Source organism: Variovorax cryoconiti, assembly GCF_051216395.1.
In the GTDB taxonomy this organism is placed as follows: Bacteria; Pseudomonadota; Gammaproteobacteria; order Burkholderiales; family Burkholderiaceae_C; genus Variovorax.
The window spans coordinates 779,165-969,763 of sequence record NZ_JBPJZI010000001.1 but is presented as its reverse complement, the minus strand read 5'-3'; the positions used below and the strand labels follow the sequence as shown (position 1 = coordinate 969,763).

At 66.7% G+C, this 190,599-nt stretch carries 175 protein-coding genes, 4 tRNA genes and 1 pseudogene (1 of these 180 running past the window's edge); 97 read left to right on the top strand and 83 right to left on the bottom strand.

All coding sequences use genetic code 11. From position 1 onward, the window contains the following. Nucleotides 1-416 precede the first annotated feature (416 nt). The 4 genes from ACSFA2_RS04800 to ACSFA2_RS04785 form a co-directional block, all read right to left on the bottom strand. Nucleotides 417-1,415 (bottom strand): dienelactone hydrolase family protein, encoded by a 999-nt coding sequence (locus tag ACSFA2_RS04800; protein WP_435454148.1) that lies wholly within the window; start codon nucleotides 1,413-1,415, stop codon nucleotides 417-419. Between the two features lie 218 nt (nucleotides 1,416-1,633). After that, nucleotides 1,634-1,828, bottom strand: a complete 195-nt coding sequence (locus ACSFA2_RS04795) for a GNAT family N-acetyltransferase (protein ID WP_435454147.1) — start codon at nucleotides 1,826-1,828, stop codon at nucleotides 1,634-1,636. 578 nt (nucleotides 1,829-2,406) lie between these two features. Then, on the bottom strand, nucleotides 2,407-4,467 hold the full coding sequence (gene fusA / locus ACSFA2_RS04790) for an elongation factor G (protein WP_435454146.1): 2,061 nt from the start codon (nucleotides 4,465-4,467) through the stop codon (nucleotides 2,407-2,409). A 188-nt stretch (nucleotides 4,468-4,655) separates the two neighbouring features. Continuing rightward, entirely contained in the window at nucleotides 4,656-7,058 is a 2,403-nt protein-coding gene (locus tag ACSFA2_RS04785) for a YgiQ family radical SAM protein (RefSeq protein WP_435454145.1), read from the bottom strand. 183 nt (nucleotides 7,059-7,241) lie between these two features. On the opposite strand from ACSFA2_RS04785, the gene ACSFA2_RS04780 reads away from it, so the two are divergent. Next, nucleotides 7,242-8,183 (top strand): bifunctional helix-turn-helix transcriptional regulator/GNAT family N-acetyltransferase, encoded by a 942-nt coding sequence (locus ACSFA2_RS04780; RefSeq protein WP_435454144.1) that lies wholly within the window; start codon nucleotides 7,242-7,244, stop codon nucleotides 8,181-8,183. 7 nt (nucleotides 8,184-8,190) lie between these two features. Here ACSFA2_RS04780 and ACSFA2_RS04775 read toward each other — a convergent pair whose 3' ends face one another. Both ACSFA2_RS04775 and ACSFA2_RS04770 read right to left on the bottom strand, forming a co-directional pair. Next, a complete protein-coding gene (locus ACSFA2_RS04775) occupies nucleotides 8,191-8,973 on the bottom strand; it encodes a 3-hydroxybutyrate dehydrogenase (RefSeq protein WP_435454143.1) in 783 nt (260 codons plus the stop codon). A gap of 69 nt (nucleotides 8,974-9,042) precedes the next feature. Then, the gene (locus ACSFA2_RS04770; RefSeq protein WP_435454142.1) at nucleotides 9,043-10,242 is read right to left on the bottom strand and encodes a DUF3734 domain-containing protein; all 1,200 of its coding nucleotides are present in this window, start codon (nucleotides 10,240-10,242) and stop codon (nucleotides 9,043-9,045) included. 48 nt (nucleotides 10,243-10,290) lie between these two features. On the opposite strand from ACSFA2_RS04770, the gene ACSFA2_RS04765 reads away from it, so the two are divergent. Continuing rightward, the gene (locus ACSFA2_RS04765) at nucleotides 10,291-10,833 is read left to right on the top strand and encodes a DUF924 family protein (RefSeq protein WP_435454141.1); all 543 of its coding nucleotides are present in this window, start codon (nucleotides 10,291-10,293) and stop codon (nucleotides 10,831-10,833) included. A gap of 14 nt (nucleotides 10,834-10,847) precedes the next feature. On the opposite strand, the gene ACSFA2_RS04760 is transcribed toward ACSFA2_RS04765, so the two are convergent. Then, nucleotides 10,848-11,747 (bottom strand): YihY/virulence factor BrkB family protein, encoded by a 900-nt coding sequence (locus tag ACSFA2_RS04760; protein WP_435454140.1) that lies wholly within the window; start codon nucleotides 11,745-11,747, stop codon nucleotides 10,848-10,850. A 101-nt stretch (nucleotides 11,748-11,848) separates the two neighbouring features. Here ACSFA2_RS04760 and ACSFA2_RS04755 point away from each other — a divergent pair, with 101 nt between their 5' ends. The 4 genes from ACSFA2_RS04755 to ACSFA2_RS04740 all read left to right on the top strand — a co-directional run bounded on the left by ACSFA2_RS04755 (nucleotide 11,849) and on the right by ACSFA2_RS04740 (nucleotide 14,306). Further along, entirely contained in the window at nucleotides 11,849-12,463 is a 615-nt protein-coding gene (locus ACSFA2_RS04755) for a chromate transporter (RefSeq protein WP_435454139.1), read from the top strand. After that, the gene (locus ACSFA2_RS04750; RefSeq protein ID WP_435454138.1) at nucleotides 12,460-13,059 is read left to right on the top strand and encodes a chromate transporter; all 600 of its coding nucleotides are present in this window, start codon (nucleotides 12,460-12,462) and stop codon (nucleotides 13,057-13,059) included. Before ACSFA2_RS04755 ends, ACSFA2_RS04750 begins: the two co-directional genes overlap by 4 nt. A gap of 19 nt (nucleotides 13,060-13,078) precedes the next feature. After that, nucleotides 13,079-14,035, top strand: a complete 957-nt coding sequence (locus ACSFA2_RS04745) for an aldo/keto reductase (RefSeq protein WP_435454137.1) — start codon at nucleotides 13,079-13,081, stop codon at nucleotides 14,033-14,035. A 100-nt stretch (nucleotides 14,036-14,135) separates the two neighbouring features. After that, nucleotides 14,136-14,306 carry a hypothetical protein gene (locus ACSFA2_RS04740; protein WP_435454136.1) on the top strand — a complete coding sequence of 57 codons (171 nt, stop codon included), beginning with the start codon at nucleotides 14,136-14,138 and terminating at the stop codon, nucleotides 14,304-14,306. Nucleotides 14,307-14,392: 86 nt separating this feature from the next. Here ACSFA2_RS04740 and ACSFA2_RS04735 read toward each other — a convergent pair whose 3' ends face one another. From ACSFA2_RS04735 to ACSFA2_RS04725, 3 genes are all read right to left on the bottom strand, one after another. Next, the gene (locus ACSFA2_RS04735; protein WP_435454135.1) at nucleotides 14,393-14,632 is read right to left on the bottom strand and encodes a hypothetical protein; all 240 of its coding nucleotides are present in this window, start codon (nucleotides 14,630-14,632) and stop codon (nucleotides 14,393-14,395) included. 77 nt (nucleotides 14,633-14,709) lie between these two features. Next, nucleotides 14,710-15,222: a hypothetical protein gene (locus ACSFA2_RS04730; RefSeq protein ID WP_435454134.1), complete on the bottom strand. Its 513-nt coding sequence runs from the start codon at nucleotides 15,220-15,222 to the stop codon at nucleotides 14,710-14,712. Then, on the bottom strand, nucleotides 15,212-16,351 hold the full coding sequence (locus ACSFA2_RS04725; protein ID WP_435454133.1) for a JmjC domain-containing protein: 1,140 nt from the start codon (nucleotides 16,349-16,351) through the stop codon (nucleotides 15,212-15,214). The genes ACSFA2_RS04730 and ACSFA2_RS04725 overlap by 11 nt, the downstream gene beginning before the upstream one ends. Before the next feature lie 14 nt (nucleotides 16,352-16,365). Here ACSFA2_RS04725 and ACSFA2_RS04720 point away from each other — a divergent pair, with 14 nt between their 5' ends. Continuing rightward, nucleotides 16,366-16,890 carry an FKBP-type peptidyl-prolyl cis-trans isomerase gene (locus tag ACSFA2_RS04720; protein ID WP_435454132.1) on the top strand — a complete coding sequence of 175 codons (525 nt, stop codon included), beginning with the start codon at nucleotides 16,366-16,368 and terminating at the stop codon, nucleotides 16,888-16,890. A 145-nt stretch (nucleotides 16,891-17,035) separates the two neighbouring features. On the opposite strand, the gene ACSFA2_RS04715 is transcribed toward ACSFA2_RS04720, so the two are convergent. The 4 genes from ACSFA2_RS04715 to coaBC form a co-directional block, all read right to left on the bottom strand. Further along, nucleotides 17,036-17,539, bottom strand: a complete 504-nt coding sequence (locus ACSFA2_RS04715; protein ID WP_286644981.1) for a glycine zipper 2TM domain-containing protein — start codon at nucleotides 17,537-17,539, stop codon at nucleotides 17,036-17,038. Nucleotides 17,540-17,712: 173 nt separating this feature from the next. Further along, the gene (dut, locus tag ACSFA2_RS04710) at nucleotides 17,713-18,159 is read right to left on the bottom strand and encodes a dUTP diphosphatase (RefSeq protein WP_435454131.1); all 447 of its coding nucleotides are present in this window, start codon (nucleotides 18,157-18,159) and stop codon (nucleotides 17,713-17,715) included. A 4-nt stretch (nucleotides 18,160-18,163) separates the two neighbouring features. Then, complete coding sequence (locus ACSFA2_RS04705) at nucleotides 18,164-18,652, bottom strand: pterin-binding domain-containing protein (RefSeq protein ID WP_435454130.1); 489 nt, start codon at nucleotides 18,650-18,652, stop codon at nucleotides 18,164-18,166. A gap of 13 nt (nucleotides 18,653-18,665) precedes the next feature. Continuing rightward, on the bottom strand, nucleotides 18,666-19,892 hold the full coding sequence (gene coaBC / locus ACSFA2_RS04700) for a bifunctional phosphopantothenoylcysteine decarboxylase/phosphopantothenate--cysteine ligase CoaBC (RefSeq protein ID WP_435454129.1): 1,227 nt from the start codon (nucleotides 19,890-19,892) through the stop codon (nucleotides 18,666-18,668). A gap of 70 nt (nucleotides 19,893-19,962) precedes the next feature. Between coaBC and ACSFA2_RS04695 the strand changes: the two genes are divergently transcribed. Genes ACSFA2_RS04695 through ACSFA2_RS04660 form a run of 8 tightly spaced genes read left to right on the top strand, consistent with a single transcriptional unit; the run spans nucleotide 19,963 to nucleotide 26,648 of the window. Next, nucleotides 19,963-21,633 (top strand): CTP synthase, encoded by a 1,671-nt coding sequence (locus ACSFA2_RS04695; protein WP_435454128.1) that lies wholly within the window; start codon nucleotides 19,963-19,965, stop codon nucleotides 21,631-21,633. After that, nucleotides 21,630-22,487, top strand: a complete 858-nt coding sequence (gene kdsA, locus ACSFA2_RS04690) for a 3-deoxy-8-phosphooctulonate synthase (RefSeq protein WP_435454127.1) — start codon at nucleotides 21,630-21,632, stop codon at nucleotides 22,485-22,487. Before ACSFA2_RS04695 ends, kdsA begins: the two co-directional genes overlap by 4 nt. Next, entirely contained in the window at nucleotides 22,484-22,774 is a 291-nt protein-coding gene (locus ACSFA2_RS04685) for a DUF1330 domain-containing protein (protein ID WP_435454126.1), read from the top strand. The genes kdsA and ACSFA2_RS04685 overlap by 4 nt, the downstream gene beginning before the upstream one ends. A 27-nt stretch (nucleotides 22,775-22,801) precedes the next feature. Continuing rightward, complete coding sequence (eno, locus tag ACSFA2_RS04680) at nucleotides 22,802-24,085, top strand: phosphopyruvate hydratase (RefSeq protein WP_435454125.1); 1,284 nt, start codon at nucleotides 22,802-22,804, stop codon at nucleotides 24,083-24,085. 30 nt (nucleotides 24,086-24,115) lie between these two features. Further along, entirely contained in the window at nucleotides 24,116-24,391 is a 276-nt protein-coding gene (gene ftsB / locus ACSFA2_RS04675) for a cell division protein FtsB (protein WP_435454124.1), read from the top strand. Between the two features lie 10 nt (nucleotides 24,392-24,401). Further along, nucleotides 24,402-25,016 carry a nicotinamide riboside transporter PnuC gene (gene pnuC / locus ACSFA2_RS04670; protein ID WP_435454123.1) on the top strand — a complete coding sequence of 205 codons (615 nt, stop codon included), beginning with the start codon at nucleotides 24,402-24,404 and terminating at the stop codon, nucleotides 25,014-25,016. After that, nucleotides 25,013-25,675 (top strand): AAA family ATPase, encoded by a 663-nt coding sequence (locus tag ACSFA2_RS04665; RefSeq protein ID WP_435454122.1) that lies wholly within the window; start codon nucleotides 25,013-25,015, stop codon nucleotides 25,673-25,675. The genes pnuC and ACSFA2_RS04665 overlap by 4 nt, the downstream gene beginning before the upstream one ends. Nucleotides 25,676-25,688: 13 nt before the next feature. Then, nucleotides 25,689-26,648 carry a hypothetical protein gene (locus tag ACSFA2_RS04660; protein ID WP_435454121.1) on the top strand — a complete coding sequence of 320 codons (960 nt, stop codon included), beginning with the start codon at nucleotides 25,689-25,691 and terminating at the stop codon, nucleotides 26,646-26,648. Between the two features lie 10 nt (nucleotides 26,649-26,658). Here the strand turns inward: ACSFA2_RS04660 and hslO are convergent, their stop codons facing one another. Together hslO and ACSFA2_RS04650 are read right to left on the bottom strand one after the other, a co-directional pair. Then, nucleotides 26,659-27,657, bottom strand: a complete 999-nt coding sequence (gene hslO / locus ACSFA2_RS04655) for an Hsp33 family molecular chaperone HslO (protein WP_435454120.1) — start codon at nucleotides 27,655-27,657, stop codon at nucleotides 26,659-26,661. Between the two features lie 17 nt (nucleotides 27,658-27,674). Further along, complete coding sequence (locus ACSFA2_RS04650; protein ID WP_435454119.1) at nucleotides 27,675-28,199, bottom strand: gamma carbonic anhydrase family protein; 525 nt, start codon at nucleotides 28,197-28,199, stop codon at nucleotides 27,675-27,677. A gap of 37 nt (nucleotides 28,200-28,236) precedes the next feature. Here ACSFA2_RS04650 and ACSFA2_RS04645 point away from each other — a divergent pair, with 37 nt between their 5' ends. Beyond that, complete coding sequence (locus ACSFA2_RS04645) at nucleotides 28,237-29,040, top strand: ferritin-like domain-containing protein (protein WP_435454118.1); 804 nt, start codon at nucleotides 28,237-28,239, stop codon at nucleotides 29,038-29,040. A 64-nt stretch (nucleotides 29,041-29,104) separates the two neighbouring features. On the opposite strand, the gene ACSFA2_RS04640 is transcribed toward ACSFA2_RS04645, so the two are convergent. The 9 genes from ACSFA2_RS04640 to ACSFA2_RS04600 all read right to left on the bottom strand — a co-directional run bounded on the left by ACSFA2_RS04640 (nucleotide 29,105) and on the right by ACSFA2_RS04600 (nucleotide 38,147). Beyond that, entirely contained in the window at nucleotides 29,105-30,823 is a 1,719-nt protein-coding gene (locus ACSFA2_RS04640) for a methyl-accepting chemotaxis protein (protein ID WP_435454117.1), read from the bottom strand. A gap of 187 nt (nucleotides 30,824-31,010) precedes the next feature. Further along, nucleotides 31,011-31,487: a MaoC family dehydratase gene (locus ACSFA2_RS04635; protein ID WP_435454116.1), complete on the bottom strand. Its 477-nt coding sequence runs from the start codon at nucleotides 31,485-31,487 to the stop codon at nucleotides 31,011-31,013. 41 nt (nucleotides 31,488-31,528) lie between these two features. After that, nucleotides 31,529-32,662, bottom strand: a complete 1,134-nt coding sequence (locus tag ACSFA2_RS04630) for a thiolase family protein (protein ID WP_435454115.1) — start codon at nucleotides 32,660-32,662, stop codon at nucleotides 31,529-31,531. Nucleotides 32,663-32,750: 88 nt separating this feature from the next. Continuing rightward, complete coding sequence (locus ACSFA2_RS04625) at nucleotides 32,751-33,326, bottom strand: TetR/AcrR family transcriptional regulator (protein WP_435454114.1); 576 nt, start codon at nucleotides 33,324-33,326, stop codon at nucleotides 32,751-32,753. A gap of 62 nt (nucleotides 33,327-33,388) precedes the next feature. After that, nucleotides 33,389-34,378: a Bug family tripartite tricarboxylate transporter substrate binding protein gene (locus ACSFA2_RS04620; RefSeq protein WP_435454113.1), complete on the bottom strand. Its 990-nt coding sequence runs from the start codon at nucleotides 34,376-34,378 to the stop codon at nucleotides 33,389-33,391. A 38-nt stretch (nucleotides 34,379-34,416) separates the two neighbouring features. Then, the gene (locus ACSFA2_RS04615) at nucleotides 34,417-35,391 is read right to left on the bottom strand and encodes a Bug family tripartite tricarboxylate transporter substrate binding protein (protein ID WP_435454112.1); all 975 of its coding nucleotides are present in this window, start codon (nucleotides 35,389-35,391) and stop codon (nucleotides 34,417-34,419) included. Beyond that, nucleotides 35,388-36,173, bottom strand: coding sequence for a DUF72 domain-containing protein (locus tag ACSFA2_RS04610; protein WP_435454111.1), 786 nt, complete (start codon nucleotides 36,171-36,173; stop codon nucleotides 35,388-35,390). The genes ACSFA2_RS04615 and ACSFA2_RS04610 overlap by 4 nt, the downstream gene beginning before the upstream one ends. Then, nucleotides 36,170-37,105: a site-specific tyrosine recombinase XerD gene (gene xerD / locus ACSFA2_RS04605; protein ID WP_435454110.1), complete on the bottom strand. Its 936-nt coding sequence runs from the start codon at nucleotides 37,103-37,105 to the stop codon at nucleotides 36,170-36,172. The genes ACSFA2_RS04610 and xerD overlap by 4 nt, the downstream gene beginning before the upstream one ends. A 67-nt stretch (nucleotides 37,106-37,172) precedes the next feature. Continuing rightward, nucleotides 37,173-38,147, bottom strand: coding sequence for a tripartite tricarboxylate transporter substrate binding protein BugE (locus ACSFA2_RS04600; RefSeq protein WP_435454109.1), 975 nt, complete (start codon nucleotides 38,145-38,147; stop codon nucleotides 37,173-37,175). 96 nt (nucleotides 38,148-38,243) lie between these two features. On the opposite strand from ACSFA2_RS04600, the gene ACSFA2_RS04595 reads away from it, so the two are divergent. The 5 genes from ACSFA2_RS04595 to ACSFA2_RS04575 all read left to right on the top strand — a co-directional run bounded on the left by ACSFA2_RS04595 (nucleotide 38,244) and on the right by ACSFA2_RS04575 (nucleotide 44,275). Continuing rightward, nucleotides 38,244-39,161, top strand: a complete 918-nt coding sequence (locus ACSFA2_RS04595; protein WP_435454176.1) for an AEC family transporter — start codon at nucleotides 38,244-38,246, stop codon at nucleotides 39,159-39,161. Between the two features lie 125 nt (nucleotides 39,162-39,286). Next, a complete protein-coding gene (locus ACSFA2_RS04590) occupies nucleotides 39,287-39,808 on the top strand; it encodes a hypothetical protein (protein WP_435454108.1) in 522 nt (173 codons plus the stop codon). 111 nt (nucleotides 39,809-39,919) lie between these two features. Next, nucleotides 39,920-42,586 carry a DNA mismatch repair protein MutS gene (gene mutS / locus ACSFA2_RS04585; RefSeq protein ID WP_435454107.1) on the top strand — a complete coding sequence of 889 codons (2,667 nt, stop codon included), beginning with the start codon at nucleotides 39,920-39,922 and terminating at the stop codon, nucleotides 42,584-42,586. Between the two features lie 28 nt (nucleotides 42,587-42,614). Beyond that, nucleotides 42,615-43,454, top strand: a complete 840-nt coding sequence (locus ACSFA2_RS04580) for a proteasome-type protease (protein ID WP_435454106.1) — start codon at nucleotides 42,615-42,617, stop codon at nucleotides 43,452-43,454. 14 nt (nucleotides 43,455-43,468) lie between these two features. After that, nucleotides 43,469-44,275, top strand: coding sequence for an alpha/beta hydrolase (locus ACSFA2_RS04575; RefSeq protein WP_435454105.1), 807 nt, complete (start codon nucleotides 43,469-43,471; stop codon nucleotides 44,273-44,275). Nucleotides 44,276-44,298: 23 nt separating this feature from the next. On the opposite strand, the gene ACSFA2_RS04570 is transcribed toward ACSFA2_RS04575, so the two are convergent. From ACSFA2_RS04570 to ACSFA2_RS04545, 6 genes are all read right to left on the bottom strand, one after another. Next, nucleotides 44,299-45,123, bottom strand: a complete 825-nt coding sequence (locus tag ACSFA2_RS04570; RefSeq protein WP_435454104.1) for an undecaprenyl-diphosphate phosphatase — start codon at nucleotides 45,121-45,123, stop codon at nucleotides 44,299-44,301. An 88-nt stretch (nucleotides 45,124-45,211) separates the two neighbouring features. Then, nucleotides 45,212-45,853 carry an aspartate/glutamate racemase family protein gene (locus ACSFA2_RS04565; protein WP_435454103.1) on the bottom strand — a complete coding sequence of 214 codons (642 nt, stop codon included), beginning with the start codon at nucleotides 45,851-45,853 and terminating at the stop codon, nucleotides 45,212-45,214. Between the two features lie 51 nt (nucleotides 45,854-45,904). Continuing rightward, nucleotides 45,905-47,317 carry an efflux transporter outer membrane subunit gene (locus ACSFA2_RS04560; protein ID WP_435454102.1) on the bottom strand — a complete coding sequence of 471 codons (1,413 nt, stop codon included), beginning with the start codon at nucleotides 47,315-47,317 and terminating at the stop codon, nucleotides 45,905-45,907. A gap of 23 nt (nucleotides 47,318-47,340) precedes the next feature. Further along, entirely contained in the window at nucleotides 47,341-50,610 is a 3,270-nt protein-coding gene (locus tag ACSFA2_RS04555; protein ID WP_435454101.1) for an efflux RND transporter permease subunit, read from the bottom strand. Then, entirely contained in the window at nucleotides 50,607-53,744 is a 3,138-nt protein-coding gene (locus tag ACSFA2_RS04550) for an efflux RND transporter permease subunit (protein WP_435454100.1), read from the bottom strand. Before ACSFA2_RS04550 ends, ACSFA2_RS04555 begins: the two co-directional genes overlap by 4 nt. 15 nt (nucleotides 53,745-53,759) lie before the next feature. Next, complete coding sequence (locus ACSFA2_RS04545) at nucleotides 53,760-55,082, bottom strand: efflux RND transporter periplasmic adaptor subunit (RefSeq protein ID WP_435454099.1); 1,323 nt, start codon at nucleotides 55,080-55,082, stop codon at nucleotides 53,760-53,762. A gap of 349 nt (nucleotides 55,083-55,431) precedes the next feature. On the opposite strand from ACSFA2_RS04545, the gene ACSFA2_RS04540 reads away from it, so the two are divergent. Further along, entirely contained in the window at nucleotides 55,432-56,820 is a 1,389-nt protein-coding gene (locus tag ACSFA2_RS04540; RefSeq protein ID WP_435454098.1) for a tyrosine-type recombinase/integrase, read from the top strand. Between the two features lie 155 nt (nucleotides 56,821-56,975). Next, nucleotides 56,976-58,109: an ImmA/IrrE family metallo-endopeptidase gene (locus tag ACSFA2_RS04535; RefSeq protein ID WP_435454097.1), complete on the top strand. Its 1,134-nt coding sequence runs from the start codon at nucleotides 56,976-56,978 to the stop codon at nucleotides 58,107-58,109. Between the two features lie 15 nt (nucleotides 58,110-58,124). Here ACSFA2_RS04535 and ACSFA2_RS04530 read toward each other — a convergent pair whose 3' ends face one another. From ACSFA2_RS04530 to ACSFA2_RS04520, 3 genes are all read right to left on the bottom strand, one after another. Further along, complete coding sequence (locus ACSFA2_RS04530; RefSeq protein WP_435454096.1) at nucleotides 58,125-59,258, bottom strand: hypothetical protein; 1,134 nt, start codon at nucleotides 59,256-59,258, stop codon at nucleotides 58,125-58,127. Nucleotides 59,259-59,263: 5 nt separating this feature from the next. Then, the gene (locus ACSFA2_RS04525) at nucleotides 59,264-59,635 is read right to left on the bottom strand and encodes a hypothetical protein (RefSeq protein ID WP_435454095.1); all 372 of its coding nucleotides are present in this window, start codon (nucleotides 59,633-59,635) and stop codon (nucleotides 59,264-59,266) included. A 183-nt stretch (nucleotides 59,636-59,818) separates the two neighbouring features. Continuing rightward, entirely contained in the window at nucleotides 59,819-62,740 is a 2,922-nt protein-coding gene (locus ACSFA2_RS04520; RefSeq protein WP_435454094.1) for a phospholipase D-like domain-containing protein, read from the bottom strand. A 339-nt stretch (nucleotides 62,741-63,079) separates the two neighbouring features. On the opposite strand from ACSFA2_RS04520, the gene ACSFA2_RS04515 reads away from it, so the two are divergent. The 5 genes from ACSFA2_RS04515 to ACSFA2_RS04495 all read left to right on the top strand — a co-directional run bounded on the left by ACSFA2_RS04515 (nucleotide 63,080) and on the right by ACSFA2_RS04495 (nucleotide 67,812). Next, a complete protein-coding gene (locus ACSFA2_RS04515; protein WP_435454093.1) occupies nucleotides 63,080-63,283 on the top strand; it encodes a hypothetical protein in 204 nt (67 codons plus the stop codon). 7 nt (nucleotides 63,284-63,290) lie between these two features. Continuing rightward, nucleotides 63,291-64,787: a radical SAM protein gene (locus ACSFA2_RS04510; RefSeq protein ID WP_435454092.1), complete on the top strand. Its 1,497-nt coding sequence runs from the start codon at nucleotides 63,291-63,293 to the stop codon at nucleotides 64,785-64,787. Nucleotides 64,788-64,789: 2 nt separating this feature from the next. Next, nucleotides 64,790-65,218: a hypothetical protein gene (locus tag ACSFA2_RS04505; RefSeq protein ID WP_435454091.1), complete on the top strand. Its 429-nt coding sequence runs from the start codon at nucleotides 64,790-64,792 to the stop codon at nucleotides 65,216-65,218. Next, complete coding sequence (locus ACSFA2_RS04500) at nucleotides 65,215-66,909, top strand: hypothetical protein (RefSeq protein WP_435454090.1); 1,695 nt, start codon at nucleotides 65,215-65,217, stop codon at nucleotides 66,907-66,909. Before ACSFA2_RS04505 ends, ACSFA2_RS04500 begins: the two co-directional genes overlap by 4 nt. A gap of 87 nt (nucleotides 66,910-66,996) precedes the next feature. Next, nucleotides 66,997-67,812 (top strand): TatD family hydrolase, encoded by an 816-nt coding sequence (locus tag ACSFA2_RS04495; protein WP_435454089.1) that lies wholly within the window; start codon nucleotides 66,997-66,999, stop codon nucleotides 67,810-67,812. Nucleotides 67,813-67,940: 128 nt separating this feature from the next. Here ACSFA2_RS04495 and ACSFA2_RS04490 read toward each other — a convergent pair whose 3' ends face one another. The 8 genes from ACSFA2_RS04490 to ACSFA2_RS04455 form a co-directional block, all read right to left on the bottom strand. Beyond that, on the bottom strand, nucleotides 67,941-68,279 hold the full coding sequence (locus ACSFA2_RS04490; RefSeq protein ID WP_435454088.1) for a ubiquitination-like system serine protease family protein: 339 nt from the start codon (nucleotides 68,277-68,279) through the stop codon (nucleotides 67,941-67,943). Nucleotides 68,280-68,283: 4 nt separating this feature from the next. Then, entirely contained in the window at nucleotides 68,284-69,690 is a 1,407-nt protein-coding gene (locus tag ACSFA2_RS04485; RefSeq protein WP_435454087.1) for a ThiF family adenylyltransferase, read from the bottom strand. Then, entirely contained in the window at nucleotides 69,690-70,619 is a 930-nt protein-coding gene (locus tag ACSFA2_RS04480) for a multiubiquitin domain-containing protein (protein ID WP_435454086.1), read from the bottom strand. Before ACSFA2_RS04480 ends, ACSFA2_RS04485 begins: the two co-directional genes overlap by 1 nt. Nucleotides 70,620-70,711: 92 nt before the next feature. After that, nucleotides 70,712-74,137, bottom strand: a complete 3,426-nt coding sequence (locus ACSFA2_RS04475) for an ATP-dependent helicase (RefSeq protein ID WP_435454085.1) — start codon at nucleotides 74,135-74,137, stop codon at nucleotides 70,712-70,714. Between the two features lie 2 nt (nucleotides 74,138-74,139). Further along, nucleotides 74,140-74,736: a hypothetical protein gene (locus ACSFA2_RS04470; RefSeq protein WP_435454084.1), complete on the bottom strand. Its 597-nt coding sequence runs from the start codon at nucleotides 74,734-74,736 to the stop codon at nucleotides 74,140-74,142. Beyond that, the gene (locus ACSFA2_RS04465; RefSeq protein WP_435454083.1) at nucleotides 74,733-75,524 is read right to left on the bottom strand and encodes an RNA polymerase sigma factor; all 792 of its coding nucleotides are present in this window, start codon (nucleotides 75,522-75,524) and stop codon (nucleotides 74,733-74,735) included. Before ACSFA2_RS04465 ends, ACSFA2_RS04470 begins: the two co-directional genes overlap by 4 nt. Before the next feature lie 51 nt (nucleotides 75,525-75,575). Beyond that, nucleotides 75,576-77,795, bottom strand: a complete 2,220-nt coding sequence (locus ACSFA2_RS04460; protein WP_435454082.1) for a S8 family peptidase — start codon at nucleotides 77,793-77,795, stop codon at nucleotides 75,576-75,578. Further along, nucleotides 77,792-78,958 (bottom strand): AAA family ATPase, encoded by a 1,167-nt coding sequence (locus ACSFA2_RS04455; protein WP_435454081.1) that lies wholly within the window; start codon nucleotides 78,956-78,958, stop codon nucleotides 77,792-77,794. The genes ACSFA2_RS04460 and ACSFA2_RS04455 overlap by 4 nt, the downstream gene beginning before the upstream one ends. Nucleotides 78,959-79,430: 472 nt before the next feature. Here ACSFA2_RS04455 and radC point away from each other — a divergent pair, with 472 nt between their 5' ends. The 4 genes from radC to ACSFA2_RS04435 all read left to right on the top strand — a co-directional run bounded on the left by radC (nucleotide 79,431) and on the right by ACSFA2_RS04435 (nucleotide 84,117). Next, nucleotides 79,431-79,937, top strand: coding sequence for a RadC family protein (gene radC, locus ACSFA2_RS04450; RefSeq protein ID WP_435454080.1), 507 nt, complete (start codon nucleotides 79,431-79,433; stop codon nucleotides 79,935-79,937). A 659-nt stretch (nucleotides 79,938-80,596) separates the two neighbouring features. Then, the gene (locus ACSFA2_RS04445) at nucleotides 80,597-82,663 is read left to right on the top strand and encodes a ParB/RepB/Spo0J family partition protein (RefSeq protein ID WP_435454079.1); all 2,067 of its coding nucleotides are present in this window, start codon (nucleotides 80,597-80,599) and stop codon (nucleotides 82,661-82,663) included. Between the two features lie 290 nt (nucleotides 82,664-82,953). Then, complete coding sequence (locus tag ACSFA2_RS04440) at nucleotides 82,954-83,409, top strand: thioesterase family protein (RefSeq protein WP_435454078.1); 456 nt, start codon at nucleotides 82,954-82,956, stop codon at nucleotides 83,407-83,409. Nucleotides 83,410-83,811: 402 nt separating this feature from the next. After that, nucleotides 83,812-84,117 (top strand): DUF736 domain-containing protein, encoded by a 306-nt coding sequence (locus ACSFA2_RS04435; protein WP_435454077.1) that lies wholly within the window; start codon nucleotides 83,812-83,814, stop codon nucleotides 84,115-84,117. A gap of 50 nt (nucleotides 84,118-84,167) precedes the next feature. Here the strand turns inward: ACSFA2_RS04435 and ACSFA2_RS04430 are convergent, their stop codons facing one another. Then, nucleotides 84,168-84,836: a DUF6988 family protein gene (locus ACSFA2_RS04430; RefSeq protein ID WP_435454076.1), complete on the bottom strand. Its 669-nt coding sequence runs from the start codon at nucleotides 84,834-84,836 to the stop codon at nucleotides 84,168-84,170. Between the two features lie 600 nt (nucleotides 84,837-85,436). Here ACSFA2_RS04430 and ACSFA2_RS04425 point away from each other — a divergent pair. Next, nucleotides 85,437-85,784: a DUF2958 domain-containing protein gene (locus tag ACSFA2_RS04425; RefSeq protein WP_435454075.1), complete on the top strand. Its 348-nt coding sequence runs from the start codon at nucleotides 85,437-85,439 to the stop codon at nucleotides 85,782-85,784. Nucleotides 85,785-85,808: 24 nt separating this feature from the next. On the opposite strand, the gene ACSFA2_RS04420 is transcribed toward ACSFA2_RS04425, so the two are convergent. Beyond that, nucleotides 85,809-86,114: a helix-turn-helix domain-containing protein gene (locus tag ACSFA2_RS04420; protein ID WP_435454074.1), complete on the bottom strand. Its 306-nt coding sequence runs from the start codon at nucleotides 86,112-86,114 to the stop codon at nucleotides 85,809-85,811. A gap of 261 nt (nucleotides 86,115-86,375) precedes the next feature. Here ACSFA2_RS04420 and ACSFA2_RS04415 point away from each other — a divergent pair, with 261 nt between their 5' ends. The 10 genes and pseudogenes from ACSFA2_RS04415 (at nucleotide 86,376) to ACSFA2_RS04370 (ending at nucleotide 93,402) form a co-directional block, all read left to right on the top strand. Beyond that, complete coding sequence (locus ACSFA2_RS04415) at nucleotides 86,376-86,684, top strand: DUF2958 domain-containing protein (RefSeq protein ID WP_435454175.1); 309 nt, start codon at nucleotides 86,376-86,378, stop codon at nucleotides 86,682-86,684. 109 nt (nucleotides 86,685-86,793) lie between these two features. Further along, the gene (locus tag ACSFA2_RS04410) at nucleotides 86,794-87,045 is read left to right on the top strand and encodes a transcriptional regulator domain-containing protein (protein WP_435454073.1); all 252 of its coding nucleotides are present in this window, start codon (nucleotides 86,794-86,796) and stop codon (nucleotides 87,043-87,045) included. Beyond that, entirely contained in the window at nucleotides 86,930-87,595 is a 666-nt protein-coding gene (locus tag ACSFA2_RS04405; RefSeq protein WP_435454072.1) for a DUF2285 domain-containing protein, read from the top strand. Before ACSFA2_RS04410 ends, ACSFA2_RS04405 begins: the two co-directional genes overlap by 116 nt. A gap of 92 nt (nucleotides 87,596-87,687) precedes the next feature. Then, a complete protein-coding gene (locus tag ACSFA2_RS04400) occupies nucleotides 87,688-87,984 on the top strand; it encodes a helix-turn-helix transcriptional regulator (protein ID WP_435454071.1) in 297 nt (98 codons plus the stop codon). 28 nt (nucleotides 87,985-88,012) lie between these two features. Beyond that, a pseudogene (locus tag ACSFA2_RS04395) lies at nucleotides 88,013-88,849 on the top strand (replication initiator protein A); the annotation flags it as partial. A 188-nt stretch (nucleotides 88,850-89,037) separates the two neighbouring features. Then, complete coding sequence (gene parA / locus ACSFA2_RS04390) at nucleotides 89,038-89,796, top strand: ParA family partition ATPase (protein ID WP_435454070.1); 759 nt, start codon at nucleotides 89,038-89,040, stop codon at nucleotides 89,794-89,796. After that, a complete protein-coding gene (locus tag ACSFA2_RS04385; RefSeq protein WP_435454069.1) occupies nucleotides 89,793-90,056 on the top strand; it encodes a chromosome partitioning protein ParB in 264 nt (87 codons plus the stop codon). Before parA ends, ACSFA2_RS04385 begins: the two co-directional genes overlap by 4 nt. After that, nucleotides 90,053-90,571, top strand: coding sequence for a DUF2840 domain-containing protein (locus ACSFA2_RS04380; protein ID WP_435454068.1), 519 nt, complete (start codon nucleotides 90,053-90,055; stop codon nucleotides 90,569-90,571). The genes ACSFA2_RS04385 and ACSFA2_RS04380 overlap by 4 nt, the downstream gene beginning before the upstream one ends. Before the next feature lie 8 nt (nucleotides 90,572-90,579). Beyond that, on the top strand, nucleotides 90,580-91,101 hold the full coding sequence (locus ACSFA2_RS04375) for a S26 family signal peptidase (RefSeq protein WP_435454067.1): 522 nt from the start codon (nucleotides 90,580-90,582) through the stop codon (nucleotides 91,099-91,101). Between the two features lie 363 nt (nucleotides 91,102-91,464). Continuing rightward, the gene (locus ACSFA2_RS04370) at nucleotides 91,465-93,402 is read left to right on the top strand and encodes a DUF3363 domain-containing protein (protein WP_435454066.1); all 1,938 of its coding nucleotides are present in this window, start codon (nucleotides 91,465-91,467) and stop codon (nucleotides 93,400-93,402) included. A 131-nt stretch (nucleotides 93,403-93,533) separates the two neighbouring features. Here ACSFA2_RS04370 and ACSFA2_RS04365 read toward each other — a convergent pair whose 3' ends face one another. Continuing rightward, nucleotides 93,534-94,418 carry a LysR family transcriptional regulator gene (locus tag ACSFA2_RS04365; protein ID WP_435454065.1) on the bottom strand — a complete coding sequence of 295 codons (885 nt, stop codon included), beginning with the start codon at nucleotides 94,416-94,418 and terminating at the stop codon, nucleotides 93,534-93,536. A gap of 133 nt (nucleotides 94,419-94,551) precedes the next feature. On the opposite strand from ACSFA2_RS04365, the gene ACSFA2_RS04360 reads away from it, so the two are divergent. From ACSFA2_RS04360 to ACSFA2_RS04350, 3 genes are all read left to right on the top strand, one after another. Beyond that, nucleotides 94,552-94,986, top strand: coding sequence for a (R)-mandelonitrile lyase (locus ACSFA2_RS04360; protein ID WP_435454064.1), 435 nt, complete (start codon nucleotides 94,552-94,554; stop codon nucleotides 94,984-94,986). Then, nucleotides 94,983-95,480 (top strand): (R)-mandelonitrile lyase, encoded by a 498-nt coding sequence (locus ACSFA2_RS04355; protein WP_435454063.1) that lies wholly within the window; start codon nucleotides 94,983-94,985, stop codon nucleotides 95,478-95,480. The genes ACSFA2_RS04360 and ACSFA2_RS04355 overlap by 4 nt, the downstream gene beginning before the upstream one ends. 91 nt (nucleotides 95,481-95,571) lie before the next feature. Next, nucleotides 95,572-96,228, top strand: coding sequence for a carboxymuconolactone decarboxylase family protein (locus ACSFA2_RS04350; RefSeq protein ID WP_435454062.1), 657 nt, complete (start codon nucleotides 95,572-95,574; stop codon nucleotides 96,226-96,228). A gap of 19 nt (nucleotides 96,229-96,247) precedes the next feature. Here the strand turns inward: ACSFA2_RS04350 and ACSFA2_RS04345 are convergent, their stop codons facing one another. Next, nucleotides 96,248-97,444 carry an AraC family transcriptional regulator gene (locus ACSFA2_RS04345; protein ID WP_435454061.1) on the bottom strand — a complete coding sequence of 399 codons (1,197 nt, stop codon included), beginning with the start codon at nucleotides 97,442-97,444 and terminating at the stop codon, nucleotides 96,248-96,250. Between the two features lie 176 nt (nucleotides 97,445-97,620). Between ACSFA2_RS04345 and ACSFA2_RS04340 the strand changes: the two genes are divergently transcribed. Then, complete coding sequence (locus tag ACSFA2_RS04340; protein WP_435454060.1) at nucleotides 97,621-98,754, top strand: alpha/beta hydrolase; 1,134 nt, start codon at nucleotides 97,621-97,623, stop codon at nucleotides 98,752-98,754. Nucleotides 98,755-98,784: 30 nt separating this feature from the next. Next, complete coding sequence (locus ACSFA2_RS04335) at nucleotides 98,785-99,549, top strand: SDR family oxidoreductase (protein WP_435454059.1); 765 nt, start codon at nucleotides 98,785-98,787, stop codon at nucleotides 99,547-99,549. A 217-nt stretch (nucleotides 99,550-99,766) separates the two neighbouring features. Here ACSFA2_RS04335 and ACSFA2_RS04330 read toward each other — a convergent pair whose 3' ends face one another. Next, nucleotides 99,767-99,922, bottom strand: a complete 156-nt coding sequence (locus tag ACSFA2_RS04330; RefSeq protein ID WP_435454058.1) for a winged helix-turn-helix transcriptional regulator — start codon at nucleotides 99,920-99,922, stop codon at nucleotides 99,767-99,769. Between the two features lie 309 nt (nucleotides 99,923-100,231). Between ACSFA2_RS04330 and ACSFA2_RS04325 the strand changes: the two genes are divergently transcribed. The 6 genes from ACSFA2_RS04325 to ACSFA2_RS04300 all read left to right on the top strand — a co-directional run bounded on the left by ACSFA2_RS04325 (nucleotide 100,232) and on the right by ACSFA2_RS04300 (nucleotide 105,579). Continuing rightward, nucleotides 100,232-100,480: a ferredoxin gene (locus ACSFA2_RS04325; RefSeq protein ID WP_435454057.1), complete on the top strand. Its 249-nt coding sequence runs from the start codon at nucleotides 100,232-100,234 to the stop codon at nucleotides 100,478-100,480. Beyond that, nucleotides 100,477-101,775, top strand: a complete 1,299-nt coding sequence (locus ACSFA2_RS04320; protein ID WP_435454056.1) for an NAD(P)/FAD-dependent oxidoreductase — start codon at nucleotides 100,477-100,479, stop codon at nucleotides 101,773-101,775. Before ACSFA2_RS04325 ends, ACSFA2_RS04320 begins: the two co-directional genes overlap by 4 nt. Then, nucleotides 101,772-102,989 carry a cytochrome P450 gene (locus ACSFA2_RS04315; RefSeq protein ID WP_435454055.1) on the top strand — a complete coding sequence of 406 codons (1,218 nt, stop codon included), beginning with the start codon at nucleotides 101,772-101,774 and terminating at the stop codon, nucleotides 102,987-102,989. Before ACSFA2_RS04320 ends, ACSFA2_RS04315 begins: the two co-directional genes overlap by 4 nt. Nucleotides 102,990-103,480: 491 nt before the next feature. Beyond that, the gene (locus ACSFA2_RS04310) at nucleotides 103,481-103,924 is read left to right on the top strand and encodes a nuclear transport factor 2 family protein (RefSeq protein ID WP_435454054.1); all 444 of its coding nucleotides are present in this window, start codon (nucleotides 103,481-103,483) and stop codon (nucleotides 103,922-103,924) included. A gap of 372 nt (nucleotides 103,925-104,296) precedes the next feature. Then, the gene (locus ACSFA2_RS04305; protein ID WP_435454053.1) at nucleotides 104,297-104,941 is read left to right on the top strand and encodes a DsbA family oxidoreductase; all 645 of its coding nucleotides are present in this window, start codon (nucleotides 104,297-104,299) and stop codon (nucleotides 104,939-104,941) included. Next, nucleotides 104,938-105,579, top strand: coding sequence for an NAD(P)H-binding protein (locus tag ACSFA2_RS04300; RefSeq protein ID WP_435454052.1), 642 nt, complete (start codon nucleotides 104,938-104,940; stop codon nucleotides 105,577-105,579). Before ACSFA2_RS04305 ends, ACSFA2_RS04300 begins: the two co-directional genes overlap by 4 nt. A gap of 37 nt (nucleotides 105,580-105,616) precedes the next feature. Here the strand turns inward: ACSFA2_RS04300 and ACSFA2_RS04295 are convergent, their stop codons facing one another. Continuing rightward, nucleotides 105,617-106,009, bottom strand: coding sequence for a winged helix-turn-helix transcriptional regulator (locus ACSFA2_RS04295; RefSeq protein ID WP_435454174.1), 393 nt, complete (start codon nucleotides 106,007-106,009; stop codon nucleotides 105,617-105,619). Between the two features lie 110 nt (nucleotides 106,010-106,119). Between ACSFA2_RS04295 and ACSFA2_RS04290 the strand changes: the two genes are divergently transcribed. The 16 genes from ACSFA2_RS04290 to ACSFA2_RS04215 all read left to right on the top strand — a co-directional run bounded on the left by ACSFA2_RS04290 (nucleotide 106,120) and on the right by ACSFA2_RS04215 (nucleotide 120,826). Next, a complete protein-coding gene (locus tag ACSFA2_RS04290; RefSeq protein WP_435454051.1) occupies nucleotides 106,120-106,737 on the top strand; it encodes an FMN-dependent NADH-azoreductase in 618 nt (205 codons plus the stop codon). A 172-nt stretch (nucleotides 106,738-106,909) separates the two neighbouring features. After that, nucleotides 106,910-107,794, top strand: a complete 885-nt coding sequence (locus tag ACSFA2_RS04285; protein ID WP_435454050.1) for a LysR family transcriptional regulator — start codon at nucleotides 106,910-106,912, stop codon at nucleotides 107,792-107,794. 277 nt (nucleotides 107,795-108,071) lie between these two features. Next, nucleotides 108,072-110,084 (top strand): conjugal transfer protein TraG, encoded by a 2,013-nt coding sequence (locus ACSFA2_RS04280; RefSeq protein ID WP_435454049.1) that lies wholly within the window; start codon nucleotides 108,072-108,074, stop codon nucleotides 110,082-110,084. Then, a complete protein-coding gene (locus ACSFA2_RS04275) occupies nucleotides 110,081-110,563 on the top strand; it encodes a CopG family transcriptional regulator (RefSeq protein WP_435454048.1) in 483 nt (160 codons plus the stop codon). The genes ACSFA2_RS04280 and ACSFA2_RS04275 overlap by 4 nt, the downstream gene beginning before the upstream one ends. Before the next feature lie 10 nt (nucleotides 110,564-110,573). Further along, entirely contained in the window at nucleotides 110,574-111,569 is a 996-nt protein-coding gene (trbB, locus tag ACSFA2_RS04270) for a P-type conjugative transfer ATPase TrbB (RefSeq protein ID WP_435454047.1), read from the top strand. Continuing rightward, nucleotides 111,566-111,898: a TrbC/VirB2 family type IV secretion system protein gene (locus tag ACSFA2_RS04265; RefSeq protein WP_435454046.1), complete on the top strand. Its 333-nt coding sequence runs from the start codon at nucleotides 111,566-111,568 to the stop codon at nucleotides 111,896-111,898. Before trbB ends, ACSFA2_RS04265 begins: the two co-directional genes overlap by 4 nt. Continuing rightward, nucleotides 111,895-112,161 carry a VirB3 family type IV secretion system protein gene (locus ACSFA2_RS04260; protein ID WP_435454045.1) on the top strand — a complete coding sequence of 89 codons (267 nt, stop codon included), beginning with the start codon at nucleotides 111,895-111,897 and terminating at the stop codon, nucleotides 112,159-112,161. Before ACSFA2_RS04265 ends, ACSFA2_RS04260 begins: the two co-directional genes overlap by 4 nt. Before the next feature lie 21 nt (nucleotides 112,162-112,182). After that, on the top strand, nucleotides 112,183-114,630 hold the full coding sequence (gene trbE / locus ACSFA2_RS04255; protein ID WP_435454044.1) for a conjugal transfer protein TrbE: 2,448 nt from the start codon (nucleotides 112,183-112,185) through the stop codon (nucleotides 114,628-114,630). Then, nucleotides 114,627-115,355 (top strand): P-type conjugative transfer protein TrbJ, encoded by a 729-nt coding sequence (gene trbJ / locus ACSFA2_RS04250; protein ID WP_435454043.1) that lies wholly within the window; start codon nucleotides 114,627-114,629, stop codon nucleotides 115,353-115,355. The genes trbE and trbJ overlap by 4 nt, the downstream gene beginning before the upstream one ends. An 11-nt stretch (nucleotides 115,356-115,366) precedes the next feature. Further along, nucleotides 115,367-115,693, top strand: coding sequence for an EexN family lipoprotein (locus ACSFA2_RS04245; RefSeq protein WP_435454042.1), 327 nt, complete (start codon nucleotides 115,367-115,369; stop codon nucleotides 115,691-115,693). A gap of 3 nt (nucleotides 115,694-115,696) precedes the next feature. Further along, complete coding sequence (trbL, locus tag ACSFA2_RS04240; RefSeq protein ID WP_435454041.1) at nucleotides 115,697-117,067, top strand: P-type conjugative transfer protein TrbL; 1,371 nt, start codon at nucleotides 115,697-115,699, stop codon at nucleotides 117,065-117,067. A gap of 22 nt (nucleotides 117,068-117,089) precedes the next feature. Continuing rightward, a complete protein-coding gene (gene trbF, locus ACSFA2_RS04235; protein ID WP_435454040.1) occupies nucleotides 117,090-117,803 on the top strand; it encodes a conjugal transfer protein TrbF in 714 nt (237 codons plus the stop codon). Then, nucleotides 117,800-118,828 carry a P-type conjugative transfer protein TrbG gene (gene trbG, locus ACSFA2_RS04230; protein WP_435454039.1) on the top strand — a complete coding sequence of 343 codons (1,029 nt, stop codon included), beginning with the start codon at nucleotides 117,800-117,802 and terminating at the stop codon, nucleotides 118,826-118,828. The genes trbF and trbG overlap by 4 nt, the downstream gene beginning before the upstream one ends. Nucleotides 118,829-118,830: 2 nt before the next feature. Continuing rightward, on the top strand, nucleotides 118,831-120,117 hold the full coding sequence (locus ACSFA2_RS04225) for a TraB/TrbI/VirB10 family type IV secretion system protein (protein ID WP_435454038.1): 1,287 nt from the start codon (nucleotides 118,831-118,833) through the stop codon (nucleotides 120,115-120,117). Continuing rightward, nucleotides 120,114-120,359: a DUF2274 domain-containing protein gene (locus ACSFA2_RS04220; RefSeq protein ID WP_435454037.1), complete on the top strand. Its 246-nt coding sequence runs from the start codon at nucleotides 120,114-120,116 to the stop codon at nucleotides 120,357-120,359. Before ACSFA2_RS04225 ends, ACSFA2_RS04220 begins: the two co-directional genes overlap by 4 nt. 92 nt (nucleotides 120,360-120,451) lie before the next feature. Further along, nucleotides 120,452-120,826, top strand: a complete 375-nt coding sequence (locus ACSFA2_RS04215; protein WP_435454036.1) for a helix-turn-helix transcriptional regulator — start codon at nucleotides 120,452-120,454, stop codon at nucleotides 120,824-120,826. Nucleotides 120,827-120,970: 144 nt separating this feature from the next. Here the strand turns inward: ACSFA2_RS04215 and ACSFA2_RS04210 are convergent. The 9 genes from ACSFA2_RS04210 to folC form a co-directional block, all read right to left on the bottom strand. After that, nucleotides 120,971-121,047 (bottom strand) — tRNA-Asp (locus ACSFA2_RS04210). A 69-nt stretch (nucleotides 121,048-121,116) separates the two neighbouring features. Then, nucleotides 121,117-121,192: transfer RNA gene (locus tag ACSFA2_RS04205), tRNA-Glu, on the bottom strand. Nucleotides 121,193-121,247: 55 nt separating this feature from the next. Beyond that, nucleotides 121,248-121,323, bottom strand: a tRNA-Ala gene (locus tag ACSFA2_RS04200). A gap of 34 nt (nucleotides 121,324-121,357) precedes the next feature. Further along, the gene (gltX, locus tag ACSFA2_RS04195) at nucleotides 121,358-122,743 is read right to left on the bottom strand and encodes a glutamate--tRNA ligase (RefSeq protein WP_435454035.1); all 1,386 of its coding nucleotides are present in this window, start codon (nucleotides 122,741-122,743) and stop codon (nucleotides 121,358-121,360) included. After that, nucleotides 122,740-123,957 carry an O-succinylhomoserine sulfhydrylase gene (locus ACSFA2_RS04190; RefSeq protein WP_435454034.1) on the bottom strand — a complete coding sequence of 406 codons (1,218 nt, stop codon included), beginning with the start codon at nucleotides 123,955-123,957 and terminating at the stop codon, nucleotides 122,740-122,742. Before ACSFA2_RS04190 ends, gltX begins: the two co-directional genes overlap by 4 nt. A gap of 13 nt (nucleotides 123,958-123,970) precedes the next feature. Next, the gene (purF, locus tag ACSFA2_RS04185; protein WP_435454033.1) at nucleotides 123,971-125,491 is read right to left on the bottom strand and encodes an amidophosphoribosyltransferase; all 1,521 of its coding nucleotides are present in this window, start codon (nucleotides 125,489-125,491) and stop codon (nucleotides 123,971-123,973) included. A gap of 13 nt (nucleotides 125,492-125,504) precedes the next feature. After that, nucleotides 125,505-125,993: a CvpA family protein gene (locus ACSFA2_RS04180; protein ID WP_286644923.1), complete on the bottom strand. Its 489-nt coding sequence runs from the start codon at nucleotides 125,991-125,993 to the stop codon at nucleotides 125,505-125,507. A 15-nt stretch (nucleotides 125,994-126,008) separates the two neighbouring features. Next, a complete protein-coding gene (locus ACSFA2_RS04175) occupies nucleotides 126,009-126,863 on the bottom strand; it encodes an SPOR domain-containing protein (protein WP_435454032.1) in 855 nt (284 codons plus the stop codon). A gap of 63 nt (nucleotides 126,864-126,926) precedes the next feature. Then, nucleotides 126,927-128,234, bottom strand: coding sequence for a bifunctional tetrahydrofolate synthase/dihydrofolate synthase (gene folC / locus ACSFA2_RS04170; RefSeq protein ID WP_435454031.1), 1,308 nt, complete (start codon nucleotides 128,232-128,234; stop codon nucleotides 126,927-126,929). Between folC and ACSFA2_RS04165 the strand changes: the two genes are divergently transcribed. The 4 genes from ACSFA2_RS04165 (at nucleotide 128,221) to argG (ending at nucleotide 131,063) form a co-directional block, all read left to right on the top strand. Next, nucleotides 128,221-128,622, top strand: coding sequence for an ArsC family reductase (locus ACSFA2_RS04165; RefSeq protein WP_435454030.1), 402 nt, complete (start codon nucleotides 128,221-128,223; stop codon nucleotides 128,620-128,622). The genes folC and ACSFA2_RS04165 overlap by 14 nt on opposite strands. Before the next feature lie 82 nt (nucleotides 128,623-128,704). After that, entirely contained in the window at nucleotides 128,705-129,256 is a 552-nt protein-coding gene (locus ACSFA2_RS04160; RefSeq protein ID WP_435454029.1) for a hypothetical protein, read from the top strand. A gap of 129 nt (nucleotides 129,257-129,385) precedes the next feature. Further along, the gene (gene ppnP, locus ACSFA2_RS04155) at nucleotides 129,386-129,709 is read left to right on the top strand and encodes a pyrimidine/purine nucleoside phosphorylase (RefSeq protein ID WP_435454028.1); all 324 of its coding nucleotides are present in this window, start codon (nucleotides 129,386-129,388) and stop codon (nucleotides 129,707-129,709) included. 16 nt (nucleotides 129,710-129,725) lie between these two features. Then, complete coding sequence (argG, locus tag ACSFA2_RS04150) at nucleotides 129,726-131,063, top strand: argininosuccinate synthase (protein WP_435454027.1); 1,338 nt, start codon at nucleotides 129,726-129,728, stop codon at nucleotides 131,061-131,063. A 67-nt stretch (nucleotides 131,064-131,130) separates the two neighbouring features. On the opposite strand, the gene ACSFA2_RS04145 is transcribed toward argG, so the two are convergent. The 4 genes from ACSFA2_RS04145 to murB are packed head-to-tail and all read right to left on the bottom strand — an operon-like array spanning nucleotide 131,131 to nucleotide 133,938. After that, complete coding sequence (locus ACSFA2_RS04145; protein WP_435454026.1) at nucleotides 131,131-131,520, bottom strand: thiol-disulfide oxidoreductase DCC family protein; 390 nt, start codon at nucleotides 131,518-131,520, stop codon at nucleotides 131,131-131,133. After that, nucleotides 131,517-132,062: a DUF4166 domain-containing protein gene (locus ACSFA2_RS04140; protein ID WP_435454025.1), complete on the bottom strand. Its 546-nt coding sequence runs from the start codon at nucleotides 132,060-132,062 to the stop codon at nucleotides 131,517-131,519. Before ACSFA2_RS04140 ends, ACSFA2_RS04145 begins: the two co-directional genes overlap by 4 nt. Continuing rightward, the gene (locus tag ACSFA2_RS04135) at nucleotides 132,059-132,889 is read right to left on the bottom strand and encodes a glycine-rich domain-containing protein (protein ID WP_435454024.1); all 831 of its coding nucleotides are present in this window, start codon (nucleotides 132,887-132,889) and stop codon (nucleotides 132,059-132,061) included. Before ACSFA2_RS04135 ends, ACSFA2_RS04140 begins: the two co-directional genes overlap by 4 nt. After that, nucleotides 132,886-133,938 carry a UDP-N-acetylmuramate dehydrogenase gene (gene murB, locus ACSFA2_RS04130; RefSeq protein WP_435454023.1) on the bottom strand — a complete coding sequence of 351 codons (1,053 nt, stop codon included), beginning with the start codon at nucleotides 133,936-133,938 and terminating at the stop codon, nucleotides 132,886-132,888. Before murB ends, ACSFA2_RS04135 begins: the two co-directional genes overlap by 4 nt. A 42-nt stretch (nucleotides 133,939-133,980) precedes the next feature. Here murB and ACSFA2_RS04125 point away from each other — a divergent pair, with 42 nt between their 5' ends. Both ACSFA2_RS04125 and ACSFA2_RS04120 read left to right on the top strand, forming a co-directional pair. After that, nucleotides 133,981-134,466 (top strand): YajQ family cyclic di-GMP-binding protein, encoded by a 486-nt coding sequence (locus ACSFA2_RS04125; protein WP_435454022.1) that lies wholly within the window; start codon nucleotides 133,981-133,983, stop codon nucleotides 134,464-134,466. Nucleotides 134,467-134,473: 7 nt separating this feature from the next. Then, a complete protein-coding gene (locus ACSFA2_RS04120; RefSeq protein ID WP_435454021.1) occupies nucleotides 134,474-135,118 on the top strand; it encodes a retropepsin-like aspartic protease family protein in 645 nt (214 codons plus the stop codon). A 16-nt stretch (nucleotides 135,119-135,134) separates the two neighbouring features. On the opposite strand, the gene ACSFA2_RS04115 is transcribed toward ACSFA2_RS04120, so the two are convergent. From ACSFA2_RS04115 to ACSFA2_RS04100, 4 genes are read right to left on the bottom strand one after another with little or no spacing between them, the layout of a single operon-like run. Further along, nucleotides 135,135-135,488 carry a RidA family protein gene (locus ACSFA2_RS04115; protein ID WP_435454020.1) on the bottom strand — a complete coding sequence of 118 codons (354 nt, stop codon included), beginning with the start codon at nucleotides 135,486-135,488 and terminating at the stop codon, nucleotides 135,135-135,137. 2 nt (nucleotides 135,489-135,490) lie between these two features. Beyond that, a complete protein-coding gene (gene plsY / locus ACSFA2_RS04110; protein WP_435454019.1) occupies nucleotides 135,491-136,129 on the bottom strand; it encodes a glycerol-3-phosphate 1-O-acyltransferase PlsY in 639 nt (212 codons plus the stop codon). Nucleotides 136,130-136,184: 55 nt separating this feature from the next. Continuing rightward, complete coding sequence (locus tag ACSFA2_RS04105; RefSeq protein WP_435454018.1) at nucleotides 136,185-136,676, bottom strand: aminoacyl-tRNA deacylase; 492 nt, start codon at nucleotides 136,674-136,676, stop codon at nucleotides 136,185-136,187. Between the two features lie 12 nt (nucleotides 136,677-136,688). After that, the gene (locus tag ACSFA2_RS04100; protein ID WP_435454017.1) at nucleotides 136,689-137,750 is read right to left on the bottom strand and encodes an aldo/keto reductase; all 1,062 of its coding nucleotides are present in this window, start codon (nucleotides 137,748-137,750) and stop codon (nucleotides 136,689-136,691) included. Nucleotides 137,751-137,891: 141 nt separating this feature from the next. On the opposite strand from ACSFA2_RS04100, the gene ACSFA2_RS04095 reads away from it, so the two are divergent. The 10 genes from ACSFA2_RS04095 to ACSFA2_RS04050 all read left to right on the top strand — a co-directional run bounded on the left by ACSFA2_RS04095 (nucleotide 137,892) and on the right by ACSFA2_RS04050 (nucleotide 150,714). After that, nucleotides 137,892-138,803, top strand: a complete 912-nt coding sequence (locus ACSFA2_RS04095; protein ID WP_435454016.1) for an alpha/beta fold hydrolase — start codon at nucleotides 137,892-137,894, stop codon at nucleotides 138,801-138,803. Between the two features lie 90 nt (nucleotides 138,804-138,893). Beyond that, on the top strand, nucleotides 138,894-142,376 hold the full coding sequence (locus tag ACSFA2_RS04090; RefSeq protein WP_435454015.1) for a response regulator: 3,483 nt from the start codon (nucleotides 138,894-138,896) through the stop codon (nucleotides 142,374-142,376). Between the two features lie 71 nt (nucleotides 142,377-142,447). After that, nucleotides 142,448-143,230, top strand: a complete 783-nt coding sequence (locus ACSFA2_RS04085; protein WP_435454173.1) for a CheR family methyltransferase — start codon at nucleotides 142,448-142,450, stop codon at nucleotides 143,228-143,230. Further along, entirely contained in the window at nucleotides 143,227-143,844 is a 618-nt protein-coding gene (locus ACSFA2_RS04080) for a chemotaxis protein CheB (protein ID WP_435454014.1), read from the top strand. Before ACSFA2_RS04085 ends, ACSFA2_RS04080 begins: the two co-directional genes overlap by 4 nt. Further along, nucleotides 143,834-145,039, top strand: a complete 1,206-nt coding sequence (locus ACSFA2_RS04075; protein ID WP_435454013.1) for a hybrid sensor histidine kinase/response regulator — start codon at nucleotides 143,834-143,836, stop codon at nucleotides 145,037-145,039. Before ACSFA2_RS04080 ends, ACSFA2_RS04075 begins: the two co-directional genes overlap by 11 nt. A 103-nt stretch (nucleotides 145,040-145,142) precedes the next feature. Beyond that, nucleotides 145,143-146,247, top strand: a protein-coding gene (gene prfB, locus ACSFA2_RS04070) for a peptide chain release factor 2 (protein WP_435454012.1) whose coding sequence is annotated in 2 segments (ribosomal slippage) — nucleotides 145,143-145,223 and nucleotides 145,225-146,247 — 1,104 coding nt in all. Because the reading frame shifts where the segments join, the coding sequence is not laid out codon by codon here. After that, the gene (locus ACSFA2_RS04065; RefSeq protein ID WP_435454011.1) at nucleotides 146,247-146,924 is read left to right on the top strand and encodes an HAD family hydrolase; all 678 of its coding nucleotides are present in this window, start codon (nucleotides 146,247-146,249) and stop codon (nucleotides 146,922-146,924) included. The genes prfB and ACSFA2_RS04065 overlap by 1 nt, the downstream gene beginning before the upstream one ends. Then, the gene (gene pepN, locus ACSFA2_RS04060) at nucleotides 146,908-149,601 is read left to right on the top strand and encodes an aminopeptidase N (protein WP_435454010.1); all 2,694 of its coding nucleotides are present in this window, start codon (nucleotides 146,908-146,910) and stop codon (nucleotides 149,599-149,601) included. Before ACSFA2_RS04065 ends, pepN begins: the two co-directional genes overlap by 17 nt. Before the next feature lie 15 nt (nucleotides 149,602-149,616). Then, complete coding sequence (locus ACSFA2_RS04055; protein WP_435454009.1) at nucleotides 149,617-150,627, top strand: class 1 fructose-bisphosphatase; 1,011 nt, start codon at nucleotides 149,617-149,619, stop codon at nucleotides 150,625-150,627. Nucleotides 150,628-150,638: 11 nt separating this feature from the next. Continuing rightward, nucleotides 150,639-150,714: transfer RNA gene (locus ACSFA2_RS04050), tRNA-Thr, on the top strand. Nucleotides 150,715-150,792: 78 nt separating this feature from the next. On the opposite strand, the gene ACSFA2_RS04045 is transcribed toward ACSFA2_RS04050, so the two are convergent. The 3 genes from ACSFA2_RS04045 to ACSFA2_RS04035 form a co-directional block, all read right to left on the bottom strand. Beyond that, a complete protein-coding gene (locus ACSFA2_RS04045; protein ID WP_435454008.1) occupies nucleotides 150,793-150,975 on the bottom strand; it encodes a hypothetical protein in 183 nt (60 codons plus the stop codon). 113 nt (nucleotides 150,976-151,088) lie between these two features. Further along, nucleotides 151,089-151,271 carry a hypothetical protein gene (locus tag ACSFA2_RS04040; RefSeq protein WP_435454007.1) on the bottom strand — a complete coding sequence of 61 codons (183 nt, stop codon included), beginning with the start codon at nucleotides 151,269-151,271 and terminating at the stop codon, nucleotides 151,089-151,091. 81 nt (nucleotides 151,272-151,352) lie between these two features. Next, nucleotides 151,353-151,820: a winged helix-turn-helix transcriptional regulator gene (locus ACSFA2_RS04035; RefSeq protein WP_435454006.1), complete on the bottom strand. Its 468-nt coding sequence runs from the start codon at nucleotides 151,818-151,820 to the stop codon at nucleotides 151,353-151,355. A gap of 127 nt (nucleotides 151,821-151,947) precedes the next feature. Between ACSFA2_RS04035 and ACSFA2_RS04030 the strand changes: the two genes are divergently transcribed. Both ACSFA2_RS04030 and ACSFA2_RS04025 read left to right on the top strand, forming a co-directional pair. After that, nucleotides 151,948-153,267, top strand: a complete 1,320-nt coding sequence (locus tag ACSFA2_RS04030; RefSeq protein ID WP_435454005.1) for a D-amino acid dehydrogenase — start codon at nucleotides 151,948-151,950, stop codon at nucleotides 153,265-153,267. An 83-nt stretch (nucleotides 153,268-153,350) separates the two neighbouring features. After that, entirely contained in the window at nucleotides 153,351-156,491 is a 3,141-nt protein-coding gene (locus tag ACSFA2_RS04025; RefSeq protein WP_435454004.1) for a bifunctional diguanylate cyclase/phosphodiesterase, read from the top strand. A gap of 10 nt (nucleotides 156,492-156,501) precedes the next feature. Here the strand turns inward: ACSFA2_RS04025 and ACSFA2_RS04020 are convergent, their stop codons facing one another. The 4 genes from ACSFA2_RS04020 to msrA all read right to left on the bottom strand — a co-directional run bounded on the left by ACSFA2_RS04020 (nucleotide 156,502) and on the right by msrA (nucleotide 160,617). Beyond that, nucleotides 156,502-157,449, bottom strand: a complete 948-nt coding sequence (locus ACSFA2_RS04020; protein ID WP_435454003.1) for an AEC family transporter — start codon at nucleotides 157,447-157,449, stop codon at nucleotides 156,502-156,504. A gap of 45 nt (nucleotides 157,450-157,494) precedes the next feature. Then, nucleotides 157,495-159,579: a TonB-dependent receptor gene (locus ACSFA2_RS04015; protein ID WP_435454002.1), complete on the bottom strand. Its 2,085-nt coding sequence runs from the start codon at nucleotides 159,577-159,579 to the stop codon at nucleotides 157,495-157,497. Nucleotides 159,580-159,657: 78 nt separating this feature from the next. Next, complete coding sequence (locus ACSFA2_RS04010) at nucleotides 159,658-160,047, bottom strand: hypothetical protein (protein ID WP_435454001.1); 390 nt, start codon at nucleotides 160,045-160,047, stop codon at nucleotides 159,658-159,660. A gap of 9 nt (nucleotides 160,048-160,056) precedes the next feature. After that, a complete protein-coding gene (gene msrA, locus ACSFA2_RS04005) occupies nucleotides 160,057-160,617 on the bottom strand; it encodes a peptide-methionine (S)-S-oxide reductase MsrA (RefSeq protein ID WP_435454000.1) in 561 nt (186 codons plus the stop codon). Between the two features lie 92 nt (nucleotides 160,618-160,709). On the opposite strand from msrA, the gene ACSFA2_RS04000 reads away from it, so the two are divergent. The 4 genes from ACSFA2_RS04000 (at nucleotide 160,710) to ACSFA2_RS03985 (ending at nucleotide 163,833) form a co-directional block, all read left to right on the top strand. Further along, nucleotides 160,710-161,387, top strand: coding sequence for a TetR/AcrR family transcriptional regulator (locus ACSFA2_RS04000; RefSeq protein ID WP_435453999.1), 678 nt, complete (start codon nucleotides 160,710-160,712; stop codon nucleotides 161,385-161,387). Nucleotides 161,388-161,429: 42 nt separating this feature from the next. Then, on the top strand, nucleotides 161,430-162,107 hold the full coding sequence (locus ACSFA2_RS03995; protein WP_435453998.1) for a protein-L-isoaspartate O-methyltransferase family protein: 678 nt from the start codon (nucleotides 161,430-161,432) through the stop codon (nucleotides 162,105-162,107). Beyond that, a complete protein-coding gene (locus ACSFA2_RS03990; RefSeq protein ID WP_435453997.1) occupies nucleotides 162,107-162,445 on the top strand; it encodes a rhodanese-like domain-containing protein in 339 nt (112 codons plus the stop codon). Before ACSFA2_RS03995 ends, ACSFA2_RS03990 begins: the two co-directional genes overlap by 1 nt. Before the next feature lie 65 nt (nucleotides 162,446-162,510). Then, nucleotides 162,511-163,833, top strand: a complete 1,323-nt coding sequence (locus tag ACSFA2_RS03985; RefSeq protein WP_435453996.1) for a TolC family outer membrane protein — start codon at nucleotides 162,511-162,513, stop codon at nucleotides 163,831-163,833. Nucleotides 163,834-163,843: 10 nt separating this feature from the next. Here the strand turns inward: ACSFA2_RS03985 and ACSFA2_RS03980 are convergent, their stop codons facing one another. Then, nucleotides 163,844-165,232 (bottom strand): 3-deoxy-D-manno-octulosonic acid transferase, encoded by a 1,389-nt coding sequence (locus tag ACSFA2_RS03980; protein ID WP_435453995.1) that lies wholly within the window; start codon nucleotides 165,230-165,232, stop codon nucleotides 163,844-163,846. An 11-nt stretch (nucleotides 165,233-165,243) separates the two neighbouring features. After that, the gene (locus tag ACSFA2_RS03975; RefSeq protein WP_435453994.1) at nucleotides 165,244-166,626 is read right to left on the bottom strand and encodes a phosphomannomutase/phosphoglucomutase; all 1,383 of its coding nucleotides are present in this window, start codon (nucleotides 166,624-166,626) and stop codon (nucleotides 165,244-165,246) included. A 112-nt stretch (nucleotides 166,627-166,738) separates the two neighbouring features. Between ACSFA2_RS03975 and ACSFA2_RS03970 the strand changes: the two genes are divergently transcribed. The 3 genes from ACSFA2_RS03970 to ACSFA2_RS03960 are packed head-to-tail and all read left to right on the top strand — an operon-like array spanning nucleotide 166,739 to nucleotide 169,745. Further along, nucleotides 166,739-168,304, top strand: coding sequence for an AlkA N-terminal domain-containing protein (locus tag ACSFA2_RS03970; protein ID WP_435453993.1), 1,566 nt, complete (start codon nucleotides 166,739-166,741; stop codon nucleotides 168,302-168,304). After that, nucleotides 168,301-168,798: a methylated-DNA--[protein]-cysteine S-methyltransferase gene (locus tag ACSFA2_RS03965; protein ID WP_435453992.1), complete on the top strand. Its 498-nt coding sequence runs from the start codon at nucleotides 168,301-168,303 to the stop codon at nucleotides 168,796-168,798. Before ACSFA2_RS03970 ends, ACSFA2_RS03965 begins: the two co-directional genes overlap by 4 nt. A gap of 5 nt (nucleotides 168,799-168,803) precedes the next feature. Then, complete coding sequence (locus tag ACSFA2_RS03960) at nucleotides 168,804-169,745, top strand: DMT family transporter (protein ID WP_435454172.1); 942 nt, start codon at nucleotides 168,804-168,806, stop codon at nucleotides 169,743-169,745. Between the two features lie 4 nt (nucleotides 169,746-169,749). Here the strand turns inward: ACSFA2_RS03960 and ACSFA2_RS03955 are convergent, their stop codons facing one another. Both ACSFA2_RS03955 and ACSFA2_RS03950 read right to left on the bottom strand, forming a co-directional pair. Next, nucleotides 169,750-170,406 (bottom strand): DUF1345 domain-containing protein, encoded by a 657-nt coding sequence (locus ACSFA2_RS03955; protein WP_435453991.1) that lies wholly within the window; start codon nucleotides 170,404-170,406, stop codon nucleotides 169,750-169,752. Further along, nucleotides 170,391-171,854 (bottom strand): aminotransferase-like domain-containing protein, encoded by a 1,464-nt coding sequence (locus tag ACSFA2_RS03950; RefSeq protein WP_435453990.1) that lies wholly within the window; start codon nucleotides 171,852-171,854, stop codon nucleotides 170,391-170,393. The genes ACSFA2_RS03955 and ACSFA2_RS03950 overlap by 16 nt, the downstream gene beginning before the upstream one ends. 247 nt (nucleotides 171,855-172,101) lie before the next feature. On the opposite strand from ACSFA2_RS03950, the gene ACSFA2_RS03945 reads away from it, so the two are divergent. Both ACSFA2_RS03945 and ACSFA2_RS03940 read left to right on the top strand, forming a co-directional pair. Then, nucleotides 172,102-172,800 carry a c-type cytochrome gene (locus ACSFA2_RS03945; protein WP_435454171.1) on the top strand — a complete coding sequence of 233 codons (699 nt, stop codon included), beginning with the start codon at nucleotides 172,102-172,104 and terminating at the stop codon, nucleotides 172,798-172,800. 8 nt (nucleotides 172,801-172,808) lie between these two features. Then, nucleotides 172,809-174,083, top strand: coding sequence for a c-type cytochrome (locus ACSFA2_RS03940; RefSeq protein ID WP_435454170.1), 1,275 nt, complete (start codon nucleotides 172,809-172,811; stop codon nucleotides 174,081-174,083). Nucleotides 174,084-174,099: 16 nt separating this feature from the next. On the opposite strand, the gene ACSFA2_RS03935 is transcribed toward ACSFA2_RS03940, so the two are convergent. The 7 genes from ACSFA2_RS03935 to ACSFA2_RS03905 all read right to left on the bottom strand — a co-directional run. Continuing rightward, complete coding sequence (locus ACSFA2_RS03935) at nucleotides 174,100-174,873, bottom strand: filamentous haemagglutinin family protein (RefSeq protein ID WP_435453989.1); 774 nt, start codon at nucleotides 174,871-174,873, stop codon at nucleotides 174,100-174,102. A gap of 128 nt (nucleotides 174,874-175,001) precedes the next feature. Next, complete coding sequence (locus tag ACSFA2_RS03930) at nucleotides 175,002-175,226, bottom strand: hypothetical protein (protein ID WP_435453988.1); 225 nt, start codon at nucleotides 175,224-175,226, stop codon at nucleotides 175,002-175,004. Between the two features lie 171 nt (nucleotides 175,227-175,397). Beyond that, complete coding sequence (locus ACSFA2_RS03925) at nucleotides 175,398-176,810, bottom strand: trypsin-like peptidase domain-containing protein (protein WP_435453987.1); 1,413 nt, start codon at nucleotides 176,808-176,810, stop codon at nucleotides 175,398-175,400. 5 nt (nucleotides 176,811-176,815) lie between these two features. After that, the gene (locus ACSFA2_RS03920) at nucleotides 176,816-177,301 is read right to left on the bottom strand and encodes a YbaB/EbfC family DNA-binding protein (protein WP_435453986.1); all 486 of its coding nucleotides are present in this window, start codon (nucleotides 177,299-177,301) and stop codon (nucleotides 176,816-176,818) included. A 30-nt stretch (nucleotides 177,302-177,331) separates the two neighbouring features. Beyond that, nucleotides 177,332-178,075 carry a S1 family peptidase gene (locus tag ACSFA2_RS03915; RefSeq protein WP_435453985.1) on the bottom strand — a complete coding sequence of 248 codons (744 nt, stop codon included), beginning with the start codon at nucleotides 178,073-178,075 and terminating at the stop codon, nucleotides 177,332-177,334. 290 nt (nucleotides 178,076-178,365) lie between these two features. After that, on the bottom strand, nucleotides 178,366-189,546 hold the full coding sequence (locus tag ACSFA2_RS03910; protein WP_435453984.1) for a filamentous haemagglutinin family protein: 11,181 nt from the start codon (nucleotides 189,544-189,546) through the stop codon (nucleotides 178,366-178,368). A gap of 273 nt (nucleotides 189,547-189,819) precedes the next feature. Continuing rightward, nucleotides 189,820-190,599, bottom strand: partial view of a FecR family protein gene (locus ACSFA2_RS03905; RefSeq protein ID WP_435453983.1) — the 3' portion only. The gene runs 228 nt beyond the window's last position; only the last 780 of its 1,008 coding nucleotides appear in the window; its start codon lies beyond the right edge, outside the window; it ends in the stop codon at nucleotides 189,820-189,822.

The window sequence follows — 190,599 nt, the reverse complement described above, 5'->3', positions numbered from 1 at the left end:
GAGATGTTCTACAACCCAAAGCGGCGCCACGGCACTGCCGGAGATACTTCGCCGGTAGAGTTCGAACGACGCCATTCCCAACGGCTCAACAGTGTCTAGGGAATCCGGGGCGATTCAACACTCCTTCTGCTCATGCAGTTTTTAGTGTGTTGCATCGACCGGTTGAATCCGCTGCCCTGAGCGGCTATTCGTCCTTTTTGAAAGCAGCCGTTCACGCGCTAAGACGGAAGAGGAGAAACAGGCTCCGGCCTCAGCCTCAGCCCCGTCGGCAAGAACTGCATCAACAGTCCGTCTGTCGCCAACCAGAGTCGCCGCTGCGTAAGTGTTAGACGGCGACGCCGGACGTTTCCTGAAGCGGGCTGACATTCCGACTGCGCCTTGGGCTCATCGCGCGACGAATGACCGGCGGCTGTTCGCTAAAGGGAACGCTTGAAGAAGCCGATCCAGTGGTCCACCGCCACGAAGCGGTCTCGCCAGTAGCCCGTGTGGAAGATTTTGCTGACGCACTTTGCCATCAGTGGATTGATGCTCTGGCCGGCGATCTTCTCGCCGCTGTTCAGCTCGGTCACACCAGTCTCGTCGACGTACATGTCGCACTTGGCGTAATGCGGGCCGAACAAGTTTCGATTTCGCTTGTACGGGGCATCGAAGCTGTGGCCCTCGCCAGGCAGGATGATGATCTGTGCATTGCCACCTCGTTCGTTCATCCAGGGCACCAGCTGCTCGCAGTACCTACTGGGCGTCTCATCGTCGACCTCGCCAGTGATGAAGAGGAAAGGCGTGCTGGCAAACGCATCCCTCACCGCGTTGCGATAGCCGCAGTAGCCGTAGAGGCTCACCAGCGCGTCGAGCGGCCGGACCTGGAAACCCTTCTGGTAAAGCCGGCGCACATTCCGCTGCACCATCTCATGCATCCACTTCTGCTGGTACATGATTTCCGCGGCGCCGCCCTGGGACTCTCCCATGCTACCGACCTTCTCGAAGCCTCGCTGGCTGCGCAGCCAGTCGGATGCCGTGAGAACGTCAAAGGTCATGTTGAACTCGTTGGCGCCCTTGAGCCCCGCCGCCTGATAGTCGTTGTATGAGACGTCGACGCCACGCGGCCGCCAGTGGTCGATCACAAGGGCCGCGAAGCCATTTTTCTGGAGGCTGTCGACGTAGTCGAAGAGCCGGCTGTCGAGGCCCTGGCTGCCATGCGAAATCAGGACAATCGTCTTCTGATCCGGCTTGGCGAATAGGTAGCCTTGGCCATCCATCCGTGTGCATACCGCCGGTGAACCGACGCAAACGACGCTCGGCCAAGACACCTTTTCTGCCAACTCCGGCTTCGCCGTCTGTGCAGCGGCGCCATTTGCAATCACGCTTCCGACCAGGAAGGTCGCAGTGGAGATGAGGCCGAGTATTCTTGTTTTCATTGTGGTGTTGTAGGCCGGAGGGGTTGCAAGCGGCCCTGCGATGCTAGCCGGAATACCGTTGCTACCCTCTCATTCGTGCGCACTCCCCATCCCCGAAGCGCGCCTGATTCGGTGACGCGTCGGGTGGCGCCTCCATGGCATTGAAGTCGGCTGGTACCACTGGAACGATGTCGAAGCTGAGCGCCAGCGGCGTGACGACCCATCCGGCGTAAAGACCCTCAGCGCCGCGGCCATCGCCGCGAGCGCTCCATGGCAGTCGACGAGGCGCTGAAGCCCAGCTTTGCGAAGAATTCTGCAGCCCCCGTTCTGCCGGCCCGGAGCACCCAAGTGATTTCCGGTTCAGACCCAATAAGTCCCTCGACAAGTGCCTGTCCGATGCCCTGTCGCCGATGCTGCTGGGCGACGATGACCATCGACACGTACCCGTTGAAATTCCGTCGGTTATCGCCCGCGCGAAGCCAACGATTTCGTAGTCTTCCAACGCAACCACCGCACGCCGCGACGCCGAAATCAGTCGGCTGAGGTCATCTATATCACCGACCCGATGGGCCCACCCGCTCGTCGCTAGCAGGTGATGGACAGCATCGAAATCGTTAGTGGAAATGCTGCGAACCTGCATGCCCGCTCCTCCCGAAATTTATGCGTTTGCGCCGGTGATGGGAAGGTCGGTTCTGGCCGGATGCAGAAGTCTACGGTGGGAGCTTCAGTGTCTGCTACCGCTGCATACCGGACACGAGCCACAAAAATTAGAGTGATCTCAATAGCACGAGTGAGGAAGCATTTGACCTCACGGTACGCCCTGGTCGATTGCTCGGCGGCGCGCGTGCAAGAAGAGCGACAGGGCTGCCTGGCCAGCCAGTTCAGCAAAATCGCGTCTGCGTCATCTGCGGGTCGTAGCGAGAGGCACAGTGCAAAGAACAGTTGCGTTCGCTCGGCAACAAGGTGCTGTGGGGCGCACAGGGCATCGCGCTCGAATTGCTCTGAGCTTCTCCTAGTCCTCTTCGCGCACCCGATACTCTCCCATCAGCGTCTGCTGGACGGCCGGTGGCACGGCTTCGTAGTGTGACAACGCGATGGTGTAGCGGCCCTGGCCGCTGGTCATCGCGTTGAGCCGCGACTGGTAGTTGGCCAGCTCGGCCATGGGCACCTGCCCGCCGACGGTCACGGTGCCGCCCCCGAGGGCCGACGTGCCGGTGACCAGGCCGCGCCGCGACGACAGGTCGCTCGTGACATCGCCGACGGAATACTCCGGCACGTCCATCTCAATCTGGACGATCGGCTCGAGCACGACCGGCCGGGCCTCGCGGATCGCGGCCATGAAGGCCTTGCGGCCGGCGGTCGCGAAGGCGATGTCCTTGCTGTCGACGCTGTGGTGCTTGCCGTCGTGCACCACGACGCGCACGTCGACCACGGGGTAGCCGGCGATTGCGCCGCACATCAGCACCTCGCGCACGCCCTTCTCGACCGCGGGGATGAACTGGCCCGGGATCGCGCCGCCTCTGACCTCGTCGGCAAACTCGAAGCCCGCGCCGCGCGCCAGCGGCTCGATGCGCAGGAAGACCTCGCCGAACTGGCCGGCGCCGCCGGTCTGTTTCTTGTGCCGGTGGTGGCCTTCGGCCGGCACGGTCACGCTCTCGCGGTAGGCAATGCGCGGCGGCCGCGTCTGGACCTCGAAGCGGTACACCTCGCGCAGGCGGTCGAGCACGATGCGCAGGTGAAGCTCGCCCAGCCCGTAGAGGACCGTTTCGTTGGTCGCGGCCACGTGCTCGATGCGCAGGCACGGATCCTCGGCGGTGAGCTTGCCGAGGATCTCCCAGGCGCGCTGCTCGTCGCCATGGCGCTTGGGCTCCACGGCCAGGCCATACACCGGCACCGGGAACGCCAGCGGCGCTAGATGGACATGGCTGTCTTCCGCCGCGTCGTGCAGCACGGCGTCGAAATGGATCTCCTCCACCTTGGCCACCGCCACGATGTCGCCGGGTACCGCGTGCGACACCTCCACATGGTCCTTGCCCTGGAGCATGAACAGGTGCCCCACCTTGAAGGGCTTGCGGCCGTCGCCGATGTAGAGCTGGCTGTCGCGCGTGAGCGTGCCCTGGTGCACGCGGAAGATGCCCATCTTGCCGACATAGGGGTCGATCGTGACCTTGAACACGTGCGCCAGCACGTGCAGCGCCGGGTCGGGCGAGGCCTGCATGGGCTTGGCCTCCGCGCCCTCGCCGACGATGAAGTCCGGCGGGTTGGCCTCGGTCGGGTCGGGCAGGAGCTTGACGATCACGTCCAGCAACTCGGCCACGCCGGCACCGCTGCGCGACGAGACGAAGCACACGGGGATCAGGTGGCCTTCGCGCAGCACCTGCTCGAGCGGCGCGTGCAGCTCGGCCGGATCCACGTCGCCCTCCTCGAGGTAACGGTCGACGAAGGCCGCGTCGACCTCCACCACCTGCTCCACCAGCGCGCGGTGCGCCGCTTCGACGGGGCCGAAGTCGGACTGCCCGAAGCGGTTGAAGAAGCAGTCCACCACCTGCCTGCCGACCCCGTCGGGCAGGTTCAGCGGCAGGCATTCGCGGCCGAAGGTGGCCTGGATGTCGGCCAGCAGACCGGGCAGCGAGACGCCTTGCGAGTCGATCTTGTTGACGATGATCATGCGGACAAGGCGGCGCGAGGCCGCGTACGCCATCATGCGCACCGTCATCGGCTCGATGCCGGTGGCGGCATTGATGACCACCGCCGCCGTCTCGACTGCCTCCAGCGCCGGCAGGCTCTGGCCGAGGAAGTCGGCGCCGCCGGGCGTGTCGATGAAGTGGATGCGCGTGCCGGCATGCGTGAGGTGCATCACCGATGCGTTGAGCGAGTGCTGCATGCGGCGCTCGAGCGGGTCGTGGTCGCTGACGGTGCTGCCGCGCTCGATGCTGCCGCAGGCCCCGATGGCGCCCGCCTTGTACAGCAAGGCCTCGGCGAGGGAGCTCTTGCCGGCCGCCGCGGCGCCGACGAGCGCCAGCGTTCGCACTGCTTCCATTTCGGCCGTGAGGCCGTTCGATCGGCTTGGCATGGCGGGGCTCCTTGGCGTCCGCAAGTCCGGCCCGGCGGCCCGCAAGGGCTCGGGTGCTGCGCGTGGACGTCGGGCCAGCGTACGGGATTGACCTCGCCGATGCAAGTCATCGCAGTGACCGCGCAAGCTTTCGACAGCCCTCACAAAGGTCGCGCGCCGCAGTGGCGCCCTCGCAAACCGCCCCGCGCTCAACGCGCCTTGCGAAAGCCCTTGCCGGGCACGCCGGCCGGACCACGGGCGGTGCCGTTGTCGCGCGGCGGCAGGCCGGTGTGCTGCGTGAGGATGCGCCCCTTCGACGGCTTCACCGGCGTGAGCTTGACGGGCGCAGCCTGGGCCGCAGGCGGCACCGCGGTCGAGTTCTTGCGGCGCGCGCTGGTGTAGCCGCCGTCGGTGAGCGGCTGCCAGGTCGGGATGAGGTGGTGCTTGCCGTTGCCGATCAGGTCGGCACGGCCCATGCTCTTCAAGGCCTCGCGCAGCAGCGGCCAATTGTTGGCGTCGTGGTAGCGCAGGAAGGCCTTGTGCAGGCGGCGGCGCTTGTCGCCGCGCACGATGTCCACCGTTTCGCTCTCGCGCGTGATCTTGCGCAGCGGGTTCTTGTTGGTGTGGTACATCGTCGTCGCCGTGGCCATGGGCGACGGGTAGAAGGTCTGCACCTGGTCGGCGCGGAAGCCGTTCTTCTTCAGCCAGATGGCGAGGTTCATCATGTCCTCGTCGCTGGTGCCCGGGTGCGCCGCGATGAAGTACGGGATGAGGTACTGCTTCTTGCCCGCCTCGGCCGAGAACTTCTCGAACATCTGCTTGAACTTGTCGTAGCTGCCGATGCCGGGCTTCATCATCTTCGTGAGCGGGCCCTGCTCGGTGTGCTCGGGCGCGATCTTGAGGTAGCCGCCGACGTGGTGCTGCACCAGTTCCTTGACGTACTCGGGGCTCTGCACGGCCAGGTCGTAGCGCAGGCCGGAGCCGATCAGGATCTTCTTGATGCCGCGCAGCGCACGCGCGCGGCGGTAGATCTTGATGAGCGGATCGTGGTTGGTGCCCAGGTTCGAGCAGATGCCCGGGTACACGCAACTGGGCTTGCGGCAGGCAGCCTCGATCTCGGGGCTCTTGCAGCCGAGCCGGTACATGTTGGCCGTCGGGCCGCCCAGGTCGGAGATGGTGCCGGTGAAGCCGCTCACGCTGTCGCGGATGGCCTCGACCTCCTTGATGATCGACTCTTCGGAGCGGCTCTGGATGATGCGGCCCTCGTGCTCGGTGATCGAGCAGAAGGTGCAGCCGCCGAAGCAGCCGCGCATGATGTTCACGGAAAAGCGGATCATCTCCCAGGCCGGGATCTTGGTGGCGCCGTCGTGGCTGCCGTTCTCGTCCGCATAGCGCGGATGCGGGCTGCGCGCGTACGGCAGGTCGAACACGTGGTCCATCTCGGCCGTGGTCAGCGGGATGGGCGGCGGGTTGATCCACACGTCGCGTGCGGTGTGGCCTTCGCCATGCGCCTGCACGAGCGCGCGGGCGTTGCCGGGGTTGGTCTCGAGGTGCAGCACGCGGTTGGCATGCGCGTAGAGCACCGGGTCGGCGCGCACCTGCTCGTACGAGGGCAGGCGGATCACCGAGCGGTCGCGCGGCGGGACCTTCAGCTTGACCGACGGGTTGGCGACGAAAGTGATGGGCTTGATCGCCGGGTTCACGTCGGCCGAGCGCGCACGCACCGCGGCCAGGGCCTGAGCGCCGGCCGCTTCGGCGGTGGCGGCCACGACCTGGGCCTCGTCTTCCTTGGCGCAGGTGGCGCCGTTGGCCTTGGCCTGGTCCGACACCATGAGGTAGGGGTTCACGTGCGCCTCGACGCGGCCGGGCTCGTCGACGCTGGTCGAGTTGATCTCGAACCAGGCTTCTGGCGTCTCGCGCCGCACGAAGGCGGTGCCGCGCACATCGGTGATCTGCTGCACCGGCTCCTTGGCGGCCAGGCGGTGCGCGATCTCGACGATGGCGCGTTCGGCGTTGCCGTAGAGCAGCAGGTCGCACTTGGCGTCGACCACGATCGAGCGGCGCACCTTGTCCGACCAGTAGTCGTAGTGGGCAATGCGGCGCAGGCTGCCTTCGATGCCACCCAGGATGATCGGCACGTCGCTCCAGGCTTCCTTGCAGCGCTGCGAGTAGACGATGGCCGCGCGGTCGGGCCGCGCGCCGCCGACGTCGCCGGGCGTGTAGGCGTCGTCGCTGCGGATCTTGCGGTCCGCCGTGTAGCGGTTGATCATCGAATCCATGTTGCCGGCGGTCACGCCGAAGAACAGGTTCGGCTTGCCCAGCACCTTGAAGGGATCGGCGCTCTGCCAGTCGGGCTGCGCGATGATGCCCACACGGAAGCCCTGCCCTTCGAGCATGCGTCCGATGACCGACATGCCGAAACTGGGGTGGTCGACGTAGGCGTCGCCGGTGACCACGATCACGTCGCAGCTGTCCCAGCCGAGGGCGTCCATTTCCTGGCGCGAGGTCGGCAGGAATTTCGCCGTGCCGAACCGCGCCGCCCAGTACTTGCGGTAGCTGGTCAGCGGCTTGGCGGCGCGCGCGAAAAAGGAGACGTCGACGGGGGCGTTCATCGGGGGACTATCGGGGGTCAGTGTGTCAGGCCTGGAAGGCGGCCTGGGCCTTCGGGCCTGCGGAGGGCAACCCGCGATTGTAGGCGGACGGGTCGTTTTTGTCGCCTCTGCCGAGAGTGCCCTGCCCCCCAACAGGTCTTGTTTTGATTGACCAAGTCAACTTGTTGACGCCAAAATCCGCCGATGCCCGCCACAGCCCACCCCGAGCCCGTTGCATCCGAAGCCGTCAAGGCGGTGCGCCGCTTCAACCGCTTCTTCACCCGCCGCATCGGCGTGCTCGAGCCGTACCTGGGCAGCGCGCTGTCGCTGACCGATGTCCGCGTGTTGTACGAACTGGCCCATCGGCCGGGCGTCGTGGCGCGCGACCTGATGCACGACCTGGGGCTCGACGCCGGTTACCTCAGCCGCATCCTCAAGCGCTTCGAGGCCGCGGCCTGGCTGACGCGCAACCCCAGCCCCGAGGATGGGCGACAAAGCCTGCTGACGCTGACCGAGGCCGGTCACGCCGCCTTCGCCCCGCTGCAGCAGCGGTCCCGCGACGATGCGGCCGCCCTGCTCCGGCCCCTGCCGCCCGGCCCACGGCAGCAACTGGTCGACGCCATGGCGCGGGTCGAAGCGTTGCTCGCCGACGCGCCGACGGCTTCGCGCCAGGTCGTGTTGCGCGATCCCCGGCCGGGCGACATCGGCTGGGTCGTGCAGCAGCACGGCGCGCTCTACGCCCGCGACTACGGATGGGACATGCGCTTCGAGGCACTGGTCGCCGGCATCGCGGCCGACTTCGTGCGCAGGTTCCAGCCCGACTGGGAGAAGTGCTGGATCGCCGAGCTCGACGGCGAGCGGGTCGGCGCGATCTTTGTGGTGCGCAAGTCGGCCACCACGGCGCAGCTGCGGATGCTCATCCTCACGCCCCAGGCGCGCGGCCTGGGCCTGGGGGCGCGGCTCACCGACGAATGCATCGCCTTCGCGCGCGCCAAGGGCTACCGGAAGATGGTGCTGTGGACCAACAGCTGCCTCACGGCGGCGCGTGGCATTTATGCCAAGCGCGGCTTCCGGCTCGTCAAGTCCGAGCCCTACGAGGGCTTCGGCCAGCAGCTCGTCGGCGAGACCTGGGAACTGAGGCTGTAGCGCGACCTTATTCCATGCTCCAGCCGTGGCTGACGATGAGCGACTGGCCGGTCAGCGCATTGGTCGGGAAAGCGGCAAACAGCAGGGCCACGCGCGCCACGTCGTCGGTCGTGGTGAATTCGCCATCGACCGTGTCCTTGAGCATCACGTTCTTGACGACCTGTTCCTCGGTGATGCCGAGCGTCTTGGCCTGCTCGGGGATCTGCTTCTCGACCAGCGGCGTGCGCACGAAACCCGGGCAGATGACGTTGGAGCGAACGCCGTACTTGGCGCCTTCCTTGGCCACGGTCTTGGACAGGCCGATGAGGCCGTGCTTGGCCGTCACGTAAGGCGCCTTCAGCACCGAGGCTTCCTTGGAATGCACCGAGCCCATGTAGATCACGCTGCCGCCGCGGCCCTGTGCGTACATGTGCTTGAGGCAGGCCTTGGTCGTGAGGAAGGCGCCGTCGAGGTGGATGGCCAGCATCTTCTTCCAGTCGGCGAAAGTGAATTCCTCCACCGGGTGCACGATCTGGATGCCGGCGTTGCTGACCAGAATATCGATGCCGCCGAAGGCCTTGGCCGCCTCTTCGACGGCCGCGTCGACCTGCTCTTCGCTGGTCACGTCGACCGCCACGCCGATGGCCTGCGCGCCCTTGGCCTGAAGCTCGGCGGCTGTGGCATCCGCCGCGGCCTTGTTGAGGTCGGCGATGACGATCTTCGCGCCTTCCTGCGCGAACAGGAGCGCGATTTCCTTGCCGATGCCGCTGGCCGAGCCGGTGATGAAGGCGACCTTGTCCTTGAGTTGCATGGGATGTCCTTGTGGAGGTGAAAAGATAGACACAGACTACGTTGAAAGCCTTTGACGAAGCTGACCGGCTCAGCGCCCCTGGCGCACGGCCGGCAATTGCAAGGGGCGGCGAACGCGGTGCGCGTTCGGTTCGGTCAGGTCGAAGGTGGTGACGCCGTTGACCTGCGAGGCCTCCTGCAGCAACTCCGGATGGTCCAGCGTGTTGCGGATGTCGCGCAGGCCGGCCTCCCAATGGTCTTCGACCGACGCGCGCGAGAACTCGTAGTCCTTCGATTCCAGCTCGTGGTGCTTGTCGCGGTAGATCAGGTGGACGATCTCGATCGGCTGGTGCGTCAGCTCGGCGCAGATGGCGGCCACCGCCGGGTCCTTGCGCAGGCGCTCCGGCATCTTGGCCATCAGGTCGGCGATGGCCTGCTGCAGGTTCATGTTGGCGGCCATCGCATCGGTGTTCATGCGGGTGCGGCTCGAATAGGTGATGTCCTTCTGCCGCTCCATCGCCTCGGCCAGCGTGCGCGGCATGTCGCCGTGCGCACTGAACAGGTCGACCTGCAGCACCATCAGCGGCTCGGTGCGCGGATGGGTGTCGAGCACGTACTGCAACGGCGTGTTCGACACGATGCCCCCGTCCCAGTAGTCCTCGCCGTCGATGTGCACCGGCGCGAAGCCTGGCGGCAGCGCACCGCTGGCCAGGATGTGCTCGGGCCCGATGCGCTGCACGGTGTTGTCGAAGTACACCGAGTTGCCGCTGCGCACGTTGACCGCGCCCACGCTGAAGCGGATGCCGCCGTCGTTGATGCGGTCGAAGTCGACCAGCCGCTCGAGCGTCGCCTGCAGCGGCGCCGTGTCGTAGTAGCTGAGCACCGGCGCTGCGCCGCCCAGCAGCAGCGCGGGGTTGCGTCGCGGCTCGAAGAAGCCGGGAATGCCGAACAGCGTGGCCGCACTGGCACTCCACTGGTTGCGCCAGACGCGCTGGCCGGCCCAGCTCGGCAGGCGCTGCGCCGGGCCGGAAGACACCAGGTGCCAGAACTCCTTCAGGCGCTCGACGCGCTTCTCCGGCGGGTTGCCGGCGATGAGCGCGGCATTGACCGCGCCGATCGACACGCCGGCCACCCAATCGAGCTGCTTGTGCTTCTCGGTGACGCCGGCATAGACGCCGGCCTGGTAGGCACCGAGTGCGCCGCCACCTTGCAGCACCAGGGCGCGGCGCGCCTTCGTGATGTCCAGGCGCGAGGCCGATCGGCGGGTCTTGGGGCGGGGGGTGGAGGTCATGCCTGACATTGGACACCAAGCCCGCCTGCCGATGGCATCATCCCGCGCATGAACCCACAGCCTTCTCCTGACGATGTCACGCGCTTCTGGAGCGACGCCGGTCCCCAGCGGTGGTTCAAGAAAGACGCCGCCTTCGACGCGGATTTCAAGGCGCGTTTCGAGTTGGCGCACCACGCGGCCGCGACCGGTGCGCTCGACGGCTGGGCGTCGGCGCCCGACGGGGCTCTCGCGCTTCTGATCCTGCTCGACCAGTTGCCGCGCAACGCCTGGCGCAACAGCGGCCACATGTTCGCGACCGACGGCAAGGCGCTGGCCCTGGCCCGTGCCGCCATCGACGCCGGCTTCGACCGCCAGGTCGACGATGCGCTGCGGGCCTTCTTCTACATGCCCTTCATGCATGCCGAGTCGCTCGCCGACCAGGAACGCTGCGTCGAGCTCTGCGCCGACCTGGCCGACAACCTGCGCTTCGCGATCCTGCACCGCGACATCATCCAGCGCTTCGGCCGCTTTCCGCACCGCAACGCCGCGCTCGGACGCACCACGACCCCAGAGGAACAGCGCTTTCTCGACGAGGGCGGCTTTGCCGGCTGACGGCCTTCAACCGTTCATCGCAACGGCGCGGGCTGCTGCGGCACGTGCTCCTGAGGCTGCGGCTTGCCGCGCAGCGAGCCGTATTGGTGGGCGTAGACCCAGGTGAACTCGGCCCCCAGCAGGAAGATCTGCGCCGAGTAATAGACCCACACCAGCACCACGACCAGCGAGCCCGCCGCGCCATAGCCCGAGGCCACGCTGCTCTTGCCGATGTACAGGCCGATCAGGTGCTTGCCGACGGTGAAGAGCAGCGCCGTGACGCCCGCCCCCACCCACACGTCGCGCCATTCCACCCGCACCCGCGGCATGAGCTTGTAGATCATCGCGAAGATGACGGTGACCATGCCGAAGCTGACGACGAAGTTGACGCCCTGTGCCAGCACCTCCCAGCCGCCGAAGACCGGCGCCCACCACTTGCCCAGCGCCGCGATGGCCGCGCTCGCGACCAGCGACACGATCAACAGAAAGCCGATGCCCATGATCATGCTGAAGGACAGCAGGCGCACGCGCAGCAGGCCGAAGACGCCGCCGCCGGTATTGCGCGCCGGTGCCCGCCAGATGCGGTCCATCGCGTCCTGCAGTTCGCCGAAGACGGTGGTGGCGCCGACCACCAGCAGCGCCAGGCCGATCACGGTGGCGATGATGCCCTCGCGTGGCTTGTTGACGGCCTCGAGCATGCCCTGCACCGCCAGCGCGCCCTGGGCGCCCATCAGGCCCGAGAGCTGCGCGAAGATCTCGCCGCGCGCTGCTTCCTGGCCGAACACCAGGCCGGCTACCGAGATCACGATCAGCAGCAGCGGGGCCACCGAGAAGACCGTGTAGTAGGCCAGCGCGGCCCCCATGCTGGGCGCGTAGTCGTTCTTCCAGGAGAGGAAGGCCTGCCGGGAGAGATCGACGAGTGCACGCAATTGCATGGTCGGCAGTGTGGCAGCAAGCCAGGCGTGGGCCTGTCGGCGCAGCGCCCGTGCCGCCGACGGCAGCACGACCACCCCGGCCCGCCCATAATCGATCGCTTATGCAGCCGATCGCCCCGGACGCCGCCGCCCCCACGGCCACCGACCGCCCCCGCCCCCAGTCGCCACGCGATCTCTTCGTCTCCTTCACCTGGCTGGCCCTGCAGGGCTTCGGCGGCGTGCTGGCCATCGTGCAGCGCGAGGTCGTCGAGAAGAAGAAGTGGCTCACGCCCGAGGAATTCCTGGAGGACTGGGCCGTCGCCCAGGTGCTGCCGGGGCCCAACGTGATCAACCTGTCGGTGATGATCGGCGACCGCTATTTCGGCCTGCGCGGCGCCGCGGCGGCGCTGGCCGGCATGCTCACGGTGCCGCTGGTCGTGATCCTCGCGCTGGCGGTGCTGTACGCGCACTACGCCGGCAATCCGCAGGTGGCGGGCGCGCTGCGCGGCATGGGCGCCGTGGCCGCGGGGCTGATCGCCGCCACCGGCATCAAGCTGCTCCCGGCGCTGCGCCGGCTGCCGCTCGGCTTCGGGCTGTCGCTGGCGATTGTCGCGGTCGTCCTCGCCGCCATCGCCTGGCTGCGCATTCCGCTGGGCTGGGTGCTGATCGTGGTGGGTGGCGCGGCCTGCGGCGAAACCTGGCGGCGCCTGCGTCCGGTGGAAGGGCCCGCGCCATGACCATCACGATGCACTGGCACGACTGGCTGGCGCTGCTCGCGCAGTACCTGATGCTGTCGCTGCTCTCGGTCAGCGGCGCGATCACCACCGTGCCCGACATGCACCGCTACCTGGTCGACCAGCACGGCTGGCTGACCGAGGCGCAGTTCACCTCGTCGGTCGCCATCGCGCAGGCGGCGCCCGGCCCCAACGTGCTGTTCGTCGGCCTGATGGGCTGGAACGTCGGGCTGAACGCGGGCGGCGGCATCGGCGCCGGCCCGCGCGCCTGGCTGCTGGGCCTGTTCGGCCTGGCCGTGACCATGGTCGGCATCATGGTGCCGAGCACCACCCTCACCTACTTCGCCACCCGCTGGGGCCACCGCAACCGCGAGCGGCGCGAGGTGCGCGCCTTCAAGCAGGGCATGGCGCCGGTGGTGGTCGGCCTCTTGATCGCCACCGGCTGGGTGCTGGCGGCCGGCAACGTCGCCGCCGACGTGCCGGCCTGGCGCCTGTGGCTGCTGACGGCCATCACCGCCCTCATCGTCTGGCGCACCCGCGTGCACCTGCTCTGGCTGCTCGGCGCCGGGGCACTGCTCGGCGCCTTCGGACTTGTCTGACCTTTTCCAGGAGAAACCCATGCAACTTCGCGAACTCGGCCGCTCCGGCCTCCAGGTGTCCCCGCTGGCTTTCGGTGGCAACGTCTTCGGGTGGACCGTCGACGAGGCCCAGTCCTTCCGCCTGCTCGACGCCTGGCTCGATGCGGGCTTCAACTTCGTCGACACGGCCGACGTCTATTCCAGCTGGGTGCCGGGCCACGTGGGGGGCGAGTCGGAAACGATCATCGGCAAGTGGCTGCGCCAGAGCGGCAAGCGCAACCGCATCGTGCTCGCGACCAAGGTCGGCAAGCCGATGGGCGAGGGCAAGGTGGGCCTGTCGGCGGCGTACGTCCGCGAGGCGGTCGATGCGTCGTTGATGCGGCTCAAGACCGACCACATCGACCTCTACCAGTCGCACGACGACGATGCGGGCACGCCGCTCGAAGAGACGATGGAAGCCTTCGCCGGCCTCATCAAGGCGGGCAAGGTGCGCGCGATCGGCGCGTCGAACTACAGCGCGCCGCGCCTGGCCGAAGCGCTGGACGTGTCCGAACGCCTCGGCTTGCCGCGCTACGAAAGCCTGCAGCCGCTCTACAACCTGTACGACCGCGCGGTGTTCGAAGACGCCTTGGCGCCGCTGTGCCGGGAGCGCGGCGTGGGCGTGATCAATTTCTATGCGCTGGCGGCGGGCTTCCTGACAGGCAAGTACCGCAGCGAGGCCGACGCGGGCAAGAGCGCACGCGGCGCCAACACCACCAAGAAATACCTGAACGCGCGAGGCCTCCGCATCCTCTCCGCACTCGATGCAGTGGCGGCCGCGCACGGCGCGACACCCGCGCAAGTGGCCATCGCCTGGCAGATCGCGCAGCCGGCGGTGACGGCACCGATCGCCAGTGCCACCTCGACCGCGCAGCTGGACGAGTTGACGAAAGCCGCTACGCTGAAACTCGACGATGCATCCATCGCGGCCCTGGACGCCGCCAGTCGCGAAGGCTGATCAGTAGGCTCGCTCCGACACGGTTTGGCGCTTCCGGCGCCTGCCGGAATCAGGTGCGAAGGCCCAGAGTCCGTTCATCCAAAAAATCGGAGAGAGAACCATGTCCTTCGCGCTTTACATGATCGGTTTCGTGATCTTCCTGGGCGGCCTCGCCTGGGGCGCCTCGGTCGCCGGGGTGCCGACCCTGTACATCGGCATCGGCGCCCTCGTCCTGTTGGGCATCGGCATCTTCAGCGGTGTGGGGCGTACGCGCGGCAAGGATCCGTCTTGATCCTCTGCGTGCAACCCTGACGTCCCAAGAAAAAGCCCGCCCGGGTCGACCCGGGCGGGCTTTTTCTTGGGCGCCGGAACGTCGACTTACTTGGGTGCGGAGGCGGCGTTGCGGGCAGCCTCGGTGGCGGCATTGGCCGCGTCGAGGGCCGACGAGGCCGACGACGACGGCGCAGTCGCCGGCTCGGACGACGCCGGTGCTGCGGGTGCCGGCGAAACCGAGGCCGGCGGGGGCGTCACCACCGCGGGGGCCGACTCCTCCTTCTTGCCGCAGGCGGCCAGGGCGGCCGCGGCGATGACGGCGGCGATCAGCACGGATTTGTTCATGGCGTCTCCTTGAATGAATGCATGAACAAAAATTCTAGGACCGCATTCCTGCATCAAAACGTGAGCGCGGCCTCGGCTTACAGGCCCAGCGTCGTGGCCGCAAAGGCAGGCCGCGCATGGCGCAGGCATTCATCGATCCGCTCGCGCAAGGCGCGTCGGTTGTCGGCCTGATGGCTGCACACGCCACGGCTGCGCTCGGCGTCGATGCGGTGCAACGACCAGGTCGACGTGAGGATCAGGCTCGGCACCGACGGCGCGCCCGTGCCGCTGCAGGCGCGTGCATCGACCACGTGGCTCCACAGCCGGCGCCACTCGACGAAGCGCGCGTGCGAGCGATCAAAGACCTTGAAGTCCTCGGCCAGCAGCAGGAGGCTGCGGCCGCTCGCCGCCCAGGCCTGCAGAGCGGCAATGCTGCGGCGCTCGCCCAGCGGCCAGTCGGCGAAGCCGGGGTCGCTGAAGATGATTTCGCGCCAGCCCTGCTGCGCCGCCGCGTCGAAGGCGCTGCGCAGAAGCGCATCGAAGGCCACGCGGCCATCGAACGGACCGTCGGGCAATGCGGGCCCATCGACGGGCGGCGTGTCAGTCGGCATGGGCCCACCCGGCCTCGCACCAGTCGCTCAGGAGGGCTCGCGCGTCGTCGCTGGCACGCGCCAGGTCTCGCGTATCGAGGGCGCGCTGGTCGGCCAGGCGGCGCATCAGGGTCGCGTCGCGGCCGCCGGCACGGAAGCTCTCGCCGTTGATGTAGAGGTGGCGCGCGTCGTAGAGCATGCGGGTGCGGCGGTCGAGCCGCACGCCCTGCAGCGTGTCGGGCGCCTCGCGCGCATCGAACCACACGTTGGACTTGGGCTCGGTCATCGATTCGCCCAGCGCGCGGTCGATCGCGTCGGGGTCGCGCAGCGCCGCCTCCACGGCCTGCCGCGCGAAGGCCTGCAAGGCGCCCGGCATGGCGGCGGGGTGCTCGACCGCCACCTGACCGGGGTCGCGGTAGTACACCGACGGACGATCCGGAGCGTCCTGCAGCCCATCGGCCTGCGCCTCGGCCATGCGCGACAGCAGGTCGGCGCCCAGCGGCGCAGCGGCCGGGGTGCGCAGGCCAATGGAATAGGTCATGCAGTCGCCTCCGACCGCCACGCCGTCGTGCGCATAGCGCGGCGGCAGGTACAGCATGTCGCCGGCCTCGAGCACGAAGCTCTCTTCCGGCTCGAAATGTTCGAGGATCTTGAGCGGCACGTCGGGCTGCAGCCGCAGGTCGCGCTGCCGGCCGATCGACCAGCGCCGGCGCCCGCTCGCCTGTAGCAGGAACACGTCGTAGCTGTCAAAGTGCGGGCCGACGCCGCCGGTGTCGCTGGCGTAGCTGATCATCAGGTCGTCCAGCCGTGCATCGGGCAGGAAGCGGAACTCGCGCATCAGCGCATGGGCGCCCGCGTGGTGCAGGTCGACACCCTGCACCAGCAGCGTCCAGCCCGGCTGCTGCAACGACGGCACGGCGCGCCGCGCGAAAGGGCCGTGCTTGAGCGACCAGCCCTTCGGGCCCTGCCGGATCAGGCGCGACTCGACGTCTTCCTGCGCCGCGAGGTCGAACAGCGCGCTGCGCGGCACCGGCGGCACCATCTGGGGCACGGCCTGGCGCACCAGCAGCGGCTTCTTCTGCCAATGGCGGCGCATGAACTGCGCCGCCGTGAGTCCGCCCAGGAGCGTGAGAGGGGAATGAATGTCCATGGGAGAATTCTGCAATGGAAATTTCTGAACAATGCGTGGTCGGCCTGACCTGGACGCTCAAAGACACCCTCGGCGACGTGCTCGACGTGCTGGATGAACCGGTCGAGTTTCTCGTCGGCGGCGACGATCTTTTCGATGCGATCGAAGCCGTGCTGCAGGGCCACGAACCGGGCGCGCGGGTGCAGGTGCAACTCGAGCCCGAGCAGGCCTTCGGCGACTTCAACGACCAGTTGCTCTTTCTCGAGCCGCGCACGCTCTTCCCCGAAGGCACCGAGGAAGGCATGACCTTCGACGGCGCCGCCCTGCCCGACGGCGTGAACCCCGACATGCCCAAGGACGTGATCTACACCGTCGCCGAAATCTACCCCGACCATCTCGTGCTCGACGGCAACCACCCGCTCGCCGGCATCGCGCTGCGCCTGGACATGACCGTGCGTTCCGTGCGCGAAGCGACCGAGGAAGAAATCGGCCGCGGCTCCGCGGGGACCGGCTTCTTCAAGCTGGCCTCGGCCACGCCCGGCAGCGACACCCTGCACTGAACCGACAAGAAACGCCCCAATAGAAAGCCCCGCGATGCGGGGCTTTCTTGTTCCAGGGATACCGCGGATCTGGCTCCGCCAGTCCGCCGGTATCGCCCCCTTGAGGGGGAGGCGGCGACACGCAGTGCGCCGCTTCGGGGGTGGGTTAATACCTCGAAATCTGCCCGCCGTTGATCACCACCCGATCGCCGATCCGCAGATCGCCCGGCGTCGGCACGTCGAAGGCCCGGTAGCCGCCGCGATCGATCTGCACGGAGATGCGATAGCTCTCATAGGCACGCGGCGCATTGTTGTTGGCCTCGATGTTGTTGCCCAGCAGCGCGCCGCCGACGATGCCCAGGGCCGTGGCCGCCGCCCGACCGCCGCCGTGGCCGATCTGGTTGCCGAGCACACCGCCAATCACGCCGCCCGCGACCGCACCGCCGCCGCCGGGCGCCGCGCCGCGTGTTTCGCTGCGAACCACCTCGATGTTGGCGATCTGGCCGTACTCCGCATAAGGGCCCTGCGGCGCCGCGTACGCCGGCTGGGCATGCGGATGGTAGGGATAGCGGGCGGTCTCGTAGACCGGTTGCGGTGCCACACAGGCGGTCAGCGTGGCGAGTGCCACCACGGCTGCTGTGAGCGAAAGGATGCGAAGTTGTTTCTTCATGTGTGTTACTCCACGAAACCTGTTGAATGGGAAGCGCTGGCCTCTCTTAACGCGCCGACCTGCGGTCCGATGACCGCTCATTCTGCTGGCGGATCATGGAGAGTTCGAGGAGACCGCCTTGTAGGGAGTTCCCGACTTTGCACCAGGGACACATTCGCAGAGTGCGGTGCGAATCAGCTTCGCCCGGTGGAGCCGTAGCCGCCCTCGCCGCGCTCGCTCGGCGGGAATTCGGCCACCACGTTGAACCGCGCCTGCACCACCGGAACGATCACCAACTGGGCCAGCCGCTCCATGGGCTGCAACACGAAGGCGGTGTCGCTGCGGTTCCAGGCGCTGACCTTCAATTCGCCCTGGTAATCGCTGTCGATCAGCCCGACCAGGTTGCCCAGCACGATGCCGTGCTTGTGGCCCAGGCCCGAGCGCGGAAGGATCAAGGCCGCGTAGCCGGGGTCGGCCAAATGGATGGCGATGCCGGTGCCGACCAGTTGCCACGCATTGGGCTCGAGGGTGATCGGCGCGTCGAGGCAGGCGCGCAGGTCGAGGCCGGCGCTGCCGGGCGTGGCATAGGCGGGGAGTTGGTCCGCCATGCGCGGATCGAGGATGCGGACGTCGACGTTCACGGGTTCACTTGCCTTTTTGTCGTTGCTGTTGCTGTTTCTCGGCGGCCTGGCGCGCCATGTCTTCCAGCCAGGTACGCCATGTGGTGATGCCGGGCGGCAGGAGGCGCCGGCGGAACCGGTGGGCCAGCCAGAGGCCGCTACCGAGGACGAGCACCACCAGGCCAAGGGGCAGGTCGGCCACGATCATCGCGACCAGCAGGCCGACCCACACCAGGACCGCACCGCGGATCAGGTCCACCGACGCCGGGCGAGCGACACCGGGCGTCGCATCAGCTGCCGTCTGGGTCACGACCGGTCGCGCTCGTGCCACGCCCCGCTGCGGCGACATGCCATCGGAAGGCTGGTCCGTCGGCGCCATGCCGACGTCGAGCGCATGGTCACCATCGGCCTCGGAGGCACGACGGGCGATGGCTGAACGGGCGGAGAGTTGCTCCACGAGACGCGCGAAATCGCCGTCGGGCGGGGTGTTCCACTGCGCGTTGTGCTGGTTCATGTCGGTCTCCTGGTCATGGCTGGCGCACGGCCGACAGTCGCGCGGCGATTTCTGCGACCAGCTCCCGTGCGAGCTGCAGCTTGGGCGCGCGCGGAAGTTCTCGCACGCCGTCGGCGTCGACCAGCAGCAGGCTGTTGTCGTCCTGCCCGAAGGTCAGCGGACCGATGTTCCCCACCAGCAGCGGGATGCCCTTGCGCGCGCGCTTGGCCTTGGCGTGTTCGGCGAGGTTCTCGCTCTCGGCCGCGAAGCCGACGCAGAAGAGTTCGCCGCTGCGCCCGCGCGCGCTCTGCGCGAGCGTCGCCAGGATGTCCGGGTTCTCGACGAAATGCAGCACTGGCGGCTGGCCGCTGCCGTCCTTCTTGATCTTCTGCTCGCTGTGCGAGGCCGGTCGCCAGTCGGCCACCGCCGCCGTGGCGACGAAGATCGAGGCGCTGCGGGCCTCGCGCTCGGCCGCGTCGCGCATCTCCAGCGCGGACATCACGTCGATGCGCCGCACGCCGCGCGGGGTGGCCTGGTGCACCGGGCCGGCGATCAGCGTGACTTCGGCGCCGGCTTCGCGCGCGGCGCGGGCGATGGAGAAACCCATCTTCCCGGACGAATGGTTGGTGATGCCGCGGATCGGGTCCAAGGCCTCGAAGGTCGGGCCAGCCGTGACCAGCACCCGCTGGCCCACCAGCAGCTTGGGCTGGAAGAAGGCCGTGATGTCCTCGAGCAATTGGGCTGGCTCGAGCATGCGACCGTCGCCGGTCTCGCCGCAGGCCTGCCAGCCACTGCCCACGCCCAGCATCGTGGCGCCGTCGGCGGCCACCTGCTGCAGGTTGCGCTGGGTCGCGGGGTGGGCCCACATCTCGCGGTTCATGGCGGGGGCGATCAGCAGCGGCACGCGGTCCATCGGCCGGGCCAGGCATAGCAGGCTCAGCAGCTCGTCGCTGCGCCCCTCGGCCAGCCGCGCAACGAAGTCGGCGCTGCACGGCGCCAGCACGATCGCATCGGCCTCGCGGCTCAGGTTGATGTGCGGCATGTTGTTGTCCTCGCGCGGATCCCACTGCGAGCTGTAGACGCGGCGGCCGGACAGCGCCTGCATGGTGACCGGCGTCATGAACTGCGTCGCCGCCTCGGTCATCACCACCTGCACCGTCGCGCCGGCCTTGACGAAGAGCCGGCAGAGCTCGGCCGACTTGTAGCAGGCGACGCCGCCCGTGAGTCCGAGAACGATGTGTTTGCCGGAGAGGTCTTGCATGGGGCAAGTTTAAGTGGGCCGCCTATAATCCTCATTTCCCACTGACCGGACTTCAAAGTCTGGAAATGGCATGACCAAATTCGTCTTCGTCACCGGCGGTGTGGTGTCTTCCCTGGGCAAGGGAATCGCCTCCGCCTCGCTCGCCGCCATCCTCGAATCGCGCGGCCTCAAAGTCACCCTCATCAAGCTGGATCCGTACATCAACGTCGATCCCGGCACGATGTCACCGTTCCAGCACGGTGAGGTGTTCGTCACCGACGACGGCGCCGAGACCGACCTCGACCTCGGCCATTACGAGCGCTTCATCAACACGCGGATGCGCAAGGCCAACAACTTCACGACCGGCCAGATCTACAAGTCGGTCCTCGAGAAGGAACGCCGCGGCGACTACCTCGGCAAGACGGTGCAGGTGATCCCGCACATCACCAACGAGATCCAGGAATACATCAAGCGCGGCGCCGGCATCGGCACGGCGCACGAGGTCGACGTGGCCATCGTCGAAATCGGCGGCACGGTCGGTGACATCGAGTCGCTGCCCTTCCTCGAAGCGGTGCGCCAGATGAGCCTGCGCAACGGCCCCAACAACTCGGCCTTCGTGCACCTGTCGTACGTGCCGTGGATCGCCGCGGCCGGCGAACTCAAGACCAAGCCGACCCAGCACACCGCCAAGGAACTGCGCGCCATCGGCATCCAGGCCGACGTGCTGCTCTGCCGCGCCGACCGGCCGATCCCGGACGACGAACGCGCCAAGATCTCGCTGTTCTCGAACGTGCCCGAATGGGGCGTGATCTCGATGTGGGACGTGGACACCATCTACAAGGTGCCGCGCATGCTGCACGAGCAGGGCCTGGACGGCCTGATCTGCGACAAGCTGCGCATCAACACGCCGCCGGCCAAGCTGCAACGCTGGGACGATCTGGTGTACGAGGTCGAGCACCCGCAGCGCGAAGTGAGCATCGCCATGGTCGGCAAGTACGTCGACCTGTCGGACAGCTACAAGTCGCTCAACGAGGCGCTGCGCCATGCCGGCATGAAGAACCATGCCCGTGTGAAGATCGACTACATCGACTCGGAAACCATCACGCCGCAGGACGTGTCGCGCCTGTCGAAGTACGACGGCGTGCTGGTGCCCGGCGGCTTCGGCCAGCGCGGTGTCGAAGGCAAGATCTCCGCCGCCAAGTTCGCCCGCGAAACGCTGGTGCCCTACCTGGGCATCTGCCTGGGCATGCAGGTCGCGACCATCGAGTACGCCCGCAACGTGGCGGGCCTGAAGAACGCCAACAGCACCGAGTTCGACCCGGCGACGCCGACCCCCGTGATCGCCTTGATCACCGAGTGGAAGGACGCCGACGGCAGCATCAAGACGCGCGACGAGAAGTCCGACCTGGGCGGCACCATGCGCCTGGGCGCGCAAAGCTCCGACGTGACACCCGGCACGCTGGCGCACAGCATCTACGGCGACGTGGTGACCGAGCGCCACCGCCACCGCTACGAAGCCAACGTCAACTACCTCGACGAGCTGCGCCGCGCCGGCCTGGTGATCTCGGCGCTGACGCAGCGCGAGCACCTCACGGAGATCGTGGAGCTGCCGCACGACGTGCACCCGTGGTTCATGGGCGTGCAGTTCCACCCCGAGTTCAAGTCCACGCCCTGGAGCGGTCATCCGTTGTTCAACGCATTCATCAAGGCGGCACTGGACCACCAGGGCGCCGACAAGAAAGCACTGAAGGTCGTTGCATGAAACTCTGCGGATTCGACATCGGCCTCGACCAGCCCTTCTTTTTGATCGCCGGCCCCTGCGTGATCGAGTCGGAGCAGCTGCAGATGGACACGGCTGGCACGCTCAAGGACATCACCTCGGCGCTGGGCATCCCGTTCATCTTCAAGAGCAGCTTCGACAAGGCCAACCGCTCGTCGGGTACCACCTTCCGCGGCCCCGGCCGTGAGAAGGGCCTGGAGATCCTGGCGAAGGTCCGGCGCGAACTGGGCGTGCCGGTGCTGACCGACGTCCACACGAACGAGGACATCACCGAGGCCGCCAAGGTGGTCGACGTGCTGCAGACGCCCGCCTTCCTGTGCCGCCAGACCGACTTCATCCGCGCCGTGGCGCAGTCGGGCAAGCCGGTGAACATCAAGAAGGGCCAGTTCCTCGCGCCGCACGACATGAAGAACGTGATCGACAAGGCGCGCGCGGCGGCCAAGGAAGTCGGCCTCGACGAAGACAGCTTCATGGCCTGCGAGCGCGGTGCGAGCTTCGGCTACAACAACCTCGTCTCCGACATGCGCTCACTGGCGATCATGCGCGAGACGAAAGCGCCGGTGGTGTTCGACGCCACGCACTCGGTGCAGCTCCCGGGCGGCCAGGGCACGACGTCCGGCGGCCAGCGCGAGATGGTGCCGGTGCTGTCGCGTGCGGCGGTGGCGGTCGGCGTGGCGGGGCTCTTCATGGAGACCCACCCCGATCCGTCGAAGGCGATGAGCGACGGCCCCAACGCCGTGCCGCTCAAGCACATGAAGGCGCTGCTCGAGACGCTCGTCGCGCTCGACCGCGTCACCAAGAAGAACGCTTTCCTCGAGGACATCTTCCAGTCATGACCAGTGCCTACATCATCGCCAACGTCGAAGTCACGAACCCGACGCAGTACGAGGAATACAAGAAGTGGTCGACCGCGGCCATGCAGGCGCATGGCGCCGAAGTTTGCGTGCGCGGCGGCAAGGTCGAGGTGCTGGAAGGCGACTGGGCGCCGCAGCGCCTGGTGATCCTCAAGTTCCCCTCCGTCGACGCCGCCAAGGCCTTCGACAGCTCCCCCGAATACGGCAAGGCCCGCGCAGCGCGCCAGGGCGCCGCGATCATGCGCATGATCGTGGTCGAAGGCGTTTAAGTTTTTTTGTTTTAAGAAAGAGACGCAATGAGTGCAATCGTTGACATCGTCGGGCGCGAAATCCTCGACAGCCGCGGCAACCCCACCGTCGAATGCGACGTGCTGCTGGAGAGCGGCACCATGGGCCGTGCCGCCGTGCCCTCGGGCGCGTCGACCGGCTCGCGCGAAGCCATCGAGCTGCGCGACGGCGACAAGGGCCGCTACCTCGGCAAGGGCGTGCTGAAGGCCGTCGAGAACATCAACACCGAGATCTCCGAATCGGTGCTGGGCCTCGACGCCAGCGAACAGGCCTTCCTGGACCGCACGCTGAACGACCTGGACGGCACCGACAACAAGGCGCGCCTGGGCGCCAACGCCACGCTGGCCGTGTCGATGGCCGTGGCGCGTGCGGCGGCCGAAGAATCGGGCCTGCCGCTGTACCGCTACTTCGGTGGCATGGGCGGCATGCAGTTGCCGGTGCCGATGATGAACGTCATCAACGGCGGCGCGCACGCCAACAACAGCCTGGACCTGCAGGAATTCATGATCATCCCCGTGGGCGCCAAGAGCTTCCGCGAGTCGGTGCGTTACGGCGCCGAGGTGTTCCATGCGCTCAAGAAGATCCTGAGCGACCGCGGCATCAGCACGGCGGTCGGCGACGAAGGCGGCTTCGCCCCCAGCGTCGAGAGCCATGAAGCGGCCATCCAGCTGATCCTCGAAGCGATCGACAAGGCCGGCTATGTGGCGGGCGAACAGATCGCCCTGGGCCTGGACTGCGCGGCCAGCGAGTTCTACAAGGACGGCAAGTACGTGCTGGCCGGCGAAAACCTGTCGCTGTCGGCCGAGAGCTGGACCGACATGCTGGCGACCTGGGTCGACAAGTACCCGATCATCAGCATCGAAGACGGCATGCACGAAGGCGACTGGGACGGCTGGAAGCACCTGACCGAGCGCCTGGGCAAGCGGGTGCAGCTGGTGGGCGACGACCTGTTCGTCACCAACACCAAGATCCTGCAAGAGGGCATCGACAAGGGCATCGCCAACTCGATCCTGATCAAGATCAACCAGATCGGCACGTTGACCGAAACCTTCGCTGCCATCGAGATGGCCAAGCGCGCCGGCTACACGGCCGTGATCTCGCACCGCTCGGGCGAGACCGAAGACTCGACCATCGCCGACATCGCCGTGGGCACCAACGCCGGCCAGATCAAGACCGGCTCGCTGTCGCGCTCGGACCGCATCGCCAAGTACAACCAGCTGCTGCGCATCGAGGAAGACCTCGGCGACATCGCCAGCTACCCCGGTCGCGGCGCGTTCTACAACCTGCGCTGATCCCTTCGCTGACCCCACGTCCTTCGAGACATGCGCTCGCGCGTCGTCCCCATCGTCCTGGCCCTGCTGCTGCTGATCCTTCAGTGGCAGCTGTGGACGGGGCGCGGGAGCGTGCCCGAGGTGTCCAGCCTCGAAGACAAGCTGAGCGCGCAGAAGGAATCGAACGCGCGCGCGGCTGTCGCCAACGACCGGCTGGCCTCCGAGGTCAACGACCTCAAGGAAGGCCTGGAGATGGTCGAAGAACGTGCCCGACAGGAACTGGGCATGGTCAAGCCGGACGAGGTCTTCGTCCAGATCACCCGCTGACCGGGCCGTCATGCCCGAATTCTTCTCGGCGCCGGCCTTCGTGCTGTGGGGCGCCCCGACCAGCTGGTCTGAAGTGATCGCCGCGTTGCTGGCCCTGGCCATGGTCGGCTGCAACATGCGCGAGATTCACTGGGGCTGGCCGCTGGCCATCGTCAGCTCGCTGCTCTACTGCTTCGTGTTCTTCGAGGCGCGCATCTATGGCGACGCCTCGCTGCAGATCTTCTTCGCCATCGTCGCCTTGTGGGGCTGGTTCCAATGGCTGCGCGGGCACCGCGGTGACGGCGGCCCCTTGCGCGTCGCACGGCTTTCCCCGCGCGGCCTCGCCCTGACGCTGCTGGCCTGCGCCATCGCCTGGCCGGCGGTCGCCCTCTTCCTTCGCCGCTTCACCGACACCGATGTGCCGTGGTGGGACGGTTTCGCCACCGGCCTCAGCCTCGTCGGCCAATTCCTCCTGGGACGCAAGTTCATCGAGAACTGGGGGGTGTGGCTCGCCGTGAACGGGGTGAGCATCGGCCTCTTCATCCACAAGGGCCTGTGGCTCACGGTCGGGCTCTACGCGGTGTTCGCCGTGTTGAGCGTGGCCGGCTACCTCGCCTGGCGCCACCGGCTGGCGCCTTCGGCATGACGCCGTTGCTTACCCGCGCAAGCGTGATCGCCGTGGTCGGTGCCGAAAGCACCGGCAAGACGGAGCTGGCGCGCGTGCTGGCCGAGCGGCTGACGCAGCGCGGTATCGCGACCACGCTGGTGCCCGAGGTGCTGCGCGACTGGTGCGTGCGCGAGGGCCGCACGCCACGCCCCGACGAACAGGCGGCCATCGCCGACGAGCAGACCCGCCGCATCGCCGAGGCCGCGCGCCATGGCGTGGTGGTGGCCGACACAACGGCGCTGATGACCGCCGTCTACAGCGACCTGCTGTTCGATGATCCGGCCCTCTACCCCGACGCGCTCGCCGCGCAGGCCCGCTACACGATGACGCTGCTGACCGCGCTCGACCTGCCCTGGGTGGCAGACGGCCTGCAGCGCGACGGGCCGCATGTGCGCGAGCCGGTCGACGCGCTGGTGCGTGCCGCACTGGCGCGAGCAGGCATCTCGTATGCCGTGGTGCATGGCCGCGGCCCCGAGCGCCTCGCCAGCGCCTGGACCGCGCTGAACCTGGCCAGCGATGCCGAGCCGGCGGTGTCGACCGGAACGGCCGGCGAGGCCTGGCGTTGGTCCTGCGAGAAATGCTCCGACCCGGTGTGCGAGCACCGGCTGTTCACCGATCTCTTGTCGCGGCGCCCCTGAGGCGGCCACCGCCATGGTCTGCGGTCACGCCCTCTTCCTGCTGACCCTGGCCGTCGCCCTGTCCGATGGCATCGCAGCGCCGGCATCGGTCACCGTCAGCAACCACAGCCGCCCCACCGCCTGCGCCGAGGAAGACAACGTCTCGCTCCACCTGCAGGCGCCGGGCATCACACGCTTGCGCGTCGAAGCGCTGCCGCCGCCCTACCTCGACCGGGTCGAACGCGACGCCACCGCGCCCGACTTCTCGGGTTGCCGTTTCAACGGCGGCGCGCATCCGACCGACCCGGCCTACCGCTTTCGCGAGCGCCGGGTCGTTCTGCACGACGGCCCGCAATGGCGCATCGTCGGGCTCACGCTGCCGTCGTTTTGGCGACCGCAGCGGGTGCCGCTGCGCATCGGCCAGCGCACGGTGCGCGGCATCCATCTGCTGCAGGTGTTCGCGAAGACCGGCGACGCATCGCAGCCGCGCGAGGTGCTGGTGCTCTACCCGGCCGATGGCTACTGGCGCATCAAGCCGGTGCCCGCGCCGCGCTTCGGCGACGGGGTCTACGGCTCGTCGTTCCTGCTCGGGCCGGTGGTGGACGACGGCCGGCCGGTGGTGAACATCGCGTCGATCCGCATCGAGACGCGGCCGCTGGTTCTGCATCTGCGCTTCGCCGATGGCGGACAGGCGCGCGTCGCGGTGGCGGAAGCCAGCCAGGCACGCACCGCGCTGGATGTGTCGTTCTCGCCCGCCACGAATGACGCTGTGCCCTTCGCAACCTTGCGTTCGATGCACGTCACCCCCGACAACGCCGACGTGAGCGAGATCACCTGGCGGCAGGAGTCGGACGCAGCGCTGCACACGCAGCCGCTCGACGCGGTGCGCCGCATCGACGCGACCGACGTCCGCTTCGGCCGCAGCATCCCGTCGCGCCACAACACCAGCGCACCCGACATTCGCTTTCACGACTTCGAAGCGCCCGGACGCTGAGCGCCAAAAGCTATTGGACGGTCGGCGTCCCTGGCAGCTGGTCGCCCGGCGGACGGAAGATCTGCGCCGCATCGACCGCATCGAAGCGGTACTGCTTGCCGCAGAAGTCGCAGCCGACTTCGATGTCGCCGCGCTCCGCGAGGATGCTCTCGGCCTCGTCCACGCCCAGGCCGCGGATCATCTGCGCCACGCGCTCGCGCCCGCAGGTGCAGGCGAAATGCGGGCCCAGCATGCCCTTCTGCGGCTCGAAGCGCAGCAGCTTCTCTTCCCAGAACAGGCGGCGCAGGATGGTCTCGACGTCGAGCGTCAGCAGCTCGTCGCGCGTGAGCGTCGAGGCCAGGATCGAGATGCGGTTGTAGTCCTCGTTGAGGCCGATCTCGTCTTCGTTGGCCGGGTTGCGGTCGCCATCCGCCGTGCCTTCGAGGTTGCCTTCGCCCTTGACCGGCAGCCGCTGGATCAGGAGGCCCGCCGCGACCTTGTCGTCGGCCGCCAGCACCAGCGTGGTGTCGAGCTGTTCGCTCTGCAGCATGTAGTGCTGCAACACGTCGCTGAGCTTGCCGAGCTTCTCGCCCTCGTCGCCGAACAGCGGCACCACGCCCTGGTACGGCTGCTGGCCGGGCACGCGGCCCTTGGGCTCGAGCGTGATCGCGCAGCGGCCCTTGTTGTTGACGTTGACCATGTCGGGCAGGCGTGCATCGGCGGGCAGGTCGCCCACCACGGTGGCCGTGGCGCGCAGGCTCAGGTCGGGCTTGACCTCGGCCACCACCACCTTGACCGGGCCGTCGCCGAAAATCTGCAGGATGAGCGAGCCGTTGAACTTGATGTTCGACTGCATCAGCGCGGCAGCAGCCGTCATCTCGCCCAGCAGCTCGGCCACCGGCGGCGGGTAGGCGCCGGTCGTGGTATTCGCCGCACGCCGCGCCAGGATTTCCTGCCAGGCATCGGTCAGGCGCACGAGCATGCCGCGCACCGGCATGCCGTCGAACAGGAATTTGTGCAGCTCGCTCAAAACAGTCCTTCGCTCCCTCAGGAGATTTTCTTCAGGCCCTTCGCGAAGCGACGGCCGTTGTCCACATAGTGTTCTGCGCTGGCGCGCAGCTTGGCGGCGGCGGCATCGTCCAGCGTGCGCACCACCTTGGCCGGCGCACCGATGATGAGGGAATTGTCCGGAAACTCCTTGCCCTCGGTCACCACGCTGCCGGCGCCAACGATCGAGTTGCGGCCGATCTTCGCGTTATTCAAGACCACCGCCTGGATGCCGATCAGCGAGTTATCGCCGATGGTGCAGCCGTGCAGCATGACCTGGTGGCCGATCGTCACGTTCTCGCCGATGGTGAGCGGGCAGCCCACGTCGGCATGCAGCACCGACAGGTCCTGCACATTGCTGTTGCGGCCGATGGTGAGCGGCTCGGTGTCGCCGCGCAGCACGGCGCCGAACCAGATGCTGACGTTCTCGCCGAGCACGACCGAGCCCATCACCTGCGCGCTGTCGGCCACCCAGGTGCCGTCTGCCAGTTGCGGCGCCACGCCGTCGAGTTCGTACAAGGCCATCGTGTGTCTCCGTGGGTCGAAAACTAGAATTGTAGGGATGCACCCCCGCCTCGGCGCCCTTGCTGCGCTTCGCCTCACCGACCCCGATGCCAAGGTGGCCGCGACGCGCGCGCTCGCCGCGGCCAGCCTCGCCGCGCCGATGCCTGAAATTGCGGTGCGACAACCCGGCGACGACGATGGCGTGCCGGGCCGGCCCGAACGGCCGCTGACGGTGTCGGCCATGGCTGTCGGCAAGCGCTCGCCCTTCACGCCCGACGGGCGGGCGGCGCTGGTCCATTCCATCTGCCACATCGAGTTCAACGCCATCAACCTGGCGCTCGACGCGATGTGGCGCTTCGACGGCATGCCCGAGGCTTACTACCGCGACTGGCTGCAGGTGGCCGACGAGGAGGCGCAGCACTTCACGCTGCTGCATGCGCACCTGCAGACGATGGGCTTTCGCTACGGCGACTTCACCGGCCATGATGGCCTGTGGTCGATGTGCGAGAAGACACAGCACGACGTGCTGGCCCGCATGGCGCTGGTGCCGCGCACGCTGGAAGCACGCGGGCTCGACGCCACGCCGCTGATCCAGGCCAAGCTGCGGCGCGTGAACACGCCGGACGCCCATGCGGCCATCGCCATCCTCGACATCATCCTGCGCGACGAAGTCGGCCACGTGGCCATCGGCAACCGCTGGTACCGCTGGCTGTGCGCGCGCGACGGCGTCGACCCGATCACGCACTACCGCGTGCTGTACCGCCGGCACGAGGCGCCACGGCTGAAGGCGCCCTTCAACCTCGAGGCGCGCGCCCGCGCCGGATTCACCGAACAAGAACTGGCCGACCTCGCCGCCGGCTGACGCGCAGCGACGACACGGTCCACGGTCAGCGGCGCCTTGGCCCGCCCCCCGGGGCCGTCGTCTCTCAGAAGCTTTCCCAGTCGTCGCTGCCCGCCGTCGCCAACGCGCGTCCAGGAGCGGCCTTGGCTTTGACGGGCGTGCGCACCACACCCGAGGCCGGGCGCGCGGTGCGTGGCGCCGCCGCGACGGCCCGCGCGCGAACCGGGATGGCCGGGACGGCCGCGATGGCTGGAACGTCGAGGCGGTCCTGCTGGCCGACGCCCTTGAAGATGCTGACAACCTCGACCAGCGTGGCCGCCTGCCGCTTGAGGCTTTCGGCGGCAGCGGCACTCTCCTCGACCAGCGCCGCGTTCTGCTGCGTGACCTGGTCCAGTTGGTTCACCGCGTCGCCGATCTGGCTGATGCCGGTGGACTGCTCGGCGCTGGCGGTGGAGATGTCGCCGATGAGGTCGCTCACGCGTTGAACCTGCGAGACGATCTCACTCATCGACATGCCGGCCGCATCGACCTGTCGCGAGCCGGTCTCGACCTTCTCGACACTGGCACCGATCAGTTGCTTGATTTCCTTGGCCGCATCGGCCGAGCGGCTGGCCAGACTGCGCACCTCGCTGGCTACCACCGCGAAACCGCGACCCTGCTCGCCCGCACGCGCGGCCTCCACCGCTGCGTTCAAGGCCAGGATGTTGGTCTGAAACGCGATGCTGTCGATCACACCGATGATGTCGGCGATCTTTTTCGACGAGGCCGCGATCTCCTGCATCGTGCTCACCACCGATCCCACGACCTCGCCGCCGCTCACCGCCGCTGCCGATGCATGGGCGGCCAGTTGCTTGGCTTGTGCTGCGGTTTCCGTGCTGTTCTTGACGGTGCTGGCCAGCTCTTCCATCGAGGCGGCTGTCTGCTCGAGGTTGCTGGCCTGCTCTTCCGTGCGCTGGCTCAGGTCCTGGTTGCCGCTGGCGATCTGCGCTGAGCCGGTGGCGATGTTGTCGCTGCTGGCGCGAACCTGCCCGACGATGCGGGCCAGGCTGGTTTGCATCTCGCCCAGGGACAGCAGGACACTGCCCTCACGTGCACGGTCGGCCCCCAGGACCGGGCTCAGGTCACCGCTCGCCACGCGCTGTGCCGCCGTGCCCAGTTCTCCAGGTTCTGCGCCGAGCGCGCGCGACAGGCTGCGCACCAGCAGCCAGGTGACGACAAGGCCGACGCCAGCCAGGGCCACCGCCAAGGCGATCATCATCAGCATGGCTCGCTTTGCGTCGCTCCTGGCGTCCGCAGCCCCCGCGCTCGCGATCTGCTGCTGAATTTCGGTCGAATCGTCGACGGCTTGGAAGATCGTGTCCTGCAGCGCGCGCGTCTCGTTGAGCAGTTTCGCGGCGCCCTCGCGATCCCCCTTGGCGTCAAGCGCCGCAATCTCGCTCATCTGCGCGTTGTAGCGGGGACGGTTGTCCTGGATGATCTTGAGAAGCTCGCGCGGTTTCGGCGCGGCCATCGTCTTGTCGAGAGACACCAGCATCTCGGTGGTCTGGGCCGCGAGCGCATCGATCTTCTTTTTCTCCGCCGCTTCGAAGACCGGGTCGTCCGACAGGAGCATGTTTCGAATAGCGAGCGCGATGCCATTGAGGTTGTCCCTGACCGCGGTGAACTTCTGGACCTTGACCATCCGGTCGTTGGCGATCTTCTCGATTTGGCTGTTCAGACTGCTCATCTGGACGGCTGCGATGACCGCGATGCAGACCCCCAGTGCCACTGCCGCACCAAATCCCAGCGTGAGCCGGGTCGCCACTTTCAGATTCTTGAAAATTCGTTTCCTTTGAGGGTTTGCGCGCTGCCGTGACGGCGATGGGCCCGGCATGCACGCAGATCCACTGCGCCCGGGGCCCATATGGCTATCGGCACCGCCTCAAGGAAACTGAAGGCACGTGGCGCTTCTGCGCTCACGCACCGTGCGAAATTCTCGTTCCAGGAAACCGCTAGACGGACTGCCCGACCACCACCAGCTTGGGCGTGAAGCGCTGCAGCACCTCACCGCGCTGGTTCTTCGTCTCGCAGCGCGCCTGCACCATGGCGCGCCCCGGCTTGGAACGCGACGGCACGATCTCCAGGATCTCGGCTTCGACGTGCAGCACGTCGTCCGGTCGCGTCGGCTGCGGCCATTGCAACTCGCCGCCAGAACCGATCACACCGTCGGCCAGCGGCAGGCCGCTCTCGACCAGCAGCTTCATCGTGAGCGCCGCCGTGTGCCAGCCGCTCGCGGCCAGGCCGCGGAAGAAGGTGGCTTCGGCGGCATCCGGGTCGGTGTGGAAGGGCTGCGGATCGAACTGCGCCGCGAAGGCGACGATCTGCGCCGCATCGAGCGGGTGCTCGCCACTGATGAAGCGGTCGCCGACCGACAGGTCGTCGAGGTAGAGGCTGCGGCGGGGCGCTGCGGGCGAATGCGTCTCGGCCATGGAGGTCTCCTTTTCGTTTGGAAGTTGCGCCTATCTTGGCATCAGACGCGCTCGAGCACCGTCGCAATGCCCTGCCCGCCGCCGATGCACTGGGTCGACAGGGCATAGCGCCCGTTCTCGCGCACCAGCAGCGACGCCGCCTTGCCCGTGATGCGCGCGCCGGTCGCGCCCAGCGGGTGGCCGATGGCGAGGCCGCCGCCGTCGAGGTTGACGGTGGCCGGGTCCAGCCCGAGGTCACGGATGCAGGCGAGCGCCTGCGACGAGAAGGCCTCGTTGATCTCCACGACGTCGAGGTCGGCGACCGTGAGCCCGGCACGCGCCAGCGCTTTGCGCGTCGCCGGAATCGGGCCGATGCCCATGATGGCGGGGTCGACGCCGACCGACGCGAAGGACCGGACGCGCGCCATCGGCGCGAGCCCATGCTTCTCGGCGAAGGCGTCGCTGGTGACCAGCACCACGGCCGCGCCGTCGGTCAGCGGCGACGACGTGCCGGCCGTCACCGAGCCGTCGGGCCGGAAGGCCGGCTTCAGGCCCGCCAGCGCTTCCAGCGAGGTCGCCGGCCGGATGCAGCCGTCGGCATCGATCATGTCGCCGTTGGCCAGCCGCACCGGAATGATCTCGTCGGCCAGCCGGCCTTCGGTGCGCGCCGCGGTCGCCTTGCGGTGCGACTCGACGGCCAGCGCCTCCTGGTCGGCACGGCTCACGTGCCAGCGCGCGGCCACGTTCTCAGCGGTCTCGCCCATCGACAGGTAGGCCTGCGTGTTCGCCAGCAACTCGGGGTTGGGCGAGAAGTTGAAACCGCCCTGCGGCACCATCGTCATGGACTCCACGCCCACGCACAAGAAGGCCTCGCCCATGCCCGCCTCGATCTGCGCGGCGGCGATGTGCACCGCCTGCATCGACGAGCCGCAGAAGCGGTTGACCGTCATGCCGCCGACCTCCTGCGGCAGGCCGGCGAGCAGCCCGACGATGCGCGCCAGGTTGTTGCCCTGCGAGGCTTCGGGGTAGGCGCAGCCGAGGATCACGTCCTCGATCAGCGCCGGGTCGAGGTCGGTGCGCTTGAGCAGGCCACTCACCGCCTGCGCGGCGAGCGTGTCGGGCCGCACCTCGGCGAGCGCGCCCTTGCGGGCAAAGTGAAAGGGCGTGCGCGCGTAGGCGGCGATGACGGCTTTCATGAAGGATCTCCTCGGATGAAACTACCGACTCATCGGTAGGTTGAGTGGAAAAAGAAAAGCACGCCGAAGCGTGCAGGGGATGACGAGATCACCGTGGGATCGATTGCTTGAGTTGCGCGATGGCCTCGTCGAAATCCTCGACGCGCCCGGTCATCCGCGCCGACAACAGCGCGCCCTGGCAGGCCGCGAACACATACGCGGCCAGCGCACCGGCCGACACCGGCGGCTTCGCGCCGTGCACCAGCGCACCGAGCACGCCGGTGAGCCACATCACCTGCGTGCTGCGCAGTTCGCGCACGGTCTGGCGCAGCTCTTCGTTGATGCAGTCCCATCCCGGCGCCAAGGCGCCCGCGGGGCAGACGGCCGCACCGGCGTTCATCGCCTGGCGATACATGCGGAAGTAGGCCTCGAGCGCGGCATCGGCGGCACGCGGTTTGGCGGCCCAGTCGCGAAAGCCCTGGCCCGCCTCGCGCAGCACCTCGACGCCGAGCGCTTCCTTGGTCGGAAAGTGGTGGTACAGGCTCGCCTTGCGGATGCCGACCTGGTCGGCCAGGTCCTGAAAGCTGAAGCCCAGGTACGAGCGCGTCTGGATCAGCTGACGCGCGACGCGCAGGATCTGCGCGCGGGTGGATTCGGCCGGAACGGTCAGGGAAGCGCTGGACATCAGCCTACTATAAGGTAGGCTGAAGGCGTTTGCCACTGGTCGCCGGCCGATGCCCCTGCGCCTCAGTCGGCCTTGATGCCCGCCGCCTTGATGACGCGGCCATCCGCCTCGTACTCGGCGGCGATCGCCTTGGCGAAATCCGCCGCGGCGCCGCCGGTCGGCACGTTGTCGGTGGCGGTCAGCTTGGCGCGCAGGTCGGGCGTGGTCAGCGCCTTGTTGATCTCGGCGTTGTAGCGCGCGGCCAGCGGCTGTGGCAGGCCGGCCGGCGCGAACACGCCGAACAGCGACGACAGGTTCGCGGCCGGGTAGCCCAGCTCGGCCAGCGTCGGCACGTTCGGCAGGCTCTCGAGCCGCGCGGGTGCACCGACGGCCAGCGGCCGCAGCTTGCCGGCCTGGATGTGCTGCGACAGCGTGGCGCCCGCATTGGTCGACAGCACCTCGAACTGCCCGCCCAGCGCGTCGTTCATCTGCTGGCCGCCGCCCTTGTACGGCACGTGCGTCACCTCGATGCGGGCAGCGGCATGCAGCTGCTCCAGCATGATGTGGCCGAGCGAGGCCTGCCCCGAGGTCGCCCAGCGGACCGCGCCGGGCTTGGCCTTGGCGTCGGCCAACAAGCCGGCGAAGTCCTTGCTCGTGCTGGCCGAGGTCGCCATCAGCAGCACCGGCGAATACATGACGCTGGCGATCGGCTGGATGTCCTTGAGCGGGTCGAAGGGCGAGCGCCCCAGGTGCGGGTTCAGCACCAGCGGGCTGATCGCCGAGAAGCCCAGCGTGGCGCCGTCGGGCGCGGCCTTGGCGACCGCGTCCATGCCGATGCTGCCGCTCGCACCGGCCTTGTTCTCGATCACGACCGCGATGTTCATCTGGGCCGCCAGCTTGTCGGCCAGGGCACGCGCCACCGCGTCGCTCACGCCGCCGGCGGGGTAGGCCACGATGATGCGCAGGGTCTTGGGCAGGGCCTGCGCCGATGCGGTGGCGCTGCACAGCGTGCCGGCGGCGAGCGCCAGGGCGGAAAAAGCCAGCGCGCCGCGCCGCGAAATTCGGGAGTCCATTCGATCTTTCTCAGTCAGGGTGGGGGGGTCGTGTGCGGTCAATCCAGCTGAAGCTTGCGTTCCCGGATCAGCTTCGCCCACTTCTCGTTGTCCGCCTTCACGAAAGCGGAGAAGGCCGTCGGCCCGAGCGAATGCACCTCGGCGCCGGCACCGGCGAACTTGGCCTGGATGTCGGGTTGTGCCAGCACCTTGGCCAGCTCTGCGGACAGCCGGTCGACCACGTCCTTCGGCATGCCGGCCGGGCCGACCAGGCCCTGGAAGCCGACCGATTCCATGCCGCCCAGGCCCAGTTCCTTCACGGTGGGCACGTCCGGCAGCTGCGGGTCGCGCTTCGGGCCGGTAACGGCCAGCGCCTTCAGCTTGCCACCCTTGACCTGCGGCAGCAGCACGCTGCCCGCGTCGATGAGGATCTGCGTCTGCCCGCCGATGAGGTCCTGCACCGCCGGCGCGCTGCCCTTGTAGGGCACATGCGTCATGTCGAGGCCCGTCACCTGGTTCATCAATTCGCCGTTGAGGTGGGTCGAGGTGCCCGCCCCGCCCGAGGCGAAATTCACCTGGCCCGGCTGGCCCTTGGCCCAGGCGACGAAGGCCTTCAGGTCCTTGGCCGGATGGTCGGGCCGCGTCACCGCGATGTAGCTGCCCTGGCTGATCTGCCCGATGTACGTGAACTGCTTGACCGGGTCGTAGGGCGGCTTCGACTGCAGGTACGGCGCGATGGCGAAGGGGCCGGTGTTGGCCAGCAGCAGCGTGTAGCCGTCGGGCGCCTGCCGGACGAGTTCGGTGGCGGCGATCATGCCGCTGGCCCCGGGCTTGTAGTCGACCACCATCTGCTGCTTGAGCGCCTCCTGCAGCGGTACCTGCACGGTGCGCGCCGCGAAGTCGATGCCGCCGCCGGGCGGGTAGCCGACGATCAGGCGGATGGGCTTGATCGAGGGGTAGCCCTGTGCCGAGACGAGGCCGGCGGCGGCCAGTCCGACGAGGGCCACGGCGGCCCCGATGTGCTTGAGGGTCATGGTGATTCGGTCTCCGATGTGTTCTTGTGTGGCGACGATTCTGCCGCCATCCGCCGCAGCGTGAGCGCGTTCCCCACCGCCGCGCCGCTTGCCGTGTTGTCGAGCACGCACCAGCATTCGGCGCCGTCAGCCCTCGCTTGCAACAAACGTTGCGCCACGCGTGCGAGCAAGGCGTCGTCGTAGGCCGACCAGTAGACGCGCGGCGTGCCGTGCATCCGCAGGTAGACGAGGCCAGGCCAGCCACCGGGCGCCGCGGCCTCTTCGTACAGCACGGGGTCGGCGAGCACGCGACCGACCTGGTACGCGGCCAGCAGCGCATCGGCTTCGGGCGTGAACCAGCTGGCATGGCGCGGCTCCAGCACCACGCGGCCGGCATGGCGCTGGCGCAAGCCCTCGAAAAAGCGCCGGGCGACGACCGCATCGAAGGCCAGGCGGGGCGCGAGCTGGACCAGCAGGCAGCCCAGCTTGTCGCCAAGCCCTGCGACCTGCGCGAGGAACTCGTCGAACGGCGGCATGGCGTCGACCAGCTGACGCTCGTGCGTGATGGTCTTGGGCAGCTTGAGCGCGAAGCGGAAATCCGCCGGCGTGCTGGCGGCCCAGCGTGCGTAGGTCTCGAGCCGGTGGGGCCGATAGAAGGACGTGTCGATCTCCACCGCATGGAAACGCGCCGCATAGCGCTCGAGGTGCGAGCCCTCGGCCGGGAAGTTCGGCCACTGGTCGCGCGGCAGGCTCCAGCCCGCGCAGCCGATGCGCAACGAGGGCGGGCTGTGGTGCGGCGTCATCCGCGCGGGTGGTGCTGCGCGTGCAGCTGCTTGAGCCGCTCGCGTGCCACGTGGGTGTAGATCGTCGTGGTCGAAATGTCGGCGTGGCCCAGCAGCAGCTGCACCGCGCGGAGGTCGGCACCGTGGTTGAGCAGATGGGTCGCGAAGGCATGGCGCAGCGTGTGCGGCGACAGCGGCACGCGGATGCCCGCAGCCTCGGCCTGCTTCTTCACGATGATCCAGAACATCACGCGCGTCATGCCCGCGCCGCGCGCGGTCACGAACAGGTCGGGCGTCTGCTGGCCGCCAAGGATCTCGGGGCGCGATTCGTCCATGTAGCGCTCGATCCAGCGGCGCGCCTCGCCACCGAAGGGCACCAGCCGCTCCTTGCTGCCCTTGCCCATCACGCGCAGCACGCCGTCGTTCAGGCTCAGCTCGAAGACCTTGAGCGTCACCAGCTCGCTCACGCGCAGGCCGCTCGCGTACATCAGCTCGAGCATGGCGCGGTCGCGCAGGCCGAGCGGCGTGTTGACGTCTGGCGCGTTCAGCAGGTCGTCGACCTGTTGTTCCGACAGCAGCTTGATGGCCCGCGGCGCCTGCCGCGCGGGGGCGAGTCGCAATGTCGGGTCGGCCGTGATGCGGTTCTCGCGCAGCGCCCAGCGGTAGTAGCGCTTGAAGACGGTGAGCCGCCGGTTGGCGGACGTGGCCTTGCCGGTCTTGCCTTCGCGCCCGCCTTTTTCGAGGCGGGTGGCCATGTAAGCCAGCATGTCGTGCTCGGCGGCGCGGTCGAGACCGGTATGGCGCTCTGCCTGCAGCCATTGCGCGAACAGCGCCAGGTCGCGTCGGTAGGCGGCCAGCGTGTTCTTCGAGAGTCCGTCCTCCAGCCACAGCGCGTCGACGAAATCGTCGATCTCGGGGGTGGCGGGCGCGGCGGTTGAAACAGGCTCGGACATCGTTCACAAGATAACAAAACGAGAAAGCCGCCCGAAGGCGGCTTCCTGCGCGATGCGGCAGCGCCGCTTATTCGAGCGTGAGCTTCTGCTTGGCCACGACCTGCTTGTAGATCTCGTACTCGGCCTTGATCTGCGCGGCGAACTGCTCGGGCGTGTTGGCCACGATGATCGAGTCCGTGTCCTCGATGCGCTTCTTCACGGCCGGGTCAGCCAGCGCCTTCTTCACACCTTCGTTGACCTTGTCGACGACGTCCTTGGGCAAGCCCTTGGGGCCCAGGATGCCGTAGTAGGCCATGCGGTTCACCGGCTCCAGGCCGACTTCCTTGAAGGTCGGCACGTTCGGCAACGCAGCCACGCGGTTGGGCGCGCTCACCACGATCGGGATCAGCTTGCCGGCCTTGATGAAGGGCAACGCCGACGGCAGGTTGTCGAAGATGATCGGCACCTGGCCGGCCACCGTGTCGTTGAGCGCCGGGCCGGCGCCGCGGTACGGGATGTGCGTGACGAAGGTATTCGTCAGGCTCTTGTACAGCTCCATCAGCAGGTGGCCGATGCCGCCGGTGCCCGACGACGAGTATGAGTACTTGCCGGGGTTCTTCTTGAGTTCGGCCACAAACTCGGCGTAGTTCTTGGCCGGGAAGCTCGGGTTGACCGCGATGATGTTCGGCGTCGCGGCGATGTTGATGATCGGCGTGAAGTCGTTGATCGGGTCGTACGGCGTCTTGGGGTTGATGGCCGGGTTGGCCGCCGTGCTCGACACGGTGGCAATGCCCAGCTTGTAGCCGTCGGCCGGCGCGCGCGCGGTTTCGGCCGCACCCACGATGCCGCCGCCACCGGCGCGGTTCACCACGACCACGGGCTGGCCCAGCACCTTGCCCAGCGGGTCGGCCACGACGCGCGCCACGATGTCGGTGGTGCCGCCGGGTGCGAAAGGCACGCTCAGCTCGATCGGCTTGTTCGGATAGCCCTGGGCCAGCGCCGGGCCGGCGACCGCGACCAGCGCAGCGGCACCCGCGAGGGCATTCCATTGACGACGTTGCATCTGCAAACTCCTGGTAAGTCGAAAAAGACGAAACCCTGATGCTAGCGGGTCCATCCCACCGGCCGTTCCCAGGATTACCCACGGAACGCCCGGTTTATCCTCGACGCGGTGAACTACGCGCAACTCCTCTTCCCCGACTTTTCCCTCATCGCCTGCGGCTGGCTGCTCTGCCGTTACACCGCCCTGGACCGCCGCGTGTGGGATCAGGTCGAGTCGCTGGTCTACTACTTTCTCTTTCCGGTGCTGCTCTTCCATTCGATCGTGCGCAGCCCGATCGACTTCGGCGCCACGTCGAACCTGCTGGCGGCGGGCCTGGGCGTGAGCGTGATCGGCGTCGTGCTGTCGTACGCCCTGCCCCACCTGCCGTGGCTCGGCCGGCACATCGACCGGCGCGAGCACGCGGGCGGCGCGCAGATCGCCTTCCGCTTCAACTCCTTCATCTGCCTGGCCATGGCCGACCGGCTGGCCGGGGTGCAGGGCTTGCTGCTGATCGCGGTGCTCATCGGGGTCTGCGTGCCGCTGATGAACGTCGCCGCCGTGTGGCCCATGGCGCGGCATGCGCAGACCGGCTTCGTGCGGCAGCTGCTGCGTAACCCGCTGATCATCGCCACCGGCTCGGGCCTGGTGGTCAACCTGCTCGGCATCACGGTGCCGGGCTGGATGGAGCCCTCCCTCACCCGCATCGGCGCCGCGTCGCTGGCACTGGGCCTGATGGCCGCAGGCGCGGGCATGCAGTTTGCGACCCTGGCGCAGAGCAAGGTGCTGGCGGTGTCGCTGCTGTCCATCCGACACCTGATCCTGCCGCTGGTCGGCTGGGGCCTGGCGCGCGCGCTGCGCCTCGACCCGGCGCAGTCGGCCGTGCTGATGGCCTTCGCGGCGGTGCCCACCGCGTCGAGCGCCTACGTGCTGGCGGCACGCATGGGCTACAACGGCCCGTACGTGGCGGGGCTGGTCACGCTCTCGACCATCCTGGGCGTGCTCAGCCTGCCGTTCGCGCTGTCGCTGCCGCGCTGAGCCGGCGCGCCCTCGACGTCATGGCATACGCCGTTCTGGTAATGGCTCGCCGAGTACCAAAGGCCTAGCATCGACGGGCGGCATCGAGCGGCGCCGGTCGGCGTCCATGCGCACCAGGAGATGGCATGGGTTTCAGTCTCGACGAATTCCAGGGGATGGCGGCGGCGTGGACCGTGGGTCTGCTGCTGCTGATCGCCGTCTGCTGGATGGCATGGCACCGCATTGCGGCCTGGCGCGAAGCCCGTCGGCGCATCGAAGCCGCGCGCGTGCGCTCCGGCCATGTCCCGCTCGAGATTCCAACCGTGCGCGGCGGCCTGGGAACGATCGGCGACGACGGCGAGCCCGACACGCTGCCCGGGTGGTTCATTCAGGGCAAAGGCGAGCACGCGGTGGTCGACGAGCACCCGCGCATCCACCTGCGCTACCGCGACCCGAAAGGCCGCAAGGCCGAATGCACGATGAAGGTCGAGAAAATCGACTTGCGCAAGCGTTACGTCGCCGGCTACGGCGACCTGCCCGGCGAGCAGCACGTCGTGCCGTTCCATGCCATCAAGGCCGCGCGCATCGCCGACACCGGCCAGCGCTTCAACATCGACTTCTGGGTCGACGCGGTGAAGGTGGCGCGCCGGCGGCGCGGCGAAATCTAGCCAGCGCCCCCACGCTCTCCCTCTCGGTTGCAGCCCGGATAATCGCTCCGGATGCCGGCCTGCGACGCAGCCCGTCCACAGCGCCGCGGACCGATGGAGAAACGAGAAAAGATGTTGACCGACAAGGGAAAGCCCGAAATCCCCGAGAAGAGTGCCGAGGACTTCGCGGGCCACACGCCCATGATGGCGCAGTATTTCCGCCTCAAGGCGGACCACCCGGACACGCTGCTGTTCTACCGGATGGGCGACTTCTACGAGCTGTTCTACGGCGACGCCGAAAAGGCCGCGCGGCTGCTCGACATCACCCTGACGCAACGCGGCCAGTCGGGCGGGCAGCCGGTGGTGATGGCGGGCGTGCCCTTTCATGCGGTCGATGCCTACCTGGGCCGGCTCATCAAGCTGGGCGAATCGGTGGCGATCTGCGAACAGGTCGGCGAGGTCGGCGCCGGCAAGGGGCCGGTCGAGCGCAAGGTGATGCGGGTGGTCACGCCCGGCACGCTGACCGACGCGGAACTGCTCAACGACAAGAGCGAATCGCTGCTGCTCGCGGTGCAGGCCAGCGGCCGCAACGCGATCGGCCTGGCCTGGCTGAGCGTGACCGGCGCCGAGTTGCGGCTGGCCGAATGCCCGGGCGACACGCTGGAAGCCTGGATCGCCCGCATCGCGCCGAGCGAACTGCTCTACAGCGCCGAGGTGACGCCGGCCTTCGAGAACCGGCTGAAGGCGGCGCGCGCGGCGCAGCCCTTCACGCTGTCGGTGCGGCCGGCCTGGCAGTTCGACGGCGCGCTGGGCGAGCGCAAGCTGTGCGAGCAGCTGGGCAGCGCCAGCCTCGCCGCCTGGAATGCCGAAGGCCTGCCCAACGCGCACGCCGCCGCCTCGGCCCTGCTGGGCTACGCCGAGCACACGCAAGGGCGCGCGCTGTCGCACGTGCAGCGGCTCACGGTCGAGCGCGACGGCGACCTGATCGAACTGCCGCCCGCCACGCGGCGCAACCTGGAACTGGTGCAGACGCTGCGCGGCGAGGATTCGCCCACCCTCTTCTCGCTGCTCGACACCTGCATGACCGGCATGGGCAGCCGCCTGCTCAAGCGCTGGCTGCTGTCGCCCCGGCGTGAGCGCAGCGAGGCGCAGGCCCGGCTCGACGCCATCGGCACGTTGCAGTCGCACGCGGCCGGCGCGGCGGTGGCGCCGTGGCGCGCCCTGCGCGACGCATTGAAGAACACCAGTGACGTCGAGCGCATCGCTGCGCGCATCGCGTTGCGCCAGGTGCGCCCGCGCGAACTGGTCGCGCTGCGCCTGGCACTGGCCAAGGCGGAGCAACTCGCCCCCCTGCTGCCCGGCGGCGCCTCGCTGCTCCAGCAGATTTCGCAGACGCTCGCACCACCGGCCGGCTGCGTCGAGCTGCTGGTGAGCGCGATGAAGCCGGACCCGGCCGCGCTGGTGCGCGACGGCGGCGTGATCGCCACCGGGCACGACGCCGAGCTCGACGAGCTGCGGGCCATCAGCGACAACTGCGACGATTTCCTGCTCCAGCTCGAGGTGCAGGAACGCGAGCGCACCGGCATCAGCAACCTGCGCGTGCAGTTCAACCGCGTGCACGGCTTCTACATCGAGGTGACGCAGAGCGCGCTCGCCAAGGTGCCCGACAACTACCGCCGCCGCCAGACGCTGAAGAACGCCGAGCGCTTCGTCACGCCCGAGCTCAAGGCCTTCGAGGACAAGGCGCTGAGCGCGCAGGACCGCGCATTGGCGCGCGAGAAGTGGCTGTACGAACAGCTGCTCGATGCGCTGCAGCCGCATGTCAACGCGCTCACGCGCCTGGCCGCAGGCATCGCGACGCTCGACGCGCTGTGCGCACTGGCCGAGCGCTCGCACACGCTGCACTGGAAGGCGGCCGCCTTCGTGGCGCACCCCTGCATCGAGATCGTGCAGGGCCGCCATCCGGTGGTGGAGGCGCGGCTGGCCGAGAAGTCGTCGGGCGGCTTCATCGCCAACGACACGCAGCTCGGGCCGCAGCAACGCATGCAGGTCATCACCGGGCCGAACATGGGCGGCAAGTCGACCTACATGCGGCAGATCGCGATCATCGTGCTGCTGGCCTCCATCGGCTCGCACGTGCCGGCCACGGCCTGCCGGCTCGGGCCGATCGACGCGATCCACACGCGCATCGGCGCCGCCGACGACCTGGCCAATGCGCAGTCGACCTTCATGCTGGAGATGACCGAGGCCGCGCAGATCCTGCACAGCGCCTCGGCGCAGTCGCTGGTGCTGATGGACGAGATCGGCCGCGGCACCAGCACCTTCGACGGGCTGGCGCTGGCCGCCGGCATCGCGGCGCAGCTGCACGACCGCACCAAGGCCTTCACGCTGTTCGCGACGCACTACTTCGAGCTGACCGAGTTCCCCGCCACGCACCATGGCGCGGTGAACATGCACGTGAGCGCGACGGAGTCAGGTCGCGACATCGTCTTCCTGCACGAGATGCAGCCCGGCCCCGCCAGCAAGAGCTACGGCATCCAGGTGGCGCGGCTGGCCGGCATGCCGGCGGCGGTGGTCAACCACGCACGCCAGGCGCTCGACGCGCTGGAAGCGCAGCAGACCCAGACGCGTGCGCAGGTCGACCTGTTCGCACCGCCGCCCGCCGCACAGGCCCCGACAGTGAGCGCCGTAGAATCCGCCCTGGCCACGCTGGACCTCGACGCGATGAGCCCCCGGGAGGCGCTGGAAGCGCTGTACACACTTCAAAAACTCAACCAGCGCGAAGGCGGTCGAGGCTGAACCGGCCCGATTCGTGCGAGACCACCCCATGACTTACTGCGTAGGCATCAAACTCAACGCTGGCCTGGTGTTCCTGTCGGACTCGCGCACGAACGCGGGCGTCGACCACATCAGCACCTTCCGCAAGATGATCGTCTATGAGCAGCCGGGCGATCGCGTCATGGTGCTGCTGTCGGCCGGCAACCTGAGCATCTCGCAGTCGGTGCGCGAGATCCTCCAGATCGAGGAGCTGCGCGAGACGCTGGAAAACGGCGAGCCCGGGCCGCCCATCACCATCTGGAACGCCAAGAGCATGTTCGACGCAGCCCGCGTGCTCGGCGCGGCCGTGCGGCATGTGTACGACCGCGACGCCGAAGCGCTCAAGCACGCCGGCCTGGATTTCAACGTGTCCTTCGTCTTCGGCGGCCAGGTCAAGGGCGAGGGCATGCGGCTGTTCCTGGTCTACTCGGCGGGCAACTTCATCGAGGCCACCAACGAGACGCCCTACTTCCAGATCGGCGAATCGAAGTACGGCAAGCCGGTGCTCGACCGCGTGCTCACGCCCGACACGCCGCTCGACGAGGCCGCCAAATGTGCGCTGGTGTCGATGGATTCCACGATGAAGTCGAACCTCTCTGTGGGCCTGCCGCTCGACCTGGTGGTGTACGAGGCGAACCGTCTGGAGACCGACAAGATCGTCTGCCTGGACGCCAACAACCCCTACTACCAGATGATGCACAACAGCTGGGGTCAGAAGCTGCGCGAGGTGTTCGACAGCATCGAGGACCCGGTCTGGGACGGCAGCGAAAGCGCCCACCCGCTCATGATGCCGGCCGCGCGGCACAGCCCGCTGCGCAAGATCTCGACGCCGGACGAGAAGCTGATCTAGGGCCTGTGACCGGGGTGACGCTGCCGCCTGTCGTCTTCTCGCACGGAAACAGCTTTCCGGCGAGCACCTACCGCGTCATGCTCGACAGCCTGCGCAACCGCGGGCTCGACGTGCATGCCATCGAGAAGTTCGGGCACGACCCGAAGTACCCCGTCACCAACAACTGGCCGCACCTGGTCGAGCAACTCGCCGATTTCACGCGCGGCCTGGTGAAACAGGCCGGTCAGCCGGCCTTCCTGGTGGGCCATTCGCTCGGCGGCTTTCTCAGCCTGATGTGCGCCGCACGCCATCCGATGCTCGCGCGCGGCGTCGTGATGATCGACTCGCCGCTGGTCGGCGGCTGGCGCGCCAACACACTGGGCCTGGTCAAGCGCACGCCGCTCCTGAAGTCCGTGTCGCCCGGCGCCGTGAGCCGCAAGCGGCGCACCGTCTGGGACGACCGCGAGGCGGCCTTCGAGCATTTCCGCGCCAAGCGCGCCTTCGCGCGCTGGGACGAGCGGGTGCTGCGCGACTACGTGGACCACGGCATGCGCGCATCGCCGGGCGCCCTGACGCTCAGCTTCGACCGCGACGTGGAGACCGCCATCTACGACACGCTGCCGCACAATCTCGCTCCGCTGCTGCGCGCCAACCCCCTGCACTGCCGCGTCGCCTTCATCGGCGGCCGTCAGTCCGTCGAGATGCGCCGCGTCGGCCTTGCGATGACCGAGCGCGTCACGCGCGGGCGCATGTCGATGCTCGACGGGACGCACCTGTTCCCGATGGAGAAGCCGATCGCGACGGCGGCGGCGGTGGAGGCGGCGCTGCGGAATCTGCTGTGATGCAACGGGCCGACGCAATGCCGTCACTCCGCCCAGACCACCATCCCGGTCCACGCCGTCGCCAGCACCACGATGCCGAACACGATGCGGTAGTAGGCGAAGGGCACGAAGGTGTGCGTGCTGATGTATTTCAGCAGCCAGCGCACGCAGAGCCAGGCGCTCAGGAACGAGAACAGCAGGCCGACCGCGAAGAGCGGGATGTCGGCCACCGACAGCAGCGCACGCTCCTTGTAGAGGCTGTACGCGCCCGCGCCGATCAGCGTCGGGATGGCGAGGAAGAAGGAAAAATCCGTGGCCGCCTGGCGGCTCAGGCCCAGGAGCATGCCGCCGATGATGGTCGATCCGCTGCGGCTGGTGCCGGGGATCATCGCGAAGCACTGCACCAGGCCAACCTTGAGCGCGTCCCATGGCGTCATGTCGTCGACGTTCTCGATGCGCACCGAACCCGGCGGCCGCTTTTCGGCCCACAGGATGATGAAGCCGCCGATGATGAAGGTGGTGGCGACCACGACCGGCGTGAACAGGTGTTCCTTGATCACCTTGCCGAACAACAGCCCCAGCACCACGGCGGGCAGGAAGCCGATCAGCACGTTGAGCGCCAACCGGCGGGCCTTGGGCTGGCGCGGCAGCGCGACCACGGTCGACTGGATCTTCTGCCAATACACGAGGATGACCGCGAAGATCGCGCCGGTCTGGATCGCGATGTCGAACACCTTGGCCTTCGCGTCGTCGAAGCCCAGCAGCGATCCGGCGAGGATGAGGTGGCCCGTCGACGAGATCGGCAGGAACTCGGTCAGTCCCTCGACGATGCCCATGACCGCGGCCTTGGCCAGCAAAACGATATCCACGCGTGCTCCTTTGAAAGAGCCTGGATTATCGCGAGGGCACGAGTCAGGTGACGATCAGGCGGCGTTCAGCCTGTGCGCTGCGTCCGGTCTAGGCCAGCCGCAGGCGCAATGCGCGCACGGCGCTGTCGACCGTGGTGAGCACCGGCAGGCCGGTCGCTGCTTCGCAGGCCGCCCGTGCGCGCGCCATGCTGAACTGGGCCAGCGCGATGCGCTGGCAGCCGCGCGCCTTCAAGGCCACGGCCTGCGCGGCGATCAGCGCATCGTGCGTCGCGCCATCGCCGCGGTTGAGCGCGTCGAGTGCGCCTTCGGCCAGCGCGGTCTCGAGCACGATGCCCGCCGGGAATTCGGGCGGCATCGACGCCAGCGTCGGCGCGAAGGTGGAGATCAGCCCCAGCGTGCCAAAGCCCGTGGCGGCCTCGGCGATCATGGCCTCGTTGGGCTTGAGCACCGGCATCGCCGCATGGCGCCGCGCCACCGCCTCGATGCACGGCCCGAAGGCCGAGCAGGTGAAGAGGATGCCTTGCGCGCCGGTGTCGACCGCGTACTGCGCCAGCCGCTGGAAGCGCTCGTGCATCGCCGCATCCAGCCCCTGCCCGCTGCGGGCCAGGTCGACCGACAGGCTGTCGTCCAGCAAATTCATGCGCACGGCTTCGGGCCAGTCGCGCGCGAAGGCGGTGTTGATCGGTTCGACGGAATGCGCGAGGGCGTGGATCAGGGCGATGCGGGTCATGCGGCGTTCACGGAAGCGGCGGGGGAAACGAATGATCGTCTGCGTGCATCTTCAACCCGGCACCTGCCAGCCGCCACCCAGGCCCTGGATCAACCCCACCGCCGCGATCTGCCGGTTGACCTGCAGCTGCAGCACCGTGCGCCGGGCGCTGAGCGCCGAGGCCTGCGCGGTGACCACCTCGGTGTAGCTCACCTGGCCCGCGCGGTAGCGGTTGAGGATCTGCTGCTCGGTGCGGTCCGCGGCGGCCGAGGCCTCGCGGCGCAGCGCCTCCTGCGCGGCCAGGCTGGCGGTGGCGGTGAGCTGGTCTTCGACGCCCTGGAAGGCGGTCAGCACGGTCTGCCGGTAGCTGGCCACCCGGGCGTCGTACGAGGCCTTGGCCGCATCGACCTGCGCGCCGATGGCGCCCGCGTCGAACAGAACCTGCGCCGCCGAGAGGCCGATCGACCACAGCGTGTTCGAGGCGCTGAACAGGTCGGACACGCGGCTGGACGATCGCCCGAGCGAGGCACTCAGGCTGAAGCTGGGGTAGTAGGCCGAGCGCGCGATGCCGATCTGCGCATTGGCCACGGCCACCGCGCGCTCGGCCGATGCGATGTCGGGCCGGCGCTGCAGCAGCGTCGACGGCACGCCCAGCGGCACCGCGGGCACCACGGGCGTCCAGGCCGCCTCGGCCGGCAGCTGGAAGTCAGCCGGTGCGGTGCCGACCAGCACCGCGATGGCGTGCTCGTAGGTGTCCCGCGTGCGTTGCAGCGCGACGCGGTCGGCGCGCGTGTTGACCAGCTGCGTCTGCGCCTGCAGCACATCGCTCTGGGCGGCGATGCCGGCTTCGTAGCGATTGCGCGTGATGGCGTAGGCGCGCTCGTAGCCTTCGAGCGTCTCGGCCAGCAGCGCGAGTTCGGCATCGGCCTCGCGCAGCGAGAAGTAGTTGGACGCGAGCTCGCCCTGCGCCGACAGGCGCGCCGCGGCCAGGTCGGCCTCGCTCGCCTGCGCCTGCGCCTGCGCGCTGCCGACGTTCTCGCGCAGCTTTCCCCACAGGTCGGGCGCCCAGTCGGCACCCAGCGTCGCGCTGGCACTGCCGCGCGCATCGCCGGCACCCCGCGTGCCGCTGCGCCCGGCGCTGCCAGACAGCGACACCGTGGGAAACAGCGACGCACGCGCCTCACGCACCAGCGCCTGGGCCTGGGCGTAGTTCGCGACGGCGATCGCGATGTTCTGGTTGGACACCTGCACGCGCTCGGCCAGCCCATTCAGGCCTGCATCGCCGAACAGCTGCCACCACGGACCGCGCTCGAACGCATCCGCCGGCGCGGCCGGAAGCCAGCCCTCGGCGGCGGGCGCCTCCTTCCAGGCGCCGGGCGACACCATCGCCGGGCGCTCGTACGCCGGCCCGACTGCGCAGGCGGTGAGCGAGGCGGCGGCCGCCAGCGCCATCAAGGTGGGCAGGAAGGACGATCGGGAACGCATGGCTTGTCTTCTTCTCGTGGGGTTCAGGCCGCCGTGGCGCCGCCTTCGGCGTCGCCACGGGCCAGGTGTTGTTCGTTCGGCGCGCGGCGGCGCAGCTTGTCCATCAGCACGTAGACCACCGGCGTCGTCAGCAGGGTGAGCAGCTGGCTCGCGATCAGCCCGCCGACGATGGCCACGCCCAGCGGCTGGCGCAACTCGGCGCCTTGCCCGAAGCCGATGGCCAGCGGCAACGCGCCGAGGATCGCGGCCAGCGTGGTCATCAAAATCGGGCGGAAGCGCAGCATGCAGGCTTCGCGCACCGCCTCGGTGGCCGAGAGCCCGCGCGAGCGCTCGGCCTCCAGCGCGAAGTCGATGATCATGATGGCGTTCTTCTTCACGATGCCGATCAGGAGGAAGAGCCCGATCAACGCGATGATCGACAGCTCCATGCGGAACAGCAGCAGCGCCAGCACCGCGCCCACGCCGGCCGAAGGCAGCGTGGTCAGCACCGTGATCGGGTGGATCAGGCTTTCGTACAGGATGCCCAGCACGATGTAGATCACGACGATGGCCGCGATGATCAGCAGCATCTGCTGCGCGTTGGACTGCTCCGCCGCACGCGCCGTGCCCGAGAAGCTGCCGCGCACGTTGACCGGCATGGCGATGTCGTTCTCGGCCTGCTTCACCAGCCGCTGGCCTTCGGCCAGGGTCACGCCGTCGGCCAGGCTGAACGACACCGTGCTCGCGAGCTCGGTGTCTTCGTGGCTGATGGAGCTGGGCACCGCGCGTTCGCTCAGCTTGGCGAAGGCCGCGAGCGGCACCATGTTGGTGGTGGTCGACGCCAGGGCCTGGCCGGCCGACGAATTGCGCGCACCTGGGTTGGCCGAGGTGGTGGTCGAGGTGCCGGTGGCCGCGTCGGTGGTGTTCTGCACCGAGCTCACCGTGGTGGCGCCGCTCGCGGTCGTCGCGGTGTTGAGCGTCGAGGGCACGTACAGGTCCTTCAGCACGATCGGCGCGGGCTGGAAGCGCGGCGCCCATTCCATGATCACCGAGTACTGGTTCAGGTCGTTGTAGATGGTCGCCACCGAGCGCTGGCCGTAGGCGTTGTAGAGCGCGTTGTCGACCGCGCTCGAGGTCACGCCCAGCCGCGTCGCCGCGTCGCGGTCGACCTCGACGAAGGTCTCGACGCCGTTGTCCGACGATTCGCCGTCGACGTCGGTGAGCTGCGGCAGCTCCTTGAGCCGCTCGGCCAGCTTGTTCGACCAGCTGCGCAGGTCGGAAAGGCTGTCGCTCTTGAGCGTGTACTGGTAGGTCGAGTTGCTCTGCCGACCGCCCATGCGCAGGTCCTGCACCGGGCCGAGGAACACGCGCAGGCCGGTCAGCTGGTTGAGCTTGGGGCGCAGGCGATCGATCACCACCTGGGTCTTGACCTTGCGCTCGGCCAACGGCTTGAGGTTGACGAACATGAAACCGCCACCCGCGCGCGAGCCGCCCGCGAAGCCCACCACCGTGTCGACCGCCGGGTCGGCATGGATGATGTCGACTGCCTCCTTCAGCTTGGCGGTGAGCGCGACCGACGAGATGCTCTGGTCGGCGCGCAGGCCGGCGTTGAGCTGCCCGTTGTCCTGCTGTGGAAAGTAGCCCTTGGGCACCGCGATGAAGAGGTACACGTTGAGCGCGATCACGGCCAGCAGCACCGCCATCACCACGAGCTTGGCCGACAGCGCCCAGTCGAGGCTGTGGCCGTATACGCGCAGGCTCCACTGCCACAGCCGTTCGGTCCAGCGCATGAAGGGCCCGCTGATGCGGCCCGGCCGCTTGCCGTCGTAGTAACTCTCGGCGCGCAGCAGCATGGCGCACATCATCGGCGTGGTGGTGAGCGAGATCACCAGCGAGATCAGGACCGATGCCGACAGCGTAACCGCGAACTCGCGGAACAGCCGCCCCACCTGCCCGCCCATGAACAGCAGCGGAATGAACACCGCCACCAGCGACAGGCTGATCGACAGCACGGTGAAGCCCACCTCGCGCGCACCGCGCAGCGCGGCCGACACACGGTCCATGCCGTTCTCGATGTGGCGCTGCGTGTTCTCGAGCACCACGATCGCATCGTCGACCACGAAGCCGGTGGCGACGGTCAGCGCCATCAGGCTCAGGTTGTTGAGCGAGAAGCCCAGCAGATGCATCACGCCGAAGGTGCCGAGCAGCGACACCACGGTCGCCACCGCCGGAATGATGGTGGCGCGCGCGCGGCGCAGGAAGACGCCGACCACCAGCACCACCAGCACCACCGAGATCACCAGCGTCAGCTCGACCTCGTGCAGCGACGAGCGGATGGAGTTGGTGCGGTCCGAGGCAACCTGCACCTCGATGTCGGCCGGCAGCTGCGCGCGCAGTTCGGGAATGAGCTTGCGCACCCCGTCGACCGTCTCGATGATGTTCGCGCCGGGCTGCTGCGTGACCAGCACGATCACCGCCGGCTGGCCGTTGAACAGGCCCACCGTGCGCGTGTTCTCCACGCTGTCGATCACCTCGGCCACGTCGCGCAGGCGCACCGCGGCGTTGTTGCGCCACGCGATCACCAGGTCGCGGTAGTCGGCCGCGCGCAGGCCCGGCGCCGGCGTGTAGACCTGCAATCGACGGTCGCCGCTTTCGACCGCGCCTTTCGGACGGTTGGCGTTGTTGGCCTGGATCGCAGCGCGCACGTCTTCCGTGCTGATGCCCAGGCGGTTGAGCGAGTACGGCTCCAGCTCGATGCGCACCGCCGGCAGCGAGCCGCCGCCGATCTCCACGTCGCCCACGCCCTCGACCTGCGACAGGCGCTGGCTCACGATGTTCGACACCGCGTCGTAGATCTGCCCCGGTGTGCGCGTCTTCGAGGTGAGCGTCAGGATGATGATCGGCGCGGCCGTCGGGTTGGCCTTGCGGTAGGTCGGGTTGCTGCGCAGCGTCGATGGCAGGTCGGCACGTGCCGCGTTGATGGCGGCCTGCACCTCGCGGGCGGCCGAGTCGATGTTGCGGCTCAGGTCGAACTGGAGCGTGACCCGGGCCGAGCCGTTGGAGCTGCTGGACGTGAGTTCGTTGACACCCGGTATCACGCCCAGCCGCCGCTCCAGCGGCGTCGCCACGCTCGACGCCATCGTGCTCGGGCTGGCGCCCGGCAGGCTGGCCGACACCGAGATGGTGGGGAAGTCGACCTGCGGCAGCGGTGACACCGGCAGCACGAAGAAGGCCATGATGCCGGCCAGCGCGATGCCGATCGTCAACAACACGGTCGCGATCGGACGCTCGACGAAAACCTTCGACAGGTTCATGGCACGGAGGTCGCGGCTTCGGGGTCATCCCCTTCGCGACGGCGCGAGAAGCGGCGCCCCACACGGTCGAAGGCCAGGTAGATCACCGGCGTGGTGAAGAGCGTGAGCATCTGGCTCAACACCAGCCCGCCGAAGATCGCCAGGCCCAGCGGCCGCCGCAGCTCGGCGCCCTCGCCCCAGCCCAGCATCAGCGGCACGGCGGCGAAGAGCGCGGCCAGCGTGGTCATCAGGATCGGGCGGAAGCGCAGCAGCGCGGCTTGGTGGATCGCCTCCTGCGGCGACTTGCCCTGGCGCCGCTCGGCATCGATCGCGAAGTCGATCATCATGATCGCGTTCTTCTTGACGATGCCGATCAGCAGAATGATGCCGATGATGCCGATCACGCCCAGGTCGTTGCCGGTCACCATCAGCGCCAGCAGCGCGCCGACACCGGCGGAGGGCAGCGTCGACAGGATCGTGAGCGGGTGCACATAGCTTTCGTACAGCACGCCGAGCACGATGTACACGCAGATCACCGCCGCCAGGATGAGCCAGAGCTGGTTGGACAGCGATTTCTCATAGGCGCCCGCGGCGCCGAGGAAGTTCATCGTGATGCTCGACGGCAGGCCGATGTCCAGCGCCGCCGCGCGGATGGCCGACACCGATTTGCCGAGCGCCACGCCGGGCGCGGTGTCGAAGCCGACGGTGGCGGCCGGGTACTGCGCCACGCGCGTGACCTGCAGCGGCGCGAGCTGCTCGCGCACCGTCGCAAAGGACGACAGCGGCGTGGCCGTGCCGGCACCCGTGCGCATCTGCAGCGTGCCCAGGCCCTGGATCGACGAGAGCCCTTCGCGCTGCGCTTCGAGGATCACGCGGTACTGGTTCGTCTCGGTGAAGATGGTCGAGACGATGCGCTGGCCGAAGGCGCTGTAGAGCGCATCGTCGACCGAGCTGGCCGTGACCGACAGGCGCGAGGCCGTGTTGCGGTCGATGTCGACATACGCCGCCAGCCCCTGCGCGCCGGCATCGGTGGTCGCGTTGCGCACCAGCGGCTCCTTCGCGAGGCGATCGACCAGCTTCTTCGCCCAGCCGTTGACCGCCGCGGTGTCGACGCCTTCGAGCGACACGCGGAACTCGGTGGGGCCGGTCTCGGCGTCGATGGTCAGGTCCTGCGTGGGCTGCAGGTAGAGCTGGGCACCGGCCACGTCGTGGCGAACGCGGTCGCGCAGTCGCGTCATGATGGTCTGCTGGTCGCCGCGGCCTTCGCGCAGGTTGACCAGCACGCTGCCGGTGTTGAGCGTGGTGTTGTTCGCCGCATCGACGCCCACCACCGAACTCACGCTGCGCACGTCGGGGTCGCGCAGGATGGCGTTGGCCGCCGCCTGCTGGATCTCGGCCATGCGCAGGTACGATACGTCCTGCGACGCCTCGATGCGGCCCTTGAGCTGGCCGGTGTCCTGCGTCGGAAACAGGCCCTTGGGGATGGCGACGTAGAGGAGCACCGTGAGCGCCATCGTGGCCACGGCGACGATCAGCGTGAGCGGCTGGTGGCGCAGCACCCATTGCAGCCAGATGTCGTAGCGCGCGATGACGCGGTCGAAGAAGCGCTGCACGGCGTGGCCGAAGCGACCGCCCTGCTCCGCCTCGGGCTTGAGCCAGCGCGCCGACATCATCGGCACCAGCGTGAGCGAAACCACCGCCGAGATCAGGATGGTGATCGCCAGCGTGACCGCGAACTCGCGGAACAGCCGGCCCACCACGTCGCTCATGAAGAGCAGCGGGATCAGCACCGCGATGAGCGAGACGGTCAGCGAGATGATGGTGAAGCCGATCTGCGTCGCACCCTTGACTGCGGCGGCGAACGGCTTCTCGCCCTCTTCCAGGTAGCGGGCGATGTTCTCGATCATCACGATCGCGTCGTCGACCACGAAGCCGGTCGCGATGGTCAGCGCCATCAGGCTCAGGTTGTTGAGCGAATAGCCCAGCAGGTACATCAGCCCGCAGCTGCCGATGAGCGAGATCGGCACGGCGATGCTGGCGATGATGGTGGCGCGGACGTTGTGCAGGAAGAAGAAGATCACCAGCACGACCAGCACCACGGCCAGGATGAGTTCGAGCTGCACGTGGTGCACCGACGCACGGATGCCGGTGGTGCGGTCCGACAGGATCTCCACCCGCACGGCGCCGGGCAGCGAGGCCTGCAGGTCGGGCAGTTGTTTGCGGATGGCGTCGACCGTGGCGATCACGTTGGCGCCGGGCTGGCGCTGCACGTTGAGGATGACCGCCGGGCGCAGGGTTCCCTCCGCATTCGCCTCGTCGCCCTTCAACGCCGCCCACGCGCCGAGCTGCGTGTTCTCGGCGCCGTCGACCACGCGCGCCACGTCGGTCATGCGCACCGGCGCGCCGTTCTTCCACGCGACGATCAGGTTCTTGTAGTCGGCCGCGGTGACCAGCTGGTCGTTCGCGTTGATGGTGTAGGAGCGCTTCGGACCGTCGAAGCTGCCTTTGGCGCTGTTGGCGTTGGCCGCGGTGATCGCGCTGCGCAGCGTGTCCAGACCGATGCCGACGGCGGCGAGCGCATTGGTGTCGGCCTGGATGCGCACCGCCGGCCGCTGCCCGCCCGAGAGCGTGACCAGGCCGACGCCGGTGACCTGGCTCATCTTCTGGGCGATGCGCGTGTTCACCAGGTTCTGCACCTCGGTGAGCGGCATCGTCTCGGAACTGATCGCCAGCGTGAGGATGGGCGAATCGGCCGGGTTGACCTTGGCGTACACCGGCGGCGCCGGCAGGTCGGCCGGCAGGAAGGAGCCGCCCGCGTTGATGGCGGCCTGCACCTGCTGCTCGGCCACGTCGAGCGTCTCGGTCAGGTCGAACTGCAGCGTGACGATCGACACGCCGGACGCACTGGTCGAGCTCATGCGGTTGAGCCCGGCCATCTGGCCGAACTGGCGCTCCAGCGGCGCAGTGACGGTGCGGCTCATCACCTCTGGGCTGCCGCCCGGATAGAGCGTCTGCACCTGGATGGTCGGGTAGTCGACCTGCGGCAGCGCGGCCAGCGGAAGGAAGCGCAGGCCGACCAGGCCGGCCAACACGATGGCGAGCATCAGCAGCCCGGTGGCGACCGGGCGCTCGATGAAGGGACGGGAGGGGCTCACGCGTCGCGCCTCCGGTCAGGGGGGCGGCCCGCCGCCTTCGCGGCGGCGGCGCTCCCCGCGCGGGCCCGACGCGCCGGCCCGCGGCCCCGAGGCGCCCTGCCGCGGACCGGCCGCCGGACGCTCGCCCTGCAACTGCACGCGCGAGCCCTCGCTCAGGCGATCGCCGCCCTCGGTCACGACCAGTTCGCCGGCCTTCAGCCCGTCGGTGATGGCGATGACGTCGACCGTCGACTCGCCGCGCTTCACGGTGCGCATCTGCACCGTGCGGTCCTCACCGATCACGTAGACATACGGCCCCTTCGGACCAGTGCGCACCGCCGTCACCGGCACCACGATCGAATTGAGGGTGCGCAGCGTGAGGCGCACATTGACGAACTGGTTGGGGAAGAGCGTTGCAGCGACGTTCTCGAAGCGCGCCTTGGCCTTGACCGTGCCTGTCGTCGTGTCGACCACGTTGTCCAGTGTGGAGAAGGTGCCCAGGTCGAGCGTGGTGCTGCGCGTGCGGTCGAAGGCCGCGACCGCCAACGGCTTGCCCTGGGCGAGCTGCTGCTGGATCTCCGGCACGCGGTCCTGCGGCACCGAGAACTGCACGTCGATGGGGTTCATCTGCGTGATGACGGCGATGCCGGTCGTCGAATTGGCCGTCACCGTGTTGCCCTGGTCGACCGCCCGCAGGCCGATGCGGCCGGTGATGGGCGCCGTGATGCGGGTGAACTCGACGTTCACGCGCGCGGCGGCTTCCGACGCCTTGTCGGTGATGACGGTGCCCTCGAGCTGCTTGACGAGTGCGGCCTGCGTGTCGACGTCCTGGCGGGCGATCGAATCCTGACCGAGCAGCGTGCGGTAGCGCGACAGCGTGACGCGCGCTGCCTCGAGCTGCGCCTCGTCGCGAACCCGCGTGCCTTGCGCCTGCATCAACGCCTGTTCATACGGGCGCGCATCGATGCGTGCGAGCAGTTGCCCCTTCTTCACCGTCTGTCCTTCGGTGAAGAGCACGTCGGTCAGCACACCGCCGACCTGCGCCTTGAGCGTGATGGTCGCCAGCGGCGTCACGGTGCCCAGTGCATCGAGGGTGATCGGCAGATCGGCCTGGCGTGCGGCCGCGTGGCCCACCGTGACCATGCCGGCACCGAAGGCACCGGGACCGCCCGGGCCGCCGAAGCCACCGGCGCCTTCGGCCGGTGGACGCTTGATCAGGTACCAACTGCCTCCCGCCAGGCCAGCGACAACGAGCAGTGCAATCAGGATGCCGATCCAGCGACGCCGACGCGCGGGCGGCGGCTCTGGTGGGGGGAAGGATTCGGCGGGCGTCGTGGCGGGAGTCGTGGGGTGGTCCATGGGATCGTGGGGCGGCACAGGTCTGGTGCGAGTAGAGCCCGGCATCGTAGCTGGCAACCCTCTCGCACCGTAAACGCGGCGTAAAGGCAGCGCCGGCCCACAAAACGAAAAGCCCCTGTCGCAGAAACTGCGACAGGGGCTTGCCTATCTCTCAACAAAACTGGCGGAGCGGACGGGACTCGAACCCGCGACCCCCGGCGTGACAGGTGAGTAATTGCGGATTTTCCCGGACGTCCACGGATTGAAAATACCCATACAAAACAATATCTTATCTCGTTTTCTTGTCCGCGATCGTTCGGCTGGATACACTGAAATCCACCGATTTTTAGGACACGGCTAGGACACGGAAATGGCGAAGCTGACTGTACGCGGCATTGAAGCGCTCAAGCCCAAGGACGCCGGCTACAAGGTCACGGCCGACCGCGGCCTCTACCTGCGCGTGGCGCCGGACGGCACCAAGACATGGCTCGTGCGCTATGTCGTGGCTGGCAAGCAGATCCAAGCGCGCTTGCCGCGCCCGTACGGCAGCAGCGGCACCGACGGCCACATGTCCCTCGCCCAGGCGGTGACTGAGAACGCCCGCATTCAGTCGCTCGCACGAGACGGCATCGACTTTCAGGTGCAGCGCGCCGAAGCCGATCGTGCGGCCGCAGAAGCAAAGGCTGCAGCGTTGGCTGCCAATGCTCCTTTCCGCACGTTGTTCGAGACCTGGCTGGCCGACGGCGTGAGCCGCAAGGACGCCAACGCCGAACTTCGCCGGACTTTCGAGAAGGACGTGCTGCCCAGCATCGGAGGCACGCCGGTGCGCGAACTCGGCGACGCGCAACTACTCAACCTCCTTCGTAACGTCGGGCGCAAACGCGGACGAGCCCGAACTGCGGAGCGCATGCTGACCGAGATGCGCCAGATGTTCCGCTGGGCCATCAAGCGCCAGCCCTGGCGCTCGCTGCTGGTCCATGGCAACCCGGCCGAGTTGGTCGAACTGAAGCAAGTCGTACCGCAAGGCTACGAGCCGGGCATCCGTGAACGCACCCTTTCTGCCAATGAGATCAGGGAGCTTCGCGACATCTTCGCCAGCATGGCGGCCACATACGAGGCTGCGAAGGACAAGCGGGTCGCAAACAGGCCGGTACAGCGGGAAACGCAGCTCGCTTTGTGGGTCTGCCTCGGGACCGGATGCCGCATTGGCGAGCTGCTTCAGGCCCGGTGGGAGCACATCGACCTAGAGAAGGCGACTTGGTTCGTTCCTCGCGAGAACACCAAGACGCACGTTGACTGGCAGGTCTATCTCTCCGAGTTCGCACTGCGGCAGTTCAAGGCGCTGCATGAACTGACCGGCAAAACCGATTGGTGCTTTCCTGCCAGCCAGCAGGAAGGTCACGTCTTCGTCAAGAGCGTCAGCAAGCAGGTTGGCGATCGCCAGGCGCAGTTCAAGAACCGCAAACCACTCGCGCATCGGAGGAACGACGACTCGCTGGTGCTGGCTGATGGCAAGAACGGCGAATGGACGCCGCATGATCTGCGCCGAACCGCCTCCACCATGATGCAGGCGCTGCGCGTCAGCCCAGACGTGATTGATCGATGCCAGAACCACGTGTTGCCAGGCAGCAAAGTGCGCAGGCACTATTTGCACCATGACTACGCCGAAGAAAAGCATGAGGCATGGCGGCTACTCGGTCAGCGCATTGACGCGATCTTGACGGCCAACAACGTATTGCCGCTGCAGCGGGCGGCTTAGCCGCGAGCTGCGGCAATCGAGCCGCGGCGACGCCCCCGGCCCGTGCTTACAACGCAACCACACAATGGTTTCCGAGGGCTGGAAACCTGCATGAATGCTCGCTGGCCGTTCGCCATCAGTTCGCGGTGTCGGATCAGGCCGTAGCATGCGACACCATGGATCCGCACGATCTAGAGCTGCAGCTCTCCTCGGAGAATCTGACCTCCGCTGAAAGAGACTTCCTCGAGTACGTGCGCGCCCACACCAGCGAGCTTGATGCGTCCTTCCGAAAGATCGAACGCGGAGACGTCCCCGTCGAAGCCACTCTGCGACCGTTGCTGGATCGCCTTGCCGTCGAATCGGACCAAGCCAACGCCTTGATCTCGGGCTACTCGTCCGGCTTTGTGAACTACCTACGCAGCCAAAACGGTCACCTACACGACAGGCTGGCGGGGCTTGCCCAAGCAGCGACGCGCGCTGGTCATGTGCTTCCCGGCCCCCTGTATGCCGGCGAACTACCGACGCACTCGTTCAACGCGCAAGCCGCTTCGCACGGCGCCACGACCCTGCTGCTGATCCACAGCGGCCTGGAAAATATGCTCGTGGCCGCCTCTCGGCTGCTGTTCGCGCTGCGGGGAAAGCTGGTGCACAAGGACATCCAGTGGCCCGGTCCGGCCTGGCATGCATCGACCAGTGTCGACGACCTCGTCCGAGCACTGGGAAACCTGCTTGCGGCATTCGTCCGCGGCGACGAGGAGGCCGCGGTCTACCTGAACGAAGAAGCGTTCCCCTTCGAGCCCGAGCGCGAACTGCCTGCGTTCGCAGCAGCCATGGCAGCGCAGGACTTTGCGCTGGCGCATGAACTCGGCCATTTCGTCCTCCTGCACCTCCGAGGCCGCCAGGCGTTGGCTCGGATCAGACGCTCTGTGCTGCCCGTCATCTCGAAGGAATGGCGGCAGGAGCACGAGGCAGATCTGTTCGCAGCGCAACTCCTCCTTTGCGACATCGGGCAGACTGCTGAGCAGTCGGTGCTCGATCTCATCTACGGCAAGTATGTTGGCATCGGTCTCTTCTTCGAACTCGATGATCTCGTCGTGGAGATCGAGCGACTTGAGCTTGGCCTTCCGCACATCGAGACGGAGCACGAGACCCATCCTCCCGCCCGCATCCGCGAGGCGACCCTGCTGCAGCAGATTCGCCGCACCAATACCAATCGCTATCTGTTTGCGGACCGTAGAGCGTTCGGACGGCTGCTGCGGGACCTGCGACCGGAACTTATCGCTTCGGCCCTGCGCGCCCTCCGAAACTAGCATCCCTCGGGTGTCTCAGGTGACGGCGCGTGGCTGCGCGGCATACCGGTACGGCGCAAGGTCCGGCTCGATCGCTCTGTATGAATCGGCCAGCATGGTCTTGAGGTCTCTCGCAAAGCCCAAGGCGCTTTCTGAGAAGGCGTTCGCGGGCGCCAGGATCGAGAACCAATCCTTCGCGTGTGCCAGGTTCTCCAGTTGCGACATGGCCTCAAACACCGTCGCGCTGATCATCGGCGCGGGCCACCCCAGCTTCGCGAGCATCTCGCGTCCGGCGTCGAACGCCAGATGCAAGCGTGCCAACGGTGGCGGGTGCGAGCCGCCGTCGTATGGGTCGATGCCGTCGAAGGTCCGGTCGATCCGCTGCTGGAATGCCCAAAACCAGGTCAAGACGGCGGCAACGACCAGGGCCGCCTGAACGCGCAGCGTCGCAGGCAGATTACGCAGCGCGGCCGGCACGTAAGGCGTGGAAATCATTCCGGCGTGAACGATGGTGATCGTTCCGAAGCGATCGGCTTCGGTTTCGAGCGGCATCGTTCGCAAGTCCGACGCCTCGGCCGGGACCTCATGAAGCGTGCGAATGCCCAAATGCCGATCCGCAAAGTCCACGTGCCCTAGGAACACGTGGGCCAACTCGTGCGACCAGATGGCATCGAGGGCCAGCCCAGTGAAGTACAAAGCGCCCTGTCTGCGAATGGGACACCGGGGGTAGGACAGTTCGCCTTCGACGTCGAGCGACTCCGACGCATCCCTCTTGAACAAGCCGTAGCCTGCAGGCTTGGTTCGAGCCTTGGCGCGCGAAGCGTCCTCCAGCGATACATTGCCCACGCCTTCGAAGAACGATGGCACGGAGAAAGTCAGCGAGAAGATGTCCAGCAACTGATGCGGCAGCGCGTCGTTGACGGCCAGGCAGAACGTGTCCGCTTCCCTCGCGGCGTGGGCATCGGCCGATGCACTATCCAGGTAGTGGCACTCGCAATGGCGGAGTTCCTCGCCGCGCGAGCTGCGCCATCCAACGAAGCTTGCAGCTCGACCGCGTGCCGTGACCAGGTTCGGCTGCATCAGCAGCCCCGAAAACGAATCGAAGTCCGTGAAGACACCGCCCCGCGACCTCGCGAAAGCCTGGAAGTCGGCCGACGCGGTACGGGCCACCGGATCTAGGCTCCGCTCGACCAAGCCACCGTGCAGAAGTCCTTGATACCGTCACGCACCAGAATCTCTGCGATCGTGACGCAAGGAAATCCAACGTAGGCCGCGGCGATCGTGTCGACCACGACCAGCACGATCTTGCCTTTCGCATTCGGCTCAGCCTGGACGACCTGCCGCACCTTGTCGCTTCCGCACACCAGGGCCTGCAAGCTCTTGTGTTCCGCCTTGAGCCACTCCCGTGCTAGCTTGATCAGTTGCTTCAACCCGGGGGGACGAGCCTGCAGCCCTCCCCGTTGTTTGAGCACTGCACGCCCAAACTCGCCCAGCAACAAGTCGTCGGAGAGCCCGTCCAAGCGAGCAATTTCGGTATCCGTGGTCATAGCCTCTTTCTCGTCCTGAAGGTCTTCGGGAACCGGTGCCGGGCTGGCAGCTCGGACACGGCCCCTCTCGGGCGCGCGCGAGGGTCACCGCCATCTCCCTGTTTTTCCGCGTGGCATTCATCATAGGGGCCACGAGCCTCTGCGAATGCAGGGGCGCAAAAGGCACGCCGGGTTGCGGCAAGGCTACGCGCCCTCAAGCCATGCCTTCCACTCGAAGGGCCTGAACCCTTCGTCAGGCGTCACGTCCTCTGCGACCCGCAGCTCGGCGTTGCGCCAGTGGCGACTGGTAAGCGGCCCGGCGATGTTCTGCCAGTCATGCTCGAACAGCGTGGTGAAGTACGCGGCGAGCGGCTCGTCGTCGAACAGCAGACTGGCGTCGCGATTGGTGGTTGCGCCCATGTTAGTCAGGTTGTGGCTGCCGAGCATGACGCGTTCCCCATCAATGATCATGCCCTTCGTGTGGCAGCCCTTCTGGACCTTTATCCGCTTCGGATCGAAACCGTAGTCCTTGAGCGCCTCGAACATTTCGCGTCCACCAGAGGGATCTCGGTCCTGAACACGGAAGATCAGTCGCACATCTAAACCACGTCTCTGCTTGCTCAGAAGCGTCTTCCAGAACTCCAGATAGCGTGCGTCCGCCCGCTGGGGTGGAACGGAGAGGCTTTGGTTCTGGACCCACACCGACCGGCGCGCCTTCTTGATCGCCGGGATCACGATGTCGAGGTAGTTGTCCGGCGTCAGGATGGGCTGGACGGTGAATTTCCGGGTCTCGTCAAATGGCGCGAAGTACGTCACCGCTCCCAGCACCTCCTCGACGAGCGGCGTCGTGCCGCCGACGAACCACAGCTCCGGCAGCCCTGCCAACTCTTCCGGTCGCGTGTCCAGGTTCGCATCGAAGTCCCCGAGCACGGCCGTTTGATAGGTCTGAGCCAGACCTCGGTGCTCAATGACGGCATGCCACTCGCGGTTGCCCTCGTCGATGAGACTGCGCAGCGCTGCATCATCGCCACTGGGATCCGCGTCGGGCTGGCTGGAGCCCTTCCAGTTGCCGCTCGAAAGCCACAGGGCCTCGTCGTCGCGGATCAGTACCTTGATGTGGTAATCGTGGTTGACCCAGCCCCGGACCGATCCCAGCTTGACCCAAGCCACACGAAGCTTGTCGCCGAGGGTCTCTCGCATATCGCGAACCATCGCATCGGAATCGCGGACGGTTGGTGCATTCTTGATGCTTCCACGCGTCGAATCGAGCACCAAGGTCAGTTCCTTGAAGCGCGGGGCCTGAGCCGTCTCGGTCAGCGCGGTGCGGATGTGTTCTGCAGTGAACTCGTACATCGCCCCCACAAGCCGCTTCTTGGCGGAGCGGATGAACGCCTGCAGAACCGGCCAGCCGGCGTCGGGGCTCACGTGGGCGACAACGCGCATATTGTCGGTCACCGGCTGCAGGTCGAGGTCTGCGGGCGGGACGTAGGTGATCTCTTCGGGCGTGATGCGCGTCGCGAGCAGCGCTTCGGTGCGGGCCGGCCCGACGCTCATGCGCAGGAAATCCTCGACGCTCGGTCCCATGACTTCGACCGGGTAGCCCTCGAATGATCTGGGCAGTTCCGTGACACCGGCAGCCGCCAACTCTGCCGTGGTGCGCTTGCGGCGCACGGTCACCACCAGGGCACGTTGATCGGTGATGCCGTTATCGTCGAACACCCAGCCAGCGCGCACCCCGATCACATCGGTGCGACCAAGCATGACGGCTTCCTTGGCACGAGCCAGAACCGATGCCAGGTCGGTCACGGGAGCGGCGGCAACCGGCGCAGGGTTCGGGTTCGGTGTCACTGGCAGCGGGACCGGAGCGCCTCCGACCGGTTGAACACCCACGAGCCCGCCAAGCGCGACGGAGACGCGCAGCGGAATGGTCCACGTCGCCGTCCCGTCCGGCGAGACGTCGATAGCGTTGCTCGATTGATTGACGTCCCGAACGTTCGCGGCGGCCGGGGCGGTAGCCGAGGCCGCTGGCAAAGACACCGCGCTGGACGGCACAGTCAGAGCCTCCCGCCCATCCAGCACCGATGGGGCGCTTGGTGCCATCAGTTCATCGAGGTAGTCACCTCGGCCCAAGCCAGGCCCCGGGTTGCGCCAGCGTGCGAGCAGCCTCGGAACCCGCGCGCCCTCGTTCGCCAGCCACCGGATGCGATCCTCGGGCATGCCGTTCTGCCAGACCGAACCGTCCACGGCGAGGATTTGGCCTGCGTCATTGGTCGCCCATACGCCCGCGCGATGTAGTGCCACGACCTGCCACTGGTCATTGAAGACCGGTGCGCCCGATGAGCCCGGCGCCGTGTCCGTGCGGTAGTGCAGAAAATCGCCGGGCTTTTCGATCACTTCGTTCTGCCGGAAGGCGATCTGTTTGGGCTGGCCGGACGGGTGCTGGATGATGTTGGAAAACTGTCCCTTAGCAATCAACGTCTCGTCGTCATCGACCAATCGGTTGAATTCGATCGATGCCAGCGAATAGCCGTCCTGGGCCGCCGATGACACGCCTACCAGCGCGAAGTCCAGCGTGGGATCCGAGAGGTAAAAGCGCTCCGGCTCCAATCGAAAAACGTGGCCGGCGCGGGGCGCGCCATCGCCGAGATGCGTTTCGTAGCCGAACTCCGCAATCGAGACACGAGCGACCTCGCTCGTCTTGAGCACATGCCAGTTCGTCAGCAGCAAGCGCGGGGAGACCAGAAAGCCAGTCCCATAGCCGACCAGCATTCCACCGGGGCCATTGACTCGCACCCGCGCGACAGTCCCGGCCACGCGCAGCGCGGCCTCGAGAAACACAATCTCCATCAGGTCGCTCGACCCGAGGATGCGCTCGGCCCGCGTCTCGGGCGGCAACGACAGGCCGTCTCCGACGGGCGCCGCCGCGGCAGTCGTTGCCCGGAAGGCTTTGCCGTCTGCGCTGGGCTGCAGTCCGCGGGAGGCCCAGAACGGCGCTGACCCTTCGGCACCGGCGGGTGCGCGAGCAGCGTCCGCCTTTGCGCTGTAGTCGCGCGCAGGAATCTTGTCGCCGCCGTAAGCTTTCCAACGCCGCTCGATGTCGGCAACGATGTCGCGATTGATGAGCATGCGCCCTCCTGTCCTTCGTTCCTTCCGGGTCACGCCGACCCGATGGCAGCATGCCCACCGGTGCGTGACAAGGTCATGACGTGAATCGCCCCTGCGCCTGCGGCAGAACAAATCGACAAGGCCGGGACGCCCTCCTTGAACCGTGACGTTCCGCAGCCGCGCCGGCATCCTCAATGTTGGGGATGTTCCGCGATCGGCCGGGCTCCGAGCATGCGCGTCTAGCGTTGGACGTATTGACCCTCGCAAGAGTTCGTGGCACCTTATCCGCAGCGCGGCAATTCGCCGCCGCACACGAGGAGGATCGCGATGGCAACCAAAAGATCGCAGGCTGCTGGGGCGATGCGGCTCATCGTCAGCGACGAGAAAAAGCCCGCCGTTCAGTTGAAGAGCGGCATGCGGCTCGAGGTCCGCGAGGTCGTCTTCAACACGCCCGAGCTGAAAAAGATTGCGCAAGCTGCGCGGCTATGCGGCATGGGTGGCGCATGCCTCGCCGTCATCGACATCGGCTCGGACGCCGTCAATCCGGCGGCCAAGTCCAAGTAGGCGCGACGTGGGCGTGCCGCTGCCGGCGCCAGCCCTGCTGGCATCGCGCTACAACTTTTCGTTCGCTCACGGGGAGCGCGTCGTCCTGTTCAACGGACGTACAGGCGCGTCGTGGGTGTTGGAAGGCGAAGCCGCAGCAACGCTGGGCGCAGAGTTGAGCTCGGCGGTGCAGGCGTGGTCGAGCGAGGGCTGGCAAACGGACGTGCTCAATCGCCTGATCGAAGGCGGCTTTCTCATCGATCCGAACTTCGATGAAGTCGCCGAGGTGCGCCGCCGATTCTGGGATGCCCGGCGAGAAGCCCCGATGGTGGTGACGATCACCACTACGCTGGATTGCAACCTCGCGTGCTACTACTGCTACGAGGAACGCAGCGAACAGCGGCTCGAGGCCATGGATGCTGCCACCATCACGCGATGGGTGACCGACCGCCTCGACGCGTCGGGCAAGCGCTCGCTGCATGTCGATTGGTACGGGGGCGAACCACTGCTCAACCCCGACCTGATCGAAGTCCTGTCGCGGTCGCTGCAAGCCCTGTGTCGCGAACGCGGTGTCGCCTATGCAGCCTCCATCGTCTCGAACGGCACGCTGTGGCCGGACGATGTGGCTGCCTTCGTGTCGCGCCACGCGATTCGTGAAGCCCAGATTTCCCTCGACGGTCTGGAGTCCGAGCACAACCGGCGCCGCCGCTACCGCCGCCAGTACCGTCCCGACGACGGCACCTCGTCCTTCGCGAAAGCGGTCGCACTGATCGACGCGCTGCTGGATCACGTCCGGGTCGATCTGCGCGTCAACATCGACCCCGGCAACGTCGGCGATGCCATCCCGCTCATGAAGATGGCGCGGCAGCGCGGGTGGTTCGGGCGGCGATTTCCGCTCGTTGTCGCCCCCGCCCGCCTGGCGCAGTATTCTGAGCGCTCGAAGTTCATGCTGGATCATGGCCTGGACTCGCGGTCATTCGATGCCCTGTCGTCGCAGATGCGCAGCGAGGGCGGGGACTCGGTTCGGTTCGAGGACCCCTATGTCTCCAACGGGCAGCTCCAGCCGAGGATGAGTGTGTGCGCCGCATTGGCCGAGGACTCGGTCGTATTCGGCGCGGACAAGGCACTCTATCGATGTGGGCTTCAGGTTTCGGAGCCCGCTCGCGCCGTCGGCAGGTTGCATTCCACGAGAGGGCGCGTCATTCCCATACGCCCGCTAGGCGCAACGGCCGCGGCCACGGATACCGGGTGGTGGACGGCCTACGATCCTACTGAGGAGTCGCGCTGCGGCAGCTGCTCGTTCCTGCCGCTGTGCTGGGGCGGATGTCCCAAGCACCATCTCGAGCGCGACGCCCAGGCGCTGCAGGAGCAATGCGGATATTGGCGCCGCAACCTGGCGCGGTACGTTCTGTCGCCATGGGTCGATATTGGCACGCTGACAGATGAGACTCTGGTCGAGCTTGACGACGTCGCCCAGTTTCGCCATGGCACGTCGGCCACGCACGAGACATGCACCGGAGGTTGAACATGCCCAGCGAACAAGAATCGTTGAAGAGGCTCTCCACCGACATCGTCACGCTCGTTGAGCCCGACGACGTTTTCGTGGTCGAGGACAACTTCGACGCCATGATCACCGATTGGCACCGCGCCGTTTCTCAGGACGAGGGACGGTTCATCGGTGGCGCCGAGATCGCCACCTTCGCCGCAGCCGTCGTGCCGTTTCTTCTCACCTTTCTCGGCGATGTCGCGAAGGACGTTATCAAGGACCAGGCGAAAAAGGCGGCCGGCACGCTCCTGGACAAGCTGCTTAAGCGACAGGCCAGTGCCGACGAGGCGACCCACCTTAGGACGGAGATCGAGGTCGCGATCGCCAAGAGCAAGGTCGCGCGCGAGCAGAAGGACGTACTGAACGCCGGGTTCGATGTCTTGTTCAGCAAGCTGAAACCCACCGAGTGATCACCTGGCCCGCGAACACCCACCCTGGTCGATTGACTACGCGCCTGGGTGTCTCCGATATCCCGGCGGCCATCGCAGTAACGATTCTCGCGACGCTGCAGTACGTCTTTCTCGCCCAGCTGTGGCGAGGCTTCCCTTTGAAGGCGGTCGGCGACGTCATCCACATCAATGTGGTTGTGGCCGGCGTCGTGCTCTCGTTGGTCGGTGCGGCAGCAATCGCCACCGTATCGGTCCTGCGCTGGCGCCGCGGTACAGCAGCGGCCCGGCGCCTGGAAGTCGCAGCGTCATCGCCGACGTTCGAGGGCATCCGCAGCGCACTGGCAAAGGTGTCGAGTCGGTCGACAATGGGTGAATCACCGCATCTCCGCTACACGCCCAAGAACGCCTCCGCCCTCGAAGTCCGAGAAGGCGACGTCGACGGCACGTCAGCCGTGGTCGTCGGGCTGGGCCAGCGCAAGCGCCAGTCGGAGGACCCCGAGTCATTCGCAGCACAACTGGGGCACGAGGTGTCCCATCTTGAACTGCGAGGGACGGCGATGGAGATCGGCGCGCGGCGCGCCGTCATCGTCCATTTTCGGGTGCTCGGTTGGCTACTGGTGGTCTTCCTGCTTGTGCTTGGGTTCATTGATCGGCGCGGTCTTGACAGCACACCCCGGGCTTGGGGCTTCGAGCCGGTTTGGGATGCCTCCCTGTACCGCAGCATGTCCTACCACCTCGTGCTCCTCGCACTGTCTTCGCTCGTCGTGCTGGTGTACTCGTACTACTTCGCCGTACGCCGCGAGCACCTCCACGACCTCCGTGGATCGCAGCTGTGCGGCAGCGGCGTCCTAGCCGATCGGGTCTTCTCGAAAGCCGCGTCGCCGCCTATGCGCTTTAAAGCGCTGCTGGATTTCGTTCAACTGCACCCCACGGCTTCGGCTCGCCGCCGCGTCCTTCAACAGCACGACTTCGTGCTGCTTTCCGTCGTGCTGTACCCGTTCATCGTCGCTGGAGCACAACCACTTTCGCTGCTATTGATGACAGGCTGGCAGGAAGTGTTTGGCATGGAACGCCACTGGTGGAACCTGACCATTACGGTGGCGACCGGCATCATTCTTTACTTGGTCCTGTGTGCCGACATCGTGCGCCTCGGCGTGGACACATTGCTGCACAGAACCTTCCTGCTGAAGATCGTGATCTATGCGGCACTGGCGGGCGCCGCCACGCAGGTTCCTCGGTTCGTTCTCGAGCTCGTGTTCGGGCTGCGCAAGGGCTTTCCGCTCGACGTCATTGCCGATCGCATTTGGCACGGATTTACGGGCGGCGGAGGCAAGATCGGTGCGATGGTGGCGCTCATCTTGCTGGCCCTCTCCTACCTCGCCGCGATTCGCGTTGCGGCAACCGGGGAGGCGCGTGCCGGTCGACACGTCGCCCTGTTCCACGCGGTGGGCATCGTTGCAACGGTCGGCGCTTTCAGCGCAGCCAGCTTGACATCCGGCGGTTTCATCGTCGACGTGATCGTCCTGGCTGCTCTCGTTGTCATGCTTGGCATGGTGTTCCTGACGGTTCGGAACCGCTGTGCCGCGTGCGGACGGCGGCGCACAGGCGCACTGCTGCTGAGAACCGCCTGCCCCTGCGGTTATGAGCATCTTCCAATGCTGCGAAGGTGGTCCTCCAGTCCATACGCTGAGCACTTTTCGACCGCGTGCTAGGCCAGCCCGGACTGCCTCTCCCGGCGCCCGCTGGGTCAAAAGTCGGACCGTACATGGACCGTCTGCATCACCCCGTACCATCGGCGCATGAGCAAGGGATCACAATTCGAAAGAGCGCAACTGGTCGACATCGGCGTCAATTTCCACTCGGCGCAGTTGACGTCGCTGACTGCGCAATTGTTGGTACGTGCACGGGCGGCAAACGTGACCCAGATACTCGCCACAGGCACATCAACGGCATCCAGTCGTCTGGCCCTTGAGCTTGCAAGAGCCAATCCGGGCACCGTCTTCGCGACCGCGGGGGTACACCCCCATGACGCAAAGTCGTACGACCGAAGCACCTTCCGCGAGCTGACCGAACTCTGGAAATGCCCGGAAGTCGTGGCTGTCGGAGAGTGCGGCCTTGACTACAATCGCAACTTTTCGCCTCCCCAGGCACAGCGCATAGCCTTCGAGCAGCAGCTGTCAATGGCTGTAGAGACGCGCAAGCCGCTTTTCCTTCACTGCCGCGACGCCTTCATCGACTTCCACGACATGCTGACCCCTGTGGTGGCTGACGGGGCGCGCGGCGTCGTGCACTGTTTCACAGGCAACCGCACGGAAGCGGAGGCCTTTCTCGCGATGGGGCTCGACATTGGCATCACGGGCTGGGTCACAGACCTCCAACGCGGCCAAGCACTTCGCGAAGCCTTGCCAGTCATTCCGATGGATCGACTGCACCTTGAAACGGATGCTCCCTATCTGTTCCCCAAGAACGCCGCAATGCGCCGTGGGCACAACGAGCCGGCGAATCTTCCCTGGGTCGCGGCAAGCGTGGCAGAGCTCTTGGGCCGCGACATCGACGAGATCATTCAAGCCTGCAGTTCCAATAGCCGACGGATGTTCGGCCTTCCAGGCAATTGACGGGGCTTCGGCCCCTCTGGTCGGTGCGCATTACATGCTCGGCGCGTCGCCGTCAGGAACATGATCAGCTCGCTCGCTATCAGATGTGTTCGATAGCCTGATTCAGGCGAACGTACATCGGCCTGCGCTCAAGGCTTGCACCACTCGATCAGCCCTTTTCGAATCCAAAAATGACATCTGCACATCTTTTGCTGATGGATCGAAGGTGCAACCGTTGGACGCCTCCAGAAATCATGCTCGACCTCCCAACGTGGACGACGCTCAGGATTCAGCGACAGCGATATCTGCACACCGCACCCGCCTGGGCAACTCAAGCATGCCCATTTCTTGACGCCACCATCCACCACTAACCACAGTTCACCCACCGGAATCTCGGTCTTGCCCGGATGTTGATCAACTCGTTTCACGAGGAAGTTGAAATCCAGAAACCCTAGGCGGCGCAGCATGAATGCAAATATGCGTTTCATGCCGTCACCCGATCACGCCAAGAAAGGGGTCCACGTCGCCACGGCCCCAGATGGCCTGAGTTCCACAAACAGGGCATGTCGGAACCGGTCGACACGTCATCGAGCGATCCTCAACACGGTCGAATCGGCGAATGCGGTTATGCACCATGCCGCCTTGGCCGCGAAACCCTGTCAAACCCTGGATCAGTTCATCCACTGCAGCGCAAGCAATGCTGGTGGTGAACGTGACCACTGCGGGGGCTGGGTCGCCGCCGCCCTCCACATACGCCTCAGCCTTGCGGCGTTCAAACTCCGCGGGATCATTGCGCTGCAGACCTTCGGCTGCAGCACGCTGGGCGTTGACGACGCCAAGACACATCAGGCAAGGGTTGCCTGGTCTGATCGTCGTGACGCGGCCCGTCATGTCGTAGTCCACCCCGCTTTTGGCCGATCGCATGCGCAATCCCACGTCGATCACGGGAATTCCGTAGTAGTGGGCAAGCCGGTTCAAGGTCAGACGGCCCTGGTTGTCATCGGTACAGCCGAAAATCACGTCGCAAGACCGTAGAACGTCACGCAGCGATGGATCGCCCACCCACGCCCGCCGAGTGACGACGTGGTTGCCCAAGCCGCACGCCTCGACTTCGCGTGCGAGGATGTCCACTTTGGCCAGCTTGGCAGGCACGTCCGTGGCGCGTGAACCGTGGACACGATTGAGGTTGGTCGTGTCGATCGTGTCGTTGTCCATCAACGCCAGGTGGCCGACACCCAGCCGGGTCAGCAGGGAAACCACTGCACTGCCCGTACCACCGCAACCGATCACTCCGACGCGCAGTGCCCTCACGATGGGGTTGAATCCTTTGCCGAACAGCGCTGCCTGCCGGGCCAGAAACTCTGTGTCTTCGCGCTCAGCATCCGCGCGCCAGATCTTGATCTGGCTTCCGACAATGGAGATAGACGACGCTTGCGTGGATGCCTTGGCCGATGTCCACAGGCGCCCCGCGATGGCATCGTGCTGACCGAAGACCATGCTGGCGAGTCCAAGTGCGCCCTTGTTGAAGGTGGTACGCGCCAGCTCAGCTTCGTTGCGATCGTCCTGGTCGGAGAAGAACGCGTTCGCGCCAGGATGTGTGTGAACCAACCCAGGAACGAGGTTGCGGTGCTGGGCCAGGCCCAGCAGCCGCATGAATCCCTGCGTCGACCACGTCACATGCGTCGACGAGGACGAAACCATTTCGTCTGACGTGATTGGCACCACCTCGTGCGAGATCAGGCGGATGCGTGGCTGGTTGGACCACGGGTCCGCCGCGATCTCGGCCTTGCCGAACAGCACATAGGCGGCTGCCTCCGAGCCGTTTTCCCGGTGAAGCAGCGCGCGCAGCGCCGCTTCATGGGATTCCAGCAAGATGATGTCCATCGCTGCGGCCGACATCACTTGGCCTCCGCTAGTGCGTGCTCGATGCGCTTGATCATCGTGTGCAAGCCATCAACACCCGGCCGCCAGTTGGTGTTGTGGCGAGACCAGCGTTGCCAGTTGCGGCCCATGAAGGCGTGCGGCTGATCCGCACATGTCGGGTAGCGACCGGCGGACGCCAGCGTCAACCAGGGGTCGCAGAAGAACATGTCCGGCGCCACGTCGGGATAGCCGGGCGGCAGGATCACCAACACGTCGGCAGCCGGGTGGTTGAATTTGCCTTGCGGCAGTTGCATCTGCTTCAGCACAACGCCCGTGTGCGTGCCGTCACCGACCACTTCCACAGCGAAGCCGTGGCTGTCCAGATAGCGCTGATCGGCCTCCGGCAGCGCCGCCAGTCCTTCCGTCGTGTCGCGGATCAGCGTGATGAAGCGCTCGATGCCCGGCTTGCTGAGGTCGATCAAGTCGGCGTCACGGATGAGAACGTCCTGGCCGCCACCACGCACTTCGAGGTAGACGTCATAGGTGTCAGTCGGAACGCCAGCCAACGCCTTCAAGATCTTGCCGCTGATCGAGGGCTTGCCCCATTCCATTTGGCGATCGTCGATCGTGAACTTGAATGCGCGGTCCGTCTGGAAGATGACGAAACGTTCTGCGCAGCGTTCACGCAGGTCGTACGTCTCGTCGAGACGCAGATCTTCGAAATCGCCCGATGGCAGGATCGCGTAGATGCTGTAGTCCGCCACCGGGCGAACTCCGGCAGCCTGCAGGATCTGGCGGCCGGTGGGGACCGGATCGCTCAGATCCAGGTTGCGCTCGTTGAGCTGTTCATCGGCCACCACGATGCGATAGAGGTGTGCCAGGCGAAGACCACGGCCTTCGCGGATGGCGGCGCCTACGTCTTCGAGCGGGATACGGCTGTCATCGCCAGGATTTTGCGTTTGCATTTGATTGACTTTCTGTCGGCCATCTGCAGGATTGCAGTTTTCTTGGCCTCCACTAAGTCAATCGCGGCCGATTTCCGGACCGGAAAGCTGGATCAAACTTTTTTTATAGTGATCGCGCCAACCGGGAGGTCGCCGCAGATGAAAAAGCTAGGGCACCTCGGGCAAGTGCGCGCTTCTTCCTTGACAGGGAAGTCGCCAGCGCGGACACGCCTGACGAAATCCTGAACCTTCTCGCTGCGCGTCTTGAGCTTCCGCGGTGTGATCTGCATCGGCTGCGTTGTCTCGCTGGTCAAGTAGGTCACCTCGACCTGGGCCGATCCACCGTAAGCCTGGGCGGTCGCGAGGTGGAGCAAGGTGTACTCGATGTCATCGAAGTCATTCGATCGCGGTTTCCCGGTCTTGACGCGCCGAACGACGATTTGCCCCTTGTCGCCCCGCGCGACGCTGTCCGGTTGGACAAGAATTTCGCCTTCCGCCCACCCGAGCGAGATTGGAGTCGCGGGAGCCGGTACGCCGCGGCTGCGGGTCTCGATGACAACGTCCACCAACCGCCGAGCGATGCGGCGGTAGTCTTCTGCATAGCCATGATCGACGGATCCCTTGGCTTGCCATGCTTCGTCAAAGCGCGCGCCGAGTTCGGTTTCGGTCGGCGCCGTCACTGCATGCTCGGTCTTGAGCCAATCGAATACGTCCCCGACCACGTTGTGCATCTTCATGAAGGCCGTCTCGGTGCGGCGGCCTCCAAGCTTCATGACATAGGTGTAGAGAAACCGGCGTGGGCATCGTTCGAAGAGGTTGACCTGACTGTCGGTCCAGACCGGTTTTTGCTCCCAAACAATCTGCAGGGCTGACGTTGTTCGCAATCCTGCAGGTCGCTGCGCCGGAGCCGGCGGTTGGACCAGGTGCTGCAGGATGGAAGGCATGAACTTGGAAGGATTGCGCGTTCTGCCATCCGACTGAACTGACGACGCGTAGAGAAACAAGCGATCGCGCGCGCGGGACAAGGCCACGAAGAACAGACATTCTTCTTCCTCGTCGTGCCCGGCCTTCACGGCTTCCAATCCGGTCATTCCATCGGAGCTGTGAATGAGCCCGTCGGGCGGCACGCAGCGCGGTGCCATGTTGTTTCTTGGTAAGCCCGAGGTCACCATGCCAGGAATATGCACGGTGTGGAACTCAAGCCCCTTGCTGGCATGGATCGTCATCAGGCGAACGGCATCAATGCCGTCGGCAACACCTGGCAAATGGCGCAGTCCGCGATCTTCCGAAAGCAGGACGAGTCGGCGAATACGATCAAGGAGTCGCACGCAAGGTGCACCGGCTCCGGTGGGTTGTTGGCGGCAGAAGTTGAGGAACTGCCACAGCGCCAAGCCTTTCATCCTGCTTCGCGCATCGCCTGCCAGATACAGCGACTTGGCGAGGCCGAGACGATCTATCACCCAAGTAGACAAGATGCTCCAAGGATTGCCCGCCGGGCTCACCCCGTCGAAAAGCATGGCCGCACGGGTCAGTGCCGTTTTGCTCGCTTCCGCGAGTTCCGGCGGCCAGTTTTTAACAAGGCGCCACTCGAGAGCGGCAACTTTGCTTTCGCGCAGCCCTTCGATGATCTGCACTACATCTTGTAGCGGTAGTTCGTACGTCGATATCGTGGACACGCGCACAAGTCCAACGGCATAGGGGTCGCTCAACATCGAGAGCATGGCGAGGAGATCCTTGATCTCCGGTCGCTCGAACAGGCTCCCAAGGTGAAGCACCGGAATACCTCTGGCTTCGAGGCCCTCGGCAATTTCGCTCAGGCGGGCGTTGGATGCGCAGAGAAGCGCCTGTTGACGGAATTCAGTGCCGGCTTCCTGCAGATGCTTGATCGTGGCAGCCACCGCCGAAATCTCGTCATCTGTTGACCGCACAACTTTGAACTCCGGCTTGACACCCGAAGCTCCACGGCTTGCATTCAGGTGCAATGGCACGGAGCCGGTCGATGCCTTCATCGTGCCGGAGAAGGCCGTGAAAACATCGACGACCTCTTGTCGCGAACGATAGTTGACGCCCAATTGGGCGATTCTGGCTCCGGGAAAATCCAAAGTGAACTGGGCCATGTTGGTGGCGGATGCGCCGCGAAAGCGGTAGATGGATTGCCGCGCATCGCCAACGACCCACAGGTCTCGCCCGTTACCCACAATGGCTTTGAGAAGGCGTACAGACGAGCGGTTGACGTCCTGATATTCGTCCACAAGTACATGTTGGTGCCGCACGCGCAACGCATCTCTCACTTCGGGATCGGCCTCGACCAAACGCACTGGTTTAGCCACCAGATCGCCGAAATCGATCAGTTGCCTCGCCGTCATCAGGCGTTCGTAAGTCTCGTAGACCAAGGCAACTTCCATGCACTTCTCGGCGCTCTTCATCGCCTCGGCATCAGTGCCGCCACGCTGTGTCATGGACTGTGCCAGCACCCGATAAGCGGCGGCATCGACCACTTCGTCCTTGGCGCGTGAAATCGCACTGAGCATGTCACTGAGATCGAGCGCCGGATCCCACAAGTTCCGGTAGTGGCGTAGCGATAGCCGGGGCAGCTCGTCTTCCAGCAGTTCGATGCCTTCGGATCGATCAATGAGACGCGGGTTGGCGGGAAGTCCGAGCTTGTCGTGAAAACGGCGCGCGATATCCAGGCCGAATGCGTGAAACGTACCGATCCACATCGCGGCGGCAGCTTGCGGATTCCGGGCGGCGAGCCGCTCGCACAACTCGTTCGCCGCCTTGTTGGAGAACGTGAGGACAAGAATGGACATTGGGTCCGTGCCCTCGGCCAGAAGACTCTCGATGCGCCGCACCAGCGTGCGGGTCTTACCAGTGCCGGGGCCTGCCTGCAACTGAAATGCCGTATTGCGATGGTTGGCTGCCGCAGTCTGGGTAGGGTCGGGGGTGGGTACTGGACCTGCTGCTGTAGGCTCCACGACGGCGGGTGGCTCGCTGGGCAAGAGCAGCGCATCCAGCAGTTGCTGCTGGACCACTTGCAAGGGTGCTCCAAGGCGTGTGGCGATGCCTGCGGAAGAGCAGCCGCCATCGATGTGGTGGTGCCGCACCACTGAACGCGGCAGCAGGAGTTCGCGTGCGAACAGATCCATCCGGACCTCTCGGCGTTCCCTGGCGCCGTAGTCGAGCACGCGTTCTACGCCGACCGGCGCATCTTCGGCCGAACGGTCGGGTTCGACCTCCTCCGTCACCACGTTCTGAGCATCCCCTTCCAACACGAAATGTCCAAGTTCGTGCGCTATCAAGAAGGCGCGGTCGAACGCCGAACCGATGTCTTCGTACAGGATGCACTCTGCTTGCCGGTCGAGCACTGCCCGCCCGCCTTTCAGTGCTGAGTCACCCTTTGACAACGCATACACATCGAGATCTCGCCGAGCCGCTTCGCGGCTGACGAACTCGAACAGATTCCATGGATCATCACCGTTCGCGACCGCCGCTTGGTGGATGCGTTCCGCCTCGCGCCGTGCAGCCTCGGTCGCATCCATGGTCAGTCTCGCAATGCCTGCAAAGCTTCCTTCTGGGCGGGTGTTAACTGGGACGTCTCGACCGCCTGTTGGAACGGTATCTGGGCGGCCACTTCGGGCTTCGCGTTTGATCGGAAACTCAGACTGGAAGCCATGGTGGGCGGACTACGCAGATAGGCTGAAACAGCATCAGCGGTCGCACCAAGTTCAGCAGCGAGTTGCTGAACGAAGCGTCGGGGAAAGGTGGCGGCATCGATCGCCCGTTCACGCACGCGAATCAAGAACAAATTGCTGACGTCCAACCTCTTGGCCATTGACTTGAACGCTGTGGGTTGCAACCGCGCAAAAGGGTTGGCGATAGCAGCAGTGCTCTGTGCCGACCCCATTGCTGCCTGAAACTGCCGCCAAGCCTGATCGACGACCTGATCAGACGAAACCTGCACATCCTCGCCGGAGTTGGAAGCATCCATCATCAGTTCAATCGAGCAGTCCACGAGGGCCAGCGCATGTTCCGGGTACCGGTCCAGGTAACGCTCCAACGTGACGTGGTCATGCTGGAGCTCAACGGAAAATGCAAGGAGAACCTCTTCTTCGTCGAGTCTGGAATTTTCGGTGTTCATAGTTCGGCTTCCTTTTCAAGGATGGCCTTGAGCGCTTTGCAGGCGCGAGTCTTCCTGTTGCGAACCGTCCGTTCGTCGCATTTCAGCATGCGTGCAATTGTCATGACATCTGGATCCTTGGCGTCGATTGGAATTCCCTGCAGATAGAGGCCGATGACCTGCTTCTGATCCTGGGGTAGATGGTCAATCGCAGCGAAAAGCACCAACCGGAAAGCAGGATCGTCAATTTTTTGCGGATCACCACTCAGAAACTCTTCCAGTGCCGCTTCGACTTCGGCGGAAATCTCGGGACCCTCACCATCTGGACTACCCAGCGGAATCGTCTTGATCTTGCGAGTAGCAGGCCCGATCCTGCGCAGTACAGAAGTTCGAAGTGCAACCATCGCCTTGTCAAAACGGATCTCGTAGAAGTCCAGCAGACCGGGGTGTGTGTTGCAGTCCCTGGTGAGCAGGACAACGAAACGGCTGCGGATCTCATCGCGAATTTCTGCTGCACCCTCCATGCGTGTGTCCGGAATCGCTGAGTGCAGGGATTGGTCAACCCGCTTCAAGAGGATGCGAAAGGTCTTCTCGAACTGGTGCTGATCGCCATCGACCCAGGCCCGCCGCAGAAAGTGAAGAACGGCCTCTGTCGGCACATACTGCGGATGCTTTCTTGACGCGCCGTCGAATCGCGCAAGCCGAGGCGCTGCGTCGAGCGCATCAAGCTTCTCGATGCAAGCCTCGATCTCAGGTGACCGCTCGTAGGGCTTGCCGTCCTTGTCCTTGCGTTTGAGTGCTGCCGGCATTCGTTGACTCCAGTATTCTTGTTTGATGGATCAGCGGTGACTTTGGTCGTTTCACCGAATGCGGATCGGCAGCGACACCTGCGGCTGGATCGGTACCAGCGTCTTTGCGTAGGCGCGTAGGATCTCGTTGTAGAGATCAGCATGCTTGGGGGCTTCGACGGTGATGATCAGCGCGTAGCGGATCTTCTCGGCGCCGTTCGCCTTATGGCCGGCTTCGCGGGCGTTGTAGTGGATGTCGAAGACCGGGTTCTTGAGGGTGCTTCCGCGCATGTTCTTCGCGCTGTGCAACACCGTTTCCCACTTACCCATGTCAGATCGCCGTTCTTCCTCGGTGGCGTATTTCTTCATGTCGAAGAAGCTCTTGGTGTCGGCGTTGGCCTTGCCGTCCTTGATTTTCTCGTCGCTGGGGCGGAAAACGACTTCCAGGCCGGCGCGGGTGTACGCGGCGGCGTCCTGCGGATCGGTCGGCGAGGCATAGCAGAAGGTCGCCTTGAGGCGGATGCTGCCCTTCAGGCCGCCGACGGGCAGTGGCAGCGAGGCGCGCAGGTATTTTCCCGGCTTCAGCTCGCCTTGATAGACAACACGCGCCACACCTTCGGGGCAGGTGATGATGCTCATCAGGTCTTCGGGCACCTTGCCCCAGCCAACCTCGAGCTTGTCGTGCGTCGCCGCGTCTGCGGCATGAACCAGCAGCGCCTTGATTGCCAGCGGCGACAACTCCGCTCCGAGGATGGCGCGAATGCCGACCGCGCTGCGCAACAGATATGGAGAAGCGAAGCTGGTGCCCAGCTGCGGCGAGAGCGCCACTTTCTTTCCGGGTGAAAGCACATGGAAATAGTTGCTGGCATCGCCGCCGAACGCCATCAGGTCCGGCTTGATGACGCCCGGGCTGCGGCCTGGGCCGACTGCGCTGTATGGCGCGCGTGCCCAATTCGCTTCGGTGTCGTTGGCGGCGCCGACGGCCAACGCATTGACGCAATCCGAAGGCACCTGCACGCGGGCGTTGCCGGAGGCGCGGTCCATCTGCCCGTTGTTACCGATGGCCACCGTCATCAAGGTGTCGCCGTCGCTCAGCAGGTCGTCGATGACCGACGTCCAGGCGTGTACGTCGGTGTCTTCGATTGGCAGGTCAGGACCGAGGCTGAGGTTGATGAACTGGTACTGCCGTGAGAGCAGGACCTGTTCGACGAAGCCCAAGGTCCGGTACAGCTCCAGCGGGTCTTCCGTATCGGCGTCCTTGTCGAGCACGCGCAGGTGATCGACATAGGCGAAAGGACGGGCGGCGGCGCCGTTCGGCTGGATGGGACCGAACAGGAAGGCGGAGCTGACGGCCAGGCCGTGCTCCAGACCCGCCGGATCGTCCTGGGCGTCTTCGTCAAGGACGCGGTAAGAGCGAAGCCACGGGCCGATGGCGTGTTGTTTGGGCAGGCCGCCGTCGAGGATGGCGACCTTCGGCTCTGAAGACAGCGGCTGCTCGGTCGGCAGGCTGCAGCCTACCGTTACCTCGCCCGTGCGGTGCACGGGCCGCATACCGCGCAGCTTGGGCACCGGACGGATGACGCGCACGAAGACGAATTCGGCAAGCCGTTCGATGTGGTCGTGCTTGCCTTCTACGGGTACGAACCACAGGTTGCCCGCCGTGAAGCCAAGGTCGCTGTGAACCTTGACGCTCACCTCCTTGGCGTACTTCACGAAGGCCTGCTGGACGAACAGACGGCTTTCATCGGGCAGCAGGTGAATGCCGACCTCAAAGAAGCGATCCTTGGCGCTGCCGTAGTCGGCGATGCGCTCGCGAGGCGTGAATGCAGAAAACTGCTCGATGTGTGCCAAGTCCAGCGCTTCATCGGACTCGAGTTCGATCTGCCGGGTCCATTCATTGAGATGGCGAAACGCCTGGCGCTTGCCCGCGACGAACAGTTCTGTCGTCGTGCATTCCTGGGGCTCGCCCTTCTTGGTCCAGCCGCCGGGTGTCACCTTCACGGTTCGGCTACCGACCGACTCCAGGCCGACGGTGCGAAGCATCGCCGTTGGGAAGAACGACCGGGCGATGTAGCTGGGGTTCATCGTCAGGCGGGCCACCCCGAAATCGCCAGGACAAGCGTGCGGAGGCAAGGCGTCGAGGGTCGTTGCGGTCGCTGAGAACTGTGGCGTCAGTCGCTGTGCGGCCTGCGCGAAAGAGTAAACCTCCGCTTTGCCCGGCATGCGCTTCGGCCCCTTGATGTCATGCGTCAACAGTTCGCCGCGCCCGATCAAAAAATTGGTTTGGCTCATGCGTCAGACTTTCCTTTTGAGGCTTTCTTGGCTGCGACCGGTTGCTCGCTGGTGTACTTGCGGATGGTGTCGCGGCTCACGCCCGTGATGTCGGAGATCGTGTGCTGCGACAGGCGGGTCTGCTTGGCCAGCAGGACTGCCAGGTCAATGCGGCCCTGGCGTTCCAGGACGAGTGCGCGCGATTTGACGAACTCCTCGATCAGGTCGGCGTCCGAGGCCGTGCCCAATGCAACGGCGCGCCGGAAACGCTGGAGATCCCGCTCGATGTCGCTGAACGACTCGCCATTGAAGGCGAACGTCAGGATGTCGATCCAGCGGCCGAACAGGGCGTAGTCCGGCCCGAGAAAACGCTTGATGGCCTGTTTGACGGCGGACATTTCCGGCGCCTTGAAGTTGATCACCAGGTCGAAGCGTCGCCACAGCGCCGGGTCGATCAGTTCCGCGTGATTGGTGGCCGCCAGCAACAAGCCAGTGGCAGGCCATTCATCGACCTCCTGGAGGATGACCGTGACCAGGCGCTTCAGTTCGCCAATGTCGGTATCGTCGCTGCGGCGTTTGGCGATGGCGTCGATCTCATCGAGCAGCAGCACACAGGGGCTGCGCTTGGCGAAATCCAGCGCGGCGCGGAGGTTACTGCCGCTGCGACCAAGCAGGCTGCTCATGACGGCGGTCAGGTCGAGCACGTACAGCGGCACACCCAGTTGAGACGCCAGCCAGCGCGCCGTCAGCGTCTTGCCGACGCCGGGAGGGCCAACAAAGATGGCCGAACGCGTGGGATTCAGACCCATCGATGCCAAGCGCTTGGTCTGGCGGCGTTCCTGGATCAACTGGCTCAAGGTTTCTTCGAGGTCGAGCGACAGCAGCGGTTGCTCCCGATCGGGATCGTCCTTGAAGACCTTCAGCAGCGACAACCTCGATTCGTCATCGACCGGCAGGGGTTGCACCGGGGAGACGGGCGGCGCGACCTTGCGCATAGGAGCGCTCGCGCGGGGTGCCTTCGCACGCAGGTACAAGTCCATCTGTTCGGCCAGCTCCGGATCGGTGTTGCGGTACTTGCGCACGAGCCTGGCCACGAACAGCCGCACGTCCTCCGTCTGCTCTGCGAGTGCGAGCCTGATCAACTGGGCTAAATCTGATTGAACTTCTTTCATCTCGTCCAACATTTGTGTAACTCATTGATATTAAAGATATTTTTTCTTTTCGTAAACGGAATAGGTATATTTTCTCACGTTTTCTTGGCAAGGAGAGAGCGACAGGCAGAAGGAGTGAAATCTGTTCGAATGTGGCTACTGAGGGCGCATAGACGAACGGGCGTCCCGGCGTGCCCCCGTCAGGCTCTGCGGGCTGCGCCCCGAGCCGGCATTCGCCGTCTCGGCCATGCGGCTTTGATCCTTCACGCCTCCGGCCGTCTCTGCGCTCCCGGCCTGCGCGCTGCGCTTGCGTTAGGGAAGTAGCGTGAGGCGGTGGGGTGGACTTGCTGTTCCCTTCAACGTACCACGCTGTTCTCGGAGTCAAGGTCTTCGCGCATTGCATGCGCTTGCGTCCTGGCGGCCGTCTGTCGAACCCTGACACCTGCGCTGCAGCGTGTTGGGGCCGGTCTCGGGCAATTCCGCCCGCTACAGACCGGAGCAGACCATGTCGCAGCCTTCTCTTTCCATCGAATCTTCACTTCTCGTTCGCGATGTCGCGGGTGAATACCGTCCGGCGAACGCCGACGAGGTGCTGCAGGCCGCGCAGCGGCTGCTGGGTGCACAGCTGCGCGGGCGTGAGGCGCTGACCTCGCCGCAGGTGGTGCGCGACTTCCTGCGGGTGAAGCTCGGATCGCTGGAGCACGAGGTGTTTGCGGTGCTGATGCTCGATGCACAACACCGGTTGATCGAGTACGTCGAGCTGTTCCGCGGCACGGTGAGCCAAACCTCGGTCTATCCGCGCGAGGTGGTCAAGGAGTCGCTGTCGCGGAATGCGGCGGCGCTGGTCCTGGTGCACAACCATCCGTCGGGCGTGGCGGAGCCGTCGCGGGCCGATGAGCATCTGACGCAGACGCTAAAGACGGCCCTGTCGCTGGTGGACGTGAGGGTGCTGGATCACCTGATCGTGGCGGGCAGTGACGTGTTGTCGTTCGCGGAGCGCGGTCTGCTGTGAACGAGGGGGCACAGCCCCCTTTTTGCTTCGCCGTTTGCTTGGCTGCGCGCTGCGCTTGCCTCCAGGGGTCGGCCTGCGGCCCACCCCGCCGCACAGGCTTGGCGCCCCGGGATACCGCCGAACAGCCTGCGCCTGATCGGCCTGGGTTCGGGGCCTGTTCGCGCTTCGCGCTTGTTCACCTCCAGCCAGGCTTGCCTGCGGCACGCAGGGGCGCTCGCCGCGCGGCAGTGGGTTCGTCGCTCCACTGGGCGCCGTGCCGGTGACATCGGCGTTCCGTATTCCCTTCCTTCATCGCTGATCCCGCGACCGTAGCCGGCGCTGCCGAGCCGTCAAGGCGCGCAGGGCCGTGTCCTCGCCTGCGGCTGCGGGCCGCACCCACCCTGCGCTTCTCTCCTTGACGGCCCGGCCCCGCCGTCCCGGTTCTTCGCGGGCGATGAACTCAGGAAAGACGGCGATTCACGGCAGCCACGGCGACCGGCCCAGGTCACCGCGCCGAACCCTCCGAAGCCAACACCGGGCTCCGAATCTTGGAATCCGGTCGGCCTTCAAACCCACAAGGAGCGTGCCTATGCAGACATCGAAGCCATGAATCGACGAAGAGTTTTTGTTTCCTCACCTTGTTCTCTGTTCAACGTCCCGATGGGACAGGAGTTTTCAACATGAACACCGCTACCCTTCAAGAAACCCAGGCCCTTCACGCTGTCGCTGCGGCGGCTGCGATCACCACCGCTGCCGGAGCCGAAGAAACAGGCACGATCGCCGCCGTTGTCGTGCCCTATGAACTGCTGCTGATCCCTCTGTCGAAGCTGCGGCCATCGAGCCGCAACGTGCGCAAGAGCGGCGACACGTCGATTCCCGAACTGGCGGCGAGCATCGCCCGCGTCGGGCTGCTGCAGAACCTCACCGTGATCGCATCCGCCGATGGTGAGCACTTCGAGGTGGTCGCCGGCAAGCGGCGGCTGGCGGCGTTGAAACTGCTGGCGAAGCGTCACAAGCTCGACAAGCACCATCCGGTTCCCTGCCTGCAGGTGCCGGATGCGTCGGCCCGCACGGTGAGCCTGACCGAAAACGTGCAGCGCGAGGCCATGCACCCGGCCGACCAGTTCGAAGCCTTCGCCTCGCTGGTGGCCGAGGGTCGGCCGGTCGAGGACATCGCGGCCGACTTCGGCGTCACGCCGCTGGTGGTGCAGCGCCGCTTGAAGCTCGCCAACGTTTCGCCGCGCCTGCTGGCGGACTACCGGGCCGATGGCGTGACGCTCGATCAGCTGATGGCGCTTGCCATCACCGATGACCACGCGGCGCAGGAGGCCGCGTTCTACGAATCTCCGCACTGGCAGCGCAGCCCGCAGGCGCTGCGCGATCACCTGACGCATGAAGAGATCGACGCGAGCCGGGATGCGCTGGCGCGGTTCGTCGGTGCAGAAGCGTATGCGTCGGCAGGCGGCGGCGTGCGGCGCGATCTTTTCTCGGATGAACAGCAAGGGGTCTATCTGACCGATGCGGGCTTGCTGGACATGCTGGCACGCGCCAAGCTGGCCGCTGTCGCTGACGCGGCGCAGGCCGAGGGCTGGGGCTGGGTGGAGGTGGTGCCGCGCGCCACGGCTTCGGAACTGCACGCCTTCCAGCGGGCACGTCGCACGCGGCGCGATCCAAACAAGGCCGAGGGCAAGCGCATCGCCAAGCTGGAAGCCCAACAGGCCGAACTGCAAGACCAGCTCGACGACGCGGACGCCGACCTGTCGGACGAGGAAGTGCAGGCACGCCATGAAGCACTCGACCGGCTGGGCAACGAGCTGGAAGCGATCGAGCAGACCCTGATGGTCTATGCGCCTGGCGTGGTGCCGGTCGCCGGTGCAGTGGTGTCGGTCAATCATTTGGGCGGTGTCGTAGTTCATCGCGGCTTGCTGCGCGAGGAACAGGCCAAGGCGCTGCGGGCGCAGGAACGGCAAGAGGCCGGCGCGGTGGTCGGTGGCTCGGGGTCGGCCGACGCCGCACCGGCCAAGGCCGGCATCTCGGAGAAGCTGGCGAAGCGGCTGAGCGCGCAACGCACCGCCGCGCTGCAAGCCGAGGTCGCGCGGCATCCGCAGGTGGCGCTGGTGGCGGTGGTCCACCGCCTGGCGCTTCGCGTCATCCTGGATGCCTACGGCTCGGCGGATTCATCGATCAACATCAGCGCTTCGCCGCAGGATGGGCTGGCGATGCACGCGCCGGACATCACGGAGGCGCCGGCAACGGTTGGCATGCGCGAGGTGCGGGAGGCATGGGCAGCACGTCTGCCGGGAGAGCCGGATGCGCTGTTCGCCGAGTTGCTGACCCTGCCACAGCAGGAACTACTGTCGCTGCTGGCCGTGTGCGTGGCTTCGACGGTCGATGCGGTGGTGTCCCGCGAGGATGAAGTGCCTGCCGCTGTGCTCGCACAAGCGGTCAGCCTGGACATGCATGACTGGTGGACGCCGACCGCTGCGAGCTACTTCGGGCATGTCTCAAAAGCGAAGACGCTGGAAGCGGTGCAGGTGTTCGCACCCGATCAGGTCGCGCGGTTGGCGAAGCTCAAGAAGGCAGAGATTGCCAGTGAGGCCGAGCGGCTGGCTGGGGGCTCGGGATGGTTGCCGCTGATGTTCTCCACGCCGGCAGATGCCGCGACCGAGGTGCAGGCCGTGCCGATGCCAGCGGCCAGCGGCAGTGCCGAAGTCGAAGAGGTCGAGGACGCACACGCCGAGGCGTGATGTGGAGCCCCGGCCTTCGGGTCGGGGCTTGGAGTTCTCGCGCAACGCGCGCGGCAAGTGTGCCGCGCGCGCTTTCAATCCAACGACCGAGTCAGCGCTCCGGCTTTGGGGCCGGAGCGGATCGTAGAGCCATTCTCCAGTGGTGCGGACGCGCTTCTACGCTGCGATTCGCCTGGCTGGGTTGGACGGGCGGGAGCATCGACCGAGCATCGAAATGGCTCCGGCGCTGCCGCCCTCATGGGCGGCGGTCGGACGTCAATGCGTCCGATCCACTCCGAACCTCGATGCCCATGAACCAGCAAGCCGTCAGCGAAATCTTCTTTGAAGAAGCCTACTGTGTCCCGGCTGAACAGACGGCGCGGTCGCTGTTCGCGCGGCTGCCACACGGCATCGCGTACGCGCAGACGCTCGTCGAGTGCCTGGCAACGGGCTACCTCATTGCGGTGGTCGAGTCGATCTGCATCCGCGAGATGCAGCAGCACGTCGATCCGCTGACGGAGGTGGTGGTCGGCTGCAGCATGCGGATCGACCATCTCGCGCCGATCCCGCCGGCGACGTGCTTGCGCGTGCGTGGCTGGGTCGAGCGCCTCGGCGAACGCAGTGCGACTTTCTGCGTTCAAGCGCACGACGCCCACGAGGCGGTCTTCGACGGCACCATCACGCTGGTGGCGGCGCAACGCAAGGTCATCGAGCCACGCATTGCCGCCAAGGTTAGTGCGCTTCAAGCCGTTCGCTCGGTAGCTTGACGCGCCGCGCGGCGCCAATGCGGCGGGGCGTTATTCCTTGTCAAGCCGACATGGACCTGGGCCGCGTCCGGGTGCATGCCGGAACGCTTTCGCTGCGGTGAGAGTGCGCAGGCCATGCGTCCTCTCGGATCAGGATCACACCCACAGCGGCCTTGCATTGGTCGTGAATCCAGGCGCGGGCACGGCTTCGCTTTGCTGTGCCTCGGGCTTCTTCGCCGCAACCGTACAGCCCGACAAATTTCCCCGACCTGCGGTCTTCCTCGCGAAGCAAATTTCTCGGGCCTCCCGGTCCTCCGCTGCGCTGCGGCCCCTGCGGGATGCGGCGCGCCCGGTCCCTCACCCATCGGATCACGCCAAGGCCGCGATGGGCGCGACCTAGTCAACCTCGAGAGGACTCATATCATGGCCAACATCGGCACCTTCACCGCACAGAACGACAGCTACACCGGCACGGTTCGCACCCTGACGCTCAACGTCAAGGTCAAGATCGTGCCCAACAACAAGGAGAGCGAGAACGCCCCGGACTACCGCATCGTCGCCGGCAACTTCGAGATCGGCGCGGCGTGGAAGAAGCTCAGCCGGGCGGAGCGCCCCTATCTGTCGGTGACGCTCGACGACCCGTCGTTCCCGGCGACCATCTATGCCCGCCTGGTCGAAGGCGAGGACGGTGCGCACAACCTGATCTGGTCGCGCAGCAAGGGCGACTGAGCGTCGCCCTTGGCGCCCCGCTGCAGCGGGGCGCCATTCGTGGCTTCGACCTACTGCAGCAGCTCGGGCAGGCAGTCGGCGAACTCGGGCTGGATCTTGTTCATCGACTTGGCGATGGCGTCGTCGCCGGTCAGGATGGCCAAGGCCATGCCGGTCATCGTCGTCAGGCCGTTGGAGTTGCACAGGATTTGGAGTGCCAGGTGCATCGGGAAGCCCTCGGCCTGTCGGCGCAGCGGATGGATACCGCCGTGCACGAATGAGTTCATGGCGTGCCAGGACACGTCCTTGAATCTCACCAGCATCTGATGAGCGGCAGCGGGTACGTTCTGGCCAACGCGCTTTCCCATCTGCTCGATCATGTCGCTGGCCGAAGGCAGATTCTTCGCCGCCTGCTCACTCTCGGTGGTGAGGGGCGCCAACAGCTTGGCGATCGCGCCATCGTTGGCGGCGTAGATCAGCCACATGGACCGGGTCAGCGCCTCGAACTGAAGGCGCATCAGGCTGACGGCTGAGGTCGGCAGGCCCGGCGCCATCAAGGCGCGAAGACTGACGGCGTGCTCCAGTGCGACGGAGCACATGGCGAGGGACGCTTCGGACCGGGCCGAGAAGTCGAACTCGGCACCGTCCAGAAGGACTAGCAGACGTTCGTGAAGCTCGTCAGAACGACGAAGCATTGCCTCCAAGGTTTCTTCGTTCGTGTTCGCTTCGGGTACTGACATTTAAGGATCGTATCGGGTGACCATGCCCGCAGCAGGGTGGGCACGACGTGGTCGGGTACGGCCCTTCCCCGGCTCTGCGCCTTTTCGCTTCTGCAGCTTCACGGATTCACGTCCTTGCGTGAAGCCGGTTCCACGGATTTGTGCACATCCGCTTCTACATCTTGGCGGCTCTGTGCATCGGCGTGAATGCGTCGACCCGGTTCCGTGCTTCTCAGGCGTTGCAGTAAGCCGCATCGCAGGCTTCACGAATCTCAGTACAACCGGCGTCGAGCGCCAATGCGTTTGTGCGTCTCCGGCGTTGCCGGACCGCGCTGTCGTGCTGCGCATCGAGCCGCCCACCGCTTTGCGCTGAGCGTCTCGCCCCTGCGGGCTTCCATCGCTGACGCCTGCGCGCTTCGCTTGCCAAGTCAGGTATGGCGCGGGTGGGTGGGGCTGGCTTGCTGCTCCTTCACCGTATCACGGCGTTCCCGCCGTCAAGGTCTGCGCGTGCCTTGCACGCTGGCGTCCTGGCGGCCGTCTGTCGAACCCTGACGGCTGCGCTGCGCCGTGCTGCTTCCGGTCTCGGGCAATCCCGCCCTGATTCCTTCCAAGGAGAAGACCATGACGAAGCTCATCACTGACGAACAACGCACGCTGCTGCTGGCCAACAGCCGCCAGTCTCTCGAACATGAAGACTTCGATCCGGCCCCGGTGGTGAAGCTCTTCACGCCGGACGCCGGGGCGACTTGGTTGCTGACCGAGATCGACCCGGACGACCATGACCACGCATTCGGGCTGTGCGACCTGGGGTACCGTTTCCCGGAAATGGGCTGGGTGAGTCTGGCCGAGCTGGCATCGGTGCGAGGCCGGCTGGGCTTGCAGGTGGAACGCGAGCTGCACTTCAAGGCCGAGAAGCGCCTGAGCGGCTATGCGCGGGAGGCCCGACTTGCTGGCCGCATCGTGACGTAGCGCATCAGGCGACCAGCCGCCGGATCACCGCTCCGGCGGCTGGTGCCATTCGTTCGGGAGCCTGGCTTCTGTTTCCAGCAGCAACTCGCCCGCGCTGCGGTCCAGCGCGCGAGCGATCTTGAGGATCATCGCCAAGGTGGGCATGTGCTCGCCGCGCTCGATCTTGCCCATGTGCGAGCGTTCGACGCCGGCCAGGTGGGCCAGCGTTTCCTGGGCGATGCCGTCTTCCGTGCGCAAGGCGCGAACCACAGCGCCGAAGGCGAGCGCCGGCGCAACCTCGAAGGTTGTCGCGCCGGTGGGCCGTCCACGCTGAATTGCCCGCTTCTGCATGGACAGAAGCGTCGCGGACGATGGCAATTAAAACCACGTTAAACATAACTCATAAATGTTGCGCCGCTCCGGTGCGCTGCCTAGAATTCGCCTTCCGATGCGGCCGAGACAGTCTCCGCCGCCGGTGATTCAAAGGCAGCGTTGCGCGTTCGCGCGACCAATCCCATGCCTCATCAACCCGGCCCACCCCTCATCGTCACGCTGGCCTCGACCTCAGGAGCCGCCGCTGCCGCCTTCCTTACCGATCAGCAGCGCTGGGAAATGCTGGCCAACGGCACTGCACGCGCCCGCGGCGACGCCGCCGATCCGCTGCCCGTGGTGAAGCTGCACACTCTGGACGCGCACGCCACCTGGTTGCTGACCGAGCTTGCGGACGATGGCGACACGGCCTACGGCCTCATCGACATGGGCCTGGGCACGCCGGAGCTGGGTCACGTCCGGCTGTCCGTGCTGGCTTCCATCGTCGGGCCGAACCAGATCCCCGTGCGGGTCGATCTGCATTTCAAGCCGCAGCGCACGTTGTCGGCCTATGCGGCCGACGCGGTGCGCGACGGGTCGATCAACGACTGAAGTTCGGCGAGTGGCGGCGTAGCTGCCCGCGCGACGGCGCATCGCCGCAAAGGCGACCCAGCCGCATCGGTTTCATGGCAGCTTCCTGCGATCGGGAAGGAGTATCGCCATGTCCTTGCACGACATCGAAGACCAGCCGCGTGCGCCGTGGGCGGTGTCGGCCGCGTACTTATATACGCTGGACCTCGACGGTCCCGCGCTCGCGTGGGAGTACCTGCGTCGCAATCCGATGTACCGAGCCGAACATGCCGCGTGGGCGCGGCGACGATCCGCATGGTTCGAGCGATGGGGCTTGCGATGTTGCCGAGGACCCGCGCCTGGATGCGCGCGAGGCGCATCCGCACTGGCTCGCGTCCGCTGACGAGCTGCTGCAGGTACGCGCTTCGCGCTCGCACCGTGACGCCAGCCGCTTCGATCTCTGGCGCATCCCCGGCCGCAAGCGCCTGACGCTGGGCGATGCCGAACTGACGCTCACCGCAGCGCAGTCGGCGCTGAATCTGCGTGTCGCTCTGGCCGGTGATGTTGCTGACGGCGCAGGGTACACCTGCGCGGTACCGCTTACGCCGGCTCTGCGCGGCCAGCTCGACGTGTTCGGCTGCCAGGCGAAGGCACTGCAAGGCGAGACGCCGGCCGGCCATCCCGTACGACCCGTCACTCGGGCGGCCCTGCTACACCTGCGCGCCGTGCAGGCGCTCGATGCCGCGCAGGCCGGCGCGTCGCACCGCGACATCGCCCAGGCCTTGTTCGGCCTTGAAGCCGTGGTGCTGCGCTGGCACGAAGACGGCGAACTTCGAGCGCAAGTGCGCCATCTGCTGCGTCGCGCCGAGGGCTACATGACTGGCGACTATCGGGACCTGGCAGGCGTGTCGCCGGCCGCATCGAAGCACCCCGGAGACGAAGCGCTGCGCTGAATTTCTCCCTGCCTTGATCGGGCGTGGTTCCCGAGACTGCCTCCAACGGGCCGCGAATGGTTTGCGGCCCATCCACAGCGATGGAGGCCTTCATGGCAGTCGGCAGTTCCCCCCTTTCCCGCACGGCCGCAGTGACTGCGCCGCAGCCTTCCCCGGTTTCGGCAGCGCCGGCCAGTCCCGAATTCCTGACCACCGACGAAGCCGGCGCCTTCCTGCGGCTGTCGCCTCGCACGCTGGAGAAGCAGCGCGTGCTGGGCGGTGGTCCTCGCTTTCGCAAGTTCGGCGCGCGCGTGGTCTACGCGGCCGTCGACTTGCGCGCCTGGGCCGACAGCCACACCTACGGCATGACCTCGGACCCCGGCTACGTGCAGCGTGACTCTGTCCGCTGATCGCCCTGCACGATTCGGAGCAAACGCGATGTCCAAGCGCGCGAGCGAACGCGAACAGCTCTCGCTGTTCCGCGCGCTGCCGTCCGGGGACATGGCGCTGCGCGATGCACAGGACTTGATGGCTTACCCGTTCTTCAGCCTGGCCAAGTCGCCACGGATCGTGCCGATCCGCTTCGAGTCCGGTGGCATCTCGCTCACCGTCGAAGGCGTTCCCGAGCACGGCATCGCCACCATCTGGGATGCCGACGTGCTGATCTGGGCCGCGAGCCAGATCATCCAGGCGAAGAAGGAAGGCATCGCGCCCTCGCGCCTGATGGTGGCCACGCCCTACGAGATCCTGCGCTACGTGCAGCGCGGCATCGGGCGCAGCGACTACCTGGCGCTGCGCGCTGCGCTGGACCGGCTGCAGTCCACCACCGTCGCCACGACCTTGCGACAGCGCGACCGGCCGAACGGCGGCAAGCGCGTGCACCGCTTCTCATGGATCAACGAGTGGAAGGAGTACGTCCGGCCCGACGGGCGCTCCGACGGCATCGAGCTGATCCTGGCCGACTGGTTCTTCACCGGCGTGATGGACGACACCCTCGTGCTCACGCTCGACCCGACGTATTTCCGGCTTTCAGGCGGCATCGAACGCTGGTTGTACCGGCTGGTGCGCAAGCACGGTGGCCGGCAGCCCGCCGGCTGGCGCTTCGAGATGCGCCACCTGCACCTGAAGTCCGGGAGCCTGCAGCGCCCATCCGACTTCGCAATCCAGGTGCGCCAGCTTGCGCGGCGCCAGGCACTGCCGGGTTACCTGCTGGTCATCGAGCGCAGTGGTGGCACCGAATGGCTGGCCTTCCGACCCCGGCCAACGAGCGCGGGCCACGGCGACTTATCCACAGCTTCTGTTGAAGAACCTGTGGACGGCGTGTGGACTGGCTCGGTGGATCACCCGCACGACCCTCGGTTGATCGCCCGCAGAAACATCGGTGGATCACCCGCACCGATCGGCCGCAAAGCGGCGCCCAGCAACGGTTTCGGGCTTCCCTAAACATCTAAAGGGATACATAAATGGAATTCACGCGCGCGCGAGCCGAAGCTGCTCAAAAAACGGGCAGTGCCTTGCAGGAGGCAGTCCGAACAGCCCCAACAGCCGAAAACCGCTTGCCAGGAAAAGAGCACCGGCCCGGCAAGGTGATCGCGCTGCTCAACCAGAAAGGCGGCGCGGGCAAGACCACGCTCGCCACCCACCTGGCTGGCGAACTCGCGATGGCGGGATGCCGCGTGACGCTGCTCGATGCCGATCCGCAGGGCTCTGCTCTCGACTGGGCACAACGACGGCTTCAGAACGGCCAGGAGCGGCTCTACGGCGTGTTCGGGCTGGCCAGGGACTCGCTGCACCAGGAAGCGCCACAGATCGCCCTTGAAGCGGACTACGTCGTGATCGATGGCCCACCTCGCGTCGCCGCCCTCGCGCGCTCGGCGCTGCTCGCCGCCGACCTGGTGCTGATCCCCGTGCAACCGAGTGCCTACGACGTGTGGGCCAGCCATGAGATGGTGACGCTCATTGCCGAGGCCCGCGTCTTCAGGCCGCAGCTTCGCGCGGCCTTCGTGATCAACCGGCGTGTGGTCGGCACGGTGATCGGCCGCGAGGCACGCACGGCACTCGCCGATCAACCATTCGCGGCGCTGCACGCCGAAGTCTCGCAGCGCATCGTCTTCGCCGACAGCGTGGCCGCCGGCCGGCTTGCGTGCGAAGCGGCGCCGAAGTGCGCCGCCGCTCGGGAAATCGCAGCGCTGGCGCAGGCGGTGCGGGAGATGCTGCGATGACGGCGCCATCAACATCCGCAGCACTGAAACGCGCGCCCATCGGGCGCAGGCCCGCTGCCGATCCCGCATCGACCTGGGTGCGACAGGCCGACGCACCAGAGGCCGTCGCCAAAGCGTCGATCTACACGGCGCGCCTCACGATCGACGTGACGCCTGCGCTGCGCGGGCGCATCAAGGTCATCGCGTTCACACGTGGCATCACTGCCGCCGAGATGCTGCGGGAACTGCTGGAGCGAGAGTACGGCGGAGGTGAGGCATGACGCAGCCGCGGACACTTGTCGTGCAGTCGTGGCCGCAGGCCGCGCTGCCGCCACGACCGACGCATATGCGGGTGTCGCTCGCCTTCGTCGAGCACCGCGTGAACGTATGGCTTCGCTTTGGGAAGCCTGTGCGCGAGACGACGCTGGACCGTTGGCGGCGCGTGGCGACCTTCGAGCCCAACACCGGGTGCTGCCGCGTGAAGTGGATCGGCAACGACTACGGTACCGCGCTCTGGCAGCTCATGGTGCTGCAGGCGCCGATGCCGTTCGACTGTGCCCAACGCATCGCTGGCGTGCTGCCAGGCGCGCGCATCCTGCTGCGTGCCGATGGCGAGCAACAGGTGAAGGCAGTGCTCGAAGTGATCGACGCCATCGAAGCGTTGGGCCTCGACCCATGTGACGTTGCACTGACCTACTGGCGCACGGTCGGCAACCGGCTTGCCGCACGCCAGCCGCTGCCCGACTACACCGCCGAGCGGCATGCGGCGCATCTGGCTCGCGAAGTATTGAGATGACGCCCCGCATGCTCTTCGTCTGCATGAGCGTCGGCCTGGCTGCACTGTGCGCGCCAGCCGTCATGCCAATGTCGCCGCATGGCCGCGTGTGGGTGGTCTACAACCCGACGGACAGTGTGCCGCGCGGCTGGTACCGCGTCGGCCGCATCAATGACGCCACCTCGCTGCACGTCGGCAACATCGTTCTGGCACGGCTTCCTGCAGACGCAGCCGCGTTTGCTGCGCAGCGTGGCTACCTGCCGAGCGGTGTGCCGATCCTTAAGCGCATCGGTGCCACGGCACCGCAAGCGGTGTGTGTTCGCGAACAAGTCGTGGACGTCGATGGCGCAGCGGTGGCGACAGTGCGAACGCATGACGGGGCTCATCGACCGCTGCAAGCCTGGCCGCAATGTCGCCCTCTCGGCAATGGCGAACTGTTCCTGCTCAGCGACACGAACCCGGCGTCGTTCGACAGCCGTTACTTCGGCCCCATCGCGGCATCTGCCGTGCTCGGCATCGCGCGTCCCTTGTGGACATGGAGCACACCATGAGCATTGCTGCGTCATGCCGCCGGACTGCAGCTGGGCATGCGCCTGAGCTGCCTTCCTTCGTGCAGGGAGCCTGCCACCAGCGTGCAGCGCGAGCTGCACCGCCGCTGCCCTTCAGGCAGCGTTGCGCACCTCGTGCGTGGCTGGCGGCAGGTCGCAGCCGGGAGCGAATGCGAGGGGCGGAGACAGAGGGCCAGATAAAAGGGGTGGCACGTCGTGCCCCTCGAAGCCAGTCTGCACGTGGGTTTGCGGCGGCACCGCATGGGGTCTTGCGCGTGCCGCGGAGCGCTTGGAATCCGTATGCCTGTGGCGTTTGCAGCGTGCCGTTTGCCATGCGCTGCGCCGCAGCGCGCTGGGGTCTTCGCCATGACTCGTGCTGACGAGGACCGCTTCCGCGTCAAGCCCGCAGCGCCGAAGTCGCGTGGTGGGCCGCGTTCGCAGCGCTTCGTTTCAACGGTGCTCAAGCAGATGTCGAAGTCTGGCGTGAAGCCGTCGGGCAAGAGCTTGGGTAGGCCAGGCAACACCTTCGGCCGTGGCCGCGTGGCTGCCACCGTGGCCGGCCAGCGCATGAGACCGAACGCTCGTCGCGTGGTCATCAAGTCCCGCTTCGTGGTGCTCCGGCGCGCCAGTCCAAACTCGGTGGCCGTGCACCTGCGCTACGTCGAGCGCGATGGCGTCACCCGCGACGGGCAGAAGGGCCAGGCCTACGGCGCGGACACCGACACGGCCGACCTGAAGGCGTTTCAGGAGCGCGGCCAGAACGACCGCCATCAGTTCCGCTTCATCGTCTCGGCCGAAGATGGTCTGGAGCTGAAAGACTTGAAAGGCTTTACCCGCCAGCTCATGGGCCGCATGGAGACCGACCTGGAGACTCGGCTGGACTGGGTGGCCGTGGACCACTGGGACACGGACAACCCGCACACCCACATCGTGCTGAATGGTCACACCAGCGACAGAGGAGATCTGGTCATCTCCCCGGACTACATGGCCCATGGCATGCGCATGCGCGCCAGCGAGATCGCCACCGACTGGCTGGGGCCGCGCACAGAGCTGGAAATACGGCAAAGCCTGCTGCGCGAGGTGGACCAGCAGCGGTTGACCGGCTTGGATCGCGCGCTGATCCGGCAGGCTGTCTCAAACAGCATCGACCTGACCAGCAAACAGCAAGACCGGCAACACCAGAACGCGCTCCGTGCGCGATTACAGCGGCTCGAAGCCATGGGGCTGGCCGCGCGGATGGATGCGAACCGTTGGAAACTGCAGCCCGACATGGCGGCCACGCTCAACGCGATGGGCGAGCGCGAGGATGCGCAGGCTGCTGTGCGCCGGGCGCTCAAGGGTCAGCAACGCGAATGCGTGGTGCACGAACAGCCGGCCGCTCCCGTGATCGGCCGCATCGCGGGCAAAGGTCTGGCCGACGAGCTGCACGACCGCGGCTACCTCGTGGTCGATGGCATCGAAGGCCGCGCGCACTACCTGAAACTGCCGGCGGGCACCGATCTGGCCGAGCTCCCCCTGCATGGCATCGTAGAAGCGAAGCCGCCTGCGCAGGAGAAGCCGATGGACCGCAACATTGCGGCGGTGGCGAAGGACGGCATATACAAGACCGACGATCATCTGACCCAACTGAAGCTAAACAACGACCGCGACCCGCAGTCCACCGTCAATGCCCACGTGCGCCGGCTCGAAGCCCTGCGCCGGTCCGGCATCGTGGAGCGAGTTGCCGATGGCGTCTGGAAGGTGCCACCGAACTTGATGCAGAAAGCCCAGCAGCACGATGCGCAGAAGGCCACAGGCCTGGTGATCGAGCTGCGCTCGCACCTGTCCATCGACCAGCAAGTGCGCGCCATCGGCGCCACCTGGCTGGACAAGCAACTGGTCGGCGACAGTGCGGGGCTGGCAACCCAAGGCTTCGGCGCCCAGGTGCGCGATGCGATGCACAGCCGCGTGGACTTCCTCGCCGAGCAAGGTCTGGCCGAGCGGCGCGGCCAGCGCGTTGTGCCGTCGCGCAACCTGCTGGCCACCTTGCGTGACCGGGAACTGGCAACCGTGGGCAAGGCACTGCAAGAACAGACCGGCCAAACCTACCGGCCGGTGCCCGACGGCGGGCAGGCCAGCGGCGTCTACCGCCGCAGCCTGCAGCTCGCCAGCGGCCGTTTCGCGATGCTCGACGACGGCTTGGGTTTCAATCTCGTGCCGTGGCGGCCGGTGATCGAACAGCGGTTAGGCCAGCAGGTCTCGGCGGTCGTTCGCGGGCAGTCCGTCACTTGGCAATTCGGGCGCCGACGCGGTATCGGCATCTGAAGACGGCGCAGCGCCGGCAAGCTTTCCGGGCTTCACGCCGCGGGCATGCAAGGACTACCGCGCCGAGACGAAGTGAAAGACCGATCCGCCCTGCCGCTACGCGCGGGCGAACTTCTTCCTCACACGCAGTTTCATCGCAGCGCCTCGATTACCAGGGCCAGGGCAGGCGCGATTTGGCGTCGGTTCGCGTAGTACAGGTGGTAACCAGGAAAGCGCGGCCACCAGTCTTCCAGCACTGGAACGAGCCGGCCTTCTGTGATGTGCGGCTGCATGAGGTCCCAGGGCACGTAGGCGAAACCCAGCCCGTCCAGCGCGGCCTGCAGCATCAGGGTCGTGCTGTTGAACACCGTCTGGCCCTGCACCCGCACCTTGACCGACTTCTTGCCCTTCTCGAAGTCCCACGCATAGAGGTTGCCGTGGGTTGGAAGGCGCAGGTTCACGCAGCGGTGATCGGTCAGATCCTGCGGCTTCTTTGGCAGCGGCTTGTCCGCCAAGTACTTGGGCGATGCGGCAACTGCCATGCGCAGATCAGGTGAGATGCGCACGGCCACCATGTCCTTGTCCACGCGGTCGCCGACACGCACGCCCGCATCGAACCGGTGCGACGCGATGTCGGTGAATGCGTAATCGACGCTGAACTCGATCTGGATGTCGGGGTACTGCTTGAGCAACGGCATCAGTCGTGGCCACAGTGCGGTCGTGATGGCATGGTCATGCGCCGTGATGCGTACGGTCCCGGCGGGCTTGTCGCGCATCGCACTAAGCGAACCCAGTTCGGCCTCGATTTCCTGCAGACGTGGCGCGACTGTGTCGAGCAGTCGGGCGCCGGCTTCCGTGGTCGAAACGCTGCGCGTGGTGCGGGTGAGAAGGCGTACGCCCAGACGCGCCTCCAGCGCCAGCATCGCGTGGCTCAAAGCGGAACGCGACAGGCCCATCTGAGCTGCCGCTCGGGTGAAGCTCCGCTCCCGCGCCACCACGACGAAGGCCTGCAGGTCATTCAGATTCTCTTTAGCCATTGGTGAACGATTTGCACATGTGTATCCCGATCATCCCATCTTCTCTGCCAAAGGGTATGGAAATACAGTTCATTGAGCGACGCCACTCCTGTCCTTCGACAGCGCCACCCGAACACACCAGAGGCTCCTTCCAATGAAACTGATCCGCCCCGGCACGCAGCCGTCCGCCAAGGGACCTGCCGACTTCTTCACCGGCAGCGTTCGCATCGATATGCTGAACAGCCCGCCGGCACCGGCACGGACCTCGTGCGCCACCGTCACCTTCGAGCCAGGTGCGCGTTCGGCCTGGCATACCCATCCGCTGGGCCAGACCCTGATCGTCACGGCGGGGTGCGGCTGGACGCAGTGCGAAGGCGAGCCGGTCGTCGAGATCCGTGCTGGCGATGTTGTCTGGTGCCCGCCCGGCCACAAGCACTGGCACGGCGCGACCGACACGACGGCGATGACCCACATTGCCGTCACCGAAGCCCTCGACGGAAACGGCGTCGTATGGCTGGAGCACGTCACCGATGCGGAGTATTTCGCGGGACCGCCCGGCAATGCCACGAAGACCGGGAGGCCAGATTGAACAAGTTTGTCTACCCACTCGTCGCATGTCTCTTGGTCGTGCAAGCAGGCGCTGCGGGTGCCACAGAGCCATCCACCGTGGCTTCTATCGGGCAGCAGACGATCACGCGCGCTGGCTCCAAGGCGTCCGCAGCCGGTCCGGACACTTTTTTTACGGGACGCGTGCGAGTGGATCCTGTCTGGCCCGCCAGCAATGGCATCAACGCGACGGGTGCCTACGTGACTTTCGAACCCGGTGCCCGCTCGGCCTGGCATACCCATCCCAAGGGTCAGCAACTGGTCGTCGTTTCCGGCGTGGGCCGGACGCAGGAGTGGGGCAAGCCCGCGCAGGACCTGCGCCCCGGCGACGTGGTGTGGTGTCCGCCGGGGGTCAAGCACTGGCACGGCGCAGCGCCCACGACGGCCATGACGCACCTCGCGGTCACAGGCACGATTGACGGAAAGGGCGTGGAATGGATGGAAAAGGTCAACGATGAGCAGTACACCGCGCGCTAAGCGTTACGCCCAACTCGCAATGATGGGCTTGGCCCTGGGCGGCTCGGCAGCTTTCGCCAACGCGGCCTCAAACACAGAGGACCCGCAAACCATGACGCAGCCCCAGCCCCGCTCGCAAACGCTCTCCATTCGCCAACAGGCCATCATTCCGATCGCCGCGTTCGGCGCAGTCGGTGACATGTCACGTCTTCGTTCCGCGCTGAATCAGGGCCTCGACGCCGGATTGACCGTGAGCGATGCGAAGGAAGTGCTGATCCAACTGTATGCCTACGCCGGATTTCCGCGCAGCCTGAACGCCCTTGGCGAGTTGATGAAGGTGGTCGAGGCGCGCAAGCAGCGGGGCATACAAGACGCACCAGGGCAAGAACCAACCCGCGCGGTACCCAAAGGCGACGCGCTGCTGGCAGCAGGCACGGCCAATCAGACCAAACTCGTGGGTAGCCCCGTAAAAGGTCCATTGTTCGACTTCGCACCGGCCGCCGGGGAGTACCTCAAGACTCATCTCTTCGGCGACATCTTCGAGCGTGACAACCTTGACTGGCAAAGTCGGGAACTTGCGACCGTCGGGATGCTGTCTTCCCTGCAGGGCGCGGACTCTCAGCTGCAGTCGCACATGGGCATCAGCATGAATACGGGCATCACAGTCAGTCAGTTGAGCCAACTGGCGCAAGTATTGGCGGACCGGGTGGACGCCGAAACTGCGACAAGAGCGCGGGCGGCGCTCGCACGTCAGCTCACAACGAAATGAAGCCAATAGGCTTGTTCTTTCACTGAAGAACTTCAAGCCGGTCAGCTTGCTGGCGCAACGCAACGACATCCCGCTTGGGCGGTGCCCCAAACAGTCGGCCGTACTCGCGGCTGAACTGAGAGGTGCTTTCGTAGCCCACTTGAAACGCGGCCCCCGCGGCGTTCAGGCGTTCGTTCAACATCAAGTGCCTAGCCTCGTGCAGGCGCAACCATTTCAGATACTGCAGCGGGCTCATCGCGGTGAGCTGGCGAAAGTGGTGATGCAGGTTCGAAGGGCTCATTTGCACATGAGCCGCGAGTTCGTCGACGCGCAGGGGCTTGGCGTAATTCGACCTCAGCCATTCAATGGCTCTTGCGATCCGTTGGCTATGACTGCCCACCGATGCAATTTGCCAGAGGCGTGCCGCATCGTCGCTCGCGAGCAAACGGTATTGAATCTCTCGTTCGATGAGCGGCGCCAATACGGGAATGGCTTTGGGCTCATCAAGCAGCGCAATGAGACGAGAGAACGGCTCCAGTAAGGCCCAGGTCATGCGGCCAAGCGCCGAACTGCCATCCGAAGCTCGCTGACGGGGTGGCTGCAAGCCGCCTTGTGCGATCAGTTCTGCCATTACCCTGAGGTCGAGCTTGAGTCCAAGCCCGAGACAAGGTTTTTCCGAACTCGCTTCGAGCACCTGCGAGTTGGCAGGGATCTCGAGTGAGTTGATCAGGAAACGCTCAGGGTTGTACGCATAGGCATCGTCGCCGACCAGCAGTTGCTTGGCCCCCTGAACAACGAGTACGACGCTGGGCTCCACTTCGCAGGAGCAAGGCGGGCTGACTGTTTCGCGCCGGAACAGAAGGAGGTTCTCAATTGCTGTCGGGCAGTGTTCTTTGCCCACGGTCCATCTTCCAATGGCGTCGACCAAGCCCGCACGCAGCGCATGGAGCTGTCCAGCTGGCTGTTGTTCGCTAGCTTCCAGGGTAGGCATAGAGATGTCCTTGGGCTCAACCTCCACAGGATAGCTCTCTTGCCCAGCCGAATTGTTTTTCGGCCCGATGTTCTGGAGGATCAGGCAATGAATCAGTCGAATCGGTCTACCAGGAAGTGAGCCGAACGAAAAATAATATCCCTCACACGAACGGGTGGTGCAGGTGCTGCCATTCGTTGAGCTCAGCGGGGCATGCCCTGGGAGAAGTCTGTTGTTGTTTCGGCGCTTGACGACGTTGCCTGTCACTGCGGCGAGTGATGCATGCGGCTCGCTCAAACATACGGCGAGCCTCCAAATGACATCCGGTCGTACGGCTGCGCATCGAGCAAGAGATAAACGAAGACTCCATCGCCGCTGAGGGAACGCGGGAGCGGCGGACCTTAAGCCAAATCATCGAAATCTCACGAATGAAAGGAAAGCGCATGAGCCTATCGAACTCCCGTCGCCAAATGCTGCAAGGCGCAGTCGCCATTGGGGCAGTTGCCCTCACCGGCATGCATGCTGGCGCTGCCCGATCACAAACCCGTTCAAATGGAAACAAAAGCATGGTACTGACCCAACACTGGGACAAGGTTTTCCCGCAAAGCAATCGGGTCGCACACCAAAAGGTGACGTTCAAGAACCGCTTCGGCATCACGTTGGTTGGCGACTTGTATCGGCCGAAGGATCGGGCAAATAAAAAGCTGCCCGGGTTGGTGCTCAGCGGACCGTTCGGGGCGGTCAAGGAGCAATCGTCCGGTCTGTATGCCCAGCAATTGGCAGAGCGAGGGTTTGTCACCCTCGCATTCGACCCTTCTTTCACCGGTGAGAGTGGAGGCGAAGTGCGCAACGTCGCATCGCCTGACATCTACACCGAGGACTTCAGCGCCGCGATCGATCACATCGGCCTGCTGCCTTACGTAGATCGCAACCGCATTGGCATCATGGCGATCTGCGGTTTGAGCGGAATGGCGCTGACGGCCGCGACCAGCGACTCCCGCATCAAAGCCGTAGCGACGGCTTCGATGTACGACATGTCGCGCAGCATGAGCCGTAGCTACATGGACAGCTACACCCCCGAGCAGCGGCATAAGGTGATTGACTATCTGAGCCAACAACGCTGGGCCGACGCCGAGAAGGGCACCTATGCGCTCGGATACCACGAGGTGCCGTTTGACGGCACCGGCCAAATCGTCAAAGGTGAACGCGTACTGCCTGAAAAGCTGCCGCCGGATCCCCATCCCGTACTCGCCGTCTTCTACGACTACTACCGGACCCCGCGTGGATTCCATTCGAGATCGATCAACTCGACCACCGCATTTACGGCCACAACACCAATGTCGTTCTTCGGTTTTCCGTTGATGGCGAATATCGACATGATCGCGCCACGCCCGATCATGTTGGTAGCTGGGGCCAACGCACACTCGCGCTACTACTCGGAGGATGTGTACAAGGCCGCTTCTGGTCCGAAGGAACTGGTGATCGTGCCCGACGCCGACCACGTGGACTTGTATGACAACCTGAAGAAGATCCCATTCGACAAGTTGGAGGCATTCTTCAGGACAAACCTGAAATAGCACATCCCATCCTGCAGGAAGAAGTTCCCAATGAAGCTGAATCAAGCCTTTACTGGAAAGGTCGCGTTCGTGACCGGAGCGGGCGCTGGAATCGGGCGTGCGACGGCGCTGGCCTTTGCACGGGAAGGTGCCAGCGTCGTCGTGGCTGGCATCCCGGAAGCGAGCATCGACGAAACGACTCAACAGATCGAAACGTCGGGCGGCCGTGCGCTCGCGGTCCGGTGTGACGTGTCCCGGGAGGACGATGTTCAGGCGGCAATCGCCGAGACGATCCAGGCATTCGGCCGGCTGGACTTCGCATTCAACAACGCAGGTGTGGAACAACCCGTCATGCCCGCTGCCGACCTTTCGACCGAAGAGTTCGACCGCATGATCGCCGTCAACCTTCGAGGTGTATTCCTCTGCCTGAAGCACCAGATTCCCGAGATGCTCAAGCAAGGAGGTGGCTGCATCGTGAACACCTCGTCCGGCGCCGGCGTGAAGGGGTTCCGGGGGCAGGCCGCTTACGCCGCGGCCAAGCATGGCGTGATCGGCCTGACCAAGTCAGCGGCACTCGATTACGCGGGTGCGAACATCCGCGTGAACGCCGTGTGCCCCGGCATCATCGAAACGCCGATGATGAGCCGGTTCAGCGGCGGCACGTCCGAAGGGCGCCAGGCTGTCATCGCCCAGGAGCCTGTTGGCCGCATGGGGCGTCCGGATGAGATTGCCGCAACCGTGCTCTGGCTGTGCTCGGAAGGTGGCGCCTTCACGATTGGCGCGGCCATCGTCGTCGATGGTGGTCAGACCGCATGACCTGCAGCGCGAGAGATCGGCGCATGGCGATACCCGCTGATGGTGGCCTCAGCGAAAGGACCCCAGGAGACGGCTGCCGCAGCGCTTGTTAGCGCCGCGGGCTTGTTCGGGTGCTTCCTAGCGGCCTGCCATCCAGGCAGATTCACCACCTCCAATAGATTGCGCCTTGAAGCGAGATTCGGTCTGGTTCAAATTCGTCGTCCAAGCGCCCGTGCGCTTAGACGATGGCGAGCTTGTTATCGTCAGCCCAATTGACCAGCGCCGTTACCGGCTCCAGCTGCGTCTTTACCAATTCGGTGAGTTCGTAGTCAACGCGCGGCGGAATCGTCGGATGCATCGTTCGGGTGACCATCCCGTCGAGTTCGAGCCCCACAGCGTCAGTGTCAACATGCGCTGGAAAATGCGGCTGATCAGACGCCGTATGGCGTTGCAACGCATAGGTCCCCTCGAGAGCGCGGCGACAGCCATCACCCACCGTCCATTTTTCCCGCGCGCGCGTTAGCTCTCGCGCGGCAGTCGGTTGCGTAGGGCTTGTAGCGAACAGATCTGTGCGTCGCGGACAAATTTGTGCCTACTTGCGAGAAATGATGTGGACTGTAAATTGGCCCAACGAACACTATTCTGTTCGCAGAAAGTTCATCGCCATGCCGACCATCGATCTGTACACGGAACTGAGTTGCCGATGAAGATCGTTGTCGATCTGAACCGCTGCCAGGGATACGGCCAGTGCGTCTTCGCCGCTCCGGAAGTCTTCTGGATGGAAGGAGGCGAAGCGCTCTATTTCGACTATGCGCCGAACCCCGCGCTGGCGGACAAGGTGGTCAAGGCGGCCCAAGCCTGTCCGATGCACGCGATCACGGTGGATGGCGAAACGATTCGCGCGCGGGGTCTGGGCGAGGCACGCTTTGAACCGATCGGCGCCGTGCGATGACCGGGCGTTGTGTGATCGTCGGTGCCTCGCTCGCCGGTCTGCGCGCCGCCGAGGGGTTGCGTGATGCAGGCCATGATGGCGAGATCGTTCTCGTCGGCGCTGAGCGCTATCGCCCCTATGACCGGCCGCCCCTCTCCAAGGCGGTGCTCGCGGGAAAGATCAGCGCGGATCATATCGACCTGCCCGAACGGCGATCCATCGATGCGGAGTGGCGACTGGGTGTCGCGGCAACGAGGCTGGACCGAGCTGCCAGGTCGCTCCGACTCTCCGATGGCGCTGAACTGAACTACGATCGTCTGTTAATCGCCACCGGCACGAGGGCCAATCCTTGGCCGAACAAGGATGAAGCCAGACTAGCGGGCGTGTTCACCCTTCGCGACCGGGACGATGTGGCGTCGTTGAAGGGCCGGCTAGAGGCGACTGATGGCCGGATCGTCATCGTCGGCGGTGGTTTTATCGGCTGCGAGATCGCCACCATCTGCCGTCATTTGGGGCGTCCGGTCACGGTTGTGGAGATGGGCCCGGTGCCGATGCAGCGCGGTCTTGGCCGCACGATCGGCGACCTGATGGCGCGTCGGCACCAGGCGCAGGGTGTGGATTTGCGGACGAATGCCGGGGTGACAGCATTGCTGGACGATGGTCGACGCAACTTTACTGGCGTGCGCCTGACCGACGGCGGTCTCGTTGAAGGGGATCTTTGCATCCTGGCTCTTGGCGCGGCGCGCAACACCGAGTGGCTCTCCGGCAGCGGCCTCAGGATCGACCGGCTCGGACTGCATGCCGACGCCCAGTGTCGCGCACTGCGCGAGGACGGCTCGCCGGCGGAACGCGTCTTCGTCGCCGGCGACGTGGCCGTCTGGCCCTCGCGCCTGCTCGACAAGCAGATGGCGATCGAGCATTGGAGCAATGCCAACGAGCAGGCGCGCACCGCGGCGTTCAACATGGTCGCCCCGAACGGCGCGATGCAGGAGCACGATTATCTCCCCACCTTCTGGTCAAACCAAGCCGGCGTCACGATCAAAGCGGTCGGGATGCCGAGCATCGCCGACAGGGCTGCGGTCATGCAGGGGTCGCTGACCGGCGACGGCTTCGTTGCGCTGTTTGGACGCGAGGGCCGCACCGTGGGTGCGATCTCGATCGATCGCGGCCGCTTCCTCGATTTCTATGCCCGGCTGATCCGGGACCGCGCGCCGTTTCCCGAGTCGATCAGGACGGTCGACGGCGGACAAATCGCTTCGTTTGACCCCGGTTTCGCACAACCTGAAGACACCCCGAAACAGGAGGTGCGCTCATGATCGACGTCGCTCCCAATCAGATCTTTGCCGAACTCGTCAAACCCGCGACACGCCCCGATCCCTACCCGCTATGGCGCCAGCTGGCGGACCATGGCCCGGCCTTCCAGGACAATGGGGTGTGCCTGGTGCCAGGCTATGCCGATTGTGTCGCTCTGTTCCAGGATCCGCGCGTGAGTTCCGACGCGAGCAAGGTCACCGACGAGCCGCAGGCGCCGATCGCGGCGCCCTTCTTCCTGATGGACCCGCCCGACCATGGCCGATTGCGGCGGCTGACGATGAAGCATTTCGGGCCGCCCGATCGTGGCAATTATGTCGACAGCCTGACGGGTGATATCCGGGGTTTCGTCCAGCGCTTCATCGACGAATTGAAAGGCGAGACACGGTTCGATTTGATCCCCACCTTCGCCAATCGCCTGCCCGTCGAGGTGATCGCCAAGATCACGGGGATTTCGGTCGCGGAGCAGGATCCGATCGGCCGCTGGCTGGCATCGATCATCTTCGAGCCCGAGTCGCTGAAGCTGCTTGATACCGATGGCGCGATGCACCGCGAACAGGCCAAGAGCGCCGAGGCGCTTGGGGGCTTCCTGATGAAGACGCTCACCGACCGTAAGCAGAACCCCCGTGGCGACGATATTCTCAATCGGCTGCTGGCCGACGATGCGGCTGATGCCATGAGCGATGAGGAGGTTGTTTCGACGATGATGATCCTTCTCGCAGGCGGCCATGAAACGACGATCACGTTGATCGGCAATGCGATGGTGCAGCTGTTGCGTCATCCCGACACGATGACGAAGGTTCGCGCGGACTCGCGGCTGGTGGCGCCACTGGTCGAGGAAGTGCTGCGGTTCGAACCGCCGATTCAGTACCGCGTGCGCTACGCGCTGGACGAATTGGAGATTGCCGGTGTGAAAGTCCCGGCAGGCACCAAGCTGATGCCGGCGATCGCGGCCGCGAACCGTGACGCCGCAATGTTCGCGAATCCCGACCGGTTCGACATCCACCGCGCGCCGCATCCGCATCTGAGCTTCGCCAGCGGCAGCCATTTCTGCTTCGGTGCCCCGCTGGCGCGGCTCGAGGGCCAGATCGCGCTCGGCGAGTTGGTCCGCCGGTTGCGTAATCCGCGCCTGATCGAGGAGGAACTTGCTTACAAGCCCAGCCCCGAAACGCGCGGACCCAAGCGGCTGGTGATCGAGGTGGACGGCTTCGACGACTGATAATGATATAGGCGGGGATCTACCCGCCACTTAGCGAGGTTTGAGGTATATGCCGCACCCTCGGCGCTCTTCCTCAAGCTTATCGGGATGCTCTAGGTCGAGTCGTGAGGCTCAACTCCACCCACCCGTCCAACCGGGCGCACGACACTCCGGTTTGATCTGTCCCTCCTGAGCGATCTCTCAAGCCATTCCGAATTAGCTGCAAATGCGCGCCTCGAAGCGTTAGCGTCAGCATGCTCTGGGAAATGCCGCTGATCAGCTGATCAGACGCCAATGCACAGTCCCTTCGAGCGCTCGGCGACCGCCATCGCCGTCCATTTGTCCCGCGCACGCAAGTGTCGGCTCTCGCACTTCAGTCGGCCGCGTAGGGCTTGTAGCGAACAGATCTGTGCGTCGCGAACAAATTAGTGCCTCCTTGCGAGAAATCATTTGGGCCGTAAATTGGCCTAACGAACAATTGGTTCGCAGAAAGTTCATCCGAAGGAACCAACATGACGAACTCCGAAGTCGTTACCGAACTCATTCACCGCTTCACTCGGCAGGATGTGAGCGTTGCCGACCTGTACGCTGACGATGTTTCTGTACACGTCATGTTCGCGTTCCCCCACCCGCTAAAGATCTCCGGAAAGAAAGCCTTCATCGCCGCCTATGAAGCGAACCGTGCGAATAGTGGCGGGGAGACCCCTGAAATGTACAAGGGTATCGAGATCCGTGATCTGAAGGTGCATGAGACGACCGACCCGAACGTGGTCATCGCCCAATGGACGTACGTGTCCAACAACGCATTCGGAAGAATCACCAACTTTAATATCATCGTTGCAGAGCTCAGAGACGGCCTCATTACTCAATCCAGGGACTATCACAACGATATCACTCGAGCGCAGGCCAACGGCACCCTTCCTGAGCTTATCGGGATGCTCCAGACCGCGTCGTGAGGTTCATATCCATCCGCACGTCCAATCGGGCGCAGGACGCCAGCTTGATCTTCCATTTCTGAGTTCCCTCAAGCCATTCCTAATTAGCTGCACGTGCGGGCCGCGAAGCGTTGGCGTCAGCATGCGTTGGGAAATGCGCCTGATCAGACGCCGTAGGGCGTTGCAAAGCATCGGTCCCTTCGAGTGCTCGGCGACCGCCATCTCCGTACATTTTCCCCGCGCACACAAGTGTCAGCTCTCGCATAGAAGTCGGTCGCATAGGGCTTGTAGCAAACATATATGTGCGTCGCGGACAAATTTGTGCCTCCTTGCGATTAGTTATTTGGGCTGTAAATTGGGCATTGAACACTTTGTTCGCAGAAAGTTATCGCCATGCTGACCATCGACCTGTACACGGAACTGAGTTGCCCCTGGTGCATCATTGGAATGCATCGACTTGACAAGGTGTTGAGCCAAAGGTTCGCCGATGAGGCAGCTGTGATCCGTCACCATCCTGTTATCTTGATGCGCGATCTTCCGAAGGCGGGACGGCCGTTGGCCGACCTGCTTCTGGAACGCTACGGCATAACGGATCCGCACCAAGCGTTCGCGCGGCCAGAGGCCGAGGCGCGGGCCTCCGGCCTTGCTCTCGACCTCATGCGCCAACCCATGGCCTACCCCACCATCGCCGCCCATACGCTGGTGCGTATCGCGGAGGCCCGGGGCTCTCAGCACGCGCTTGCCGTGGCGATCACACACGCCTATTTCCTTGAGGGTCGCAACATCGCCGATCCTGTCTTGCTGGGGGAGATCGCCACAAGCTACGGCTTCACACATGACGAGGCTGCAAGGCTCGCCGCCGACCCGGCCGAGCAGGCGCTCACCGATCAGGCTGCGGCGCATGCCGCTGCGCAAGGCGTGCGCTCTGTGCCGCATTTCGTATTCAATGATTCAGTGGTTCTGAATGGCGGCCGCAGCGAAGATGAACTTGCAGCGGCAATCGATCAGGCGTTGAGCAGCGCGAGTGTCGGGGCATGAAGGTTCTGATCTTTGGCGCTACAGGCGCTTCCGGGCTGCTGACGGTCCGTTCCGCGCTCAAGCATGGGCATGACGTCACCGTCTATGCGCGCAACCCGGCCAAGCTAGGCAACGCCATCACGGATGCGCGTCTGAAAATCTTTCAGGGCGAACTCACGGATGCGGCGGCGATCGACACCGCCATTGCGGGTCAGGACGCGGTCGTGAGCGTGCTCGGTCCGACCAAGGGCGCGAGCGGAACGCCGCTGACCGATGGCTTTCGAGCAATCCTCGGCGCTATGGAGCGGCATCGGGTCCGGCGTCTGGTGGCGACGTCGACCCCGGCGTTCCGTCAACCCGAAGACAGGTTCGTGCTGTCGTTTTGGCTCGGCGTCTCGATGATCCGAGTGATGGTGGCCCCGGCCTATCGCGATATCGTTGGCTCCGCGGAGGCGATCAGCGCCAGCCGTTTGGATTGGACCATTGTTCGACTTCCGATGCTCACCGACAAGCCGCATGGCGGACCCCCAGTGGCAGGTCCGCTGGGTACACCCGGGTTGCGGCTCTTTTCTCTGTCACGCGAAGTACTGGCGGACTTCCTGATCGACCAACTGACAGATGATCGGTGGACTCGACGCGCTCCGGTCATATCAAACTGAACGTGGCGCACTGCGATGAGGAAGCCGCCTTGTTTACTCAAGGGGTTCTTGCATCGAAGTGTTCTTGCGACCGGACGATGGCGAACTGATTGTCATTTGCCCAGTGCATTAGGCCCATCACTGGCCCCAACAAGGTTGTTCCCAGTTCAGTGAGCTCGTAATCCACACGGGGCGGAATAGTAGGAAAAACCGTTCTGGTGACCAACCCATCGCGCTCCAAGCCGCGCAGCGTCAGAGTCAGCATGCGTTGAGAGATGCCATCGACGCCACGCCGCAGTTCACTGAAGCGCTTGGTCCCGCTGGCCAGCAACGCGATCACATAGAGCGTCCACTTGTCGCCGATGCGATCCAGGATCTCCCGCGTGGCGCGGCAGCCACCGCCGTTGGGTTCCGGCAGTGCTTCAAGAACATTTGTGTGACTCAGCGACATCCGCGTGCCTTCTTGTGCGATCCAGGTGGCAACCATACCATCCTTAGCATCGCTTTGGGAACCTAAAGTGCAATCCCGCCTTAGTTCCCAAAGCATCCTATGGAGTCATGATGAACCACGTCTTGCTGATCGTTTCCAGCCCGCGACGCGCAGAAAGCCTGTCTACCCGCTTTGCAACTGAAATTGCGGAGGGGATCCATACCCGACTGCGCGGCACGCTCACGGTGCGCGATCTCGCCACCCACCCGTTACCGCACATCTCGCCCGCCTACATCCAAGGCCGCACGGCGCTGCCCCAGGCTCGAACGCCGGAAGAGATGGAGGCGGTTGAGGTCGCCCAGACCCTGGTGGATGAAGTCCAGGCCGCCGACGTCATCGTCCTAGGGTCCGGAATGATCAACTTTGGCCTGCCCTCACAACTCAAATCGTGGTTCGATCATGTGATCTGGCCCGGCGTCACATTCAGCTATGGCGGCGTGGGACCAAAGGGTCTGCTGGGTGGCAAAAAAGTCTATCTCGTCACCGCGGCTGGCGGGGTGTTTTCAGAAGGTGCCTATGCGTCCTTCGATTTCCAGACCAACTACCTCCTGCATCTGCTCGCTTTCATTGGTTTGACTGACGTTGAGCTCATCCGCATCGAAGGCTCGGTGTTCGGTCCGGACGCTGCAGCGGCAGCCATCACCAATGCCGAGGCAGCTGTACAAGCCTTGCTGAAAAAGGCGGTGTGACCATCACGGTAAGAAAGTCATCACGCTCTTGATCTTGAGGTAAAGGTCAACAACAACCATCAAGGAGTGAATACATGCGCTTCGCCAAGCCCGCCGTTCTCGCCACCTGCTCCCATTTCCCCTGCCATCTGCTTCGCCGCGCACTGTCCAACAGTCACGCGGCGAGGCGCAGATGATCGAACTGCGCCACCTTCGCTACTTTATCGCCGTCGCCGAGGAGCTGAACTTTCGTCGTGCCGCCGAGCGCGTGCACATCGACCAGACGCCGTTGTCGCGCACCATCCGCGACCTCGAAGACCAACTGGGCGTACAACTCTTCGTGCGCGCTCCACGCAAGCTGCACCTCACACCAGCTGGCCTGCGACTGCTCAAGGAAGCTCGCAAGGTGCTCATCCGCGTCGAGCGTGCCCGCCGAGCCGTACGCGAGACCGATGCGCGCTTTCGGGCACCGCTGCGCATCGGCGTGGCCGATGGGATCGCCCAACCCAAACTCACTGAATGCATCGTCCGCTGGCGCGAGGTCGCCCCGGAGATCCCACTGGAGCTGACCGAGATGCGCGCCTGCGAATTGGCGGCCGCCTTGCAGCGCGAAGAGCTCGACGCAGGCTTCTCGTTCGGCCTGCCCGATGACGATGCCATCGCGCAACAGCCGGCGTGGAGTTACCCGGTCAGGGCGCTGCTGCCGCTCGGGCACGAGCTGGCGTCGCAGCCCGTACTGCCAATGGCCGAGCTACTGGCCTTCCCCCTGATGTCCTGCAATGCTGAGCGTCAACCCGGCTTGCTGCGGCAGATGCGAGCCATCGTGCAACGCCACACGACGACGCCGACCATCGCAGGCGAAGCCTGCACCCTGACCGGCTACATCACTCGCATCGCCGCCGGCATGGGCGTCGGACTGGGAGACGCGGGCCACTTCCCCATGCTGTGCCGTTATGACGTGGTGGCCATCCCTACGCATGAGGACGAGCGCATCACCACCTTCGTGCTGCACAAGCACCAGCGTTTCGGATTGCCCGAGACCTTGCAACGTTTCGTTGCGCACGCCAAAACTTTGTAGAGATCGTTACGGCTGTCGCGCGCGCGATGGGCGGCGCAGCGTCATCGGCCTTGGACACCAGGCGGATGCCTCGCGCATGCTGATGACCCCGCTAATGAGTTCGCTGGCTTGTCGGACTGCGATCCCCCAGTCCGAGGCAGCGATTCCGTCGGCGTACTCCTCACCGCGCCCCATCACGCCCCGATGGGTGGGCGGTTCGGCGACTCGATTCCAGACTCGGGAAAGCGGTGCCGCTGCGGCACGCGCGCTGGAAATCAAAACGCGAAGGAGTTAGCCCATGCCGACGAGGGTAGCGACTGGCATTCTGTTCGGACAGGTTTTTGTGGTGCTGGGTGTGGCCCTAGGCGGCGTGTGGGCGGGCACACAGTGGACCGCGCATGAACTGGGCTACCAGGCGCGGCTCGGCCCGGCGTGGTTCGACGTCTCGGGCATGCCGGTCTACGAACCGTGGAAGCTGTTCGAATGGTGGTACTTCTACGATGCCTATGCACCCCAGGTGTTCGAGAGCGGCGGCATCATCGCTGCGTCGAGCGGGATGCTCGCCACCGGCGCCGCCATCGGCATGGCGGTGTGGCGTTCGCGCTTGGCCAAACAAGTCACGACGTATGGCTCGGCACGCTGGGCCGAACCTGAGGAGATCGCCAAGGCCGGGTTGACGCAGCCAGCCGGCGTGTTCCTCGGCAAGACGGCGGGCACGGACGGCAAGGATGCCGACTACCTGCGCCACGAAGGGCCGGAGCACGTCATGGCGTTCGCGCCGACACGCTCTGGCAAGGGCGTCGGCCTGGTCGTGCCGACGCTGTTGGCGTGGACCGGCTCCGCCGTCATCCATGACATCAAGGGCGAGAACTGGAACCTCACCGCCGGCTGGCGCTCGCGCTTCTCGCACTGCTTGCTGTTCAACCCGACCGATGCGAAATCGGCCGCGTACAACCCGCTGCTCGAGGTGCGGCGCGGCAGGCACGAGGTGCGGGACGTGCAGAACATCGCCGACATCCTGGTCGATCCAGAAGGCGCGCTGGAGCGGCGCAACCATTGGGAGAAGACCAGCCACGCGCTGCTGGTCGGAGCCATCCTGCATGTGCTCTATGCCGGCGAAGACAAAACGCTCCGCGGCGTCGCCAACTTCCTGTCCGATCCGGCCTGCCCGTTCGAGGTGACGCTGCACCGGATGATGACCACTCAGCATCTGGGCGAGGAAGTCCATGCAGTAGTCGCCTCAGCCGCACGCGAAGTGCTCAACAAGAGCGACAACGAGCGCTCGGGCGTGCTGTCAACCGCCATGAGCTTTTTGGGGCTGTACCGCGACCCCACGGTGGCCGAAGTCACCTCGCGCTGCGACTGGCGAATCGCGGACCTGATTTCGGCAGCGCACCCGGTGTCGCTCTACCTGGTCGTACCGCCCTCTGACATCAGCCGCACAAAGCCGCTAATCCGACTGATCCTCAACCAGGTCGGCCGGCGCCTGACCGAATCGCTCGATGGCTCGGACGGGATCGCGCGAAACCACAAGCTGCTGCTGATGCTCGACGAATTCCCGGCGCTGGGCCGGCTGGACTTCTTCGAGAGCGCCCTCGCCTTCATGGCCGGCTATGGTCTGCGCGCCTTCCTGATCGCGCAGTCGCTCAACCAGATCGACAAGGCCTACGGCCAGAACCATTCGATCCTGGACAACTGCCATGTGCGCATCGCGTTCGCCACGAACGATGAGCGGACTGCCAAGCGCATCTCGGAAGCTTTGGGCACGGCTACCGAGCTACGGGCGCAGCGCAACTATGCGGGCCACCGGCTTGCGCCGTGGCTCGGTCACCTGATGGTGTCGCGCCAGGAAACGGCCCGGCCTCTGCTCACGCCGGGCGAAGTGATGCAACTCCCGCCCGACGATGCCGTGGTGATGGTCTCGGGCCACCCGCCGATCAAGGCGAAGAAGCTGCGTTACTACCAGGATCGGAACTTCACCACGCGCGTTCTAGCTGCGCCGGTGCTGGCAGCTTGCCTGTATGCAGACCGGCCTGCTGCGCGCCCCGACGACTGGAGTGGGCTGGCGTCGCTGGCAGGGCCGGCGGCCACATTCGGTGGCGATGCCGGTGGCTCCGCTGACGAAGGCGGTCACCAACTCAAGCCCGAGCTGGACGTTACGGCCGAAGCGCCCTCGCTGCCAGACGACGATGGCCTGCTGGTGCTGGATGACGAAGACGATGTGGTACTGCGGCCGAAAGACGTGGACCGTCAGCTCATGCGCACCGCGCGGTTAGCCGCGCTGGATCCTGACGACGGGATCGCACTATGACCCGCGCCCGTCTGAACATCTTCATCGAGCCGGACCACGCGAAGCGGCTGGACCAGGTCGCTGCGCACAAGGGTGTGTCGAAGTCGGCCGTGATCGCCGCTGCGCTGGCCTCGTTCCTCTCGCCCGACGGCGGCGACCAGCGCGAGGCGGCCATTGCCAAGCGACTGGACCGACTGTCTCGGCAGTTCGACAGGCTGGAGCGCGACCAGAACGTGCTGATTGAGACGACAGCCCTGTACGTGCGCTACTTCCTGACGGTCTCGCTGACAGTGCCCGAGGGACAGCAGGAGGCAGCGCGCGCCCAGGGCCGTGCGCGCTACACGCAATTCATAGAGCAGCTTGCGCGACACATCCAGCGTGGGCGCAGCCTGGTGCGTGAAGTTCACGAGGACATGGCGCCCGCTGCCCCGGCTGATGCCGCTACGGCTGTGGGAGTTACCGCCGAACCCATGGAGGCCGATCGTGAAGGCGGCGCCTGAGTCCAGTTCGATGGACGCTTCCCTGGAGCGGCGCATCCGCATGCTGCGCACGGCCATGGGGCCGGAGATTGCGGCGGCGCTCGATGACCCGGAAGTCGTCGAAGTGCTTTTGAACCCGGACGGCTCGCTGTGGGTAGACCGGCTCGGCACGGGCCGCGAAGCCACCGGCGCGGCGCTGCCGCCGAACGCGGCCGAACGGATCATCCGTCTCGTGGCTGCGCACGTCCGTACAGAGGTGCATGCGGGCGCCCCGATCCTGTCGGCGGAGCTGCCTGAGACGGGAGAGCGCTTCCTGGGCGTGCTGCCACCGGTCGTGCGCGCACCTTCGTTTGCGATCCGCAAGCGGGCGCTGCGCATCATGACGCTCGCCCACTACGTGGCTGACGGTGTGATGACCGCAGACCAGGCGGCCTTCCTGCGTGGCGCGGTACGCGAGCGGCTGAACATCGTCGTCGCGGGTGGCACCAGCACCGGCAAGACCACACTGGCCAATGCGCTGCTCGACGAGATCGCCGAGACCCGCGACCGCGTGTTGATCCTCGAAGACACGGTGGAGCTGCAGTGCCGCAGCGACGACCACGTCGGCATGCGCACAGAGCCGGGCGTCAGCACCATGGCCGACCTGGTGCGTGCAACCTTGCGCTTGCGGCCGGACCGCATTGTCGTCGGCGAAGTGCGCGGCTCGGAAGCGCTCGACCTGCTCAAAGCCTGGGGCACTGGGCATCCCGGCGGCATCGCCACCGTGCATGCCGGCTCAGCACATGGCGCGCTCACACGGCTGGAGCAACTGGTGCAGGAGGTCAGCGTGACCGTCCCCCGTGCCCTGATCGCCGAGGCGGTCAACGTCATCGTCTTCATCGCCGGCCGTGGCCGCGCGCGCCGCGTGCGCGAGATCGCACGCGTCATCGGCCACGACAGCCAGAGCTATCAGCTCAGCACCGAACTGGTGTCTTCCTCCCCATCCCTTCCCCCTGCCACTTCTTCAACCACCGGAGAGCGTTCATGACGACTTCCTACACTTCCGTAAAACCGAGTCTGTACGTTGCCACCGCAGCGGCACTGCTGCTGGCTGTGGCGCTGCCCGCGCATGCGGCAGGCTCGAACATGCCCTGGGAGGCACCGCTGCAATCGGTGCTCGAATCGATTCAGGGGCCAGTAGCCCGGATCATCGCGGTGATCGTCATCATCTCGACGGGTCTGGCGCTGGCCTTTGGCGACACCAGCGGTGGATTCCGCAAGCTGATCCAGATCGTGTTTGGTTTGTCGATCGCGTTCGCCGCATCCTCGTTCTTCCTGACCTTCTTCAGCTTCACCGGCGGGGCGGTGCTGGCATGAGCACCAGCATCGTTGCCGGCTTCGAGGTGCCGCTGCACCGGTCGTTGACCGAGCCGATCCTGCTGGGCGGCGCGCCGCGCACCGTGGCGATTGCCAACGGTACTTTGGCCGCCGCTGTCGGGCTCGGGCTGCAGCTGTGGTTGCCCGGCCTGGTGCTGTGGCTCGTCGGCCACTCGCTCGCGGTGTGGGGTGCGCGGTTGGACCCGCAGTTCATGCAGGTGTTCGCGCGGCACATCAAGCACCGCGCTTTGCTGGACGTGTGAGACAGCCATGGAGAACACGCCATGCTGAACCTCACCGAGTACCGCAAACGCCCGGCGCTGTTGGCCGACTGGCTTCCCTGGGCCGGGCTGGCCGCCCCCGGCGTTCTACTGAACAAAGATGGCTCCTTCCAGCGCACAGCGCGGTTCCGCGGGCCGGACCTGGACAGCGCGACGCAGGGCGAGCTCGTCGCCACGTCGGCGCGCCTGAACAACGCTCTTCGGCGCCTTGGCACCGGCTGGGCCTTGTTCGTCGACGCCGAGCGGCGCGAAGCGGCTGACTACCCGGAGTCGTCGTTCCCTGAGCCGTTGTCCTGGCTGGTCGATGAAGAGCGCCGCGCCGCTTTCGAGGAGGACGCGAGTCACTTCGAGAGCCGCTACCACCTGACGCTCCTGTACCTGCCGCCCGAGGAGTCGAGGGCACACGCTGCCCGGCTGCTCTACGAGAACAACCGCACCGAGCGGGTCGATTGGCGCGACCGGCTGGACGCCTTCGTGTCCGAGACCGAGCGCTTCTTCGGCCTGCTCGAAGGCGTGATGCCGGAGGTCGCCTGGCTCGACGACGCGCAGACGCTCACCTACCTGCACGGCTGCGTGTCCACGCGCCGGCATGCGGTGGCCGTGCCCGAGGTGGCGATGCACCTCGATGCACTGTTGGCCGACGAGCCGTTGGTGGGCGGCCTGGCGCCGATGTTGGGTACGCGACACCTGCGCGTGTTGTCCGTTCGCGGCTTCCCGACATCGACCTGGCCGGGCCTGCTCGATGACCTGAACCGGCTGGGCTTCGCCTACCGCTGGAGCACGCGCTTCCTTTGCTTGGACAAAGCCGAATCGGAGAAGGAGCTGAGCCGCCTGCGGCGCCAGTGGTTTGCCAAGCGCAAGAACATCGTCGCGTTGCTGCGCGAGACCATCTTCCAGCAGGAGAGTCCGTTGGTGGATTCGGATGCCTCGAACAAGGCGTCCGATGCCGACGCAGCGCTGCAGGAACTGGGCGGCGACCAGGTGGCCTTCGGCTACGTCACTGCGACCGTGACCGTGCTGGACGCCGACGCGTCCGCTGCCGACGAGAAGCTGCGCGCTATCGAGCGGGCGATCCAGGGGCGCGGCTTCGTGACGATCCCCGAGACGTTGAACGCGGTCGATGCCTGGCTGTCGTCCGTGCCGGGCCACGCCTACGCCAACGTGCGCCAGCCCATCGTCTCAACGCTGAACCTGGCCCACATGATGCCGGTGTCGGCCGTCTGGGCCGGGCCGGAGCGCAATGCGCATCTCGATGGCCCGCCGTTGATCGTGACCCGCACCGATGGGGCGACGCCGTTCCGGCTGGTCACTCACATCGGCGACGTGGGCCACACGCTGATCGTGGGGCCGACCGGCATGGGAAAGTCGGTGTTGCTCGCCACGCTGGCAATGCAGTTCCGCCGCTACGCGGGCTCACGCATCTTCGCCTTCGACATGGGCCGCTCGATGCGGGCCACGATCCTCGGGCTCGGAGGTGAGCACTACGACCTCGGCACCGAGGGCGCGATCGCATTCCAGCCGCTCGCGCGCATCGATCAGGACGGCTACCGCGCATGGGCCGCAGAATGGATCGAAGGCCGCTTGATCCAGGAAGGCATCGTCGTTGGTCCGCCCGAGAAGGATTCCGTATGGTCGGCATTGAACAGCCTGGCCAGCGCGCCGGTCGAGCAGCGGACGATGACGGGTCTGTCGGTGCTGCTGCAGTCGAACGCACTGCGCCAGGCCCTGCAGCCCTACGTGCTCGGTGGCTCGCACGGCAAGTTGCTCGATGCCGACATGGACCGGCTCGGATCTGCATCTGTGCAGGGCTTCGAGATGGAGGAATTGATGCACAGCAAGGCCGCTGTGCTGGCGGTGCTTGGCTACCTGTTCGCGCGCTTCGACGAGCGCTTCGACGGCGCGCCGACCCTGCTGATTCTCGACGAGGCCTGGCTGTTCCTCGACGATCCGGTGTTCGCATCACGCATCCGCCAGTGGCTCAAGACGCTGCGCAAGAAGAACGTGTCGGTCGTCTTCGCCACGCAGTCGTTGGCCGACATCAAGGATTCGAGCATTGCGCCGGCGATCGTGGAGAGCTGCGCGAGCCGGATCTTCCTGCCGAACCCCCAGGCGACCGAGCCGCAGATCCGCGTCATCTACGAAGGCTTCGGCCTGAACGGCCGACAGATCGAGATCGTCGCGACCGCGCAGCCCAAGCGCGACTACTACTACCAGTCGCGCCCGGGAAATCGAGTCTTCGACCTCGGGCTCGGGCCGGTGACGCTGGCCTTCGCCGGGGCCTCCTCACCGGAGGACCAGCGCGCCATCGACGACGTGTCCGCTTCCGTCCCGCCTACCGACTTCGCAGCCGCGTGGTTGCGCCATCGCGGGCTCGGGTGGGCCGCGGACCTCACCGCTTCATTCCCTTCCTTCCCCTCAATCCCTTCGTCACCCCAGGAGAACTCGCGATGAAGAAGCACCTGCTCGCCGCTGCGGCGGCATCACTCATTTCCATTGCTCCGGCAGCGCAGGCCCAATGGGTCGTCATCGACCCGACCAATCTCGCGCAGAACCTGATGACTGCCGCGAACACGCTCGAGCAGATCAACAACCAGATCAAGCAGCTGCAGAACCAGGCGCAGTCGCTGATGAACGAGGCGAAGAACCTCACGAGCCTGGACTTCAGCGCGCTCAACGAACTGCGGTCCGCGCTGTCGGCCACGAACCAGCTCATCCAACAGGCACAAGGTCTGGCATTCAACGTGTCGCAGATGGAGACGGAGTTCCGACGGCTGTACCCGGCCTCGTACACGGCCGCGACCTCGGGCACGCAGATGGCGCTCGATGCGCGCTCGCGCTGGAGCAATTCCCTGGAGGCGTTGCGCACGGCAACCAAGGTGCAGTCGCAGGCGGTGCAGAACTTCACCTCCGACGAGCAGACCCTGACCGACCTGGTCGGCCGCAGCCAGTCCGCCCCTGGTGCCCTGCAGGCGATGCAGGCGACGAATCAATTGCTGGCCCTGCAGTCCCGCCAGGCCATCCAGGCGCAGCAGCTCCAGATCACGCAGGACCGTGCCGCGGCACTCGAGCAGGCGCGGCAGGTGGCGGTGCAGGAACGTGCGCGAGAAGTGCGTCGGCGCTTCCAGGGCGACGGCACCGCCTATACGCCCTACACGGTCAACTTCTACGGCAACTGAAAGGACCGAACATGAAACAGTTCTTGAACCGGATCCTGGCTGCTGCGGTCACCGGGCTCGTTGCTGCCTGCAGCAAGCCCGCACCCATCGAGTCCGTCGAATCGCTGGTCGCCGATCCCGAACGGCTGAAGGAGTTGCGCGCGAAGTGCAAGGCCGATCACGACAAGGTCGGCGATGCCCAATGCAACGCAGTGGCCGAAGCCACGCGCCAGCGCTTCCTGGGCAACGGCGGGCCGAAGTACACGCCGCCAGCTTCGCCACCGGCCGCGTTCTCGCCGCCGCCCTCCACAGCGTCTTCACCGGAGCCTGCAGCTTCGGTGCCCTCGCCCAAGGATTGACCGATGGACGACCTGTCGGTCATCGACCGCTTCCTCGACGTCTATTCGCGCTACATCGACTCGGGCTTCGGCCTGCTCGGCGGCGAGGTGGGGTTCCTGACGGCCACGTTGGTCGTCATCGACATGACGCTGGCCGGCCTGTTCTGGGCCATGGGCAATGCCAGCGGCGGCGGTGACGACGTGATCGGCAAGCTGATCAAGAAGGTGCTGTACGTCGGTGCCTTCGCCTACATCCTGAACAACTTCAACGCTCTGTCGGGCATCGTGTTCCGGTCCTTTGCCGGGCTCGGGCTGGTTGCATCCGGCTCGTCGATCAGCCAAGGCCAATTGCTGCAGCCAGGACGCCTGGCACGCGTCGGTGTGGAGGCCGGCGCGCCGATCATGGCGCAGATAAGCGAGATGACGGGCTTCCCCGAGGTGTTTGCGAACCTGGACACCATCACCGTGCTGTTCCTGGCCTGGCTTGTGTTGATCGTGAGCTTCTTCGTGCTCGCGGTGCAGCTCTTCGTGACGCTGATCGAGTTCAAGCTCACCACGCTCGCCGGCTTCGTGCTGGTGCCCTTCGCGCTGTGGAACAAGACGGCGTTCCTGGCCGAACGGGTGCTAGGCAATGTGGTGTCCTCAGGCATCAAAGTGCTGGTGCTGGCGGTGATCGTAGGCATCGGCACGGGCCTCTTCGCCGAGTTCACGGTACCGCCTGCCACCGAGCCCTCCATCGACCATGCGCTGGTCATCATGCTGGCGGCGCTGGCGATGCTCGGGCTCGGCATCTTCGGACCGGGCATTGCCACGGGTCTGGTGTCCGGTGCGCCGCAGCTGGGCGCAGGTGCGGTGGCAGGAACCGCTTTGGCCGCTGGCGCCATGGCGGTCGCCGGCGGTGCGGCCGTGGCGGGCGCAGGCTCGGCCGTTGCCGCAGGCGCGCGCATGGCACCAGGTGCCGCACGGTCGGCCATCGGCGGCGGTGCGGCCGCCGCGCGGTCTGCCACCGCCGTGGCCGCCGGTGCGAAGTCTGCCTATCAGGCCGGCGCCACGGCCTCGGGCGGCAGTGGTGTGCGGGCAGCCGGTGCGGGACTGGCCAACGTCGCGCGGAGCGGTGCCAGTGCCGTCGGCCAGCGTGTCGCTTCGGGCGCCAAGGCGGTCAAGGATGGTGTGGCGAACTTCGTGGCCGACGCGGCGGCGCCTGCTTCCGCTGGCGCCAAGGCGGTGGACTCAGGCGATAGCAGTGCACCAGCCGCAGAACCCGCTTGGGCCAGGCAGATGCGCCGCAAGCAGCAGATCAGCCATGCGGCGACAACGACCGCGCACGCGCTGCGCTCGGGCGATGCCGGCGGCGGCGGTGCCAGCCCGAGCCTGCGTGACAGCTCGAACACCTGACTCGAATCCACAGGAGACCCGGATGATGTTCAAACGACCCCAGGTGCGGTACTCGGCGACGCCCGAGCCCGTCACCCCCTACCAGGCCGCCGCGCAGGTCTGGGACGAGCGCATCGGCAGCGCGCGCGTGCAGGCAAAGAACTGGCGGCTGATGGCCTTCGGTTGCTTGACGCTCGCGTTGTCGATGGCCGGTGGCCTCGTGTGGCGATCGGCCCAGTCCATCGTGACGCCCTTCGTCATCGAGGTGGACAACGCAGGTCAGGTGCGCGCCGTGGGCGAGGCCGCGACGCCGTACAAGCCCAACGACGCGCAGATCGCGCACCACCTGGCTCGCTTCGTCACCGACGTGCGCTCGCTGTCCATCGACCCGATCGTGGTGCGCCAGAACTGGCTGGAGGCCTACGAATACACGACCGACCGCGGTGCCGCCACCTTGAACGAGTACGCGCGCAGCAACGACCCGTTCTCGCGCATCGGACAGAACTCGGTGGCGATCGAGGTCACGAGCGTGGTGCGGGCCAGCGACACCTCGTTCCAGGTGCGCTGGATCGAGCGGAACTATGTCAACGGCTCGGCCGCAGGCATCGAGCGCTGGACGGCCGTGCTGTCGGTCGTGCTGCAGCCACCGCGCACCGAACAGCGGCTGCGCAAGAACCCGCTGGGCATCTATGTCAACGGCCTGTCCTGGAGCCGTGAACTCGAAGCCGCCGATCAGACGAAAGGAACCAAGCCATGAACCCACACTTCCGCATCCACGTATTTCCGTCGATCCTGCTGGCCCTGGCGGGCTGCGCAACGCAGGGCAAGCCTCCACCGACGATCTCGCTGGACGAGCCCGTTGCGGTCGCGGCGCGTCCGCTGCCGGAACCTCCTAAGCCGGTCGAGGTGGTCGCCGTGCCGGAACCCTTGCCGTTGCCCGCTCAGCTCAAGCCATTGGCGGCGCAGCCCTCGATGGCTGACACGCGGCTTGCAGCCGAACCTGCCGACGAGAAGGCACGTGTGTCGCTCGCCAACCAGGAGGCCCGGGTCGCACCGAGCCGTGAAGGCTACGTCAACGCGATCCAGGTCTGGCCCTATGCCGATGGCGCGCTGTATCAGGTCTACACGAGTCCGGGCCGTGTGACCGTCATCGCCTTGCAGCAGGGCGAGGAGCTTGTGACGGTCTCGGCCGGCGACACGGTGCGCTGGATCGTGGGCGACACGGCCAGCGGCGCAGGCGCATCGCTGCGCGTGAACATTCTGGTGAAGCCCACGCGCATCGGCCTGAAGACGAACCTGGTGGTGACGACGAACCGTCGCACCTATCTGCTCGAACTCTCGTCGACGCCGCAGGCTTGGATGGCCTCCGCGTCATGGGACTACCCGAAGGACCGGATGCTGGTGCTGCAGAAGCAGGCACAGCAGGCCCAGCAGGCCCAGGCCAGCGTACCGGTGGAAAGCGGCATGACGCTCGAGCAGATCCGGTTCCGCTATGCCGTCAGCGGTGCCAGCCCGCCATGGAAGCCGCTGCGCGCCTTCGACGATGGCGAGCGGGTCTACATCCAGTTCCCGGGGGGCATTGCACAGGGCGAGCTGCCGCCACTGTTCGTGATCGGGCCGCAGGGCGATGGGCAGTTGGTGAACTACCGCTTCCGCTCGCCGTACTACGTCGTGGATCGGTTGTTCGGTGCCGCCGAGCTGCGGCTCGGTGGTGACAAGGCGCAGGTGGTGCGCATCGAGCGCACGGATGGTGTCGCCGCGGGTACGGTGAGGAGCAACTGACCATGAGCACGCCCGACATGCCGCATGGCTCGGATGTCCCACTCCCGAAGGCCGAGCCCGAAGCGATGGCTTTGCGCGCTTCGCCGCGCCCGGTGAAGCGCTTGAACCGTCGCATGCTGGCCGTCGGCGCGGGTACGCTCGCCGCGGCGGTGCTCGGCGGCACGATGTGGTCGCTGCAATCGAACAAGCGCGAGCGCAATCAGGCAGCCGAGCTTTACAACGTCGATCGCGTCACCCGTGCAGAAAACCTCGACCAGCTGCCCAAAGACTATGCCGGGCTTCCGCCCGCCTTGAAGCCGCAACCCCCGGTGCTGGGTGAGCCATTGCCGGGAGACCTGGGGCCGGCCATCGTCAAGGCCCATCAGCCGATGGAGACACGATCACCAGGCGGTGGTGTCGATCCCGCGCAGACCGAGCGCCTCGCGGCCGACGAGGCGGCGCGATCGTCAGTGTTCTTTCGGAGCAGCGGCAGCAGCTCAGCGCAGAAATCGGGCGCTGCACAGGCAGGCGTCGAACCTTCTTCGTTGCCTTCAAGCATTCAGCCGTTCAATCCGATGGGCACGACCGCCAGCGCCACGCAGGTGACCGATCCGACTGCGGTGCAGAACCGGCAGGATCAGAAGGAAGCGTTCATGGGCAAGGCCGGGGACGCCGCCACACGCAACCCCGGCAGCCTGCAGTTGCCAGCTTCGCCGTACCAGGTGATGGCTGGCACCATCATCCCCGCCGCACTGGTAACGGGGATCAACTCCGACCTGCCCGGACAGGTCATCGCCAATGTGTCCGAGGCGGTCTACGACACCGCCACGGGCCGCCACCTCCTGATACCGCAGGGGTCGCGCCTGCTGGGTCGCTACGACAGCCAGGTCGCCTTCGGACAGCGACGCGTGCTGCTGGTGTGGACGCGGCTGATCCTGCCGGACACGTCGTCGGTGGCGCTCGACCGTCTGCCGGGCATCGACCCTGCAGGCTATGCCGGGCTCGAGGATGGCGTCGACTGGCACTGGGATCGCATCCTTGCTGGCGCAGCGCTGTCCACGCTGCTTGGGGTCGGTGCGGAGCTGGCTGCACCGGAGAGCCGCACAGATGGCAACCGGATCGTCATCGCCGGGCGCGAGGGCGCGCAGGACACCGTGAATCAAGTGGGCCAGGAGATCACGAAGCGGAACATGAGCGTCCAGCCGACGTTGACCATCCGGCCGGGTTTCCCGATGCGGGTGATGGTGAGCAAGGATCTCGTGCTGCGGCCGTATCAGCCGTTGTTCTTTGTGCGGGGAGGATCGCAATGAGCACGAGCAAGTTGCGTCTTGGTCCACTGCCGCGGGCCGAGACGGTGAAGCTGATCGTGACGATGCCGGTCGACCTCAAGGCCATGCTGGATCGCTATGCGGCCCAGCACGCGCAGACTTACGGCGAGCCGGTCGATGCGGCGTTGCTCGTGCCGCACATGCTGGAAGCTTTCATGACCCGCGATCGCGCGTTCAAGGCGGTGTTGGCCAAGAAAGCTCGACCGTCCAGTCCTGCTCAATAGTCCGCTCACTACGCGTCGGTGCGCTTGCCCTCGCTGCGGCAGGTTGGGGACCGCAGACATCTCCGGCAATCTATGGACGTACCGCAACGGCAATGGAAGCCAGCGCGGATGTTGCAAAGGATTTCCACATGCGAGCCCTAGACGACTCCACAACGAACGAACCCGTTGCGCCTCACTCTGCAGTTCAGCGAACACTGCGAGCAGCTCATCTTCTACAAGAAGCTTTAGCGCTGCTTTGCGTCGAATATCCACAGCAGATCGCACGGCCGACAACACGCGCGCACGACAGGCTGCTTCGCCTCCCCGACGTCGAACGGTTGACGGGGCTGCGTAGATCGGCGATCTACGAGCAGATGCAGAGGGGCGTGTTTCCTAGATCTGTCAAAGCCGGAAGGAGAGCGGCGACTTGGCCGGAGAGCGCCGTGCAAGCATGGATCGCGGACCGCATAGATGCCTGCCAGCCCTGACCGCTGCGAACTTGGAAATGGTCAGCGGAGGGCAGCTTCTTTGCAACAACCAAACGCGCCAGAAATCTAGGACACCGTTAGGACACGGAGACCAAAAAAGACAAAAGGGTTAGCAGATGCTTACCTGCTAACCCTCGTGAATGTTGGCGGAGTGGACGGGACTCGAACCCGCGACCCCCGGCGTGACAGGCCGGTATTCTAACCAACTGAACTACCACTCCTGGTAGACAACGTTCACTCCTTGCGGAGCCAAGTGTTGACCACTTGTGCCGGTTTCACTTGCGTGAAACTGGCGACCCTACGGGGATTCGAACCCCGGTAGCCACCGTGAAAGGGTGGTGTCCTAGGCCTCTAGACGATAGGGTCAAAACCTGAGGAACCGCGTTGCGATCAACGCTTGTTTCTTCTACTCGACAACCGATGGTGGAGGTAAACGGGATCGAACCGATGACCTCTTGCATGCCATGCAAGCGCTCTCCCAGCTGAGCTATACCCCCGTTGGGTGTCGAGCCTCGAATTATAGACTGTTTTTTATGCGCTTTTCAAACGCGCGATGACAGTTTCTTTAGAAAAAGTTGCGAGCACTGCATCGAGAGATGGCGTCTGCGGTGTGCCGACCACGAGAACGCGCACCGGCATCGCGAGCACGGGCATCTTCAGGCCATGTGCAGCGAGCGTTTCCTTGATCGCCGCAGCGATCGACGCCTTGTCCCACGACACGCCCGCGAGCTTTTCCAATAGCGTAGCGATGGCGGGGCGCACGGCCTCGGTCACGTGCTGTGCGCGGTCGGCTTCGCTCGGTGTCACGTCCGCGTAGAAGACAGCGGCCCAGTCGGCCAGTGCCACGGTCGTTTCGCAGCGGTCCTTGAAGAGCGCACAGATCGTCGCGAGGCGATCGTCGGCCGTGATGCCGCGCTTGTGCAGTTGTGCTGCGACCAGCGGCGCGAGTTCGTCGTCGGCCTTGGCCTTGATGTACTGGCCGTTGACCCACGCGAGCTTGGCCGCGTCCCATTGCGCGGGGCTCTTCGACAGATGCGAACCGTCGAACCAGCCGACCATCTGCTCGCGCGTGAACAGCTCGTCGTCGCCATGGCTCCAGCCCAGGCGCGCCAGGTAGTTCAGCATCGCCTCGGGCAGGTAGCCGTTCTCTTCATAGGCCGTGACGCTCACGGCACCGCGGCGCTTCGAGAGCTTCTGTCCGTCGTCGCCCAGGATGACCGGCAGGTGGCCGAAAGCCGGCAGCGGTGCGCCCAGCGCGCGGAAGATGTTGATCTGCCACGGCGTGTTGTTGATGTGCTCGTCGCCACGAAACACGTGCGTGATCGCCATGTCCCAGTCGTCGACCACCACCGCGAAGTTGTAGGTCGGCACACCATCTGCGCGCACGATGATCAGGTCGTCGATCTCGCGGTTGTTGATCGTGATCTCGCCCTTGACGAGGTCGTTCCAGGTCACGTCGCCCTCGACCGGGTTGCAGAAACGCACCACCGGCGGCACGCCTTCGGGCACGGGCGGCAGCACCTTGCCGGGTTCGGGGCGCCAGCGGCGGTCGTACAGCGTCTTCTCGCCGCGGGCGCGCTGCGCCTCACGCATCGCCTCGAGCTCGTCGGGCGTGCAGTAGCAGTGGTACGCCGTGCCCGCTTCGAGCATCTGCGCGACCACCGCCTGGTAGCGGTCGAGCCGCTGCATCTGGTAGATCGGGCCTTCGTCGTAGTCGAGGCCCAGCCACGTCATCGACGCGAGGATCTGCTCGACCGCGTCCTGCGTGGAGCGCGCCACGTCGGTGTCTTCGATGCGCAGCACGAACTGGCCGCCATGGTGCTTCGCATAGGCCCACGAATACAGCGCGGTGCGGGCGGTGCCCAGGTGCAGGAAGCCGGTGGGCGATGGCGCGATGCGCGTTCTTACTTGAGTCATGTGGGGAGCGAGTCCAGACCGCGCAGCAGGTCGGTCTTGATGTCTTCGAGATGGTCCAGGCCGACGGCCAGGCGGATCAGGCTCTGGCCGATGCCGGCCGCCTGGCGCTGCGCTTCGGTCAGGCGCCCGTGCGACGTGGTGCCCGGGTGCGTGATGATGGTCTTGGTGTCGCCCAGGTTGGTGGCGATGCTCACGACGCGGGTGCTGTCGATCACGTGGAAGGCGTTCTTTCTCGCCGTGGCCGGGTCATCGCCGCGCACGTCGAAGGACACCACCGCCCCGCCCTGCCCCGACTGCTGGCGCATCGCCAATTCATGCTGCGGATGCGACGCGAGGCCGGGGTAGTGCACGCGCGAGACCATCGGATGGCCTTCGAGCCATTGCGCCACCGCCAAGGCATTCGCCGACTGCGCCTGCATGCGGATGCCGAGCGTCTCCATGCCCTTGAGCACGACCCACGCGTTGAAGGGCGAGAGCACCATGCCGGCCGTGCGTACCACCGGGCCGAACACGTCGACGATCAGGCGCGACGGACCACAGATGGCACCGGCCATCACGCGGCCTTGCCCGTCGAGGTACTTGGTGCCCGAATGGATCACCAGGTCGGCACCGAGCTCGGTCGGCCTTTGCAGCGCCGGCGAGCAGAAGCAGTTGTCGACCGCCAGCAAGGCGCCCGCGCCGTGCGCCAGATCGGCCAGCGCGCGGATGTCGCACACCTCGGTCAGCGGATTCGTCGGCGTCTCGGCAAAAAGCAGCTTGGTGGTCGGGCGCAGCGCCGCACGCCATTCGGCCACGTCGGTCTGCGACACGAAGGTCGTCTCGACGCCGAACTTTGCGAACTCCTTGCCGAACAGGTTGAGCGTGGAGCCGAAGACCGAACGCGAGCAGACCACATGGTCGCCCGCCTTCAGCAGGCCCATGCACATCATCAGGATGGCGCCCATGCCGCTCGATGCGGCAATGGCGGCTTCGGTGCCTTCGAGGGCGGCCAGTCGGCGCTCGAAGCTGGTCACCGTCGGGTTGGACGTGCGCGAATAGGTGAAGCCCTCTTCGGTACCGGCAAAGCGCGCGGCGGACGTCTCGGCGTCCGACTGCACGAAGCCACTGGTGAGATACAGCGCCTCCGAGTTCTCGCCGTACTGGCTGCGCTCGAGCGCGGTGCGCACGGCCAGCGTGTCGCGGTGCAGGCCGGGCGGCAATGGTCGTTCGGTCACAGGATCTCCAGCGTCATTCGGCAAGGTTGGGCAGCGCCAGGCGGGACGAGTCTTCTTCCGTCTCCTCGATGCGCGGGCGGCTGCCGTTCATGCGCAGGATGGCATCGCTGTCGATGTCGCCGGTCACGTAGATGCCGTCGAAGCACGACGAGTCGAAGCCGTCGAGCTTCGGTGCGCCGGGCGTGGTCGGCGACGCCTTCATCACCGCGCGCTTCATGCCTTCGACGTCCTGGTAGATCAGTGCGTCGCAGCCGATCAGTTCGCGAATCTCTTCGACCGTGCGGTCGTGCGCGACCAGTTCGCCCTTGGTCGGCATGTCGATGCCGTAGACGTTGGGGTAGCGCACCGGCGGTGCGGCGCTCGCGAGGTACACCTTGTTCGCGCCGGCGTCGCGCGCCATCTGCACGATCTCGCGGCTGGTCGTGCCGCGCACGATCGAATCGTCGACCAGCAGCACGTTGCGGCCCTTGAACTCGCTCGCGATCACGTTGAGCTTCTGGCGCACCGACTTCTTGCGAACGCCCTGCCCCGGCATGATGAAGGTGCGGCCGACGTAGCGGTTCTTCACGAAGCCTTCGCGGTACGGAATGCCCAGCAGATGCGCCAATTGCGTCGCGCTCGGGCGGCTCGATTCAGGAATCGGGATGATCACGTCGATCTCGCTCGGCGGCACGGTCGAGACCACGCGCTTGGCCAGCGTCTCGCCCAGGTTCAGGCGCGCCTGGTAGACCGAGATGCCGTCCATCACCGAATCGGGCCGCGCCAGGTAGACGAACTCGAACATGCAGGGGTTGAGCGTCGGCGCATCGGCGCACTGCTCGGCGTGCACCTGGCCCTGCAGGTCGATGAAGACCGCTTCGCCCGGCGCGATGTTGCGCTCGAACACATGGCCCGAGCCTTCGAGCGCCACCGATTCGCTCGCCACCATCACGGTGCCATCGGCGCCGCGGCCCATGGCCAGCGGACGGATGCCGTACGGGTCGCGGAAAGCGACCAGGCCGTGGCCGGCAATGAGCGCCACCACCGCGTAGGAGCCTCGCAGGCGCCGATGCACGGCGCGCACCGCCTCGAACACGGTGGTCGAGTTCAGCATGCCGCCGCGGGTCGACCGTTCGATCTCGTGCGCCAGCACGTTGAGCAGCACTTCCGAGTCGCTCTCGGTGTTGGTGTGGCGGTGGTCGGTCGAGAACAGTTCGGACCGCAGCGCGTGCGCATTGGTCAGGTTGCCGTTGTGCACCAGCACGATGCCATAGGGGGCGTTCACGTAGAAGGGCTGTGCCTCTTCTTCGCTGTAGGCGTTGCCGGCGGTCGGGTAGCGCACCTGGCCCAGGCCCACGTCGCCCGGCAGCGCGCGCATGTTGCGGGTGCGGAACACGTCGCGCACCATGCCCTTGGCCTTGTGCATGAAGAACTTGCGTTCCAGCAGCGTGACGATGCCGGCTGCGTCCTGGCCGCGATGCTGCAGCAGCAGCAAGGCGTCATAGAGCAATTGATTGACGGGCGCACTGCTGACAACGCCGACGATTCCACACATGGGACTTTTCCTCTCAGGGCAGGTAACTGGCCAACTTCTCTGGCAATGCAGGCTTCAGGCCCTGCAGTGCCGCATCCAGAACAAGTGCGCTGTGCGATTCGCGCCACCAGGCGCTCTCGCTCAACGACAGCAAATGCACAACCACCGCCACAGCCAGCAGCGCGACCGCGCCGCGCGCCAGGCCGAACACCGCGCCGAGCATCCGGTCGACCGGCCGCAGCCCGACGGCGGCGATCAGCTTGCGCGTCAGCGCGGCGATCAGCCCGACGCCGAAGGCCACGGCGATGAAGATCAGCACGAAGGCCAGCGCATAGCGCCACGAAGCCTCCGGGTCGCCGCTGATGGGCAGCCACGCCGCCACATCGCCCGCGAACCACTGCGCACTGAAAAAAGCCACGACCCAACCCGCCAGCGAAATCACCTCGAACACCAGCCCGCGCACCAACCCCAGCACCAGCGACACCGCCAGCAGCAGGGCGGCAATCCAGTCGAGCAGGGTCACGGTCGTGCGCGATGCCTACAAGCTGAGGACGGCCGCGGGCAAAGACAAGCCCTTGATCTTGCCGGCCGCCTTGTCCGCCTCGGCGCGCGACGCGAACGGACCGACGCGCACCCGCGTGCGCTCGCCATCGGGCGTCTTGGCCACATTGGTGTAGGTCTTCAGACCGGCCTTCTCGAGTTTCTGGCGCACCTCGCGCGCCTTGTCGGCTTCGGCGAAGGCACCGACCTGCACGATGAAGCGACCCGCGTCGTCCGAAGCCGCCACCGGCTTGGCTGCTGCGGCAGCGGCGGCGGCGGCGGCCGCGTTCTTGCCGTCGAGCAGCGCGCGGGCGCGGGCACCGTCGTCGGCCGGCTTGGCCGCGGTGGCCGTTGCCGGCTTGGATTCGGGCTTTGGCTCGGGCTTGGCTTCCGGCTTCGGCTTGGCCTCGGGCTTGGGTTCGGGTTTCGGCGCGGGATGCGTCTCGGCCGGCGGGGCCGAAGCGACCGGTCGGTCGGACGGCAGTTCGCGGCCATCGGCCGTCTCGGTGATGACGCCGGTCGTCGGCGCGTTGGCCGTCGCACGCGGGCGCTCCTCGGCGGGCGGCGCGGCCGGTTTCGGCGCGGGCGCCTGGGCGACCGGGGCCGGCAATGGCGCGACCTTGTTCCGGTCGGGGATCTCGATGGGGATGTCGACGGCGACAGGCCGCGGCTGGGTATCGAAGAGCAGCGGGAAACCGATCACGCCCACCAGCACCAGCACCGCGGCGCCGAGCAGCCGGTGGCGCGCACGCCGACGCATGGTTTCGACGCTTTCCGCAGGCGCGGCCGACACCGGGGTGTTGCGGCTTTCATTGGTCGGCTGGCCACGCGAGCGGAACTTGAAGAACGCCATGAATTCGTTTCCCTGATTGAGTGCAGCGCGGTGTGGGGTTGCGAGGGGCCGGACACCCGCCGATCAGGCGCCTGACAGCAGGTGCTTGGCCTGCAGACGGGGGGTTCCGTGCGCAAGCACGCCACCCACCGTGAAGAACGATCCGAAGACGACGATTCTATCAGCGGGGTCCGCCGCCTCGATGGCCGCGCGGAGCGCCGACATCGGGTCGGCATGCACGCTCGAGGCCACGTCCTTGCGTGTGTTCTGCGCGGCCCACTGCGCCTGGATCGCCGCACCTGCCGCCGCGCGCGGCGTCGGAAGGTCGGTGAAGTACCAGCGATCGATCAGCGGCCCGATGCGCGACAGGATGGGTGCCAGGTCCTTGTCCGCCATCACGCCGAAGACGGCATGCGTGGTCGGGTAGAAACCCATCGCGTCGAGGTTTTCGGCCAGCGCCGCCACGGCATGGCCGTTGTGCGCCACGTCGAGCACCAGCGTCGGCTGGCCGGGGATGATCTGGAAGCGGCCCGGCAGCTCGACCATCGCGAGCCCGGTGCGCACCGCCTGGGCGGTGATCGGCAGGCGCTGGCGCAAGGCTTCGAGCGCGGCCAGGACGCCGGCGGCGTTCAGCAACTGGTTGGCGCCGCGCAGCGCCGGGTAGGCCAGGCCGCTGTAACGCCGCCCGCGCCCGCTCCAGCCCCACTGCTGCTTGTCGCCCGACACGTTGAAGTCGTGCCCGAAGCGCCACAGGTCGGCGCCGATCTCGCGGGCATGGTCGAGCACGCTCTGCGGCGGCATCGGATCGCTCACGATCGCCGGCCGGCCGGTGCGCAGGATGCCGGCTTTTTCGCGGCCGATGCTCTCGCGGTCCGGGCCGAGGAAATTCATGTGGTCGAGGTCGATGCTGGTGATCACCGCACAGTCGGCGTCGATGATGTTGACCGCGTCCAACCGCCCGCCCAGTCCGACCTCGAGGATCGCCACCTCGGGCTTCGCCTCGACCATGCAGCGCAGGATGGCCAGGGTGGTGAGTTCGAAATAAGTCAGCGGGATCTCGGCGCGGGCCGCCTCTACGGCCTCGAAATGTGGCACCAGCAGCGCGCCGTCGATCGCCTCGCCCTTCAGGCGCAGGCGCTCCTCGAAGTGCACGAGGTGGGGCGACGTGAACACGGCCGTGCGGTAGCCGGCGTGCCCGAGGATCGACTCCAGCATCGCGCAGGTCGAACCCTTGCCGTTGGTGCCGGCGACCGTGATCACCGGGCAATCGAAGGCCAGCCCGAGGCGCTGTGCCACGGTGCGGGTGCGCTCCAGCCCGAGTTCGATGGTCTTGGGATGCTGTCGCTCGGCGTGCGCGAGCCAGTCGGCTAGGGTTTTCATGGAGGCCGGCATTGTCGCCGACCTGCCGGGGCGGCATGATTCCGGGATGACAACAACCCTTTACGGCATCCCGAACTGCGACACCGTCAAGCGCGCCCGCGCCTGGCTCGACGAGCACGGCGTGGCCTACCGTTTCCACGATTTCAAGAAGGAAGGCGTGCCCGAGGCCGAACTGGACCGTTGGCTGAAGGCGCCCGGCTGGGAAGCCTTGGTCAACCGGCGTGGCACCACGTGGCGTAAATTGGACGACGCCACCCGCGCCTCGGTGGTTGACGCCGGCACCGCCCGGGCCGTTCTGTTGGCCAACCCCAGCCTGATCAAGCGCCCGGTCGTCCACTGGAACGACCGCCCGGACGTTACAACGGGGTTCGACGCGACCGAGTGGTCCTCCCGGGTCTGAGCACGCCGGTTGAACCCGGCGCGCCAAATTGCATCCAACCGGCCTGAACGGAGCACACGCTTCCCCATTCAAGGAGTTCGACATGCGCAAGAAGATGTACACCGCCGCTCTCGGCCTCACCCTGCTGGGTGCGCTGGCCAGCGGCAGCGCCATGGCCCAGCAACAGGTTCAGGCCCGGGTGGTTTCGACCGCCCAGGTGACCGAGCCGAACGGCCGCGTGGGCTACAACGTGACCTACGAGTACGAAGGCCGGCAATACAGCACCTACACCGACAACCCACCCGGCCGCACGATCGTGGTCGACGTCGGTGCCTACGGCGTGACCACCGCGCCGGTCGCGCCGCAGGCGCAGCTGTCGGCCGAACCCGTGGCCAATGGGGGGCGTGCACCGTGGGAAGGCGTGGTGCCCGAGCAGGGCGTCGTGGTGTCGTCGGCACGCCCGGCCGCACCGGCCTACTACGCCGCGCCGGCCTATCCGGCGCCGGTCTACATGGCGCCCGCACCCGTCTACGTGGCGCCGGCCTACGGGTACGGCTATGGCTACGCCCCGGCCTATGCCTACCCGCCCGTCGGCCTGTCGCTGAACCTCGGCTACTCGCGCGGCTGGGGCGGGCGCGGCGGCCGCTGGCGCTGAACGCCGGCATGGGCAGGGGCCTTGGCAAGCCCTAAAATCGCGGGCTTTCCGCCAGGTGGCGCGAATCGCCAAGAGCGGATCGCTTCACCTTTCTCTTCAGTCCGAGCGCGCCCGCGCCCTGCCCTTCACATGACGATCAACGAATCCCTCCCCTGCGCCTCGGTCGGCACCAAGGCCAACGTGTATTTCGACGGCAAGTGCGTGAGCCATGGCCTCACGCTGGCCGACGGCACCAAGAAGTCGGTCGGCGTGATCCTGCCGTCCACCCTCACCTTCAGCACCGGGGCGCCGGAAATCATGGAGGGCACGTCCGGCCGTTGCGAATACCTGCTGTCGGGCAGCAGCGAATGGCTGGCCTCGGGCGCTGGCGAAAAATTCAGCGTGCCGGGCAATTCGAGCTTCCAGATCCGCGTGAGCGGCGAGCCCTACAGCTACATCTGCCACTTCGGCTGAACCGGACGCCCACGCCATGTCGACCATCCTCCAACACGTTCCCGCCGGCCAGAAGGTCGGCATCGCCTTCTCCGGCGGCCTCGACACCAGCGCCGCGCTGCACTGGATGAAGCAGAAGGGCGCGATCCCCTACGCCTACACCGCCAACCTCGGCCAGCCCGACGAGCCGGACTACGAAGAGATCCCGCGCAAGGCGATGCAATACGGCGCCGAGCAGGCCCGGCTGATCGATTGCCGCAGCCAGCTCGCCGCCGAAGGCCTCGCCGCGCTGCAGGCCGGCGCCTTCCACGTGACCACCGCCGGCGTGACCTACTTCAACACCACGCCGCTGGGCCGCGCCGTGACCGGCACGATGCTGGTGAGCGCCATGAAGGAAGACGACGTCCACATCTGGGGTGACGGCAGCACCTACAAAGGCAACGACATCGAGCGCTTCTACCGCTACGGGCTGCTCACCAACCCGGCGCTGAAGATCTACAAGCCCTGGCTCGACCAGCTCTTCATCGACGAACTGGGCGGCCGCGCCGAGATGTCGGCGTTCATGACGGCGGCCGGCTTCGGCTACAAGATGTCGGCCGAGAAGGCCTACTCGACCGACTCCAACATGCTCGGCGCCACGCACGAAGCGAAAGACCTCGAGCACCTGAACAGCGGCATCAAGATCGTCAACCCGATCATGGGCGTCGCTTTCTGGAAGGACGAGGTCGAGGTCAAGCGTGAGGAAGTCACGGTGCGCTTCGAGGAAGGCCGCCCGGTCGCCCTCAACGGCAAGGAATACCCCGACCTGGTCGAGCTGATCCTGGAAGCCAACCGCATCGGTGGCCGCCACGGCCTGGGCATGAGCGACCAGATCGAGAACCGCATCATCGAAGCCAAGAGCCGCGGCATCTACGAGGCGCCCGGCCTGGCGCTGCTGTTCATCGCCTACGAACGCCTGGTCACCGGCATCCACAACGAAGACACCATCGAGCAGTACCGCGACAACGGCCGCAAGCTCGGCCGCCTGCTCTACCAGGGCCGCTGGTTCGACCCGCAGGCCATCATGCTGCGCGAGACGGCGCAGCGCTGGGTGGCGCGTGCCATCACCGGCGAGGTGACGGTCGAACTGCGCCGCGGCAACGACTACTCGCTGCTCAACACCGAGTCGGCCAACCTGACCTACAAGCCCGAGCGCCTGAGCATGGAAAAGGTCGAAGGCGCCTTCACGCCACTCGACCGCATCGGTCAGCTGACGATGCGCAACCTGGACATCATCGACACGCGCGACAAGCTGGCGATCTACACCAAGACCGGGCTGTTGTCGCTGGGCGACGGGGCATCCGTGCCGCGCCTGACCAACGATGGCGAAGACTGAGATATTCCGCCTGCGCCTGCCCGTGAAGCGCCATTGAAGAAGCCACCTCCGGGTGGCTTTTTCGTTGTCAGTCCAGAAAGCGTTGCGCGTGATCCGCCGGCGGCATCAGGCAGCTCTCGCTCCGCCCGAACCAACGGTAGCGATTGCGCGCGAGCCATCGGTAGAGGGCATCGCGCAGCGGTGCTGGAATCAGCCACGCGGCCCAGGCCAGCCGCCAAGGCCAGCCAAGCGCATGCAGCACGCGCAGGATGGCGGCCGTGTGCTGCCAGCGGCGATCTCCCTCGACGAGCAGCAGCGTCTGCAGGCCATTGATCTGCAGTCCAGCGCGGGCCAGCAGCGCCTGGCCATTCACACCCTGGATCGATGCGAAACGCAGCACACGCCGCCGGTCATGGCGCAGCAGGAATCGAACCCAGCCGTCGCACAGCAGGCATTGCGCATCGAACACGACGATCACGGCAGGGGCCTCGCCGTCGACAGGTCGAGGTGGCCGCGGTAGGCCGCCACAGTACCGATGCCCGGCAGGCTGCCCCGCACGTCGAAATGCAGTTCGCGACCCACGCCCGTCTCAACCGCATGCACGCGCGGCATCAGCCAGCGCGGGCACGGTACACCGAGGCAGCGAACCCGACGCAGCCGCATCACCAATGCGCCCTGTTGCGCGCTCAGCGCGAAATGCAGGCGCAGCGGGCCGAGTTGCTCCACCAGGTCGCCACCGTGCAGGCCCATGCGTGATCGCATCATCCGGCCTGGGAAGTAGCGGGTCCAGGTTTCGGCATCGGTGCGAGCATCGAGTTCGAAGCGGATCGCGTGTCGGCCCCGCTGCTGCGGCGTGCCGAGCAGTCGCGCAATCGAGCGGGCGACCCAAGTCTGCGGCTCTGCCGTTTCAGCCCAGCCGTCGAAGGCAACGCGTCCTGCGCTGCTGTGGAATTCGCAAACGGCTGGGGCCAATTGGGTGAATGCGGCGCCCATGAGCGTCGCATAGAGGGACCGGGTCAATCGCCACCTCCGCCGCCGCCACAGCCCCCGCCGCCGCAGCTTGATCCGCCATCGCTCGCGCTGCTGCTGTCATTCGAGCCACCGTCACCGCTACTGGATTCGCTGCCGCCGAAACCACCCGAATCACCCGGCCCGGAGCCCGAGCCGCCGTCGCTGAAGCTGGTGCCGCAATGCGTGCCCGAATTCGCGGCACGGTCGATGTCACCGCAGTCGGGCACGTAGCTGAAGCCACCCGCGATGGCGAACTTGGCATCGAGCGCAAACAGCAACGGCAGGCGGCTGGGCCGGCGGGGGTCGATGCTCTCCTCCTTGCAGGCCCAATACCAGGTGCGGCGCAGGCCGTCGTTGCGCTTCGCGCTGCGCCCGAGCACCTCGGCCGGCGTGTGGTGCAGCATGCCACCGAAGGCGTAGCGGCACCACTGCTGGTAGGCCTGGGTGTGCAGGATGAACTCGTGCCAGGCGGCGTCGACCAGCTTCGACGGCATGCCGACGAACGCCCGGTTGCTGCGCAAATGCGCCATGAAGAACTGCCGCAGGCCACGCACGACGAGTTCGGTGTCGCGCGGCTGGAGTTGCGGGTAGATGTCGCGCAGCTTGTCCAGCAGAAAAGGCGGCAGGCGCGCCTCACGGACGAATTGCCGGCGCGCACTCTCCTGCCATGCCTTGAGCGCACCGCTGAGCACGACACCGATCACGATGGCCGCGAAGAACACCCAGGCACTGCGCCCATAGAGCACGGCCGCGGCGCAGAACACCCACAGCAACCGTCGTCCCCACGCCAGCGCATCGATGCGGCGACGGAAGTTGAGCGACGAGAGCGCCGTCACACCACCACCGGCTCCGGCTCGAGCCGGATACCGAAGCGCTCGTACACGCTGGTCTGGATCGCCTTGGCCAGCGTCATCACCTCGCCGCCGGTGACAGGGTCCTCGCGGCCACCGCGATTGACCAGCACCAGCGCCTGCTTCTCATACACGCCGGCGTTGCCGACCGACTTGCCCTTCCAGCCGCAGGCGTCGATGAGCCAGCCGGCCGCCAGCTTGATGCTGCCGTCGGCCATCGGGTAGTGCACGATCTTCGGGTCGCGCGCGATGATGTCGGCGCACTGCTCGGGCGTGACCGTCGGGTTCTTGAAGAAGCTGCCGGCATTGCCGAGCACGCGCCAGTCGGGCAGCTTGGCGCGGCGGATGGCGCAGACCCAGTCGAACATCTCGCGCGCGTCGGGCATGAAGTTTCCGGTCTCTTCCATCTTGCGTTCGAGATCGAAGTAGCCGGCCACCGCCTTCCAGGGCTTCGGCAGCCGGAAGCGCACGCGCGTGATGAGCGCGCGGCCCGCCAGGCCGAAGTCGTTGTCGCCGCTGGCCGCGTGCTTGAAGACCGAGTCGCGGTAGCCGAAGGCGCACTGCGCCGCATCGAGCGTGAAGACGCGGCCGGTCACGAGGTCGATCGCGTCGAGCGAATCGAAGCGGTCTTGCAGTTCGACACCGTAGGCGCCGATGTTCTGCACCGGCGAGCCGCCCACGGTGCCCGGGATGAGCGCCAGGTTCTCGAGGCCGGGAAAGCCGTTGTCGACCGTCCACTGCACCGTCTCGTGCCAGTTCTCGCCGGCCCCGGCCTCGACGATCCAGGCGCGATCGGTTTCCTCGACCAGGCGCCGGCCCGTGATCTCGACCTTGAGCACCAGCGGCTTCACGTCGCCGGTGAGCACGATGTTGCTGCCACCGCCAAGCACGAACTTGGGCGCGTCGCGCCACTGCGCGTCGGCCCGCAGCGCGGCCAGGTCGGCCTCGCTCGCGATGCGCACGAGGTGCTGCGCGCGCGCGACGATGCCGAAGCTGTTGAAGGGCTGCAGCGCGACGTTGGACTCCACGATCATGGGAGAATTGTCGCATTCACCTTGCGCATCCGAGGAGCCTGCATGCCGTCTTTCGATACCGTCTGCGAACCGAACCTTCCCGAGGTCAAAAACGCCGTGGAAAACACGGCCAAGGAAATCGCGACCCGCTTCGACTTCAAGGGAACGGCCGCCGCCGTGGAACTGAAGGACAAGGAGATCACCATGATCGGCGACGCCGAATTCCAGCTCGTGCAGGTCGAAGACATCCTGCGCGCCAAGCTGACCAAGCGCAGCGTCGACGTGCGCTTCCTCGACAAGGGCGACGTGCAAAAGATCGGCGGCGACAAGGTCAAGCAGGTCATCAAGGTCAAGAGCGGCATCGAGACCGAAGACGCCAAGAAGATCACCCGTCTGCTCAAGGACAGCAAGATGAAGGTGCAGGCCGCCATCCAGGGCGACGCGGTGCGGGTCACCGGCGCCAAGCGCGACGACCTGCAGGCGGCCATGGCGCTCATCAAGAAGGACCTGCCGGACATGCCGCTGTCCTTCAACAACTTCCGCGACTGAGCCGCCCATGAAGGCCCCGCTGCTCGCCCTGTGGCTGGGCCTCGCCGCCGCCGGTGCCCATGCCGACTCGGTGATGCTCACCGGCACCATCGGCAACCGGGCGATCCTGGTGGTCAACGGCGGTGCGCCGAAGACGGTGGCCATCGGCGAGAAAGTGCAGAACGTGCGCCTGCTGTCGCTGCAGGACGGCCAGGCAGTGGTCGAATCCGCCGGCCAGCGCATCACGCTGCGGATGGATTCGCCGGTGAGCGTCGGCGAAGGCGGGGGTGGCGGCGCAAGCGGTTCGCGCATCGTGCTCAACGCCGACAGCCGCGGCCACTTCATGGCCAGCGGCGCCATCAACGGCCGCAGCGGCGTCAGCTTCATGCTCGACACCGGCGCCACCACGGTGGCCATGTCGGTGGCCGACGCGACGCGCATCGGGCTCGACTACCAGAAGGGCACGCCGGTGCGCATGAACACCGCCAACGGCGTGGCGCAGGGCTACCGGTTGCGGCTCGATTCGGTGCGGGTGGGCGACGTCGAGGTGCGCGACATCGACGCCATCGTGTCGCAGCAGCCGATGCCCTTCGTGCTGCTGGGCAACAGCTTCATCGGCCGCTTCTCGATGCGGCGGGATGCCGAGCAGATGGTGCTCGAGCGCCGCTTCTGAGCGGCGCGGGCGGCGCTCAGCGCTGGGCCGCCGTCACCACCACTTCGATCTTGTAGCCCTTGTTGGCCAGGGCTGCCTGCACGGTGGCGCGCGGCGGCGTGTGGCCGGCCGGCACCCAGGCGTCCCACACCTCGTTCATCGCGCCGATCTCGGCGATGTCGGTCAGGAAGATCTGCGTCATGAGGAGGCAGGTCTTGTCGCTGCCGGCCTCGGCCAGCAGCCTGTCGATCATCGCGAGCACCTGCGCTGTCTGGCCGCGGATGTCCGCCGTGATGTCGTCGGGCACCTGGCCCGCGAGATAGACGGTGCCGTTGTGCACGGCCGTCTCGCTCAGGCGCGGGCCGACGTGAAAGCGTTGAATCTCTGCCATGGTCATTCCTTTTTCTTGTTGGCGCCGAGCTTCGACTCGGTGCCTGCCGCCAGACGGCGGATGTTTTCGCGATGGCGCCAGATCAGCAGCAGGCTGATGGCGATGAGGGTGACGAGCACCGTCCGGTTCAGCGGCCAGGCGATGCCGCCGCCGATCAGGTAGAACGACGGCGCGAAGAAGGCGGCGACCAGCGACGCCAGCGACGAGTAGCGAAAGAAGAAGGCGATGATGGCCCAGCTCATGCCGGTGGCGAGCCCGAGCATCCAGTCGATGCCGACCAGCACGCCCGCCGCCGTGGCCACGCCCTTACCCCCCTTGAAGCCGAAGAAGACCGGGTACAGGTGGCCGATGAAGGACGCGAGGCCCGCCAACGCCGCGGTGCCCATGCCCATGCCGAGGTCGGGCCCGACCAGGCCGATGACGAACACCGGCAGCCAGCCCTTGAGCGCATCGAGCAGCAGCGTGGCCAGGGCCGCGCCCTTGTTGCCCGAACGCAGCACGTTGGTGGCGCCGGGGTTGCCGCTGCCGTAGCTGCGCGGGTCGGCCATGCCCATCGCGCGGCTCACGATCACCGCGAAGGACAGCGAACCGACCAGGTACGACAGGACGATCGCGATGAACGAGGGAAGATGAAAGCTCAAGGGGGACTCCGTGGGGCTGCGCCGCGCTCGCGGCGGGCCGCCGTCGTCGGGCTGGCTATTCTGCCAGCGCGCACTGCACCGGTTGCGCGCCGAGCAGCGTCACGCACACCTGCGGATCGATGCCTACCAGGTAGCCGCGACGCCCACCGTTGATCGCGATCTTCGGCAGGTCGAGGATGGTCGACTCGATGTAGACCGGCATGTCGCGCTTGGTGCCGAAGGGCGAGGTGCCGCCGACCAGGTAGCCGCTGTGCCGGTTCGCCACCTCGGGCTTGCAGGGCTCGACCGACTTGGCGCCGATCTGCCGCGCGAGGTTCTTGGTCGACACCGTGCGGTTGCCGTGCATCAGCACCAGCAACGGCTTGGCGTCCTGGTCCTGCATCACCAGCGTCTTGACCACCGTGAACGGGTCGAAGCCGAGCACCGCCGCGCTGTGCTGCGCCCCGCCGTGCTCGAGGTACTCGTACGGATGCTCGGTGAAGGCGATGCCGTGGGCGCGCAGCAGTTGCGTCGCCGGCGTTTCGCTGACGTGCTGCTTGCGCGCCATGGCCGCGGTCGATCAGTTCGCGGGGTCGCGGATGTCCCAGCGGATCTTGTCGATCTCGGCCAGCACCTCCGGCGACAGCCGGGTGCCCCAGGCGTCGATGTCCTCGTCGAGCTGCGCCACCGAGGTCACGCCGATGATGGTGCTCGCCACCTGCCACTTGGTGTAGCAGAAGGCCAGCGCCAGGCGCGCCGGTGTCATGCCGTGGTCACGCGCGAGCTGGTTGTAGCGGCGCGCGGCCTTGAGCGCATCGGGCCGGCCCCAGCGCTGCTTTCGCACGGATTCATAGCTGGAAATGCGGGCGCCCTTCGGTGCGTCGGGGCCCTCGATGCCGCTCCGGTCGTACTTGCCGGTGAGCAGGCCGAAGCCGAGCGGCGAATAGGCCAGCAGCGACACGTCAAGCCGGTGCATCGTTTCGTCCAGCCCGTTCTCGAGGCCGCGGCTGACGAGGCAGTACACGTTCTGCACCGACGCCACGCGCGGCAGCCCGTGCTGCTCGGCGAGGCGGACGAACTCGTGCACGCCGTAGGGCGTCTCGTTCGACAGGCCGATGTGGCGCACCTTGCCGGCCTTGACCAGGCCGCCGAGCGCTTCGAGCTGTTCGTGGATCGATGTTTCCGACGTCTCTTTCGTCGGGTCGTAGTACAGGTTGCCGAAGGCCGGCACATGGCGCTCGGGCCAGTGGATCTGGTAGAGGTCGATCACGTCGGTCTGCAGGCGCTTCAGGCTGGCGTCGCACGACGCCACGATGTCCGCGGCGGTCATGCCCTTGCCTTCGCGCACCCAGTCCATGCCGCGCGACGGGCCCGCGACCTTGGTGGCCAGCGTGACCTTCTGGCGCGCACCGGGGCGCTTGGCGAACCAGTCGCCGAGGATGGTTTCGGTGGCGCCGAAGGTTTCGCGGCGGGCCGGCACGGCGTACATCTCGGCCGTGTCGAGGAAGTCCACCCCACGCTCCAGCGAGCGGTCGAGGATGGCGTGGGCGGTCGGCGAATCGACCTGCTCGCCGAAGGTCATGGTGCCGAGGCAGATCGGGGTGACGTGCAGATCACTCTGCCCGAGTCGGATGCGTTGCATGGTGTGGATCGCGCGGATCGGAGAAGGAGAAGGTCGAAACTCTACCGCGCGCCGCGCAATGCTGCAGCGCACCCGCCGCATGTGCGCCGCCTGTCCGATGGGTGACGGTCCCCGCGGTGCGGCTTCGTATGATCACTCGCCATGTACGCTCCCCGACGCCCTTCCCGCAGCGACCACGTGCCGGTGCGCACCCTGCGCTACCACCTGCGCACCTGGGGCACCCCGTCGACAGTGCGTCCGCCCCTCGTGCTGCTGCACGGCTGGATGGACGTGTCGGCCTCCTGGCAGTTCGTCGTCGACGCCATGGCCGAGGAGCGCTTCGTCGTCGCGCCCGACTGGCGCGGCTTCGGCGGGACCGACGGCGGCGCGGTCGACAACTACTGGCTGCCCGACTACCTGGCCGACCTCGAGGGGCTGCTCGACCATGTCGCGCTCGACACGCCGGTCGACCTGGTCGGCCACAGCATGGGCGGCAACATCGCCATGCAGTACGCCGGTGTGCGGCCGCAGCGCATCCGCCGGCTGGTCAACCTCGAGGGCTTCGGCATGCCCGCGCGCCAGCCCGAGGAGGCGCCCGCGCGCTACGGGCAGTGGATCGACCAACTCAAGAAGCTGCACCGCGGCGAGATGGCGATGCAGGGCTACCCCGACCCCGACGGCGTGGCGCGCCGCCTGATGAAGACCAACCCGCGCCTGCCGCAGGACAAGGCCGACTGGCTGGCGCGGCACTGGGCCGCCGAGCACCGCCACGCCGACGGCGGCACCCGCTGGGCCATCCTCGGCGACGCGGCGCACAAGGTGGTCAACGCCAACCTCTACCGTGTGGACGAGGCCCTGGCCCTCTACGCCGCCATCACCGCGCCGGTGCTGTCGATCGAGGCGAGCGACGACAGCCTGGCCCGCTGGGCCGGGGACTACACCCTGGCGCAATTCCACGAGCGCCTGAAGGCCGTACGCGACGTTCGCAGCGTACGGTTGCCCGATTGCGGCCACATGCTCCATCACGACCAGCCCCAACGCGTGGCGGCACAGATCGAATACTTCCTGCGCTGAGGCGAACAGGACCGCTCGCGGCCTTCTCCGACACACGCAGACACCAATCGCGGGCAGACTCGGCGGGTTTTGCTCACTCTGCGCGCAGCCATGCCTCACACCGCCGTCAACGCCATCGATCCCCAAGAGTTCCAGCGCGTGCTGAGCCGCAACGTCAAGTTGCCGTTGATCGGGGGACTCATCGGCGCGGTGGTCTTCGTCGGCCTGATCTTCTACCTGCTGTCGGTCATCTCCTGGGTCGAGCACACCGACCGCGTCACCCGGGAGGCCAGCGAACTGCAACGTCTGAGCGTCGACCTCGAAACCGGCATGCGCGGCTTCCTGATCACCGGCGACGAGGCCTTTCTGCAGCCGTACGAGAGCGCGCAGCCACGCCTCATGGCCGGGTTGGCAAGCCTGCGTGCCCTGGTCAGCGACAACCAATCCCAAGCCGACCGGATCGAGCGCATCACCACGCTGCAGACGGCCTGGAACCAGTTCGCCGCCGAGATGATTGCGCTGCGCCGCGCGGGCGGCGACTACCAGCAGGTGATCAAGGCCGGGCGCGGCAAACGCCTGTCCGACGACATGCGCACCGGCTACGCCAACTTCATCAACGTGGAGCAGACGCTGCGCTTCCAGCGCAACAACGAGGCCAACAACACCGCGCTGGCCGTGGTCGGCCTGTTCCTCTTCTTCACGCTCTCGCTCGCCGGCCTGCTCGCCTTTTTCGGGCGGCGCCAGCTGGTCGCCCTGTCCACCGGCTACGACGCCGTCCTCCAACGCCAGGCCAGCCATGGCGAGACGCTGCAGCGGCAGGCCTGGCTGCGCGGCGCCCAGACCGACCTGACCGCCGAACTCGTCGGCGAACTCAGCGCCCAGGAGATGGGCCGCAAGGTGCTCGACTTCTTCGCGAGCCACGTCGGCAGCAGCGTGGGCGCCATGTACGTGCGCGAACGCTCGGGCCAATTGCGCCGCGTGGCCAGCTACGGCTTCTCGGCCGAAGCCGAGGCCACGCCCCAGGTGCTCGCGCCGACGCAGAGCCTGGTTGCCCAGGCCGCGGTCGAAAAGCGGCTGATGCTGATCGAACCGGTCACGGCCGACTACCTGCGCGTGAACACCGGCCTGGGCGACATGGCGCCGCGCGCGGCCGTGCTGCTGCCGGTGGTGCACGACGGCCGGGTCAACGGCGTGATCGAGCTGGGCCTGCTGCACGCGCCGGACGAACGTGCCAAGGAGCTGTTCGAACTGCTGGCCGGCAACATCGGCAGCTCGGTAGCCGCCGTGCGCTACCGCGAGCAGTTGCAGGACGCGCTGGCCGAGACGCAGCAGCTCAACGAGGAATTGCAGGTGCAGCAGGAAGAACTGCGCACCGCCAACGAGGAACTGGAAGAACAATCGCGTGCGCTGCGGGCCTCGCAGGCCACGCTGGAAAACCAGCAGGCCGAGCTGGAGCAGACCAACAGCCAGCTGTCGGAACGCACCGAGGCGCTCGACCTGCGCAACGCGGCGCTGCGCCGCGTGCAGGCCGACCTGGAAGACCGCGCACAGGAGCTGCAGCGCGCCAGCCGCTACAAGTCGGAGTTCCTCGCGAACATGTCGCACGAGCTGCGCACGCCGCTCAACAGCGCGCTCATCCTGGCCAAGCTGCTGGGCGACAACCCGCAGGGCAATCTCACGGCCGAACAGGTCAAGTTCGCCGAATCGATCTATTCGTCGGGCAACGACCTGCTGGTGCTCATCAACGACATCCTGGACATCGCGAAGGTCGAGGCCGGCAAGCTCGAGCTGGTGGCCGAAGAGGTGCCGCTCGCCCGCCTGGCCGACAGCCTGGCGATGACCTTCACGCCGCTGGCGGGGCAGAAGCAGCTCGACTTCCAGACATCGATCGCGCCCGACGCGCCCGCGTTGCTCGTGACCGATCGCCAGCGTCTGGAACAGGTGTTGAAGAACCTGCTGTCGAACGCACTCAAGTTCACCGACCGCGGCCAGGTCGGCCTTGCTATCTCGGGCGGTCCCGACGGCGGCGCCCGCTTCGCGGTGCGCGACTCGGGCATCGGCATCTCCCCCGACCAGCAGGAGGTGATCTTCGAGGCCTTCCGCCAGGCCGACGGCACCACCAGCCGGCGCTACGGCGGCACCGGCCTGGGCTTGTCGATTTCGCGCGACCTCACCAAGCTGCTCGGTGGCACGCTCACGGTCGACAGCACGCCCGGCCAGGGCAGCACCTTCACGCTGACGATGCCGGCGCAGGCGCCGGTGCAAGCGCGCATGGATGCGCCCGTGGTGGCCGCCACGCCGGCTCGCCTGTACACGACGCCCGAGGCGGCGATGCCGGCCGCCTCGCCGACCATCCCGGCGCCGGTGATTCCGCAGTTCGCCGACGACCGCGCGCAGCCGCGCAACGCATCGCGGCGCGTGCTGGTGATCGAGGACGAACCGCAGTTCGCGCACATCCTGTACGACCTGGCCCATGAGCTGGGTTACCAATGCATCGTGGCCCACGGCGCCGGCGACGGCTTCGATCTGGCCACGCAGCTGCTGCCCGATGCGATCCTGCTCGACATGCGGCTGCCGGACGCACCGGGCCTCAACGTGCTGCAGAAGCTCAAGGACCAGCCGCAGACGCGCCACATCCCGGTGCACATCGTCTCGGCCATGGACCACACCGAGACCGCCATGCACATGGGCGCGATCGGCTATGCGCTCAAGCCCGCCTCCCGCGAACAGCTCAAGCAGGTGTTCCAGAAGCTGGAAGACAAGCTCACGCAGAAGGTCAAGACCGTGCTGCTGGTGGAAGACGACGCCGTGCAGCGTGACGCGGTGGTGAAGCTGATCGGCGACGATGACGTGGCGATCACCGCGGTCGGCTCCGGCGAGGAAGCGCTCGCACTGCTGCGCACCCGCGTCTTCGACTGCATGGTGACCGACCTGCGCCTGCCCGACATGCAGGGCAGCGAGCTGCTCAAGAAGATGGCCACGGAAGAGATCTGCTCGTTCCCGCCGGTCATCGTCTACACCGGCCGCAACCTGACCCGCGACGAGGAGGCCGAGCTGCTGCGCTATTCGCGCTCGATCATCATCAAGGGCGCGCGCTCGCCCGAACGCCTGCTCGACGAGGTGACGCTGTTCCTGCACAAGGTCGAGGCCGACCTGTCGACCGAGCGCCGCAACATGCTCAAGGCGGCGCGCGGACGCGACCGCGTGTTCGAAGGCCGCCGCATCCTGCTGGTGGACGACGACGTGCGCAACATCTTTGCGCTCACCAGCGCGCTGGAGCAGCGCGGCGCCATCGTCGAGATCGGCCGCAACGGCCGCGAGGCGCTCGAGAAGCTCGACCGCGTGGCCGACATCGACCTCGTGCTGATGGATGTGATGATGCCGGAGATGGACGGCCTGGAGGCCACGCGCCGCCTGCGCCAGGACCCGCGTTTCGAGAAGCTGCCCGTCATCACGGTCACGGCCAAGGCCACGAAGGACGACCAGGCGCAGTGCCTGGCCGCCGGTGCCAGCGACTACCTCGCCAAGCCGGTCGACCTGGACCGCCTCTTCTCGCTGCTGCGCGTCTGGATGCCGAAGATGGAGCGGCTGTGACCGACGACGCACAGAGGTCGCTGCGGCCGATCGAGCCGCCAAGCGACATCGACATCGAGCTGCGGCTGCTGATGGAAGCGATCTTCCTGAAGTACAGCTACGACTTTCGCAACTACACCGGCGCGTCGCAGAAGCGCCGCGTGCGCTATGCCCTGGAGCAGCTGCGGCTGCCGAACGTCTCGGCGCTGCAGGAACGGGTGCTGCACGACCCCACGGTGTTCGCGCAGCTGCTGCAATACCTGACGATTCCGGTGAGCGAGATGTTCCGCGATCCGGGCTACTTCCTCACGCTGCGCCAGCAGGTGGTGCCCGTGCTGCAGACCTACCCGTCCGTCAAGGTCTGGGTGGCGGGCTGCAGCACCGGCGAGGAAGCCTGGTCGCTGGCGATCCTGCTGCGCGAGGAAGGCCTGCTCGACCGCACCCAGATCTACGCGACCGACATCAACCCGGCGTCGCTCGACAAGGCGCGCCAGGGCATCTTCCCGATGGAGGCGGTGCGCAACTACACCGCCAACTACCAGCGCGCCGGTGGCAAGCGCGCCTTCTCCGACTACTACACCGCCGCCTACGATGCCGCGCGCTTCGACCCCTCGCTGTGCGCCAACGCGGTGTTCGCGGACCACAGCCTGGCGACCGACAGCGTGTTCGCCGAAACGCAGCTGGTGTCGTGCCGCAACGTGCTGATCTACTTCAACCGGGCGCTGCAGGACCGCGCGCTCGGCCTGTTCCACGAGTCGCTGTGCCACCGTGGCTTCCTCGGCCTGGGCGCCAAGGAGAGCATCGACTTCTCGTCCTTCTCCACCCGCTTCGACACGCTGGCGCGTGCCGAGCGCCTCTACCGCAAAGCCTCGTGACGACCACGCCGATCGCGCCGACTCCGCTGACTCCGCTGCACCGGGTCGAGGCCGCCGTCATCGGCACCTCGGCGGGCGGGGTCGACGCGCTCGCCACGCTGCTGGCCGACCTGCCGACGCCATGGCGCCTGCCGCTGGTCGCCGTGATCCACATGCCCGAGCGGCGCGAGAGCCGGCTGCCGGAGGTGTTCGCCCACCGCCTGTCGATCCCGGTGCGCGAAGCCGAGGACAAGGCGCCGGTCGCGGGCGGCACGCTCTACTTCGCGCCGCCGAGCTACCACCTGTCGATCGAGCGCAGCCGCGAGTTCTCGCTCAGTTGCGAACCGCCGGTGATGTGGTCGCGCCCGTCGATCGATTTGCTGATGACCTCGGCCGCCGACGCGTACGGGCCGCTGGTGGCGGGCCTGCTGCTCACCGGCGCCAACCCCGACGGTGCGCTGGGCATGCGCCACATCCACCACGCCGGCGGCCTGACGGCCGTGCAGGACCCCGACGAAGCCGCTGTCGATACCATGCCCCGTGCGGCGCTGGCGCTTCACCACCCCGACCGCGTGCTCCCGCTGCGCGCGCTGCGTACCCTACTGATGGATTTGAATGCGCTCCATGCCGCTTGACGTCGAAAGCAAACTGCTGATCGTCGACGACCTTCCCGAGAACCTGCTGGCCCTGCAGGCGCTCATCCGCGGGCCCGCGCGCCCGGTGTTCCAGGCGACCTCCGCCGAGCTGGCGCTGGCGCTGATGCTGGAGCACGAATTCGCGCTTGCCATCCTCGACGTGCAGATGCCCGGCATGAACGGCTTCGAGCTGGCCGAGCTGATGCGGGGCACCGAGCGCACCCGGCACATCCCCATCATCTTCGTGAGCGCCGCCGGCCGCGAGATGAACTACGCCTTCAAGGGCTACGAGAGCGGTGCGGTCGACTTCCTGCAGAAGCCGCTGGACCCGCACGTGGTCGCCAGCAAGGTCAACGTCTTCGTCGACCTGCACCGCCACCGCAAGGCGCTCAAGCACGAGATGGAGGCACTGGCCGCCGCCCACAGCGAGCAGGCCGCGCTGGTCGAGAAGCTGCAGGTGGCGCAGGCCGACCTGGAGCGGGCGGTGCGCATGCGCGACGACTTCATGTCGATGGTGTCGCACGAGCTGCGCACGCCGCTCAACACGCTCTACCTGGAGACGCAGGTGCGCAAGCTGCATCTGGGCAAGGGCAACCTGGCGCCCTTCTCGCCCGAGAAGCTGCCGGCCATGATCGAGCGCGACCAGCGCCAGATCCAGAACATGGTGCGGCTGATCGACGACATGCTCGACGTGTCGCGCCTGCGCAGCGGCTCGCTGTCGATCCGGCCGAAGCCCTTCGACCTCTCCGCGATGGCACGGCGCGTGGTCGAGAGCCTGGTCAACCAGGCCGAGGCCACGAGCTCCACGCTCGACATCGAGGCGTCGCAGCCCATCGACGGCGTGTGGGACGAGTTCCGCATCGAGCAGGTGCTGACCAACCTGATCACCAACGCCTTGCGCTACGGCCGCGGCAGCCCGGTCGCCGTCGCCGTGACGCGGTCGGGCGACCAGGCCGTGATGACCGTGCGCGACCAGGGCATCGGCATCGCGCCGGAAGACCAGGGCCGCATCTTCGAACAGTTCGAGCGCACCGACGACAGCCGCAAACACGCCGCCGGGCTGGGCCTGGGGCTCTACATCACCCGCGAGATCGTGCGCGCGCACGGCGGCGAGATCACCGTGGAGAGCGCGCCGGGCAAAGGCGCCCTCTTTCGCGTCACGCTGCCGCTGCACGCCCCGCCGGACGACGCCTGAGCCGCTCCCGCCCACGGCGCGCGTGGGTGCTTGGCGGGCATGAGAAAATCGCCGGTTGCTTCCCGGTTCGCACCGGGCCACCGTACTTTTCGAGGATCTCCCCATGGACGCAGAACAAATCAACCAAATTGGCGCACTGCTGGCAGACCTGAGCGCCCGCACCCTCGAGTTACGGGGGTATCTTTGACTACGATGCCAAAGCCGAACGTCTGAGGACGGTCAACGCGTCGCTCGAAGACCCCACCGTCTGGAACGACCCGAAGAAGGCCCAGGAACTGGGCCGCGAGAAGAAGTCGCTCGACGACGTGGTCGTCACGCTCGACCGGCTCACCAGCGGCCTGTCGGACAACACCGAGCTGTTCGAGATGTCGAAGGAAGACGGCGACATGGACGGCCTCCAGGCCATCGCCGATGACGCCGCCACGCTCGAAGCCGACATCAAGCAGCTCGAGTTCCGCCGGATGTTCAACAACCCGGCCGATCCGCTGAATGCGTTCATCGACATCCAGGCCGGCGCGGGCGGCACCGAGGCCTGCGACTGGGCCAGCATGCTGCTGCGCCAGTACCTGAAGTACGCCGAGCGCAAGGGCTTCAAGACGCAGATCGAGGACGAGACGCCGGGCGACACGGCCGGCATCAAGGGTGCGACCATCAAGGTCGAGGGCGACTACGCCTTCGGCCTGCTGCGCACCGAGACCGGCGTGCACCGCCTGGTGCGCAAGTCGCCCTTCGACTCCTCGGGCGGGCGCCACACCAGCTTCGCCTCGATCTTCGTGTACCCGGAAATCGACGACTCGATCGAAATCAACATCAACCCGTCGGACGTGCGCACCGACACCTTCCGCGCGTCGGGCGCCGGCGGCCAGCACATCAACAAGACCGATTCGGCCGTGCGGCTCACGCACATCCCGACCGGCATCGTGGTGCAGTGCCAGGACGGCCGCAGCCAGCACAGCAACCGCGACGTGGCGTGGAAGCGCCTGCGCTCGCGCCTGTACGACTTCGAGCTGCGCAAGCAGCAGGAAGCGCAGCAGAAGCTGGAAGACAACAAGACCGACGTGGGCTGGGGCCACCAGATCCGCAGCTACGTGCTGGACAACAGCCGCATCAAGGACCTGCGCACCAACGTCGAAGTCTCGGCCACGCAGAAGGTGCTCGACGGCGACCTCGATGTGTTCATCGAAGCCTCGTTGAAGCAAGGCGTCTGATGGCACGCACCGACGCGCTGATCTTCGACATGGACGGCACCATGGTCGATTCCATGCCCTGGCACGCGAAGGCCTGGGTGGAGTTCGCGCGCCGCCGGGGCATGACGCTGGACGTGGCCGACCTGATGCGCCGCACCACCGGCCGCAATGCCTTCGAGTGCGCGTGCGAACTGATGGCGCGCGAGGTGACCGAGGCCGAAAGCGCGGCGATCACCCACGAGAAGGAATCGATCTACCGCGAGATGTTCGGCGCGGTGTTCGCCGAGGTGGCCGGCTTTCGCGCCTTCGCCCGGTCGGCGGTGGCGCGCGGTCTGAAGGTCGCCGTCGGCACCGCCGGCGACCGTCACAACATCGCCTTCGTGATGGAGCGCCTCCGCATGGACCCGTTGCCACTGACCATCGTCGGCGGCGACGAAGGCTTCGCCGGCAAGCCGACGCCGGCCATCTTCCTCGAGGCGGCTCGCCGCATCGGCGTGGCACCCGAACACTGCATCGTGTTCGAAGACGCCCCCTTCGGCATCGAAGCCGCCCGCCGCGGCGGCATGCGCGCCGTGGCCGTGTGCACCACCCACAGCGCCGCCGAACTGGCCGGCCCGCACGTGATCGCCGCCGTGCGCGACTACGACGAACTCGCCCAATCGAATTTTCTGGAGACCCTCGATGCTGCAACTGCGTGATGGACAAGGACAGCCGCTGGCGATCCGCCGCGAAGACTATGTCGCGCCCGCCTGGTGGATCGACACCGTCGAGCTGACCTTCGACCTGGACCCCGCCAAGACCCGCGTGCTCAACCGCATGCGGCTGCGCCGCAACCCGGACAGCGTCGGCGGCCCGCTGCGCCTGGACGGCGACGAGCTGAACCTGGCGCGCGTGCTGGTCGACGGCCAGGGCGCGTCGTTCCGCATGGACGCGGGCCAGCTGGTGATCGACAACCTGCCCGAGAGCTTCGAGCTGGAGATCTTCACCACCTGCTGCCCGGTGAAGAACACCAAGCTCATGGGCCTGTTCGTGAGCGAGAACACCTTCTTCACGCAGTGCGAGGCCGAGGGCTTTCGCCGCATCACCTACTTCCTCGACCGTCCGGACGTGATGGCAAGCTACACCGTCACGCTGCGTGCCGACAAGGCCGCCTACCCGGTGCTGCTGTCGAACGGCAACCTGGTCGACAGCGGCGACCTGCCCGAAGGCCGCCACTTCGCGAAGTGGGTCGACCCCTTCCGCAAGCCGAGCTACCTGTTCGCGCTGGTCGCGGGCAAGCTGGTGGCGCGCGAGCAGCGCATCCGCACGCGCGCCGGCAAGGACCACCTGCTGCAGGTGTACGTGCGCGCCGGCGACCTCGACAAGACCGAGCATGCGATGAACTCCCTGATCAACTCGGTGCTGTGGGACGAGACGCGCTTCGGCCTGCCGCTGGACCTGGACCGCTTCATGATCGTCGCCACCAGCGACTTCAACATGGGCGCGATGGAGAACAAGGGCCTGAACATCTTCAACACGAAGTACGTTCTGGCCAACCAGGCGACCGCCACCGACGCCGACTACGGCAACATCGAGAGCGTGGTCGGCCACGAGTACTTCCACAACTGGTCGGGCGACCGCGTGACCTGCCGCGACTGGTTCCAGCTCTCGCTCAAGGAAGGCCTCACGGTCTTTCGCGACCAGGAGTTCAGCATGGACCTGTGCGCCGACGCCTCGGCCCGCGCGGTCAAGCGCATCGAGGACGTGCGCGTGCTGCGCACCGCCCAGTTCCCCGAGGACGCGGGCCCCATGGCCCACCCGGTGCGGCCCGACAGCTACATCGAGATCAGCAACTTCTACACCGTCACCATCTACGAGAAGGGTGCGGAGGTGGTGCGCATGATGCAGACGCTGGTCGGCCGCAAGGGCTTCGAGGCCGGCATCACGCTGTACTTCAAGCGCCACGACGGCCAGGCCGTGACCTGCGACGACTTCGCGCAGGCGATTGCCGACGCCAACCTCGACTCCGACCTGTCGCGCCTGCTGCCGCAGTTCAAGCGCTGGTACAGCCAGGCCGGCACGCCGCGTCTGGCGGCTCGCGGCCACTACGACGCCGACGCGCGCACCTACACGCTGCGCTTGGAGCAGACCTGTGCGCCCACGCCGGGCCAGCCGCTCAAGCTGCCCTTCGTCATCCCGGTGAACCTGGGCCTGCTCGACGCCAGCGGCCGCGAACTGCCGCTGCAGCTCGACGGGGAGGTCGACGTGAAGCGCGGCACGCACACGCTGGTGCTGACCGAATCGGCGCAGCAGTTCACCTTCGTCGGCGTCGATTCGGAGCCGGTACCGTCGATCCTGCGTGGCTTCAGTGCGCCGGTGATCCTCGACTTCGACTACAGCGACGCCCAGCTGCTCACGCTGCTGGCGAACGACCCCGACCCGTTCAACCGCTGGGAAGCCGGCCAGCGCCTCGCGCTGCGCAGCGCGCTGAAGGCCCTCGACGACAGTGCCGCGCCCGACGCGCCGGTGCTCGACACCGCGTATGTCGACGCGATGGCGGCCGTGCTGCGCAACCCGGCGCTCGACGCCGCCTTCAAGGAGCTGGTGCTCACGCTGCCCTCGGAAACCTACATCGCCGAGCAACTGCCGGTGGTCGACCCGCAACGCATCCACGCGGTGCGTGAAGCCATGCGGGCGCAGCTGGCCACCGCCCTCTTCGCGCAATGGGAAACCACGTACGAAGCGCACCACGACACCGGTGCCTACACGCCCGACGCCCGCTCGGCCGGCCGCCGCGCGCTCGCGGGCATGGCGCTCATGCACCTGTGCCTGGCCGCCCGCGCATCGGGTGACGCCGTGTGGCCCGGCAAGACCCTGCAGCGCTTCAAGGACGCCGGCAACATGACCGACCGCTTCAACGCGCTGTCGGCCCTGGTGTCCTCGGGCCATTCGCTGGCGGCGCCGGCCCTGGCGCGCTTCCACGCGATCTTCAAGGACGAGGCGCTGGTCATCGACAAGTGGTTCTCGCTGCAGGCCGGCTCGCCGGACCGCGGCGGCGACGTGCTGCCGCTGGTCAAGCAGCTGATGAAGCACCCGGACTTCTCGCTCAAGAACCCGAACCGCGCGCGCAGCGTGATCTTCAGCTACTGCAGCGCCAACCCCGGTGCCTTCCACCGCCCGGACGCCGCCGGCTACGTGTTCTGGTCCGAGCGTGTGTGCGAGCTCGACGCCATCAACCCGCAGGTGGCCGCCCGCCTGGCCCGCTCGCTCGACCGCTGGAGCAAGCTGGCCGAACCCTACCGCAGCGCCGCACGCGAGGCCATCGCGCGCGTGGCCGCCAAACCCGAGCTCAGCAAGGACACCCAGGAAGTGGTGAACCGCGCACTGGCCGATTGATCGAGAGGACCCCCCATGTCACAACAGAAAATCTCACTCACCCGTTACCTCGTCGAGCAACAACGCGCCGACGGCCACATCCCCGGCCAGCTGCGCCTGCTGCTCGAGGTGGTGGCACGCGCTTGCAAGAGCATCAGCCAGGCCGTCAACAAGGGCGACCTGGGCGGCGTGCTCGGCACCGCCGAGAGCGAGAACGTGCAGGGCGAAGTCCAGAAGAAGCTGGACATCATCGCCAACGAAGTGCTCATCGAGGCCAACGAATGGGGCGGCCACCTCGCCGCCATGGCCAGCGAAGAGATGGACAGCATCTACGTGGTGCCCAACCGCTACCCGCAGGGCGAATACCTGCTGCTGTTCGACCCGCTAGACGGCTCGAGCAACATCGATGTGAACGTGAGCATCGGCACCATCTTCAGCGTGCTGAAGAAGCCCGAAGGCCACCCGGGCGTGCAGGAAGCCGACTTCCTGCAGGCCGGCGCCAAACAGGTGGCGGCCGGCTACTGCATCTACGGCCCGCAAACCACGCTGGTGCTGACCGTGGGCGATGGCGTCGCGATGTTCACGCTCGACCGCGAGCAGGGTTCGTTCGTGCTGACCAAGGAGAACATCCAGATCCCGGCCGACACCAAGGAATTCGCGATCAACATGAGCAACATGCGGCACTGGGATGCGCCGGTGAAGCGCTACATCGACGAATGCCTGGCCGGCAGCGAAGGCCCGCGCGCCAAGGACTTCAACATGCGCTGGATCGCCAGCATGGTGACCGACGTGCATCGCATCCTGATGCGCGGCGGCATCTTCCTGTACCCCTGGGACAAGCGCGAGCCGGGCAAGCCCGGCAAGCTGCGCCTGATGTACGAGGCCAACCCGATGAGCTGGCTGGTCGAACAAGCCGGCGGCATGGCCACCAACGGCCGCGAGCGCATCCTCGACATCGCGCCGGGCAAGTTGCACGAACGCGTCAGTGTGATGCTCGGATCAAAAAATGAGGTCGAGCGCGTGACCCGCTATCACGACCCGCTATAATCGCAGGCTTCGCCGGTGTAGCTCAGTCGGTAGAGCAGCTCATTCGTAATGAGAAGGTCGGGTGTTCGATTCATCTCTCCGGCACCAATACAGAAAAAGCGCTGTTGTCATCCTCGGATGGCAACAGCGCTTTTTTCTTGTTGCGCGCCGACGCGCCTGCTCAGCTCAGTCGTGCGATGACATGTGCGTCGCCGCTCGAGGCACATAAGTCGCAAAAACACGGGCAGCGAGCCGCAGCAGCTCGAAATCCTCGTCGTCCAGGGCGAACGCGGCGAGGTCGAAATGGCAGACCGTGCCCAGGATATGTCCCTCCGTCGACACCAGCGGCACCGAATGGTAGGAATTCATGATGCCCTGGTAGGGATGGCCCGCAAGGCGTTCGTCCAGTGCGGAGTTGTCAGTCCTGAACTGCCCTTCCCGCACCGCGAACTGGCAGAAGCTTTCGTCGTAGGGAACGTTCTTCAGGTAGGCCGGGCAGGGTTCGTCGCGCTTGTCGACCAGCGCCAGATGACCAGCCGGTCCCGCCCTTGCAGCTGATACACCGCACTGTAGCGATGCTGGATCCTGTCATTGAGCACACGCAGCGCAGCAGCGAGCCCGCTCGCTTTCAATGCCTGCGCCATGACGTCGAAGGTGCCATCCATGCCGCCACTGTAGCGGCTAGGTAGGAATGCCCCTACGTCATACAACATGCCACCAGCGGGCTCCGGGCGGTAGGGCCGCCTTCAGGGATCGACCCCCAGGTACGTGTCCTCCTTCAGCTCCTCCATCACCACATAGCTGTTCGACTGCGCCGACACCGGCAGCCGTTTGAGGATGCCGCCGAGCAGCTGGCGGTACTGCTCCATGCCCTTGATGCGGAACTTGAGCAGGTAGTCGAAGCTGCCGGACACCAGGTGGCATTCCATCAGTTCGGGCATGTGGATCAGTTCGCGCCGGGTCTGCTCGAACAGGTCGTCGGACTTGGCGGACAGCTTGATCTCCACGAAGACCAGCAGCGTGCGGCCGACCGCCGCCGGTGCGACCCGGGCGTGGTAGCCGGTGATGACCCGTTCGCGCTCCAGGCGGCGCACCCGCTCCGAGCAGGCCGAGGCCGACAGGCCGATCTGCTCGGCCAGTTCCGCATTGGAGATGCGGCCATTGCGCTGCAGCGAATCCAGGATTTTTCGGTCGATTCGGTCGAGGTCGATCATTCTTCGGTGGCGCCATGAAAAGCGGGGAGAGAACCGCGATTCTCACGTCAAAGAAGCCCCACATCCGTGAAAGCTGCGGCCGACCACCCTCTAGATTCGTGTTTTCTATTCTTCTGCTGGAATCACTGTGAAAGTCGTTGTCCTGGGCTCGGGCGTCGTCGGCGCCACCACCGCGTACTACCTGGCCCGCGCAGGCGCCGACGTGACAGTGCTCGACCGCCAGCCCGGCCCGGCGCTGGAGACGAGCTTCGGCAACGCCGGCCAGGTGTCGCCCGGCTATTCCACGCCCTGGGCCGCACCGGGTATTCCGCTGAAGGCCTTGAAGTGGATGTTCCAGACGCACGCGCCGCTGGCCGTGCGGCCCGACGGCACGCTCTTCCAGCTGCGCTGGATCGCCGCCATGCTGCGCAACTGCACCGACGCGCGCTACACGGTGAACAAGGAACGGATGATGCGCATCGCGGAATACAGCCGCGACTGCCTGCGCACGCTGCGCGCGGACACTGGCATCGCCTACGAGCACCGCACGGGGGGCACGCTTCAGCTTTTCCGCAAGGCCGAACAGCTCGAGGCGGTGAAGCGCGACACGGCCGTGCTCGAAGAGTGCGGCGTGGCTTACGAGCTGCTCGATGTCGACGGCATCGTCCAGGCCGAGCCCGCGCTCGCGCAGGCGCGTGACCGCCTGGTGGGCGGGCTGCGCCTGCCCGGCGACGAGACCGGCGACTGCCAGCGCTTCACGACCGCGCTGGTCGCGCTGGCCGAGGCGGCTGGCACCACCTTCCGCTTCGACGCGACGGCCACGCGCGTGCTGCACGACGGCCAGCGCATCCGCGGCATCGAGGTCGATGGCGACACCGTGACGGCCGACCGCTACGTGCTCGCGCTCGGCAGCTATTCGCGCGAGCTGCTGCTGCCGCTCGGCCTGGACCTGCCGGTCTATCCGGTGAAGGGCTATTCGCTCACCGCGCCGATCGTGGATGCATCGCTGGCGCCGGTGTCGACCGTGCTGGACGAAACCTACAAGATCGCCATCACGCGCTTCGACGACCGCATCCGCATCGGCGGCATGGCGGAGCTGTCGGGCTTCGACCTCGGCCTCAAGCCGCAGCGCCGCGCCACGCTGGAGATGGTCACGCGCGACCTGTTCCCGGGCGGCGACCTCGAAGCGGCCACCTTCTGGACCGGCCTGCGACCGATGACGCCGGACGGCACGCCCATCATCGGCGCCACGCGCCAGTTCCCGAACCTGTTCCTGAACACCGGCCACGGCACACTGGGCTGGACCATGGCCTGCGGCTCCGGCAAGCTGCTGGCCGACCTGGTGCTGGGGCAGCGCCCCGAGATCGACACCGAAGGTCTGTCGCTCGACCGCTATGCGCGCGGCGGTGCCGACAGCGCGCGCGGCCTGCAGGTGGCGCCAGCGGGTCGCGCGTCGCACGCCGGTTGACGCACGCCGGTTGAGGGCGCCGCACGGCGGGAGATGGCTGCAGGCCCACGGCATGCACATTGCGTAGGGTACGGTCGACACCTATGCTGCAATTTTTCTCCCGCCGGCTGGGCCGACTGAGCGTCGCCCGCAAGCTTCTCCTGATCTACCTGCTGGACCTGACGGCCGTCATTTTCATCAGCGGCATCCTCATCAACGAGAAGTTCATCGCCATCGACTTCGGCCGCAAGGAGAAAGCCGGCGCCGAGTACATCGCCCAGCTCCGCCCCACGCTGATGGCGGTGGCCGGCTGGCGCAACGCCACGCTGGCACCGCCGCAGTCGCTCGCCGACATCGAGCAATCCCTCGGCGCCGGCATGCAGAGCGCCCAGGCGAACGAGCGCTTCCGACAGGCTGTGGCGGCCCTCGCCGCATCGCCCGGCCGCGCCACAACCCGGGCCGCGCTCGACACCGGCCGCGCACTGGTCACGCGCGTGGGCAACCAGTCGAACCTGATCCTCGACCCGGACCTCGACAGCTACTACACGATGTCGCTGATCCTGCTGCGCTTTCCCGAACTGCTCGAGCTGACCTCGGAAATGGGCGCGCGTCTGCACTCCCACGGTGCAGGCGAGCTGGACGCCACCGAATCGCGCACCAAATACTTCATCCTCGAAGGCCGGATCGACGCTGTTGCCGCCGCCATCGCCAGCGACTACGGCGAGGCCTTCGCGGCGGCGTCGGGCCCGCTGCAGCCGCGCCTCGACGCGTCCCGTGCGCAGCTGCTGGCGAGCATCGACCGGTTCCGCACGGCCACCCGCAGCGCCATGACCGACGGCAGCGGCGGGCTCGCCCCTTTCGAGACGGCGCAGCAGGCGCTGTTCGCCAACCTCGACATGGCGTGGGACAGTGCCATCGTCGAACTCGACACCTTGCTCGAGGCGCGCGAGCGCGGCTTCTTCCAGCGCATGTGGATGCACCTGGGCACGGCGCTTTTCCTGCTGCTGCTGATCCTGGGCGCGGTGTTCTACGTGGCCCGCCAGATTTCGCGGCCGCTGCGTGGCCTCTCGCTCGTGGTCGACACGGTGCGCCGCACTGGCGACCACAGCCTGCGCGCCCGCTGGGAAAGCGGCGACGAGATCGGCCGGCTGGTGCTCGGCTTCAACGACATGCTGGCCCAGCTCGACCGCGAGCGCCGCGCACAGCAGGAACTGGCGGCCTCGGCACGCGCCGCCGAGGCGCAACGCGATCTGGTCGCCGCCATCCCGATTCCGCTCATGGTCACGGCCATTCCCGGGCACGAGGTGCTCAGCGCCAATCCGCCCGCGCAGGAATGGCTGGGCGGGCGCCAGATCGACCCGTGGGCGGCCGGACTCGACCCCGGCGTACGCAGCCGTTTCTTCCAGGGGCTGGCCGACCGCGGTCACGTCGATGAATTCGAGGTGTGCTGGCACGGCGGCGGGGCCTCGTCGTGGGCCGTGCTGTCGGCCAGGCGCCTGAACTACCAGGGCCAGGACGCACTGCTGACGGCCTTCACGCCGATCAACCAGCTCAAGGTGATGGAGCAGCGGCTGGAGCTGTGGTCGAAGGTGTTCGAAGCCTCCAACGAAGGCATCATGATCATCGACGCCGGCCGCAAGATCATCACGATGAACCGCGCGCTGGCACGGCTCACCGGGTACGACCCGCGCGAGCTCGAAGGCGAAAAGCCGGAGCGCCTGCTGGTTGGCCAAGGCGCCACCTTCGGCGACTTCTGGCCCCTGCTCGACCAGCGCGGCGCCTGGCAGGGTGAGGTGCTGGTGCGTCGCCGCAATAGCAGCAACTACCCGGCCTGGCTGGTCGCCAGTGTCGTGCGCGACGGGCCCGAGCGCATCTCGCACTACATCTTCACGTCCATCGACATCACCGAGCGCAAGCGCAGCGAGGAACGCATCCGCTTCCTGGCGCTGCACGACGTGCTGACCGAACTGCCGAACCGCTCGCTGTGCATCGAACGGCTGGGCACCGCCATGCAGCAGGCCCGCAAGGACAAGCGCCGCGTGGGCGTGGTGTTCATCGACCTGGACCGCTTCAAGAACATCAACGACTCGCTCGGCCACCACGTGGGCGACGCACTGCTGCGTGCGGTCGCCCGGCGCATGGTCGAGGCCACGCGAGCCGGCGACACCGTGAGCCGTTTGGGTGGCGATGAGTTCGTGATCGTCCTGGCCGACGTGACGGACACGGACGAGGTGCGCGACATCGTCGAGCAGCGCCTGGTGCCGGCGATCCGCCGGCCGTACCAGCTGCACGGCGCCGAACTGCACGTGTCGTGCAGCGCCGGCATCGCGATGTACCCCGACGACGCGCAGGACATCGATTCGCTCATGCGGCAGGCCGACGTCGCGATGTACCAGGGCAAGTCCGGCGGGCGCAGCATGGTGCACTTCTTCACGCCGGACATGGACGAGCGCGCACAGAAGCGCCTGCAGCTCGAGTCGCACCTGCGCCGCGCCATCGAGCGCGATGAACTCAGCCTGTCCTTCCAGCCGCGCGTGCAGGCGCGCACCGCGGCGCTGGTCGGCGTGGAGGCGCTGCTGCGCTGGCGCAGCGACGAGCTCGGCCCGGTGTCGCCGGCCGAATTCATCCCGATCGCCGAGGAGAGCGGGCAGATCGTCGACATCGGCGCGTGGGTCATCGCGCAGGCCTGCGCCCAGCAGGCGGCTTGGCGCGACCAGGGGCTGGGCACCGTGCCGGTGTCGATCAACGTGTCGGCCCTGCAGCTGCGCGACGGAAAACTCACCGGCGTGCTGCGCGATGCGATGGCGGCGCACGGCGTGGTGCCGTCCACGATCGAGATCGAGATCACCGAGTCGACACTGATGGATGCGGCCGAGCAGTCGCTCACACAGCTGCGTGCGCTCAAAGCGCTGGGTGTTCAGCTGTCGATCGACGACTTCGGCACCGGCTACTCGAGCCTGAACTACCTCAACCGCTTCCCGATCGACAAGCTGAAGATCGACCGCTCCTTCGTGCACGACATGCTCGACGATCCGACCGACCTGGCGATCGTGCGCGCCATCGTGGGCCTGGGCCACACCCTGGGTCTGCGCGTGGTGGCCGAGGGTGTCGAAAGCGCCGAGGAAGCGGCGCTGCTGCAGGCTGCGCACTGCGACGAGCTGCAGGGCTACCTGTTCGGACGGCCGATGCCGCCGGAGGAGATTCCCGACTGGATCCGGCAGTGCACGCCGGTTGTCACGGCTTGATCCCCCGTGCCTAGAAATTCGCGGCGAGCGCCATCGCGGCTGAGAGCGTGACCAGCGCGAGCACGGTCGACACCACGACGGCCGCGGTGACCTGCTCTTCGACGACCTTGTAGCGCTGCGAGAACAGGAAGGCGTTGGCGCCGATGGGCATCGCCGCGGCCACGACCATCACCGTGAGCGGCAGGCCGCGCACGCCCAGCAGCCAGCCGAAGCCGGCCACCAGCAGCGGGTGCACCACGTTCTTCACCATGGCCAGCGCGAGCGCGCCGCGCAGATGCGTGCCGACGGGGGTGAGTGCCAGCGTGATGCCGACCAGCACCAGCGCCACCGGGCTGAAGGCCTGGCCGAGCAGCATCAGCGGCTTGTCGATGGCCATCGGCAGCATGAGCCCGGTCTGCGCGAACAGCAGACCCACGATGATCGGCAGCGGCACCGGGTGCAGCACCGAATTGCGCACGGCGCGGGCCACGGTCCGGACGATCGGTTGCCGTACGCTGCCGCTCGCCGCGGCATGCTCGCGCGCGACGATGAGTTCGATCATGAGCGTGGCGGCCGTGATCAGCACCAGCGAATGCAGCGACACCAGGGTCAGCAGCACGACCAGCCCGGCCGGCCCGTAGGCCAGGTCGACCAGGGCCACACCGATGATCACGGTGTTGCTGAAGGTGGCGGTGATGGCCAGCACGGCAGCGCTTCGGGTGAGGCCGAGAAAGGCCAGCATCCCCACGAAGATGACGCCGGCCCCGATGAAATAGGCCGCGACCGGCCGCAGGCTCAGCGTCTCCACGTGGACCGTGCTCATGGCGCGGAACAGCAGCGCCGGCGCCAGCAGCAGGAAGACCAGGTTCGACAGGTCCTTCACCGCGTGGGCGCCGACCCAGCGGCGGCGCCCGGCGAAGTAGCCTGCGGCGATGAGAAGAACGACGGGCAGCAGCGCGGAGAGGACGGGCGAATTCACCGCGGCGAGCATAGCGGCTTGCCGCGGTGGGGTCGCCGTCTGGCGCTAGAAGCTTGCGCGGAGGCCGACCTTGAGCGAGCGACCTGGCAGCGGCGCCGCCGGATAGACCGTCGTGGTCAGGATCGACGTGGCGCTGTAAGCCAGCTGGTTGGTGATGTTGTCCAGCCGGGCATACCAGGTCAGCGTCGCGCCGGTCACCTTCATCCGATAGGCCAGCGCCGCGTTCCACAGCGTGTAGCCCGCGGTCTCGCGCGTGCCGTCGGCCGGGACGCGGTGCTGCGCCGAGTAGCGGTCGAAGCCGAAGCGCGCCGTCCATGGGCCGTCGCCGTAGGCCAGCGCGGCGCCGACACGCACCGGCGAGATGCGCGGTAGCGGCTCGCCGGTGTCGGTGTTGGTGGCGCGCACCAGGTCACCGCGCCACTGCAGGTCGAGCGTGCCGCTGCGTTCCATCGCCGCGAAGCCCTCGTTGCCCAGCAGCCGCAGGTTGCCGCTGGCCTCGAGGCCGGTGAAGCGGGCGCGCACGCCGCCGTAGGCGTACTCGGCCAGCGTGTCCTCGGCGGCCGGGTCGGCCACGATCTCGCCTTCGCCATCACGCTGAACACCGGTGGCGTTCAGCCCGATGTAGTTGCGAAAGCGCGTGACGTAGGCGTTGACGCGCGCGTTGTTCGGGCCGTTCTTCCATTGCGCGCCGAGGTCGAAGCCGATCGAGCGCTCCTTCTGGAGCGACGCGTCACCCACCTCCCAGGCCGCGGTCGCGACGTGCGGGCCGTTGGCAAACAGCTCGTAGTCCTTCGGTGCCCGCTCGGTGTAGGCGAGGTTGGACGTCAATTGCCACTGCGGCGTGAGGTTCACCAGCGCACCGAAGGCCGCGCTGTGCGGGTTGAAGCTGCGCTCGCCGGTCGCGAAACGGGTGATCGAGCTGTCCTCGGGGTAGCCGAGCGATTCGACCTTCACCTGCTCGGTGCGTGCACCGAAGCTCAGGCGGCCCCACGAGGTGGCGAGCTCTTCGTGCAGGAAGAGTGCGTTGGCGCGCGTGCGGCTGTTCGGCGCGAAAGCCTCCTCGCCATTGGCCGAGAAGCGGCTGCTCTCGCTGCTGAAGCCGATCATGCCTTCGACGTTGCCGATCTTCTGGTGGCGCGCCTCGATGCGCAGGTCGTTGCTCATGGTGGCGAAGGTGGTGCCGACCTCGCTGCCCTCGAACTCGGTGTGGCGGTAGTCGGTGTGGCCGAACCTGGTGTGGATGCTGGTGAAGAAGCCGCCGGGTCGCCATTCGCCTTCCAGCGCGTAGCGGTCGGACTTCATGTTGATGGTCACCTCGTCCTCGGCGACGGTGCCGTAGTCACTGCGGTACGTGCTGGCCGACGCGCCGATCCAGCCACGGTCGAAGAACAGCGTGCCGCCGACCGCACCGCCGTGCGCGCTGTTCTGCGAATTGCAGATGCGGCGCGCCAGTTCGGGCGAACCGGGCTTGGCGCAGTCGAGATCGATCGGCACGCGCACGTCGTCGGAGCGGCGGTCGAAGGCGTCGACGTGCAGCGCGTAGCGGTCGTTGCCGCCTTCGAGCACCACGCCACCGCTCTTCTCCTGGCTGCCGGTGGCGTAGCCCAGGTCGGCGCGCCCGCCGAAGCCGTTGAGCGGCTCGCTCGGGATGCGGTTGTCGATCACGTTGACCACGCCGCCCACGGCGCTGCCGCCGTACTGCAGCGCCGACGGGCCGCGCAGCACCTCGATGCGGTCGGTCACCAGCGCATCGACCGGCACCGCGTGGTCGTAGCTCAGCGCCGAGGCGTCGGGCGCGCTGCCGCCGTTCTGCAGGATGCGGATGCGGTCGCCGTCCTGGCCGCGGATGATCGGCCGGCTCGCGTTGGGGCCGAAGTAGCTGCTGCTCACGCCCGGCACGCCGTCGAGCGTCTCGCCCAGCGTGGAGCGCGACCGCAGCAGCAGCGTGTCGCCCTGCAGCGTCTCGGTGGGCGCGATCAGCTCGGACGCGCCGAGCGGGTTGCCAGTGACGGTGACCTCCTTGAGGCTAGGGGCCGGCGTGGCGGTGCCGGGGGTCTGCGCATGCGCGCTCAGGGCGAGGAACGAAAGGGCGGCGGCGCCGACGGCATGCCGGCTGAAATTGGAAATCATGGATGCGGGCTCGTTGAAACAATGGAGGGCCGGCCGCAGCCCTTCACAGGGCGCAGCCAGACGAATGACCAAAGGAATTCAGCGAGTCAGCGGAGGCCCGCGCGCATCGAAGAGCGAGACCCAGCGGGCGAGTGCTTCGCCCAGGAAGTAGTGGAAACGCGCCATCGGCAAGGCGATGGGCAGCACCACGAGAGGAACGGACAGCGCCGCAGCGCCACCGGCGAGCTGGTCGTACAGCCGGCAGTCGGCGTCGGCGTGCACACCGAAGAGTGCGAGCAGGCCGCGGTGGTCATGGCCATGCGACGAAGCGGCCGACACCACGGGTGCGGTGTGCTGATACGCCGCGGCCGGCGTGGCCGGCAAGTGCACCACCCGGTGCATCAGCCCGAGCGTGGACGCGAGCCACAGCGCGACCGCCAGGGCGATCAGCAGCGGCGTGCGGTACACAGCGGGGCGGACGAAGTGCATAGGTCCGGCTCAGTCCTTCACGCGCGCGGCGAAGGTCTTCTGGAACTTCTCGACCTTGGGCCCCACCACGAAGGCGCAGTAGCCCTGGTTGGGGTGATTCGTGAAGTAGTCCTGGTGGTAGGCCTCGGCCGTCGAATAGTTCGCGAGCGGCAGCACCTCGGTCACCACCGGCGCGCGGTAGGTACCGCTGTCGGCGATCTCGCGGATCACCTCGTCGGCCACCTGCTTTTGGTCGTCGTTCAGGTAGTAGATGCCGCTGCGGTACTGCGTGCCGACGTCGTTGCCCTGCCGGTTCAGCGTGGTCGGGTCGTGCACGACGAAGAAGATCTCGAGGATCTCGCGCAGCGTGATCTGGGCCGGGTCGAAGGCCAGCTTGACGACTTCGTTGTGCCCGGTGCGGCCGGTGCAGACCTGCTCGTAGCTCGGGTTGATCGTCTCGCCGTTGGAATAGCCGGATTCGACGTCGACGATGCCGCGCACCCGGTCAAACACGGCCTCGGTGCACCAGAAGCAGCCGCCGCCAAGCACGATGGTGTCGGTGGCGGGTGGGGGGCTGAGGGTGGTTGTCATGGTCGGCTCCAAAACGCGAAGCCCGCTATTGTCGCGGCTTGACGCACCGGAGACGGGTCACTACATTACTAACCCGCCAGTCATTAACGCCGATGCCCCGCCTCTTCAACGACAAGCTCTGCCCGGTCCGCGTCAAGCGCGAACGCCGGAAGGAGGCACGCCCCGGCGAACTGATCCAGGCCGCGCTCGAGCTGTTTGTCGAAAAGGGCTTCGCCGCGACGCGCTCCGAGGAGGTGGCTGCCCGGGCCGGCGTGTCCAAGGGCACCCTCTTCCTCTACTTCCAGAGCAAGGAAGACCTGCTGCGGGCCGTGATCACCGAGAACCTGGCCGGCCGCTTCCCCGAATGGAACGAAGAGTTCGAAACCTTCGAGGGCAGTACCGCCGACATGCTGCGCCACTGCACCAAGGTGTGGTGGGAACGCGTCGGCGCAACCCCGGTGTCCGGCCTGACCAAGCTGATGCTCAGCGAAGGCAACAACTTTCCCGAGTTGGCCGCCTTCTACCAGCGCGAAGTAGTGCACCCCGGGCATGCGCTGATGCGGCGCATCCTGCGGCGCGGCATCGACAGCGGCGAGTTCCTGCCGGTGGACGTCGACTACGCCATTCACGCGGTGCTCGCGCCGATGATCTTTCTGTTCCTCGTACGGCACAACGCCAGTTGGGTCGAAGAAGGCCTGGCGCTCGATCCGCTCAAATACATCGCGACGCAGACCGAAATCGTCATCCGCGGCCTGTCCCTCCAACCGCCGGCGTTGCCGCACGCCACCTAAAATCGTGGGTTTGCCCGAGCCCACCAGGAAAAGAGAAATCCCATGAACACCCCCGCTTCGCAGGAGCGCCTGCGCTTCAACATGATCGAGCAGCAGATCCGCCCCTGGGACGTGCACGACCCGCAGGTGCTCGCGTTGCTGGCCGAAATCCGCCGCGAAGACTACGTCCCGGCCGCGCACCGTGCCCTGGCCTTCTTCGACATGGAACTGCCGCTGGCCGACGCCACCGAGCCGGGCCAGACGATGCTGGCGCCGAAGATCGAGGCGCGCATGTTGAACGACCTGCATGTGCAAAAGCACGAGTCGGTGCTGGAGATCGGCACCGGTTCGGGCTTCATGGCCGCCCTGCTCGCCCATCGCGCGGCCAAGGTGCTGACGCTGGAGATCGACGCCACGCTGGCCGCACGCGCCACCGAGACGCTGCGCCGCAACGGCGTGCAGAACGTCGAAGTGCGCCACGCCGACGGCGCCCAGCCGCTGCCGAGCGGCCCGACCTTCGACGTGATCGTGCTCAGCGGCTCGGTGGCCCGCGTGCCGCAAAACCTGATGGGCTCGCTGAACATCGGCGGCCGGCTGGTCGCCATCGTCGGTGGCGAGCCGATGATGCGCGCCCACTTCGTGACCCGCGTGAGCGAAGGCAAGTGGGAGACGACGCAGCCCTGGGACACCATCGCACCGCGCCTCTTGAACTTCCCCGAACCCTCGCCGTTCCGCTTCTGATGGTCGACCAGGTCCGCCCCACCGATCTGGATGCCTGGTTCGCCCAGGACAGCACCGCCACGCCCGTGCTGCTCGACGTGCGCGAGCCCTGGGAGCTGCAGACCGCCAGCGTCGCGCCGCAGGGCTTCACGCTGGTCGCGATCCCGATGAACGAGATTCCGGCCCGCCTGGCCGAGCTCGACCCGGCCGCGCGCGTTGCCTGCCTGTGCCACCACGGCGCGCGCAGCCAGCGCGTGGCGGCCTTCCTGAGCCAGAACGGCTTCGGCGACGTGGCGAACGTGGCCGGCGGCATCGACGCCTGGTCGGCCAGCCGCGACGCCGGCGTGCCGCGCTACTGATCGTTCCCAAGGACCGCATGCGCCTGCCCCGGCTTCTCCCTTTTTCAGCCGCGGTGGCAGCCGCGATGGCCGCAGCGTTCGCCGCTCCCGCCGGTGCCCAGAGCCTGCTCACGCTCTACGAATCGGCACGCGACTACGACGCCACCTACCAGGGCGCGCGCGCGCAGTACGACGCGAGCCTGGCACGGGCGGCGCAGGCCAAGGCGGGCGTCCTGCCGCAGGTGGGGCTGCAGGGGAACGTGTCGCGCACCAACCTCGACATCGATGTGATCTCGGGTGCGCCGCAAGGGTCGGCACCGCGCGACTACACGACGCAGACCGTTGGCGTGAACGCCACGCAGCCGCTGTACCGGCCGGCCGCCTGGGCCGCCTACGAGCAGGGCAAGCGCCAGGCCGAGATCGCCGACACAGTGCTCACCACCGCCGAGCAGGACCTGATCGTGCGCGTGAGCCAGGGCTACTTCGACGTGCTCGCGGCGCAGGACACGCTCCGGCTGGTGCGCGCACAGAAGGCCGCCGTGGACGAACAGCTCGCCTTCGCCAAGCGCAACTTCGAGGTCGGCACCTCGACCATCACCGATTCGCGCGAGGCACAGGCGCGCTACGACCTGGTCGTGGCGCAGGAGATCGCCGCCGAGAACGACCTGCAGGTCAAGCGCCTCGCGCTCGATCAGCTGGTGGGTCGCACCGGCAGCGCGCCGCTGCCGCTGGCCACCGCCGCCACGCTGCCCGCACCGTCGCCGACCGACATGAACGCGTGGGTGGCGCAGGCCGAAGCCGTGCACCCGGCGATCCGCCAGGCTCAACTCGGCCTCGACGTGGCCGGGCTCGAAGTGCAGAAGGCCGAAGCCGGTCACAAGCCGACGATCGATGCGCAGGTGGGCTACAACCTCACGCGCTATCCGCAGGGCAACGCCACGACGACCGTCGGCACCTACGCCCGCGGCCCGAGCATCGGCGTCGTGCTCAACATGCCGCTCTTCGCCGGCTTCGCCACCGAGAACCGCATCCGCGAAACGCTCTCGCTCGAAGAGCAGTCGCGCGCCACGCTCGAATCGACGCGCCGCAGCGTGACCCAGGCCACGCGCGCCGCGTACCTCGGCCTGATCTCCGGTGCGGGCCAGGTGAAGGCGCTGGAAGCCGCCGAGGCGTCGAGCCAGAGCGCGCTCGAGGCCAACCAGCTCGGCTACCAGGTGGGCGTGCGCATCAACATCGACGTGCTCAACGCGCAGAGCCAGCTGTTCCAGACCAAGCGCGACCTGGCGCTGGCGCGCTACAACGTGCTGCTGGGCAACCTGAAGCTGCGCCAGGCCAACGGGACGCTGGTGCCGACCGACCTGCAGCCGGTCAATGCCACGCTGAGCACCACGCCTGCGCCAATGCGCTGATACCAGCTGATCAGTCGAGGGTGGGCTCGGCCCGCTCCTCAGGCGGGACGGCAGGCGATGCCGCTGCACGCACGGGCATCGGCGAAGCCCCTTCCGCGATGGCCAGCACCGCAGCCGCCGTGCGTTCGGCGGCGCCGCGGTTCGACGCCGCGAAGCCGCGCGCCGACTGCACCATCGCCTCGCGCCGTACCGCATCGCCGACCAGCGACAGCGCGGCGCGCACCGCTTGCTCCATGGTCTGCACGCGCAACGCGGCACCGGCCGCGACCGCGAGGTCCGCGGCCTCGGCGAAGTTGAAGGTCGAGGGGCCGAGAACGACGGGGCAACCGCAAGCCGCAGCCTCGATCAGGTTCTGTCCACCCAACGCCTCGAAGCTGCCACCGAGCAAGGCCGCGTCGGCGAGCCCGTAGTACAGCGCCATCTCGCCGAGCGAATCGCCCAGCCAGATCTCGGCCGCGGTCGGCGCGCCGGCGGCACTGCGGCGGGCCACGCCGAAGCCGTTGGATTCGATCAGCGCAGCCACTTCGTCGAAGCGCTGCGGGTGGCGCGGCACGACCATCCACTGCACGGCAGCGACCTGGCGCGCGATCGAGTCGATGCCCGGCTGCTCCGGCGGCAAGGGGCTGGTGGCGCCGAAACGCTTGAGCACGTCGAGCAGCATCTGCTCCTCGCCCTCACGCGAGCTCGCCAGCACGACCAGCGGGCGCGGCAGCTGGCCCTTGAACTTGGCGGCGGCCGAAAGCTGGCGCGCATCGGGCGTCGCGTCGAACTTGAGGTTGCCGTAGACGCCGGCCACCTTGGCACCGAGCGACACCAGCCGGTGCGAATCGGCCTCGGTCTGCGCCCAGACGGCCGTCAGCCCCGAATACGCGGGCCGCGCCAGCCAGCCGAGCCGCTCGGCCGAGGCCAGCGACTTCTCGTTGAGCCGCGCGTTGGCCAGCACCAGCGGGATGCGGCGCTCGCCGCAGGCGGCGACCATCTCGGGCCAGACCTCGGTTTCCATCAGCACGCCGATGCGCGGCGCGAAGCGGTCGAGAAAGCGCGCCACGGCCGACGGCGTGTCCCAGGGCTGCCAGACCTGCAGGTCGCCCGGCTCGAGCAGCTTGGCGCCCTCTTCCCGGCCGGTGGCCGTGCCATGGGTCAGGAGGATGGGAATGCCCGGGTGCTGGCGCCGCAGCTCGGCGATCAGGATGCCGGCCGCGCGCGATTCGCCCAGCGACACGGCGTGCACCCAGCACCAGCCGACACCGACCGCCGCCTCGTCGTAGCGGCCGAAGCGCTCTTCGACGGCAACCGCATAGCCGGGCTCGGCCTCGGCGCGCCGCTTGAGCTTGCGCCGCACCAGCGGCTGGACGAGGGACGTGAATGCGCCGTAGAGGCGCAGCGACAGCGAACGCACGCGTGGCCGGGTCAGTGCGACGCTTCGGCGAGCTGCGCGTCGGGCTTGACGGTCTTGAGCAGGGCCAGCATCGCATCCTGAATGCGATGCAGCGCGGCCTCGGTCTGGCCTTCGAAGCGCATCACGAGCACCGGCGTGGTGTTCGACGCGCGGATCAGGCCAAAGCCGTCGGGCCAGTCGACGCGCACGCCGTCGATGGTGGATATCTGCGCGGGCGCGTCGAACTTCACCGTCTTGATGAGCTGGTCGACCAGCACGTGCGGCTCGCCTTCGGCGCACTTCACGTTGAGCTCGGGGGTCGAGAAGCTGGTGGGCAGGCCGTCGAGCACGGCGCTGGCGTTGGGGCTCTTGCTGAGGATTTCGAGCAGGCGGCAACCGGCATAGGTACCGTCGTCGAAGCCGAACCAGCGTTCCTTGAAGAAGATGTGGCCGCTCATCTCGCCACCCAGCGGCGAGTCGATTTCCTTCATCTTCGCCTTGATGAGCGAATGGCCGGTCTTGTAGATCAGCGGCACGCCGCCGGCGGCTTCGATGGCCGGGCCGAGGCGCTGCGAGCACTTCACGTCGTAGACGATGGTGCCGCCCGGCACGCGCGACAGCACGTCCTGCGCGAACAGCATCATCTGGCGGTCCGGGTAGATGTTGTTGCCTTCCTTGGTCACGATGCCCAGGCGGTCGCCGTCGCCGTCGAAGGCCAGGCCGAGTTCGGCGTCGCCAGCCGCCAGCGCAGCGATCAGGTCCTTGAGGTTCTCGGGCTTGCTCGGGTCGGGATGGTGGTTGGGGAAGTTGCCGTCGACCTCGCTGAAGAGCTCGGTCACCTCGCAGCCGATGGCACGCAGGATGGCCGGGGCGGTGGCGCCGGCGATGCCGTTGCCCGAGTCGACCACGATCTTCATCGGGCGCGCGAGTTGGATGTCGCCGACGATGCGCTGCGTGTAGGCCTCGGTCACGTCGACCTGGCGCACGCTGCCGCCGGGCGCCAGCGCGGCACTGTCGGCTTCCATCACGCGGCGCAGACCCTGGATCTCGTCGCCGTAGATCGCACGGCCGGCCAGCACCATCTTGAAGCCGTTGTAGTCCTTCGGGTTGTGGCTGCCGGTGACCTGGATGCCGCTAGTGGCGAGCGTGTGCGCCGCGAAGTACAGCATCGGCGTGGTGACGGCACCGACATCGATCACCTCCACGCCGGTGGCCACCAGGCCGCGGATCAGCGCCTCGACCAGCGACGGGCCCGACAGGCGTCCGTCGCGGCCCACGGCCACGGACTTTTCGCCGGCAGCGCGCGCCGCGCTGCCGAAGGCCTTGCCGAGCGCTTCGGCCACGGCCGGGTCGAGCGTGCTGGGCACGATGCCCCGGATGTCGTAGGCCTTGAAAATCGATGCGCTGAGTTGCATGGCTGTGCCCTGAAAGTTCTCAAAAACGGTTCTGCATTGTAGGCATGGCCTCCAACGGCCAGATGTCCGGAAATGGCTAATGTCGCGCGGCCCGAAACGTATGATCGATCGCATGACCTCGCCCCCCCTCTCCCTCGACAGCAGCCCCGCGGGCACCGGGCTGGAGAGCGATGCCTGCTACCTCGCGATGAAGACGCACGATGCCCGCTTCGACGGCAGCTTCTTCACCGCCGTGACCTCCACCGGCATCTACTGCCGCCCGGTCTGCCGCGTGAAGCTGCCGCGGCGCGAGAACTGCCGCTTCTTCCGCCATGCCGCGCAAGCCGAGGCAGAAGGCTTTCGGCCCTGCCTGCGCTGCCGGCCCGAGCTGGCACCGCGCGCAGTGAGCTGGTCGACCGAGGACGCGTCGCGCATCCTCGCGTTGCAGGCGGCCCGCCTCATCGACGAGCCCGACGCGTGGAGCGATGAGGGCCCCGGCGCCGCGCAGATCGCCGTGCGCCTGGGCGTGAGCGACCGTCACCTGCGCCGCATCTTCGAGGCCCAGTTCGGCGTCTCGCCGCTGCAGTACCTGCAGACGCGGCGGCTGCTCGCGGCCAAGCAGCTCATCGCCGACACCACGCTGCCGATGGCGCAGGTCGCGCTGGCCAGCGGCTTCGCGAGCGTGCGCCGCTTCAACGCGGCCTTCGTGGCGCACTACGGCCTCAACCCCAGCGCGCTGCGACGCGCGGGCGGTGCGGACGAAGAACGCGGCAAGCGCGCGATCGCGGTGCGGCTGGGCTTCCGGCCGCCCTACGACGTGGACGCGGTACTGGCCTTCTTTTCACGCCGCGCGCTGCAGGGCGTCGAGGTTTTCGATGCCGGCGGGCAGCGCTTCGCCCGCACGCTCCGCGTGCAGCACACGGGCCGCACGCAGGCCGGCTGGCTGCAGATGCAGTTCGACCGGGAACGCGAGCGGCTGCACCTGTCGGTGAGCGATTCGCTCGCACCCGTGCTGCCCGTCGTCATCAGCCGGGTGCGCGCGATGCTCGACCTCGACGCCGAGCCGATGGCGATCAACGCGCTTCTGCACGACACCTTCCCCCACGGCGACGGCCTGCGCGTGCCAGGCACGGTCGACGGCTTCGAGTTGGCGGTGCGCGCGGTGCTGGGGCAGCAGATCACCGTGGCCGCGGCGCGCACCATGGGCACGCGCCTGGTGGCGGCCTTCGGCGAGGCGATCGACACGCCCATCGCGGGCCTCGATCGCCTGTTCCCGACGCCGGCCGCCATCGCCGCAGCGAGCGGCGACGCCCTCGGCCAGCTCGGCATCGTGCGGCAGCGTCAGGCCGCCTTGCAAGCGCTGGCGAACGAGGTCGCGTCGGGCCGGCTCGCACTGCACGCCGGCGCCGACGTGCCGTCGACATTGGCCGCGCTGCAGGCCTTGCCCGGCATCGGCGATTGGACCGCACAGTACATCGCGATGCGCGCCATGCGTTGGCCCGACGCCTTCCCCTCGGGCGACATCGCGCTACAGAAGGCGCTCGGCGTGGGTTCGGCCCGCGCCGCCGCCGAAGCCTCGCAAGCGTGGCGCCCCTGGCGCAGCTATGCCGTGCTGCGGGCGTGGCAGACGCAGTACAAGCCACCCGTGGCAGCACCGACCACAGACACCGAGATTCCGGAGACAAGGAACACCCCATGAAATTCAAGACCTCCGTGCTCCGTACGCTGCACGTCGACAGCCCCCTCGGCGGCGTCACGCTCGCCGCGACCGACGACGGCCTCGCCGGCCTGTGGTTCGACCTGCAACGCCACCTGCCCGACATGCGCGGCTGGGAGGCCGACGACACGCACCCCGTGCTGCTCGCCGCCGCGGCGCAACTGCGCGACTACTTCGCCGGCATGCGCGACCACTTCGAGCTGCCGCTCGACCTGTCGCACGGCACCGCCTTCCAGCAGGCCGTGTGGCAGGCGCTGCTGGCGATTCCCGCCGGCGCGACCACCAGCTACGGCGCGCTGAGCCAGCGCGTGGGCAAGCCCGCGGCGGTGCGCGCCGTGGGCGCCGCGGTCGGGCGCAACCCGATCAGCGTGATCGTGCCCTGCCACCGCGTGCTCGGTGCCGACGGGTCGCTCACTGGCTATGCGGGCGGGCTCGACCGCAAGACCGCGCTGCTCACGCTGGAAGGCGCCTTGTGAGCAGCGTGAACCATCCGCCGGGCGCTGCAAGCGCCGCCGCGGCCCAGCCGAAGCCCTGGCTGCTGGACCTCGTCCTGCTCGGCGCGCTGTGGGGCGCGTCCTTCCTCTTCATGCGGATCGCCGCGCCGGAGTTCGGCGCGCTGCCCGCGGCCGCCCTGCGGGTGGGCATCGCCGCGGTCTTCCTGGTGCCGCTGATGCTGCTGCGCGGGCACGGCGCGGCGCTGGCCCGGCACTGGAAGCCGACGCTGCTCATCGGCGTGCTGAACTCGGGTCTGCCCTTCGCCTTCTTCTGCTTCGCGCTGCTCACCATCAACACCGGGCTGGCGGCGGTGATCAACGCGACCGTGCCGATGTTCGGCGCGCTGATCGCGTGGGCCTGGTTTCGCGAGCGGCCCAGCGGCTCGCGCATGCTGGGCCTGGTGATCGGCTTCGCCGGCGTCGCGATGCTGGCGAGCCGCAGCGCCGGCCTGCACGCCGACGCGCCCGGCGACCACGCGGCCCTGTGGGCGGTGCTGGCCTGTCTGGCGGCGTGCCTGTGCTACGGCGTGTCCGCGAGCGCGACGCGACGCCATCTCGGTGGCGTGCCGCCGCTGGCCACCGCCGCCGGCAGCCAGCTGGGGGCAACGCTGTTCCTCGCGCTGCCCGCGCTGTGGTTCTGGCCGGCGCAGATGCCGAGCCTGCGCGCGTGGCTGGCGCTGCTCGCCCTCGGCGTGGCCTGCACCGGCCTGGCGTACATCCTGTTCTTCCGGCTGATCGAGCGCGCCGGCCCGGCGCGGGCGCTGACCGTGACCTTCCTGGTACCCGTCTTCGCCGTGTTCTACGGTGCCGTGTTCCTCGGCGAACGCGTGACCGGCTGGATGCTGGGCTGCGCGGCCGTCATCGTCTGCGGCGTGGCCCTGTCGACCGGCCTCGTGAAGCTTGGCACGGCCAGCGCGCCCAAGCCCTGAAGCGTCAGATCGCGCCGGCCACCACGTTGATCGACAGCGCGAGCACGAGCATGTTGAAGGCGAAGGCGAGCACGCCGTGCACGAGCGTGATGCGCCGCATGTCACGCGAGGTGACCTGCACGTCGGACACCTGCGAGGTCATGCCGATCACGAAGGAGAAGTAGAGAAAGTCGAAGTAGTCCGGGTCCAGCTCACCGGGGAAGTCGAGGCCCGGCCCGGCCACGGTCTTCTGCATCTCGGTCTGGTAGTAGCGGTGCGCGTAGTGGAAGGCGTAGATGGTGTGGATCAGCAGCCACGAGGTCGCGAGCGCCAGCACCCCGAGCGCGATGTGGCCGGCGCGCTCGGCGCCCGCCAGGTCCTTGACCTGCTGGAGCAGCATCGTGATCGCCGCGACGCAGACGCCGACCGCCGTGAGCATCACGACGAGGATCAGCACGTTCGGCTGGTCGAGCGACTGCGAACGCGCCCGGGTGCGCTGGGCGTCGAAGGCCTGCGCCAACCACCATGCCAGCGCCAGGTACACGGCGGTGCCGAAGCTCCACGCGGCAAGGCCGCGTGCGATGCCGCTCAGCGGCCACGGCACGAGCCAGAAGGCCACGCCGGCGATGGCGCCATAGCCGAGTCGCTGAAGGCCGGCGGCTTCCGTCAGGTATTTGTGCATGGAGTGACTGTAGTGCCGGTGCCTCCGTCCGCGCCGCCGGCCAGGCGTCCGAGCGTGGCGACGGCCGCTTCGGTGCGTGCGTCCCAGGCGTGGCCATAATTCAGGCGCAGGCAATTTGCGAAGGCCTGGTTCGCCGAGAAGATCGGGCCCGGCGCCACGCTGATGCCCTGCGCGAGCGCCGCGCGGTGCAGGGCCAGCGCATCGACGTACTCAGGCAGTTCGACCCAGAGGAAATAACCGCCCACCGGCCGCGTGGCGCGCGTGCCCGCCGGGAAATGCCGCGCCACCGCCTGCACCATCTGCGCCTGCTGGTCCGCCAGCGTGAGCCGCAGCCGGCGCAGGTGCTTGTCGAAGCCGCCCCGCTCAAGGTAGTGCGCCAGGGCCGCCTGCACCGGGGCGGAGGCGCCGAGCGTGCTGGTCAGTTTCGATCGCGCCACGGCCTTGGCATAGCGGCCCGGCACCGCCCAGCCGATGCGGTAGCCCGGCGCCAGGCACTTCGAGAACGACGAACAGTGCATCACGAGCCCCTGCGTGTCGAAGGCCTTGGCCGGCAACGGCCGCTTGTCGCCGAAGTACAGCTCGGCGTAGACGTCGTCTTCGATGAGCGGAATGCCGTGTCGTGCCAGCAGGGCGACCAGCGCCTTCTTCTTCGGTGCCGGCATCAGGCTGCCGAGCGGGTTCTGGAACGTGGTCATGAGCCAGCACGCGGCCGGTGCATGCCGCTCGATCGCATGCGCCAGCGCCGCCAGGTCGACGCCCTCGCGCGGATGCGTGGGCACCTCGATGGCCTGCAGGCCCAGGCGCTCCAGGGCTTGCAGCGCTCCATAGAACGTCGGTGATTCGACGATGACCGAATCGCCCGGCCGCGTCACCGCGCCCAGGCAGAGGTTGAGCGCCTCCAGCGCGCCGTCGGTGATGACGATGTCGTCGGTGTGCACCTGCAGGCCATCGGCCCGATAGCGCTGCGCGATCTGGCGGCGCAGGTCCACATTGCCGGGCGTCAGGTCGGCCACCGTGCTCCAGGGGTCGAGCGATTTCGCGCTCGTCGCCAGCGACTGGCCGAGCCGCGCCAGCGGAAACAGCAACGGGCTGGGAAAGGCTGAGCCGAGCGGCACCACCTCGCGCGTCTTGCTGGCATCGAGGATCTCGAACACACGGTCGCTCACGTCGACGGCGATCGACGCATCGGCGGGCTGCGAACTCAGGTCGGGCTCGGGCGGCAGGCGGGTGGCGTCCTCGCCGAGCCCGGCCACGTAGTAGCCCGATCGCTCGCGTGCACGGATCAGGCCACGGGCTTCGAGCAGGTAGTAAGCCTGGAAGACCGTCGACGCACTGACGCCGCGGCTGGCGCTGGTGTGGCGCACCGACGGCACGCGGTCGCCGGGGCGCAGCACGCCGGTGCGGATGGACTCCTCGACATCGGCCGCCAGGGCCTCGTAGCGCTTCATCGGTTTCGATCTTTCCGCGGGCCCGTGCAGGTCCGCCCGCCGCATTGTCTCCGCGCGACCCAACTGCTCGGGTGGAACGCGGCGCAACTGATGCTGTACCCGGGCGCGCCGCGAAGCGGACAATGGCTTCCCGATCGCCGCACACGAACGGCGGCACATCTCCCCACCGAGCTTGCCCGCCTTGAGCCCTCTGCACTGCCTCCTGCCCCACGTCCTCATTGGCCGCCGCCTGTTGCGCGCGGTGTGGATGCTGGCGTTCTGCGCGCTGTCGTCGCTCGCGGGCGCAGCCGAGCTGGCACCGGCAGAGGCATCGGGCGGCATCGCGCCACGCGTGGCCGCCTGCATCGCCTGCCATGGCCGCGAGGGTGCGAGCGGCAACGCCGCCTTCTTCCCGCGGCTGGCGGGCAAGCCGGCCGGTTACCTCTACAACCAGTTGCTCAGCTTCCGCGACGGCCGGCGCTTCAACGCCGACATGGTCCATCTGGTACAGCATCTGTCGGACGACTACCTGCGCGAGATGGCCATGTACCTCGCGGCGCTCGACCTGCCCTACCCGCCGGTGCCGGCGACCAGCGATGCCTCCGCCGCAATGCTGGCGCGCGGCAAGGCGCTGGCGCTGCAGGGCGACGCCACACGCGGCATCCCGGCCTGCACGCAATGCCACGGCGCGGCGCTCACCGGTGTGCTGCCGGGCATCCCGCCGCTGGTCGGGCTGCCACGCCTGTACCTGTCGTCCCAGCTCGGCGCGTGGCTGACCGACGACCGCCACGCGATGGCGCCCGATTGCATGGCGACCGTGGGCCGCCGGCTGACGACCGACGACGTCAATGCCGTCGCGAGCTGGCTGGCCGTGCAGCCCGTGCCCGATCGCGCCAAGCCCGTCGCCGCGCTGCCCGGCCCGCTGCCGATGCCCTGCAGCGCGATGCCGGCGGCGGCCGCGAAGTGAGCATGCCCATGCTGCGACGCATCGTCTTCGTCCTCGTCGGCCTGCTCGCCGTGCTGCTGATCGGCGCGGCCGCGGTGGTCGCCCTCAACCTGCGCGACGAAGCCCCACTGCCGCCGGATGCGGACGCGCCCTTCACCGCCACGCCGATGCAGATCGAACGCGGCCGCTACCTCGCGCTCGCCGGCAACTGCGCCGGCTGCCACACCGTGCGCGGCGGTGCGCCCTATGCCGGTGGTCTCGGCATCGGCACGCCCTTTGGCACCGTCTACGCGAGCAACCTCACGCCGGATGGCGTGCACGGTATCGGCAGCTGGAGCGCGGCGCACTTCTGGCGTGCGATGCACAACGGGCGTTCGAAGGACGGCCGCCTGCTCTACCCGGCCTTCCCCTACCCGAGCTTCACGCGCATCACGCGCGAGGATTCCGACGCGCTCTACGCCTACCTGCGCAGCGTGCCGGCCTCCGCGACGCCCAATGCACCGCATCGCCTGCGCTTCCCCTACGACACGCAGGCCGCGCTGGCCGTGTGGCGCACCCTCTCGTTCACCCCCGCCACCTTCGTCGCCAACGACGCCCAATCGAGCGAATGGAACCGGGGCGCCTACCTGGTCGACGGACTCGGCCACTGCATCGCCTGCCACGGCGCCCGCAACGTGCTCGGCGCAACGCAGGACAAGCGAGGGCTCTCGGGCGGCCTGATCGCCAGTGAGAACTGGTACGCGCCGTCGCTCACCTCGAAGCGCGAAGCCTCGGTGGCCGACTGGGAAACCCGCCACATCGTGGCACTGCTGAAGAACGGCACGGCACCCGGCGCGTCGGTGTCGGGGCCGATGGCCGACGTGGTGTTCCGCAGTACGCAGCACCTGAGCGACACCGACCTCACGGCGATGGCCGCGTATCTGAAGAAACTGCCCGACGGCACACCGCCCTCGACCGAGACCCCGCCGCAACGCCGCGATGCCGGCACCCTGGAACGCGGTGCCCGCCTCTACGACCAGCGCTGTGCTTACTGCCACGGCGACGCGGGCCAGGGCGTGGCCGGTGCCTACCCACCGCTCGCCGGCAACCGCGCGGTGAACCTGGAGACGCCGGTCAACCTCATCCAGATGGTGCGCCACGGCGGCTTCCTGCCCGCGACCGCCGGCAACCCGCGTCCCTTCGGCATGCCGCCCTTCGGCCATGTGCTCGACGACAACGAGATCGCCGATGTGCTGACCTACGTGCGCAGCGCGTGGGGCAACGATGCGCCCGCGGTGACGGTGCGGGACACGATGCGGCGTTGAGGCGTGCGCGACCGCGTCACCGCGCCAGATTGCGCCGCTCCGTCGGCGTGAGCTGGTCCAGTTGATCCTTGCCCAGTTTCATCTGCCCCAGCACCTGCATCGCGCCTTGAGGGTCATAGGGTTCCGGCGCACTGCTGGCGCCCCGCCCGCTGCGAGCACCGTCGACCGGCACGGTCTCGGTGCCGATGCCGCTGCCGCTCATGTCGGCCTTCTCGCGAACCGTGGTGTGGCCGTCGAGATCGGTGAGCACCTCGGCGGCAGAAGGCACACGCACCGTCTTCGATCCCTTGCCCGCGTCGATGTCACCGTCGCTCGACCAGATGATCTGATCGCTCCCGCGCGCCGAGGCCTCCGGCACGAAAGACAGGATGCGCGAGCGGTTCACGGTCACGTCGTTCTTGGCCGCGACGCCGATGTGGCCAGAAGCCAGCGTCACCAGACCGTAGCCATCGGGCACGGTCGCGCCAAGCGCATCGATCTGCAAACTGCCACCCGGCGTGAACACGCTGATGTCGCCACCGGCCATGGTGCGCAACATCAGCTTGTTGGCCGCCACGTCCCCTTTCCAGGAAGCGCCGGGGAACAGCGTGGAAATGGCTGTGTAGCCGCGATTGAAGCCCGCGTTGCGCGGCAAGCCGCCCACACCCGGCTCGTTCTGATCGCGACCCGCGTCGCGCAGCTCCAGCAAGTAGATCTGGCGCAGGAACTGCTGCTGCGCCAGGGCCGGCAGCGCCTGGAATCTCGCCCAGGCATCCAGCGGAGCCAGCGTCTCGCCGGTCATGTCCTGCATGTACGAACCAGGCCGCGGCGCACCACCTTCTCCTGACCACCGGTTCTCGTTTCGGTCAGATCGGTGAGGTAGACCAGTCCGCTGCCGCGGAGCAGGCGATGCAGCGCATCGATGGGCGCGAACTGCCCCTACACGGCCGAGGCGGAGCGTCCCTCGATCAACGCCGATGGAAAGAAGACCGAGAGATGCGTCTGCGTGTCGTAGAGCGTCAGCGCGGTCTTCAGGGGTTGCCCTGGCAGGTCGAAGGGTTGTACATCTGAGGCACCGCCCGATGGAAGGTCGCCGGCAAGCACCAGCGGCGCGTTCAAGACGATGCACCCCATCAACACACAACGTCGAGCAAGGAGCGCCATGCTTGCCATTCGCGGTCCGGCTTCCTGTCCAGTGCGTGAAGTTGATGTTCGGCACGGAACGACGGCCCATGGCGCCTTGGGGTCGGAGCGTAGGCAGACTGCATGACCTTGCAGTGACAACGGTGCCCTCCGCGCGTGCAGCACCGACCAGGCGATATCGACGACCGGCCGTCAGCAACGCGTCACGCCCGCCCGCGTACACATCGGAACGAAGAGCCGCGTGCGGCCCCGCTGCAGCAACAGGGCCGCCGTGCCGTCCGCCGTGTCGAAGGCCTGCGCCAGCCCTTCGGCCGTGTCGACCCCCTGCCCGTTGATGGCCAGAATGAGGTCGCCCGGCTGCACGCCGGCACGCGCCGCCGCGGCGTTCACGCGCTGCACCAACAGCCCGCCCTCGACGCGCAGCATCTGCTGCTCGCGCCGAGCCAGCGGGCGAACGACAAAGCCCATTCGCGCGGGCAACGCCACGGGCGGCGCCAGCAGCGGCGTGTCGAATCCTCCCACCTGCACCTCGATGACCTGCTCGGCGCGATCGCGCCACACCACCAGCCGGAGAAGCACGCCCGGCACTTGCTCGGCGATCAGGCCCAGCGCATCGGCCGCCTGGATCACGTCTCTCCCCTGCACCTGCAGGATCACGTCGCCCGACCTCAATCCACCGCGATCCGCGGCACCGCGCGGTTCGACCGAACTCACCAGCGCGCCCGCGGGTCGCGATAGACCGAAGCTGTCGGCCAGCGCCTGCTCGACCTCCTGCACAGAGACGCCGATGCGGCCCCGGGTGACCGTGCCCGTCGCAAGCAGTTGGTCTGTGATGCGCATGGCCACGTCGATGGGGATCGCGAAGGACAGTCCCTGGTAGCCGCCGCTGCGGCTGTAGATGCGCGAATTGATGCCGATCACCTCGCCGTCCATGTTGAACAGCGGGCCGCCCGAATTGCCAGGGTTGATGGGCACGTCGGTCTGCAGAAACTGCATGTACTCGGCACCGGGCAGCAGGCGCCCCTTGGCACTGACGATGCCGGCTGTCACCGAATTGCCGAAGCCATAGGGCGACCCGATCGCCACCACGCTCTCGCCGACGTCCGTACGAGCCGGGTCGCCGATGCGCACCGTCGGCAAGCCGGCCGCATCGATCTTCAACAGCGCGATGTCTGCAACGGTGTCCAGTCCGATCAGCCGGGCTTCATAGCCGCGGCGGTCGGGCATCGTCACCCTGATCTGCGAACCGCGCGCTACGACGTGCGCGTTGGTCATGATCAGGCCATCGGCGCCAAGAACGAAACCGGTACCCACGCTGGGCGCGTCTTCATCCTCGGGCGGCACCAAGCCCTGCGCCTGCTCGCGCCAGCGGTCGCTGTAATGACGCAGTGGCATGGCAGCGCGCTCCACGGCGATGCGAACCACCGCCGGACCGTATTGCCTGACCAGCGCGGCCACGCGCGCGTCCGGCCAGGTTGCGGCCGCCTGCGCGGGTCCGACAGCCATCAGGGCGGATGCAAGGAACACGGCGATGCCGCCGAGCAACTGCGCGACCGAAGGCTTCGGCGACGTTGCGATGCTCCCTCGTCGGGGCGCTGCGCGCATGCCGGTCAGATCCCCGTCGCGAAGCTGAGCGTGAGCTGCAGCACCATCGGCTGAAGCATGTCGCGCGGCGGAGCCTCGGCCAAGGACTGCGCAGTCAGCAGTGCTCGCAGGTCGGCGTCGGCCTGCACGTCGCCGAGCGGATCGAAGACGACACCTCGCACCCGCCCGTCGGCCGCGACCCAGAGCCGCACCACCAGTGGCGCAGGTGGCGCAACCTGGCCCTCTCGCAGCATGCGGGCCTGCATCCAGGCGTGCAGCCGAACGACGGCTTCATTGGCCGGATCGCTGAGCGCGGCCTGCAACTGGTTGCCCGCGAGGTTGGCGTAGCTGATCCAGTGCTGCGGCACGGGTTGCGGGACCTGGGCCTGCGGCGCCGCCGGTGCGGTGGCGGCCGTCAGCCCGAGGCCCACCAATCCGCAGGCCCGGAGCAGACGGCCCCAACCTCGCCGCAAGGTGGAGGCATGGGGGGTGGCGGGAGCGTTCGATGTCATGTCGGAGTTCCTGGAATCGATTCGACGAAGTCAGCCGCACAGCACGCCCACCGACAAGGTCGATGCGCGTGCCGCCGGCGATTGAAACGGGCTCAACTGCGGACTGACGCTCTGTACGAAGCGCACGTCATGCGCGATGAGGAAGCGTCTGATGGATGCGGCAGGCACGGCACGCACCTGTGTCGCGCCGAATTTCACGCCGCTGGAGGCCGCGCGGCTGAGCATGGTCCCCAACGCGTGCGGTGCTACGGCGACACGCTCCACGACCATGCCCAGGAGCAGACCGTCCGGCCCGAGAACCGGTGCGCCGCTGGCGCCCGGCTTCGCATCGGAGATCAGTTGGAGACCCGCGTCTCCATGCACCGTGATCGCATTGCTGAGCAATCGGATGCGGTCTGGGCGCTGCTGCAAGGTCTCGTAGCTCTCGGCGAACACACCGACGCTGACGGTGGGGATCTCGTCGGTCAGCACGAGTGTGGCACTGAGATAGGGCTTGATCGTGCTGTGCAGCACGGCCAGATCCAGTTCCGGGCTGACGGCCCGCACGGTTGCCGCGGCCACCTGCGCGCCTTTGATGAGGTAGAGGGATTTGCAGGAACTGACTGCATGCGCGGCGGTCAAGACATCGCCGTCCTCGTTGAGGAAAACGCCGCTCGCGTTGGCCTGCGGTGTGTCGGATGCCCATGCGTTCGCGACGAGGAAGGCCGTCAGACCGATGGCCAGACGGGCCGCCAGGACGCGCCGGCGGGCAGCGCTTGAAGGTGCGAGTCGCATGACAGAGAAGTTCGGTGGGGCCCGGTTGGATGATTCATCGGCGCACACCCCGTCCGCGCGGGAATGGCTGCCATGAACTCAAGACGGAGCAGACCGCGCCGCACTGTCGTTTGTCACAAAAATTTCATGAAGCGCCGAAGCCTCAAGCCCCGGAGTGCTGGGTGGCGCTTCCGCCGTCCATCTGACGTCACTCCGGAATCACGGACGTTTCAAAACTGGCGGTCGGGTTGCTTTTGACGTCACCTCCATCGTCCTTCACCTCGGGTGAACAACCTCTTGGGAAACTACGCCTAGCGCATCAGCCGGCTCTGCTCGACCTCGGTCAGCCGCGCCCGCTGGTCCGGCGCAAGCGCGCCTTGCCCGAGAAGCTGGAAGGCGCTGCCGGCGTCGTAGCGCGCACCGACGGGTGCCGGGGTGCGTGGCTCGTTCGGGCGATCGGACGACGGCACCGGTTCGCTGCCGAAGCCCAGCACCCGCACCGTGAAGACCGAGGGCAGGCTCTGCCGTGCCGTCGCGCGCTCGCGCTGGATCACCTCCTGCGCGGCGGCCGTGGCTTGCGAGGCCGCCGCACTGGCGTTGGTGAGTGCCCCGATGTTCACCGCCGCGATCACCGGCAGCCCCTTGATCTCGCCCTTGACCTGGATGTTGTCGGCATTGAGCACCTGCAGCGCCGCGATGTTCAGGTTGCCGGCCACTCGCAGGCCGGCGTCGCCGGCGTTGACGGTGCCGAGCGGTGCCACCAGGTCGACGTCGCCGTCGCCCACGGTGCCGATGCCGCTGCCGCTCATGTCCGACTTCTCGCGGATCACCGTCACGCCGTCCAGATCGGTGATCACTTCAGGCGCCGAGGGAACCCGCACGGTCTTCGAGCCGCGTCCCGCATCGATGTCGCCCACGGTCGACCAGATGATCTGGTCGCTGCCCTGCTGCGTCGCCTCGGGCACGAAGGACAGGATGCGCGAGCGGTTCACCGTGACGTCGTCGTTGGCGAAGACGTTGATGTGGCCCGAGGCCAGGGTCACCAGGCCGTAGCCATCGGGCACGGTGGCCCCGAGTGCGGCCACCTGCAGCCCGCCGCCGGGCGTCAGCACGTTGATGTCGCCGCCCGCCATGGTGCGCAGCATCAGCTTGTTGGCCGCCACGTCGCCCTTCCAGCCGTCGCCCGGGAACAGCGTGGCGATGGCCGCGTAGCCGCGGTTGTAGCCGCCGTTGCGAGGCAGGCCGCCGATGCCCGGCTCGTTCTGGTCGCGCCCGGCTTCGCGCAGCTCGAGCAGGTAGACCTGGCGGATGAACTGCTGCTGCGCCAGCGCCGGCAGCACCTGGAACCGCGTCCATGCATCGAGCGGTGCCAGCGTCTCGCCGGTCATGTCCACCATGTACGAGACCAGGCCACGCCGCACCGTCTTCTGCTGGCCGCCAGGGCGGCTCTCGACCAGGTCGGCCAGATAGCTCGGCAGCACGGAGCCGTCTGCGCCCACCGTCTTCAGATAGCCTGGCATTGCAGCCACCTTGGCCGGGTCGAGGTAGGCACTGGCGAAGGCGTCGTAAGCTGCGGCCTGGTTCATGCCCGCCATCACCGTGATCGACGCGCCTTGCGATGGCAGACCCTTGATCTGGGTGCCGGCCATGGGACGGTTGTTCAGGTCATATTGCTGGTTGCCCAGGGTCTGGATCTTCAGGTTATCGGCATAGACGTCACGCCCGGCGGACAGCACCAGGGTGCCGGGCCCTTGTATCGCCATGCTGCCCGTATCCTCGGGAGTGTTCAGCGTTGCGGCACGCACGTTCGCCATGGCCAGGAAATCGTTGCCGGCTTCCAGCAAGGTCACGTCGCTGGCACGCACATTTCGCGCATTGACACGCAGGCCCCGAATGTCGGTCCCGGCACGCACCCAGGTTTGCTCATTCGCCGTCAGGTCAAGCCCCAGGATGGAACCGTGTCCGGCATAAATACGGCTCGGTTCAAAATCGCTGGCCAGGGGCAACACATCCGGGTTGCCAAATGCGAGCATGGTGGGATCTGTGCCATAGGGCGTGATCGGATTGGCAAGCAGGCGTGCCATCCAACTGAAACCCATGCCGCGGGGCTTGAATGCGGAAGGCATCATCGCCGGTGTGGCATAGGGCATGATCACTTGCGCTTCCATGTCCCCCTGAAGATTCAACGCATTGAGGGCTTCGCGATTCTGTGTGGCAAAACGTATGTCGCCTTGCGCAATCAGTTGCACATCGTTCGTCGCACCTGGCATGACCGATACAGGCCCCTGTATTTCAAGGCTGCCGTTCATGGCCAAGGCAGCCAGGCGCGCGGGGAAGCGGTTGCCCCCCTGTCCGATCAGGTCATGTCCGGGGCTGCCGAAGCTCAGGGACAGGTCGTGGAAGATGAAGTCGGCCTGGTTGACAAAGGTGATGTTGCCGCCGGTCGACACCAGCTTGAGTGCCGTGCGGTCGGTGTAGCCGCTCATGTAGGCGCCGTATTCCCGTCTCGGCAAGGGGTCCGTACCCGAGCCGTCGTTGCCGTAACGCACGAGGAGCGGGTCCACCACCGTCTGCACGCGCAGGTCACCCGCCGTGCGAACGTTCAACGTGGCGTCGCCCAAGGCCAATACCGGCGCCACGGGAAAGGTGTACACACGGCTGTCAGGGGCACCTTCGTTCCATATGACCGATACGGTGTTGCCTGCCGCCGTTTCACCGGCCTTGATGTCGCCCGCGCCGCGCGCCACGTAGTACTGCCCGCCGCGTAGGGTGCCGCCGGCCTCGATCGTCATGGTGCCGCCGTTGCGCGTTTCCATGGCCATCAGTTCAGCAGACGAGCGGCCGCCGCGCATGCGCATGGTCGTCGGCAACACCACCACGAGGTTGCCCAGATCGCCACCGGCGTTGACCGTGACGTTGCCGCCGCCCAGCGCGCCCACGCCCTGCTTGAAGGCGCCATAGTTGATCCACCAGCTCGATTGCTCCGGCGGCATGAGCAAATAGCCATAACTTCCATCCGGGCGCGTGCCGAGCGTTTGGCTCTCGTATTCACCGAAGTAGCCCTGCGTGTTGAGGTTGCCCTGCCGGTTCAGCCACTCGACAAAGCGCTGTCCCGCCGGCTGGGCCTCGATGCTGCCCTGCGCGGCGAGGTCCAGGTTGCCGCCCTCGATGCCGTAGATCGCGGCGGCATTGGCCGTCGTGAAGTCGCTCCACGTCGTCATGTCCTTGCGCCCGGCGGTGTAGATCACCGACTCCTTGTGCGCCAGCAGCAGGTCCCTGCCCGCGCGGACTTCGAGGTCACCGGTGCCCGTGCGAATCAGCTTGCCCGCACCGTTGTCGATCGCGGCGTCCGGATCGGTGTCGGCCGTGCCGATGGTGATGTTGCCGCTGCCTGCGGTTTGCGCCGCCAGCGGCTTGACCGCCAGGGTATTGGCCGAGTCCAGGTCCGCGCCTGCGACAAGGCGCAGATTCCATGAAGCGCCTTCCTGCAGTTTTCCCGTACGGTCAGCGTTGTCGAACCCATCGCTCAGGTGGCCATTGACGATCAGGTTGCCACCGGCTCTCAGCGTCAGCGTGCCTTCCCGTGCACCGGCAAAGTCGCTGCGCAGGTTCCAGTCGCTGTTCATGGTCAGGTCGCCGGCGCTTTCGATGGCGATGCCGGGCATGACCGCCAGGCTGGTCCCCAGGCGTGCCGCCACAGCGGGCGCCGCCGCGCTGAACTGGTTGGCATCGGCGATTGCAGCGGCCTTGACGGAATCGACCGTGCTGGCGTTGTAGGTGGCAACACCCTCGATCACCGCCGAGCGCGCGCCGGCGATGCTGACGTTGACGGCGCTGGCGTTGAGGTCGGTGTGCGCGGCATTCTGCTGCGCCCGCAGCCTGACCTTGCCGCCTTCATTGCCGGCGACGTCGATGGTTCCGCCCTGCAGGTCCAGTTCTCCGCCTGCGGCTTCGAGCGTGACGCGGCCGCTGCCCAGTTCACCGGTGGCGCCCGCTAGCAGCTGCGCACCGCTGTTCATGGTCACCCCGTTGCCGCCGGTGATGCGGATGGCGCCGCCATAGGCGGCTCTGGCATCGACGGTGCCGGCAATCGTGATCCTGCCCTGGTCGGCGGTCAGGCCGAAGTCTTCAACCGTCGTGGTGCCATCCAGCGTGATGTCGCCCTGGCGGATGCGGAACTGCCGTGAGCGGTTGAATCCGGCCGCGTTCAGGTGCTGGCTGAGACCGGCGAAATCGGTCAATTCGGCAATGTCCAGCGAGAAGGCGCCGGCCTTGCCGCCCGTGCCGGCTTGTGCATTGATCGTGCCCTCGAGCACCACGGTGCCGCCGGCGGCGGCGGCGACATTCAGGGCGCCGGCGCTGCCGCCGCTCTTGTGGGCGGCCAGGTTGAGTTGGCTACCGCCATGGAGCCGGACGTCACCGCCTACGGCCGACAGCTTGATGCTGCCCGCGTCGGCGTAGCCGGCGACGTCGAAGAACTGCTTGGCAAAGCCGCCGACATCGATCTGCGCACCGTCGGCCAGAGTCAGGCCACCGGCGGTGGCCGTCATGTCGATGCTGCCGCCGAGCGCGACGGCGCGGCTGCCGAACACGATGCTGGCGCCGGACAGGCTCAGGCGTGCCCCCAGGCTGTCCTGCAGGTCTTGCTGCGCCGGGCTGCCGCCGGGCGCGGCCGTGACGTACAACTGACCGGCCGTCACGATGCTTTGCGCCGCGCCACCTCGGCCGGTGAGCAGCGCGGTGTTCAGGTTCAGCGCGATGGCGCCGGTGTCGATGCCACCTTTGCCGGCACCGACGATCTGGTCGCGCCCACCGAGGGAAATGCTGTCGAAGCCGGCGAAGTTCTTCTGACCGGCCCCCAGGACCAAGGTGGCGGCATCCAGTGTGAAGTTGCCGTTCCCGTTGCCGGTTGCGGCCAGGTTTGCGCCGCTGTTCTGCAGCGTTATCTCGTCACCCTTGATGACGATGTCGCCGCCATGACCGGTGATCGCGGCGCCGTCCAGAGTCAGTGAAGCAAGACCCGCCGCACCGAGGTCGACCGATTGATGGAAATCGAAGCTGGAGTAGCTGCGCAGTGTCAGGCGCCTGGAGTCGGCCAGTTGGGCCAGAGCCGCGCTGTCCAGCACCATGCCGCTGCCGCCACCGAAACCGATGCGGCCGGCGGACACAGAAAGGTCGACGCCCGAAATCCGGGCGGATGATGCCAGTTCCGTCGTGCGCGTGGCGTCGATCAGCAGGGCTTCGCCGCCGTTGAGGACCGCACCGGCACCGATGGTGACCAGGCCACCTTGCGTGGTGTCCACGTTCTGGCGCACAACCTTGATCGCCTCGCCATTGGCCACGCGAATCAACGCACCCCAGTCTTTGGCAGGGGTCACCAGAACATCGTCGGTGGTCTCGGGTGTGCCTTTGGTGTCATAGACCGCGGCCTGCTGCGGTTTCATGAGCAGATTGCCGCTGCTGCTGGCGCCCGTGCCTCGGGCGCTGACGATGCTGCCGGCATCAACGGCGACCTGTTCGCTGGCGGCCAGGATGATTTCCGGACCGGACAGTTCAGACCCGGCGCCGTTGCGCACGACGATGTCGGTGGCGGTCACGTCGAGTTCCGTGCCCAGCAGGTCGCCCTTGCGCGTGCCGCCGACCAGCAAGCTGCCGGCGCCGAAGTTCGAGAGGCTGGTGGCATCGATAACCAGGTAGCCGCCCGCTTGCAGGGAGGCCGCATCCTGGCCAGCCCCGACGATGGCGATCTTCTTGCCAGCGATGTCGACCAGGCCGCCGCGGCCGCCCTTGTCGGCCTGCGACAGCAGGGTTCCGTCCAGCGTCAGGCGCGTGGTGGCCTCGAACACGACGGCACCGCCGTCACGCGCCAGGCGGGGGGTGACGATGTCCTGGCCGGTGAGGCGGTATTGCGTGAGCTTGAAGGCCTCCGACGAGAAGAAGTCGTTGGCGAAGGCTTCGTTGTATTCCGTGTATTTGCGCACGGTGGCGCCAGGCATGACGCGCCAGGCGGAAGCTTGCGCATCCTGGCTACCACCGTAGCTGTTGCCGTTGGTGCCTTGCATGATGAGGCTGCCGTCGCGCATGGCGAATCCGAGCGCGACAGGGCCCTCCCAGGCATTGCCCGTGGACTGCACGGCAAAAGCGCCAGGCAGCAAGGCGTAGCGCGCGGGCAGCAGGGTGTACCAGCCGGCCGCCAGGCCGGGGCCGCCGGCCAGCCAGACGCGCTGGCCCGCGTCCACGCCGGTGACGGGCGCGCTGGCCTGCTGTCCTGGCATCACAGCGAACATGCCCGGCCGCGCCAGCAGGTCGTTCGAGCCACCGGGGCCGGGAACGAACTCCCAGGCATACAAATCACCGCCGCCGGTGATGTCGATGACCGCGCCTTTGGCGAGGTCGACATTCGGCGACTTCATGGTGATGCGTTTTTCTGGCGGGGACGTCAGGGTGCCGCTTGACGCACTGGCGCCGTCGCCTGCATTGGCCGGGTCCTTCCAGTTTTCGTTGTTCAAGAGCGTGCCGTAGGGCAGCAGCAACCCGGCGCCCGATACCGAGGTAATGCTGTCGGCCCCCAGCGAGAGGCGGTCGCCGGCGACCAGCTCGATCTGGCCGAACGGTGCGCGCAGTACGCCGTTCTGTTCGATGACCGGGGCTTCCAGGCGCAGCGTGCCGCCTGCCGACAAAGGCACCACTGAAGAATCTCCAGAGCGCCCTACGGTGATGGATTCACTGGACAGGATTTTCGCGTTCACTGCGGTGGACGGATAGACCTGGCCGGCAGTGATGGTCAATGCACCATCGACATCCAGCGCTGCAGTGGCTGCATCCGCGGGCATCGTTGGATTGACTGCGGCATTGTTCGCGCTGAAGCGGAGTTCCGGCGCATTCAATGCGGTTGACGCAAAGCTGCGAATACTCGCGGGCCCAAAGGTGGACTCAAGTCCGTTGACGCCGCCCACGACATCGATCACATCCGCGCTCAACGTCAAACTTCCCGTGCGGTTGGCGACCGCAGCCGGCGCAATGCGGGAAGAAGTTTGTTTGAGCCCGATATAGGCTGCCGCCAGGCTCGCCTGTCCGGATTCCCCGACGGCATGACGCAGCGTGCCGTCGACCGTGATGCTCCGGTTCGCGGAAAGCTGCACATCCCCCAGTTCAATCGATCCCCCCCTGGATGCCAGCGCGAGGTTGGCAAAGCCACCTCGGGAAAAAGACTCTGGACGCGCCACCAGCAGTGAACTCGACGGAGTTAAGGCACGCAAGTCGATATAGAGCTCGTCCCTGAACAAATTCACCACGACCTCGCTCAAGCCCAACGCGGCGTAGTCGATCCCGGGCCCGCCCTGTCCTGCGCCTGCAGACGCCACAGTGGAGACGACCAGCGAATTCCTGGAAGCCGAACCCAGATGGTCGAATATTGCCTGTGTAATGACCATGGGCGGCTTGTCGCCGGGGTTGTACCCCAGCAACAGCGCGAAATCGACACCGATGACGCTTTCCGGCGTGCAGAACGACGCATCTATCTGGCAAAAGGACTTCAGAAGCTCGTCGGCCAGATTGGCGCCCGGCCCGGCGGGCACATGCTGGATCGACAGGGAGCCACCTTGCGCGCCCGCCCCTCCAGCCTGGCCCACCAGGGTGGCGACAACCAGTCCTTCGCCACGAATGTTGACGGTGCCGCCATCACTGGCCAGCCCGCGCTTTTTGTAGCTGACCTGCCTGAACGCACCACCTGCTTGCGCCTGCTCGATCTCCCCGCTCGCGCCCGACACATCGATCAGGGAACCCGCGGCCAGTTGCACATCCGCGCCAACGATGTCCACGACACCGCCGGACAACACAGCACCCTGCACATGCCCGGTTTTGTCCAGGTAGATCGCAGGGACACCGCGTGCCAGCAACTGCGCACCCGACGCCAGCCCGACGGTCTTGCCGCTCAGGTCGATCCGTCCGGCGGGCGCTTCCAGGCGGCCCAGTACCGTCAGCGCACCGGCACCACCCGCCGCCAATTTCAACGTGCCACCGGTGTCGGTCACGATGGATGCACCGGTGCCAACACGGATGGCGCCGGCTTCCGTGCCCAACGTCAGTCCGCCCGGATCACGCTGGAGCCGCTCTTGCAGGGTCAACACGGCAATCGGTGCCACATCGGCCAGACGCGTGCCCGTCGCCACGTCGCGGTAGGCAAAAGAATTCAGATCGATACCGACGGCCTGCTGCCCGACCGTCACACCGTCAGGGACCTCGATGCTGCCGTCGGTGCGAACCGCGACCGACACTTTCCCGAAACCGCGGTCGCCAAACAGGTTGGCGGGCAATACCACGACCGAAGGATCGTTCCTTGCGCCGCCCACTTGCACGGATGAAGGCGTTTCTAGGAACAAACTGCCGGCCGAACCTGCTGCATACGCACGCAGGTTCAACGACGCCAGACCCATGTCTGGCGTGACGCCGGTCAGGCTGATGGAACCGGCGTCGCCAACCCGCAGCGAAGGCAAGCCTTTCTTGCCGAGATCTACACGACCACCACCGGAGACATCGAACACGGCGTTGTCGTCGGCCATGATTTTGCGGGCATTGAGGGTGATCGCACCGCCGTCGATGGCCCAAGGCCCGGAGGACCTGCCGTCACGCCAGGCATTGATCCATTGGCCGGAGACATCCAGGCCGGCCTGCGCGCCAAACTCCAGTTGTCCGTAGAGCGAATCAAGGGAGATGGAACCGCCTGCTGACCGAATCGTGCCGTTGATGCGGATGGCGCCGGTCGAATTCTCGCCACCGGTAATAAGCAGCGAGGTGCCTGGAGAGAATTCGACATGGGCGCCCGTGGCCACTTCAACGTCGCCTTTGCTGATGAAGAAGGTGACCGCGCCCATGCCCGAACTGCTGAGCATGTCGTCGGACAGCAAAGTCAGTTTCTTCGATCTCGGATTGGCGGGATCCAGAGGGACATAGAAGTCCGCACCGAGGGCCGTACCGGCGTTGAATGCATCACTCAAGCGTTGTGGGTCATGGCTGACGATGATGTTGCCTGGCGACCAGGGTTTGTCCGGTACTGTGCCGCCACCCAGTATTAACTTGCCCCCTGTGTTGCCGACCGGCTTGTTCTGTTGACGTTCCCCCGTGATGACACCGCCCCACATATCCCCTTCGAGCACCATCGCGTCACCGGCAAATATCTGGACTGCACCGGCCTTGCGGCCTTCGGTGTACCCGGCCTCCTTGAAATCGCCGCCTATCAGCGCGCTGCGCCAGGTCGTGCTCACGCCCCAGCGCGCATGCGTTTGCGTGAACTGGCCGGCAAGCCCCGCGTATTCGATGTCGGGCATGGCCTTGTTCATCGTGTAGATGCCGCCATCGACGCCCGCGAGTTTTGTGGCGGTATTCATGCCGTCCGAATAGCGCACCGAGCCGCCGGAGATGTCGAGCATCGAGCCGGTGCGCGTGATGACGGAGCCGCCCGCACGCAGCATGATGCTGCCGGCGTCGGCCGACAGCTCCCTGAGGTCGGTCTTGCCCACGCCTATCCAGCCGGCCACATCCGCCAGTGGTGTGCCCACCCACTCCCCCGGGAGATAGGTTTTGCCGTCAGGGCCCAGCACCCACTGCACGCCGGCCATCGGACCATCGGCGAACACGCCATGTTCCCGGCGGTCGACAATCACTTTCTTGCCGCGCAGCCAGGAGTTCAGCATGAGTGGTGAATCGCGCAGCTCGTTGATGCGCAGCTCCGCCTCGACGAAATTGCGCGACATCGGCACCAGCATGTCCTGCAAACCCGCCACGCTGAGGAAAGCGTCGCTGTCGAGGTAAATCCGACTGCCGTCTCCCAGACTTTGCGGCTGACCCCTGAACAACGGGTTGGCCGCCGTTTCGATGTTGATATTGCCTGCGGGCGCCAGGACGCCGGCCTTCGACTGGATGTCGATCAGCTTGCCGTACATGCCGATCCAGCCCGGCTGGTAACGGGTGCCCAGCGCGGACGCTTCGATCTCGCTGGTGTCGGTCGCGTCCGGCATGATCTGCGTGACACTTCCACTGCCCAGCGTCAGGGTGCCGGCCGACCAGTTATAGAACTGGTCGATGTCGCTGCCATACTGGCGTGTGGCCAAGCCCCATGCACGCAACTGGATGGAACCATTGCGGTTGTTCAAGGCCGTCGTGGACAGCAGCACGCCATTCTGGCGAACGTCCTGTGCCTGCAGGGTGATGTTGCCCCTGTCGGCCTGCACGGTGCCGCTGTTCACCACTTCGTAACCGACCGCCTTCGCGCGCGCCGCCATTTCCGGCACGACGACATCGCGCACGCCGATACCGTATTGATAGACGATCGGCGACAAACCAAGCGCGCCGTTCAAAAACGAACTGTTCAATGCCCAGCCAGGCACGGCCGACGCGGCAACGTCCAGGCCCCGCACCGGGTTCGGGTCTTGCGCCGAAGGGTTTTTGAGGTAGACGTTTTCACCAGCCGCCAGGATGACCTGGCCGTCCGGGGCAAAGAGGCGTCCGGCGTTGCTCACCTTGGGCGCGAAGAGCATGAGCTTGCCGCCGCTGCTCACATCCAGCTGTGCGCCCGCCGCAACCGTGACAGCGCCAGGCGGCAAGCCGGGATCGAAGCGGTCCACCAGACCGAGGCGGTCCGGCACAACCCCATTGCCCGCAACATAGCCGCCGTCAGGACTGTAGACCCAAGGCTTCTGCGCGGTGAATTCCCCGAATTGCGGAATAGGGTACTGAGCGCTCTGGCTCTCCATGACCTGCGCGTTGTTGATGCCCAGGTTGAATTGCTGGTCGGTCAGGCGCAGCGAGCTGGCCACCAGGCTGCGCGTGTTCACCTGGCTGCTGCCGTTGAAGATGATGCCGTTGCGGTTGATCAGGTACACCGACCCGTCGGCCTGGATCTGCCCGGCGATCTGGCTGGGCCTGCCGCTCGGGTCGTTGATGCGGTTGAGCGCGATCCAGTTGTTGGTGCCGTCCTTCTCGTTGCGGCCCTTCGACTGGTCGAACTTGACCGTGGTGTTCTTCCCCACGTTGAAGCTTTCCCAGTTCAGGATCGCCTTCTCGTCGGTCTGCTCGATGCCCACCACCGTGCGCCCGCCCGCGGCCGTCTGCACCGGCGCCTTGGCGTTGAGCCAGCCGGCCGTCAGGCTGTTCGTGTCGACCTTCAGGCCGCCATCGGCCAGGCCGTCCGGAATGTCGGAGCCCGCTGCCAGCGCCGCTTCACGTGCAGCGGCCTGCGCCGCCTGCTGCGCGGCGATACCGCGTGCGGCCAGGCTCAGGTTTTCCATCGAACGCTGGGCCTGCTCACTGTTGCGTAACTGCGCCGGCGCATTCAGGGACGCGGCCGACATGCCGTTGGGCAGGCGGCCGGTGGCCGTGGCCGTCGACTGAGCCGCCGACTTCGCGTCGAACCATTGCGGGCTGAACGCGCGCTGCGCGTACGCCGGGCCCACGAAACCGCCCGTTGCCACGATCAGCGCCAGGGCCTGCGACAAGGGCGTCCGCGGCCACCCGCGGGCGCCAACGGGGAGCAACGACTCCGGGTGCGCGCAGGCGGCGGCGGATGCTGGCTTCGTTCGAGCAGGATGCGGGGACGACATGGCAGGTTCTTTCGTGACGAATCGGATGAGTGAGGGACGCAGTGGTCAAGTCGCATGGGTGCGACCACCCCTCCTAGACGAAGCTCGACGACGAAAGCTGTACGACATCACGCACGTTTTCTTGCGCGATGGCGCGCGCGCATCACACCCTCCACCGACCGCACGCGCTCAGCGCAGAACGACGACGGCGCCCGGCAACGCCGTCATTTCCAAACGGAACAGACGCTGGATCTGCGCAATGGCCTTGTCCAGCTCGCCAATACGGAAATGCCCGCTGACCGGTCGGTCACCCAGCGATCGCGCGAGCAGCAGCACGCGCCCCCGCCGGTAACGGTTGATCTCCGCGACCACCTCGGTCAACGCCACGTTCTTGAAGCTCAGGATGCCTTCGCGCCATGTCGAGAGCGCCCCGGCGTCGACCTGGACCACCGGGCCGAGCGACTGCGCGTCATAGCGCACCTGCTGCGATGCGCGCAAGACGATCTCGCGTCCGCCCACGACCACCTGCACCACCCCCTGCAGGCAGGTCACGCAGATGCTCTGCGCCAGCCGTCGCACCTCGAAGCGTCCGTCGGTCGTCGAAACACGGCCCTGCTCAGCGACGACGGCGAAAGGTTGCAGCGTGCCGCTGGCGTCGACCGAAACCTCGCCGTCGATCAAGTCGATGCCCTGCACCTGGCCGTCGACCGTGCGCACGCCGATGCGGCTGCGCGTGTTCATGTCGACCACGACGGACGGCGCGAGCGCCAGGCTGCGCTGCTCGCCCACCTCGGTGCTGAAGTCGGCCTGCCAGGCCTGAACCGACGGCCACAGGTCGAGCGGCGGATTCACCAGTGCCACACCGATGGCCGCAGCCGATGCCGCCACGGCACCGCCGACGAACAGACGGCGCGACATGCCGGCCGACGACAGCGGCAACCCCGCTCGCAGGCGCGCGAGCTCGGGGTC

Bases quoted from the DNA above. Each gene is read 5' to 3' on its own strand.
- ACSFA2_RS04800 (WP_435454148.1), bottom strand. From the start codon at position 1,415: ATGAAAACAAGAATACTCGGCCTCATCTCCACTGCGACCTTCCTGGTC.
- ACSFA2_RS04795 (WP_435454147.1), bottom strand. From the start codon at position 1,828: ATGGTCATCGTCGCCCAGCAGCATCGGCGACAGGGCATCGGACAGGCA.
- fusA (WP_435454146.1), bottom strand. From the start codon at position 4,467: ATGCCAAGCCGATCGAACGGCCTCACGGCCGAAATGGAAGCAGTGCGA.
- ACSFA2_RS04785 (WP_435454145.1), bottom strand. From the start codon at position 7,058: ATGAACGCCCCCGTCGACGTCTCCTTTTTCGCGCGCGCCGCCAAGCCG.
- ACSFA2_RS04780 (WP_435454144.1), top strand. From the start codon at position 7,242: ATGCCCGCCACAGCCCACCCCGAGCCCGTTGCATCCGAAGCCGTCAAG.
- ACSFA2_RS04775 (WP_435454143.1), bottom strand. From the start codon at position 8,973: ATGCAACTCAAGGACAAGGTCGCCTTCATCACCGGCTCGGCCAGCGGC.
- ACSFA2_RS04770 (WP_435454142.1), bottom strand. From the start codon at position 10,242: ATGACCTCCACCCCCCGCCCCAAGACCCGCCGATCGGCCTCGCGCCTG.
- ACSFA2_RS04765 (WP_435454141.1), top strand. From the start codon at position 10,291: ATGAACCCACAGCCTTCTCCTGACGATGTCACGCGCTTCTGGAGCGAC.
- ACSFA2_RS04760 (WP_435454140.1), bottom strand. From the start codon at position 11,747: ATGCAATTGCGTGCACTCGTCGATCTCTCCCGGCAGGCCTTCCTCTCC.
- ACSFA2_RS04755 (WP_435454139.1), top strand. From the start codon at position 11,849: ATGCAGCCGATCGCCCCGGACGCCGCCGCCCCCACGGCCACCGACCGC.
- ACSFA2_RS04750 (WP_435454138.1), top strand. From the start codon at position 12,460: ATGACCATCACGATGCACTGGCACGACTGGCTGGCGCTGCTCGCGCAG.
- ACSFA2_RS04745 (WP_435454137.1), top strand. From the start codon at position 13,079: ATGCAACTTCGCGAACTCGGCCGCTCCGGCCTCCAGGTGTCCCCGCTG.
- ACSFA2_RS04740 (WP_435454136.1), top strand. From the start codon at position 14,136: ATGTCCTTCGCGCTTTACATGATCGGTTTCGTGATCTTCCTGGGCGGC.
- ACSFA2_RS04735 (WP_435454135.1), bottom strand. From the start codon at position 14,632: ATGAACAAATCCGTGCTGATCGCCGCCGTCATCGCCGCGGCCGCCCTG.
- ACSFA2_RS04730 (WP_435454134.1), bottom strand. From the start codon at position 15,222: ATGCCGACTGACACGCCGCCCGTCGATGGGCCCGCATTGCCCGACGGT.
- ACSFA2_RS04725 (WP_435454133.1), bottom strand. From the start codon at position 16,351: ATGGACATTCATTCCCCTCTCACGCTCCTGGGCGGACTCACGGCGGCG.
- ACSFA2_RS04720 (WP_435454132.1), top strand. From the start codon at position 16,366: ATGGAAATTTCTGAACAATGCGTGGTCGGCCTGACCTGGACGCTCAAA.
- ACSFA2_RS04715 (WP_286644981.1), bottom strand. From the start codon at position 17,539: ATGAAGAAACAACTTCGCATCCTTTCGCTCACAGCAGCCGTGGTGGCA.
- ACSFA2_RS04705 (WP_435454130.1), bottom strand. From the start codon at position 18,652: ATGAACCAGCACAACGCGCAGTGGAACACCCCGCCCGACGGCGATTTC.
- coaBC (WP_435454129.1), bottom strand. From the start codon at position 19,892: ATGCAAGACCTCTCCGGCAAACACATCGTTCTCGGACTCACGGGCGGC.
- ACSFA2_RS04695 (WP_435454128.1), top strand. From the start codon at position 19,963: ATGACCAAATTCGTCTTCGTCACCGGCGGTGTGGTGTCTTCCCTGGGC.
- kdsA (WP_435454127.1), top strand. From the start codon at position 21,630: ATGAAACTCTGCGGATTCGACATCGGCCTCGACCAGCCCTTCTTTTTG.
- ACSFA2_RS04685 (WP_435454126.1), top strand. From the start codon at position 22,484: ATGACCAGTGCCTACATCATCGCCAACGTCGAAGTCACGAACCCGACG.
- eno (WP_435454125.1), top strand. From the start codon at position 22,802: ATGAGTGCAATCGTTGACATCGTCGGGCGCGAAATCCTCGACAGCCGC.
- ftsB (WP_435454124.1), top strand. From the start codon at position 24,116: ATGCGCTCGCGCGTCGTCCCCATCGTCCTGGCCCTGCTGCTGCTGATC.
- pnuC (WP_435454123.1), top strand. From the start codon at position 24,402: ATGCCCGAATTCTTCTCGGCGCCGGCCTTCGTGCTGTGGGGCGCCCCG.
- ACSFA2_RS04665 (WP_435454122.1), top strand. From the start codon at position 25,013: ATGACGCCGTTGCTTACCCGCGCAAGCGTGATCGCCGTGGTCGGTGCC.
- ACSFA2_RS04660 (WP_435454121.1), top strand. From the start codon at position 25,689: ATGGTCTGCGGTCACGCCCTCTTCCTGCTGACCCTGGCCGTCGCCCTG.
- ACSFA2_RS04650 (WP_435454119.1), bottom strand. From the start codon at position 28,199: ATGGCCTTGTACGAACTCGACGGCGTGGCGCCGCAACTGGCAGACGGC.
- ACSFA2_RS04645 (WP_435454118.1), top strand. From the start codon at position 28,237: ATGCACCCCCGCCTCGGCGCCCTTGCTGCGCTTCGCCTCACCGACCCC.
- ACSFA2_RS04635 (WP_435454116.1), bottom strand. From the start codon at position 31,487: ATGGCCGAGACGCATTCGCCCGCAGCGCCCCGCCGCAGCCTCTACCTC.
- ACSFA2_RS04630 (WP_435454115.1), bottom strand. From the start codon at position 32,662: ATGAAAGCCGTCATCGCCGCCTACGCGCGCACGCCCTTTCACTTTGCC.
- ACSFA2_RS04625 (WP_435454114.1), bottom strand. From the start codon at position 33,326: ATGTCCAGCGCTTCCCTGACCGTTCCGGCCGAATCCACCCGCGCGCAG.
- ACSFA2_RS04620 (WP_435454113.1), bottom strand. From the start codon at position 34,378: ATGGACTCCCGAATTTCGCGGCGCGGCGCGCTGGCTTTTTCCGCCCTG.
- ACSFA2_RS04615 (WP_435454112.1), bottom strand. From the start codon at position 35,391: ATGACCCTCAAGCACATCGGGGCCGCCGTGGCCCTCGTCGGACTGGCC.
- ACSFA2_RS04610 (WP_435454111.1), bottom strand. From the start codon at position 36,173: ATGACGCCGCACCACAGCCCGCCCTCGTTGCGCATCGGCTGCGCGGGC.
- xerD (WP_435454110.1), bottom strand. From the start codon at position 37,105: ATGTCCGAGCCTGTTTCAACCGCCGCGCCCGCCACCCCCGAGATCGAC.
- ACSFA2_RS04600 (WP_435454109.1), bottom strand. From the start codon at position 38,147: ATGCAACGTCGTCAATGGAATGCCCTCGCGGGTGCCGCTGCGCTGGTC.
- ACSFA2_RS04590 (WP_435454108.1), top strand. From the start codon at position 39,287: ATGGGTTTCAGTCTCGACGAATTCCAGGGGATGGCGGCGGCGTGGACC.
- mutS (WP_435454107.1), top strand. From the start codon at position 39,920: ATGTTGACCGACAAGGGAAAGCCCGAAATCCCCGAGAAGAGTGCCGAG.
- ACSFA2_RS04580 (WP_435454106.1), top strand. From the start codon at position 42,615: ATGACTTACTGCGTAGGCATCAAACTCAACGCTGGCCTGGTGTTCCTG.
- ACSFA2_RS04565 (WP_435454103.1), bottom strand. From the start codon at position 45,853: ATGACCCGCATCGCCCTGATCCACGCCCTCGCGCATTCCGTCGAACCG.
- ACSFA2_RS04560 (WP_435454102.1), bottom strand. From the start codon at position 47,317: ATGCGTTCCCGATCGTCCTTCCTGCCCACCTTGATGGCGCTGGCGGCC.
- ACSFA2_RS04555 (WP_435454101.1), bottom strand. From the start codon at position 50,610: ATGAACCTGTCGAAGGTTTTCGTCGAGCGTCCGATCGCGACCGTGTTG.
- ACSFA2_RS04545 (WP_435454099.1), bottom strand. From the start codon at position 55,082: ATGGACCACCCCACGACTCCCGCCACGACGCCCGCCGAATCCTTCCCC.
- ACSFA2_RS04540 (WP_435454098.1), top strand. From the start codon at position 55,432: ATGGCGAAGCTGACTGTACGCGGCATTGAAGCGCTCAAGCCCAAGGAC.
- ACSFA2_RS04535 (WP_435454097.1), top strand. From the start codon at position 56,976: ATGGATCCGCACGATCTAGAGCTGCAGCTCTCCTCGGAGAATCTGACC.
- ACSFA2_RS04525 (WP_435454095.1), bottom strand. From the start codon at position 59,635: ATGACCACGGATACCGAAATTGCTCGCTTGGACGGGCTCTCCGACGAC.
- ACSFA2_RS04520 (WP_435454094.1), bottom strand. From the start codon at position 62,740: ATGCTCATCAATCGCGACATCGTTGCCGACATCGAGCGGCGTTGGAAA.
- ACSFA2_RS04515 (WP_435454093.1), top strand. From the start codon at position 63,080: ATGCGGCTCATCGTCAGCGACGAGAAAAAGCCCGCCGTTCAGTTGAAG.
- ACSFA2_RS04505 (WP_435454091.1), top strand. From the start codon at position 64,790: ATGCCCAGCGAACAAGAATCGTTGAAGAGGCTCTCCACCGACATCGTC.
- ACSFA2_RS04495 (WP_435454089.1), top strand. From the start codon at position 66,997: ATGAGCAAGGGATCACAATTCGAAAGAGCGCAACTGGTCGACATCGGC.
- ACSFA2_RS04490 (WP_435454088.1), bottom strand. From the start codon at position 68,279: ATGAAACGCATATTTGCATTCATGCTGCGCCGCCTAGGGTTTCTGGAT.
- ACSFA2_RS04485 (WP_435454087.1), bottom strand. From the start codon at position 69,690: ATGTCGGCCGCAGCGATGGACATCATCTTGCTGGAATCCCATGAAGCG.
- ACSFA2_RS04480 (WP_435454086.1), bottom strand. From the start codon at position 70,619: ATGCAAACGCAAAATCCTGGCGATGACAGCCGTATCCCGCTCGAAGAC.
- ACSFA2_RS04475 (WP_435454085.1), bottom strand. From the start codon at position 74,137: ATGGATGCGACCGAGGCTGCACGGCGCGAGGCGGAACGCATCCACCAA.
- ACSFA2_RS04470 (WP_435454084.1), bottom strand. From the start codon at position 74,736: ATGAACACCGAAAATTCCAGACTCGACGAAGAAGAGGTTCTCCTTGCA.
- ACSFA2_RS04465 (WP_435454083.1), bottom strand. From the start codon at position 75,524: ATGCCGGCAGCACTCAAACGCAAGGACAAGGACGGCAAGCCCTACGAG.
- ACSFA2_RS04460 (WP_435454082.1), bottom strand. From the start codon at position 77,795: ATGAGCCAAACCAATTTTTTGATCGGGCGCGGCGAACTGTTGACGCAT.
- ACSFA2_RS04455 (WP_435454081.1), bottom strand. From the start codon at position 78,958: ATGTTGGACGAGATGAAAGAAGTTCAATCAGATTTAGCCCAGTTGATC.
- radC (WP_435454080.1), top strand. From the start codon at position 79,431: ATGTCGCAGCCTTCTCTTTCCATCGAATCTTCACTTCTCGTTCGCGAT.
- ACSFA2_RS04445 (WP_435454079.1), top strand. From the start codon at position 80,597: ATGAACACCGCTACCCTTCAAGAAACCCAGGCCCTTCACGCTGTCGCT.
- ACSFA2_RS04440 (WP_435454078.1), top strand. From the start codon at position 82,954: ATGAACCAGCAAGCCGTCAGCGAAATCTTCTTTGAAGAAGCCTACTGT.
- ACSFA2_RS04435 (WP_435454077.1), top strand. From the start codon at position 83,812: ATGGCCAACATCGGCACCTTCACCGCACAGAACGACAGCTACACCGGC.
- ACSFA2_RS04430 (WP_435454076.1), bottom strand. From the start codon at position 84,836: ATGTCAGTACCCGAAGCGAACACGAACGAAGAAACCTTGGAGGCAATG.
- ACSFA2_RS04425 (WP_435454075.1), top strand. From the start codon at position 85,437: ATGACGAAGCTCATCACTGACGAACAACGCACGCTGCTGCTGGCCAAC.
- ACSFA2_RS04420 (WP_435454074.1), bottom strand. From the start codon at position 86,114: ATGCAGAAGCGGGCAATTCAGCGTGGACGGCCCACCGGCGCGACAACC.
- ACSFA2_RS04415 (WP_435454175.1), top strand. From the start codon at position 86,376: ATGCTGGCCAACGGCACTGCACGCGCCCGCGGCGACGCCGCCGATCCG.
- ACSFA2_RS04410 (WP_435454073.1), top strand. From the start codon at position 86,794: ATGTCCTTGCACGACATCGAAGACCAGCCGCGTGCGCCGTGGGCGGTG.
- ACSFA2_RS04405 (WP_435454072.1), top strand. From the start codon at position 86,930: ATGCCGCGTGGGCGCGGCGACGATCCGCATGGTTCGAGCGATGGGGCT.
- ACSFA2_RS04400 (WP_435454071.1), top strand. From the start codon at position 87,688: ATGGCAGTCGGCAGTTCCCCCCTTTCCCGCACGGCCGCAGTGACTGCG.
- parA (WP_435454070.1), top strand. From the start codon at position 89,038: ATGGAATTCACGCGCGCGCGAGCCGAAGCTGCTCAAAAAACGGGCAGT.
- ACSFA2_RS04385 (WP_435454069.1), top strand. From the start codon at position 89,793: ATGACGGCGCCATCAACATCCGCAGCACTGAAACGCGCGCCCATCGGG.
- ACSFA2_RS04380 (WP_435454068.1), top strand. From the start codon at position 90,053: ATGACGCAGCCGCGGACACTTGTCGTGCAGTCGTGGCCGCAGGCCGCG.
- ACSFA2_RS04375 (WP_435454067.1), top strand. From the start codon at position 90,580: ATGCTCTTCGTCTGCATGAGCGTCGGCCTGGCTGCACTGTGCGCGCCA.
- ACSFA2_RS04370 (WP_435454066.1), top strand. From the start codon at position 91,465: ATGACTCGTGCTGACGAGGACCGCTTCCGCGTCAAGCCCGCAGCGCCG.
- ACSFA2_RS04365 (WP_435454065.1), bottom strand. From the start codon at position 94,418: ATGGCTAAAGAGAATCTGAATGACCTGCAGGCCTTCGTCGTGGTGGCG.
- ACSFA2_RS04360 (WP_435454064.1), top strand. From the start codon at position 94,552: ATGAAACTGATCCGCCCCGGCACGCAGCCGTCCGCCAAGGGACCTGCC.
- ACSFA2_RS04350 (WP_435454062.1), top strand. From the start codon at position 95,572: ATGACGCAGCCCCAGCCCCGCTCGCAAACGCTCTCCATTCGCCAACAG.
- ACSFA2_RS04340 (WP_435454060.1), top strand. From the start codon at position 97,621: ATGAGCCTATCGAACTCCCGTCGCCAAATGCTGCAAGGCGCAGTCGCC.
- ACSFA2_RS04335 (WP_435454059.1), top strand. From the start codon at position 98,785: ATGAAGCTGAATCAAGCCTTTACTGGAAAGGTCGCGTTCGTGACCGGA.
- ACSFA2_RS04325 (WP_435454057.1), top strand. From the start codon at position 100,232: ATGAAGATCGTTGTCGATCTGAACCGCTGCCAGGGATACGGCCAGTGC.
- ACSFA2_RS04320 (WP_435454056.1), top strand. From the start codon at position 100,477: ATGACCGGGCGTTGTGTGATCGTCGGTGCCTCGCTCGCCGGTCTGCGC.
- ACSFA2_RS04315 (WP_435454055.1), top strand. From the start codon at position 101,772: ATGATCGACGTCGCTCCCAATCAGATCTTTGCCGAACTCGTCAAACCC.
- ACSFA2_RS04310 (WP_435454054.1), top strand. From the start codon at position 103,481: ATGACGAACTCCGAAGTCGTTACCGAACTCATTCACCGCTTCACTCGG.
- ACSFA2_RS04305 (WP_435454053.1), top strand. From the start codon at position 104,297: ATGCTGACCATCGACCTGTACACGGAACTGAGTTGCCCCTGGTGCATC.
- ACSFA2_RS04300 (WP_435454052.1), top strand. From the start codon at position 104,938: ATGAAGGTTCTGATCTTTGGCGCTACAGGCGCTTCCGGGCTGCTGACG.
- ACSFA2_RS04295 (WP_435454174.1), bottom strand. From the start codon at position 106,009: ATGTCGCTGAGTCACACAAATGTTCTTGAAGCACTGCCGGAACCCAAC.
- ACSFA2_RS04290 (WP_435454051.1), top strand. From the start codon at position 106,120: ATGAACCACGTCTTGCTGATCGTTTCCAGCCCGCGACGCGCAGAAAGC.
- ACSFA2_RS04285 (WP_435454050.1), top strand. From the start codon at position 106,910: ATGATCGAACTGCGCCACCTTCGCTACTTTATCGCCGTCGCCGAGGAG.
- ACSFA2_RS04280 (WP_435454049.1), top strand. From the start codon at position 108,072: ATGCCGACGAGGGTAGCGACTGGCATTCTGTTCGGACAGGTTTTTGTG.
- ACSFA2_RS04275 (WP_435454048.1), top strand. From the start codon at position 110,081: ATGACCCGCGCCCGTCTGAACATCTTCATCGAGCCGGACCACGCGAAG.
- trbB (WP_435454047.1), top strand. From the start codon at position 110,574: ATGGACGCTTCCCTGGAGCGGCGCATCCGCATGCTGCGCACGGCCATG.
- ACSFA2_RS04265 (WP_435454046.1), top strand. From the start codon at position 111,566: ATGACGACTTCCTACACTTCCGTAAAACCGAGTCTGTACGTTGCCACC.
- ACSFA2_RS04260 (WP_435454045.1), top strand. From the start codon at position 111,895: ATGAGCACCAGCATCGTTGCCGGCTTCGAGGTGCCGCTGCACCGGTCG.
- trbE (WP_435454044.1), top strand. From the start codon at position 112,183: ATGCTGAACCTCACCGAGTACCGCAAACGCCCGGCGCTGTTGGCCGAC.
- trbJ (WP_435454043.1), top strand. From the start codon at position 114,627: ATGAAGAAGCACCTGCTCGCCGCTGCGGCGGCATCACTCATTTCCATT.
- ACSFA2_RS04245 (WP_435454042.1), top strand. From the start codon at position 115,367: ATGAAACAGTTCTTGAACCGGATCCTGGCTGCTGCGGTCACCGGGCTC.
- trbL (WP_435454041.1), top strand. From the start codon at position 115,697: ATGGACGACCTGTCGGTCATCGACCGCTTCCTCGACGTCTATTCGCGC.
- trbF (WP_435454040.1), top strand. From the start codon at position 117,090: ATGATGTTCAAACGACCCCAGGTGCGGTACTCGGCGACGCCCGAGCCC.
- trbG (WP_435454039.1), top strand. From the start codon at position 117,800: ATGAACCCACACTTCCGCATCCACGTATTTCCGTCGATCCTGCTGGCC.
- ACSFA2_RS04225 (WP_435454038.1), top strand. From the start codon at position 118,831: ATGAGCACGCCCGACATGCCGCATGGCTCGGATGTCCCACTCCCGAAG.
- ACSFA2_RS04220 (WP_435454037.1), top strand. From the start codon at position 120,114: ATGAGCACGAGCAAGTTGCGTCTTGGTCCACTGCCGCGGGCCGAGACG.
- ACSFA2_RS04215 (WP_435454036.1), top strand. From the start codon at position 120,452: ATGGAAGCCAGCGCGGATGTTGCAAAGGATTTCCACATGCGAGCCCTA.
- gltX (WP_435454035.1), bottom strand. From the start codon at position 122,743: ATGACTCAAGTAAGAACGCGCATCGCGCCATCGCCCACCGGCTTCCTG.
- purF (WP_435454033.1), bottom strand. From the start codon at position 125,491: ATGTGTGGAATCGTCGGCGTTGTCAGCAGTGCGCCCGTCAATCAATTG.
- ACSFA2_RS04175 (WP_435454032.1), bottom strand. From the start codon at position 126,863: ATGGCGTTCTTCAAGTTCCGCTCGCGTGGCCAGCCGACCAATGAAAGC.
- ACSFA2_RS04165 (WP_435454030.1), top strand. From the start codon at position 128,221: ATGGAGGCCGGCATTGTCGCCGACCTGCCGGGGCGGCATGATTCCGGG.
- folC (WP_435454031.1), bottom strand. From the start codon at position 128,234: ATGCCGGCCTCCATGAAAACCCTAGCCGACTGGCTCGCGCACGCCGAG.
- ACSFA2_RS04160 (WP_435454029.1), top strand. From the start codon at position 128,705: ATGCGCAAGAAGATGTACACCGCCGCTCTCGGCCTCACCCTGCTGGGT.
- ppnP (WP_435454028.1), top strand. From the start codon at position 129,386: ATGACGATCAACGAATCCCTCCCCTGCGCCTCGGTCGGCACCAAGGCC.
- argG (WP_435454027.1), top strand. From the start codon at position 129,726: ATGTCGACCATCCTCCAACACGTTCCCGCCGGCCAGAAGGTCGGCATC.
- murB (WP_435454023.1), bottom strand. From the start codon at position 133,938: ATGATCGTGGAGTCCAACGTCGCGCTGCAGCCCTTCAACAGCTTCGGC.
- ACSFA2_RS04125 (WP_435454022.1), top strand. From the start codon at position 133,981: ATGCCGTCTTTCGATACCGTCTGCGAACCGAACCTTCCCGAGGTCAAA.
- ACSFA2_RS04120 (WP_435454021.1), top strand. From the start codon at position 134,474: ATGAAGGCCCCGCTGCTCGCCCTGTGGCTGGGCCTCGCCGCCGCCGGT.
- ACSFA2_RS04115 (WP_435454020.1), bottom strand. From the start codon at position 135,488: ATGGCAGAGATTCAACGCTTTCACGTCGGCCCGCGCCTGAGCGAGACG.
- ACSFA2_RS04105 (WP_435454018.1), bottom strand. From the start codon at position 136,676: ATGGCGCGCAAGCAGCACGTCAGCGAAACGCCGGCGACGCAACTGCTG.
- ACSFA2_RS04100 (WP_435454017.1), bottom strand. From the start codon at position 137,750: ATGCAACGCATCCGACTCGGGCAGAGTGATCTGCACGTCACCCCGATC.
- ACSFA2_RS04095 (WP_435454016.1), top strand. From the start codon at position 137,892: ATGTACGCTCCCCGACGCCCTTCCCGCAGCGACCACGTGCCGGTGCGC.
- ACSFA2_RS04090 (WP_435454015.1), top strand. From the start codon at position 138,894: ATGCCTCACACCGCCGTCAACGCCATCGATCCCCAAGAGTTCCAGCGC.
- ACSFA2_RS04085 (WP_435454173.1), top strand. From the start codon at position 142,448: ATGGAAGCGATCTTCCTGAAGTACAGCTACGACTTTCGCAACTACACC.
- ACSFA2_RS04075 (WP_435454013.1), top strand. From the start codon at position 143,834: ATGCCGCTTGACGTCGAAAGCAAACTGCTGATCGTCGACGACCTTCCC.
- ACSFA2_RS04065 (WP_435454011.1), top strand. From the start codon at position 146,247: ATGGCACGCACCGACGCGCTGATCTTCGACATGGACGGCACCATGGTC.
- pepN (WP_435454010.1), top strand. From the start codon at position 146,908: ATGCTGCAACTGCGTGATGGACAAGGACAGCCGCTGGCGATCCGCCGC.
- ACSFA2_RS04055 (WP_435454009.1), top strand. From the start codon at position 149,617: ATGTCACAACAGAAAATCTCACTCACCCGTTACCTCGTCGAGCAACAA.
- ACSFA2_RS04045 (WP_435454008.1), bottom strand. From the start codon at position 150,975: ATGAATTCCTACCATTCGGTGCCGCTGGTGTCGACGGAGGGACATATC.
- ACSFA2_RS04040 (WP_435454007.1), bottom strand. From the start codon at position 151,271: ATGGATGGCACCTTCGACGTCATGGCGCAGGCATTGAAAGCGAGCGGG.
- ACSFA2_RS04035 (WP_435454006.1), bottom strand. From the start codon at position 151,820: ATGATCGACCTCGACCGAATCGACCGAAAAATCCTGGATTCGCTGCAG.
- ACSFA2_RS04025 (WP_435454004.1), top strand. From the start codon at position 153,351: ATGCTGCAATTTTTCTCCCGCCGGCTGGGCCGACTGAGCGTCGCCCGC.
- ACSFA2_RS04015 (WP_435454002.1), bottom strand. From the start codon at position 159,579: ATGATTTCCAATTTCAGCCGGCATGCCGTCGGCGCCGCCGCCCTTTCG.
- ACSFA2_RS04010 (WP_435454001.1), bottom strand. From the start codon at position 160,047: ATGCACTTCGTCCGCCCCGCTGTGTACCGCACGCCGCTGCTGATCGCC.
- msrA (WP_435454000.1), bottom strand. From the start codon at position 160,617: ATGACAACCACCCTCAGCCCCCCACCCGCCACCGACACCATCGTGCTT.
- ACSFA2_RS04000 (WP_435453999.1), top strand. From the start codon at position 160,710: ATGCCCCGCCTCTTCAACGACAAGCTCTGCCCGGTCCGCGTCAAGCGC.
- ACSFA2_RS03995 (WP_435453998.1), top strand. From the start codon at position 161,430: ATGAACACCCCCGCTTCGCAGGAGCGCCTGCGCTTCAACATGATCGAG.
- ACSFA2_RS03990 (WP_435453997.1), top strand. From the start codon at position 162,107: ATGGTCGACCAGGTCCGCCCCACCGATCTGGATGCCTGGTTCGCCCAG.
- ACSFA2_RS03985 (WP_435453996.1), top strand. From the start codon at position 162,511: ATGGCCGCAGCGTTCGCCGCTCCCGCCGGTGCCCAGAGCCTGCTCACG.
- ACSFA2_RS03975 (WP_435453994.1), bottom strand. From the start codon at position 166,626: ATGCAACTCAGCGCATCGATTTTCAAGGCCTACGACATCCGGGGCATC.
- ACSFA2_RS03970 (WP_435453993.1), top strand. From the start codon at position 166,739: ATGACCTCGCCCCCCCTCTCCCTCGACAGCAGCCCCGCGGGCACCGGG.
- ACSFA2_RS03965 (WP_435453992.1), top strand. From the start codon at position 168,301: ATGAAATTCAAGACCTCCGTGCTCCGTACGCTGCACGTCGACAGCCCC.
- ACSFA2_RS03955 (WP_435453991.1), bottom strand. From the start codon at position 170,406: ATGCACAAATACCTGACGGAAGCCGCCGGCCTTCAGCGACTCGGCTAT.
- ACSFA2_RS03950 (WP_435453990.1), bottom strand. From the start codon at position 171,854: ATGAAGCGCTACGAGGCCCTGGCGGCCGATGTCGAGGAGTCCATCCGC.
- ACSFA2_RS03945 (WP_435454171.1), top strand. From the start codon at position 172,102: ATGCTGGCGTTCTGCGCGCTGTCGTCGCTCGCGGGCGCAGCCGAGCTG.
- ACSFA2_RS03940 (WP_435454170.1), top strand. From the start codon at position 172,809: ATGCTGCGACGCATCGTCTTCGTCCTCGTCGGCCTGCTCGCCGTGCTG.
- ACSFA2_RS03935 (WP_435453989.1), bottom strand. From the start codon at position 174,873: ATGCAGGACATGACCGGCGAGACGCTGGCTCCGCTGGATGCCTGGGCG.
- ACSFA2_RS03930 (WP_435453988.1), bottom strand. From the start codon at position 175,226: ATGGCGCTCCTTGCTCGACGTTGTGTGTTGATGGGGTGCATCGTCTTG.
- ACSFA2_RS03925 (WP_435453987.1), bottom strand. From the start codon at position 176,810: ATGCGCGCAGCGCCCCGACGAGGGAGCATCGCAACGTCGCCGAAGCCT.
- ACSFA2_RS03920 (WP_435453986.1), bottom strand. From the start codon at position 177,301: ATGACATCGAACGCTCCCGCCACCCCCCATGCCTCCACCTTGCGGCGA.
- ACSFA2_RS03915 (WP_435453985.1), bottom strand. From the start codon at position 178,075: ATGCGACTCGCACCTTCAAGCGCTGCCCGCCGGCGCGTCCTGGCGGCC.